The 218983-nt window shown below is 63.4% G+C and carries 243 protein-coding genes, 5 tRNA genes and 2 pseudogenes (2 of these 250 cut by a window edge); 124 read left to right on the forward strand and 126 right to left on the reverse strand.

Translation table 11 applies throughout. From position 1 onward, the window contains the following. The 4 genes from MU449_RS06210 to MU449_RS06225 form a co-directional block, all read right to left on the reverse strand. A protein-coding gene (locus MU449_RS06210; protein ID WP_244737128.1) for a branched-chain amino acid ABC transporter permease crosses the window boundary here: on the reverse strand, window positions 1-773 show its 5' portion. Its footprint begins 238 nt before the window's first position; the window shows 773 of its 1011 coding nt (coding positions 1-773); the start codon lies at window positions 771-773; the stop codon falls past the left edge of the window. Window positions 774-776: 3 nt separating this feature from the next. Then, window positions 777-1487, reverse strand: a complete 711-nt coding sequence (locus MU449_RS06215; protein WP_244737129.1) for an ABC transporter ATP-binding protein — start codon at window positions 1485-1487, stop codon at window positions 777-779. Further along, on the reverse strand, window positions 1480-2256 hold the full coding sequence (locus MU449_RS06220; protein WP_244737130.1) for an ABC transporter ATP-binding protein: 777 nt from the start codon (window positions 2254-2256) through the stop codon (window positions 1480-1482). The genes MU449_RS06215 and MU449_RS06220 overlap by 8 nt, the downstream gene beginning before the upstream one ends. A 69-nt stretch (window positions 2257-2325) precedes the next feature. Beyond that, entirely contained in the window at window positions 2326-3510 is a 1185-nt protein-coding gene (locus MU449_RS06225; RefSeq protein ID WP_244737131.1) for an ABC transporter substrate-binding protein, read from the reverse strand. Between the two features lie 292 nt (window positions 3511-3802). Between MU449_RS06225 and MU449_RS06230 the strand changes: the two genes are divergently transcribed. Then, window positions 3803-4129 carry a DUF6280 family protein gene (locus tag MU449_RS06230; RefSeq protein ID WP_244737132.1) on the forward strand — a complete coding sequence of 109 codons (327 nt, stop codon included), beginning with the start codon at window positions 3803-3805 and terminating at the stop codon, window positions 4127-4129. 48 nt (window positions 4130-4177) lie between these two features. Here the strand turns inward: MU449_RS06230 and MU449_RS06235 are convergent, their stop codons facing one another. From MU449_RS06235 to MU449_RS06260, 6 genes are all read right to left on the reverse strand, one after another. Then, entirely contained in the window at window positions 4178-4468 is a 291-nt protein-coding gene (locus tag MU449_RS06235; protein WP_244737133.1) for a hypothetical protein, read from the reverse strand. 24 nt (window positions 4469-4492) lie between these two features. Continuing rightward, a complete protein-coding gene (locus MU449_RS06240) occupies window positions 4493-5143 on the reverse strand; it encodes a protein-L-isoaspartate O-methyltransferase family protein (RefSeq protein ID WP_244737134.1) in 651 nt (216 codons plus the stop codon). A gap of 71 nt (window positions 5144-5214) precedes the next feature. Continuing rightward, window positions 5215-5835 (reverse strand): Hint domain-containing protein, encoded by a 621-nt coding sequence (locus tag MU449_RS06245; RefSeq protein ID WP_342345647.1) that lies wholly within the window; start codon window positions 5833-5835, stop codon window positions 5215-5217. Window positions 5836-5932: 97 nt separating this feature from the next. Next, complete coding sequence (locus MU449_RS06250; RefSeq protein WP_244737136.1) at window positions 5933-6655, reverse strand: outer membrane protein; 723 nt, start codon at window positions 6653-6655, stop codon at window positions 5933-5935. A 135-nt stretch (window positions 6656-6790) separates the two neighbouring features. Then, window positions 6791-7531 carry a CAF17-like 4Fe-4S cluster assembly/insertion protein YgfZ gene (gene ygfZ / locus MU449_RS06255; protein WP_244737137.1) on the reverse strand — a complete coding sequence of 247 codons (741 nt, stop codon included), beginning with the start codon at window positions 7529-7531 and terminating at the stop codon, window positions 6791-6793. Continuing rightward, complete coding sequence (locus MU449_RS06260) at window positions 7528-9318, reverse strand: ABC transporter ATP-binding protein (RefSeq protein WP_244737139.1); 1791 nt, start codon at window positions 9316-9318, stop codon at window positions 7528-7530. The genes ygfZ and MU449_RS06260 overlap by 4 nt, the downstream gene beginning before the upstream one ends. A gap of 132 nt (window positions 9319-9450) precedes the next feature. Here MU449_RS06260 and MU449_RS06265 point away from each other — a divergent pair, with 132 nt between their 5' ends. Further along, window positions 9451-10644, forward strand: a complete 1194-nt coding sequence (locus tag MU449_RS06265; protein ID WP_244737140.1) for a pyridoxal-phosphate-dependent aminotransferase family protein — start codon at window positions 9451-9453, stop codon at window positions 10642-10644. Here MU449_RS06265 and MU449_RS06270 read toward each other — a convergent pair whose 3' ends face one another. From MU449_RS06270 to tyrS, 3 genes are all read right to left on the reverse strand, one after another. Next, window positions 10645-11424: a gamma-glutamyl-gamma-aminobutyrate hydrolase family protein gene (locus MU449_RS06270; RefSeq protein WP_244737141.1), complete on the reverse strand. Its 780-nt coding sequence runs from the start codon at window positions 11422-11424 to the stop codon at window positions 10645-10647. It lies immediately after the preceding gene. A gap of 128 nt (window positions 11425-11552) precedes the next feature. Beyond that, entirely contained in the window at window positions 11553-12521 is a 969-nt protein-coding gene (locus MU449_RS06275) for a L,D-transpeptidase (RefSeq protein ID WP_244737142.1), read from the reverse strand. Between the two features lie 64 nt (window positions 12522-12585). Further along, window positions 12586-13836, reverse strand: a complete 1251-nt coding sequence (gene tyrS / locus MU449_RS06280) for a tyrosine--tRNA ligase (RefSeq protein WP_244737143.1) — start codon at window positions 13834-13836, stop codon at window positions 12586-12588. A 61-nt stretch (window positions 13837-13897) separates the two neighbouring features. Here tyrS and MU449_RS06285 point away from each other — a divergent pair, with 61 nt between their 5' ends. Next, window positions 13898-14995 (forward strand): anhydro-N-acetylmuramic acid kinase, encoded by a 1098-nt coding sequence (locus MU449_RS06285; protein WP_244737144.1) that lies wholly within the window; start codon window positions 13898-13900, stop codon window positions 14993-14995. Between the two features lie 15 nt (window positions 14996-15010). On the opposite strand, the gene eno is transcribed toward MU449_RS06285, so the two are convergent. Beyond that, window positions 15011-16288 carry a phosphopyruvate hydratase gene (gene eno, locus MU449_RS06290; protein WP_244737145.1) on the reverse strand — a complete coding sequence of 426 codons (1278 nt, stop codon included), beginning with the start codon at window positions 16286-16288 and terminating at the stop codon, window positions 15011-15013. Window positions 16289-16361: 73 nt separating this feature from the next. Then, the gene (locus tag MU449_RS06295; RefSeq protein ID WP_244737146.1) at window positions 16362-16772 is read right to left on the reverse strand and encodes a Fur family transcriptional regulator; all 411 of its coding nucleotides are present in this window, start codon (window positions 16770-16772) and stop codon (window positions 16362-16364) included. Window positions 16773-16890: 118 nt separating this feature from the next. On the opposite strand from MU449_RS06295, the gene MU449_RS06300 reads away from it, so the two are divergent. Then, window positions 16891-18033: an RsmB/NOP family class I SAM-dependent RNA methyltransferase gene (locus MU449_RS06300; RefSeq protein WP_244737148.1), complete on the forward strand. Its 1143-nt coding sequence runs from the start codon at window positions 16891-16893 to the stop codon at window positions 18031-18033. Window positions 18034-18067: 34 nt separating this feature from the next. Then, entirely contained in the window at window positions 18068-20056 is a 1989-nt protein-coding gene (locus MU449_RS06305; protein WP_425310095.1) for a hybrid sensor histidine kinase/response regulator, read from the forward strand. On the opposite strand, the gene MU449_RS06310 is transcribed toward MU449_RS06305, so the two are convergent. Next, window positions 20016-20636 carry a hypothetical protein gene (locus tag MU449_RS06310; protein WP_244737149.1) on the reverse strand — a complete coding sequence of 207 codons (621 nt, stop codon included), beginning with the start codon at window positions 20634-20636 and terminating at the stop codon, window positions 20016-20018. The genes MU449_RS06305 and MU449_RS06310 overlap by 41 nt on opposite strands. 196 nt (window positions 20637-20832) lie before the next feature. Here MU449_RS06310 and recA point away from each other — a divergent pair, with 196 nt between their 5' ends. The 3 genes from recA (at window position 20833) to MU449_RS06325 (ending at window position 24912) form a co-directional block, all read left to right on the forward strand. Continuing rightward, the gene (gene recA / locus MU449_RS06315; RefSeq protein WP_244737150.1) at window positions 20833-21915 is read left to right on the forward strand and encodes a recombinase RecA; all 1083 of its coding nucleotides are present in this window, start codon (window positions 20833-20835) and stop codon (window positions 21913-21915) included. A 61-nt stretch (window positions 21916-21976) separates the two neighbouring features. After that, window positions 21977-24628: an alanine--tRNA ligase gene (gene alaS / locus MU449_RS06320; protein WP_244737151.1), complete on the forward strand. Its 2652-nt coding sequence runs from the start codon at window positions 21977-21979 to the stop codon at window positions 24626-24628. Next, the gene (locus MU449_RS06325) at window positions 24625-24912 is read left to right on the forward strand and encodes a DUF1330 domain-containing protein (RefSeq protein WP_244737152.1); all 288 of its coding nucleotides are present in this window, start codon (window positions 24625-24627) and stop codon (window positions 24910-24912) included. Before alaS ends, MU449_RS06325 begins: the two co-directional genes overlap by 4 nt. Before the next feature lie 30 nt (window positions 24913-24942). Here the strand turns inward: MU449_RS06325 and typA are convergent, their stop codons facing one another. The 5 genes from typA to MU449_RS06350 all read right to left on the reverse strand — a co-directional run bounded on the left by typA (window position 24943) and on the right by MU449_RS06350 (window position 30195). Next, window positions 24943-26763, reverse strand: coding sequence for a translational GTPase TypA (gene typA, locus MU449_RS06330; protein WP_244737153.1), 1821 nt, complete (start codon window positions 26761-26763; stop codon window positions 24943-24945). Between the two features lie 273 nt (window positions 26764-27036). Continuing rightward, window positions 27037-27567, reverse strand: a complete 531-nt coding sequence (locus MU449_RS06335) for a putative glycolipid-binding domain-containing protein (protein ID WP_244737155.1) — start codon at window positions 27565-27567, stop codon at window positions 27037-27039. Window positions 27568-27653: 86 nt separating this feature from the next. Then, window positions 27654-28865: an NADP-dependent isocitrate dehydrogenase gene (locus MU449_RS06340; protein ID WP_244737156.1), complete on the reverse strand. Its 1212-nt coding sequence runs from the start codon at window positions 28863-28865 to the stop codon at window positions 27654-27656. Between the two features lie 83 nt (window positions 28866-28948). Beyond that, a complete protein-coding gene (locus MU449_RS06345; RefSeq protein ID WP_244737158.1) occupies window positions 28949-29536 on the reverse strand; it encodes an HD domain-containing protein in 588 nt (195 codons plus the stop codon). Then, window positions 29536-30195, reverse strand: coding sequence for an alpha/beta hydrolase (locus MU449_RS06350; RefSeq protein ID WP_244737159.1), 660 nt, complete (start codon window positions 30193-30195; stop codon window positions 29536-29538). Before MU449_RS06350 ends, MU449_RS06345 begins: the two co-directional genes overlap by 1 nt. Window positions 30196-30358: 163 nt before the next feature. On the opposite strand from MU449_RS06350, the gene iscR reads away from it, so the two are divergent. The 16 genes from iscR (at window position 30359) to MU449_RS06430 (ending at window position 42200) form a co-directional block, all read left to right on the forward strand. Continuing rightward, window positions 30359-30820 carry a Fe-S cluster assembly transcriptional regulator IscR gene (gene iscR / locus MU449_RS06355; protein ID WP_244737160.1) on the forward strand — a complete coding sequence of 154 codons (462 nt, stop codon included), beginning with the start codon at window positions 30359-30361 and terminating at the stop codon, window positions 30818-30820. After that, entirely contained in the window at window positions 30817-31863 is a 1047-nt protein-coding gene (locus MU449_RS06360) for a cysteine desulfurase family protein (RefSeq protein ID WP_244737162.1), read from the forward strand. Before iscR ends, MU449_RS06360 begins: the two co-directional genes overlap by 4 nt. Window positions 31864-31871: 8 nt before the next feature. After that, complete coding sequence (gene sufB, locus MU449_RS06365; RefSeq protein ID WP_244737163.1) at window positions 31872-33395, forward strand: Fe-S cluster assembly protein SufB; 1524 nt, start codon at window positions 31872-31874, stop codon at window positions 33393-33395. 74 nt (window positions 33396-33469) lie between these two features. Beyond that, window positions 33470-34141 carry an FkbM family methyltransferase gene (locus MU449_RS06370; protein ID WP_244737164.1) on the forward strand — a complete coding sequence of 224 codons (672 nt, stop codon included), beginning with the start codon at window positions 33470-33472 and terminating at the stop codon, window positions 34139-34141. A 12-nt stretch (window positions 34142-34153) separates the two neighbouring features. Continuing rightward, window positions 34154-34912, forward strand: a complete 759-nt coding sequence (gene sufC / locus MU449_RS06375; protein ID WP_244737166.1) for a Fe-S cluster assembly ATPase SufC — start codon at window positions 34154-34156, stop codon at window positions 34910-34912. Further along, window positions 34909-36183 carry a SufB/SufD family protein gene (locus tag MU449_RS06380; protein ID WP_244737167.1) on the forward strand — a complete coding sequence of 425 codons (1275 nt, stop codon included), beginning with the start codon at window positions 34909-34911 and terminating at the stop codon, window positions 36181-36183. Before sufC ends, MU449_RS06380 begins: the two co-directional genes overlap by 4 nt. Before the next feature lie 3 nt (window positions 36184-36186). Next, window positions 36187-36762 (forward strand): YIP1 family protein, encoded by a 576-nt coding sequence (locus tag MU449_RS06385; protein ID WP_244737169.1) that lies wholly within the window; start codon window positions 36187-36189, stop codon window positions 36760-36762. Continuing rightward, window positions 36755-37975, forward strand: coding sequence for a cysteine desulfurase (locus tag MU449_RS06390; RefSeq protein ID WP_244737170.1), 1221 nt, complete (start codon window positions 36755-36757; stop codon window positions 37973-37975). The genes MU449_RS06385 and MU449_RS06390 overlap by 8 nt, the downstream gene beginning before the upstream one ends. Before the next feature lie 46 nt (window positions 37976-38021). Further along, window positions 38022-38098: transfer RNA gene (locus MU449_RS06395), tRNA-Arg, on the forward strand. A 162-nt stretch (window positions 38099-38260) separates the two neighbouring features. Continuing rightward, window positions 38261-38428 carry a hypothetical protein gene (locus MU449_RS06400; RefSeq protein ID WP_244737171.1) on the forward strand — a complete coding sequence of 56 codons (168 nt, stop codon included), beginning with the start codon at window positions 38261-38263 and terminating at the stop codon, window positions 38426-38428. Further along, on the forward strand, window positions 38428-38661 hold the full coding sequence (locus MU449_RS06405) for a hypothetical protein (RefSeq protein ID WP_244737172.1): 234 nt from the start codon (window positions 38428-38430) through the stop codon (window positions 38659-38661). Before MU449_RS06400 ends, MU449_RS06405 begins: the two co-directional genes overlap by 1 nt. A 246-nt stretch (window positions 38662-38907) precedes the next feature. Continuing rightward, entirely contained in the window at window positions 38908-39537 is a 630-nt protein-coding gene (locus tag MU449_RS06410) for an ATP-dependent Clp protease proteolytic subunit (RefSeq protein WP_244737174.1), read from the forward strand. Window positions 39538-39639: 102 nt separating this feature from the next. Next, complete coding sequence (gene clpX, locus MU449_RS06415; RefSeq protein WP_244737176.1) at window positions 39640-40899, forward strand: ATP-dependent Clp protease ATP-binding subunit ClpX; 1260 nt, start codon at window positions 39640-39642, stop codon at window positions 40897-40899. Window positions 40900-40972: 73 nt separating this feature from the next. Next, complete coding sequence (locus MU449_RS06420) at window positions 40973-41350, forward strand: NADH:ubiquinone oxidoreductase subunit NDUFA12 (protein ID WP_244737177.1); 378 nt, start codon at window positions 40973-40975, stop codon at window positions 41348-41350. Continuing rightward, window positions 41347-41841, forward strand: a complete 495-nt coding sequence (mlaD, locus tag MU449_RS06425; RefSeq protein WP_244737178.1) for an outer membrane lipid asymmetry maintenance protein MlaD — start codon at window positions 41347-41349, stop codon at window positions 41839-41841. The genes MU449_RS06420 and mlaD overlap by 4 nt, the downstream gene beginning before the upstream one ends. Continuing rightward, window positions 41838-42200 (forward strand): DUF2155 domain-containing protein, encoded by a 363-nt coding sequence (locus MU449_RS06430; RefSeq protein ID WP_244737179.1) that lies wholly within the window; start codon window positions 41838-41840, stop codon window positions 42198-42200. Before mlaD ends, MU449_RS06430 begins: the two co-directional genes overlap by 4 nt. Here the strand turns inward: MU449_RS06430 and aat are convergent. From aat to accB, 3 genes are read right to left on the reverse strand one after another with little or no spacing between them, the layout of a single operon-like run. Further along, window positions 42167-42811 carry a leucyl/phenylalanyl-tRNA--protein transferase gene (gene aat, locus MU449_RS06435; RefSeq protein WP_244737180.1) on the reverse strand — a complete coding sequence of 215 codons (645 nt, stop codon included), beginning with the start codon at window positions 42809-42811 and terminating at the stop codon, window positions 42167-42169. The genes MU449_RS06430 and aat overlap by 34 nt on opposite strands. Next, complete coding sequence (gene accC / locus MU449_RS06440) at window positions 42811-44160, reverse strand: acetyl-CoA carboxylase biotin carboxylase subunit (RefSeq protein WP_244737181.1); 1350 nt, start codon at window positions 44158-44160, stop codon at window positions 42811-42813. Before accC ends, aat begins: the two co-directional genes overlap by 1 nt. A 7-nt stretch (window positions 44161-44167) precedes the next feature. Further along, window positions 44168-44659, reverse strand: coding sequence for an acetyl-CoA carboxylase biotin carboxyl carrier protein (gene accB / locus MU449_RS06445; protein WP_244737182.1), 492 nt, complete (start codon window positions 44657-44659; stop codon window positions 44168-44170). 174 nt (window positions 44660-44833) lie between these two features. Between accB and MU449_RS06450 the strand changes: the two genes are divergently transcribed. Next, entirely contained in the window at window positions 44834-45370 is a 537-nt protein-coding gene (locus MU449_RS06450; protein WP_244737183.1) for a DedA family protein, read from the forward strand. Between the two features lie 51 nt (window positions 45371-45421). Next, window positions 45422-46429 (forward strand): LLM class flavin-dependent oxidoreductase, encoded by a 1008-nt coding sequence (locus MU449_RS06455; RefSeq protein WP_244737185.1) that lies wholly within the window; start codon window positions 45422-45424, stop codon window positions 46427-46429. Window positions 46430-46433: 4 nt separating this feature from the next. On the opposite strand, the gene MU449_RS06460 is transcribed toward MU449_RS06455, so the two are convergent. Next, window positions 46434-48011, reverse strand: coding sequence for an OpgD/OpgG family glucan biosynthesis protein (locus MU449_RS06460; RefSeq protein ID WP_244737186.1), 1578 nt, complete (start codon window positions 48009-48011; stop codon window positions 46434-46436). Between the two features lie 175 nt (window positions 48012-48186). On the opposite strand from MU449_RS06460, the gene MU449_RS06465 reads away from it, so the two are divergent. Further along, window positions 48187-49041 (forward strand): FliM/FliN family flagellar motor switch protein, encoded by an 855-nt coding sequence (locus MU449_RS06465; RefSeq protein ID WP_244737187.1) that lies wholly within the window; start codon window positions 48187-48189, stop codon window positions 49039-49041. On the opposite strand, the gene MU449_RS06470 is transcribed toward MU449_RS06465, so the two are convergent. Continuing rightward, window positions 49042-49467, reverse strand: a complete 426-nt coding sequence (locus MU449_RS06470) for a protein tyrosine phosphatase family protein (protein ID WP_244737188.1) — start codon at window positions 49465-49467, stop codon at window positions 49042-49044. It lies immediately after the preceding gene. Window positions 49468-49530: 63 nt separating this feature from the next. Further along, window positions 49531-49746, reverse strand: coding sequence for a hypothetical protein (locus tag MU449_RS06475; RefSeq protein WP_244737189.1), 216 nt, complete (start codon window positions 49744-49746; stop codon window positions 49531-49533). 77 nt (window positions 49747-49823) lie between these two features. On the opposite strand from MU449_RS06475, the gene MU449_RS06480 reads away from it, so the two are divergent. Both MU449_RS06480 and MU449_RS06485 read left to right on the forward strand, forming a co-directional pair. Then, window positions 49824-50414, forward strand: a complete 591-nt coding sequence (locus tag MU449_RS06480) for a malonic semialdehyde reductase (RefSeq protein WP_244737190.1) — start codon at window positions 49824-49826, stop codon at window positions 50412-50414. A 12-nt stretch (window positions 50415-50426) separates the two neighbouring features. Then, window positions 50427-50681, forward strand: a complete 255-nt coding sequence (locus MU449_RS06485) for a DUF2312 domain-containing protein (RefSeq protein WP_244737191.1) — start codon at window positions 50427-50429, stop codon at window positions 50679-50681. A 3-nt stretch (window positions 50682-50684) separates the two neighbouring features. Here MU449_RS06485 and MU449_RS06490 read toward each other — a convergent pair whose 3' ends face one another. Continuing rightward, window positions 50685-51470 carry a hypothetical protein gene (locus MU449_RS06490; protein WP_244737193.1) on the reverse strand — a complete coding sequence of 262 codons (786 nt, stop codon included), beginning with the start codon at window positions 51468-51470 and terminating at the stop codon, window positions 50685-50687. A gap of 190 nt (window positions 51471-51660) precedes the next feature. Here MU449_RS06490 and MU449_RS06495 point away from each other — a divergent pair. Then, window positions 51661-51736: transfer RNA gene (locus MU449_RS06495), tRNA-Thr, on the forward strand. Window positions 51737-51799: 63 nt separating this feature from the next. Here MU449_RS06495 and MU449_RS06500 read toward each other — a convergent pair. From MU449_RS06500 to MU449_RS06530, 7 genes are all read right to left on the reverse strand, one after another. Then, window positions 51800-52861, reverse strand: coding sequence for a site-specific integrase (locus MU449_RS06500; protein ID WP_244737194.1), 1062 nt, complete (start codon window positions 52859-52861; stop codon window positions 51800-51802). 214 nt (window positions 52862-53075) lie between these two features. Further along, window positions 53076-53708 carry a hypothetical protein gene (locus MU449_RS06505; RefSeq protein WP_244737195.1) on the reverse strand — a complete coding sequence of 211 codons (633 nt, stop codon included), beginning with the start codon at window positions 53706-53708 and terminating at the stop codon, window positions 53076-53078. Next, window positions 53705-54157, reverse strand: a complete 453-nt coding sequence (locus MU449_RS06510) for a hypothetical protein (protein WP_244737196.1) — start codon at window positions 54155-54157, stop codon at window positions 53705-53707. The genes MU449_RS06505 and MU449_RS06510 overlap by 4 nt, the downstream gene beginning before the upstream one ends. Then, a complete protein-coding gene (locus MU449_RS06515) occupies window positions 54154-54513 on the reverse strand; it encodes a hypothetical protein (RefSeq protein WP_244737197.1) in 360 nt (119 codons plus the stop codon). The genes MU449_RS06510 and MU449_RS06515 overlap by 4 nt, the downstream gene beginning before the upstream one ends. A 92-nt stretch (window positions 54514-54605) precedes the next feature. After that, on the reverse strand, window positions 54606-54860 hold the full coding sequence (locus MU449_RS06520) for a hypothetical protein (RefSeq protein ID WP_244737198.1): 255 nt from the start codon (window positions 54858-54860) through the stop codon (window positions 54606-54608). Between the two features lie 2 nt (window positions 54861-54862). Continuing rightward, window positions 54863-55108 carry a hypothetical protein gene (locus tag MU449_RS06525; protein ID WP_244737199.1) on the reverse strand — a complete coding sequence of 82 codons (246 nt, stop codon included), beginning with the start codon at window positions 55106-55108 and terminating at the stop codon, window positions 54863-54865. Window positions 55109-55391: 283 nt separating this feature from the next. After that, a complete protein-coding gene (locus MU449_RS06530; protein ID WP_244737200.1) occupies window positions 55392-55652 on the reverse strand; it encodes a helix-turn-helix domain-containing protein in 261 nt (86 codons plus the stop codon). Window positions 55653-56029: 377 nt separating this feature from the next. Here MU449_RS06530 and MU449_RS06535 point away from each other — a divergent pair, with 377 nt between their 5' ends. The 24 genes from MU449_RS06535 (at window position 56030) to MU449_RS06650 (ending at window position 72887) form a co-directional block, all read left to right on the forward strand. Beyond that, window positions 56030-56446 carry a hypothetical protein gene (locus MU449_RS06535; protein WP_244737201.1) on the forward strand — a complete coding sequence of 139 codons (417 nt, stop codon included), beginning with the start codon at window positions 56030-56032 and terminating at the stop codon, window positions 56444-56446. Further along, complete coding sequence (locus MU449_RS06540; RefSeq protein ID WP_244737202.1) at window positions 56443-56703, forward strand: hypothetical protein; 261 nt, start codon at window positions 56443-56445, stop codon at window positions 56701-56703. The genes MU449_RS06535 and MU449_RS06540 overlap by 4 nt, the downstream gene beginning before the upstream one ends. Window positions 56704-56765: 62 nt before the next feature. After that, window positions 56766-57110, forward strand: a complete 345-nt coding sequence (locus tag MU449_RS06545) for a hypothetical protein (RefSeq protein ID WP_244737203.1) — start codon at window positions 56766-56768, stop codon at window positions 57108-57110. After that, on the forward strand, window positions 57107-57592 hold the full coding sequence (locus MU449_RS06550) for a YfbR-like 5'-deoxynucleotidase (RefSeq protein WP_244737204.1): 486 nt from the start codon (window positions 57107-57109) through the stop codon (window positions 57590-57592). The genes MU449_RS06545 and MU449_RS06550 overlap by 4 nt, the downstream gene beginning before the upstream one ends. Beyond that, window positions 57589-58212 carry a hypothetical protein gene (locus MU449_RS06555; RefSeq protein ID WP_244737205.1) on the forward strand — a complete coding sequence of 208 codons (624 nt, stop codon included), beginning with the start codon at window positions 57589-57591 and terminating at the stop codon, window positions 58210-58212. The genes MU449_RS06550 and MU449_RS06555 overlap by 4 nt, the downstream gene beginning before the upstream one ends. 229 nt (window positions 58213-58441) lie before the next feature. Next, window positions 58442-59050: a hypothetical protein gene (locus MU449_RS06560; RefSeq protein WP_244737207.1), complete on the forward strand. Its 609-nt coding sequence runs from the start codon at window positions 58442-58444 to the stop codon at window positions 59048-59050. Further along, the gene (locus MU449_RS06565) at window positions 59047-59940 is read left to right on the forward strand and encodes a hypothetical protein (protein WP_244737208.1); all 894 of its coding nucleotides are present in this window, start codon (window positions 59047-59049) and stop codon (window positions 59938-59940) included. The genes MU449_RS06560 and MU449_RS06565 overlap by 4 nt, the downstream gene beginning before the upstream one ends. A 108-nt stretch (window positions 59941-60048) precedes the next feature. Continuing rightward, the gene (locus MU449_RS06570) at window positions 60049-60417 is read left to right on the forward strand and encodes an HNH endonuclease signature motif containing protein (RefSeq protein WP_244737209.1); all 369 of its coding nucleotides are present in this window, start codon (window positions 60049-60051) and stop codon (window positions 60415-60417) included. Between the two features lie 115 nt (window positions 60418-60532). After that, window positions 60533-61012, forward strand: coding sequence for a P27 family phage terminase small subunit (locus MU449_RS06575; RefSeq protein ID WP_244737211.1), 480 nt, complete (start codon window positions 60533-60535; stop codon window positions 61010-61012). Then, window positions 60996-62816 carry a terminase large subunit gene (locus MU449_RS06580; protein ID WP_244737212.1) on the forward strand — a complete coding sequence of 607 codons (1821 nt, stop codon included), beginning with the start codon at window positions 60996-60998 and terminating at the stop codon, window positions 62814-62816. Before MU449_RS06575 ends, MU449_RS06580 begins: the two co-directional genes overlap by 17 nt. Further along, window positions 62813-64030, forward strand: a complete 1218-nt coding sequence (locus tag MU449_RS06585; protein ID WP_244737213.1) for a phage portal protein — start codon at window positions 62813-62815, stop codon at window positions 64028-64030. The genes MU449_RS06580 and MU449_RS06585 overlap by 4 nt, the downstream gene beginning before the upstream one ends. After that, entirely contained in the window at window positions 64027-64683 is a 657-nt protein-coding gene (locus MU449_RS06590; protein WP_244737215.1) for an HK97 family phage prohead protease, read from the forward strand. Before MU449_RS06585 ends, MU449_RS06590 begins: the two co-directional genes overlap by 4 nt. Before the next feature lie 29 nt (window positions 64684-64712). After that, window positions 64713-65918: a phage major capsid protein gene (locus MU449_RS06595; protein WP_244737216.1), complete on the forward strand. Its 1206-nt coding sequence runs from the start codon at window positions 64713-64715 to the stop codon at window positions 65916-65918. Window positions 65919-65977: 59 nt separating this feature from the next. Then, window positions 65978-66202: a hypothetical protein gene (locus MU449_RS06600; RefSeq protein ID WP_244737218.1), complete on the forward strand. Its 225-nt coding sequence runs from the start codon at window positions 65978-65980 to the stop codon at window positions 66200-66202. Continuing rightward, the gene (locus MU449_RS06605) at window positions 66199-66771 is read left to right on the forward strand and encodes a head-tail connector protein (protein ID WP_244737219.1); all 573 of its coding nucleotides are present in this window, start codon (window positions 66199-66201) and stop codon (window positions 66769-66771) included. Before MU449_RS06600 ends, MU449_RS06605 begins: the two co-directional genes overlap by 4 nt. Then, window positions 66771-67115 carry a head-tail adaptor protein gene (locus MU449_RS06610; RefSeq protein WP_244737220.1) on the forward strand — a complete coding sequence of 115 codons (345 nt, stop codon included), beginning with the start codon at window positions 66771-66773 and terminating at the stop codon, window positions 67113-67115. The genes MU449_RS06605 and MU449_RS06610 overlap by 1 nt, the downstream gene beginning before the upstream one ends. Then, window positions 67099-67686, forward strand: coding sequence for an HK97-gp10 family putative phage morphogenesis protein (locus MU449_RS06615; RefSeq protein ID WP_244737221.1), 588 nt, complete (start codon window positions 67099-67101; stop codon window positions 67684-67686). Before MU449_RS06610 ends, MU449_RS06615 begins: the two co-directional genes overlap by 17 nt. Before the next feature lies 1 nt (window position 67687). Beyond that, the gene (gene gp17, locus MU449_RS06620; protein WP_244737222.1) at window positions 67688-68047 is read left to right on the forward strand and encodes a tail completion protein gp17; all 360 of its coding nucleotides are present in this window, start codon (window positions 67688-67690) and stop codon (window positions 68045-68047) included. A gap of 4 nt (window positions 68048-68051) precedes the next feature. Next, window positions 68052-68489: a phage tail tube protein gene (locus MU449_RS06625; protein ID WP_244737223.1), complete on the forward strand. Its 438-nt coding sequence runs from the start codon at window positions 68052-68054 to the stop codon at window positions 68487-68489. After that, window positions 68489-68842: a hypothetical protein gene (locus tag MU449_RS06630; RefSeq protein WP_244737224.1), complete on the forward strand. Its 354-nt coding sequence runs from the start codon at window positions 68489-68491 to the stop codon at window positions 68840-68842. The genes MU449_RS06625 and MU449_RS06630 overlap by 1 nt, the downstream gene beginning before the upstream one ends. 68 nt (window positions 68843-68910) lie before the next feature. Further along, window positions 68911-69183, forward strand: coding sequence for a hypothetical protein (locus MU449_RS06635; RefSeq protein WP_244737225.1), 273 nt, complete (start codon window positions 68911-68913; stop codon window positions 69181-69183). Next, the gene (locus tag MU449_RS06640; protein WP_244737226.1) at window positions 69149-71617 is read left to right on the forward strand and encodes a tape measure protein; all 2469 of its coding nucleotides are present in this window, start codon (window positions 69149-69151) and stop codon (window positions 71615-71617) included. The genes MU449_RS06635 and MU449_RS06640 overlap by 35 nt, the downstream gene beginning before the upstream one ends. Next, complete coding sequence (locus MU449_RS06645; RefSeq protein ID WP_244737228.1) at window positions 71617-72279, forward strand: hypothetical protein; 663 nt, start codon at window positions 71617-71619, stop codon at window positions 72277-72279. Before MU449_RS06640 ends, MU449_RS06645 begins: the two co-directional genes overlap by 1 nt. 5 nt (window positions 72280-72284) lie before the next feature. After that, window positions 72285-72887 (forward strand): hypothetical protein, encoded by a 603-nt coding sequence (locus tag MU449_RS06650; RefSeq protein ID WP_244737229.1) that lies wholly within the window; start codon window positions 72285-72287, stop codon window positions 72885-72887. A 30-nt stretch (window positions 72888-72917) separates the two neighbouring features. Here MU449_RS06650 and MU449_RS06655 read toward each other — a convergent pair whose 3' ends face one another. Next, window positions 72918-74279: a dicarboxylate/amino acid:cation symporter gene (locus MU449_RS06655; RefSeq protein ID WP_244737230.1), complete on the reverse strand. Its 1362-nt coding sequence runs from the start codon at window positions 74277-74279 to the stop codon at window positions 72918-72920. A gap of 200 nt (window positions 74280-74479) precedes the next feature. Between MU449_RS06655 and MU449_RS06660 the strand changes: the two genes are divergently transcribed. The 13 genes from MU449_RS06660 to MU449_RS06720 all read left to right on the forward strand — a co-directional run bounded on the left by MU449_RS06660 (window position 74480) and on the right by MU449_RS06720 (window position 86010). Continuing rightward, on the forward strand, window positions 74480-74860 hold the full coding sequence (locus tag MU449_RS06660) for a DUF6950 family protein (protein ID WP_244737231.1): 381 nt from the start codon (window positions 74480-74482) through the stop codon (window positions 74858-74860). A gap of 1 nt (window position 74861) precedes the next feature. Further along, window positions 74862-79316, forward strand: a complete 4455-nt coding sequence (locus MU449_RS06665) for a phage tail protein (RefSeq protein WP_244737232.1) — start codon at window positions 74862-74864, stop codon at window positions 79314-79316. Further along, a complete protein-coding gene (locus MU449_RS06670) occupies window positions 79313-79891 on the forward strand; it encodes a hypothetical protein (RefSeq protein WP_244737233.1) in 579 nt (192 codons plus the stop codon). Before MU449_RS06665 ends, MU449_RS06670 begins: the two co-directional genes overlap by 4 nt. Further along, window positions 79888-81039, forward strand: coding sequence for a hypothetical protein (locus MU449_RS06675; protein ID WP_244737234.1), 1152 nt, complete (start codon window positions 79888-79890; stop codon window positions 81037-81039). The genes MU449_RS06670 and MU449_RS06675 overlap by 4 nt, the downstream gene beginning before the upstream one ends. Further along, on the forward strand, window positions 81039-81347 hold the full coding sequence (locus tag MU449_RS06680) for a hypothetical protein (protein WP_244737235.1): 309 nt from the start codon (window positions 81039-81041) through the stop codon (window positions 81345-81347). Before MU449_RS06675 ends, MU449_RS06680 begins: the two co-directional genes overlap by 1 nt. A 43-nt stretch (window positions 81348-81390) precedes the next feature. After that, window positions 81391-81768 carry a hypothetical protein gene (locus MU449_RS06685; protein ID WP_244737236.1) on the forward strand — a complete coding sequence of 126 codons (378 nt, stop codon included), beginning with the start codon at window positions 81391-81393 and terminating at the stop codon, window positions 81766-81768. Then, on the forward strand, window positions 81768-81941 hold the full coding sequence (locus MU449_RS06690) for a hypothetical protein (RefSeq protein WP_244737237.1): 174 nt from the start codon (window positions 81768-81770) through the stop codon (window positions 81939-81941). The genes MU449_RS06685 and MU449_RS06690 overlap by 1 nt, the downstream gene beginning before the upstream one ends. Further along, entirely contained in the window at window positions 81934-82974 is a 1041-nt protein-coding gene (locus tag MU449_RS06695) for a glycine-rich domain-containing protein (RefSeq protein WP_244737239.1), read from the forward strand. The genes MU449_RS06690 and MU449_RS06695 overlap by 8 nt, the downstream gene beginning before the upstream one ends. 14 nt (window positions 82975-82988) lie before the next feature. Then, window positions 82989-83315 (forward strand): hypothetical protein, encoded by a 327-nt coding sequence (locus MU449_RS06700; protein ID WP_244737241.1) that lies wholly within the window; start codon window positions 82989-82991, stop codon window positions 83313-83315. Next, complete coding sequence (locus tag MU449_RS06705; RefSeq protein WP_244737242.1) at window positions 83312-83554, forward strand: hypothetical protein; 243 nt, start codon at window positions 83312-83314, stop codon at window positions 83552-83554. The genes MU449_RS06700 and MU449_RS06705 overlap by 4 nt, the downstream gene beginning before the upstream one ends. Window positions 83555-83558: 4 nt before the next feature. Beyond that, window positions 83559-83744, forward strand: coding sequence for a hypothetical protein (locus tag MU449_RS06710; protein WP_244737243.1), 186 nt, complete (start codon window positions 83559-83561; stop codon window positions 83742-83744). Beyond that, complete coding sequence (locus MU449_RS06715; protein WP_244737244.1) at window positions 83737-84156, forward strand: hypothetical protein; 420 nt, start codon at window positions 83737-83739, stop codon at window positions 84154-84156. Before MU449_RS06710 ends, MU449_RS06715 begins: the two co-directional genes overlap by 8 nt. A 198-nt stretch (window positions 84157-84354) precedes the next feature. Then, complete coding sequence (locus MU449_RS06720; protein WP_244737245.1) at window positions 84355-86010, forward strand: Hint domain-containing protein; 1656 nt, start codon at window positions 84355-84357, stop codon at window positions 86008-86010. A 1128-nt stretch (window positions 86011-87138) separates the two neighbouring features. Here MU449_RS06720 and MU449_RS06725 read toward each other — a convergent pair. Further along, entirely contained in the window at window positions 87139-87333 is a 195-nt protein-coding gene (locus MU449_RS06725) for a twin-arginine translocase TatA/TatE family subunit (RefSeq protein ID WP_244737246.1), read from the reverse strand. Window positions 87334-87474: 141 nt separating this feature from the next. Between MU449_RS06725 and MU449_RS06730 the strand changes: the two genes are divergently transcribed. Next, window positions 87475-88305 carry an N-acetylmuramidase domain-containing protein gene (locus tag MU449_RS06730; protein WP_244737247.1) on the forward strand — a complete coding sequence of 277 codons (831 nt, stop codon included), beginning with the start codon at window positions 87475-87477 and terminating at the stop codon, window positions 88303-88305. After that, window positions 88302-88511 carry a hypothetical protein gene (locus MU449_RS06735; protein ID WP_244737248.1) on the forward strand — a complete coding sequence of 70 codons (210 nt, stop codon included), beginning with the start codon at window positions 88302-88304 and terminating at the stop codon, window positions 88509-88511. Before MU449_RS06730 ends, MU449_RS06735 begins: the two co-directional genes overlap by 4 nt. Before the next feature lie 55 nt (window positions 88512-88566). Here MU449_RS06735 and MU449_RS06740 read toward each other — a convergent pair whose 3' ends face one another. Then, window positions 88567-88914 carry a hypothetical protein gene (locus tag MU449_RS06740; RefSeq protein ID WP_244737250.1) on the reverse strand — a complete coding sequence of 116 codons (348 nt, stop codon included), beginning with the start codon at window positions 88912-88914 and terminating at the stop codon, window positions 88567-88569. A gap of 322 nt (window positions 88915-89236) precedes the next feature. On the opposite strand from MU449_RS06740, the gene MU449_RS06745 reads away from it, so the two are divergent. Next, window positions 89237-90466 carry a polysaccharide pyruvyl transferase family protein gene (locus MU449_RS06745; protein WP_244737252.1) on the forward strand — a complete coding sequence of 410 codons (1230 nt, stop codon included), beginning with the start codon at window positions 89237-89239 and terminating at the stop codon, window positions 90464-90466. Window positions 90467-90498: 32 nt separating this feature from the next. Then, window positions 90499-91254: a hypothetical protein gene (locus MU449_RS06750; protein WP_244737253.1), complete on the forward strand. Its 756-nt coding sequence runs from the start codon at window positions 90499-90501 to the stop codon at window positions 91252-91254. A 60-nt stretch (window positions 91255-91314) separates the two neighbouring features. Here the strand turns inward: MU449_RS06750 and MU449_RS06755 are convergent, their stop codons facing one another. Together MU449_RS06755 and MU449_RS06760 are read right to left on the reverse strand one after the other, a co-directional pair. Next, the gene (locus MU449_RS06755) at window positions 91315-92250 is read right to left on the reverse strand and encodes a glycosyltransferase family protein (protein ID WP_244737254.1); all 936 of its coding nucleotides are present in this window, start codon (window positions 92248-92250) and stop codon (window positions 91315-91317) included. Between the two features lie 993 nt (window positions 92251-93243). Further along, window positions 93244-93738 (reverse strand): hypothetical protein, encoded by a 495-nt coding sequence (locus MU449_RS06760; RefSeq protein WP_244737255.1) that lies wholly within the window; start codon window positions 93736-93738, stop codon window positions 93244-93246. Here MU449_RS06760 and MU449_RS15915 point away from each other — a divergent pair. From MU449_RS15915 to MU449_RS06805, 11 genes and pseudogenes are all read left to right on the forward strand, one after another. After that, window positions 93700-93840, forward strand: coding sequence for a hypothetical protein (locus MU449_RS15915; protein WP_425310584.1), 141 nt, complete (start codon window positions 93700-93702; stop codon window positions 93838-93840). The genes MU449_RS06760 and MU449_RS15915 overlap by 39 nt on opposite strands. A 178-nt stretch (window positions 93841-94018) precedes the next feature. Continuing rightward, window positions 94019-94342, forward strand: a complete 324-nt coding sequence (tnpB, locus tag MU449_RS06765; RefSeq protein ID WP_244737256.1) for an IS66 family insertion sequence element accessory protein TnpB — start codon at window positions 94019-94021, stop codon at window positions 94340-94342. 68 nt (window positions 94343-94410) lie between these two features. Continuing rightward, a pseudogene (tnpC, locus tag MU449_RS06770) lies at window positions 94411-95981 on the forward strand (IS66 family transposase). Window positions 95982-96062: 81 nt separating this feature from the next. Continuing rightward, window positions 96063-96284 (forward strand): N-acetylmuramidase domain-containing protein, encoded by a 222-nt coding sequence (locus MU449_RS15920; RefSeq protein WP_425310127.1) that lies wholly within the window; start codon window positions 96063-96065, stop codon window positions 96282-96284. A 794-nt stretch (window positions 96285-97078) separates the two neighbouring features. After that, the gene (locus tag MU449_RS06775) at window positions 97079-98398 is read left to right on the forward strand and encodes a Hint domain-containing protein (RefSeq protein WP_244737257.1); all 1320 of its coding nucleotides are present in this window, start codon (window positions 97079-97081) and stop codon (window positions 98396-98398) included. 571 nt (window positions 98399-98969) lie between these two features. After that, window positions 98970-99977: a YrzE family protein gene (locus MU449_RS06780; protein WP_244737258.1), complete on the forward strand. Its 1008-nt coding sequence runs from the start codon at window positions 98970-98972 to the stop codon at window positions 99975-99977. Window positions 99978-100366: 389 nt separating this feature from the next. Further along, window positions 100367-100522: a hypothetical protein gene (locus MU449_RS06785; protein ID WP_244737260.1), complete on the forward strand. Its 156-nt coding sequence runs from the start codon at window positions 100367-100369 to the stop codon at window positions 100520-100522. Window positions 100523-100891: 369 nt separating this feature from the next. Then, entirely contained in the window at window positions 100892-101629 is a 738-nt protein-coding gene (locus MU449_RS06790; RefSeq protein WP_244737261.1) for a GntR family transcriptional regulator, read from the forward strand. Window positions 101630-101707: 78 nt separating this feature from the next. Next, window positions 101708-102526 (forward strand): amidohydrolase family protein, encoded by an 819-nt coding sequence (locus tag MU449_RS06795; RefSeq protein ID WP_244737263.1) that lies wholly within the window; start codon window positions 101708-101710, stop codon window positions 102524-102526. A gap of 21 nt (window positions 102527-102547) precedes the next feature. Next, a complete protein-coding gene (locus MU449_RS06800; protein WP_244737264.1) occupies window positions 102548-103843 on the forward strand; it encodes an SLC13 family permease in 1296 nt (431 codons plus the stop codon). 521 nt (window positions 103844-104364) lie between these two features. After that, window positions 104365-105327, forward strand: coding sequence for an SOS response-associated peptidase (locus MU449_RS06805; protein WP_244737265.1), 963 nt, complete (start codon window positions 104365-104367; stop codon window positions 105325-105327). Between the two features lie 10 nt (window positions 105328-105337). On the opposite strand, the gene MU449_RS06810 is transcribed toward MU449_RS06805, so the two are convergent. The 3 genes from MU449_RS06810 to MU449_RS06820 form a co-directional block, all read right to left on the reverse strand. Continuing rightward, window positions 105338-105547: a hypothetical protein gene (locus tag MU449_RS06810; RefSeq protein ID WP_244737266.1), complete on the reverse strand. Its 210-nt coding sequence runs from the start codon at window positions 105545-105547 to the stop codon at window positions 105338-105340. After that, window positions 105544-106374: an N-acetylmuramidase domain-containing protein gene (locus MU449_RS06815; protein WP_244737267.1), complete on the reverse strand. Its 831-nt coding sequence runs from the start codon at window positions 106372-106374 to the stop codon at window positions 105544-105546. The genes MU449_RS06810 and MU449_RS06815 overlap by 4 nt, the downstream gene beginning before the upstream one ends. Window positions 106375-106438: 64 nt before the next feature. Continuing rightward, on the reverse strand, window positions 106439-107173 hold the full coding sequence (locus MU449_RS06820) for a hypothetical protein (RefSeq protein ID WP_244737268.1): 735 nt from the start codon (window positions 107171-107173) through the stop codon (window positions 106439-106441). Window positions 107174-107420: 247 nt separating this feature from the next. On the opposite strand from MU449_RS06820, the gene MU449_RS06825 reads away from it, so the two are divergent. Beyond that, window positions 107421-108086: a sulfotransferase family 2 domain-containing protein gene (locus MU449_RS06825; RefSeq protein WP_244737270.1), complete on the forward strand. Its 666-nt coding sequence runs from the start codon at window positions 107421-107423 to the stop codon at window positions 108084-108086. Between the two features lie 64 nt (window positions 108087-108150). Then, window positions 108151-108990 carry a capsular polysaccharide synthesis protein gene (locus MU449_RS15925; RefSeq protein ID WP_425310586.1) on the forward strand — a complete coding sequence of 280 codons (840 nt, stop codon included), beginning with the start codon at window positions 108151-108153 and terminating at the stop codon, window positions 108988-108990. On the opposite strand, the gene MU449_RS06830 is transcribed toward MU449_RS15925, so the two are convergent. From MU449_RS06830 to MU449_RS06850, 5 genes are read right to left on the reverse strand one after another with little or no spacing between them, the layout of a single operon-like run. Beyond that, window positions 108968-111187, reverse strand: a complete 2220-nt coding sequence (locus MU449_RS06830) for a sulfatase-like hydrolase/transferase (RefSeq protein WP_244737271.1) — start codon at window positions 111185-111187, stop codon at window positions 108968-108970. The genes MU449_RS15925 and MU449_RS06830 overlap by 23 nt on opposite strands. 1 nt (window position 111188) lies before the next feature. Further along, the gene (locus tag MU449_RS06835; protein WP_244737272.1) at window positions 111189-111959 is read right to left on the reverse strand and encodes a hypothetical protein; all 771 of its coding nucleotides are present in this window, start codon (window positions 111957-111959) and stop codon (window positions 111189-111191) included. 12 nt (window positions 111960-111971) lie between these two features. After that, a complete protein-coding gene (locus tag MU449_RS06840) occupies window positions 111972-114530 on the reverse strand; it encodes a SwmB domain-containing protein (RefSeq protein WP_244737273.1) in 2559 nt (852 codons plus the stop codon). Next, a complete protein-coding gene (locus tag MU449_RS06845) occupies window positions 114530-115150 on the reverse strand; it encodes a hypothetical protein (RefSeq protein WP_244737274.1) in 621 nt (206 codons plus the stop codon). The genes MU449_RS06840 and MU449_RS06845 overlap by 1 nt, the downstream gene beginning before the upstream one ends. A gap of 11 nt (window positions 115151-115161) precedes the next feature. Then, entirely contained in the window at window positions 115162-117120 is a 1959-nt protein-coding gene (locus MU449_RS06850) for a phage tail protein (protein WP_244737275.1), read from the reverse strand. A gap of 148 nt (window positions 117121-117268) precedes the next feature. Between MU449_RS06850 and MU449_RS06855 the strand changes: the two genes are divergently transcribed. Further along, window positions 117269-117646: a hypothetical protein gene (locus MU449_RS06855; RefSeq protein ID WP_244737276.1), complete on the forward strand. Its 378-nt coding sequence runs from the start codon at window positions 117269-117271 to the stop codon at window positions 117644-117646. 12 nt (window positions 117647-117658) lie between these two features. On the opposite strand, the gene MU449_RS06860 is transcribed toward MU449_RS06855, so the two are convergent. The 31 genes from MU449_RS06860 to MU449_RS07005 form a co-directional block, all read right to left on the reverse strand. Continuing rightward, the gene (locus tag MU449_RS06860; protein ID WP_244737278.1) at window positions 117659-118063 is read right to left on the reverse strand and encodes a DUF6950 family protein; all 405 of its coding nucleotides are present in this window, start codon (window positions 118061-118063) and stop codon (window positions 117659-117661) included. Next, on the reverse strand, window positions 118060-118629 hold the full coding sequence (locus MU449_RS06865; protein ID WP_244737280.1) for a hypothetical protein: 570 nt from the start codon (window positions 118627-118629) through the stop codon (window positions 118060-118062). Before MU449_RS06865 ends, MU449_RS06860 begins: the two co-directional genes overlap by 4 nt. Before the next feature lie 11 nt (window positions 118630-118640). Further along, window positions 118641-119303 carry a hypothetical protein gene (locus MU449_RS06870; RefSeq protein ID WP_244737281.1) on the reverse strand — a complete coding sequence of 221 codons (663 nt, stop codon included), beginning with the start codon at window positions 119301-119303 and terminating at the stop codon, window positions 118641-118643. Next, a complete protein-coding gene (locus MU449_RS06875) occupies window positions 119300-121783 on the reverse strand; it encodes a tape measure protein (RefSeq protein ID WP_244737282.1) in 2484 nt (827 codons plus the stop codon). The genes MU449_RS06870 and MU449_RS06875 overlap by 4 nt, the downstream gene beginning before the upstream one ends. Then, window positions 121783-121917: a hypothetical protein gene (locus MU449_RS15790; protein ID WP_280517638.1), complete on the reverse strand. Its 135-nt coding sequence runs from the start codon at window positions 121915-121917 to the stop codon at window positions 121783-121785. The genes MU449_RS06875 and MU449_RS15790 overlap by 1 nt, the downstream gene beginning before the upstream one ends. Before the next feature lie 176 nt (window positions 121918-122093). Continuing rightward, entirely contained in the window at window positions 122094-122393 is a 300-nt protein-coding gene (locus MU449_RS06880) for a hypothetical protein (RefSeq protein ID WP_244737283.1), read from the reverse strand. A 59-nt stretch (window positions 122394-122452) separates the two neighbouring features. Beyond that, window positions 122453-122884, reverse strand: a complete 432-nt coding sequence (locus MU449_RS06885; protein ID WP_244737284.1) for a phage tail tube protein — start codon at window positions 122882-122884, stop codon at window positions 122453-122455. Then, entirely contained in the window at window positions 122877-123257 is a 381-nt protein-coding gene (gene gp17, locus MU449_RS06890) for a tail completion protein gp17 (RefSeq protein WP_244737285.1), read from the reverse strand. The genes MU449_RS06885 and gp17 (MU449_RS06890) overlap by 8 nt, the downstream gene beginning before the upstream one ends. Before the next feature lie 9 nt (window positions 123258-123266). Continuing rightward, entirely contained in the window at window positions 123267-123740 is a 474-nt protein-coding gene (locus MU449_RS06895; RefSeq protein ID WP_244737286.1) for an HK97-gp10 family putative phage morphogenesis protein, read from the reverse strand. Then, a complete protein-coding gene (locus tag MU449_RS06900; protein WP_244737287.1) occupies window positions 123737-124072 on the reverse strand; it encodes a head-tail adaptor protein in 336 nt (111 codons plus the stop codon). Before MU449_RS06900 ends, MU449_RS06895 begins: the two co-directional genes overlap by 4 nt. Then, complete coding sequence (locus tag MU449_RS06905) at window positions 124072-124617, reverse strand: head-tail connector protein (protein ID WP_244737289.1); 546 nt, start codon at window positions 124615-124617, stop codon at window positions 124072-124074. Before MU449_RS06905 ends, MU449_RS06900 begins: the two co-directional genes overlap by 1 nt. Then, window positions 124614-124913, reverse strand: coding sequence for a hypothetical protein (locus tag MU449_RS06910; protein WP_244737290.1), 300 nt, complete (start codon window positions 124911-124913; stop codon window positions 124614-124616). Before MU449_RS06910 ends, MU449_RS06905 begins: the two co-directional genes overlap by 4 nt. A gap of 67 nt (window positions 124914-124980) precedes the next feature. Beyond that, entirely contained in the window at window positions 124981-126225 is a 1245-nt protein-coding gene (locus MU449_RS06915) for a phage major capsid protein (RefSeq protein WP_244737291.1), read from the reverse strand. 10 nt (window positions 126226-126235) lie between these two features. Continuing rightward, window positions 126236-127090 (reverse strand): head maturation protease, ClpP-related, encoded by an 855-nt coding sequence (locus MU449_RS06920; RefSeq protein ID WP_244737292.1) that lies wholly within the window; start codon window positions 127088-127090, stop codon window positions 126236-126238. Further along, a complete protein-coding gene (locus MU449_RS06925; protein WP_244737293.1) occupies window positions 127087-128382 on the reverse strand; it encodes a phage portal protein in 1296 nt (431 codons plus the stop codon). Before MU449_RS06925 ends, MU449_RS06920 begins: the two co-directional genes overlap by 4 nt. A 10-nt stretch (window positions 128383-128392) precedes the next feature. After that, window positions 128393-130075: a terminase large subunit gene (locus tag MU449_RS06930; RefSeq protein WP_244737294.1), complete on the reverse strand. Its 1683-nt coding sequence runs from the start codon at window positions 130073-130075 to the stop codon at window positions 128393-128395. Between the two features lie 3 nt (window positions 130076-130078). Next, on the reverse strand, window positions 130079-130528 hold the full coding sequence (locus MU449_RS06935) for a phage terminase small subunit P27 family (protein ID WP_244737296.1): 450 nt from the start codon (window positions 130526-130528) through the stop codon (window positions 130079-130081). A 129-nt stretch (window positions 130529-130657) separates the two neighbouring features. After that, the gene (locus tag MU449_RS06940) at window positions 130658-131305 is read right to left on the reverse strand and encodes a P-loop nucleotide/nucleoside kinase family protein (protein ID WP_244737298.1); all 648 of its coding nucleotides are present in this window, start codon (window positions 131303-131305) and stop codon (window positions 130658-130660) included. Between the two features lie 344 nt (window positions 131306-131649). Beyond that, entirely contained in the window at window positions 131650-132627 is a 978-nt protein-coding gene (locus MU449_RS06945; RefSeq protein WP_244737299.1) for a DUF4238 domain-containing protein, read from the reverse strand. A 65-nt stretch (window positions 132628-132692) separates the two neighbouring features. Beyond that, on the reverse strand, window positions 132693-133334 hold the full coding sequence (locus MU449_RS06950; protein ID WP_244737300.1) for a hypothetical protein: 642 nt from the start codon (window positions 133332-133334) through the stop codon (window positions 132693-132695). A gap of 59 nt (window positions 133335-133393) precedes the next feature. After that, window positions 133394-133909 carry a hypothetical protein gene (locus tag MU449_RS06955; RefSeq protein ID WP_244737301.1) on the reverse strand — a complete coding sequence of 172 codons (516 nt, stop codon included), beginning with the start codon at window positions 133907-133909 and terminating at the stop codon, window positions 133394-133396. Further along, window positions 133909-134595: a hypothetical protein gene (locus MU449_RS06960; protein WP_244737302.1), complete on the reverse strand. Its 687-nt coding sequence runs from the start codon at window positions 134593-134595 to the stop codon at window positions 133909-133911. The genes MU449_RS06955 and MU449_RS06960 overlap by 1 nt, the downstream gene beginning before the upstream one ends. Further along, on the reverse strand, window positions 134592-135242 hold the full coding sequence (locus MU449_RS06965; protein WP_244737303.1) for a hypothetical protein: 651 nt from the start codon (window positions 135240-135242) through the stop codon (window positions 134592-134594). Before MU449_RS06965 ends, MU449_RS06960 begins: the two co-directional genes overlap by 4 nt. Further along, entirely contained in the window at window positions 135139-136017 is an 879-nt protein-coding gene (locus MU449_RS06970) for a helix-turn-helix domain-containing protein (RefSeq protein ID WP_244737304.1), read from the reverse strand. Before MU449_RS06970 ends, MU449_RS06965 begins: the two co-directional genes overlap by 104 nt. Then, complete coding sequence (locus MU449_RS06975; RefSeq protein WP_244737305.1) at window positions 136014-136262, reverse strand: hypothetical protein; 249 nt, start codon at window positions 136260-136262, stop codon at window positions 136014-136016. Before MU449_RS06975 ends, MU449_RS06970 begins: the two co-directional genes overlap by 4 nt. Beyond that, entirely contained in the window at window positions 136262-136471 is a 210-nt protein-coding gene (locus tag MU449_RS06980; RefSeq protein WP_244737306.1) for a hypothetical protein, read from the reverse strand. The genes MU449_RS06975 and MU449_RS06980 overlap by 1 nt, the downstream gene beginning before the upstream one ends. Beyond that, on the reverse strand, window positions 136468-137055 hold the full coding sequence (locus MU449_RS06985) for an MT-A70 family methyltransferase (protein ID WP_244737307.1): 588 nt from the start codon (window positions 137053-137055) through the stop codon (window positions 136468-136470). Before MU449_RS06985 ends, MU449_RS06980 begins: the two co-directional genes overlap by 4 nt. A 68-nt stretch (window positions 137056-137123) precedes the next feature. Further along, a complete protein-coding gene (locus MU449_RS06990) occupies window positions 137124-137318 on the reverse strand; it encodes a hypothetical protein (protein WP_244737308.1) in 195 nt (64 codons plus the stop codon). Window positions 137319-137371: 53 nt separating this feature from the next. Further along, window positions 137372-138196, reverse strand: a complete 825-nt coding sequence (locus tag MU449_RS06995; protein WP_244737309.1) for a ParB N-terminal domain-containing protein — start codon at window positions 138194-138196, stop codon at window positions 137372-137374. Further along, a complete protein-coding gene (locus MU449_RS07000) occupies window positions 138193-138417 on the reverse strand; it encodes a helix-turn-helix domain-containing protein (RefSeq protein WP_244737310.1) in 225 nt (74 codons plus the stop codon). Before MU449_RS07000 ends, MU449_RS06995 begins: the two co-directional genes overlap by 4 nt. Next, window positions 138405-138893 carry a hypothetical protein gene (locus MU449_RS07005; RefSeq protein ID WP_244737312.1) on the reverse strand — a complete coding sequence of 163 codons (489 nt, stop codon included), beginning with the start codon at window positions 138891-138893 and terminating at the stop codon, window positions 138405-138407. The genes MU449_RS07000 and MU449_RS07005 overlap by 13 nt, the downstream gene beginning before the upstream one ends. A 434-nt stretch (window positions 138894-139327) precedes the next feature. Here MU449_RS07005 and MU449_RS15930 point away from each other — a divergent pair, with 434 nt between their 5' ends. The 12 genes from MU449_RS15930 (at window position 139328) to MU449_RS07060 (ending at window position 146125) form a co-directional block, all read left to right on the forward strand. Continuing rightward, entirely contained in the window at window positions 139328-139651 is a 324-nt protein-coding gene (locus tag MU449_RS15930; protein WP_425310143.1) for a helix-turn-helix transcriptional regulator, read from the forward strand. 663 nt (window positions 139652-140314) lie between these two features. Beyond that, complete coding sequence (locus MU449_RS07010; RefSeq protein WP_244737313.1) at window positions 140315-140557, forward strand: hypothetical protein; 243 nt, start codon at window positions 140315-140317, stop codon at window positions 140555-140557. Further along, window positions 140554-140760 carry a hypothetical protein gene (locus MU449_RS07015; RefSeq protein ID WP_244737315.1) on the forward strand — a complete coding sequence of 69 codons (207 nt, stop codon included), beginning with the start codon at window positions 140554-140556 and terminating at the stop codon, window positions 140758-140760. Before MU449_RS07010 ends, MU449_RS07015 begins: the two co-directional genes overlap by 4 nt. Beyond that, a complete protein-coding gene (locus tag MU449_RS07020; RefSeq protein ID WP_244737316.1) occupies window positions 140760-140933 on the forward strand; it encodes a hypothetical protein in 174 nt (57 codons plus the stop codon). Before MU449_RS07015 ends, MU449_RS07020 begins: the two co-directional genes overlap by 1 nt. A gap of 58 nt (window positions 140934-140991) precedes the next feature. Then, a complete protein-coding gene (locus MU449_RS07025; protein WP_244737317.1) occupies window positions 140992-141246 on the forward strand; it encodes a DUF2312 domain-containing protein in 255 nt (84 codons plus the stop codon). Between the two features lie 223 nt (window positions 141247-141469). Next, the gene (locus MU449_RS07030) at window positions 141470-142129 is read left to right on the forward strand and encodes a hypothetical protein (protein ID WP_244737319.1); all 660 of its coding nucleotides are present in this window, start codon (window positions 141470-141472) and stop codon (window positions 142127-142129) included. Further along, a complete protein-coding gene (locus tag MU449_RS07035) occupies window positions 142126-142554 on the forward strand; it encodes a hypothetical protein (RefSeq protein ID WP_244737320.1) in 429 nt (142 codons plus the stop codon). Before MU449_RS07030 ends, MU449_RS07035 begins: the two co-directional genes overlap by 4 nt. An 80-nt stretch (window positions 142555-142634) precedes the next feature. Then, window positions 142635-142940 carry a RusA family crossover junction endodeoxyribonuclease gene (locus MU449_RS07040; protein WP_244737321.1) on the forward strand — a complete coding sequence of 102 codons (306 nt, stop codon included), beginning with the start codon at window positions 142635-142637 and terminating at the stop codon, window positions 142938-142940. Next, window positions 142937-143302: a hypothetical protein gene (locus MU449_RS07045; RefSeq protein WP_244737322.1), complete on the forward strand. Its 366-nt coding sequence runs from the start codon at window positions 142937-142939 to the stop codon at window positions 143300-143302. Before MU449_RS07040 ends, MU449_RS07045 begins: the two co-directional genes overlap by 4 nt. Then, window positions 143299-144969, forward strand: a complete 1671-nt coding sequence (locus MU449_RS07050; protein ID WP_244737323.1) for an SNF2-related protein — start codon at window positions 143299-143301, stop codon at window positions 144967-144969. The genes MU449_RS07045 and MU449_RS07050 overlap by 4 nt, the downstream gene beginning before the upstream one ends. A gap of 20 nt (window positions 144970-144989) precedes the next feature. Beyond that, window positions 144990-145142 carry a hypothetical protein gene (locus MU449_RS07055; RefSeq protein WP_244737324.1) on the forward strand — a complete coding sequence of 51 codons (153 nt, stop codon included), beginning with the start codon at window positions 144990-144992 and terminating at the stop codon, window positions 145140-145142. Then, a complete protein-coding gene (locus MU449_RS07060) occupies window positions 145139-146125 on the forward strand; it encodes a tyrosine-type recombinase/integrase (RefSeq protein ID WP_244737325.1) in 987 nt (328 codons plus the stop codon). The genes MU449_RS07055 and MU449_RS07060 overlap by 4 nt, the downstream gene beginning before the upstream one ends. Before the next feature lie 102 nt (window positions 146126-146227). Here MU449_RS07060 and MU449_RS07065 read toward each other — a convergent pair. The 3 genes from MU449_RS07065 to MU449_RS07075 form a co-directional block, all read right to left on the reverse strand. Further along, window positions 146228-146311: transfer RNA gene (locus MU449_RS07065), tRNA-Leu, on the reverse strand. 235 nt (window positions 146312-146546) lie between these two features. Continuing rightward, window positions 146547-146620: transfer RNA gene (locus MU449_RS07070), tRNA-Gly, on the reverse strand. A 41-nt stretch (window positions 146621-146661) separates the two neighbouring features. Then, a complete protein-coding gene (locus MU449_RS07075) occupies window positions 146662-147138 on the reverse strand; it encodes a fasciclin domain-containing protein (protein ID WP_244737326.1) in 477 nt (158 codons plus the stop codon). A 114-nt stretch (window positions 147139-147252) separates the two neighbouring features. Here MU449_RS07075 and MU449_RS07080 point away from each other — a divergent pair, with 114 nt between their 5' ends. Then, window positions 147253-148359, forward strand: coding sequence for a Ppx/GppA phosphatase family protein (locus MU449_RS07080; protein WP_244737328.1), 1107 nt, complete (start codon window positions 147253-147255; stop codon window positions 148357-148359). Beyond that, window positions 148356-149075, forward strand: a complete 720-nt coding sequence (locus MU449_RS07085; RefSeq protein WP_244737329.1) for an RlmE family RNA methyltransferase — start codon at window positions 148356-148358, stop codon at window positions 149073-149075. The genes MU449_RS07080 and MU449_RS07085 overlap by 4 nt, the downstream gene beginning before the upstream one ends. Window positions 149076-149095: 20 nt before the next feature. On the opposite strand, the gene mepK is transcribed toward MU449_RS07085, so the two are convergent. Then, a complete protein-coding gene (gene mepK / locus MU449_RS07090) occupies window positions 149096-149665 on the reverse strand; it encodes a peptidoglycan L,D-endopeptidase MepK (RefSeq protein ID WP_244737330.1) in 570 nt (189 codons plus the stop codon). Between the two features lie 265 nt (window positions 149666-149930). Between mepK and MU449_RS07095 the strand changes: the two genes are divergently transcribed. Genes MU449_RS07095 through MU449_RS07105 form a run of 3 tightly spaced genes read left to right on the forward strand, consistent with a single transcriptional unit; the run spans window position 149931 to window position 152518 of the window. After that, the gene (locus MU449_RS07095) at window positions 149931-151028 is read left to right on the forward strand and encodes a UDP-3-O-(3-hydroxymyristoyl)glucosamine N-acyltransferase (RefSeq protein WP_244737331.1); all 1098 of its coding nucleotides are present in this window, start codon (window positions 149931-149933) and stop codon (window positions 151026-151028) included. 21 nt (window positions 151029-151049) lie between these two features. Next, window positions 151050-151313, forward strand: coding sequence for an acyl carrier protein (locus tag MU449_RS07100; protein WP_244737332.1), 264 nt, complete (start codon window positions 151050-151052; stop codon window positions 151311-151313). Then, the gene (locus tag MU449_RS07105; protein ID WP_244737333.1) at window positions 151310-152518 is read left to right on the forward strand and encodes a beta-ketoacyl-[acyl-carrier-protein] synthase family protein; all 1209 of its coding nucleotides are present in this window, start codon (window positions 151310-151312) and stop codon (window positions 152516-152518) included. Before MU449_RS07100 ends, MU449_RS07105 begins: the two co-directional genes overlap by 4 nt. 6 nt (window positions 152519-152524) lie before the next feature. Here MU449_RS07105 and MU449_RS07110 read toward each other — a convergent pair whose 3' ends face one another. From MU449_RS07110 to MU449_RS15795, 4 genes are all read right to left on the reverse strand, one after another. Beyond that, entirely contained in the window at window positions 152525-153139 is a 615-nt protein-coding gene (locus tag MU449_RS07110; protein WP_244737334.1) for an invasion associated locus B family protein, read from the reverse strand. Between the two features lie 174 nt (window positions 153140-153313). Continuing rightward, complete coding sequence (locus MU449_RS07115; protein ID WP_244737335.1) at window positions 153314-154270, reverse strand: tyrosine recombinase; 957 nt, start codon at window positions 154268-154270, stop codon at window positions 153314-153316. Next, window positions 154267-155754, reverse strand: a complete 1488-nt coding sequence (locus MU449_RS07120) for a hypothetical protein (protein WP_244737337.1) — start codon at window positions 155752-155754, stop codon at window positions 154267-154269. Before MU449_RS07120 ends, MU449_RS07115 begins: the two co-directional genes overlap by 4 nt. After that, complete coding sequence (locus tag MU449_RS15795; RefSeq protein ID WP_280517639.1) at window positions 155744-155878, reverse strand: hypothetical protein; 135 nt, start codon at window positions 155876-155878, stop codon at window positions 155744-155746. The genes MU449_RS07120 and MU449_RS15795 overlap by 11 nt, the downstream gene beginning before the upstream one ends. Before the next feature lie 118 nt (window positions 155879-155996). On the opposite strand from MU449_RS15795, the pseudogene MU449_RS07125 reads away from it, so the two are divergent. Beyond that, window positions 155997-156575: pseudogene (locus MU449_RS07125) on the forward strand (shikimate kinase); the annotation flags it as partial. Next, on the forward strand, window positions 156576-157673 hold the full coding sequence (gene aroB, locus MU449_RS07130; protein WP_244737338.1) for a 3-dehydroquinate synthase: 1098 nt from the start codon (window positions 156576-156578) through the stop codon (window positions 157671-157673). Window positions 157674-157730: 57 nt separating this feature from the next. Here the strand turns inward: aroB and MU449_RS07135 are convergent. Then, window positions 157731-157805 (reverse strand) — tRNA-Gln (locus MU449_RS07135). Between the two features lie 106 nt (window positions 157806-157911). Between MU449_RS07135 and MU449_RS07140 the strand changes: the two genes are divergently transcribed. Together MU449_RS07140 and MU449_RS07145 are read left to right on the forward strand one after the other, a co-directional pair. Further along, complete coding sequence (locus MU449_RS07140) at window positions 157912-159078, forward strand: BaiN/RdsA family NAD(P)/FAD-dependent oxidoreductase (protein ID WP_244737339.1); 1167 nt, start codon at window positions 157912-157914, stop codon at window positions 159076-159078. 103 nt (window positions 159079-159181) lie between these two features. Continuing rightward, entirely contained in the window at window positions 159182-159976 is a 795-nt protein-coding gene (locus MU449_RS07145) for an NAD-dependent epimerase/dehydratase family protein (RefSeq protein WP_244737340.1), read from the forward strand. Window positions 159977-160016: 40 nt separating this feature from the next. Here MU449_RS07145 and MU449_RS07150 read toward each other — a convergent pair whose 3' ends face one another. From MU449_RS07150 to MU449_RS07165, 4 genes are all read right to left on the reverse strand, one after another. Continuing rightward, window positions 160017-160880: an amidohydrolase family protein gene (locus tag MU449_RS07150; RefSeq protein WP_244737341.1), complete on the reverse strand. Its 864-nt coding sequence runs from the start codon at window positions 160878-160880 to the stop codon at window positions 160017-160019. Beyond that, window positions 160881-162017: a mandelate racemase/muconate lactonizing enzyme family protein gene (locus MU449_RS07155; protein WP_244737343.1), complete on the reverse strand. Its 1137-nt coding sequence runs from the start codon at window positions 162015-162017 to the stop codon at window positions 160881-160883. It abuts the gene before it with no gap. 6 nt (window positions 162018-162023) lie between these two features. Beyond that, a complete protein-coding gene (kdgD, locus tag MU449_RS07160; protein ID WP_244737344.1) occupies window positions 162024-162938 on the reverse strand; it encodes a 5-dehydro-4-deoxyglucarate dehydratase in 915 nt (304 codons plus the stop codon). A gap of 77 nt (window positions 162939-163015) precedes the next feature. After that, window positions 163016-163720: a FadR/GntR family transcriptional regulator gene (locus MU449_RS07165; protein ID WP_244737345.1), complete on the reverse strand. Its 705-nt coding sequence runs from the start codon at window positions 163718-163720 to the stop codon at window positions 163016-163018. 140 nt (window positions 163721-163860) lie between these two features. On the opposite strand from MU449_RS07165, the gene rpe reads away from it, so the two are divergent. From rpe to ruvX, 3 genes are all read left to right on the forward strand, one after another. After that, window positions 163861-164541 (forward strand): ribulose-phosphate 3-epimerase, encoded by a 681-nt coding sequence (rpe, locus tag MU449_RS07170; RefSeq protein ID WP_244737346.1) that lies wholly within the window; start codon window positions 163861-163863, stop codon window positions 164539-164541. Window positions 164542-164822: 281 nt separating this feature from the next. Continuing rightward, the gene (gene ccmI, locus MU449_RS07175; protein WP_244737347.1) at window positions 164823-165986 is read left to right on the forward strand and encodes a c-type cytochrome biogenesis protein CcmI; all 1164 of its coding nucleotides are present in this window, start codon (window positions 164823-164825) and stop codon (window positions 165984-165986) included. Continuing rightward, window positions 165983-166444, forward strand: a complete 462-nt coding sequence (ruvX, locus tag MU449_RS07180) for a Holliday junction resolvase RuvX (RefSeq protein ID WP_244737348.1) — start codon at window positions 165983-165985, stop codon at window positions 166442-166444. The genes ccmI and ruvX overlap by 4 nt, the downstream gene beginning before the upstream one ends. Here the strand turns inward: ruvX and dusA are convergent. After that, window positions 166441-167424, reverse strand: a complete 984-nt coding sequence (gene dusA / locus MU449_RS07185; RefSeq protein WP_280517640.1) for a tRNA dihydrouridine(20/20a) synthase DusA — start codon at window positions 167422-167424, stop codon at window positions 166441-166443. The two genes, ruvX and dusA, sit on opposite strands and share 4 nt — an antisense overlap. A gap of 194 nt (window positions 167425-167618) precedes the next feature. Here dusA and MU449_RS07190 point away from each other — a divergent pair, with 194 nt between their 5' ends. From MU449_RS07190 to MU449_RS07205, 4 genes are read left to right on the forward strand one after another with little or no spacing between them, the layout of a single operon-like run. Further along, window positions 167619-168152 carry a hypothetical protein gene (locus MU449_RS07190; RefSeq protein WP_244737349.1) on the forward strand — a complete coding sequence of 178 codons (534 nt, stop codon included), beginning with the start codon at window positions 167619-167621 and terminating at the stop codon, window positions 168150-168152. 16 nt (window positions 168153-168168) lie between these two features. Next, entirely contained in the window at window positions 168169-169128 is a 960-nt protein-coding gene (locus tag MU449_RS07195) for a glycosyltransferase family 2 protein (RefSeq protein WP_244737350.1), read from the forward strand. Further along, window positions 169128-170312: a glycosyltransferase family 2 protein gene (locus MU449_RS07200; protein ID WP_244737351.1), complete on the forward strand. Its 1185-nt coding sequence runs from the start codon at window positions 169128-169130 to the stop codon at window positions 170310-170312. The genes MU449_RS07195 and MU449_RS07200 overlap by 1 nt, the downstream gene beginning before the upstream one ends. After that, window positions 170309-171484, forward strand: a complete 1176-nt coding sequence (locus MU449_RS07205) for a nucleotide sugar dehydrogenase (RefSeq protein WP_244737352.1) — start codon at window positions 170309-170311, stop codon at window positions 171482-171484. The genes MU449_RS07200 and MU449_RS07205 overlap by 4 nt, the downstream gene beginning before the upstream one ends. Window positions 171485-171518: 34 nt before the next feature. Here MU449_RS07205 and MU449_RS07210 read toward each other — a convergent pair whose 3' ends face one another. The 7 genes from MU449_RS07210 to hisI all read right to left on the reverse strand — a co-directional run bounded on the left by MU449_RS07210 (window position 171519) and on the right by hisI (window position 178113). Then, window positions 171519-172073, reverse strand: a complete 555-nt coding sequence (locus MU449_RS07210) for an HNH endonuclease (protein WP_244737353.1) — start codon at window positions 172071-172073, stop codon at window positions 171519-171521. Between the two features lie 261 nt (window positions 172074-172334). Then, window positions 172335-172994, reverse strand: coding sequence for an alpha/beta hydrolase (locus MU449_RS07215; RefSeq protein ID WP_244737354.1), 660 nt, complete (start codon window positions 172992-172994; stop codon window positions 172335-172337). 9 nt (window positions 172995-173003) lie between these two features. Further along, a complete protein-coding gene (locus MU449_RS07220; RefSeq protein ID WP_244737355.1) occupies window positions 173004-173756 on the reverse strand; it encodes a phytoene/squalene synthase family protein in 753 nt (250 codons plus the stop codon). Beyond that, entirely contained in the window at window positions 173753-175126 is a 1374-nt protein-coding gene (gene cysS, locus MU449_RS07225; protein WP_244737356.1) for a cysteine--tRNA ligase, read from the reverse strand. The genes MU449_RS07220 and cysS overlap by 4 nt, the downstream gene beginning before the upstream one ends. 102 nt (window positions 175127-175228) lie before the next feature. Further along, entirely contained in the window at window positions 175229-175825 is a 597-nt protein-coding gene (locus MU449_RS07230; RefSeq protein WP_244737357.1) for an outer membrane protein, read from the reverse strand. A gap of 118 nt (window positions 175826-175943) precedes the next feature. Further along, complete coding sequence (locus MU449_RS07235; RefSeq protein WP_244737358.1) at window positions 175944-177752, reverse strand: ABC-F family ATP-binding cassette domain-containing protein; 1809 nt, start codon at window positions 177750-177752, stop codon at window positions 175944-175946. 1 nt (window position 177753) lies between these two features. Next, window positions 177754-178113 carry a phosphoribosyl-AMP cyclohydrolase gene (gene hisI, locus MU449_RS07240; protein ID WP_244737359.1) on the reverse strand — a complete coding sequence of 120 codons (360 nt, stop codon included), beginning with the start codon at window positions 178111-178113 and terminating at the stop codon, window positions 177754-177756. 56 nt (window positions 178114-178169) lie between these two features. Here hisI and MU449_RS07245 point away from each other — a divergent pair, with 56 nt between their 5' ends. After that, window positions 178170-178580, forward strand: a complete 411-nt coding sequence (locus MU449_RS07245) for an iron-sulfur cluster assembly scaffold protein (protein WP_244737360.1) — start codon at window positions 178170-178172, stop codon at window positions 178578-178580. A 232-nt stretch (window positions 178581-178812) separates the two neighbouring features. Here the strand turns inward: MU449_RS07245 and recG are convergent, their stop codons facing one another. The 4 genes from recG to sciP form a co-directional block, all read right to left on the reverse strand. Continuing rightward, the gene (gene recG / locus MU449_RS07250) at window positions 178813-180894 is read right to left on the reverse strand and encodes an ATP-dependent DNA helicase RecG (protein ID WP_244737361.1); all 2082 of its coding nucleotides are present in this window, start codon (window positions 180892-180894) and stop codon (window positions 178813-178815) included. Beyond that, on the reverse strand, window positions 180891-182972 hold the full coding sequence (ligA, locus tag MU449_RS07255) for an NAD-dependent DNA ligase LigA (protein ID WP_244738981.1): 2082 nt from the start codon (window positions 182970-182972) through the stop codon (window positions 180891-180893). Before ligA ends, recG begins: the two co-directional genes overlap by 4 nt. A gap of 84 nt (window positions 182973-183056) precedes the next feature. Beyond that, window positions 183057-183764, reverse strand: coding sequence for a response regulator transcription factor CtrA (gene ctrA / locus MU449_RS07260; protein WP_244737362.1), 708 nt, complete (start codon window positions 183762-183764; stop codon window positions 183057-183059). Between the two features lie 98 nt (window positions 183765-183862). Next, a complete protein-coding gene (gene sciP, locus MU449_RS07265; RefSeq protein WP_244737364.1) occupies window positions 183863-184135 on the reverse strand; it encodes a CtrA inhibitor SciP in 273 nt (90 codons plus the stop codon). Window positions 184136-184254: 119 nt separating this feature from the next. On the opposite strand from sciP, the gene mnmA reads away from it, so the two are divergent. Then, the gene (gene mnmA, locus MU449_RS07270; protein WP_244737365.1) at window positions 184255-185391 is read left to right on the forward strand and encodes a tRNA 2-thiouridine(34) synthase MnmA; all 1137 of its coding nucleotides are present in this window, start codon (window positions 184255-184257) and stop codon (window positions 185389-185391) included. Here mnmA and lpxB read toward each other — a convergent pair. From lpxB to pyrH, 12 genes are all read right to left on the reverse strand, one after another. Continuing rightward, window positions 185388-186524 (reverse strand): lipid-A-disaccharide synthase, encoded by a 1137-nt coding sequence (gene lpxB / locus MU449_RS07275; RefSeq protein WP_244737367.1) that lies wholly within the window; start codon window positions 186522-186524, stop codon window positions 185388-185390. The two genes, mnmA and lpxB, sit on opposite strands and share 4 nt — an antisense overlap. Further along, window positions 186521-187309, reverse strand: a complete 789-nt coding sequence (locus tag MU449_RS07280; protein WP_244737368.1) for an LpxI family protein — start codon at window positions 187307-187309, stop codon at window positions 186521-186523. Before MU449_RS07280 ends, lpxB begins: the two co-directional genes overlap by 4 nt. After that, window positions 187306-188088: an acyl-ACP--UDP-N-acetylglucosamine O-acyltransferase gene (gene lpxA / locus MU449_RS07285; RefSeq protein ID WP_244738982.1), complete on the reverse strand. Its 783-nt coding sequence runs from the start codon at window positions 188086-188088 to the stop codon at window positions 187306-187308. Before lpxA ends, MU449_RS07280 begins: the two co-directional genes overlap by 4 nt. Next, on the reverse strand, window positions 188085-188552 hold the full coding sequence (fabZ, locus tag MU449_RS07290) for a 3-hydroxyacyl-ACP dehydratase FabZ (RefSeq protein WP_244737369.1): 468 nt from the start codon (window positions 188550-188552) through the stop codon (window positions 188085-188087). The genes lpxA and fabZ overlap by 4 nt, the downstream gene beginning before the upstream one ends. A gap of 62 nt (window positions 188553-188614) precedes the next feature. Further along, window positions 188615-189187, reverse strand: coding sequence for an OmpH/Skp family outer membrane protein (locus MU449_RS07295; RefSeq protein WP_244737370.1), 573 nt, complete (start codon window positions 189185-189187; stop codon window positions 188615-188617). Continuing rightward, window positions 189187-191547 (reverse strand): outer membrane protein assembly factor BamA, encoded by a 2361-nt coding sequence (gene bamA, locus MU449_RS07300; protein WP_244737371.1) that lies wholly within the window; start codon window positions 191545-191547, stop codon window positions 189187-189189. The genes MU449_RS07295 and bamA overlap by 1 nt, the downstream gene beginning before the upstream one ends. Before the next feature lie 76 nt (window positions 191548-191623). Further along, window positions 191624-192946, reverse strand: coding sequence for an RIP metalloprotease RseP (gene rseP, locus MU449_RS07305; RefSeq protein WP_244737372.1), 1323 nt, complete (start codon window positions 192944-192946; stop codon window positions 191624-191626). Beyond that, window positions 192947-194107, reverse strand: coding sequence for a 1-deoxy-D-xylulose-5-phosphate reductoisomerase (dxr, locus tag MU449_RS07310; RefSeq protein ID WP_244737373.1), 1161 nt, complete (start codon window positions 194105-194107; stop codon window positions 192947-192949). It abuts the gene before it with no gap. Window positions 194108-194110: 3 nt separating this feature from the next. Next, on the reverse strand, window positions 194111-194911 hold the full coding sequence (locus MU449_RS07315; protein ID WP_244737374.1) for a phosphatidate cytidylyltransferase: 801 nt from the start codon (window positions 194909-194911) through the stop codon (window positions 194111-194113). After that, on the reverse strand, window positions 194908-195633 hold the full coding sequence (gene uppS / locus MU449_RS07320; RefSeq protein WP_244737375.1) for a polyprenyl diphosphate synthase: 726 nt from the start codon (window positions 195631-195633) through the stop codon (window positions 194908-194910). Before uppS ends, MU449_RS07315 begins: the two co-directional genes overlap by 4 nt. A gap of 26 nt (window positions 195634-195659) precedes the next feature. Continuing rightward, window positions 195660-196223, reverse strand: a complete 564-nt coding sequence (frr, locus tag MU449_RS07325; protein ID WP_244737376.1) for a ribosome recycling factor — start codon at window positions 196221-196223, stop codon at window positions 195660-195662. A 79-nt stretch (window positions 196224-196302) separates the two neighbouring features. After that, entirely contained in the window at window positions 196303-197034 is a 732-nt protein-coding gene (pyrH, locus tag MU449_RS07330) for a UMP kinase (protein WP_244737377.1), read from the reverse strand. 91 nt (window positions 197035-197125) lie between these two features. Here pyrH and miaA point away from each other — a divergent pair, with 91 nt between their 5' ends. After that, the gene (gene miaA / locus MU449_RS07335) at window positions 197126-198004 is read left to right on the forward strand and encodes a tRNA (adenosine(37)-N6)-dimethylallyltransferase MiaA (protein WP_244737378.1); all 879 of its coding nucleotides are present in this window, start codon (window positions 197126-197128) and stop codon (window positions 198002-198004) included. Window positions 198005-198166: 162 nt separating this feature from the next. Beyond that, the gene (locus tag MU449_RS07340; RefSeq protein WP_244737379.1) at window positions 198167-199798 is read left to right on the forward strand and encodes an ABC transporter substrate-binding protein; all 1632 of its coding nucleotides are present in this window, start codon (window positions 198167-198169) and stop codon (window positions 199796-199798) included. Here MU449_RS07340 and der read toward each other — a convergent pair. The 4 genes from der to MU449_RS07360 are packed head-to-tail and all read right to left on the reverse strand — an operon-like array spanning window position 199795 to window position 205175. Continuing rightward, on the reverse strand, window positions 199795-201261 hold the full coding sequence (gene der / locus MU449_RS07345) for a ribosome biogenesis GTPase Der (protein ID WP_244737380.1): 1467 nt from the start codon (window positions 201259-201261) through the stop codon (window positions 199795-199797). The two genes, MU449_RS07340 and der, sit on opposite strands and share 4 nt — an antisense overlap. 43 nt (window positions 201262-201304) lie before the next feature. Continuing rightward, on the reverse strand, window positions 201305-202639 hold the full coding sequence (locus MU449_RS07350; protein WP_244737381.1) for an outer membrane protein assembly factor BamB family protein: 1335 nt from the start codon (window positions 202637-202639) through the stop codon (window positions 201305-201307). A gap of 16 nt (window positions 202640-202655) precedes the next feature. Beyond that, window positions 202656-203306: a hypothetical protein gene (locus MU449_RS07355; protein ID WP_244737382.1), complete on the reverse strand. Its 651-nt coding sequence runs from the start codon at window positions 203304-203306 to the stop codon at window positions 202656-202658. A 30-nt stretch (window positions 203307-203336) separates the two neighbouring features. Further along, the gene (locus MU449_RS07360; RefSeq protein ID WP_244737383.1) at window positions 203337-205175 is read right to left on the reverse strand and encodes an ABCB family ABC transporter ATP-binding protein/permease; all 1839 of its coding nucleotides are present in this window, start codon (window positions 205173-205175) and stop codon (window positions 203337-203339) included. A gap of 77 nt (window positions 205176-205252) precedes the next feature. On the opposite strand from MU449_RS07360, the gene MU449_RS07365 reads away from it, so the two are divergent. Beyond that, window positions 205253-205801: an LOG family protein gene (locus MU449_RS07365; RefSeq protein WP_244737384.1), complete on the forward strand. Its 549-nt coding sequence runs from the start codon at window positions 205253-205255 to the stop codon at window positions 205799-205801. Here MU449_RS07365 and MU449_RS07370 read toward each other — a convergent pair. The 4 genes from MU449_RS07370 to rpsB all read right to left on the reverse strand — a co-directional run bounded on the left by MU449_RS07370 (window position 205790) and on the right by rpsB (window position 208767). Then, on the reverse strand, window positions 205790-206245 hold the full coding sequence (locus MU449_RS07370; RefSeq protein WP_244737385.1) for a host attachment family protein: 456 nt from the start codon (window positions 206243-206245) through the stop codon (window positions 205790-205792). The genes MU449_RS07365 and MU449_RS07370 overlap by 12 nt on opposite strands. An 88-nt stretch (window positions 206246-206333) precedes the next feature. After that, window positions 206334-206933 carry a superoxide dismutase gene (locus MU449_RS07375; RefSeq protein WP_244737386.1) on the reverse strand — a complete coding sequence of 200 codons (600 nt, stop codon included), beginning with the start codon at window positions 206931-206933 and terminating at the stop codon, window positions 206334-206336. A 118-nt stretch (window positions 206934-207051) separates the two neighbouring features. Further along, window positions 207052-207927: a translation elongation factor Ts gene (gene tsf / locus MU449_RS07380; protein ID WP_244737387.1), complete on the reverse strand. Its 876-nt coding sequence runs from the start codon at window positions 207925-207927 to the stop codon at window positions 207052-207054. 75 nt (window positions 207928-208002) lie between these two features. Beyond that, entirely contained in the window at window positions 208003-208767 is a 765-nt protein-coding gene (gene rpsB, locus MU449_RS07385) for a 30S ribosomal protein S2 (RefSeq protein ID WP_244737388.1), read from the reverse strand. 178 nt (window positions 208768-208945) lie between these two features. Here rpsB and MU449_RS07390 point away from each other — a divergent pair, with 178 nt between their 5' ends. From MU449_RS07390 to MU449_RS07415, 6 genes are all read left to right on the forward strand, one after another. Beyond that, entirely contained in the window at window positions 208946-209818 is an 873-nt protein-coding gene (locus tag MU449_RS07390; RefSeq protein WP_244737389.1) for a PfkB family carbohydrate kinase, read from the forward strand. After that, complete coding sequence (locus MU449_RS07395; protein WP_244737390.1) at window positions 209815-210735, forward strand: pseudouridine-5'-phosphate glycosidase; 921 nt, start codon at window positions 209815-209817, stop codon at window positions 210733-210735. Before MU449_RS07390 ends, MU449_RS07395 begins: the two co-directional genes overlap by 4 nt. Window positions 210736-211011: 276 nt before the next feature. Next, complete coding sequence (locus MU449_RS07400; RefSeq protein WP_425310169.1) at window positions 211012-212838, forward strand: extracellular solute-binding protein; 1827 nt, start codon at window positions 211012-211014, stop codon at window positions 212836-212838. A gap of 53 nt (window positions 212839-212891) precedes the next feature. Continuing rightward, entirely contained in the window at window positions 212892-213239 is a 348-nt protein-coding gene (locus tag MU449_RS07405; protein ID WP_244737391.1) for a CsbD family protein, read from the forward strand. A gap of 70 nt (window positions 213240-213309) precedes the next feature. Next, a complete protein-coding gene (locus tag MU449_RS07410) occupies window positions 213310-213966 on the forward strand; it encodes a DsbA family oxidoreductase (protein ID WP_244737392.1) in 657 nt (218 codons plus the stop codon). Further along, window positions 213963-215168, forward strand: coding sequence for an MFS transporter (locus tag MU449_RS07415; protein WP_244737393.1), 1206 nt, complete (start codon window positions 213963-213965; stop codon window positions 215166-215168). Before MU449_RS07410 ends, MU449_RS07415 begins: the two co-directional genes overlap by 4 nt. Here the strand turns inward: MU449_RS07415 and mfd are convergent. Next, complete coding sequence (gene mfd, locus MU449_RS07420; RefSeq protein WP_244737394.1) at window positions 215162-218617, reverse strand: transcription-repair coupling factor; 3456 nt, start codon at window positions 218615-218617, stop codon at window positions 215162-215164. The genes MU449_RS07415 and mfd overlap by 7 nt on opposite strands. A gap of 12 nt (window positions 218618-218629) precedes the next feature. Next, window positions 218630-218983: the 3' portion of a hypothetical protein gene (locus MU449_RS07425; protein ID WP_244737395.1), read on the reverse strand. Its footprint extends 186 nt past the window's final position; 354 of the gene's 540 nt are visible here — the last part of the coding sequence; the start codon falls outside the window, past its right edge; the stop codon is at window positions 218630-218632.

Genomic DNA, 218983 nt, shown 5'->3' on the forward strand with positions numbered 1-218983 from the left:
ACCACCGCCGCCGCGAAGATCGGCAGAAGAAGCTGGAAGTAGGTGAAGGCCTTGAAGCTTTTGTCCAGACCATAGAGCACGCCCGCCGTGGTCGCCAGCGCGGCGACGATGATCCAGGTCAGCGCCACCACCCGTTCGGGATTGATGCCGGACAGGCGGGCCAGATCCTCATTGTCGGAAAAGGCGCGCATGGATTTGCCGGTGCGGGTGCGCGTCAGGAACCAGAACAGCAGCGCCATGGCGATCCCGGCCACGACCACGGTGATGACCTGCGTGGTGCGGAGCGCCAGCCCTTCGGCCAGCCCGGTCGCATCGCGGAAATCACGGGCGTTGATGACGAACCGTTCGCCGTCGGCAAAGGTGATGTCCTCCACCCCGATGATGAAGCGGACGACGCCGTTCATGATGAACATGACACCAAGCGAGGCCATGGTCAGCACCACCGGCGCCACCCGCCGGCGGCGATAGAAGCGATAGACCGCGCGGTCGGTGCCCAACACGAACAGCGCGGTCGCGATGATCCCGACGGGCAGGGCCAGCAACGCGGTCGGCAGCGGACCAAGGCTGATCCCGGCCGCCTGCAGGCCGAAGGTCGCCAGGATCGTCGCCATGGTCCCGAAGGCCATCGTGTCGCCATGGGCGAAATTTGAAAACCGCAGGATGGAATAGATCAGCGTCACCCCCAACGCTCCAAGCGCCAGTTGCGCGCCATAGGCCGTTGCGGGAACGATCACGAAATTGGTCAGGGCCACGAGGGCGTTCAGAACATCCATCACTCAACCCCCGAGGAACGTGCGTCGGACATCCGGGTCGGCCATCAACTCGGCCCCCGTGCCCGTGAAGCGGTTTGCGCCCTGCACGAGGACATATCCGCGATGCGCGATGTTCAGCGCCTGGCGGGCATTCTGTTCGACCATCAGGATGGAAATGCCGGTGCGCGCCACCTCCAGGATCCGGTCGAACAGTTCGTCCATGACGATGGGGGACACGCCGGCGGTCGGCTCGTCCAGCATCAGCACTTTCGGCTGGGTCATCAATGCGCGGCCCACGGCGACCTGCTGGCGTTGACCGCCAGACAATTCGCCCGCCGGTTGGCGGCGTTTGTCGCGCAGGATGGGAAACAGGTGATACACCATTTCCAGCGTCGGGCGAATGTCATCGCGGCGCAGGAAGGCGCCCATCTCCAGATTTTCCTCCACCGTCATTGAGGTGAAGATATTCTGGGTCTGGGGCACGAAAGCCATGCCCGCCGCCACCCGATCCTGCGGGGACAGGGCGGTGATGTCGGTCCCGTCCAGTCGGACATGCCCGCCGCGCAGGCGCAGCATTCCGAACATCGCCTTCATCGCGGTGGATTTGCCGGCCCCGTTCGGGCCGACGATCACCGCGACCTCCGCCCGGTTCACGGAAATGGTGCAGCCGTTCAGGATATTGGTCGCGCCGTATCCGCCGACCATCGCGTCTCCGGTCAGGAAGGGATCAGCCATGCATCACCTTGTTTTTCAATCCGGTGCCAAGATACGCCTCGATCACCGCTTCGTTCTTCAGGATGTCTTCCGGCGTTCCCTCGGCCAGGACCGACCCTGCGGCCATCACGATCACCGGATCGCAGAGGCGACCGATGAAGTCCATGTCATGCTCGATTACGCAGAATGTATATCCCCGTTCGCGGTTCAGGCGCACGATGGCGTCGCCGATGGTGTTCAACAGGGTGCGGTTCACGCCCGCGCCAACCTCATCCAGAAACACCACGCGCGCGTCCACCATCATGGTGCGGCCCAGCTCCAGAAGCTTCTTCTGCCCGCCCGAAATGTTGGACGCCCGTTCATCGGCGATATGCGAGATGGTGAGGAAATCCAGAACCTCATCCGCCTTGTCGCGCAGGCGGCGTTCTTCGTCCCGCACGCGGGCACGACGGAACCACGCGTTCATGAGGGTTTCGCCGGACTGCCCCGGAACCATCATCAGGTTCTCGCGCACGGTCATGCTGCCGAATTCATGCGCGATCTGAAAAGTCCGTAGCAACCCCTTGTGAAACAAGGCATGTGGGGGCAGACCTGTGATATCCTCGCCGTTCATCAGCACGCGACCGGATGTGGGCGGAAGACGTCCCGCGATCACGTTGAACAGGGTGGATTTGCCAGCACCGTTCGGCCCGATCAAACCGGTGATCGATCCATCGGCGATGGTCAGCGAGGCGCCGTCCACGGCGCGAAAGGCGCCGAAATGGCGGTGAAGGTTTTCGACCGTGATCATGTGGTCCTCATGAAAGGAAAGCGGCCCGGTGTTTCAACCGGGCCGCATCGTTCGGGTCGCGTGCAGCGATCAGCGGAAGCCGACCGTTTCGACCGCGCCGTCCGTGATATCATATTCGCGGAAGGTGCCACGGCTTTCGCCCGGCTCCACCAGTTCGACATTCGTGGCGCCGACATAGTCGATGTCCTGCCCGTCGGCCAACAGTTCCAGCGCCTTGCCCAGATCGCCCGGGTTGATCTTTTCGCCCGGCGCGTTCGCGATATCGAACATCTTGTCCTTATACACCGCCGGATCGCTGGAACCCGCCGCCTGCATCGCCAAAAGAACCAGCGCCGCCGCGTCATAGCTTTCGCCGACATAGACGGCCGTCGGATCGAGTCCTGCGGCTTCGGCCAGCGGACCGAAGGCATCGACGTTGTCGCCTTCCGCCGACGGCACATCGCCGAAGGATCCGTCAAGGTCGGTCCCGAACGTGTCCAGCAGCGACTGGCCATACATCCCGTCGGGGAAGAAGAACGTGTCGAACGCGCCGGTATCGAGCGCGCCCTGAACGATCCCGCGGCCGCCCTGATCGACATAGCCCGCAACGACCAGCAGTTCCCCCCCGGCGGACGCAAGCGCGCCCACCTCGGCGGAGTAGTCGGCCTTGCCATCGTCATGCGCGGCCTGGATCGTCACCTCACCCCCCTTGGCGGTGAAGGCGGTGGCGAAGCTTTCGGCCAGACCTTTGCCGTAATCGTTGTTGGTGTAGGTCACGGCCACGCTGGAAATGCCGCGGCTGTCGATGATGTCGGCCATCACCTCGCCCTGACGGGCGTCGGACGGGGCCGTGCGGAAGAACAGGCCGTCATCCTCGACCTGCGAAAGACCGGGGGAGGTGGAGGAGGGCGACACCATCACAACGCCGTTCGGACGCGCGACGTTCTGAAGGATCGCGCCGGTCACGCCGGAGCAGTCGGCCCCGATGATGGCGCGGACCTGCTCCGCCGACACGAGACGTTCCGCAGCGGCGGTGGCTGCCGTCGCGTCAACGCACGTGGAATCCGCGCGCACGGGCACAACGGTGGACCCGTCCAGAAGCTTGCCGGATTCGCTGACCTCGGTCATCGCCATCTCGGCTCCGGCGGCCATGGCCGGCGTGATCGATTCCAGCGGCCCGGTAAAGCCGAGGATGATCCCCATCTTCACCTCTTCCCCCTGCGCCATGCCGCCCATCAACGCCACCGATGCCGTCGCCATCATAAACTTTTTCACGGTCGTCCCCCCGACTGAAGCAAATTTCTGCCAAAATAGACGGTGTCCGCAGGAAAGAAAAGCGTGATGCCGCCCGAGTTTGTCCTTTGGTAACGAAAGCCTAACAAATGTCTTGATCGAACAGGGGCCATGCCTATATCGCAACCAGACGACATGGACGAACTGCCCATTATTTGAACAGCGCCATGCATGTTGTGCATGACAGGTGTTCCAAATGGGTAGTCCTAACGCAAGGTTAAAGGGATTATCCCCGCCTGACGCCACTGACGAAAAGCAAGAATAGGAAGCAGCGATGGCCGACTTCGTTGACAGCACCGCATTCAATTTCGAACAAGGGCAGCGCTCGCGCAAGCTCTTTGCCGCCGTCGTGCTCGCGGCTCTCGATGACGCGATTGCCGATGACAAGAAGTATGGCAATGGCCCGGATCAGATCGCCCGCTGGGCCCGGTCCCGCGATGGGCGCGAAGTTCTGTCTTGTGCCGGCATCGATCCGAACGAGCGGGTTGTCAAGGGGTTGATGGAATTCGTGGGCAAGGGGATCCGCACCTCGGTCGCCCTGTCGCGCGAGGAGAGCGAGCGTCGCCACGCGTTGGAACTGGATCAGGCCCAAGCGGCCTGATACGCCATCGCCAGACGTTTTTCACGCCTCGATCTTTCGGGGCGTTTTTTATTTCAAATCCCGCATCGCAAGTTCGCGCGCAATTTCGGCGCGGACCATCTTGCGAATGTTGCGGGTGATCTTCTCTCCGAGCGGGCCCTGCAATTCCTCGGCCAGAAGGTCGCGGACCAATTCGTGCAGGACATCCTCGTCGATCGGGGCAAGGCGGTCGTGAACCTCGCCCGGTTGGGCGGGGACGCGCAGGTCCGGGGTCAGGACCAGAACCGGAAGATCCGCCGTTCCCGCCGTCAACCGGCGCAGCGAGGCGAGAACATCGTCCGTCGGATCATCGACCTTCATACGGTCACCTTTCCGGTTGAGGTGTCAAAGCGCGAAGGCGCGGGGGGCCGTGAAATCCGACATGACCGGCGCGCTCGCGTTGAACGCCGGACGCCAGCTGATCGCCCCGTCCACCTTGTAGCCGATCCGCGCCACGCCGAGGTTGCGTTCCATGAACAGCGCGCCGATCCGCCCGCCTTCCTTCAACTGGTCAACGATCTGCGGGGGAACGTCCTCCACCGCGCCTTCGATCACGATGACATCATAGGGACCATGCTTGGGCGCACCGGCGGTCAGGTCGGCGGCCAGAACGACCGCATTGTCCACCGATTGCCGGGAGAGACGTTGTTCGGCCTCCTCCGCCATGCCCGGACCTTCCACCGCGATCACCGCATCGGCCAGATGGGCGATCACCGCCGCCGAATAGCCGTAGCCACAGCCGATATCCAAGGCCAGTTCATCCTTGCGAATGGCCAGCGCGTCCAAGAGCTTGGCGAAGCTGCGCGGGTCCAGAATGACGCGGTTCGGCCCGATGGGAAGGTTTTCCCCCGTATAGGCGACGGCGCGCAGGTGGTCGGGGACGTAGCATTCCCGGGGAACGGACAGCAGCGCCTCGATGATGGAATAGGTGGTGACATCCGAAGGGCGGACCTGCGTGTCCACCATCACGGTGCGAAGGGTAGTGAAATGGGGCATGCGAACTCTTCCCGAACGGTGGCGCAACAGCCCCTTCCTGACATATCCCGCGCCGCGCGACAATCCATGCGTCAAACGCCGTAAGCCTTCAGTGCCCGCATCTCGTACGGCTTCATGACCGGGCGACAGGGCGGGCCATAGGCGTCCCATCCGTCCTTCAGGGCGGGAAGGGCGCGGCACACCGCCTCGCACGCCTCGGCGCCGATCATGTCACGGCCGGGTGCGGCGGGGTTGAAGCTGGCGGCAAAGGAATCGTCGGCATAGAAAATCTGATGCCGGTCGAACAGGATGAGATGATAGTCGATCATCCCCCCCTCCCGGATCCAGATCGTTTCCTCATTCACCAGAAGGCGGGCCGGGATCAGAACCTCTCGCGTGCCGAACAGCAGTTCCGCGCGCCAGTCGGACACGAGGATGGGTTGCTGTTGCGAGACGATGAGACTGCGACCGTTTCCAATGACGCCCGAGGAGATGCGGACCGGCGCAAGACGTCCGCGCCCTTCGGCCATGATCGCGCCAAGCCAGCGCACCGGCTGAAATCCATCATCCTTGGTCATCAGAAGATCGCCGACGACGATATCCTCCACCGGCATCGGCCCGTGATAGGTGTCGACCATCGTCCCGCGACTGACGCAGGCGGGCAATGGGACAAAGCTTTGCGGATCAGGTGCCAATTGCACGGCGGAACACACGGAAAAAGGGATCTGCCGCTATGGTAGCGTATTTCCGGGTCGCGGCAACGAAAAGACGGCCCCCGAAAGGGGGGCCGTCCAAGGTATGTCGTGAAAATTAGAAGTTGTAGTTCACGCCAATGCGGATCGTGCTGAATTCCGGCGTCGCTTCGGTGCGGTACACGCCCGTGTCGGACACATATTCGTCCTTGCCGTAGTTCGCGTATTCGTATTCGCCGCGGACCGACCAACGGTCGTTCAGCATACGCTCCAGACCCAGGCCGACGACGTAGCCGTCGATGTCGTCCTTTTCGTCGATCACGCCCAGGGGGCCGACAACCTTGTATTCCGAACGGGCTTTGGAATAACCGGCAAAGCCGTACAGCAGCGTGTCCGGGCGCACGGTATAGCCGAGCTGGCCGCGCAGCGTGCCCGCCCATTTGATCTTGCTTTCGGCGCGATAGCCGTTCTCTTGGGTGAAGTCGCTCACCTCACCGGCGCTGAACATCGCTTCGACACCATAGACGAAGTTGCTGCCCGGCTGCTGCCAGCGGTAACCGGTGTGGATGTTGGCGACGGCACCGTTCACGTCGGCGCTGCCGGCAACCGTGCGGGGGAACGAACCCGGCGCATCGGCCAGTGGGCGGATGCCAACTTCGTCATCGGCGCCGAAGGCATAGCCGAGGCCCGCACCGACATATCCGCCTGCGAAGCTGGGCGGCGGCGGGGGGACCACGACCGGGGTGACGACCGGTTCCGGCGTGACAACGACCGGGCCGCCGGCGAAAGCGGGCATTGCGAAGGCGGCAACCACGGTGCCGACGAAAATGGAACGAGCCATGGGCATGATCAGTACCTCATACGAGTGAGAACGGGGGAGCGTTGTGTATACCCCGAAGTGTATAGCAGCAGATGATCGGATCATCCCCATTGCCGTCTCAGTGGTAAATTTTGTTAATCTTGTGGCCGAACTGCATCACCGGGTATCGAATTCGATCCGAGCCTCGCCCGCCTGAAGCCCCCCGTCGGCGCGGTCAAACCGCAGATAGGCCAAGGCGCGGTGACCGGACCGGGTGAACAGACGCCCGGCGGCCCGGCCATCCGCCGTGATGTCGCTGCCCGTGTCGGACGGACCGTCGACCGTGACGCGCACCAGACCCTTCTTCAGCTCGGTCTTGTGTTTCATGCGGGCCGTCACTTCCTGCCCCACGTAACAGCCCTTGCGGAAATCGACGCCGTGCAGGCGTTCGAACCCCATTTCCAGGATGAACGTATCCGGTCCCAGTTCCGTGCCGCTCTCGGGGATCAGATGCTCGACCCGCAGCGCGTCCCAATCCACCCCTTCCTCCGGTGTTTGACCTTCATAGCCGCGCCAGCCCAGCGCCGGATGCCGGGGATCGGCGAAGGCGCCTGGCGGTGGGGTGCCGAGGCCGCGCGTGACCTGCCGCTGCGCCGGGGCAATCGCGACATCGGCCCGCAGGCGGTACATGTTCAGCCGCTGCAACGTGGCGGCGGCGATCGGGGTGGGAATGTCGATCAGCAGATCATCACCCGTGCGGATCACGAAGAAATCCGCCAGATATTTGCCCTGCGGTGTCAGAAATCCGGTCCAGACGATGCCGTCTTCGGTCAGCGCCGCCACATCGTTCGTCACGAGGTTCTGGAGAAAATCGAGCCGGTCCGCCCCGGTCAGGGTCCAAAGGGTGCGTTCGGTCATGACTGATCCTTGAATTGCAGATTGTAGAGGTCGGCATAACGGCCGCCCCGCTGCAGAAGATCGTCATGCGTGCCCTGATCTACAACCCGGCCCTGATCCATGACCACGATGCTGTCGGCTTCGCGGATGGTGGACAGGCGGTGGGCGATGACCAGCATCGTGCGGCCATGGCTTTCCTGGGCCAGCGCCCCCGCCACCACCGCCTCGGACTGCGCATCCAAAGCCGAGGTCGCCTCGTCCATCAGCAGGACCGGCGCGTCCGACATCAGCGCGCGCGCAATGGCCACGCGTTGCCGCTGCCCCCCCGACAGGGCGGAGCCGCGCGGTCCGGCATGGCTGTCCAGACCATCGGGAATGTTGCGCACGAATTCCGTCACATGCGCGGCATTCAGGGCGGCGGTCAGCGCGTCTTCGGATACCTGGCGTCCCAGAACGACATTCTCGCGGATCGTTTCGTCAAACAGCGCGGAATCCTGCGAGACGACGGCAAACTGGCTGCGCAGATCCTCAAGGCTGAAGGTGCCGATATCCTGCCCGTCCATCAGGATCTGGCCGCCCTTGGCGCGGGCAAGGCCGGTCAGCAGGTGGAACACCGTGCTTTTCCCCGCGCCGGACGCGCCGACCAGCGCCGTCATCTTGCCCGCCTTGGCGGTGAAGCTGGCCCCGTTCAACACCGGCAGATCGGCATAGGCGAAGGTGACGTTGCGCAGTTCGATCGTGGGTGGCGTGCCGCGCGGTTTCGCGGTGGCCGGCGGGCGCGGCGTGGGCATGAGGTCGAACAGACGGAAGATGCGGGTCAGACTGGCCGCCGCCACCTGCCAGAACCCCGACATGTCGCCCAGTCGGCGCATCGGCTGAAACGTCAGGGCCATGGCGGTGAAGAACGACATGAACTCGCCCACCGTCCGCTCGCCCGACGCGATCTCTCCGCCCGCCAGCATGAGGACGGTGAAAAAGCCAAGGCCGGTGATCACGTCGATCAGCGCGGGGATCGAGGCGCGGCCTGTGGCGGTCTTGACCTCGGCCCGGACGATGCTGCCGACGATGCTGCGAAAGCGTCCGGTCTGATAGCTTTCCATCCGGTTCAGCTTGATCGCCTGAATGCCGTGAAAGATCTCGTCCAGCCGTGTGGCGCGCAAACCCGCCTGCAAGCGCGTCTGACCCACCTTGCGCCGGATGTAGCGCTGAACGATCACGGCGGGCAGGATCAGCAGCGGCGCGCCGATCAGGGCCGCCAGCGTCCACCACACGTCGATCGTGAGGGCGACCACCAGAAGCCCGGTCAGCGCGATCGCATCCCGCCCCACGCCGGTGATGATCGAGGTCCAGACCCCTTGCACCGCGCCCGTGTCGCCCTGCACCCGTTCGATCAGGGCGCCGGGTGAATTGCGTTGGAAAAACGATTGATCCAGCGTCAGAAGGTGGCTCAGAAGATCGGCCTGCATCGCCGTCGAACTTTGCTGCGCGATCCGCGTCAACAGCGCGCGCGACAGGATCGACGTGGTGGCCCGCACCAGAAACAGTCCGAAAATTCCCAGCCCGACCCACAGCAGCGCGCCTTCGCCGCCCGGTGTGAAGACGCGGTCGAACAGCGGCTTGATCATCCACGACAGGAACCCAAGGGTGGACCCCTCGATCACCATCAAGAGGAAGGCCAGCAGCATCTTGCCCTTGTGACGGTGCAGGTATCCGCGCCACAACCGCCCGAACAGACGCGACGACGCATAGCGTGGGTCCTTCGTGGTCGTGTCGTTCAATTGGTTGTCGTTCAATTGGGTGTCGGACATGGACCTCTCCGCCTTGGGCCTTGGGTCTAGCCTGCACGGCCCCCCCTGACAAGACGCGGGCTGGGGCTGACCCATTGACGGGGCGCGACGCCGGGCGTAGCCCTTTCGGACATCCACTTGCCGGAGTTCGGAATGAGCCTTGCCAACGGTCGCCACTATCTCGCCATTCCCGGACCTTCGGTCATGCCCGACCGTGTGCTGGCCGCGATGCATCGCGCCGCCCCGAACATCTACGAGGGGGAACTGGTCGAAAGCGTGGCCACCGTCCGGCAGGATCTGAAATGGCTGGCGGGGTCGTCGTCGAACCTTGCCATCTATATCACCAACGGCCACGGCGCGTGGGAAGCGGCGAACATGAACATGTTCTCGCGTGGGGACAAGGCGCTGGTGTTGGTGACGGGGCGCTTCGGCGTGGGCTGGGCCGCCGCCGCCCGACAGATCGGGGTGGAGGTCGAGGTTCTGGACTTCGGGCTCAAATCCCCCATCGATCCCGCGCGGGTGGAGGAGGCCTTGCGCGCCGACCCGTCGATCCGCGCCGTTCTGATGACGCATGTGGACACAGCCACCTCGGTCCGCAACGACGTGCGCGCGGTGCGTGGGGCCATCGACGCGGCGGGGCACGACGCGCTTTTGGCCGTGGATGCGGTCGCGTCTTTCGGCTGCGATCCGTTCGAATTCGACGGTTGGGGCGTGGACGTGATGATCTCGGCCAGCCAGAAGGGGTTGATGACCCCGCCGGGACTGGGGCTGGTCTGGTTCTCGGACAAGGCCAAGGAGGCCCCGCGGACCGACCTTGTCACCCCGATGTGGGATTGGGGTCCGCGCACGGATTTCTCGTTCTTCTATGAACAGTTTGCGGGCACGGCACCGACCCACCTTCTGCTGGGCCTGCGCGAGGCGCTGACCATGATCCGCGAAGAGGGGCGCGAGGCGGTGTTCGACCGCCACGACGCGCTGGCCCATACCGTCTGGGCCGCGTTCGATGCCTGGAGCTTGGGCAATCCGAATATCGGCCTGAACGTCGCCGATCCGGCCTTTCGCGCCCGCGCCGTCACGGCGGCGCGGTTCGGCGCCCCGCACGGCACCGCGATCCGCGCCTGGACGGAAAAGAACGCGGGCGTGATCCTGGGGATCGGGCTTGGCATGGCCGAACCGACGGATCCCGCCTATCACGGGTTTCTGCGCGTGGCGCATATGGGGCATGTGAACGCCCATATGACCTTGGGCGTTCTGGCGGTGATGGAGGCGGCGATGAAGGCCCTGGACATCCCGCATGGCGACGGGGCGCTGGCGGCCGCCGCGCAGGTCGTGGCGGATCGCGCGTGATCAGGCGCTGATCCTGAGGCCGCTGCGACGGGCCGCCCAATCGCGGGCGGCCTGACCGAAGGCCGCGAACAGCGGTCGTGACACCGGATCCAGCGCCGCACGCCATTCCGGGTGCCACTGCACCGACATCGTGAACCCCGGCGCATCCTTGACATAGAGGGCTTCGGGCGTGCCATCGGGGGCGTGCCCGTCGATTACCACGCGCTGTCCCGCAGTCTTGATCCCCTGGCCATGAAGGGTGTTGGTCATCACCTCCTCGTGCCCCATCAGGCGATGGAAAGGGCCGTTCGGGGTGAACCGGACGCTGTGGCGCAGCGCGAACTTCTCCTCCTGCGTGCCGTCAGGGGGCATCCGGTGGTTCTGCCGCCCCGGCAGATCGCGGATCTCGGGATAGAGGGTGCCCCCCATCGCCACGTTCACCTCCTGAAACCCGCGACAGATGCCAAGAAAGGGTTGGCCGCGTTCGACGCAGGCCCGGACAAGGGGCAGGGTGACGGCATCGCGGTGGCGGTCAAAGCTGCCATGGGCCGGGGTCTCGGCCTCACCATATTCCTCCGGGTGGACGTTGGGCCGCCCGCCGGTCAGAAGAAAGCCGTCGCACAGGTCCAGAAGTTCGTGGGTGGATACGAGGCGGGGGTCCGAAGGGATGACGATCGGCATGCAACCTGCCGCCTGCGCCACGGCCTCGCTGCTGAGGCGTCCGCTGACATGGGCGGAATACCCCTCCATCAAGGATTGGTTGTTCCCGATGATTCCGATGACCGCTCGATGTGCCGACATGGTGCCCCGCGCCTTCCGCCATAAGGGGCCAGAATAAACGCGAAACCGCGCGGGGAAAAGCGCAGCTTCGTTTCACCACCGCTCAAAATCGCGGCACGGCGGGGCATTCGCGCCGTGCCGGAGGCGGTTCACTGCGGCTGAGGGGCTGGACCCTCCGACGGGGTGTCGGTATCGGCAGGTTCGGCGGGCGGGGTGACCGGTTCCGCCGGAAGGTCGGGGGCGGGGTCGTCCGTCGTCGCCGGTTCCTCGGACGTGGCGGGTGGGTTGACCGGGGTGTCGGTCGTCTCCGCCGGTTCCGGTGCCTCGGCCTCCGGGGCGGCGGGGAGGGTTTCCTGCTCCACCACGGCGGGGGTTGCCGTTTCCGCGACCGGCGCTGCGGCGCGTTTGGGCGCCGGGGGTTTCGGCGCGGGCGGCGGCAGCGTGTTGCGTGTGGGGATTTCCCCGGCAGAGTTCAGCACGATGACCTTCGTTCCCGACGGCACGCGCGAATGCAGGTCGATGATGTCTTGCTGGATCATGCGGAAACAGCCCGAGGAGGCGCGACGCCCGATCGTGCGCCATTCCGGCGTGCCGTGGATGCGATATCCGTAATCCCGCCCGTCCAGCGTCAGGTAAAGCGCCCGCGCGCCCATCGGGTTCGTCGGACCGCCGGGCTGCCCGTCACGCCACTTCTCCAGCGACGGCTGGCGGGCGATCATCTCGGCCGGCGGGGTCCAGGTGGGCCACCGCCCCTTGCGCGACACAAGGGCCGTGCCGGACCAGCCGAACCCGTCCCGCCCGACCGAGATGCCGTAGCGGATCGCCTTGCCACCTTCTTGCACAAGGTAAAGGACGGCCCGGTTCGGGTCGATGATGATCGTTCCCGGCGCCTGGTCGGTGGCATAGGGGATGATCTGCCGACGATAGGCGACGGGGATCTGATCCTCGGGGATGGCCGGGATGTTGAACGACCCGTCCTTGCGCGCGGCATAGGCGTTCTCGAAGAATTGCGGCTCGGTGCTGACGGCGGGCGGCTGCTCCGTGATCTGGGTGATCTGCTCGCAGCCCGCCAAAAGGGCGACCATCGCGGTGGCGGTGAGAATGGATTTGAACGTCATCGTGCGTCTGCCTGTTTGGTTCGCCTTAATAATGCGGCACCTGCCCTGAAGGACAACCCCACGATCAGGAGAGGCGCACCAGCCGGTGCTTTTTCTTCCCGATCGACACTTTCAGATCATCCCTCAGCATGTCGGGCGTGACGGTCAGGTTCGGATCGTCCACCACGTCGTTGTTGAAGCGCAACCCGCTTTCGGCCACCAGCCGCTTGGCCTCCTTGCCCGAGGTGACAAGGCCGGCATCGACCAGGAACCGCACGACGCTCAGCCCCTCGGCCAGGGTGGTTGCGGGCAGGGTGACCACCTCCAACTCGCCGCCGACGCCGCCCTGCTCGAAAACCGCGCGGGCCGTCGCCTCGGCCGCGGCCGCCGCATCCGCGCCGTGCAGCAGGGTTGTCACCTCATTCGCCAGACGGACCTTTGCCGCGTTGATCTCCGCCCCCTGAAGTGCGCCCAGACGGTCGCACTCCTCCACCGGCAGTTCGGTATAGAGTTTCAGGAACCGGCCCACATCGGCATCGGTCGTGTTGCGCCAGAACTGCCAGAAGTCATAGGCCGACAGCATGTCCCCGTTCAGCCAGATGGCCCCGCCCGCCGACTTGCCCATCTTGCGCCCGTCCGAGGTGGTCAGAAGCGGAGAGGTCAGGCCGAAGATCTGGTTGTCCAGCACCCGCCGCGTCAGGTCGATCCCGTTGACGATGTTGCCCCACTGGTCCGATCCGCCCATCTGCAAGACGCAGCCATAGCGGCGGTTCAGTTCCAGAAAGTCATAGGCCTGAAGGATCATGTAGTTGAATTCGAGAAAGCTGAGGCTTTGCTCCCGGTCCAGACGCGATTTCACCGATTCAAAGGACAGCATCCGGTTGACCGAGAAATGCCGCCCGATGTCGCGCAGGAATTCAAGGTAGTTCAGATTGTCCAGCCATTCGGCGTTATCAAGCATCATGGCGTCGTTCGCCCCGTCGCCATAGGTCAGGTATTGCGCGAACACCTTCTTCATGCCGCCGATGTTTTCCCCGATTTTCTCGGGTGTTAGAAGGGGGCGTTCATCCGCCCGGAAAGACGGGTCGCCGACCTTGGTCGTACCGCCGCCCATCAGGGTGATCGGCTTGTGGCCCGTCTTCTGCAGCCAGCGCAGCATCATGATGTTCAAAAGATGCCCCACATGCAGCGAGGCCGCCGTCGCGTCATAGCCGATATAAGCCGGAACGACCCCTTTCACCAAAGCCTCGTCAAGGCCCTGATAATCGGTGCAGTCGGCCAGATAACCGCGTTCCATCATCACGCGCAGGAAGTCCGATTTCGCATGGTAGGTCATGGTTGTTCTCGTGCTTTATATCGTGCAGGTCAGGCTATAACCGCCATGGGGGGAATTGACCATGTTGAAATCGGGGCCGGTCTGGGCGCTTGGGGCGATGTCGGGCACCTCGCTTGACGGGGTGGATGCGGCGATGGTGCTGACCGATGGCGACCGGATTCTGGAGTTCGGACGCAGCGCCTATCGCGCGTATGATGACGCGGAGCACGATGTCCTGCGCGCCGCCCTGGGTCTGTGGGAAGGGGCGGAGGTTGCCGCGGCAACCCAGGTGGTCGAGCGGGTCCATGCCGAGGTGCTGTCAGGCTTTCCCGAGGCGGAGATCGTGGGCTTTCACGGACAGACGCTGGCGCATGATCCGCGTGGGCGGGGGACTTTGCAGGTCGGGTCCGGCGAAGGGCTGGCGGCGGGGCTCGGCCGTCCCGTGGCTTGGGATTTCCGCAGCCACGATGTGCGGATGGGGGGGCAAGGGGCCCCGCTGGCGCCGTTCTTCCATCACGCCTGTGCGCGCTGGTCGGGAATGGACCGTCCTGTTGCGTTCGTAAACCTTGGCGGGGTCGGGAACATCACCTGGCTCGACCCGCGACGTTCCGCGCCCGACATGAACGGCGCGCTGCTCGCCTTCGACACCGGCCCCGCGAATGCGCCCATCAACGATCTGATGCGGGCACGCCGGGGGCTTGATGCGGATATTGACGGGGCATTGGCCGGTGCGGGCAAGGTGGATGAGGGTGTTCTGAGCGCCTTCACCCAGCACGCCTATTTTCGAGACATTCCCCCAAAATCGTTGGATCGCAATGATTTCCACGGCATTCTTCGGGCCGTGGATCATCTTTCGGATGGCGATGCCTGCGCCACGTTGACCCGCTGCGCGGTAGAGGGGGTCGCCCTTGCGCTGGACCACGCGCCCGTGCCGGTGGACCGGGTTCTGGTGACGGGCGGCGGACGCAAGAACCGGACGATGATGGACATGCTGGCGCAACGGCTTCAGGCCGACGTGCATGGCGTGGAGGCGTTCGATCTGGACGGAGACATGCTTGAGGCGCAGGCCTTCGCCTATCTGGCGGTGCGGGTGGCGCGGGGGATGACCTTGTCGGCCCCCATGACCACGGGTGTTCCGCAGCCGGTGACCGGCGGGCGGATGGCATGGCCGCCCGGTTAAGGGCGGCCCGCCTCCTCAGCGTTTCAGGATCGAGCGGCCGGCGTATTCAGCCACTTCGCCCAACATCTCCTCAATACGGATCAGTTGGTTGTATTTGGCCAACCGGTCCGACCGTGCCAGCGATCCCGTCTTGATCTGACCGCAATTCGTGGCAACCGCCAGATCGGCGATGGTCGTGTCTTCCGTCTCGCCCGAGCGGTGGGACATGACGTTGGTGTAACGGGCGCGGTGCGCCATATCGACGGCGGCGAGGGTTTCGGTCAACGTGCCGATCTGGTTCACCTTCACGAGCATGGAGTTCGCGCAGCCGCGCTCGATCCCTTCGGCCAGACGTTTGGGGTTCGTCACGAACAGATCGTCGCCCACCAGTTGCACCGATTTGCCCAGGCGGTCGGTCAACAGTTTCCAGCCGTCCCAGTCATCCTCGGCGCAGCCATCCTCGATGGAGATGATGGGATAATCGCCACACAGCGCCGCAAGGTAATCCACGTTCTCGGCCGAGGTTAGGGTCTTGCCTTCGCCCGCCATGACATACTTGCCGTCCTTGAAGTATTCGGTCGCGGCGCAGTCGAGCGCGAGGTAGATATCCTCACACGGACGGTAGCCCGCCTTTTCGATGGATTTCAAAATGAAATCCAGTGCTTCGCGGGTGGAGTTGATGTTGGGTGCGAACCCGCCCTCATCCCCGATCCCGGTGGAAAGACCGGCTGCCGAAAGTTCCTTCTTCAACGTGTGGAAGACTTCGGACCCCATGCGCACGGCATCGCGGATATTGTCCGCGGCCACCGGCATGATCATGAATTCCTGAATGTCGATCGGGTTGTCGGCGTGTTCGCCGCCGTTGATGATGTTCATCATCGGAACCGGCAGGATGCGCGCCGACGTGCCGCCGACATACCGGTAAAGCGGCTGCATCGTGAATTCCGATGCCGCCTTGGCCACGGCCAGCGATACGCCCAGAATCGCGTTTGCACCCAGACGGCCCTTGTTCGGGGTGCCGTCCAGCTCGATCATCGTGCGGTCGATGCCCGCCTGTTCGGTGGCGTCGAAGCCGACCAGCTCCTCGGCGATTTCGCCGTTGACGGCGGCCACGGCCTCCAGCACGCCCTTGCCAAGATAGCGGCCCTTGTCGCCGTCGCGCTTTTCCACCGCCTCATGCGCGCCGGTGGAGGCGCCCGAGGGCACCGCCGCGCGGCCCATTGCGCCGCTTTCCAGCGTCACGTCCACTTCGATCGTCGGGTTGCCGCGGCTGTCAAGAATCTCGCGCGCGTGGATGTCGATGATCGTGCTCATGAACCTGTCCTTTTATGGCCTGATGGGGTTCTAGCCCGCCGTCATGACCGTGAAAAGCCTGTTCGCGCGAACATCAGCCTTTCCGCGGAACGCCATAAAGCTCCATCCGGTGGCCCTTCAGGGTATAGCCCAGCTTCTGCGCGATCTTTTCCTGAAGCGCCTCGATTTCGGGGTCCACGAACTCGATCACCTGTCCGGTATGCAGGTCGATCAGGTGATCGTGGTGGTCCCGCTCGGCATCCTCGTACCGCGCGCGCCCGTCGCCGAACTCCAGCCGGTCCAGGATGCCCGCTTCCTCGAACAGTTTGACCGTGCGATAGACCGTGGCAAGAGAGATGCGCGGGTCGATCACGGCGGCGCGGGCGAACAGCTCCTCCACATCGGGATGATCCTCCGCCTCGCCGATCACGCGGGCCACGGTGCGCCGTTGTTCGGTCATGCGCAGGCCCTTGGCCTCGCAGCGGGCGATGATGTCGTGGGGCATGGCGCGCTTTCTGTTTTTCGGGGCGTTTAGACGATCGCCCATGGGTCGGGCAAGCCATAGTGTCGTGACTTGTCCGCGCTGTCACGATAGGAGGCGGGGGAATGATGATGAGGTTCCCATGACACCCGCCGCCCGCCTGTCCGCCGCGATCGAGATACTGGACCGCTGGCTGGCGGGAATGCCGGTGGAAAAGGCGCTGGTGAACTGGGCGCGGGCCAGCCGGTTCGCAGGGTCGGGCGACCGGAACGCGGTGCGGGATCTGGTGTTCGACGCGGTCCGCTGCCGCCGCAGCCATGCCGCCCTTGGCGGGGGAGAGACGGGGCGCGGATTGGTTCTGGGCGGGGTGCGGGCGCGGGGCGACGATCCGGCTGCCCTTTTCACAGGCGTGGGCCACGCACCCGCCGCGATCACGGAAGATGATGCGGGCACGGCGCCGTCGGGCAACGCGGCGCTGGATTGCCCGGACTGGCTCGCGGATGAGCTGCGACAGTCGCTGGGCGATCGGTTCGCGCCGGTGATGGAGGCACTGCGCCATCGCGCGCCGGTCTTCTTGCGCGCGACCCGCCCGGATGCCGCCCGGTCCCTGGCACAGGATGGGATCGCAACCGTTCCCCATCCGTTGGCCGCCAGCGCGTTGCAGGTGACGGACGGCGCGCGCAAGATCCAGACCTCGGCCACCTATCTTTCGGGCGGGGTGGAGTTGCAGGATGTCGCCTCGCAGGCGGTGATCGCGGATCTGCCGCTGGCGGATGGCCAACGGGTGTTGGATTTCTGTGCAGGTGGCGGGGGGAAGGCGCTGGCCATGGCCGCGCGGGCGCGGGTTCGGATCGATGCGCATGATGCCGCGCCGGGTCGCATGGCGGATTTGGCGGCGCGGGCCAAGCGCGCGAAGGTGACGATCGGGCAGGTCGACACCGCGACCGCCCTTGCGGGGACGTATGATCTGGTGTTGGCCGATGTGCCCTGTTCCGGGTCGGGCAGCTGGCGGCGGGCCCCCGAAGGGAAATGGGCGCTGACCGCCGATCGTCTGACGGATCTCGTGGCCATTCAGGCCGGGATACTGGATCAGGTGGCGGGGGTGGTTCGTGCGGGCGGGCATCTGGCCTATGTGACCTGCTCGGTCCTGATGCGCGAGAATGCGGGGCAGATCGCGGCGTTTCAGGCGCGGCACTCCGGTTGGGATCTGGTGCACCAGCGCAGCCTGACGCCGCTGGATGGCGGGGACGGGTTTCATCTTTCTTCGCTTCGCAAGCAGGGTTAATCAGGCATTAACCTCTGACTGGCACAGCGGCAGGATGACACGCTTTTTCGTTCCCCTCCGCTGGATTGCCGTCTTGCTGGGTCTTGGCGCCCTGATGTTGCCCCTTGTCCTTCTGGTGCAGGAGGTGCGGATGGCCGAGGTGGTTCTGGCGATCACCTTTACCTTCTGGACCATGGCCGCAATCGGGGCGGTGGCGGTGGGGGTGCGGATCCTGCGCGAACGGGCGCTGATTGCCGCGCTGGCCGCCTTGGCCGAGGATGATCCGGTTCCCAGCTTTGCCACGCGGGGGTGCGGGGCACGGCTTTGGGCCAACCGCGTCGCGCGGACCGCGCCCGTGGACGACGATCTCATGTCCCTGATCGCCGAACCCGATCTTGCGCTGTTCCGTTTGCGAAAACGGGCGGCGGTGAACGGATGGGCCTCGGACGACATCGCCACGACGGCGGCCGTGGTGCGCCTGTCGGTGCACCGGGCGGGGCCGGATTGTTTCGTCTGGCGGCTGGAGCGTCGCAGCCCGCCGGCGCTGCCGGACAACCCTGCGCCATCTGCCCCTGATCCGTTCTTCGATCAGGTGCCGCTGGCCCTGCTGCTTCTGGCATCCGACGGCACGGTGCGGCGCGCCAACGCCACCGCGCGCGAACAGCTTCATCTGACGGACATGCGGGCCGGGGTCGGTGATCTGTTCGAGGGGCTGGGGCGATCTGTCGTGAATTGGGTGCACGACGTGGCCGAAGGCCGGGTGCCCCCGGCCGCCGAAGTGCTGAAGCTGAAACGCGGCACGGGCGAGCGGTATGTCCAGATCGCGGTCCGCCCGATGCCGGTGGACGGCAAGGCCGGGGTCCTTGCGGTCCTGATCGACGCGACGGCCCTGAAGGTGCTTGAGGCGCAATTCAACCAAAGCCAGAAGATGCAGGCCATCGGTCAGTTGGCGGGCGGTGTAGCGCATGATTTCAACAACCTTCTGACCGCCATTTCGGGCCATTGCGACCTGCTGCTGCTGCGTCACGATCCCGGCGATCCGGAATATTCGGATCTGGTGCAGATCCACCAGAACGCCAATCGCGCCGCAAGTTTGGTCGGCCAACTTCTGGCATTCTCGCGCAAGCAGACGCAGAAGCTGGAACCGCTTGATCTGCCCGAGGTGCTGTCGGATCTGACGCATCTTTTGAACCGGCTGGTGGGGGAACGGGTGCGCCTGCGCCTGTCCCATGCGGCGGGCCTTGGCCGCGTGCAGGCCGACCGGCGTCAGTTGGAGCAGGTGATCATGAATCTGGTGGTCAACGCGCGCGACGCGATGCCCCAGGGGGGCGAGATTCGGATTGAGACCGCCAGCATCACGCTGAAGACCGAGATGCGCCGCAATCAGGCCGTTCTTCCGGCGGGCGACTATTCCGTGATCTGCGTGGGCGACTCGGGCGTGGGCATTCCGGCCGAGAATCTCGACAAGATTTTCGAGCCGTTCTTCACGACCAAGCGCGTGGGCGAGGGGACGGGGCTTGGCCTCTCCACCGTCTATGGGATCGTCAAGCAGACCGGGGGCTATATCTTCGTGGACAGCGCGCCGGGGCAGGGCAGCACCTTCCACATCTATCTTCCGCGCAGCGTCGATATGGTGGAGGCGGCACCCGCGCCCGCGCCCCTTCTTACCCATCGTCAGGGGGAGGGCGTGGTTCTGCTGGTGGAGGATGAGGCCCCGGTCCGCGCCTTCGCGTCGCGCGCGTTGCGCCTGCGGGGATACACCGTGGTGGAGGCCGCGAGCGGCGAGGACGCGCTGACCATTCTTGAGGATGCGACCCTGCGTGTGGATCTGTTCGTGACGGATGTGGTGATGCCGGGCCTTGACGGGCCGGCTTGGGTGCGGATCGCACAAGGCGACCGTCCCGATGCCCGGGTGATCTTCGTCTCCGGTTATGCCGAGGAGACGTTCTCGGACGAGCAGGCGCACATTCCGAACTCCGTGTTCCTGCCCAAGCCGTTTTCGCTTACGGAGCTGACCATGACGGTGCAACGCCTTCTGGGCTGAGACGGTCGTAAAGATCGAAATCCCGCGCGCAGGCCTTGTGCAGCAGGGCCTCCGCCTGATCCGACAGGTCGAGGGCGCCGGGAGGGGAGACGTTCAGGCGCGGCAGGGTGATCGCGCAATCCAGACGATCCTCAAGGAACATGACGAAGGCGTCGATATCCTCATAGCGGAACAGGTGGTCCACACCTTCGCCGTTCCGGGGGCGCAGAAACCGTTCCTGCGATCCGACATCGGCAAAGGCCGGTTGCGGATCGGCGGCATAGGCGGTGACGAAATCGTCGAAGGTCATGCCGCGGGTGGCCTTGCCGGCCTCCACCGCCTCGCGCGTGCGATAGCGGAACCAGCTTCCCAGCCAGTCACGCGGTTCGCGCATCAGGGCCACCGTTTCGAAATCGTGCCCCGAGGCCATTTTCAGATAGGGGCCGATGAACCGGCGATAGCGTTGAACGGGCGTGTGCTTCAACACCGGGGGGCGCATCACTGGCATGGCCGACAGCGATTCGAGCGCGGTCTCGATCGCGGTCGATCCCGTCTTGGGCGTGGCGAGAAAGACGAGGCGACGTTCCCAGAAAACCAACATACTATGGCCCTTTTGCGATGGTGCGGCATGTTTTCGTCAGATTGCGTAAACGATTGGTTAAGCAATTTCCGATGTAGATCAATTTGATGAAAATGCTTGATATCTCATAAGGCAGCGCGCATATAGGCGTGAACAAAAAGGGAATTCATGGGCGATTGCCCCGTGGCCCCCTGCTGTGCGAGAAGGGATGACACGAATGACGACGGGGAGCCTGTTTGAAGTGAACGGAAAGCGTGACATGGACAAGGCCAGCATGGACAAGGCCAAGGCACTGGAAAGCGCCCTGGCGCAGATCGAACGCCAGTTCGGCAAGGGTTCGATCATGAAGCTGGGGCAGGACAACGCCGTTCTGGATGTGGAGGCGACCTCCACCGGCTCGCTTGGTCTGGACATCGCGCTTGGCATCGGCGGCTTGCCGAAGGGGCGGATCATCGAGATTTATGGCCCCGAAAGCTCGGGCAAGACCACGTTGACGCTCCATGCGGTGGCGGAAGAGCAGAAGAAGGGCGGCATCTGCGCCTTCGTCGATGCGGAACACGCGCTCGATCCCGCCTATGCCAAGAAGCTTGGCGTCAATCTGGACGATCTTCTGATCTCGCAGCCCGACACGGGCGAACAGGCGCTGGAGATCGTGGAGACCCTGGTCCGCTCCGGGGCGGTCAGCATGATCGTCGTCGATTCGGTGGCCGCCTTGACGCCCAAGTCCGAGATCGAGGGCGATATGGGCGACATGCAGATGGGCTCGCAGGCCCGTCTCATGAGCCAGGCGATGCGCAAGCTGACCTCTTCCATCGGTCGGTCGAACTGCATGGTCATCTTCATCAACCAGATCCGCATGAAGATCGGCGTGATGTTCGGCTCGCCCGAAACGACCACGGGGGGCAATGCGTTGAAGTTCTATGCGTCGGTCCGTCTGGATATCCGCCGCACAGGTGCGATCAAGGATCGGGATGAGGTCGTCGGCAACTCGACCCGCGTGAAGGTCGTCAAGAACAAGGTGGCGCCGCCCTTCAAGGAGGTGGAATTCGACATCATGTATGGCGAGGGCATCTCCAAACTGGGCGAACTGGTCGATCTGGGCGTGAAGGCCGGCGTGGTGGAGAAATCCGGCTCCTGGTATTCCTTCGGGGACGAGCGCATTGGTCAGGGGCGCGAGAACGCCAAGCAGTTTCTCAAGGCCAATCCGCAGATCGCGAATTCGATCGAAGGCAAGGTCCGGGCCACGCACGGGCTTGATTTCAGCTTCAAACCGGGTGCGGACGACCTCGTCGAGGAGTGAGGGCCTTGTTGCGCGGGGCATAGGGGGGTAAACGGATCGGGACAGAATGACAGGGGCCGCTATGCCTTCGCTGAATGATATCCGATCCACCTTCCTCGATTTTTATGCGCGCAACGGCCACACGGTCGTGCCCTCCAGCCCGCTGGTGCCGCGCAATGACCCGACGCTGATGTTCACCAATTCCGGTATGGTGCAGTTCAAGAACTGCTTCACCGGAGAGGAGCAGCGCGACTATGTCCGCGCGACCAGTTCGCAGAAATGCGTGCGCGCGGGCGGCAAGCACAACGACCTCGACAATGTCGGCTATACCGCCCGCCACCATACGTTCTTTGAAATGCTGGGCAATTTCAGCTTTGGCGATTATTTCAAGGAACAGGCGATCCCCTTCGCGTGGGAATTGCTGACCAAGGATTTCGACATTCCGAAGGATCGCCTGCTGGTCACCGTCTATCACACCGATGACGAGGCGGCGAACATCTGGAAAAAGGTCGCGGGGCTGTCCGACGACCGGATTATCCGCATTCCGACCAATGACAATTTCTGGATGATGGGCCCGACCGGCCCGTGCGGCCCCTGCACCGAGATTTTCTTCGATCACGGTGACAAGATCTGGGGCGGCCCCCCCGGTTCGGCGGACGAGGATGGCGATCGGTTCATCGAGATCTGGAACCTCGTCTTCATGCAGAACGAGATGTTCGAGGACGGATCCATGCGTGCGTTGGACATGCAGTCCATCGACACCGGCATGGGGCTGGAACGGATCGGCGCGCTGTTGCAGGGCAAGCACGACAACTACGATACCGATCTGATGCGCAGCCTGATCGAGGCAAGCGCCAATGCCACCTCCACCGATCCCGATGGGCCGGGCAAGACGCACCACCGTGTCATCGCCGACCATTTGCGGTCCACGTCGTTTCTGATCGCGGATGGGGTGATGCCGTCGAATGACGGGCGCGGATATGTGCTGCGGCGCATCATGCGGCGGGCGATGCGCCACGCGCACCAATTGGGCGCGCAGGACCCGCTGATGTATCGGCTGGTTCCGGCGCTTGTGCGGCAGATGGGGGCGGCGTATCCCGAACTCGGCGCGGCGAAGGCACTGATCGAAGATACCCTGCTGCAGGAGGAAACGCGCTTCCGTCAGACGCTTGATCGTGGCTTGCGCCTTCTGGACGATGAGTTGGGCGGCCTGCCCGACGGGGCGGCCCTGCCGGGGGCGGCGGCGTTCAAGCTCTATGACACCTACGGCTTTCCGCTGGATCTGACGCAGGATGCCCTGCGCGAAAAGGGGCGGACGGTCGACGTGGCGGGGTTCGATACCGCGATGGCCGAACAGAAGGCCAAGGCGCGCGCGTCCTGGACCGGTTCGGGTGAGACGAAGGACGCGGCGATCTGGTTCGATCTGGCCGACCGCGTGGGCTCCAGCGAATTTCTGGGCTACGACACCCTGACCGCCGAGGGGCAGGTTCAGGCGCTTGTGCGCGAGGGGGCCGAGGTGCCGCAGGCGACGGTTGGCCAGAAGGTTCAGATCGTTCTGAACCAGACACCTTTCTATGCCGAAAGCGGCGGGCAAGTCGGCGACACGGGCGAGATTGCCACCGACACCGGCCGCGCGCGGATCACGGACACCCGCAGGGCGCAGGGCCTGTCGGTCCATTCGGCCGAGGTGGTCGAGGGCGAGATCCGGTCCGGGCAGGGTGCGGAATTGCGTGTTGACGGGGCGCGTCGGGGCGCTGTTCAGGCGAACCATTCCGCCACGCATCTGCTGAATGAGGCGCTGCGGCGCACCTTGGGCGATCATGTCGCGCAGCGGGGCAGCCTGAACGGGCCCGACCGTCTGCGGTTCGACTTCAGCCATTCCAAGGCCCTGACGGCCGATGAGATTGCCGCCGTGGAAGGCGAGATCAACGCGATGATCCGCCAGAACGACCGGGTGGTGACGCGTGTCATGACGCCGGACGACGCACGGGCCCTTGGCGCGCAAGCGCTGTTCGGCGAGAAATACGGCGACGAGGTGCGCGTGGTATCCATGGGCCGCCGTGACGGGTCCGGGAAAGGCAGCGACGGCGCGACCTACAGTCTGGAGCTGTGCGGCGGCACCCATGTCGGCCAATTGGGCGAGGTGGGACTGTTTGTCCTTCTGGGCGATTCGGCGTCGTCGTCGGGTGTGCGGCGGATCGAGGCACTGACCGGTGAGGGGGCTTTGGCGCACTTGAACGCGCAGGCACGTCAGTTGGCCGATGTGGCGTCCCTTCTGAAGGCCGCCCCGGCCGAGGTGGTGGATCGCACCCGCGCCTTGGTCGAAGAACGCCGCGCCCTTGCCAACGAGGTGGCGCAGCTTCGCCGTGAGGCGGCGATGGGCGATGCGTCCGAGGATGAGCGCGAAATCTCGGGCATCCGGTTCACCGCGCGCAAGGTCAGCAACGTGGCCGGCAAGGATCTGCCCGGCATGATGGACGAGATGAAGACCAAGCTGGGATCGGGTGTGGCGCTGATCATTTCCGACAATGACGGCAAGGCGGCCGTTGCGGCGGGGGTTACGGCGGATCTGACGGCACGCGTCTCGGCGGTCGATGTCGTGAAGGCGGCGGCGGGTGCGTTGGGCGGCAAGGGCGGCGGTGGCCGTCCCGATATGGCGCAGGCCGGTGCGGCCAGTGCGGAGCAGGCCCCGGCCGCGATCGACGCGGCGGCGGCGGTATTGGAGGGGAAATGACAGCACTCTGGATCACGCATGTCGAGGTGACGGACGCGGAAAGCTATGCCCGCTATGCGGCCGGGGCCGGCCCGGCGATCGCGGCGCATGGCGGTGTGTTCCTGCACCGCAACGGTCCCTATACGCAGCTTGAAGGTCGGGAGAGGAAACGCAACGTCGTGGTCCGTTTCCCTTCGATGGACGCGGCGGTCGCCTGTTACAACTCGAGCGAGTATCAGGCCGCCCTTGAACATGCCCGAAACGCGTCGGATCGCGATCTGGTCATTGTCGAAGAGCTTGAATAAGAAAAGCCGCCCCGAAGGGCGGCTTTTTTATCAACCGGCGGCGCGCGACTGACGCTTGCGCTCATGCGGATCGAGATACCGTTTGCGCAGGCGCACGACTTTCGGTGTCACTTCCACCAGTTCATCATCGTCGATATAGGCGATTGCCTGTTCCAGCGACATCTTGACGGGCGGCGTCAGGCGAACCGCCTCATCCGTGCCGGACGCGCGGACGTTGGTCAGCTTCTTGCCCTTCAGGGGGTTCACTTCCAAGTCGTTCTCGCGCGAATGCTCGCCGATGATCATACCTTCATAGACGGCTTCCTGACCGCCGATGAACAGCTTGCCACGCTCCTCAAGGTTCCACAGCGCATAGGGGACGGCAGTGCCGTTCTCCATGGAGATCAGAACCCCCTCGCGACGGCCTTCGATCGGACCCTTGTGCGGTGCCCAGTCGTGAAACACGCGGTTCAGAACGCCGGTGCCGCGCGTGTCGGTGAGGAACTGCCCCTGATAGCCGATCAGGCCGCGCGACGGGACGTGCGCGATGATGCGGGTCTTGCCGGCGCCCGCGGGCTTCATCTCGGCCAGGTCGCCCTTGCGGGGGCCGGTCAGCTTTTCGATCACCGCGCCGGTGAATTCGTCATCCACGTCGATGGTGACTTCCTCGATCGGCTCCATCCGCTGACCGTCTTCGTCGCGGAACAGAACGCGGGGGCGGGAGATCGACAGCTCGAACCCTTCGCGGCGCATGTTTTCGATCAGGACGCCCATCTGGAGTTCGCCACGACCCGCGACCTCGAACGCCTCGCCACCGGGGGTGTCGGTGATCTTGATCGCGACGTTGACTTCCGCCTCTTTCATCAGGCGGTCGCGGATGACACGGGACTGGACCTTGTTGCCGTCCTTGCCCGCCAGCGGCGAATCGTTGATGCCGAACGTGACCGAGATGGTGGGCGGGTCGATCGGCTGGGCGGGAATGGGGGCCTCCACTTCCGGGGCGCACAGCGTGTCGGCCACGGTCGCCTTGGTCATGCCGGCCAGCGTGATGATGTCGCCGGCCTCACCCACGTCGATCGGGTTCTGCGACAGGCCGCGGAAGGCCAGAACCTTGGAGACGCGGAACTGTTCGATCCGGTCGCCCTCGCGCGACAGCGCCTTCAGCGTATCGCCAGCCTTGACCGTACCCGCCTCGACCCGACCGGTCAGGATGCGCCCGATGAACGGGTCGGCCGAAAGCGTCGTCGCCAGCATCTGGAACGGCTCGTCACGCTTGGCGATCTGCTTTGGTGCGGGGACGTGCTTCAGAACCAGATCGAACAGCGCGGACAGATCCTTGCGCGGGCCGTCCAGCTCCATATCCGCCCAGCCGGACCTGCCGGAGGCATACATCGCCGGGAAGTCCAACTGCGCGTCGTCGGCGCCCAGGTTGGCGAACAGGTCGAACACCTCGTCCAGCGCGCGATCGGGTTCGGCGTCGGGCTTGTCGACCTTGTTCAGCACCACGATCGGGCGCAGGCCCAAAGCCAGCGCCTTGGAGGTCACGAACTTCGTCTGCGGCATCGGGCCTTCGGCCGCGTCCACCAGCAGAACCACGCCGTCGACCATGCTGAGGATACGCTCCACCTCGCCGCCGAAATCGGCGTGTCCGGGGGTGTCGACGATGTTGATGCGGCTGCCGTTCCATTCGAGCGAGGTGCATTTGGCAAGGATGGTGATCCCGCGCTCACGTTCGATGTCGTTCGAATCCATGGCCCGTTCGGCCACGGCCTGGTTGTCGCGGAACGCGCCCGACTGTTTCAGAAGCTCGTCCACCAGCGTGGTTTTGCCATGGTCAACGTGCGCGATGATCGCGATATTGCGGAGTTCCATCCGGTGCCCTTTGAATGCTGTGGCGCCGCCATACACAAGGGTGGGGCAAAAGACCAGACCCAGTTGCGCAACGCATGAAAAAGGGGGCCGTTTCCGACCCCCTGTCACTCGTAAAACAGTCGTTTTGGTTTGTCGTGCAGATCAGCCGATGCCGATGAACGACAGGATTGCGACCACGATCACGACCAGACCGACGATATAGATGATGCTGTTCACAATACTCTCCTTGCAAGAACTCAATCCTGTAACGTTGTCGCGATCGGCTTGGTTCCCTCATCCTTCACGTTTCCAGAAACCGGGTTGATCGGACAGGAATCCATCGCCGTCAAAGCGCAGGGGGCCCGACCAATCCGGCGCCTCGTAGTCGTAATTCAGATCGTCCTTGCGGCGGTAGTGCTGCGGCCATTCGGCCAGACGCGGTTGCCCCAGATCGAATTGCGCGGCGGGAATCCCGACCGAATGGCGGATTTGCGGACCGGCCCTGTGCAAATCCAGCGCGTGGGTGGCCGGGGTGAACGTGAAGTGGAGATGCCGCAGGTGCCCAAGGCCCATCGGCCTGCCGTTCAACGACCATCCGCGCGCATCGCGGCGAATGCGGTGCACATGGCGCTGGCCCGCCATCTCGGCCTCCACCCGGGCGAAGACCCTCTCATCCAGAACGCTGACCTGATAGCTGACCCAGGCGCGGCCTGCGGGCAGGCCGATGACCGCCATTCCTTCAAGGCGCAATTCGTCGCCGTCATGGCTGATCAAGGCGGCGTCATGCCCCTCGCGGTCGATACGTTTCCAAAGTGCCGTCGCCATGATGTGCCCCCTCTGACGGCAGCATGGCGCAAAAGCGTATCGTTTCCGTGACGAACAAGGCCCGGAGTTTCCTCCGGGCCTCAAGATCAGTTCAGGGCCTTGTTCAGATATTCGTCGACCTTTTCAAGATAACCCATCGTGGTGAGCCATTTCTGATCCGGCCCGACCAGCAGCGCGAGGTCCTTGGTCATGAACCCGTCCTCGACCGCTTGAACGGTCACTTTCTCCAACGTGTTGGCGAAGTTCGCCAGGGCGGCGTTGTCGTCCAGTTTCGCGCGGTGCTTCAGGCCACCGGACCAAGCATAGATCGACGCGATGGAGTTCGTCGACGTTTCCTTGCCCTTCTGGTGCTGGCGGTAGTGGCGGGTGACGGTGCCGTGCGCGGCCTCGGCCTCCACCGTCTTGCCATCCGGCGTCATCAGGACCGAGGTCATCAGCCCAAGCGAGCCGAAGCCCTGCGCCACGGTGTCCGACTGCACGTCGCCATCGTAGTTTTTGCAGGCCCAGACGTAACCGCCCGACCATTTCATCGCCGAGGCGACCATGTCGTCGATCAGGCGGTGTTCGTAATGGATGCCGGCCTTCTTGAACTTCTCCTCGAACTCTTCCTCATAGACCTTCTGGAACAGGTCCTTGAAGCGCCCGTCGTAGGCTTTCAGGATGGTGTTCTTGGTCGAAAGATAGACCGGCCAGCCCTTGACCAGGCCGTAGTTCATCGAGGCGCGGGCAAAGTCGATGATCGACTCGTCCAGGTTGTACATCGCCATCGTCACGCCGGAACCGGGGGCCTGGAAGACCTCACGCTCGATCGTTTCGCCGTCTTCGCCGACGAACTTGATCGACAGCTTGCCCTTGCCGGGGAAGCGGAAGTCGGTGGCGCGATATTGGTCGCCAAAGGCGTGACGGCCCACGACGATCGGCTGGGTCCAGCCCGGCACCAGACGCGGCACGTTCTGGCAGATGATCGGCTCGCGGAAGATCACACCGCCAAGGATGTTGCGGATCGTGCCGTTGGGCGAACGCCACATCTGCTTCAGGCCGAATTCCTCGACCCGCGCCTCGTCCGGGGTGATGGTCGCGCATTTGACGCCCACGCCGTATTGCTTGATCGCGTGCGCCGCGTCGACGGTGATCTGGTCGTCGGTGCGGTCACGCTCTTCGATGCCCAGATCGTAGTATTTTAGATCGACGTCGAGATAGGGGAGGATCAGCTTTTGCTTGATGAAGTCCCAGATGATCCGGGTCATCTCGTCGCCGTCGAGCTCGACGACGGGGTTGGCTACCTTGATCTTCGACATATTCGGTCCTCGGGTCATGAACGGATTCGGGGGAAGGTGTAGCGCGGGGCGCGGCGAAAGGAAAGTATGCAGATGTATACGGTTTAGGCGCGTCCGGCGAAAAACGGCAAGGCCCGGGCGCGCAGCCACGTCCATAGGGCGGGCAGGGTGCGGGATACCTTTGTCCCGACGCGGGCGTCGAACTGGGCCAGGGTGACGTCATATTCCGTCCATGATCCCCCGCCGTTTGCCATGTTCAGCAGGACCGGGGGAAGGCGGTCCAGCGATTTGGCGAACATCGCATCGGCGGTCGTGCTCGCTTCAAATTCCAGCCACAGATCAAGGAAGGCATCGCGCTGATCGTCGGGCAACAGGCCGAACAGGCGCTCGGCGGCGCGGGTCTCCGCCTCGGTCTGCGCGTCATGGGCGGTTCCGTCGCCGAAATGGAGGGGAACGTCGCCCGTGTCGATCTCGACCAGATCGTGCAGGATCAGCATTCGCAGAACGCGGTTCAGATCGACACCGGCGGGGGCCTGATCGGCCAGCACCATGGCGAACAAGGTCACGTGCCAGCTGTGTTCGGCGGTATTCTCGTGCCGCGAGCCGTCGGCCAGACGGCTGGCCCGCAGCACGGTTTTCAGACGGTCCGCCTCTTGCAGGAATGCAAATTGCTGCGAAAGGCGGTCGGTCATCAGCGGTTGCTCTCGCCCAACCGCCGCTTGACGTATCCGCTGACCGTGTCGATCATCGGCTTCATATGCGCTTCGTCGTCCTTGAAGAAGTGGTCGGCCCCTTCGATGACATCGTGGGTGATGGTGATGCCCTTTTGCTCGTGCAGCTTGTTCACCAGGCTGACCGTATCGGCGGGCGGGGCCACGCGGTCGGCCGATCCGTTGATGATCAGACCGGAGGACGGGCAGGGGGCGAGGAACGAGAAATCGTACATGTTCGCGGGCGGGGCCACCGATACGAAGCCCGTGATCTCCGGTCGGCGCATCAGAAGCTGCATTCCGACCCACGCGCCGAAGGAAAAGCCCGCGACCCAGCAATGCTTGGCGTTCTGGTTCATCGCCTGAAGGTAGTCCAGCGCCGAGGCCGCGTCCGACAATTCGCCGATGCCCTGATCGTACTCCCCCTGGCTGCGCCCCACACCGCGGAAATTGAACCGCAGCACCGTGAAACCCAGATTATAGAAGGCATAGTGCAGGTTGTAGACGACGCGATTGTTCATCGACCCGCCAAACTGCGGGTGCGGATGCAGCACGATGGCGATCGGCGCGTCACGTTCCTTTTGCGGATGATAACGGCCTTCCAGGCGCCCTTCGGGACCGGCGAAAATGACTTCGGGCATGGATACGCCTTCTTGCTCGGCAGATGTTGACTCAAATGCTCGGTTAACTTAGAACCATTCCAGAAGGGATTGACATTTGCCGCCCCTCGGGTTGCAAAGCAAGTAAGGGGGAATGGCTTCCCCGTCAATCATTTGGCATCAAACTCTTGGGGCGCGGACCGCGATGAAACTTTCGACCAAAGGCCGGTATGCGATGGTCGCGCTGGCGGATCTGGCGCTGCAACGCGGGGACGCGCTGGTGTCGCTGGCCGAAATCTCGCGCCGTCAGGACATTTCGTTGCCCTATCTGGAGCAGCTGTTTGTCAAGTTGCGCCGCGCCGGACTTGTTGAGGCGGTGCGCGGACCGGGCGGCGGCTATCGTCTGGCGCGCAGCCCGGACGCCATCCGTGTGAGCGAGATCATGGAGGCGGTGGAGGAGCATGTGAATGCCATGCATACGGGTGCGGGCGCGTCGGGCGGCGTGTCGGGCAGCCGCGCGCAATCCATGACGAACCGCTTGTGGGAAGGGCTTTCGGCGCATGTCTATGTCTTCATGCACCAGACCCGCTTGTCGGACGTGGTGCGCAATGAGATGACGCCCTGTCCCGCCGTGCCCGCCCTGTTCCGCGTGGTGGACGAGGAATGAGCCCGCGCACCTACCTCGATTGGAATGCGACGGCCCCGCTGCGGGCCGAGGCGCGGGCCGCGATGGTGGGGGCGATGGACATCGTGGGCAATCCGTCTTCGGTCCATGCCGAGGGCCGGGCGGCAAAAGGGCTGTTGGAAAAGGCGCGGGGGCAGATCGCCTCCGCCCTTGGTGCGGATGGCGCGGATGTGGTGTTCGTGTCCGGCGCGACCGAAGCGGCGGCCTTGGCCTGCGCCGGGCGGGGATTGGTCTGCGCCGATGTGGAACATGAGGCGGTTTCAGCCTGGTGCGAGGCGGGTCTTGAGGTCGATGCCGCAGGCCAGATCCGGGTGACGGACCCAGGCCGCAGCGCGGTGCAATTGGCCAATTCCGAGACGGGCATCGTGCAGGATCTGCCGCAAGGGGTGGCCGTGGCCGACCTGACGCAGGCCTTTGGCAAGATGCCCGTGGCGTTCAACTGGTTGGGCTGCGACATGGCGCTGATCTCGGCGCACAAGCTGGGCGGTCCGAAAGGTGTCGGGGCGCTGGTGCTGCGGCGCGGGTTGGATGTCACGGCCACCCTGCGGGGCGGCGGGCAGGAGATGGGACGTCGTGCGGGGACCGAGAACCTGATCGGCATCGCGGGCTTTGGCGCGGCCGCGGAAGCCGCCGCGCGCGACATGGCCGACGGGGTGTGGGACAGGGTCGCGGAGGTTCGAAACTGCCTGGAAAACGCGTTGTCGGAAGGCGGAAATACCACTATCTCGGTCGGCAAGAAAGGGGCACGACTGCCCAATACGATCTGCCTGCTGACCCCCGGCTGGAAGGGGGAGACGCAGGTGATGCAGATGGATCTGGCGGGCTTTGCCGTTTCGGCGGGATCGGCCTGTTCCAGCGGCAAGATACGCGCCAGCCGGGTGCTGCGCGCGATGGGGTTCGACGAGGCGGCGGCGTCATCCGCGCTGCGCGTGTCGATCGGGCCGGATGTGACAGAAGATCAGGTGTTGCGCTTCGCTGACGCCTGGAACAAGGCGCGGGCACGACATATGGCGCGCGCCGCGTGAAGGAGAGAGTGATGGCTTTGGAAGACACCCTGCCGGACATCGAAGTGCGTGACGGTGTCGATCGCGAGACGATCGAGACGGTGCAGGCGATGGCCGGCAAATACAAATACGGTTGGGAAACCGAGATCGAGATGGAGTACGCTCCGAAAGGTCTGAACGAGGATATCGTTCGCCTGATCTCGGCCAAGAACGACGAACCGGAATGGATGACCGAATGGCGGCTTGAGGCCTATCGCCGGTGGGTCGGCATGACGGAGCCGACCTGGGCGATGATCGATTATCCGCAGATCGACTATCAGGATCTCTACTACTACGCCAAACCCAAGAGCATGGAGGTGAAGCCGAAATCCTTGGACGAGGTCGATCCGAAGCTGCTGGCCACGTATGAAAAGCTTGGTATTCCGTTGAAGGAACAGGCGCTTCTGGCGGGCGTCGAGGGGGCCGAGGCGCCGCAGCGTGTGGCGGTGGATGCCGTGTTCGACAGCGTTTCCGTGGGCACGACGTTCAAGGCGGAACTGGCCAAGGCCGGGGTGATCTTCTGTTCGATCTCCGAGGCGATCAAGGAGCATCCGGATCTGGTGAGGAAGTATCTGGGCTCGGTCGTGCCGCAGTCGGACAACTTCTTTGCCACGCTGAATTCGGCCGTCTTTTCCGATGGTTCGTTCGTGTATATCCCGCCGGGTGTGAAATGCCCGATGGAGCTGTCGACCTATTTCCGCATCAATGCCGAGAATACGGGGCAGTTCGAGCGGACGCTGATCATCTGCGACAAGGGCGCCTATGTCAGCTATCTTGAGGGTTGCACGGCACCCAAGCGCGATACGAACCAGCTGCACGCGGCGGTGGTGGAGATCGTTATCCTGGAAGACGCCGAGGTGAAGTATTCCACCGTCCAGAACTGGTTCCCCGGGGACGAGGACGGCAAGGGCGGCATCTATAACTTCGTCACCAAACGCGCGGATTGCCGTGGCGACCGGGCGAAGGTGATGTGGACGCAGGTGGAGACGGGATCGGCGATCACGTGGAAATATCCGTCCTGCATCCTGCGGGGCGAGGCAAGCCAGGGCGAGTTCTACTCCATCGCCATCGCCAACAACGCGCAGCAGGCCGATACCGGGACCAAGATGATCCATCTTGGCAAGAACACCCGGTCGCGCATTGTTTCCAAAGGGATTTCGGCAGGGCGCGCGCAGAACACCTATCGCGGGCAGGTGACGATGCATCCGCGCGCGCTGAACAGCCGCAACTATACTCAATGCGACAGTCTTCTGATCGGCGATCAATGCGGGGCCCACACGGTTCCCTATATCGAGGTGAAGAACAACTCCTCCCGGGTGGAGCACGAGGCCACGACGTCGAAGGTGGACGATGACCAGCTTTTCTATTGCCGTTCGCGTGGCATGGATGAGGAGGAGGCCGTCGCGCTGGTCGTGAACGGATTCTGCAAGGAGGTGCTTCAGGCCCTGCCGATGGAATTCGCCATGGAAGCGCAGGCGCTCGTCGCCATCAGTCTGGAAGGCTCGGTCGGCTGATGCCCATGCCGATGCAGGACCGGCTTCATGCCCATCGCAAGGGGGCGCCCATAGCCTTTTCGGCGATGGAATGTGTGCATGCCTGCATCGATGGCGTGGCGGTCACGTTCCATCTGAACATGGCGCGCGATCCGGTGCAGAACTTGCACCGGCGCGGGGCGTTCTATGAGGCGGAGGAACTTGGCGTCGTCCGTTCCTTGTTGCCCTCGGGGGCGGTCATTCTGGATGTCGGGGCGAATGTCGGGAACCATGCGATCTGGTTTGCCCAACATGGCGGCGCCGCGCGGGTGATCGTCGTGGAGCCCAATCCCTTGTCGCTGGAGCCGCTTGTGGCGAATGTGCTGGGGAACGGGTTGGGCGATGTCATCGACCTGACCTCGGTCGGCTTTGGATTGTCGGACGTGAATGCGGGCGGGTTCTTCATGAAGGCGCATGACCGCAATCTGGGGGCCACCAAGATGTTCGCCGATCGGGGTGGGGATCTGGATGTGCGGCGGGGCGACGATGCGTTTCCCGACCTGCGGCCCGACTTCGTCAAGATCGACGTCGAGGGGATGGAGATCAACGTGCTGCGCGGATTGGGCGAGATGATCGCCCGCGCCCGTCCTGTTCTGATGGTCGAGGTGGAGGAGGCGAATGTCGCGGCCTTCGCCGACTGGATCGAAACCAATTTTTACGAAGAGTATCGCGCTTTTGGCGTGGGTGAGAGGGTGGCCAACCACATTCTTGTCCCGCAGCGCGCGTGAACGAGGAATAAAATGCTCAAGATCAACAATTTGCATGTGAAACTTGAAGAGGAAGACAAGGTCATCCTCCGGGGTGTCGATCTGACGGTCGAGGCCGGAAAGGTCCACGCCATCATGGGGCCGAACGGCTCGGGCAAGTCCACCTTGTCCTATGTCCTGTCGGGGCGCGACGGCTATGAGGTGACCGAGGGGTCGGCCACGCTGGAAGGCGAAGAACTGCTGGAGATGGACCCGGAAGAGCGTGCGGCGGCCGGTCTGTTCCTTGCGTTCCAGTATCCCGTGGAAATCCCGGGTGTGGGCAACATGACCTTCCTGCGCACTGCGTTGAACGCGCAACGCAAGGCGCGTGGCGAGGACGAGATTTCGGCGGCCGATTTCCTGAAGATCGTGCGCGAAAAAGCGGCCTCGTTGAAAATCGATGCGGACATGATGAAGCGCCCGGTGAATGTCGGCTTCTCGGGCGGTGAGAAGAAGCGCAACGAAATCCTGCAGATGGCGCTTTTGGAACCGAAGATGTGCGTTCTGGACGAGACGGATTCAGGTCTGGACGTGGACGCGATGAAGCTGGTGGCCGATGGCGTGAACGCGCTGCGCAGCGAGGGGCGGGCGTTTCTGGTCATCACCCACTATCAGCGTTTGCTGGACCACATCAAACCGGATGTCGTGCATATCATGGCCAACGGGCGTATCGTCTTGACCGGCGGACCGGAGCTGGCGCTTGAGGTTGAGAAGAACGGCTATGCCGACATTCTGGCCGGGGTGGCGGAATGACTTTGCCGCAAGCGAAGCTGGACCAGTTGTCGGCCCGGATCGCCGGGCTTCACTTCCCCTCGACCGGGTGGCAGGGCAAGGCCCGCGCCGATGCGTTGCAGCGCCTGACGGCGATGGGTCTGCCAGGACCGCGTGACGAGTATTGGCGCTACACCGACCCCAAACGCCTGAATGCGGAAGGGGCGACGTCGCCCGTCGCGCAGGGTGAGGTGGCGTTCGACGGGATCGATGCCCTGACCCTCGTGTTCCGCGACGGTGTGTTCGATGCGGCGGCATCCTCCGATCTGGCGGGTGAGGGGCTTGAGATTTCGCGCCTGGCAGACAGCGTCACCGATCTGCATTGGGCGTCCGAAATCTACGGCAAGCTGGAGGAGCAGGGTCAGTCGCCGGTCGCGCGTCCCTTCGCCACGCTGTGCACGGCCTTTGCCACGGATGGAATCCTGATCCGCGCAACCGGTGCGGTGGCCCGTCCGGTTGCGATCAAGTACTTTGGTGAAACCGCAGGTTCCGATGTGATCCTGCACCACGTTGTCAAGGTTGAAGAGGGTGCGGAGGTCACGCTTCTGGAAAGCGGCGACGCCGCCTCGCGCCTCATAAGCGTGCTGGAGGTCGATATTGCGCCCACGGGTCGGTTCCACCATGTGCGTATGCAGGGCCGCAGCCATGATCGGCTTGTCAACACCCACATCTTCGCCCGCATCGCCAGCGAGGCCTTGTTCAAGTCGTTCACGGCGTCCTTGAACGGCACGTTGACGCGGAACGAGGCGGTGCTGGACATCGTCGGCGATGACGCGGTGGCGCATGTCGCCGGGGCTTGCGTGGGCGACGGCGATACGTTCCACAACGACGACACCGTCTTCATCACCCATGCGGCCGAGCGGTGCGAAAGCCGTCAGGTTTACAAGAAGGTGTTGAAGAACGGGGCGACTGGGGTGTTTCAGGGCAAGATCCTGGTGAAGCCCGGCGCGCAGAAGACGGACGGCTATCAGATCAGTCAAAGCCTTCTTCTGGATGGCGACAGCCAGTTCCTGGCCAAGCCGGAACTGGAGATCTATGCCGACGACGTGAAATGCTCGCACGGGTCCACTTCCGGGGCGATCGACGATACGGCGCTGTTCTACCTCCGGTCGCGCGGTGTACCGCGGCGTCGGGCGGAGACGCTTCTTGTCCTGTCGTTTCTGGCCGAAGCGTTGGCCGAGATCGAGAGCGAGAATCTGATCGCCGATCTGCAAGCACGTCTTGAAGACTGGCTCGACCGGCACGAGGGCTGAGCCATGCCATCCATGCTTCTTCCCCTCATGGTGCTTTCGCTGCGCGATCCGCGCGGCGGGATCAGGATCGTGTTGAACCTGCCATGGGGGGATCAGGCGCGGTGGGCTTTGTTCGGTCTGGCCACCATCTGCCCGGCTATCATCCTGGTCTTGAGCTTCGCGCTTGAACCGGAGATGGTTCAGATGGCCGGCGGTCAGATGCTGTCGCCCTTTGCGGTGTTCGGGGTGCAGGCGGCGGCGGTTCTGCTGTTCGTCTGGTTGACCCATGTCGCGGGGCGGTGGCGCGGCGGGCACGGCTCGTTTGCCGGGGCGTTGGTTACGCTGTCCTGGTTTCAGCTGTGTCTTGTGCCGGTGCAGGCCGCTCTCCTCCTTATTGGCACCGTATCGGTGGGGGTGGCGGATATTGCCGGCACTCTGTTCGTGTTGTGGGCGGTCTGGATGGTGACGAATTTCATCTGCGAGCTGCATGGTTTCAAATCGCTTGCGCTCGTGCTCTTGGGGATGTTCGGAACGATGGCGGTCCTCATCCTCGGGCTGTCTGTTCTGGCGGCTTTGGTGATTGGACCTCCGAATGTATGATATCGACGCCATACGCCGCGATTTCCCGATCCTGGCGCGGCAGGTGAATGGCAAGCCGCTGGTGTATCTGGACAATGGCGCCTCGGCGCAGAAGCCGCAGGTGGTCATCGACGCGGTCACTCAGGCCTATTCGTTGGAATATGCCAATGTGCACCGGGGACTGCACACCCTGTCCACCATCGCGACCGAGAAATACGAGGCGGTGCGGGGCACGGTCGCGCGGTTTCTGAATGCGTCCAACCCGAACAATGTCATCTTCACCTCTGGCACGACGGAGGCGATCAACCTTGTGTCCTATGCCTGGGCCGCACCGCGATTCGCGGCGGGGGACGAAATCGTCCTGACGGTGCTTGAGCATCACGCCAACATCGTCCCGTGGCATTTCCTGCGCGAACGGCAGGGGGTGGTTCTGAAATGGGTGGAGTGCGACGCCAACGGAGCTGTTGATCCGCAGGCGGTGATCGACGCGATCGGGCCGCGAACGCGTCTGGTGGCCGTGACGCAGATGTCGAACGTGACGGGGACGCGGGTGGATGTGGCGGCCATCTGCGCCGGTGCCCGCCAGAAGGGCGTGCCGGTGCTGGTGGACGGGTCGCAGGGGGCCGTGCACGGGCCGGTGGATGTTCAGGCCATCGGCTGCGATTTCTATGCCATTACGGGCCATAAACTCTACGGGCCATCGGGGTCGGGGGCGCTTTATGTTGCGCCGGAGCGGATGGGGGAGCTTCGTCCATTTCTGGGCGGCGGGGACATGATCGAAACGGTCACCCGCGATACGGTCACTTATGCCCGCCCGCCGCTGATGCTGGAGGCGGGAACGCCGTCCATCGTGTCGCAGACGGGTTTCGGGGCGGCGTTGACCTATCTCATGGGCGTGGGGATGCCCGCCATCGCCGAACATGAAGCGGCGTTGCGCGACTATGCCCGGCAGGAGTTTTCGAAACGGAATTGGGTGAAGGTTCAGGGCGACACGCCGGACAAGGGTGCGATATTTTCGTTCACGCTGGATGGGGCGGCCCATGCGCACGACATCTCCACCGTGCTGGACCAGCGCGGGATCGCCGTGCGGGCTGGAACCCATTGCGCCCTGCCGCTTTTGCAGCATCTTGGCGTGGGCGCGACCTGCCGCGCGAGCTTTGGAATGTATAATACCACGGACGATGTCGACGCGCTGATGTCGGGTCTGGATCTTTGTCGCGATCTCTTTGGTTGAAGGGCGCTTGCCACCGCCTTTCCGCCCTGCTAGAGACCACCGCAAGGCACCCATAGCTCAGCTGGATAGAGCGCTGCCCTCCGAAGGCAGAGGTCGCACGTTCGAATCGTGCTGGGTGCGCCATTTACCGTTCATAGCGTTTGTCGCGGCACATTCGGTGCTTGGCCTGTAGGGCATTGATCGCACTTGGATTCGCGTTGGTGTGGCTTCGGGCTTGCGTCCGTTTGGCCTGACGCGCGGAACATCGCACCTGTTCGGCCGTTTCCTCTGCAGGAGGACCCTGAAATGGCCAACAAACCCAAACCCGCACACGTGAAACGTGATGAGCCCAAGCGGCGCGAGAATGCTCAGGCGGAGGCAGAAGGTTCCGCGCATGATCCAAGCGAGTTCGACGCCATGAACCCCGCCAAGACGAAGGGCAAACCGAATTCGGATGTCACGGAGCAGAACTGATGACGAAGGAGATCGACCAGCGCGCCCAGCGTCATGATCCGGCGTCGGTCAGAACCGACTTTCCGGATCAGCGGTCTGCGGAAGAGAGCAAGCAACCCTCGGACCTGCCGACGGGAGAGACGGTCGCGACCTCGACGGATAAATACAATCAGCGTGATGACGGCCACAGCCGGGCCGTGGATGATACGCCGTTGCGGGACATAAAAGAGGGACGCGGCACCGATCGGGAGTGATGGTGGCTCGGCACGCTCCGGCCAACTCCGAGACCATCGCCATTGGCTGTCCTGTGACAAGCCGACATCTGGTTGATAAGCGGGGGATTCTGGTCCGTTCGCCCATCGCCACGCCGGTTTCTCTCGTTCATTTGGCGACATGCGTCGGGGCCTTTCGGGTGGGGTGCCCTTGCGGGCGGTGGATGGCATGACTAAGACTTGTGCTGAAGCTCCGGCATGGTTCCGGCAGGAATAAGGGACAGGCGAATGAAAGACCCGATCGACACTTACATGAACATGCTGGTCCCGATGGTGGTCGAACAGACCAGCCGGGGCGAGCGGGCCTATGACATCTTCTCGCGCATGTTGAAGGAGCGGATCATCTTTCTGTCCGGTCCGGTTCATGACGGCATGTCCAGCCTGATCTGCGCGCAACTCCTTTTCCTTGAGGCGGAAAACCCCTCCAAGGAAATCAGCATGTATATCAACAGCCCCGGCGGCGTCGTGACCTCCGGCCTGTCGATCTACGACACGATGCAATACATCAAGCCGAAGGTTTCGACCCTTGTGATCGGGCAGGCGGCATCGATGGGCAGCCTGCTTCTGACCGCAGGAGAAAAGGGCATGCGGTTCAGCCTGCCCAACAGCCGGGTCATGGTGCACCAACCCTCGGGCGGTTATCAGGGGCAGGCCACGGATATCATGATCCATGCGCGTGAGACCGAGAAACTGAAGCGTCGTTTGAACGAAATCTACGTCCGTCATACGGGCAACGATTACGAGACTGTCGAGGCCGCGTTGGAGCGTGACAATTTCATGTCGGCCGAAGACGCGAAGGCCTGGGGCCTGATCGACGAGATCGTGGAAAACCGCGGCAAGGTCGACGCCACCGTCTGACTTCCGTCGAATTTGCGATTGTGAAGGCCGGGGGACTGGCCTACATTCTACACCCAATGCCCGGTCCGGACGTGTCGGGCCGGCGCTATCCAGAGGACGACCATGGCCAACACCACCGGCGGCGACAGCAAGAACACCCTTTATTGCTCGTTCTGCGGCAAGAGCCAGCACGAGGTGCGCAAACTGATCGCCGGGCCGACCGTTTTCATCTGCGACGAATGCGTTGAACTGTGCATGGACATCATCCGCGAGGAGACGAAGGCCAGTGGCCTGAAATCGACCGGCGGCGTGCCGACACCGTTGGAAATCTGCAAGGTTCTGGACGATTATGTCATCGGTCAGATCCATGCCAAACGCGTTCTGTCGGTTGCGGTTCACAACCATTACAAGCGGCTGAACCACTCGTCGAAGACCGATATCGAACTGTCGAAGTCGAACATCCTGCTGATCGGCCCCACGGGCTGCGGCAAGACGCTGCTTGCGCAGACCTTGGCCCGCATTCTGGACGTGCCCTTCACCATGGCGGACGCCACCACCCTGACCGAGGCGGGGTATGTGGGCGAGGATGTTGAAAACATCATTCTGAAGTTGCTTCAGGCGTCCGAATACAATGTCGAGCGCGCGCAGCGCGGCATCGTCTATATCGACGAGGTCGACAAGATCACGCGCAAGTCGGACAACCCGTCGATCACCCGCGACGTCTCGGGCGAGGGGGTGCAGCAGGCGCTGTTGAAGATCATGGAAGGAACCGTGGCATCGGTTCCGCCCCAGGGTGGGCGCAAGCATCCGCAGCAGGAATTCCTGCAGGTGGATACGACGAACATCCTGTTCATCTGCGGCGGGGCGTTTGCCGGTCTGGATCGGATCATTGCCCAACGCGGCAAGGGGTCGGGCATCGGCTTTGGCGCTGACGTGAAGGATCCCGACGCGCGGGGCGTGGGGGAGCTGTTCGCCCAGTTGGAGCCTGAGGATCTGCTGAAATTCGGCCTTATCCCGGAATTCGTCGGACGTCTGCCCGTGATCGCCACCCTGAACGATCTGGACGAACCGGCGCTGATCACCATTTTGACGGAGCCGAAGAACGCATTGGTCAAGCAGTATCAGCGTCTGTTCGATATCGAGGGCACGCAGCTGACCTTCACCGACGACGCGCTGAGCGCGATCGCCAAGCGCGCGATCAAGCGCAAGACCGGCGCGCGTGGTCTTCGTTCCATCATGGAGGACATCCTGCTGGACACCATGTTCGACCTTCCCGGCCTGTCGAATGTGGGTGAGGTTGTGGTGAATGAAGACGCGGTGACCAAGGGCACGAAGCCGTTGATCGTGCATACCGAAAAGAAAGAGCCGGCCTCGGCAGGATAAGTCACGTTTCGGTGGCGGGGCTGTCCCCGCCATCCGTATCATGCCATAGACATGGCAACTGGCGGAGGGGCCGATGCTGAAAACTCTGATGCGCGTCTTGACCTGGTGGAATGGTCAGACGATCAACACCCAGTTCTGGACATGGCGGTTCGGCCAGAAGGTGGGCGAAGACAGCCAGGGCAACGTCTTTTATCAAACCAAGGACGGCAAGCGGCGTTGGGTGATCTATAACGGGGAAGCCGAGGCAAGCCGTGTGGACGCGGCTTGGCATGGCTGGCTGCACCACACGTTCGCGGCCCCCCCCACCGTTGCGCCGTTTGTTCGACGGGAATGGGAAAAGCCGCATCAGGAAAACCTGACCGGAACGCCGGCAGCTTACGCGCCCGCCGGATCCCTTCGGCGCGAAGCTCCGGCGCCGCGTCGCGATTACGAAGCATGGCAGCCTGAATGACTTACAACACCGCAGAAGTATTTGTCGGCGGCGCGGTTCTGGCCGCCGCTGTCGGGTTCATCGTCTATGCCGGGCAGATTGCCGGATTGGGCGGCACGGGGTCCAGCTATCCCCTGCACGGAAGTTTCCGAACCGCCGACGGGATTGGGGTCGGAACCGACGTGCGGCTGGCGGGCGTGCGGATTGGCACCGTCACGGATATATCGCTGAACCCGCAGACATTTTTCGCCGATGCCACCATCAGCGTGCCCGACCATATCCAAGTGCCCACGGACTCCTCCCTTTTGATTTCTTCCGAAGGGTTGCTGGGTGGAAACTTCGTTGAAATTCAGCCTGGCGGGGCCTTGGAAAACCTCGCCCCGGGCGAGGAGATTGAAGACACGCAAGGATCGGTAAGCCTGATCTCGCTCCTCATGGCGTTTGTGGGCAATCGTGGAAGTGATGACAATACGGCGCAGAGTGCGCCGTCGGTGGATACTGCATTGCCATGAAGCTGGCCGTCCCCTTTGTCTGTGCCATGATGGTGGCGGGGGCCGCTTGGGGGCAGGCCTCTGGTGCGGTGTCAACCACGGGCGGGCAGCTGCGGTGGATCGACAAGGTCACTGGCGCGACCGATGACGTGAACCTGTCCCGCGGACAATCGGTCACCTTCGGTTTCCTGACCTTGCAGATGGATGACTGCCGTGCACCGGCCAACGATCCGACATCGGATGCGTTCGCGCATCTGACGATAAACGACACCCGCACATCGGTGCCGGTGTTTTCGGGGTGGATGATCGCGTCCAGCCCGGCTATATCGGCGTTGGAGCATCCTCGCTATGACGTGTGGGTTCTGTCCTGCACGAACTGATCCGCGACCTGCGCCCGCGTGGGCGCATATTCGCTTGGGGCAAACACTCCGTTCCCCCGGATCGCCGCCTCCAGCCGTTGCACATACTCCATTTTGGGGATTTCGACGCCCCCCAGAGTTTGCAGATGGGGGGTCAGAAATTGTGTGTCGAACAGGGTGAAGCGCCCCGCGCGCAAGCGATGAACCAGCCAGGCCAAAGCGATCTTCGACGCGTCCCGCTCCCGCGAGAACATGCTCTCTCCGAAGAACGCTGTTCCCAGTGCGAGGCCGTAAACCCCGCCAATCATGATGCCATTGCGCCATACCTCGATCGAATGGGCGTGGCCATGGCGGTGGAGGTCGTTGAAAACGTCAAGAATGGCGGGGTTGATCCAGGTTTCCGGTCGGTCCGCACAGGCCAACACGGTTTCTGCAAAATCCGTGTCCACACGAATGTCGTAATCCGACCGTAGAAGAGCTCGGCGCAAGGATCGGGAAATGTGAAACCTGTCCAACGGAAAAATCCCCCGCAGGGGGGGATCGATCCAGTGCAGGGTCTCACTCTCGCGGCTTTCGGCCATCGGGAAAAGCCCGATGGCATAGGCGCGCAAGAGGAGATCGGTCGTCAGCATTATTTGCCGAACGTGGCCTCCAGCCATTTTTCAAGCCAGTGGATGTTGTAATCCCCCGATTGGATATCGGGGTTTTCCAGCAGGGCATGGAACAGCGGGACCGTCGTGTCCACACCATCGACGATCAATTCGCCCAAAGCGCGGTTCAGGCGCGCCAACGCCTCATCCCGATCCCGCCCATGCACGATCAGCTTGCCGATGAGGCTGTCGTAATAGGGGGGGATCGAATACCCGCTGTAGAGTGCGGAATCCATGCGGACCCCCAACCCACCCGGCGCGTGGTAGACGTTCACACGGCCCGGGCACGGCGCGAAGTTCGGAAGGCGTTCGGCGTTGATCCGCACTTCGATCGCGTGGCCGTTGATGACCAGCTCGTCCTGCGTAAACGACAGCGGCAGACCGGAGGCCACGCGGATCTGCTCGCGCACCAGATCGATGCCATAGATCGCCTCGGTGACCGGATGTTCGACCTGAAGGCGGGTGTTCATCTCAATGAAATAGAACTCGCCATCTTCATACAGGAATTCGATCGTGCCTGCGCCGATGTACTTGATCGCGGCCACGGCGTCGGCGCAGATCTTGCCGATCTTGGCGCGCAGTTCCGGGGTGATGCAGGGGCCGGGAGCTTCCTCGAACACCTTCTGGTGGCGGCGTTGAAGCGAACAGTCGCGTTCACCCAAATGAACCGCATTGCCCTTGCCGTCACCGAAAACCTGAATCTCGATATGGCGCGGTTTTTGAAGGTATTTCTCAATATAGACTTCGTCGTTGCCGAAAGCGACCTTGGCTTCGGAACGGGCGGTGCGGAAGGCGACCTCAAGCTCGGCAGGGGTGCGGGCCACTTTCATGCCGCGCCCGCCGCCACCGGCAGTCGCCTTGATGATTACCGGAAAGCCGATCGCTTCCGCAACGCCGATCGCCGTCTCGTAATCCGGCACGCCGCCGTCGGATCCGGGAACCACCGGAATGCCCAGGGCTTTCGCGGTTTCCTTGGCGGTGATCTTGTCGCCCATGATGCGGATATGTTCCGCCGTCGGGCCGATAAAGGTGATGCCGTGGTCCGCCAGCGCCTGCGCGAACCCTTCGTTTTCCGAAAGAAAGCCGTAACCGGGGTGAACCGCCTCGGCCCCCGAAATCTCGCAAGCCGAGATGATCGCCGCCTTTTTCAGATAGCTTTCCGACGACGGCGCCGGGCCGATGCAGACGGATTCGTCGGCCATGCGCACATGCATCGCATCGCTGTCGGCGGTCGAATGCACAGCCACCGAGGTGATGCCCATCTCGCGGCAGGCGCGGATGACGCGCAGGGCGATTTCGCCGCGGTTGGCGATCAGGATTTTGGAAAACATCCGTGCCTCACTCGACGATCATCAGGGGCGCGCCGAACTCCACCGGGGTGCCGTCGGCCACGACGATGCGCTTGACCGTGCCGGCCTTGGGCGCGGGAATGTGGTTCATTGTCTTCATCGCCTCGATGATCATGAGGGTCTGACCTTCGGACACGGTCGCCCCGACCGTCACGAAGGGGGCGGCGCCCGGTTCGGCGGCCAGATAGGCGGTGCCGACCATGGGCGAGGTCACGGCACCCGGATGCTGGGCGGGATCGTCCGACGGCGTGGAGGCGGCGGTCGGGGCGGGGGCGGACACGGGCGCCGGGGCGGCCATGGCGGGCATCGACGGCGCGGCGGCCGTCGTCACGACATTCACCTGCTTCACGACGCGCACATCCAGACTGTCGTCCTCGCCATATTCACGCTTGACCGACAGTTCGGTAAGTTCGTTGGCGTTCAGCAGTTCGGCAAGGGCCTGAATGAAAGCGACGTCGTTTTCGGAAGAATGTTTGCTCATACCATCCTCGGGGATCCGGCCGTTCGGCCTTGTTGCAGGGTCTTGCACGTCCAGCGCGCATCATGCGGCCTTATACGCGACGAATATCCATAGGGAAAGCGCTCAAATCCCTGTCTTGCAGGACCGGGATGCGCAGGATACCCACGGTGGCATCAGGCCGACGCGGAGCGAGCGATGGAACAGATGATCGACAGCGTGATCGGCTTCGTCGAAGCGCACAGCGCATGGGCGTTCTGGATCGCCCTGTTTTTTGCCTTGGCCGAAACGATGCCCGTGATCTCGATCCTGATACCCTCCACCGCCATCCTTGTGGGGGTGGGGGCCTTGGCCGCCACGGGCGGGGTGGATCTGTTTCCAATATGGGCCGGCGGATCGATCGGCGCCGTTCTGGGGTCCACCGTCAGCTGGTGGCTGGGGCGGCGGTACGGTCTGTGGATCCTGTCCCAATGGCCGATGTCGCGCGATCCGCTGATGGCCGAGCGCGGGCGCGCGGCCTTTGCCAAATGGGGCGGGTCGGCGCTGTTGATCGGTCATTTTTTCGGCCCCCTGCGGGCGGTTGTCTTTCTGCTGGCGGGCATTTCGCGCATGCCGTTTCTTCGGTTTTCCGGATGGAATTTCGTCGGCTCGCTTGCCTGGGCCTTCGTCATCCCGAAATCGGGAGAGATCGGGGGCAACGTTCTGGGCTGGCTCTGGTCGCATATCGTCGGCTGACACTTTAACCGAACGTTCGACCGCCTATATGGGGGGAAAGAGGACGTTCCCATGCAGAAATATTCGATACTCGACCTGTCGCCGGTGCCCGAAGGGTCCACGACGGCGGACGCGTTGCAAAGCACGCTGGATCTGGCCCGCCATGCCGAGGCCTTGGGCTATCACCGCTTTTGGCTGGCAGAGCATCACAACATGCCGGGGATCGCGTCCGCGGCGACCTCCGTCGTCATCGGGCATGTCGCGGCGAGCACGTCGCGCATCCGATTGGGGGCAGGTGGGATCATGCTGCCGAACCATACGCCCCTGATGATCGCCGAACAGTTCGGAACGCTGGCGACACTTTATCCCAACCGGATCGATTTGGGGGTGGGGCGTGCGCCGGGCACGGATATGCAGACGGCGCGCGCGCTGCGCCGTAATATGGATGCCGGGGACAATTTTCCGCAAGATGTCGTCGAGCTGATCAATTATTTCGACGATGCGGCCCTGGATGCGACCGTCCAGGCCATTCCGGGAACCGGAACCCGTGTGCCCGTATGGATTCTCGGCTCGAGCCTTTATGGCGCGCAGTTGGCGGCCTACTTGGGTCTTCCCTATGCCTTCGCCTCGCATTTCGCCCCGGCGGCGCTGGAGGCGGCGGCCGAAACCTATCGCCAGACCTTCCAGCCGTCCCGCTTCCTCGACACACCCTATTTCATGATGGCGGCGGGCGTGTTTGCCGCCGACACGGCGGAGGAGGCGGAGTTCGTCAAATCCTCACAACTGCAGGCCTTTGCCAACCTGCGTCTTGGCCGACCCGGCAAGTTGCCGCGTCCGGTGCGGGATGTGGAGGCGGTGGTGCCCGCCCCTTATCTTGCCAGCGCGCGCGAGGCCTTGTCGGTTTCGGCCACAGGCACCCCAGATACCGTCCGGGACGAGCTGCGCGCGCTGGTCGACCGGTATCAACCGGACGAGATGATCGTGACGAGCATGATCCACGACCCCACTGCCCGCAAACACAGCTTTACCCTTGCCGCGGAGGCGCTGCGCAACCTGTGCGCCTCGCCCGCCTTGGCATGAGAGGTCATTCGCCCCGAAGATAGGCGATCTGGGCCGGATGGATCTGGCCCAACCACGTTTCGGTCAGCGGCTCGCCCGAGGGGGAGGCGAGATAGGCCCGGACGTCGAGGGTCTGGGCATCCGACCGCACATCGAAGGTCATCCGGAACGTTCCGTCCTTGCCCACCACGGGAATGGCACCGGGGTCGATCGCCTCGGTGCCCTCGGGCAGGTCGATGTGGAACTCCACATCCTCGGACGTCAGCCCTTTGAGGATGTCGCCCGTGAATTCCACCTGCACCTTGATCTGATTCTTCGGACGCTCATTCCCCGGATATCCGCCTTCGCCGATGCGGGTCGCGGTGGTGCGGGCGACCGTGTAGGGGATCGGCGCGTCCTTTCCCCAATGCATGGTATAGTTGAAGTCCATCTCCTGCCCCGCCGCCGGTTTCTGCGCGGGGTTCCAGAAGGCGACGATGTTGTCGTAAACCTCGTCATCGGTGGGCAGTTCGACCAGGGTCACGGCCCCGTCGCCCCAATCCGAGGTCGGCTCGATCCAGACCGAGGGACGGCGATCGTAGAAGATGCCATCGTCCTGATAGTTTTCGAAATTGCGGTCGCGCTGCATCAGGCCGAACCCGCGCGGGTTACTGTCGGCAAAGCTGGATGTGACGACGCGGTCGGGGTTGTTCAGCGGACGCCAGATTTCCTCGCCCCTGCCGGTCAGCATCAGAAGACCGTCGGTGTCATGCACCTCTGGCCGCCAGTCCGACGCGGCGAAACGGTTGCTTTCCGAAAACCAGAACATCGACGTCAAGGGCGCGACACCCAGCCGCTCCACGCCGTCGCGGAAGAACAGGCGGGTTTGCACGTCGATGATCTGACCCAGACCGTTCTGGTTCGACATCCGCATGCGATAGGCGCCGGCGACGCTGGGGCTGTCCAGCAGGGCATAGACGACGACATCCGCCGTTGGGTCCTGCGGCTCCTCCAGATAGAATTCGGTGAACCGCGGAAACTCCTCGGGCTGGGACAGGCCGGTGTTTATCGCAAGGCCTCGGGCCGATTGACCGTATTGGCGGGCAAACCCGTCCGTGCGGAAATAGGACCCGCCGAGAAACGAGATCCAGTCCGTCTTCAGGTCCCGGCGCATGATGCGAAAGCCGGCAAAGCCCATGTCGTCGCCCAGTTCGCGGGCCGGGCTGTCATCGGGCATCTTGAAATAGTCGCGGTGATAAGTGAATTCGCGCGCCTGCCCATTATCGACGCCGAAGATGCGGACGGGTTGGCGGAAATAGGTGCCGAGATGGAAGAACTGAACCGGTGCCTCGCCCACATCGACCGTCTGGTCATTGTCGAAGAGAATCTTCCAATGGGCCGTGAAATCAATCTTTTCCAGAATGTCGGGGTGGTGGATCGGCGCCTCGACATAAGGGCGGGTGGACAGATCGCGCGCGCGGTCGGCCAGAATGTCGAAGCTGAACGGCGCCTCCTCTCCGAACCGGGTTTCGGACGTGGCGGGCACGACCGGGGCGGTCTGGGCATGGGCGAGAGGGGCCAAGAAGGCAAGGCTCAGGGCCGTGGCGGAGAAAAGCCGGGACATGGAAACGGACAAAGCAGACCTCACAATGGATCAGGACGCGATCAGGTGCTTGAGAAACGCCCCCTTGCGCAAGGGGCGATGTGTCGCGACAGGTCAGATGCGGCAATAATCTGCGCGGTTTAAGCCCCTGTTAGGGAGTTTTGTGGAAAACGGGGGCAATGGCATGGGGGCGCAGGTGGCACGACTGAAACTGGGAACCGCACGATCCGACCTTGCCGGGGCCGATACGGAATGGCCCCGGGCGCTGACCCGCGCGGCGCGCGACGTCCTGGGGCTTGAGGCGGTGGTTTCGGGGACGCCCTCTGCCGCCGGGCCGGTGGAAGACCTTCGCAAGACCGTCGCCGAAGGGGCCTTGGTGCTGCCCCTCGCGCGCGAGGATGGGGCGGTGGGGGCGGCGGTCATCGGCGCTGGATTGGCGCAGGGGGTGGTGGAGTGGCAGTTGTCGGGTCGCATCACCGCGACGCAGGCCGCACGGACCCCGACGCGCACGGATGCCATGTTGCTTCAACCCTGGCTCGACCACACCCTCGCCTTGGCGGAGGAAGGTCTGGCGCAGGATGACGATCTTGCCACGCTGGAGGGGTTTCGCGTTGGCGCGGGCTTGGGCCGTCTGGCCGCGCTGTCGGGGGATTATCGCCAAGTGGGCGGGAGCGTGGGGCTTGGCGGTGGCCTGCGGACGGGGGACGTTCTTCTTTTCCTTCCCTCCCGCATGTCCGCGAGCGTTCGATCCGATCGTGATCGGCGGTTCAGCCATGACCTGCGCCAACAGGTCCTGTCGACGGAAGCCGTGATGCAGGCGGTTTTGTGTCGTATGACCCTGCCGCTGGCCACGGTCATGGCCCTGCGCGAAGGCGCGACCCTGCCGCTGGCGGGGGCCACCGTGCAGGATCTGGCGATCGAGGGGACGCGTGGCGCGTCCTTGGCGCGGGGACGTTTGGGGCAGCACCGGGGGATGCGCGCCGTGCGGGTGACACCCGCTGCGGAGGAGGCGGCACCCGGCAACGTGGTCACCTTGCGGGATGCCTCCTGATCAGACGTCGTGCAGGCGTTCCAGCATCGGGCGCAGATGATCCAGCTGATAGCCGTGACGTGCGGGCAGGGCGATCAACTCCTCCACCGGCAGGTAGCGGGCATTGGCCAGCGCCCAAACCACCGAACTGCGCGTGCCCGACGCGCAATAGGCAAAGACCGGGCCCGTTGCCTCCGTCATTGCCTTGCGCTGCGCCTCGACGTTGTCCATCGTCATCTGGCCGCCGATCACCGGGTTCGCGACAAACGTCAGGCCCGCATCCTCGACAGCTTGCCGCATGGCATCGGTTTGAAGATCTTGGGTGATTTCGCCGTCGGGCCTGTTGTCGATCACGGTCGTATATCCCGCGTCGCGGATCGCCGTCACATCCTCGGGCCGGATTTGCGGCGATACGGCATAGGTGTCGGTGATGGGTCGAATGTCCATGACAGGCTCCTCCGGTCGGGTTGGACCGAGCGTAGCGGGGCAGCCGGACGGGCGCAATGGCCGTCAGGACAGGATGAGGCCGAAGATCACCAGCATCAAGCCCAAGGCCGACACGCCCAGCGCGACGGTGTTCAGAATCGTGAGCTTCTGGAACCGGGCCTGAAGGGCAGCATCGTCCAGCCCCTCATTCCGGGTGCGCAGCGCAAGCTGGATGCATCGGACCAGTCCCAAGATACCGGCAAGACACAGCGCGGCCCCGCCATAGACCAGCCACCCCATTCCACGCCCCCTTCCAATTTGGTGCGACAGGGCGTAACCCGTCCGCAGCCCACAGGCAAGCCGACGGAGGGATCATCATGGCCACACTGACACCGGAGGCGCAGGACATCCTGTTCCGCACCGCCCGCACCCATAACGGATGGCAGAACGATCCTGTGACGGACGACCTGCTGCGACAGGTGATCGAGCTTGCGTCGAACGGCCCCACGGCCTTCAACCAGCAGCCCCTGCGCGTGATCTTCGTGCGTTCGGCCGAGGGGAAGGAAAAGCTGCGGCCCGGCCTGATGGGTGGAAACGTGGACAAGACGATGGCGGCCCCCGTGACCGCGATCCTGTGCTATGACCTTGGCTTCTGGAAGCACATGGCCGACGCGGCGCCGGGGTTCGACGCGGCGGGTATGTTTGGAAACGCGCCCGACATGGCCCACGACAGCGCCCTGCAGAACGGGGCGCTTCAGGCGGGGTATTTCATACTCGCGGCGCGCGCTTTGGGGCTGGATTGCGGGCCAATGTCGGGCATCTTCAAAGACAAGATCGCCGAAGCGTTTCTGGCCGACCACCCGGATTGGGAGGTGGGAATGCTGATCAACCTCGGGTATGGCGATCCGACGGCCCTGCGTCCGCAGCGCCCGCGCCATGCACCTGAATTCACCGCAAAGACAGTATGATACGGAACGAACATGAGTGACCCCCTCGACAGCTATAACGTCACGGCCGATGAACTGCGCCAGTTCATCGAACGGTTCGAGCAGTTGGAGTCCGAGAAAAAGGACGTGAACGAACAGCAAAAGGAGTTGATGGCCGAAGCCAAGGGCCGCGGTTACGACACCAAGGTGATGAAGAAGGTCATTGCCCTTCGCCGCCGCAAACCGGACGAGATTGCCGAGGAAGAGGCGATCATGGACATGTACAAGGCCGCCCTGGGTATGCAGTGACCGTCAGGGGGTCAGGAATGTGACCCCCGGCATGGCCGCGATGCGGCCCAGATCCTGTTCGTAAAGTTCGCCCATGCGGTCAACCATGCCCTGATCCCAGGCGGGCATGTCGAACTCCGCCTCGACCATGTCGGGGCGGATGAATCGCGCAACATGGTCCGCGATCACGGCGCGACGGTCCGCCGGACCTTCCGCCAGCGCCGAACGAAGTCGGTGAAGGCCGTCTTCGTCCATCAGCCGCGCCAGAAGATCGTCCCAGCCGGTCAGTGCCGTGCCATCCTCGATCCCGGTCATCGCGGCCAGGATGTCGGGCGTCAGACAAGGGGCATCCTCGTCGCACCAGACCGTCAGACGCAGATTGGAGTTGCGGGCCACCATGTCGCCGATCATGTCCGACCAACGCAGCCCCAAAAGGTCGGTATTGCCGACGAATGTCGCGTAATCCTTGCCATGCTGCTTGGCCAGCAGGTCCGGCAGGAACAGCGCGGGGTTGCGGATGGACAGGAAGAACTCGACCTCATGTGCGGCGAAGATGTGTATCAGGCCGCGCACCCGTTCGGCCGCCGCGGGATAAAGCCTTTCGCGCAGCGCCCATTGCGGAAAGGACAGGAAGCTGTCCCATGCAAGAACCATACGCTCCGGCAGGTCGCCGTCATCGACGATCTGTTCCAGCACCATATCCTGCGTCGCCTGAGAGGCTGTCTGTCCTTGCAACGCCCCCGTCGTGTCCCGCAGCAGCGCGCGGTACGTATCGGGATCCGGGACGACGACATCGTGATTGTCCAGCATCTCTGCGTTCCGACGAAGACATCGGATGAGACGTTCCTCGTCCGTGCAGTGAACCCCGATGTGAATGCTGATCTTCATGGCGTCGCTCTCAGTCATGATGTCGGGTATACCTTCGGTGCAGGCGCTCGGGAACCAAAATCTGATATCCTCTCTTGCCAAGGAAATTTGCATTATCTACACAACGCCCAGTGCCTCTATAGCTCAGCTGGTAGAGCGGCTGATTTGTAATCAGCGGGTCGGCGGTTCGAGTCCGTCTGGGGGCACCATTACACCTTACATCGGTATGTTTAATTGGCCCAAGTGCCCCATATTTTCGGGCCGTGGGGCACTTACCAATTTATGCGGTCCAGCGCCGCCATCGCATCGAGCGCCAGAACGCGCCGTTTGGCCCCCCTCGTGTAGATCGCCGTCGTGTTTGGATTCGTGTGCGCAAGCACCGACATGATCTGATGATCCGAGCATCCGACTTCGGCCAGCAGCTCTGCCAAGGCTTTCCGCAGGCCGTGGGACGAACGCTCGACAAGGCCCGCAGCATCACACCAGCGGCGGACCCGCTGCCTTAGGCTTTCTACGGTGCCGAATGGCCTGCCGCGCTCCGACAGAAGGTAAGTTTCACCTTGCACCACCATGTTGCGGACCGCGCGTTGCAGGGGAGGGGCCATCGGCAGGGTGACCGGTGCCGAGCCTTTCTTCCCAGGTTGCCACTCCAGCCATGTAATGCCATCGCGCTGGACCTCGTGGCCGCGTCCGAGAATTCGGGCATCGCCAATACGGCAGCCTGTCATCATCAGCAGGGTAAGCCATAGGTGCGGCATGGTGCCGGCGGGATGCGTTTCTCGAAACGCCTTCAAATCCGACGCGGTCCAGGGTTTCGTTCCGCCGGCACTGATATGGATCTTCCGAATTCCCTTTGCCGGGTTCGTCTCGACGCCATAGGTGTCGCGGCGTTCGATTGCGAACTCATACATCGCGCGGACAGCCTTCATCGTATTGTCAGCTTCCGCAGGGGTGCGGATCATGTGATCCCTTACCTGCACGAACGCCGCTTGCGGCATGTCGAGATGCAGATCCCCGTAGGGTGTGCCGTCCCGATCCGGGATGTCGCATAGACGCGTGAGCTGGCTCCGCCGCTGACGCAATGTGCTCGCTGATTTCAGTTTCGCATCGACCTCCGCCGATAGGTTCATCAGATATGCATCAACCAGCCAGCGCAGAGAGTGCGCCGGGACCGAGGGCTTCACTTCCGGCGTCCATTTCCCACCTGCGCGCGCGGCGTAATAGTGTTCAATAAAGTCGGGATGATCGGGACCGACTGGAATGGTGATCTTGATCGCTTTGCGCCCTTCAACGCGCACCCTGTGACGGATATTGCCGGAGGGCAGGCGCTCCATGAACCACCCGTCGAACCTGTGTTTCATATCAGCTATCCCGCCCATCGTTTAAGATCTGTAGACACTGCCGGTGCGGGCTTCACGTCCGCAACGGTCCTGATGATACGAATGGTGCCATCGGAAAGAATTTCGACAGTGCCAACCTCGACCCCTGCTTCTTTTGCGGCCTCGATCGCGCGTACCACGCTGGCTTTAGTGAAGGCTGCGCGCCCCATCATCCCACCTCCATCGTGTAATCCGTCGCCCGCTCCAGCCGCTTCCGGCAGGGGGCGATCCAGTCGTATTGCGTTCGGTCGGTCCAGCCGGGTGTCCAGACAATCCAGCTGTAGGCCGTGGCGCTGGTAATCTTCGCGTCCAACCGCCCCTTCACCATCACCACCCGTTCGGTGAACTGTAGAATGGCACGGGGCCGGTAGGGGCCGAATAGGTAGCGGTGCCGCCCCATCCCCTCGGTAAAGGCGCTGCGGACGATCAGGGCGCAGCCCTTGCAGCTCGTCTCGATCGCACGGAGTGCGAAGTCCTCGCCCAAGCGGAAGGGCGGATTGGTGATTGTCCAGTCCACCATGGGCGGGGGGAGCATTTCCAGATAGGCCCGAACGGGATAGCCCGCGCCGTAGTCGTGAACGTCCGACGCTTCGACCTGTTTAAAGTATTCCCGGAGAGGTCGAACCATGTGCCCGCGATTGGCGGCCGGCTCGCGCACCTCGTCCGCCCGTTCAGCCAGCCCCTCGGCAAAAAGCCATTCGCACAGGGCGCGCGTGGCCCATGGGGGCGTGGGATAGTCGTCCAGGCTGTGATGCGGCTCCACCCGGCGCTGCATGACGGCGGTGCTGGTGTTTTGGGTCATACAGCCGCCTGCAACTTTGTAAAATTATGGTGAATTCCTGTGATCAGACCACGGAACAACATCCGTTTTGTCGCGTTTGGTGGGCATCGGATCATCCTGATCTGAGCAATATTGATGGCGTGGTATGTGGAAAATGGCTCTATGATCCCGTCTGGCTGGCAGGAGTTCATCCTAGGTGATGCGTTGCACGTCAACATCCTCATTGTTTTAAACGCTGTCGCATCGGCCGTTTTCGTCTGGAAAATGTCGGGCTGGAAAATCGCATTTCCGAAGTTCAGTAGGGCTGTTATTCGTATGCCGAAAGCAATTTTGGCCATGCGCCATAGGTCAGATCGGCGATCTGCTTGATAAGCTTTGGGGGTGCGCCACCCCAAAGTATCCATGCGCATCGCTGGATTAGTTATGCCGTATGCGGATCCCGTGTGCGGCTTTTTCATGACGGCCATCATTGGATGCGTCCTCCGAAGGTCAGGAAATGCTTGGTGGCGTCGGGCGCGATCGACAGGCTGCCGATGATGGCGATCGCGGCGAAGAAGATGGTGGCGATGGCGATGACGGCGGCCCATCCATACGGCCCTCCCGGTTCCAGCCGTTTGGGCGGATCGTCTGGCGTGATCTGCGCCATGTCAGGGCGAATAGAGGGCGCGCTGCCGCCGACCTCGCGGATCAGGAAGCGGTCCAAGGTATGGGTGCTGTGCGACAGGATCTCGACCGCCGCCTTCCGTTCCGCATCCGTGGTGACACGGCTGTAGAGCGTAGAGCGGGCCATATCCGTTTCGGACTGTGTGGGGGTGGGCGCGGTCATGGCGATCCTCGGGGAAAAGGCCCCCGCCCGAAGGCGAGGGCGTTTGAGGTCAGAGCAGTTGCGGGATCGTCCCCCTCCCGCCGGGGATGGGATCAGGCCAGCGCGGCCATGATGTCGTCGGGGGCGCCGTCCTCGATGTCGGACAGGTCATGGTCCTGCGTGTCGCTGCGCAGGCGGCGAGACCAGCCGCGCTTGTTGCAGGTGTTGCGGACGGCAATCAGCTTGAGGTCCAGCGCCTCGGCCAGTTCGCGCAGGGTCAGGTCCCAGTCGCGGGCGGTGGCGTAGGACCAGATGCAGAAGGCTTGCGCCTCGCGCCGGACGGCATCGGAGATGTGGCGGCGGGTCATGCTCACATCCCCCGATAAAGTTCGGCCTGATCCAGCGTGTGGAGCAGGATGGCGGCGGTGCGTTCAAGCGCGCAGCCGCCCAGCACCCCCGCTACGGCGACGGCGGCGAGGATCAGGGCGGTGCGGAGTAAGGTGGGCAGGCTGCGGATCAGCGCCTCACGCCGGATGCGGCGGGCGTTAATCAGGGACTGCGGGGCGCGCAGGGCCGTGGATACGGCGGGGCGCGGGTGGTCGGGGATGTTGAACAAGGGTCTGTCTCCATCGGGGTTCGATGGACGTCACAGAACTACGCATTATGCGTATTGTCAACGATAAAAGTACGCATATTGCGTATAGTTAGAAAATGTAGAACGTGGCGATGTTCAGAATTGACGACCGGTAATGAGTTTGTTTAGCGTGAACCAAATAAGAACGAACAGGCGGAGTTATGGAGATCGACGAGGATGCAGCGTTGCTTTGCGAGATGAAGAGAGCGCGCGCTGAGACCGGGCTCCCTCTCGATTTTTGGGCGGATTTAACCGATGGCTTGCCTTATAGCTTGGCTGCAATCTTATGCGGAAGATCGTCGGTCTTTCCGAAGTACATGAACTCTAGCGTTAAGCCATAGGCCTTACGAAGCTTTTTCGCAGCGTCCAGTGACAAGTCACGCGAAGCGTTTTCGAATGGGCCATATGTCTGCTGTGTGAGACCTGCCTTTTCGGCAAATGTCTTCTTGTCGAGGTCCATGATCGCCCTCACTCGCGCCAGCCGAGCGGCGACCGCTTCCCGTTGGTCCCCCATATCTTCCAGCATTTGCCTTGCCCCGTATAATAATGGGCAATCATAACTACGCATATTGCGTCTCGCACTGAGTGATTGGCTTATTGACAACGTTACGCAATATGCGTAGCGCTGTGGTATGGAACGTATATTCAGCATCTGGCCTACTCTGGTTGACCTGGCGAGGGACATAGACCGACCGTATCCCACGGTCGCCTCTTGGAAGCAGCGAGGCTCAATTCCGCCACGGTATGATCGTTACCTCATTCAAGCGGCCGCGAAACGCGGGGCCGTATTAACTTTTGAAGACCTCGCAGTCGCGCGCGAAGCCGGTTTCATGATTGAAGACCAGCCTTCCAACGATGGATATGCGCCCGCCGCCAACCCCCAACAAGAAAACGAGGTTTCCCGTGCCGGATGAACGCATGATCCTGTCGGCCTTCATGTCGAAGCTGATCGCGAAGGTCGGCGGGTACGAGGCAGCCTGTGCGGTGCTGGAGGCGCGGTGGGGTCATCCCGTCTCCAAGGGCACGTTGACGAAGAAGAAGGCCGGCCAATTGGACTGGTCGGTCACCGACGTGATCGCGCTCCAAGAGGCGGCGGGGGAGCGTCCGGTGTTCGCCTGGTTGTCCTCGCTGGATGATGACCCGGAAGTCTTGGCCTGCCATATCGTGGGCGCGGCGGACCTGTCGAAGGAATACGGCGAGGCGATGAATGCCGTCCTGACCGCGCATACCGCTGCGGAGAGGGCGCGGGCGATTAAGGAGCTTCATGACGTGCGCGAGACGGCAGACAGGCTGATCGACACGCTGGAGGCGCGGGAATGAGCCAGAAATACACTCGCGTCTATGCTCTCGGCCAAGCCGAATGGGTGGCCGTCTGCGCCGAAATCGATCGCCTTGCCGCGCGCCTGCCGGATGGGCGGTCGCGGGTGGTCGCATTCCAGGCGGCTGCGCAGGCGGCGTCGGATCGGGATGGATATTTGACAGAACGTGTGGAGGTGCATGGCGGCATGGCGGTGACCATCGCGGTGCCCGGGCCGCTGACGCTGGCATTCGTGGCCGAGTTGGAGGGCGGGCTTTGACCGGGGTCCGGTATCAGACGCTGTCCGTCGCCACTTTGCGGCAAGCCTGGATGGACGAATCCATGTCCGTTGCAGAAGCTGCGGCCTCAATTGGGATCACACGCGCGGCGCTTCTCGACCGCGCCCGGCGTCGCGGGTTTCCAAAGCGTAAGACCGGTCGCTGTTTCTGCGTCCCCGTGGTCAAATTCTCGGCCATGTGGGATGCGGGCGTTCAGCCCTCGCAGTTGCGCGCGCGCTATGGGACACCGTTTTTATCCACTCTAACCGAAACCGCACGGCGGCTTGGCCTGCGGAAGTTCGCGCGGGGTGGGAAGCGCATCACCATCGATGATTACTTCCAGATTAAGCTCGGTCGCGAAATGGCGGAATGCGCCGTTCGGGAACGGGCCATGGCGAGGTCGGCATGAGCCTTCATTCCATTCTCCGCTCCGGCTATGTCCGCCGGTTTCACGCGAACCCCAATCTGGCGCATGTGGGCGATACGGTCGCGCATCATCACGCCCTGGTGGCGCAGATCATTTTCGCCGCGCATCCCGCGCCATCGATCGATCTGATCCGCGCGGCGCTGCATCACGACTGTGGTGAGATGATGGTGGGTGATCTGCCAGGGCCGTTTAAAGACGCGGCCCCGGCGCTCGCCCGCCAGCATGAGGCGTGGGAGCAGGACGCATTGGAGGGGATGGGGCTGCGCTGGACGCTGTCGTCCAAGGAGCGGGCGTGGCTGGCCTTTGCCGATCGGCTGGCGGCGTTCGTCCATGTGCAGCACGTCGCCCCGCATGTGCTCATGGGCGACGGCTGGCCGGAAGCCCGCACGCGATTGGCGGAGCGAGCGGAAATGCTCGGTTGGGGTGCCGTGCGAACGCTGGTCAATTTGCGGGTGATGGGATGACCAGCGCCGTCCGCAGTTTCCAGCCCGTCGACACCAGCGAGCTATTCCAGTATCCGATCCCGGCGACGGAACGGCTCGACAGCCATTTTTTCATGACGTGGCATTACAAGCGCTGGATGGACAGCGACTTCCGCAGCCTTGCCGATCGCGAGGTGCGGGCGGTCGCGTTCGATCTGTTCTGCGTGGCGCAGGGGCAGGCGCCCGTCGGCACTTTGCCCACGGATGACCGTATCCTCGCGCAGCTGGTCGACGTGCCGCTGGACGTGTGGCGGGGCCTGTGCGAGCGCACGGTCGGGCCGCTCTACAATTGGAAAAGGTGCCAGTGCGACAACGGCAAGGTGCGTCTGTATCACCCTGTCGCGCTGGAGATGGTCGCGGGCGCGGTGAACCTGCGCGAGGCCCATATGGACAAGCGCGCGGGAGATCGTGAGCGCAAGCGGCTGGAGGCGTTGCCCGCGCAGATGGTCCGGGCCGGTGCCAGCAAGGGCATGGCGGAAGACACCCTCTATGTCATCCGCCTCGATCAGTTCCTGCTGGAGCATTTTGCCGAGAAGCAGCGCCGCCCGAACGTCGTTCGCGAGGCGCTGGAAATGATGGCGATGCAGGTGGTTCCGGCATGACGGTTTTCCTCCGCGTTTCCTCCGTTGGAAAGAACTGGAAATTCCCCGGAAGGAAACCGGAAGGAATTTGGAAGGATTGCGCCGATCCGCGCGCTTTTTTTGGTCCGGTTCGTTCCACTCTGAAAGGACACGAGAGGAAACGAGAGGACAGGAAAACCTTGGCCGGAACGCGGAAGGAAAACGGCGGTCGGCTGTGGATAAGTGGTCAAGCTGAGAAAGGGCGCGGACGATGACGACAGGACAGCATGACGACGCCACTGAGGGGCGGGAAGCGGTGCGGGTGCACTTCGTGCAGCGGTTGCGCGATGCGGGGGTGGAGCGGCCCAAGGGCATGACCGAGGCCAGCTATGCCGACATGATGAAGGGGCTGGTCGAGTGGCTGGCCTATATGCGCGTCGACAATCTGATCACGCTGGCGGAACTGGTGCTGAATGCCACGCCTGCGTGGAAGGGCAAGTGCCCGTCCGAACTCTACATCCGGCAGACCGCGAACAACCTGCAGGGCAAGCCCCCGGCGGAGAACCGTATCTTCACCAGCTGGCTCGCCTCGGTCGAAGGGCCGACGGCGCTGGCGGGTGGGTATCTGGTCGAGCTGTTCCGCTTTCTGCGGGCGCGGGGTGTGCCGCCCTCGGCCTATGACATGCGCAAGATCCACGAGGAGGCGGATGCCAACCAGCGCACCCGCATTCTGATCGAGGGGCGGATCAGCCGCGATACCGCCACGCCTGAGGATCGGCAGTGGATGGCGGCGTGGGCGGCCGACAAGCGTATGGCGAACGACATTGTGCGGACGGGGGCGGAACGCCGCGCCGCAAGACAGGAGGGAATGACGGCATGACGACGGTGGCAGCGGAGATCGCGGGGTTCCGGGCATGGGCGGAGGAGCGCAGCCTCGAGATGCTGGCGCGGCATGTGGTGCGCGATGCCTGGGCCGATGCTATGGCGAGCCTTGACGGTGTGATCGAACGGCTGGGGCGGCGCGAGGCGGACCGGGTCACGCGGGCGGCGCAGCGGGGGCAGGTGGAGCGGGCCGAGGCGCGGGCGCGGCACTTCCGGTTGGTCCATGCCGCCCCGCCGGTGGAGATGGAGGTGGCGCCCGTGGCCCCGGCGCGCGGGCCGATGCGGCTGGTGGATGCCGTGGAGGCCTCGCCTGATCTGGCGCAGGATGATCGCGGCGTGTGGCAGGTGGATGCGGTGGTGACCGGCCAGCGGTGGGAAGGGCAGTGCCGCTTGCAGGTGATGAACGACCAGGCGCGGGCGGCGCATGCCAAGCGTGGGGACAACGAGGCGTTCATCCCGCCGTTCTCGCCGGGGCAGGTGGCGATGGCGCGGCGCTATGCCATGCTGACCGAACGGCATGCGGCGGGCGGGATGAAGTGCTCCTCGGTCGAGGCGCGGACCGATGGCGGGGGCGGTGACGGCGGCGGGTTCATGGATGCGTTCGTGGCCGAGGGGCGCGAGCTGGACCGGATTCACGCCCGGATCGGGGCAGGGCAGGCGATGGTCGTGCGGCGGGTGCGGCCCTCAGCGCGGGGAACACGGCTCGGGATTGCCGATCGGCGGCTGGTGGACATGGTGTGCCTGGGCGGGATGGACCTGACGGCGGTGCTGGAGGCGCATGGGTGGCAGACCGAGACGAAGCATCGGCTGGTACTGAAAGACGCGCTGGCGGCGGCGCTGGATCGGATGACGGGGTATTCTGATCGTGGGTCGAACAAAGGGGATTGACGCTTAGTCCTACGGGATGCATATGATTCGTCATCATCCACCATTACGCCCGCTTCATGCCCGCAGGTTCGCACCTCGCGGGCTTTCCCATGTCTGGAGGCTGCGTCGATGTCGAAGTTCGAGACGCGCGCCGAATATCGCAAGCTCTACAAGTCGGCGCGGTGGAAGCACGGGCGTCTGGCGCATCTCGCGGTGGAGCCGTTGTGTCGGTACTGCCGCCAGCAGGGGATCACCAATGACGGGTCGCTGACCGCCGCCGGTCTGCGGCAGGCCGATCCGCGCCGGTGCTTTCTGGTGGTGGATCACATCGTGCCGCATCGCGGGGATCTCGCGCTCTTCTGGGATCGGGCGAACTGGCAGACGCTGTGCCCCGACCACCACGACCGCGCCAAGCAGCGTGAGGAGGTGCGGGGGTTCTCGGTCGAGAAGGGCGCGGACGGGTGGCCGATCGATCCGCTGCACCCCGCGAACCGCTGACCCCAGGGGGGTAGGTCGAAAGGTGGGACTGGCTCGCCTAAGGACCGGTGGACGTAGTTTGTGTGCGCAAAGCCGAAATTGGATAGAAAAAGCCACAGATTAGAGGGGTAATAGCATGGCGCGAGGTCGTCGTCCCAACGAATCCTCCGTCGTGCCGCTCAAGGATGACGGGGTCAGTGGCCATAACCTCCAGGAGCGCGCCCATGCAAAGGCCGCGCAGCTGCGGCCGGAGGGAATGATCGACAAGGTCCGCTGGGTCTACGACCGGCTGGCCCCGCCGCTCTGCCACCCGACCAAGGATCGGCTGAACGAGGTCAACATCTTCATGTTCGTCCAACTCTGCCGCTCGGTGGTGCGGTATGAGGAGTACATCGTCCTGCTCGAGGAACTGGGCGAGACGTATCTGAGCAAGGGGCGCGCGGGCGACCAGCTCAAGTCACGCCCCGAGGTGGCACAGCTCAACGAGACATGGCGGCAGATCCGGGCGCTGGCCAGCGACTTCGGCATGACCCCGGCGGCGGAACGCGCGCTCGGGGCGTCGGCGCAGCTTGGATTCCGGTTTGGAGAAGGTGACAGCGATGGAGACTTCACCTGACGACATCGCCCGCTACAACGCCGATCCGGTGACGGCTTGGGCGCAGGACGTGGTGGACCGCAAGATCTTGGCGGGCCCGCATGTCCGAGATGCGGCGGCGCGGCATCTGCGCGATCTGGTCGAGGGTCCGGCGCGGGGGCTCATCTGGGATCTGGCCGGGGCCAAGAAGGTTATCGGCTGGTTTGCCCGCAACCTGCGTCTGAACGGCGGGCAGTTCGAGGGGGTGCCGTATGTGCTCCATCCCAGCCAGGCGTTCCGCATCGGCTCGCTCTTTGGCTGGAAGTGGAAGGCCACAGGCCTGCGCCGCTTCCGGCGGTTCTACGACGAGGAGGGGAAGGGCAATGGCAAGTCGCCGATGCTGGCCGGAATTGGCCTCTACCTCATGGTGGCCGACAACGAGCCGCGCGCGGAGATCTATGCCGCCGCCGCCAAGAAAGAGCAGGCGGCGGTTCTGTTCCGTGACGCGGTGGCGATGCGGGATCAATCGCCCGCGCTGTCGCAGCGGGTCACGACGCAAGGCGAGAACCCGGTCTGGCAGCTGACCTATATCGGCAAGGATGGCGGCAAGCGGTTCTTCAAGCCGATCGCCAACGAGAGCAAGAGCGGCGGGCAGTCGGGCCCGCGCCCGCATGCCGCGCTGTGCGACGAGGTGCATGAGCACCCGAGCCGCGACACGATCGAGATGCTGGAGCGGGGCTTCAAGTTCCGCAAGCAGCCGCTTCTTTGCATGGCGACGAACAGCGGGTCCGACCGCAAATCGATATGCTGGGAAGAGCATCAGCACGCGATCAACGTCTGCGCGGGGATCGTGGACGATGACACGACCTTCGCATTTGTCTGCGCGCTGGATGAGGGCGACGACTGGGAGAATGATCCGTCGTGCTGGGTCAAGGTAAACCCGCTCTTGAACGTGACGATCACCGACGAGTTTCTGGCGGCGCAGGTGAAGCAGGCCAAGCAGATGCCGGGCAAGCGCAACACGATCGCGCGGCTGCACTTCTGCCAATGGACGCAGGCCACGACGGCGGCGATCAAGCGCGAGGCATGGGAGGCCTGCCGCGGCGAAGTCGATCTGGATGCGATGGCCGCAAGCACGTTCCCCTGCTACGGCGGGCTCGACCTCAGCCAGACGCGCGACTTCACGGCGCTGACGCTGACCTGGCTGATCGATCCGACGAAGGATGCGGAACGGTTCGTGTCGCATACGTTCTTCTGGACGCCGAAGGACACGCTGGCCGAGCGGGCGGCGAGCGATCAGGCCCCCTACGAGCTCTGGGCCGATCAGGGCCATATCGAACCCGTACCGGGCGAGCGCCTGAAATATGCCTGGCTGGCCGAGGCTCTGGCGGGGATCAACGCGCGGTTCGCGCCGGCGGCGATCGGTTGCGACCAATACGGGCTCGAGCGGTTGCAGGAGAACCTCGACGACATCGGCGTGGTGCTGCCCGCCGAGATCCACCCGCAGGGGTTCCAGAAGCGGATCCTCGAGAAGGACAAGACACTGCCCGAGGGCCAGCAGGAGATTTACTTGTGGATGCCCGACAGCATCAACAAGCTGGAGACCGCGATCTATGAGACGCGCATCCGGATCGCGCCCAACCCCTTGATGGACAGCATGGCGGCCAGCGTCGTCTATGCCGAGAACAGGACCGGACACCGCATGTTTGACAAACCCAACGCCTTCGGGCGCATCGACGGGATGGTGTCGCAGGCCATGAGCGTCGGCATGGCGCTGTGCCGGTCGCCGAAGGAATCCCGCAAGAAGAGGCAGGACGACTACTTCCGCAGCCTGGTCGGCGCATGAAGCGGCTCCTGCGCAAGGCCGCCAATCTCGTGTTCCGGGGGCGGGACATGGAACGCGTCTCGACCGGCGGCGGCGGCGGATCGGAGGCGGGAGAACAGGTGAACGAGACCACGGCCCTCGGCTTGTCCGCCGTCTGGGCCTGCGTCAGTCTTCTGAGCGGCACCATCGCCTCGATGCCGCTCATGGTCTATCGCACGGGGCGGGACGGCAAGCGTCAGCTGAATCGGGGGCATGCGCTCTATGCGATCCTGCATGACAGCCCGAACTACGACCAGACGGCGATGGACTTCTGGGAGTTCATGAACGCCGCCCTGGAACTCTGGGGCAATGCCTATGCCCGGATCGTGCGTGGCACGGCGGGGCAGGTGATCGGCCTCGTGCCGATCGCGCCGTCAATCGTCTCGGTGCGTCGGCGCGGGTCGGGCACGCTGGAATACCGCTGGTCAGCGGAGGGGGTGGCGCATGTCGAGACTGACGAGAACGTGCTGCACATCCGGGGCTTTGGCGGGCATCCTCTCGGGGGCATGTCTCCCCTCAGCTTCCAGCGCAACACGTTCGGCATGGCGCAGGCGATCGACAAGACGGTGGGGGCCACGTTCCGCAACGGGATGCGGCCCTCGGGGGCGCTGGTGTTCTCGGACTTCCTGACCCCCGAGAATCGCGAAATTGCCGAGACGCGGCTGGTCGATAAGTTCATGGGCGCGCAAAATGCCGGGCGTCCCATGGTCCTAGAGGGCGGGGTGACGTGGCTGCCGATGACCATGAACCCCGACGATGCGCAGATGGTCGAGGCGCGGGGCATGTCGATCGAGGACATCTGCCGCGTCTTCGGGGTGCCGCCATTCATGATCGGCCACAGCGGCGACATGAAGGGCTGGGGCACGGGACTGGAGCAGCAGACGCTGGGTTTCCAGAAGTTCACCCTGCGCCGTCGGTTGAAGCGGATCGAGGCGGCGCTGATGAAGCAGCTGCTGACCCCCGCCGAACGGGCGGCGGGCGTGGTCATCGAGTTTAACCTCGAAGGCCTGCTGCGCGGCGACAGCGCGGCGCGGACGGCGTTCTACGCCTCGGCCCTGTCCAACGGCTGGATGACGATCAACGAGGTCCGGTCGCTTGAGAACATGGAGCCGGTGACGGGCGGGGATGTGCCCCGCATGCAGATCCAGAACGTCCCGATCACCGAGGCGGGCAAGATCAAGGAGATCACCCGATGATGGAAACGAAGGACTTCGCGCTTGAGCTGAAGGAGATCAGCCCGGACGGCGTGGTTGAGGGCTATGCCGCGATCTTCGGCAATATCGATCTCGGCGGCGACCGTCTGTCGCCCGGGGCGTTTGTCGAGGGTCTGGCGGCCGCCACCAAGGCCAAGCGGACGATCAAGATGCTCTGGCAGCATGATCCCTCCGCCCCGATCGGCGTGTGGGATGATCTGGTGGAGGATCGGCGCGGCCTGAAGGTCAAGGGCCGGATGATCATGGACGTGCCCAAGGCCAAGGAGGTCCATGCCCTGATGAAGGGTGGGGCGATCGGCGGGCTGTCGATGGGCTACCGCGTCACCCGGTGGGAATACGAGGAGAAGATCCGCGTCCTGCACGAGGTCGATCTCTACGAGGTCTCCGCCGTGACCTTCCCGATGAACGAGAAGGCCCGGATCACCGCCGTCAAATCGGACGGGATCGAGGACATCGTAACGAAGCTCGCAGCCGGGGATCGGCTGACCGAGCGGGAGTTCGAACGCATGGCCAAGGGACTTGGCCTGTCGAACTCGCAGGCGGAGCGCGCCGCGCGCATCCACCTGAAGGGGCAGGGGGAACCTGCCACAGCGGCGAATGACGTGGCCCAATTCCTGGCCGCGCTCCGGGCCTGAGGCCCATCACCCATATCTGGAGGTTCCCCATGGAACAGAAATCGGTCGCCGAGATGGCGACGGAAATCAAAACCGCGTTCGAAACCAAGCTCGACGGCGTCAAGGAACAGGCCGAAAAGGCCTTGGCCGATGCCGCCGCCGGCAAGGAGCTGAACGCCGCGACGAAGGAATCGCTCGACGTCGCGCTGACCGAGATGAACGGTCTGAAGGCGCAGATTACCGCGCTGGAGCAGAAGGCCGCGCGGGGCGGTGGCGATGATGTCGACACCCGCACCTTGGGCCAGAAGTTCGCCGAGCAGGACGAGTTCAAGTCCATGTCGAACATGCCGCGCAACGGGCAGGCGGTCAGCATGGAAGTGAAGGCCGACATCACCACCGCTCGCAACGACGCGGCGGGCTCGGTCGGGGCCGCCATTCTGCCGAACCGCCTGCCGGGTATTCTGGCCCTGCCGCAGCAGCGCCTGACCATCCGTCAGCTCTTGATGCCGGGCCGCACCGACGGGCCGCTGATCCAGTATCTGCAGGAGACGGGGTTCACCAACAACGCGGCCCCCGTGGCCGAAGGGGCCCTGAAGCCGCAGTCGGACATCAAGCTGGGCGACAAGAGCATCACCACCAAGGTGCTGGCGCACTGGTTCCGCGTGTCGAAGCAGACGCTGTCGGACGTGGCCCAGATCGAGTCGCTGATCGACACGCGCCTGCTGTTCGGCCTCCAGCTCGTGGAAGAGCGCCAGATGCTCTATGGCGATGGTACGGGCGAGAACCTGTTGGGCATCGTGCCGCAGGCCACGCCCTATGCCGTGCCGACCGGGGCGCGGCCCGCGAGCCAGACGCTCGATGTGCTGCGCCTGGCGATGCTTCAGGCGGCGCTGGCCGAATTCCCCGCCACGGGCCACGTGCTGAACCCGATCGACTGGGACAACATCATCGGTCTGAAAGATACCGACGGGCGCTACATCATCGGCAATCCGCAGGGCACGGCCACGCCGACTCTCTGGGGCATTCCGGTCGTCGCAACCCCGGCGATGACGGTGGGCAAGTTCCTGACCGGGGCCTTCCAGCTGGGCGCGCAGATCTTCGACCAGTGGACCAGCCGCATCGAGGTCGGGTTCCAGAACGACGACTTCGTGCGCAACAAGGTCACGATCCTGGCCGAGGAGCGTCTGGCGCTGGCGGTCTATCGCCCCGAGGCCTTCATCTACGGCGACACCGCCGTCGCACCTGCCGGGGGCTGATCCGCGCCGTATCACGGGCGGTGCCGCCGCCCGTGATCCTTCCCCACAGGAGAGATGACATGGAGTACAAGGTTTTGCGTCACCATGACGGTGATCGCGCCTACGCCCCCGGCGATACCCGCACGGCGGTGCCCGGGGATGTGGCCCATTTGGTCGGCAAGGTTCTGGTCGAGGCCAATCTGGAGAAGGGACCGGTCGTGCCCCTCGGCACCGATGGCGCAGCCGAGGGGCCGGACCCCGCGCCCGAGCCGGAGCAGGCGGCGAAAGGGCGGAAGCGGACATGAGAGGGCATCCTCCGGTCCGCATCACCGATCCCGCGGCGGAGCCGATCCCGCTGGCGGATGTGATGGCGCATCTTCGCGTCGACGGGCCGGAGGAGGGCATCTACATTGCCGGGCTGGTTCTTGCGGCCTACGAGTATCTCGACGGTCCCTCCGGCATTCTCGGACGGCATCTCCTGCCACAGGTCTGGCAGCAGGACTTCGACGGCTTCGCGGCCGAAATGGTCATCGATCTGACACCGGTGCGCGCGGTGCGCAGCGTGACGTGGCGCAACGCTTCGGGCGCCATGATCCCCGTCGAGGGGGCGCGGCTGATGACCTCCGCCGGGCGGGTGTTTCTGTGCGCGCCGGTGGGGCAAGACTGGCCCGCCGCCCCGCGCGGCGAGACCGTGGTTCGGGTTACGGTCGAGGCGGGCTATCCCCGGATGCCGATGCCGATCCGGCAGGCGATCCTGCTGCTGGTCGGGCATTGGTATGCGAACCGCGAGGCGGTGGCGGGTGGGGGCGCGATGACGGCCATTCCGCTTGGGGTCGAACGGCTGATCACGCCGTACCGACGGCCAGCGGTCTGATGCGGGCGGGCGCGCTTGATCGGCGCATCCAGATCCTGCGATCGGACCGGGTCGATGACGGTTATGCCGAGGTGGAAACGGACTGGGCACCGGTAGGCTATCCGTTGTGGGCCAGCCGCACCGATGTCAGCGACGGCGAGAAGATGCAGTCGCAGACGAAACTCTCGGAGCGCATGGCGCGGTTCGTGGTGCGCAGCACGTCCTTCACCCGCACCATCGCCTCGACCGATCGGCTGATATGCGAAGGCCTGACCTTCTACATTCTCGGCGTGAAGGAACTTGATCGCCGGGCATCGCTCGAAATCACCGCCAGTGCGAGGTCGGACCGTGGCTCGGCGCGGTGAGGTCTGGATGAAGCTCGACGGTGTTAAAGAGCTTCAGGCCGCCATGGAGCAGATCGCCGTCAAGTCGACGCGGACGGCGGTCATGCGGCGGGCGCTGACCAAGGCGGCCGAACCGATGCGGGCCAAGGCCGAACTCTTCGCGCCGCGTCGGTTCGGGGATCTGGCGGACGCCATCCAGATCAGCGCCCGTTCGGTGGGCGAGGTGGGCAACGCGGCCTACTCCGCCTTCATGAAGGATGCGGCGATGGATGCCAAATCCCTCGGCACCACCTTCGATGCCGCCAGCGCCAAGGCCGGTGCGCTGGATGCCATGATTTCGGCCCGGCGCGAGGCCAAGGCGCGGGGCGTCAATCCGGCGGTGGCCATCTATATGGGACCAGTCGTCAGCGCGGGCGTCTTCTACGCCGTGTTCCAGGAGTTCGGAACGAAGCACCACACGCCGGACCCGTTTATGCGACCGGCCTTCGATGCGGAGGCAGGGCCCACCATCGAGCGGGTGAAGCCGCTGCTGCGGCAGGAAATCGACAAGGCGGTCGCCCGTATCGCCAAACGCGCGGCACGAGGACGCTGACATGGAAAAGGCCTTCCGGACACTCGTCCGCACGTTGACCGACGTGCCGGTCTCCTTCGGCATTCTGGCATCCGGCACCGATGCCCCGGCGGTGGTGCTGAACACGATCAGCGACACCGAGGATCACCACATGCGCGGGCCGGACGGCCTGTCCCGCGCCCGCATCCAGCTCGATGTTTACGCCCCGACTTATGGCGCGGCCAAGACTTTGAGCGAAAGCCTGCGGCGGGGCCTGAACGGGCATCGCGGCGGGATCTTCCAGGGCGTGTTCCTCGACGGCGTGAGGGACCGCTACGACACCGGCGACACGACGCCCCTGCATCGTGTCTCGCTCGACTTCCGTATCCTGTATCAGAGGTAACACCATGCCCGACACATCCCCCGCCGGCCTGATTGGCTACGGCTCCACCGTCCGCATCGGACGCGGGGCCAACCCCGAATGGACCGATCTCGACCTGATCGGCGACATCGAGATGCCCGACGAACAGGTGGACGAGATCGATGTCACCCACATGCAATCGCCCGGGCGGCGCAAGCAGTTCATCCCCGGCCTGATCGACGGCGGCGAGGTGGCGGTGCCGATGAACTACATCCCCGGCAGCGCGAGCGATCAGATGCTCAAGGAGCTGAAGGCCTCGGGAGAGGTCGTGCTGATCGAAATCACGTTGCCCGCGGTTGCGCCGGCGGCCGCGATCCCGGAAGTCTTCGCGGGCTATCTCAGCGGTTACGCCCGCACGGCCCCGGTCAACGACAAGATGACGGCGACGGCGACGTTCCGTCTGTCGGAGGCGGTGGAGGTCTGATGAAGAACCGGTTTTTGGGAGAGGTAACCGTCGAGCTTGACGGTGAGACCTACACACTGCGCATGGATATGAATGCCATGATCCTCTTTGAGGATATGACCGGGAAGGACCCGTTCAAAGCCTTTGAGATGGCCGAGGAAGGCAATGCCGACATGAGGCTGTTGCGATCGATCGGGCATGCCATGCTGATGAAACACCATCCCGACGCGACAATCGAATTGGCCGGAGAAATCATCTCGTCGGACATAAATGCAATCGGACGGGCTTTGCAGGCCGCATCGCCTGAGGTTGGTACCGGTTCCGGGGTCAAACCTGCGGGAAAGACGGGGGCCGGGCGGACGCGCGTCCGCTGACCATTCCGGCCCTGCTCAAAGCTTATGTCGAGGCGGGGTTCGATCCCGCCGCCTTCTGGGATCTAACCTTGCGGCTCTACCAGATCCACATGGCGGGGGCGGCGGCGCGTCTGACTCGCGAACGCGAGCAGAGCGTGACCGCCGCCTACCTCGCCGCGGGGCTCACCCGCATGAAGAAGATGCCCAGGCTTTCTGACCTGCTCAAGCCTCCGGGTGCGGCGGTCGATGTCGGCTTGGCTCTGGGGCTGATGCGCCAGCAGCTCCCAAAGATCACCCTTGCCGATTGGCAAAAGAGAGGCACGACCCATGTCATCCAGCGTCATCGGCAATCTGCGGGTTAACCTTGGCCTCAACAGCGCGCAGTTCCAAGGCGGGATGCAGGGGGCCACGCGCCACGCGCAGTCGTTCCAGGCGAAGATGACCGGGATCGCCACGCGCATCTCGGTAGCCTTTGCCGGGATATTCACGGCCCGCACGGTGGCCAACGCCGCCGATCAATGGTCGGACCTCTCGGCACGGGTTGGTAACGCCGTGGGCAGCATGGAAGCGGCCCCGGCGGTCATGGACCGCATCAGCCAGATGGCGCGGAAATCCTATTCTGATTTGGGGCAGACGACCGAGGCCTTTCTCGGCAACAGCACCGCGCTGAAGGAGTTGGGGTTCTCGACCGAGAAGCAGCTCGACTTCACCGAGGCGCTGAACAACGCCCTGGTGATCAACGGGGCGCGGGGCGAGCGTGCGGCCTCGGTCACCAAGGCCATCACCGACGCGATGGCGACGGGCAAGATGGAGGGCGACGGGTTCAACACCGTCCTGAAGGACGGCGATCGGATCGCAAAGGCGCTGGCAGCCGAACTCGGCACCACCGTGGGCGGTCTCCGGCAGATGCAGAAGGATGGCAAGATCACCGCCGATGTGATCTCGCGCGCCCTTTTAGGCAGTCTGGAAGATCTGCGCCGCGAGGCGGGCGACATGCCCGCGACGATTGGCGACGGGATCACGCTGATCCGCAACAGCTTTGTCACGCTGGTCGGCGCGTTCGACCGGGTGTTCATGGCCTCGGGCGGGGTGGCCAATGCCTTTGTTGCAGTGGCCGATGCCATGTCGTCGCTGGCGACCTTCGTCACGACCCACGGCAACACGATTGCGGCGGTGTTCCAGCAGATCGCCGTTACCGCCGCGATTGCGGGCGGGGTGATCGCCACGCGGTATGCCTTCGCTGTCGGGGTCAGCTTTGTGCAGGCCTCCATCTCGGCGGTCCAGCAGACCATCGCGCTCAACATCGCCCTCGGGGCCACCAGCCGGACCTCGGCGCTGGCGGCGGGTGCGGTGAAGCTGCTCTCCGGTGCGCTGGTCGCCCTGCGTAGCGCGCTGATCGCCACCGGCATCGGGGCGGCGGTGGTGGCGGCCGGGTATCTCGTCAGCAAGTTCATCGATCTGGTGCGGGCATCGGGCGGGTTCGGCAACGCGCTCGGTCTCCTGAAGGACGTGGCCGTTGACGTCTGGGACCGGATCGGCGCGGGGGCGGCCAGCATAGTCGCCTTAATGGATGCCGCATGGCTCGGGATGAAGTCCGAGTTCAGCTATGCGCTGCATGACATGCTGGCGACCTTTGCCGGGTTCCTCGGCAAGGTGAATGCCTCGATCAACAAGACCTTCCGCACGAACCTGTCGGAATCACCCCTCGCCGATGCTCTGACCGATCTGAACCGGGCGGGCAACGATGCCGCCGAAGCGGCCACCGATGCATCCGCGCGGGCCACCGCGGCCTGGGAACGCGCCCGCGCGCCTCTGGAAAGCCTGGCCGCGATCCGCGACCTGCTGACGAAGCCCACGGATGACATCGTTCCGACGATCCCTGATGTCCCCGGCGGAACGCCCCCGGGCGGGGCGGGCGATGGGGCCGGAGGCGGGGCGGCGAAGAAGATCAAGGAGGTCGTCGACACCCTGCGCCAGCAGTTCACCATGCTTCAGCAGACCAAGGGCATGACCGAGGCGCAGGTCACCACGTGGCAGGCGCTGCGGGATGCCGGCGTAGGTGCGGCCTCGGCCATCGGGCGCGAGATCACCAAGCTCACGCAAGGCATCGCCTCGATGACCGTGCTGAATGATCTGGCCACGCAGCTGAACGAGGCCCGGGCCACGGCCAACATGACGGACCTCGAGACCTCGATCTGGCAGAAGCAGCAGGAGGCCGGAGTTGATGCGCAATCGGCGAATGGCAAGATCATCGACCAGCAAATGCGCCAGATCCAGAATATGAAGGATCTGAAGTCTGCCACGAACCAATGGCGCGACAGCATCGGTGGGGCGTTGTCCGAGTTCATTACCAAGGGCGGCAGCTTCAAGGATGTGCTGAAGTCCATCCTGAGCGGCCTCATGGATATCATCGCCAACACCGCCTTCAACTCGATGTTCAACAGCCTCGGGTCGGGCGGAGGCTTCGGCAAGATCCTCGGTAGCTTCGGTATCGGAGCCAATGCCAACGGCACGAACAACTGGCGCGGCGGCTGGTCTTGGGTGAACGAACGGGGAGGGGAGTTGATGAACCTGCCCAAAGGCACGCAGATCATCCCCCATGATATCTCGGAGCGCATGGCCGACAGGTCCGGCGGGGATGGGGGATCGCGTGTGCAAATCGTCCCGTCCAAATACTTCGATGCCATCGTCGAAGAGCGGGCCGGGGCAATCAGCGCCGGGATGCTGGAAGAATACGACAGCGGGCTTGGAGGCAGGGTTCGCCATCACGCCGCCAACCCGAGGAGCCGAGGATAATGGCCTTCCCCTTCCCGATGCCGGCGGAGAACTTCTTCGCCAGTCTCAAGATCCAGTCCTGCGAGTTCGATCTGACGGAGAATGTCATCTCGAGCGGCTTCACCGAGGACGGGGACGGGCTGACCGCCCGCCTCGGGGCGCGGCGCTGGCGGGCGTCGATCACGCTCGCGCCCGCCTATTGGGACGATGCCGATGCCACCATGGCGCGGCTGTCGATCCTGCGCGAGGCGGGGCGCAGTCTCTTCGTCCATCCTGTCCCTCGCGCCTTCCCCCGCCTCGACCCCATGGGTCAAGTGCTGGGAGCGGCGCAACCGACCATCAGCGGCCTGCCCGCCAATCCCCGCGAGATGCGTCTGACCGGTCTGCCTGCAGGCTACGTTCTGTCAGCGGGGGACGGGTTCTCCTTTGCCTATGGGGCGAACCCCGTGCGCTATGCCTTCCACCGGATCGTCAGCATGCGGACCGTGGCCAGCGGCACCGGCACGACGCCGGTCTTTGAGGTCACCCCGGCCCTGCGTCCGGGGGCGTCGATCGGAACGCCGGTGGTGCTGGCGCGACCGTTCTTCAAGGCGGTAATCGTTCCCGGCTCGGCCTCGCCCGGCACCTCGCGGGGCGGAGTCACGCGCGGCATGGGCTTCGACGTCATTCAAACCCCGAGGTAAAGGCCATGCGCGACATTCCTGCGGCCATCGCCGCCGCCCGTGCCGAACGCGCGGGCATCATCTCACATCACTTAGTCTGGATCGAAGCGCGCGATCGGGCCACCGGCAACAGCGCCACCCTCGGTTTCTGGACCGGCGACGATCATCAGGACTTCACCGTTGGCGGCACGGTTCGCACCTATTACGGCGCGGGCGTCATGGCCGGAAAGGCTCTGCCGGAGTTCGTGCAAGAGATCGGGGTTCAGGTGCGGGAGCATCAGCTGACCTTTTCGGGCATCGCGCCCGAGGTGGAGCTGGCGGTGCGCGGCTATGATGTCCGTCTTGCCCCCTGCGAGATCCATCGCGCGGAGTTCTCGACCGAGGACGAACGCCTGCTGGCCCCGCCGATCATGGTGGTGGATGGAGAGGTGTCAGGGGTGAACATCACCACCCCGGCGGAGGGCGGGGATGCGAAAATCGCCCTTTCGATCCTGTCGAACGCGGTGATGCTGACACGGTCTCTGCCACGAAAGCGTTCGGACGAAAGCCTGCGGGCGCGGCGTCCGAACGATCCCTTCCTGCAATACGCAAAGATCTCTGGCGCGAACGGCGACCCATGGGGGGGATAGGGACGCCATTCTAAGTTACGGATCGTTAGATTAGTCGGAGGACAAGACGTTGTCTTTGAATGCGGGTGGCATTGCCTCGGGTACTTCTGCCTCTTCTAGCGGTTGCGGCGTGCCATTCAGCGCAGCGTTCATCTTCGCCACATCCAGTTCCCCTTCCCAGCGGGCGACGACCAGCGTGGCCACGGCATTGCCGATGAAGTTTGTCAACGCACGGCATTCCGACATGAAGCGGTCGATTCCGAGGATGAGGGCCATGCCCGCGATCGGAACGGTCGGTACGACGGACAGTGTGGCCGCCAAGGTAATGAAGCCTGCGCCCGTGATGCCGGCAGCACCCTTGGACGACAGCATGGCCACCAGCAGCAGCAGGATCTGCTGACCCCAGGTCAGGTCGGTGTTTGTCGCCTGTGCGATGAACAGAGCGGCCATTGTCATGTAGATGTTGGTGCCATCCAGATTGAACGAATATCCGGTCGGCACGACCAGACCCACGACCGAGCGCGATGCTCCCGCGCGTTCCATCTTCTGCAGCAGCGACGGCAGCGCCGCTTCGGACGACGATGTGCCCAGAACCAGCAGCAATTCTTCCTTGATGTACTTGATCAGCTTCCAGATCGAGAAACCATTATACCGCGCCACGGCGCCCAGCACGATGAAGATGAACAGAAGTGCCGTTACATAGAAACAGATGATCAGGAAGGCCAAGTTAGCGACCGACCCGATGCCGTAGCGCCCGATGGTGAACGCCATTGCGCCGAAGGCGCCAATGGGGGCAGCCTTCATCAGTATCGCCACCAGCTTGAATACCGGATAGGTGAGCATTTGCAGAAACTCTGTGACAGGCTTGCCGCGGTCACCCACCATCGCCAGCGAGATGCCGAACAAAACGGCCACGAACAGCACCTGCAGGATGTCACCCTGGGCAAACGCCCCCACCAGGGTGGACGGAATGATATTCATCAAAAAGCCGGTGATCGTCGTCTCATGCGCGGCGGTCTGATAATTCTGAATGGCAGCGGTATCCAGCGTGGCCGGATCGATGTTCATACCGGCACCGGGAGTGACCACGTTCGCAACAATCAGGCCTATGATAAGTGCCAGTGTCGAAAATGTAAGAAAGTAAATCATCGCTTTACCGGCGACCCGTCCGACTTTTTTCATGTCGGTCATGCCAGCTATGCCGGTCGTGACGGTCAGGAAGATCACAGGCGCAATGATCATCTTCACCAGCTTGATGAAGGCGTCACCCAGCGGCTTTAGGCTGGCCGCGAATTGGGGGTAGAAATGCCCGAGCAGGATGCCCAGCGTGATTGCCACCAGCACTTGAATGTACAGCTGCCGGTACCAAGGTTTGGGCGTGGGCGGGGGTCCCGCTGTTTGAGAAAAGTCCATATGTCCTCCAGTGCATACCGGATATGCGGTAGCGACGAGTCTCATAGACGGACGTCATATCATCAGCAATAGCCAGACTGGTAGCTTCAGCGCCGATCGGCGGACTAAAGTTTGCGGGCTTTAGGGTCGCGAAACTGATCAATGGCGCCGTTCCGCCTCATCGTATTCAGCTCTTCATCGATAATATCATGAGGTATCCCATGATCGATCTGCACCGCTATCTGGCGGAGGCGGCGGCGCGTCCGTTTGCTTATGGCCAGCATGATTGCGCCACCTTCGCCGCCCGCTGGGTCGAACAGCGCACGGGGGAGGATATCTCGGACGGGCTGATCGGGCGATACACCACCCTGCGCGGCGGGCTGCGGATCGTGAGGCGGCGGGGGCTGGCCGATCACGTCGCCTTCTTCGCCTCGGTCCTTTCTGTTCGCACCGGACTGCCCCGCACAGGCAATCTGGTGGCCGTGGAGGGCAGCGACGGCCCCGCAATGGGCATCTGGGGCGGCGAGGCCGCGCATCATCTGAGCGAGGCGGGACTGGCAGCGCTGCCCCTGTCGCGCGTCACTCACATCTTCGAGGTATGACATGAGCAAGGTGGCCAAGGTTGTCGGAGCCATCGGTCTGGGCGTTGGACTGGCTTGGGCCACGGGCGGCCTGTCGGCGGCATGGATGGCGGGAGCCAAGGCCACGCTGACGGGAACGATCGGCGGGCAGCTGCTGACCTCGGTCGCGGCCACGGCCTTGTCATCGGCGCTGGCCGGTAAACCGTCTTCGGGCCAATCGGCGGGCATCCGGGCGCAGGATGCGGGACGCGGGGACATCAACCCCGACAGCTTCGTGCTGGGCCGGTATGCGGTCAAAGGTTCGCATGTCTGCCCGCCCTATTCCCATTCGATCGCGGGCTACAAAACGCCCAATCCGATCATGAATCAAGTGATCCACCTCGGTGGGCGTCCTGGGCAGAAGCTGGTCGGCATGATGATCGACGGCAAGGCGGTCGAGATCACCGATCAGGTGCATCCCGACTATGGGCGTGAGATCGGCATCGATGGCCGGACGGGCTATGCGCGTGTCCGGTTCTATGACGGCACCCAGACCGCCGCCGATCCGATGCTGGTGTCCCGGTATCGCCCGCCCCATGCGCGCCCGTGGACCACCGACATGGTGGGGACCGGCATCTGCTATGCCGTGATGACCTATGGCTGGTGGCCGGAGGGGTTCCAGGGCTTTCCGCAGGCGACCTTCATTCTGGACGGCGCGGGGCTTTATGATCCTCGCCGCGACAGCAGCGTGGGCGGCAACGGTCCGCAGCGCTGGTCGCAGCCTGCGACGTGGGAGGGATCGGAAAACCCCGCCGTGCAGATCTACAACCTGCTGCGCGGGGTCACCCTGCCGGGGGGCGTGGTCTATGGCGGGCGGGCGCGGGCCGATCAGCTGCCGCTCCCGAACTGGATGGCGGCGATGGACGCCTGCGACCGGCCCGTCACGAATGCCGATGGCACGACCGAACCGGCCTGGCGCACGTCCTATGAGGTGATGCTGTCGGACGAACCGGCGGGCGTGATCGAGGAGCTGGCCAAGGCGGCCTCCATCCAGCTGACCGAAAGCGGTGGGACATGGCGGATCCGCGTGGGCGGACCGGGTGTGCCCGTAGCGCATATGACCGATGGCGACATCGTCACGACCGCCAACCAGATGTTCGACATGTTCCCGACGCTGGAGAACACGTTCAATGGCGTCTCCGCCAGCTTTCCCGATCCCGCTTCGGGGTGGGAGGCGGTGGAAGCGCCGCTCTACATCCGCTCGGACTATGTGGCCGCCGATCGCGGCAAGGAATTGTTTGCCGACCTGACGCTGGCCGCTGCGCCTTATGCAATGCAGGTGCAGCGTCTCGCGCGGGCCTATGTCGAGGAGGAACGCCGGTTCCGCCGTCACGTCCTCGTCTTGCCGCCGGATTATGGCGCGCTGGAGCCGCTGGACGCGATCACCTGGACCAGCGAGCGCAACGGCTACATCGCCAAGGTGTTTGAGGTCGCGGCCACTACGACCAATCCGGTCACCCAGCTGGTCAGCGTCACGCTGCGCGAGCGCGACCCCGAGGATTACGACTGGAAGCCGGGGTTTGAACTGCCCTACACGCCGACGCCCATCGTCTGGGGGGACGTGCCGCAGATCGAGATGGCGCACTTCGATGTGGAGGGCGCGTTTCTGCCGGATGGTGACGGCAAGCCCCGCCGCCCCGTCCTCGTTCTGTCATGGGACACCGACGAGTTGGAGCCTCTGTCGTCTGTCCATTGGGAGGTGCGCCTGCAGGGGAGCGCTGAGGTTCTGCGCGATATCGCCATTCCGATGGCAGGTCAGGCCATCGTGCGCGATGTCCTGCCCGATCAGGTCTATGAGGCGCGCATCCGTCCCGACCTGCGCGGCTATGATCCGCAATGGACGGCGTGGAAGATGGCCCGGACGCCCAATATCCGCCTTGGTCGGGACGATGTCGCCTATGACGAACTGACCGAGGAGGTGCGCGGCAGTCTGGAGGAACTGCGCGATTGGGCCGCCGACAATCTGAACGGCCTGACCTCGCAGGTCCGCGCCGAAGTGGACGCCCGGCTGGCCGCGATTGCGGACCTCGCCGACACCATCACCGCCGAATCCGATGCGCGGGCGGAGGGGGCCAGAACGGAGGCCGCGCGCTTCCGGTCGATCCTCGATCAGATGGAAGGGCTCAAGACCTATGTCGCGGCCCTGTCCTACGAGTCCTACGCCCAGATCAACGAGACCCGGCGGGTGCTGGCCGCGATCGACGTGGGCGGCGTGGCGGGGTTCGAGGAACGGATCACCGCCGCCGCCTCGGCGGTGGGCGCGCTGGCCGAACGGGTGGTGACCCTGACGGCGGAGAATGACCGGCTGTCGTCGCAGATCCTCGCGGTCGATACCGCGCGGGTGGATGGCGAGGAGGCGCTGGCCCGGCAGATCAGCGGCCTCTCGGTCGGCACGGTCACGCAGTTCGACACCGCCGTGACGTGGTATTTCGACCGTGAGGCCGAAGGCTGGAGTGGCGGGGCCGTGGTAGTGCCGGGCTATCTCCGCCCGGCGACCCTGCTGGTCTCTCCTGACGGGCTGGCCGTCGATGTGGCCCGTTACGAACAGGTGCGGATGCGCCTGCGGCGGTCGGGCACGCCCGCTTGGAGCGAGAGCCGGATCGAATGGCGCGAGGTCGGGCAGGATTGGGACGGGGCGCGTCAGGCGGCGATCCCCGAACCGGTCTGGGGTGAGGGCAATGCGGGTCTCGTGACCCTCACCCTCCAGTCGTCGGCCTTGGTCGATCAGCTGCGCCTCGTGCTGCCCACGGGCGGTGCGGGATATGTGGAGATCGACTGGATCGGGATCGGGCGTCCCGCGCCGGGGGCGTCATCCGCCGATCTGATCAGCGAGCGCCGCGCCCGCATCACGGCAGATGAGGCGCTGGCCTCCGATCTGACCGGGGTGGAAGCCCGCCTGACCGATACCGATGGGCGCCTGACCGGCACCGTGCAGGTGGTGGAGGGCATCGAGAGCCGGGTGCGGGAAACCGAGACCGGCCTTCTGGCCCAAGGTCAGGCGCTGGAGACGATGCAGGTCGATCTGGGCGGCAAGGCCTCGGTCGAACTGGTCGACCAACGCATTGGCGAGATCGAGGCCACCGGCGCTGTGGGCATCTCGGCCCTGGCAGGGCAGATGGCACTGATCCGCAACGAACAGGTGCCGTTGGCCCTCGACGTGGTGGATGCGGCCTACGCCGCCTACCTGCGCGATATGGACGGTCGCAAGATCGTCGCGGAAACGTTGCAGGAAGCGAACACCCGGATCGACCAGACGGCGGAGCGGCTGGCGGTCACGGCGGAGCAGCTGCGGCAGGTTCGGACCGAACTGCCGGGACTGGCCACGGGCCGGGCGCTGGATGTGCTGCGCAGCACCGTGTCGATGCAGGGCGATACGCTGGCCGTGCAGAATACGGCCCTCACCCGTCTGACCGCCGATCTGGCGGGCAAGGCGGGGGCGGAGGCGCTGGACAGCCTGACGCTGGACGTGCGGCGGCAGGGTCAGGACGTGTCGGCGCAAGGCGATCAGTTGGCGCGGCTACGGCTGGATGTGGACGGAAAGGCCACCCAGACCTCAATGACCGCGCTGACGGGGCGGGTCGATGCCACCGAACGCGGCATCGAGGCGCAGGGCAGCGCGCTGACAGACGTGCTGTCAGAGCTTGGCGAAAAGGCCTCGTCCCGCGCGGTCAATGATCTGGCCACGCGGGTGCGGGACACCGAAGGCGATATCCGGGCGCAGGGCGACAGCCTGACGCGGCTGGATACTCGGGTCGGCAATGTCTGGGCCGAAGGTCTCTTGCGGATCACCACCGAGGCGGGGATCGGCGGCGCAACCTCGCGCATCGCGCTTGCAGCGGCGGCGGGCGCGAACAGCGCCACCCCCAGCCGCGCGGGGATCTACCTGCAAGCGGCGTCCGGTGGGCGCAGCGAGGCGTTGGTGGATGCCGACCTCTTTGGGGTGGTGTCGGGCGACACGTCGCAACGGCCCTTCATCGTTGCGGGGGGCCGCGTCTACATGGATGCCGCCTTCGTGCGGGATCTGTCGATCGGCACCGCCAAGATCGGTGACAACGCCATCACCATTCCGGTCAGCCAGTATCTGACCGGCTCGATCATCGGCGGTGGCGGGGAATGGCGTGAGGCGAACAGCGTCATCGTCACGCTGCCCGCGCGGGCGGATATGTCGGTGATCTGGACCGGCCAGCACTTCTATCAGAACGGCTTCGCCTCGCCCGGCCTCGGGGTCCGCATCCGGGTCAACGGCGACATCCGGTCGGTCCGCATCACCGGCAATCAGGGCGACGTGGGCAACCGGCAGGACTTCATGGTCTTCGCCGCCAGCTTCACCCTGCCCGCCGGTCGCCACGCCATCGCGGTGGAGTGGTTCGGGGGGCAGGCCGGACCGGACCTGCATCTCGCCCATCGGGCGCTCATCTGCATATCGAGCATGAAATGATCCAATACCTGATCGTTGATCCTGCCTCCGGGGCCATACTCGGCTCCGGGGCCGCCCACACATGGGAGGATGCTACGGCCTCCACCGGCAGCCTTGGCATCTGCGTCGATCTCGCCTCGCTGCCCTTCGAGCCGGCCCCCGACCGGCACCGCGTGGTGGAGGGGCAGATTGTCGATGCCCCACCGCCCGATCCGGGGCCTGCGCTTGCGGCGGCGCAATCTGTGGGCCGCGCCTCGGTCGCCCGTGCGGCGGAGGCGGCGCGCACGGCTCTCATGCCCATGCGGGATCTGCTGCGCGAACGGGACGCCGTGTCCTGGCTCGCCGCTGCGGATCCCGACTTGGCGGATTATCCGCTGATTGCCGCCGAGATCGGGGTGACCGCCAGCACCGGGTCACAGGTGGCGCAGGTCATCCTGCACGACCTCGCCGCCCGCGCCCCGCGTCTCGCCCGTCTGGAGGGGCTGATGCAGGAAGCGGATGTCGCTATCGCCGCGGCGGATGATCCCGCCGCCGTGCCCCCCATCGTCGCGGCCAGCGCAGCCGCGATCACTCAACTGACCGAGGATGTCCCATGAGTCTCGTCGCCTATTCGACCGGCACCGTCACTGTCGGGGCCAATGCCACCACCGTCACCGGCGCGAGCACCGCCTGGGTGTCCGCCGGGGTGCGGGCCGGGGACATGCTGTGGATCGCGGGCCTGACGGTCCGCATTCAGGACGTCGTCAGCAACACCTCCCTCAAGCTTGCCTTCCCGTGGCCCGGTGCGGCGCAGGGCGGAGCCAATTATGAGATCGCCTTCACCCCCGAAGGGCAGCGCGTGGTCGCTAACGCGCTGGCCGTGTTGGAGGCCGTGCGCAACGGCAACGTCTCGGCCCTGTCGAGCCTTGCGGGGGCCGCAAACCGCCTGCCGTATTTTACAGGCGCGGGGGTGATGTCCACCACCGCCCTGACCCCGGCGGCGCGGACGCTGCTGGACGATGAAGACGTGGCCTCGATGCGCAAGACGCTGGGGCTGGAGGTGCAGACCACGCAGACCGACACCACGGCGGGCCGTCTTATGACGGTGGGCGCGTTCGGAATCGGCGGCGAGCATAACTTTTCCGGCGATCTAAACTCCGTGCCGATGGGGGGGTTCGGCAATTCGGGGCTTGGCAGTCCTCCCGCCAACGCCCCGGAGGCGGGAAATGCCCGGTGGGCGGGGTTCACCTTCGGATCGGGCAATTCCAAGCTGCAGGTCATTGCCCGAACCGACTCGGGATCCGGCGCTTTGTATCGGCGGCATGCGACGGTCGGAAACCTCTCCCCGATATGGAATATGATCTACGATCAGAACTCGATCCTGGGCGGGGTCAGTCAGGCAAGCGGCAAGCCCACGGGCGGACTGATCGAACGTGGGTCGAATGCGAATGGCGATTATGCCCGCCTTGCTGATGGCACACAGATCTGCTGGAAATATCGGGCCGTCAACACGACCGAGACCGCAGGTCGAACCGGCGGAACTGTGAGCTGGGAATACCCTGCCTCGTTCATTTCTGGGCCAGCAACATTTTACTCTATCGAGGTGCCGGGGTCAGAGCAGAACATGGTTGACCGCGCTCTCGCGGGGGGCATTCCGGTTCTGATGCGGTCGCTGAATGCGCGCTGCATAATTGCTTTCGGCAACCCTGCCTCGACCCCCTCCAGCATAAGGGTGGACGCCATGGCCATTGGAAGGTGGTTCTGATGCACATTTCCTTTTCCCCGGTGCGCCGCGACGAACAGCTGACCGCCTCGATCGAGGGCGACATCCTGACCCTGAACGGCCAGCGCCTCGATCTGTCCGGTGTGGCGGATGGGCAGACCCTCCCGCGATCCGAGATTGACAGCGACTGGATCGGCGGGCCGGTTACACGGGTGGATGGCATGTTGCGCATCACCCTGATCCTGCCGCATGGGGCCGATGCCCCGGAGGAGACGCTGTTTCCAAAGCCAGTGGTGGTCACGGAGGATGGCCCCATCCCGCTGCCGCCTTACGACATCACCCCGACCTGACGCCCGCCCCTTGGCGGGCTTTTTCATATCTGGAGCCTATCCCATGCCCGACCTGTCTCTTGAGGCCCGCAACGCGCTGGCCGACACCCTGCGCACCCGCCTCTATGGCGGGGTGACTGTGTTCCGCGATGCGGGCGGGGTCGATCTCTTCACCCTGCCGAACCTCGCCTTCGATCCGGCAGCGGGCGGGGTGATCTCGGCCACGGGCCTGCCCGCCGATGCCCCCGTGATCGCCACCGGCATCGCCTCCAGCTATGAGCTGCGCGACAGCACGGGGGCGTGGGTGCTGCGCGGCCCGGTCAGCGGGCCGAATGGCGGGGGTGAGGCGATCATGCCCAATCCCACCGTCACCAATGGCGAAGAAGCGCGGGTGACCTCGATCACCCTGACCGTGCCCGCCTCGAACGTCGTGGTGGGCTGATGCAGCTGGCCCGGATCCGCGACGGGATCGTGGTCAACGTGATCGAGGCGGACGCGGCCACGCCCGACTGGCCGGATCACGTCCCCCTGACCGGGGGCGCGTGGATCGGCTGGCTCTATCGCGACGGCGCGTTCGTCGATCCCAATCCGCCGGTGGAGGATGCCGATGTTTGACGAAAGCCTTGGCAGCTGGTCCACGGTGCAGGACGGGCCGATCTGGTATCGCGTGGGCGTCCTGCCCGTGTCGGGCACCCTTCGCGCCACGCGGGCGGGACGGGCCGAGGTGATGCTGGTCGGCGCGGGGGGCACGGGGTCATCCTCGCCCGAAGGCGGCGGTGGCGGCGCGGGCTATCTGTTGACGCGATGGCTCGACATCGCGCCGGGGGACATCGCGATCACCGTGGGATCCGCGCCCTCGGCCTCCGCTGCGCTTGGCGGCACCACCTCGGCCTTCGGCCTGATCGCCCCCGGCGGGGGCGGTGGCAATTCCGGCAATGGTGGGAACGGCAGCGGATCCAGCGGCACCAGCGGCAGCACCCCGATCACCATCGGCGGGATCGGGGATCCCGGCAACAATGGCGGCCGCAATTCCCGTGGCGGGCGCGGGGCGCGGGCGGGCGGTGGTGGCGGCTCCACCACGGCGGCGGGCGGGGATGCGGCCACGGGTGTGCCCGGTGCGGGTGCGCAGGGGGTTGTGGTCAATTGGACCGGCCCCCGGTGGGTGCTGGCCCCCGGCGGCAACGGCGCGGTCGAACAGGCCTCGCCCCTGCCGCGCCCCGAGGGCTTCGCCAATCCCGGCGCGGGCGGCGGGGCGGGCACCGATCCCTATGCCGCGCAATCGGGCGTGGTGCTGGTGCGCTATGTGCTACGCCAGGCGCTGACGATCGGCGTGGCGTCGCCAGCGACGCAGGGCGCGGCAGTGGGCCATGCCGTGCGCGCGGCGGGGGTGGCGGGCGCGATGCCCACGCCTGCCGCCGCCATGCTGGCCCGTGCGGTGCGCGCCGTGGCCGTGCAGGCCCCCGTGGGGACGGTGCGGACCTCGGCCTATGGCCTTGCCCTGCGGAAGGCGAGTCTGGGCCTGTCCGCGCCCCCGGTGGGGGCGGCGGTCGTGGCGGGCATCGCCCTTCCCTACATCATCCGGGGCCGCGTGGCCTTTGCCGAACACAGCCGCAGCTGGACCAGCGATCCGGGGCGGCGCTTCACCTGACATCGAGGATCCTCATGGCCGATACATTCACCATCAAGCAGGGCGACACCTCGCCCGCGCTTGCCCGTGTGCTGGAGACGGCGCAGGGGCCGATCCCGCTGGAGGTCGGGGACCGGGTGACCTTCTCGATGCGGCGGCCCTATGGCGGGCCGGTGATCGTGGATCGCCAGCCTTGCCAGATCCGCGAGGGCAACGTGGTGGTCTACTTCTGGCACGACCGTGACACCGCCGTGCCGGGGCTGCATGAGGGAGAGTTCCAGATCACCCGCGCGGACGGGTCGATCGAGACGGTGCCGAACGGCGGCTATCTTGTCGTGAACGTGGTGGAGACGGTCGCGTGAACCTCGACCTCATCATCGAAAGGTTCGGGCTGGTCGGCTTGGTGCTGATCGGTATGGCCGGCGCGCTGCTGATCCTGTGGCGGCGATTGACGGAGGTGCAGGACGCGCGGATTGCCGACCAGGAGCGCAACGCCGAACGGCTGGCGAAGCTCTCGACCGAATCCACCACCGCGATGCGCGACGTGGGGGGAGACCTCACGACCTTGGCCCAGGTCATCAAGGATCGTCGCAATGGGTAGGCTCATGGACATCCTGACCGGACGCCGCGCGGCCGAACGGCGCGAGGTTCGCGATCGGTTTGAACTGCAGGCCGACATCGCCGTGGCCGTCGTGCAGGCCGAGGCGGACGAGCTGCGCCGCAAGCGGGACGCCCTGCAAGGCGTCCTGGACGAATTTACCGAACGCAGGAGGGGGCGGAACGATGCCTGAACTGGTGAAAGACTTGGCCCTGATGGCCGACACGCTGGTGACGGCGGTGCTGGTGCTGCTGCACCTGCTGATCCTGCGGGGGTTCCTGCCGTTGTTCCTGCGCCCGGACGGCACGGCGGTGTGGCATCTGGCGGCCAGCTATGTCTGGCTCTCCAGCGCGATCGGGGCGCGGGCGATCTACTGGGCCTATGCGCCCGAGGTGGTGCGGACGTTTCTGGGGCGGGGGATCGTGAACGTGCTGTTCGGGGTGGCGCTGATCTATGGCGCGTATCTGGTGCTGAAGCTTTTGTGGCTGATCATCCCCGACATCGACCGAGGCAAGTATTCGATCCTGACCGCACCATGGTATCCCGCGTCCAGCGAATGGCGGATTAGTGTGCTGCTGAACCTGCTGCGCCGGACGCGGGGGTAGTTTATAGCCCCCGGTAACTCGTGTTATAGTGACAGCCATCCCGCGAGCGAAAGTCTTTCAGACCAGTTTACTAACGAAAGTTATGGCTATTTAGCATATGCGAACGATTAGTTAACAATCTAACAACTATAAGTTGAACGAATCGCCAATCCTTTTTTATCTCTCACCCTTCAGGGCAAATATGTAAGGACGATAGCGATGGTTGAGGCGGTTAAACTTCCGGTCGATTCGACTGTTGACGCGACCCAAATGGCGCAAACGATGTTCGGGAGCGGTGTGCAGCTTGTCTCTGCACAGTATTCCGGGAATGCGATCTCCAAGGGCATCTATACGAACGGTGACGCTGTCTCCCCGGGCGTCGTTCCATCGAACTCCGGGGTCATCCTGTCGACAGGTCGCGCGTCAGATTTTACAGCAGATACCGGGTCCGGAGACGCCAACCAGCGCGGTGATCTGACAACCGAAACAAATGGTGTCGATAACAATCCATATCTAAATGAGATTGCTGGCGGAGAAACGTTCGACGGTGCTATCCTCGAAGCATCGTTTATCCCTCAGGGATCGACACTGACTATGCAGCTTGTATTCTCGTCAGAAGAATATCCCGAGTATGCAGGCACAGGTTTCAACGATGCTGTCGCGATTTTTGTCAATGGCGAGCGAGCTGTGTTGTCGATCGGTAACGGCGATATCTCGATCACCAACATCACGAGGGGTGGTACGAATGCCGACGGCAATCCGATCACCCCAAGCAACGAAAACCTGTATGTCGACAACGCGGGAAGCCAATACAACACCGAGATGGACGGCTTTACCATCACGCTGACATTGAAAGCGCCTGTCAATCCCGGCCAAGTGAACAACATCTTCATCGGCATCGCGGATGCTGGAGATCGACAGTTTGACTCAAACCTCCTTATTGCGGCCGATAGTGTGCAAACCGCTGTCATTGCTTCTGATTTCAACGGCGAAATGAACGTCGGAACGTCGAAAACATTCGATGTCCTGGCGGATGCACAGGCAGGCGCCGGTGCGACCCTGACAATCACCCAGATCAACGGGCAAGATGTGGTCGCTGGCGATAGTGTCGTGCTTGTGTCAGGCACCGTTGTGACGTTGAACCCGGATGGGACCCTGACATTCGATGCATCCGATACTCCCGGCACGGAGACGATCAGCTATACTATATCGGATCAAACCGGCACGACCGACGTAGGGTTTGTTACGGTCGAGGTCGCGCCTTGCTTCACGCGCGGGACACTGATCGAAACGCCCACAGGTCCGGTTCCGATCGAGCAGTTGAGGTCAGGCGATCTTGTCGAAACGAGAGACAATGGTCCCCAACCGATCCTGTGGCTCGGCCACAGCGCTATCGATGAGAAGGGGTTGAAACATAACCCGAAGCTGAAACCTATACGCATCAAGGCCGGTGCTTTGGGGGTGGCTTTGCCGTTGGTAGATCTGGTTGTGTCACCGCAACACCGCATCCTCATTCGTTCAAAAATCGCGCAGTCGATGTTCGGCATTGGAGAGGTTCTTGTTGCAGCCAAGCAGCTGTTGTCTATCGAAGGCATCGACGTTGTCGAGACCGCCAGCAGTGTCGACTACTACCATATCCTGCTGGCGCAGCATGATATGATTTTCTCGAACGGTGCGTGGACCGAGTCCCTTTTCACGGGCCCCCAAGCGTTGAAATCCTTGTCCGAGGAAGGTCGGGAAGAAATTATGCAGATCTTCCCGGAATTGCGCGGTGAAGACGGGCGTCCGAACCCGGCGCGTTTGTTTCCGAAGGGTCGTTTGTGCCGTGAGTTGGCGGACCGCCATGCGGAAAGCGGTCTGGCTCTTGCCTACTAAGGCGCGACTGCGCTTTGCATTGACTGCCTAACAAACTGCTTCCGATTGTTTTTGAAAACCCCGCCTCGTGCGGGGTTTTTGCATATCAGGAGACCATCATGAAACGTGTCCAATGGTATTGGACGGCGGGTACCCCGGCATGATCCAAGTCGAAGCTTGCAACGTTGATAACGCTTTAGATGTGGTTCAGAACGCCCTAAGGTTGTATGCTTTGCCTTCTTGAGGGAGGAACGACTTGCCACATAGAACACTTGCCTACTCTGTACACTATGCGACGGGATCATTCACGGGTCCGGATGACGCATCAGTGTTGTACGAATTCTCCGATGTACTGGCCCGTTACGGCGTTCCGATGCCGGAAGGTGAACTCAATGAAAGCCGCCTGCGCAAAGCTATATCAGACGCTGGCCGGCAAGATCAGATTACCTTCGATCTGAGTGACTGATAGTCTTGTGCTAAGTTGGCTTGAAGCGCTGAGATGAAGGCGCTTACGCCCTCACCTCACCATGATGTCTCAGCCCTTTTGACGTCTAGGGAGTGGCCACGAAGAGTTTAGGCCCCCATAGAACGATCACGGAGCCGATAAGCAAAAGTACCCAGTGATAGATTGTTCGCCAGGGTTCGCGCTTGAGAAAGCCTAGCCTGGTATGTGCGGAATTCTCTACGGCATCATTTTTGCGCGCATTGTCGGCGCTTTGCCGACCTTGATCATGTTCCATGAAGATTGGTCCTGAACAGATTACCGCGTAACGCGGATTAAGTGGTGAACCTGTTCAGAGATGGCGGGGCACGTGATCGATAGCCTGCGGGGCATAGCTCAGCGTATGAGCATTCATGTCGCGCGGCGCGAGGGAGTCGGGATTCAGAAGGCCAGATCGGGGGATCCGATAAGGCGGCCGGTGGTACGAATTTTGCGGGTGTGGTTTTATCCTCGCCGACCCTAATGCCCTGAGGGTTTTTCAGCAGTGCAACCTTGGTAAGTTGCAGCTGTGCGGTGACTATCTCGGCGGAGCGATTATGGGGAATGTCCGGCGGGGTTAGTGCAAAGCCGATCCACGCCGCGGCCAGTAGAAGGGCCGTTGCAATCTGTCTCAAGCATATGAGGATTGGGTAATTCACGTTTAGGCTTTAGCGGATCTCAGGATCTTTCGAGACTGGCGGTGCTGCGGTCGTATCCGCTTCACCTTCGGCTATGCCTCTTTTGAACGCACTGAAGCCGCGTCCGATCTCGCCCATCATTCCGGCGACTTTTCCTTGTCCAAAGATCACCAAGGCCACAACGGCGACGACCAGGATGTGTGAGAGACTGAACGCACCCGACATGTGATTCTCCATTGTCAGTGAGAGCGTGTCATACACCGTTCGCAGCCGACCGCGAAGTATTCCGATTGACGGAAGTCAGCCCGGAAAACGCTACCACCCCCCCCCGCCTCATGCGGGGTTTTTTCATATAAGGAGACCACGATGATCCCAGTTGGGTTCAAGGGCCGCGCGCTGGCGCTGGCCGCGATCGATATTGCCCGCATCGGACGGCGCATTGGCGTGGGCGAGGACGAGATCCGCGCCGTGATCGAGGTGGAGACCTCGGGCGGCGGGTTCGACCGCCAGGGCCGCCCTAAGATACTGTTCGAGCCGCATGTGTTCTGGCGCGAGCTTGGCGCCGGGCAGAAGCGCACGGCGGCGGAGGGGCAGGGGCTGGCCTATCCCAAGTGGGGGACACGGCCTTATCCGGCGGACAGTTATCCCCGCTTGGAGCTGGCGATGAAGATCGACGCCCGAGCGGCGCTGCGCTCGGCGTCGTGGGGGTTGGGGCAGATCATGGGGTTCAACCACAAGGCGGCGGGCTATGCCAATGCCGGGGACATGGTGGCCGCGTTCTGTGATGCGGAAGCCCTGCATCTGGAGGCAATGGTGCGGTTCATCCAGTCCGAAGGGCTGGACGATGACCTGCGCCGCCATGACTGGTCCGGCTTCTCGCGGGGCTACAACGGGGCGGGCTATGCGCAGCACAGCTATCACACCCGCCTCGCTGCTGCTTTCAAACGCTGGCAGGCCATCCCGGACGTGCTGGCGCCGGACCTTCCCAAGATCGGCCTTGGGGCGCGGGGCAAGGAGGTGAAGACCGCGCAGCAGCGGCTGCTGGTGGCGGGGCACGATCCCCGCGGCGTCGATGGCTGGTTCGGCGCGAACACCCGCGCGGTCGCCATCGATTTTCAATCCGCCCATGGCCTCGTGCCGGACGGTATCATCGGGCCCAAGACCTGGGCCGTTCTCAACACGGAGATTGTCGCATGAAACTCGCAACCCAACTGTCGGCGCTGCCGACGAACAAGCTGCTGACCGGATCGGCCATTGGCCCGATCGCCACCGCCGCATGGGCGGAGGTGATGGCCGCGGCCGCGCCCGCGCTGGCAGGGCCGGGCATGTCCGGGCTGATCGGCTTCATTGCCGCAATCGTGGTAGGATACTTTGTGCCGGATCGGGTGAACGAGGGGCGGTGAAGGTCAAAAGCAAAACCGCCCGAAAGGGCGGTTTTCCTGACCGACTGGCGTTTGTTCAGATGACAACCTGAGAGTGCTGAACGACGGTCCAATCCTCGTGAGCGCGACGGCGGTACACAGAGGTGCAGGTCGCATGGAAGCGTGTTTCGTCCTTTACGGCCTCTACCTTATAGCCGATCACAATAAGGCCCTCCTGAGGTCGCTTGATGACCTCATCGGAGAAGGTGACGGTTTCCCACTTGGGAGTGCCTGACACTGTATCAGCAGCATCGCTCCCTGCCACTAGATGGGGGGCATGGCTTAAGGCCATTACGCATTCGTCATCCACCCTTGAGTGATACCGTTCCTCGGACGCTTCCCACAGGCTGCGCTCAAATTCCCAAACACGCTTATCGTCCATCATGCTCTCCTTGTGTAGGATAGCAACAGTTCGAAGATGGGTCTGTTCCAGACAATCGGCGATGCTGGCGGCCCGCGCGCTGGCGGGGTCTGACACGCACAGACTGACAGGCTTCATCGCAACAGTTATGGCGGGGTACTTCGTGCCGGACTGGGTGTACGGGGCGCAGTAAAACAAAAACTTTATGAATGATGGACTATTCTAGGCTACAGGAGGCAAGCCTACTTGGCCGGAAAATGACATCTGACAACATGGACGGCGACATGATCCTGCTCTAAGGTCCGCGTGATCCACCTAGTGGACGCTGCTATTGCAAGGATTAGATATGAAAATCGACAGCGAAACGGATGCCTATGATCACGTCATACCGCCAATCTCGAAGCGGGCACGCGAAGCATGGCTGAAGGCGCTCACGAATCTTGTAGCGGTTCATAGTCCGCTGGCTGTGAAAACATTCGACCGGATCGATGGGCGCTCGGACCTTACTTCAGCGGATCGTATCCGATTGGATCGCCTCCGGCCTTGGATTGAAAATATGAAGTCGCCTTCCAACGGTGATTCTGTCGAAAATGGCGAAATTCCGTTTGGCGTGATGGGATATCGGTGTCCCGATCACGTCGCAGCGTCCAGAAACATCGGTGACTGGGTGCAGACTATCGCTATGATGTCGCACTTTACCCGTCGTCCGAACCTCGATTACACCGGCGAGCGTGAGCTTGTTGATTTTTTCAGCGGTCTTCGTGATGGAGTTCCCGCTGATCGCCAAATTTCTGGACCGAGCAAGACAATTCGATTAATCGAAATAAATCGGGATGCAACCTTTCACGATAAATTGCCAGAAACGGTATGGGCGTTTGTTTTCGGGTGGTATTTTAAGCTACCGTCTGGAAAGCTTGAATTTCCATTCCCCAAAAATATACGTCCTATTTTTATTTCGTTCCACATCAGTAACGTAAACCACATCACTGATGAGGCAATTTCGTACTTGAAAGATCATGCCCCGATTGGTTGCCGAGACCTACACACGGTTCGTCTTTTGAGAAAGAAAGGTGTCGAATGCTATTTTTCCGGTTGTGTTACGACCACAACTGGTGGCTTGTTCGAAAAGGCCAAGACTCCAAGTGATATGCCGGTTGCGTATGTTGACGCTACTGTCAACAAAATTCCCGACGAGGCTGTCGCACTGACCAACCTGCTGGACGAAATGAAAACTGCTTCGTTGGCAACATCGCTTTGCATGGCCCGTGATCGCCTCAACGATTATCGAACCAAATTTTCTAAAATTGTAACCTCAAGACTTCATACCTATCTTCCCTCGGAATCGATGGGAGTGAATATTGATTGGCTTCCGGTCCATGCTGACGATCGCCGTTTCGACGGCCTTGCTGGTCCGAACGAGATGAACCATCGGCAAATGGAAAACCGCATCGAAGAGATCGTCCGGGTTCTTTTGGACGCTGTTCTCGCCGGAGCGACACAGACCGAAGTTTACGACGCCTACAGACGTGAAGTCGCGCTGGAGATCGAACGAGCTGACAACTTGGTCTCGCAGTAAGCCTCGCATACATTATTTTAAGGATCACGCCTGTGGCACGTAATCTTATCTGGCAATATCACATCGACACTAAGCGCAGCTATGACTCACCCCATCGCAAAAAAATGGCAATGGCATCAGCTGAGACCGTATCTGCTTACGCCATGAAGCTAAATGCCGATTACGAAATGGCAAATCATTCGAAATGGTGGGTCAACGGAATGCATGGTGGCCCTGCCATGGAAAGATTCCAGATACTTGAGGAGAGATATGATGTCTATGATCATATCCTTTACCTGGATACTGACATTCTTATCGCGCCAACTGCTCCCAGCATTTTTGAGGAATACGCCACGGCCGATCTTGCAGGCATCAAGCAAGGGCATCAGCGTGACAAAGCGCTGATGGAGAATGGCTGGCTTAAGTCTGAGTTTCCCAACGCATCTCGCTACCACAACAATTACACTAACGGTGCAATATTGATGATGTCGCGTGACTTCCGTCAGTATCTTCGTGGTGTTTTCTCACCCCTTGATATCCAGGAGGATAAGGGTACGCATTGGGATAGGGATGGCATCAAGGTCCGTTGGCCTGTTTATGACCAATCCATGGTGTCATATTGGATAGCAATGTCGCCATTTTCTAGTACCCCAATCGATAGGGCTTGGTTCAAAGGGCCTCACTTCTTTAACCATGGGGGGCCCAAGACGGAAGAAAACCTTAAAAAGTATTTTGATAAATACTATGAGATCCGAGAGCAGTGGATACCCTCGGATTATCTGGGGCAGGAAATTAGCATATCAAAGTAATTCAAACGGGTCGATATCTTCGACCCGTTTTTTAAATGAAATTGGGAAATTTTAATTCTATCATTTTTCATTTTCCCTGGCTTTTGCACGTAAATCTTCAACCGTCATATCAAAGCACTCAGCCCATATTTCCGGTCCGCATGAGCCTGTAATTTCTTCTGCGCGCCGTAGTATGTGCTTTGTGCCGGACCGTTTATAGATTTCAATGTATTTATTGCGAGCATAGGAAGTGCTTCTAACTGGGTGAATAATTTTATTTCGTGTATGTGCGTGAGAAAGCTCTTCGTAAAGAATAGGCAGGCCTGTAGAGAAGAAACCTAGAAATTGCGACCTAAATTCTTTGTACAAGGACTGTGTGGAGAAGCCATTATTTTTAAGGGTAGTGGCTGTGAACGCTTCATCATTTGCGTGTAACGGAATCAATTGTTTTGAAGTTTCATAAACTTTGGCCTCCACTCCGCTATCGTAAAACGTACGAGCCTTGAAGAGAAATTCAACTGCATTCCGACTTAAACGGGAGATTGGATACAACATCCCATATACTTCGTCGGGGTATTGGGCGCACATTGTTTTATGCCAGCCCCAATTGGCTTTTCGATGACCGACCTCGTAGCCAAAAAGATCGGTGTCGATCTGTTCGGACTCTTTGAGGAACGCCTCCGTGTCAACGTTGAAGGCAACGTCATCATCAATAAGCCAATAAAATTTGTAGCCGGGTTGTTGCGCATAGGCAGCGTAGTAAAAATAGTCACCACACTGCCACGTGCAGCGATTGAAAAAATGGAGCCCTGACGAGACAATAAATTCCTTTGTCAAATCTATAACATTCGCGTCAGGCAGTAAGTTAGTTATCGCCTCTCGCTTTGTTGCTCCGTCATTGGTGCAATCCAGCACAACATATACATCCGCGACATTCTGCCTGCCGATACGTTCCATCACATAGCCTAGACGCTCCGCATCGCCGTTTGAGCGGATCAGTATGGCAGTCGTCGTCATCGCAGATTCCAGTTATTTTTTGCACTTTATAGCATGGAGGCGTGAAGTAAAGTGGCCTGAGCGCTCAGGTGACTGACATGCGCCACGCTGCTGCCATAGCGGCGTGGCGCTGACGTATGTTCTTTACACTTCATAGGACACTTCATAGGCTCGTATGATGAGTATCATCACCTGCAACGGTTTGGGGTTTTGTCGAAGAGTGTCCCATTGTCGTGATGGCTCTACGCCCAGCATTCAGGATCGCCCTCGAGCACACCTTTGGGTCGCACGTTGCGTCGCCGAATGCAGGTTTGATCGCTCACCGATGATTGCGCACGTAGCATAAGTTAGCGTGTTTTGTACGGCCAGACTTAGGCGCACCAATTTCGCCACCTAGAACAGAATGCTTTCTGCTATATGTAAACGGCGGGGTAGGGGGTTTCGCCGAAATCAGTCAGCATTGAGGGACGGCCGGCCTGCGCCAAATGGCGTGGGGCACCGGGAAGCTAACTCATTGAAATTGCGAGGCACACTCATTTGGGCTGATGGGGCACATGCCCGTTAAATGCAAGGGCGTGTCACGGATTTAGCTGATCCGTCTGGGGGCGCCATCTTTTAATGACTTAGCGGTTTACCAGTCGGGTAGTTGTCTTGGGTTGCTTCGTTGTTCCGCTGCGCGGTTTATCGACTTTTCGGATCGTGTTAGATCGCTTGCGAACGTAGCCTTCGGTCGTTTGACATCGGCGGGGTTGGCTTGATGTTGGAAGTCCATCGGTGTGGCACCAAGTGGTAGATAACGGGCACGGCGCTTCGGCTACCGCGCGTCCCTAGATTCAAACGACGGGCGTCATCACGAAGATACCTTAGAGTTCCCAATTGGCCACCATCACGTGAATCGACATGGCCTTAGAGCCGATGTTCATGTCGTGGCCGGGGTGTTTGGATATGCCGGCGGTGGGGTCACAATGGAGGCCTTTCCAGATAATACCGACCGCATGATGGACGAAGAAGCTGCTAGTCCGCTAGTCTTCTCCAGCGTTCTTCCAGCACACGCCTGACATTATGCAGCAAAGTGAATATCTGCTCATGCAATATCGTTCGTCCGGCGCGTGTTCCGGTAAGGATACTGTCTAGGTGGCGGAACATCTCTGGAATCTCGGGGTCATTCAAGCCGAATTTAAGCCTGATATAGGCGTCCTGCTCTAGGATTTGGCGGCAGATCATCATCTTGCCTTTCCCGTCTTCGGCGTGCGGAAGGGCCTCGAGTGCCCCCACATAGGATGCAAACGTCTTTCGCATCTCTTCGATCCAGAGCCCGGTAAAGTCGATCAACACACGTTTGCGCGTGAAAGCATTGGCGGACAAGGCTATGAACACAGTCCCAAGCGCAACGGCCAAAGACCCCACCCAGATCGCCAGAACCGGAGTTGGCCCGAAGATGTGAAGGCGCGGATTGTGGCGGAAACGCTGGTGCCGGGTGCTACGGTCAACGATGTTGACCGGCGGCATGGCCTTCCGGCAAATCGCATCTCGTCGTGGCGGACGCTGGCGCGCAAGGGTCGGCTGGTTTTTTGCCGGCGCCGGAGGATCCGTTCGAATTCGCGGCCCTGATCCTCGGACCTGCGGATGATGTTCCGCGTTCTGTCGGCCCTGCTGTGACAGGCCCGGAGATTGCGTTCGGAGTCGTCGTAATCCGTCTGGAAGTTGGCGCTTCGGCGGATCGGATCGCGTCCGTAGCGTGTGCCTTGGCGGCCCGCGCGTGATCTTCCCGTCGAACCGGGTTCGGATCATGGTAGCGACGAAGCCCATCGACTTCCGCAAGGGCCATGACAGCCTGGCCGCGATGGTCAAAAACGAGCTGCGCAAGGGTCCGTTCACCGGCACGGTCTTTGTGTTCCGGGCCAAGAAAGCGGACCGATTGAAGCTGCTCTACTGGGACGCCACCGGGCTTGTGATGGCTTACAAGCGGCTCGAAGAGCACAGCTTCACCTGGCCTGCGGTGAAGGACGGGCTGCTGGTGATGAACCACGCACAATTCGAAGCCCTGTTCTCCGGGCTGGACTGGCGGCGGGTTCGGGCCATCGAAGCGAGGGCACTGGAGGCGGTGGAATAGTCCTTTTTTTATTGGGTCTCACACCACTTTTTGCGGGTGTTGGCCGTGGCGGATGATAGACTGCGGCCATGCCGGAGACCGCTGATCTGCTTGAGGAAATTGCCACGCTGAAGGCGATACTTATCGCCTCGAAGGCGCATAACCTGCGCAAGGACGAGCGTATCGAGCGGCTGGAGAAGCCGGTCGCGGCCTTCAGGCACGCAGCCTTCGGACGCAGGTCCGAGAAGAGCGATCCCGGCCAGTTCGAGCTGGCGCTGGAAGACATGGAGACGGCCATCGCCGCAATCCACGCCGAAGAGGATGCCGAGGACCGCGCGGCCAAACGCTCTGCCAAGCCAAAGGCCGCCAATCGCGGATCGCTGCCCAAACACCTGCCGCGCATCGGAGCGGTGATCGAGTTGGACAGCCTGACCTGTGTCTGTGGCGGCTGTCTGCACCGCATCGGGGAAGATGTGTCGGAGCGGCTAGACATCATCCCGGCCCAGTTCCGCGTGATTGTCACCCGCCGCCCCAAATATGCCTGCCGGTCCTGCACAGACGGTGTGACGCAGGCATCGGCCCCGGCACGGCTGATCCCCGGCGGCATGCCGACCGAAGCCACGGTCGCGCATGTGCTGGTCAGTAAATACGGCGATCATCTTCCATTGTATCGTCAGGCCCGGATCTACAGCCGCAAGGCGTCGAACTCGACCGCTCCACCCTTGCAGATTGGGTCGGGCGTGCCGCCTTCGACCTCCGTCCCGTCCACGATGCGCTGATGACGGACCTGAAGCGATCCACCAATCTGTTCATGAACGAGACCCGCGCCCCAGTCCTTGATCCGGGGGGCAGAAAGACCAAGACCGGATACTTCTGGGCCTTGGCCCGCGATGATCGCCCCTGGGGCGGCACGGCGCCACCGGGTGTGGCCTTCATCTATGCACTTGGTCGGGGCGGGCAACATGCCGAACGGATATTGCAGGGCTTCGGCGGTATCCTGCAGGTCGATGGGTATGCCGGATACAACCGGCTGATCGCGCCTGACCGGATCGGTCCAAACATCCAGCTTGCCTATTGTTGGGCCCATGCCCGCCGCAAGCTGATCGAGGAGATCACCCGCACCGGCTCCGCGCCGATTGCAGAGGAAGGTGTGGCCCTCATCCGCGAACTCTATGCCATCGAGGCCGACATCCGCGGAAATGACCCCGCCACGCGGCTTGCCGTCCGGCTGGGACACTCAGCCCCGATCCTCGCCCGCATCGACGCCTGGTTAAGCCACCACCGCGCCCGCGCATCCGCTAAATCGCCTCCGGGCGAGGCGCTGGCCTATATCGCCAGATACCGCGATGGTCTCGGCCGCTTCCTCGCCGATGGCCGCGTCGAACTGGACAGCAACACCGTCGAGCGCACGATCCGCCCTATCGCGCTGAACCGCAAGAACGCCCTCTTCGCCGGCCACGACGCTGGCACCGAAAACTGGGCCGTCATCGCCTCGCTGATCGAGACCTGCAGAATGAACGGCGTCGATCCCCACGCGTGGCTGACAACCACGCTCACCGCCATCGTCAAAGGACATAAACAGAGCCAGATCCAAGACATGCTACCGTGGAATTACGACGCCCACGTGTTATCGGGACATCGCTTACGTTTTTCCATGTGAGGGGGCGACCATGATCCTAGTCGGATTAAAGGGCCGCACGCTTGCGCTGGCTGTGGTCGATATCGGCCACGACGGAACGGCGTGGGCGAGGAGCAGATCCGCGCTCCGATTGAAGTTGAAACCTCGGGGGGCGGGTTCGACCGCCAAGGCTGTGCCAAGATGCTGTTTGAGCCGCATGTCTTCTGGCGCAAGTTCGGGCCGGGCAGATGCGCACTGTGGCGGGTGAGGCAGAGCCTAGCCTATTCCAAATGGGAATGCGGCCCTGTCTGGCAGACAACACTCCACGCTTGGCGCTGGCCATGAAGATTGATGGCCTTGTGCCGGATCATCGGGCCCATGACTTGGGCCACGGGCGTCTTGCAACGCTCCCTCAGGCCGGAGGGCTTGTTCTTTCGCCGCAATACCGCGCAACGCGGATGTTGGAGTGCGTCGGATCAGAACAATCGCTTCCCCGGCGATACCGGCTTTGATTGGTTGACACTTTATACCCATGCAGGGTGGCGCCGACCACGAGGACGATACCAAGTCCCGAGTTTAACAGTAACATCGTGGCCTGCGTATGCAGACATGCCGATGACGTGGTGTCCGGGGGATATCCCTCCGGATCACCGATCGACCTCGCTCGCATGTCCAGCACCCTGAAAATGGCGAATCGTTTATATGATGGCCATTAGGTCGGTGTCCGGCGCGCGCAGCGATAGCCTTTCCGTCAGGACTCACCTTTCAGTGCGAATCATGAAAAATATTAAGTAACTGATATATATCATATATTCAAAAGATTAATCAAGTTAAAGCCACAGGGAACACAAATTTTACTTTTTGTAAAATTATAAATCAATACTCAGTTAATTATAATTTAACTTGTTGCATTGCACCCACATATCGCTAGTGCATCTTTATCACCAATAAAATATAAAACTTTGTTATAAAATAATAAAATATGTTTTAGCTCGATGATAGGTGCTTTTTAACAAATCGAAAATCACCAGAGCCACTGAAAGGTGTATTCTTTGGTGCACAAACAACCTCAGATTGATAGCGCCCGCGCCTGGCCGGGTAACTTGGAGACGTAATCCATAGCTATTGAGGATGTACCAATGGCCTTCATTACTGAGCTGCCCTCCAATGTGATCACAGTGGACGGATCCGGCGTACCCATCGTAAACGTCGGTTCAAACAACATCTTGAATGACTTCTATGGGCCATCTTCGTCGGTAGGCGAAATCCGCGCCGACAGTGATGACGCGACGGCTGACGCAGGGGAGCAGGTGTTCGTCGACACTGCCGGCGGAGAAATCACAGGGACATACGCTGGACCGGTCACCATCTCCACAGCGAATGTCACCGTAAGTCTTGCAGGAATTGAGGGGATTAACGTCGGAATCAATCCCGTCTCCGGGCACCTCATCGCGGGGGACGACGGGACCGCCTATGTCGTTTCGGACAGCGCGCTTTCCGCCGACAACCTCGGGGCAACCGCAACGATCTCCATCGGCGGGACAACTGTCGGTGCGCAGGCGCCACTCTCTCAGTTGAACGGCGCCCTGATCACGAACGTGAACACTGCCGGACAAGCTGCCTATCAAGCAGCCTATAACACCAGTTTCAACAGCCAATCGCCGGCGATCCCGTTGGCTGTCAGGCAGACAACGGCAGCATTAGCAGGCACCACGGCTCAAGCGCCGTTCAACTTGGTCGCGACTACGCTTCAGGCCAGCGCAACCGCAATCCAGACGACCGCGAACCTTGCCGTGATCAACGTCTCGGTCGGCACGGGTACGCTTGAGGTTACGCCAGTCTGTTTTGTTCGCGGCACGATGATCATGACAGAGCAAGGTGAGGTTCCGATTGAAGATTTGAAGGCCGGCGACATGGTCCTTACCATGGATCACGGCTTCCAGCCGATCCGCTGGATCGGGTCGACGCGTCTGTCTGCGTTGGATTTGATACAGCGCCCGAACCTGCGCCCGATCCGCATTCAAAAGGGGGCATTCGGCCCGAATTTGCCCGAAGCCGATCTCTCCGTCTCTCCGCAACACAGGGTGCTCATCCGATCCAAGGTGGCGGACCGGATTTTTGCAACCAGGGAGGTTCTTGTTGCCGCGAAGCAGCTTTTGCAGCTGCCTGGTATCAATGTGGAGTCGCAGATCATCGAGGTTGAATATTTCCACATGATGTTCAGCCAGCATGAGGTTGTCTATGCCAACGGGCTCCTGTCGGAGTCTTTGTATCTGGGACCGGTGTCCATGCAGGCCCTTGAGCCAGCGGCACGTGAAGAAATCAGCGCCTTGTTCCCCGGCGTGTTTGAGGGCGATCGAGTTTTCCCGCCAGCGCGGCATCTCGCCTCAGGCCGACTTGGTCGCCGCCTTGCGGTTCGGCATCTTCAGAATGGCAAGAACCTGTTCGAACCTGCCTGATACGTAAAATCAACATGACAGTGGAAAGCCCCGCCATGTGCGGGGCTTTCTCGCCTCCATGATCCCAGCCGGACCCAATGGGCGCGCGCCGACGCCGCACGGGGGTGGGGGGCAAGGCGCGTCAGGGGCTTATCGGTCGGAATTGGAAGGGCGAACCTACGGTCGCGGCTGCGCGTCATCGCGCGTTTCTGGCGTAAGGTGCTGTTCGCGCGCATCTTCCAGATCCTCGCTGTGGGACCAGACGCTACCGATTAAAAACGCCAACGCCGTTCCGACAATCACAGCGGCAAAGAGGCCCAAGATCTTGGTTTGCTTCCCGGATTTCGGGGTTCGATCATCTGGCATGGTGTATCCTCCTCAACGTTACGCCAGCTACTGCTGTATAGGTGGGGCAGATCACGGAATTGGAAAGTAACGAGGCGGGCTATGCCCAGCACGGCTGCTACACCCGTCTCACGATCACGCTTTTCCAATGCTTTTCACCGAAACCGTGGATAATTCACCCTGCCGGGTTCCGGAACATTTTCGCCCATAGGCGCGTTGCCGCCGACGTAACCTAGGAGGGACTATCATGGTCACACGTCCGGCTGTCACACCCGCAGCTGATCTGGAGCGCGCCTATTCCGGCTCTCGGGTCGCATGGGGCGCCATTTTTGCAGGCATCGTCGTAGCCATTGCGACCATGGCCGTTTTGGGCATCATCGGCCTCGCACTCGGCTTCTCGCTGGTCGAGGTTGGCGAACAAAATCCCGGCAATGGAGCTTTGACCACAACTGGGATCTGGACCTTCGTGTCGCAAATCGTCGCGTTGTTCGTTGGCGGTTTCATTGCGGCACGTCTTGCAGGCCTGTTGCCGACCGGTGCTGCGGTCTTGCATGGCGCGACGGTTTGGGGCGCAGCCACCATCGCGGCGATCTGGATCGCAACCAGCACGGCAGGTGCTTTGTTCTCGGGGGCTGCCTCTGTTGTCTCGGGCACGGCATCCGGGATCGGTTCGACCGTGCAGGCGGCGATTCCCGACAATTTTTCCTTGCCTGATACGCTGTCGAACCTGTCGATGGACGATCTGCCCGAACCCGTACGTCAGGCCTTGGAAGATGCCGGCGTGACCCCGGATAATTTCCAGCAGGAAACCCAGGAGGCTTTCAACGCAATTGTCAGCCCGCAGCAGCAACAGGCGATCGGCGATCAGGCACAGCAGAGCCTGCAAACGGCCGTGAACAATCCCTCCAATGCGGGTCAAGCTGCGCGTCAGTTCGTGGACAACGTGTTCGGCAACGGCGGCATCTTGGGTGAACAGGATCGGCAGGAAGCCCTTCAGCAGATGCAGCAGCGGTTCGGCATAAGCGAGGCCGATGCCAATCGGTTCCTCGATGAAACCCAGGCACGGGCTGAAGAGCTCAAGGCGCAGGCCGAACAAGCGATCGAAGAGGCCAAGCAGAAGGCCATCGAGGCCGCAGATGCTGCCGCAGATGCCTTGGCCACCGCAGCCTGGTCGGCGGGGATCGCTTCCCTGCTGGGTCTTCTGGCGGCGTTGGGCGGTGCTGTCGTCGGTCGTGTGCGTCGCGTGACGGTCTGATCCATCACCATCGGTCAACGGTTACAGTTGGCAGCCCGCAGGTTCACAGCCTGCGGGCTTTTTCATGTGTGGGGGGGGGCGCGGCATCGACAACGAGACGATGGCCGGGGGGCTTGCCGCCCCAGCTGCCGTCGCCGTGTGTGAACGGCTGTTCGCTTTCCCCTTGGCCGCATTGCCGGCAATATCCTACGGATTTAGGCAGGGGGAATGCCGAAGACCCTTGCCGGCAAAGTGCCGCAAGGTCCCCGTGAACTTGGGGTATACGCGGGGACGCCTTGACTATCCGGGCTCGGTTCGGTTCCTTCCGCACAACCACAAGCAGGCGGAGTCGTATTATGGACAAGAGATCGTTGAACACGCGTCGGGGCGACGGGAACGACCCCGGATACATGCGCGAGATCGGGTTCGGAGTGGCGGCGCTTGTTTATCTTGGAGCCATGATCGGACTGCTTCTGTACCACTCCATGATTTTTACGGCGTCCAAGAACATCGACTACTCGGCCTATCGACTGGAGTCGCTCAATTTGCCTGATCCGACAGAATAGCGCCAGTCGCCATCTTGCCCGTGCGGGTGTGATGGGCACACAGTTTGGCGCATGGCTGCTTTTTCGTGCGGTGTCCTGCGAAAACAACGCGCCAGTTGGCCCGAAGGGATACCCACATGCGCGGGAATGCCGGCGATGGGGTGTCCTGCCGGGGGCAGATAAAAACATTCGAGCTTCAGCAAGCGGCACCATAATCGAATGCTGTCCATTTCCGCTGATGGGGGGGAGGGGGCGCGCGTGATGAAACTCGGCCCCAACGGATTTTTCCACGTCGGAGGCTGACTCATCACCCTGCATATATGTGGTTCTATATAGAACCCTTGACTTGTCGATCGCTTTTTCCCAAAACCATGTCGGGGGAGGACGATCATGACACGAAACGATGCTCTCGCGGTGGCCGTTGACAAGCGGCTGCCGTCTTATGTCCAGTTGCGGGATACTCTGGCCGCGAAGATTGCGCGCGGTGACTGGAAGCCGGACGTCGTTCTTCCATCCGAGAACCAGCTTGCGGCGGAGACGGGGCTGTCGGTCGGAACCGTGCGCAAGGCGATGCAGATGCTGGTCGACGAAGGTCTGCTTGAACGCAAGCAGGGAACCGGCACGTTCCTGAGCAAGCGCGCGTTCCACGCATCGCTGTTTCGGTTCTTTGCCGTGACGACGGCCGATGGATCGCCCATCATTCCGAAAAGTCGCCTTATCGCCCGCGCCAGGATTGCCGCGCCCGCAAAAGTGGCGCGCCTTCTGGATGCGGAGGATTGCATCCGCATCGACCGGGTCCGCAGTCACTCCGACCAAGTGCTTCTGACCGAAGAGATCTGGATTCCGCACCACCGTTTCCCGGGTCTTGAAACCCTGCCGGAAGCGGAGATCGGCCCCCTCCTGTATCCCCTCTATCTTGATCGCTTTCAGGTTTTCATCGCGAATGCCGTCGACGAGGTCAGCTTCGCGCGCGCCTCAGGGTCGGTGGCGAACCGGCTTGGCATCGCGCCCGACGATCCGGTTGCGGTCATCGAACGAACGGCTTTTGCGGCGGATGGCACGGCGCTGGAATGGCGCGTGGCGCAGGGGCCGGCCGAACGATTCCGATACCGGAGCCGCCTGACCTGAACCGCCCCCGGCGACGCATGGGGGACGGCAATGTCCGTCTCACCCACATGCCGACGCAGACCAACGAAAGGAAACGCCGTGACCGGCCAGACCCGCATCACGGGCATTGACGCGCATGCCCACATTTTCCGCCCGGACCTGCCAATGGTCGAGGGTCGACGCTACAGCCCGGCCTATGACGCGACCTTGACCGATTGGTTTGCGCTTCAGGACGCCAACGGCCTGTCGCATGGCGTGTTGATCCAACCCAGCTTTTTCGGCACCGACAACAGCCACATTGAAACCGCGCTTGAGGCCTTTCCCGACCGTCTTCGCGGCATAGCGGTCGTCGATCCGGACGTCTCGGACGCCGAGCTGGATCGCCTTCACGCGCGAGGCTTTGTCGGGGCGCGCCTCAACCTTGTCGGGCGGAACATCGACGATTTTGCAAGCTCGTCCTGGCAGACCATCTTCCGCCGCCTTGCCGAGCGCCAATGGCAGGTGGAGATCCAGCGCAGCTTCGACGATCTGGCAGAGGTTGTGCCGGCCATCGCCATGTCGGGGGTCACGGTGGTGATCGACCATTTCGGCCTGCCACAAGGTGGCATCGACATCGCAAAGCCCAGTCATCAAGCCTTTCTGGGTGTGCTGCGGCGAACCCCTTCGGTCTGGGTGAAGCTGTCGGCGCCCTATCGTTCCGGGCAGACGCCGGAGGTTGCCGCGCACAGCTTCGCCCTGCTGCGCGACGCCTGCGGGGGGATCGACCGGTTCGTCTGGGGAAGTGATTGGCCCCATACCCAGCATGAGCGTGAGACGAATTACGACGATCAGGTCGCCCGACTGCGGAACCTGATCCCGGACGCGGCAGAGCGCGACCGGGTCCTGATAACCAACCCCACCAACCTTTTTCGCTTCTAAGTCACCCGAGGGAGGAGACCCATGAGCCTGTTCATCGTCGCGGCCATCGTTCTGGCCGTGATTCTGGGATATGTGACCCGGATCAATATCGGCCTGTTCGCCATCGCATTCGCGTATATCCTTGGCTGCTTCGGCCTCGGCCTCAGCCCAAGCGCGGTCATCGCCATGTGGCCGCTCAGGATTTTCTTCGTGATTTTCGCCGTGTGCCTTTTCTACAGCTTCGCCCTTGTCAACGGCACGCTGGCCCGCTTGGCCGAACATCTGCTTTATCGTTGCCGCAACATGCCGTGGGTCTTGCCCTATGCCATCTTCCTGACCTCGACCCTCATTGCGGGGATGGGGGCCGGATATTATACGGTTCTGGCCTTCATGGCTCCGATCACGCTGATCCTGTGCCGACGGACCGGGCTGGACCTGATTCTCGGCGGCATGGCCGCGAACTATGGCGCACTGGCGGGCGCGAACTTCATGTCCAGTCAATCCGGGATCATCTTCCGCGGGTTGATGACGGAAAATGGCATCGGCGAGACACAGGCATTCATCAATGCGACCGCCATCTTCGCCGCCACCATGATCGTGCCGATTGTCGTCATCACCGGTATGACGTTTCTGTTCGGCAAATCGCGCGACGTGGCGGCGGCAATCGATGCCGAACGTCCGGCGCCCCTTGACGCCAAGCAGCGCACAACCTTGGGTCTGACCCTCACGATGATGGCGCTTGTATTGGCGGGGCCGATCCTGCACATCGCCTTTCCTGCGAATGCCACGATCACGTTCCTGAACTCCAAGATCGACATCGGTCTGATCGCAAGCATCTTCGCCGTGATCGCCCTGATGCTGAAACTGGGGAATGAGCGCGAGGCCATTGCGTCGGTCCCGTGGGCAACGCTCATCATGATCTGCGGCATGGGGATGCTCATCTCCGTCGCGATCGAGGCGGGGACGGTCGCCGCCCTAGCAGGCTGGCTGGGCGCAAGCATCCCCCCCGCATTGCTGCCAGTTGTCATCGGGATCGTGGCCGCGTTCATGTCGCTGTTCTCCAGCACGCTGGGCGTGGTGACGCCGACCCTGTTCCCCCTTGTCCCGACCCTGGCCGATACGATGGGGATCAGCCCGACGCTCTTGTTCGCCGCCATTGTGGTGGGGGCCCAAGCCACGTCGATTTCCCCGTTTTCCTCGGGAGGGAGCCTTATTCTCGGATCGGCCCCCGACGAGCCGACGCGGGAATCGCTGTTCAATCGCCTGTTGTTCCGCGCCGCCCCCCTCGGTTTCGCCGCGGCCCTCCTAATGAATTTCGTGCTGACGTTCATCGGTTGAACGCCCTCGCGGCTCGCCTGATTGGCGGGTCGCACCTTCTCGTGGCCCGCCGTCAAAGGCGGGCTTCTTCGTTATGAATCCCTGCCGACCAACGCCAAGATGCAACAGTGGCGCGATGTCCTCATAACGCTGTCCCCGGATCATGACGGCATCCAGAGACACGCTGCGTTTTTTGCACGAGGGAGCGTGATCGGGCCATACAGCCGGTTCAAAGCTTGTCGATAAAAACAAACAGTCAATCGACTGACTTCGCCGGAAGGTTCTGCATCTGAAGAACGAACGCCCGTCGCAAGATCCTGCTCGCCGACGAGACCAAAGAAATGCCGAAAATCGACATGCCATTTTCAAGTGGTACGGGCGGTCGGACTCGAACCGACACGCCTTGCGGCAACGGATTTTGAAGCCCCCGCTTAGGCTTGTTTTTGCTTATTTCGATGTTGCCAGCGTGGCCGGACATCATGCGAACGAAACGCGAAAGTTGCCACTTCCAGAATCACCTACAGTTCTGCAAGTGTTCACGCATGGCACGTCATACCCAAGCCCATATCCGCGAGCATCAAAGCTCTTGGCCGGTCACCGTTCGGGTCCTTGCTCCGCCGCGCGGAATGCGGGTCATCGGGCGTGATCTGGATCCCGACATGTGGTGCAACTTGAACCTTGGCCTGACCGAGTATGCGTCAACACCTTGGCGGCATGGTCCCTCGATCGGGACAGAATATCACTTCCGCAGCCTTCAGGTGGCGGCCCAGTTCCTCGCCGCTTTTCCGATGCTCGAACTGGCGGACCGGACCGCTGACCCTACGTTCCGATCTGTCCATCTGCCGTTCGGCAGGGACGCGCATCAGGAGTGGGACGTGTGCAATCGCTATAGCCAGAGGCAGTCACCCAACGATCTGGCGCAGCTTTTCCCAAGCGTCACCCTGCGCTCAGATGTTGGCAATCTGGAACCGGTGCACGAAATCTTTCCCGGGCAGCCGGCGCCAATCATTCATGGCGATCCGGCTTCGGGACTGCAGCTTCGACGGGCACGGTGGGGAATGCCGTCGCCCCCAAAGTATCACAGCGTCAACGGAATCGACAAAGGGGTTACGAACGTCCGTAATACCGGATCGCCGCACTGGCGTCAGTGGCTTGGTCCGGAGCATCGCTGCCTTGTGCCGTTCGATCGGTTTGCCGAGCCCCACGGAGTGGCGCAGCAACAGATCTGGTTCAGCCTGAAAGATAAGCGGCCGGCGTTCTTTGCAGGGATATGCCAGTTCGGCTGGAAGTCGCTACGCAAGCTGAAGGATGGGCCAACGGTCGATGACCTTTACGCCTTCCTGACAACGGTGCCCAATCGGGAAGTCGCGCGGTATCACCCCAAGGCGATGCCGGTGATCCTGACGGAGCATGAGCAATGGATCACGTGGCTGACGGCCCCCTGGGCGGAGGCGAACGACCTCCAGCGCCCGTTGCCTGACGACACGCTGAAGGTCGAAGTCTGAGGGGCAGGGGTCACCGCCCCTCGTTCACCCGATCCGGCACGAAGTAGCCGACGACGATTGCGGCGATGAAGCCTATCAGCCCGGACATGCCCGGTCCCGCCAGCGCAGGCGCCGCGGTCGCCATCACCTCCGCCCAGGCAGCGGTGGCGATCGGCCCGATGGCTGATCCGGTCAGCAGCTTATTTGTCGGCAGGGCCGACAGTTGGGTTGCGAGTTTCATGCGTAGATCTCCGTGTTGAGAACGGCCCAGGTCTTGGACCCGATGATACCGTCCGGCACGAGGCCATGGGCAGATTGAAAGGCGACGGCCGCCGCGCGGGTATTCGCGCCGAACCAGCCATCGACACCGCGGGGATCGTGCCCCGCCGCCAGCAGGCGCTGCTGCGCTGTCTTCACCGCTGGGCCGCGCGCGCCGAGGCCGAGCTTGGGGAAGTCCGGGGCCAGCATGTCCGGGATGGCCTGCCAGCGCTTGAAGGCGGCCGCGAGGCGGGTGTGATAGCCGTGTTGTGCATAGCCTGCCCCGTTGTAGCCCCGCGCGAATCCGGACCAGTCATGGCGGCGCAGATCATCATCCAGACCCTCGGATGCGACGAACGCGACCATCGCCTCAAGATGCAGCGCCTCCATGTCGCAGAACGCCGCCACCATGTCGCCGGCATTGGCATAGCCCGCCGCCTTGTGGTTGAACCCCATGATCTGCCCCAGCCCCCAAGAGGCCGAGCGCAGTGCCGCACGGGCGTCGATCTTCATGGCCAGCGCCAAGCGGGGATAGCTGTCGCCCGGATAGGGCCGTGTCCCCCATTTCGGATAGGCCAGCCCTTGCCCCTCCGCCGCCGTGCGCTTCTGACCGGCGCCGAGCTCGCGCCAGAACACATGCGGCTCGAACAGCATCTTCGGGCGACCCTGGCGGTCGAACCCACCGCCCGAGGTCTCGACCTCGATAACGGCGCGGACCTCGTCCTCGCCCACGCCGATGCGCCGTCCAATACGGCCAATATCGATCGCGGCCAGCGCCAGCGCGCGGCCTTTGAACCCAACTGGGATCATGATGGTCTCCTGATATGAAAAAACCCCACACGGTGGCGGGGCGGTTTATGCGCTGACAGTGCGCCTACCCGGTGATCTGGAACGGCACCCGCGGCGACCGCACCTCCGGCACATCCGGGCACCCTGGCCACGACATCAGCATGAAGCCCAAGGCGAACGTCGTGCCCGTGGTCGGCGTGACCCCGGCGTTTTCCGGGATCTTGGCGATGAAGCGCGTGGTCTGTACCTCGGGACGCACGGGGGCAGAGCCACCCCGCCCGTCATCGGCCACGGTCGACACCTCGCGGAACGCGTGGCTGATCCCCGCGCCGTCCGTGAAATACACCGCGATGTTCGGGCGCCCGCAGTCGCGGGACTTGATGTAGCGGAACTGGATGCGGACAAAGGCCCCGATCGCGCCGCTGTCAATGCTGTTGCCTTCCTCGACAAAGGTCAGCGGCGTCGTCTTGTCGCGGCGGCTGCTTTCCTCCAGCATCGCCACGCGGTTGACCGTGCTTTCCAGTGTTGAGGTCAGAGTGGCGGTGGCGCGGCTGATCTCGGACAGGGATTGCTGCTGGACGGTCAGGGTCTGTGCCTGCTGCTGCTGGGTTTCGGCCTGCCGCGTCTGCACGTCCTGTATCTTGGCGATGTCCACTGTGAGGTTTGACGGCAAGGACAGTTCGGTCCGCAGGAAGTCGATGACGCGGGGCTGCACCCAATACCAGATCGCGCCGGTGATGATGCCCAAGGCGGTGATGGTCGCGGCGACGTTGCGGAAGAACGCCCAGTAGTCGGTTCTGGATGGTCCTTGCATGGTCACGCCGCCTCCTCCGCCAATTTTGCATCTGGGGGTTCATCCTGTAATTTTTGGACGTCCTGGCATATGGTTGTGGGTATAGTTTTCCCTGTTTTCATCCGCTTATCTCTTGTGCAACAGTGGAAGATAGGGGCGCTTCAGCGATGTGTTTTCAACACACCGATCGATGGTTGCAATTTCTGGTTGCAAAAGGCCGAATGGTGATGATGCTACAACACGGACGGACTTTCGTCTTGCGCAAGGTTAACTGATGGTCGGTACAGTCGATAAGTATGGCATTGCCTTCTTCGGCATTCACAAAGCAGCCACCAGTTCTGTGAAACATGCGCTTTGGTTTCTCCGGGAGGGAGTGCCTTGGCAGGGCGATCCAATGGGTGTTCACCCATATTTTCCAAATGACCGTGTGAGCCGTAAGGATTTCGAAGCTTACCGAAATTATTGGCGGTTCACGGTTATCCGGGATCCTATCAAACGTTTTCTATCTGCCTATCAAAACAGGGTCATCGACTATGAGGATCTGTTACACAAACCCGGCAACAGGCAGAGGACGAAGCAGGAAGAACCCTCCCTTACAGTCCGTCCGGATATTGAAGCATTTATTGCAAACTATGAAGCTTACTGCCGTATTTCATATTCAATTCATATTCACACCTGCAGCTCACGCCTATTTATAGGAAACGACCTCAGATATTTTAATGCAGTGTACACTACTTCGCAGCTAGATCATCTTAAGTTCGATCTGTCAAAGCATGTGAACCGTGAAATACGGTTTGATCGTATTAATGAAAGCGGAAGTACTCCTCCTAAGTTTTGCGATCTGTCTTGTGAAGCACAGTCGTTTCTTTTGAAACACACTGCTAAAGATTATGAATTGTTCCAAGACTACTTCACCCCTCCTGTGGCTAAGCAAGATTAGACCCCAATACTGCAATTGGACAGCCGCGACTATGACGGATTACGGGAGATAAGAAATCGAGAAGATACTTTGGATATGCTGGCTACAAGGCATTGATAACGCCCCGCCTATAGTTCGCGGATGCGTAGATCGTTGGAAGAAAGCTAATCCGGAATGGGATGTCCGGATTATTAGTATGGCGGATGTTGAGAGTTACTCAGACATTTTGTCTAGGTTCGACTTGAGCCGCCGTAGGATCACACCTGCATCCTTCTCCGACATCCTACGTGTTGATCTGCTATACCGACATGGAGGCATTTGGGCTGATGCGACGTCGTATTGCAACACGCCACTAGATGATTGGATCGTGCCAGTCATGTCAGCAGGCTTCTTCGCTTTCAAATCGCCTGCTCCAAACCGTCCGCTTTCTTCGTGGTTCATAGCTAGTGAGCAAGAAAATTTACTGATCACCGATCTAGCGCGCCGCGTAGAGTCGTACTGGGAAAAACGGATATCCGCAGACGAATATTTTTGGTTTCATGGTCTATTTCGCAATATGCTGAGAAAGAATCCCAGAGCAGCAGAGCTCTGGCAGAATGTCCCTGAATTATCAGCTAAGGAAGCACATTCGTTTGAGCGGTTGATGAATCTCCCGACGCGGCGCGCGCCACCTAACTTGGATCTATCGTCGCCCGTCCTCAAACTTAGCCATAAAATTCCTTCCCTTCGCCCCGACGCACTCGTCGGTCATCTCCTGGGGATCGGCGATCCCCGCCCCGTCGAAAGTAGTATCTCCGCAGGTATCCATCCTTCGCTAAACTTGCTTGCAAACCCTAGCGAGTTGCCCTTTGGAGCGAGACGTCCAAGAGGGAATCGTACAAATGGGCCGAGCATGTCGGCGTCTACAGCACCTGAGCCCCCGTGATAGCGCTTTTAGCGCTCGTCACTGTAATACCTTTGAGCAAGATACGCTCCGCCCCGGCCGTCACCGCCACGTCCGCTCCGACCTGTCGCAACTGCACCGGCGCGATGGCCGACCAGTCCGAGAGGTCGAGGACACCGCCCCGCAATCCGCTGATGATCTGGGGCAGGCCCGTCCGACCGGCGATTACGGTATCGACGCCGTCGCCGAGGTCGATCACATGCGAGCCGCCCCGGATGTGCACGGTGTCATTGCCCGCGCCGACATTCACAAGGTCCGACCCGGCGGTCAGATACACCACATCGTTGCCGGTGCCCGACAGGCTGATGACGTCATTGCCCGCCCCGGCATGGACCTCCCACGCGCCGCCCGATCCGATCAGGGTGTCGTTGCCGCCCCCCATGTCAAAATACCCGCCGCCCCGGCCGAAGACGTAATCGTTGCCCGATCCGGCATGGGTCACGATGCGGCGGTTGGCCCCCATGACACGGTTGTTGCCCTCGCCGGTATGCACCGTCGCCTCCGCGCCTTGGCTGACCTGCTGGATGCTGAACAGGTTGTCGCCGTCATTGCCGTGGATCTCGACGTTGGAGATGGTGTTGATGTTGCGGAACGCGCCCACGCCCTCGGGCAGGTGATAGACCTTGTCCTGATCCCCCGTCCGGTTCAGCCCATACATCGTCTTGTAGTTCGGGCTTTCCGCGCGGGCATCCAGATCGCCCAGGACGATGAAGCTGGAGGTGAGCGACCGATCCACCTTCGGTGCATAGCCGACAAGGCTGGCGATGGGCGTCCCCGGCCGCAACGTGGCCCCTTCCTCGTGGATCTGCATGCCCCAGTCGATCGCCATGGCGTGAAGCTTCTCGCGCAGGGCGTCGAACTCCGCGCCGCCCTGCAGGGCGAGGTTGTTGGCCGACCACGGGTCCGCGGCCACGTCGAAGAACTCGTAGCTGCCGTCCTGATAGGCCGAGATGCGCTTGCTGCCGACCGAGGCGCTGACCGAGCCATACCAGAAGGACGGGATCAGCCGGTCGACCGGGACGTTCCGCCGCTCGAGATAGGGGCGCAGGGAGATGCCCCGCCGCCCTTCGCGCCACGGCACGCCTGCGTAATCGCAGATGGTCGCGCCGATATCGATCAGGGAAATGGGATCGTCGCAGTCCTGAGTCTGCGTCTGCCCCGGAAGCGAGATCATGAAGGCCGCGTTGCAGGCCTCCTCCCACAGGGTGAACTTGTGGAACCGGCCCTTGTCGCCCAGATGGTAGCCGTGATCCCCCCAGAAGACGATCATGGTGCTGGCGTTGTGGGGGCTTGCCTCCAACGCGTCCAGGACGCGGTCGATCTGATCGGACAGCCACAACACGCCGACGATGTAGTTGCGGACGCTGTTCTTCCAGCCGGTCACCTGCGCCGCCGTCCAGTCCGAGGGCTTCGGCCCCCAGGCATTGAACCCTTCGTTCAGCAGGCCGCTGTTGGCCGTGCCCATCTCGTTCGTGGTGAAGGGCAGCAGATCCCACGACAGCGGCCAGTCGGCGGGCTGGATGATGCTGTCCAGCGGCACGAGGTCATAAAGGCGCTGCGGCCAGTCCCATGGCTCATGCGGGGCCTTGAACCCGGCTTCCAGATAGAGGTTGCCGGTGCCGTCATAGCCGTTGATGCGGTCGATCACCGCCTGGGCGACCTGATAGTCGTAGAGCCCCGGCTCGTCGACCGCCGCCCATCCGCGTCCGCCGCCTTCGACGCCCGCATAGGTCTGCACCGGCTGCTTGCCGGGGGCGGTCATGGTGAAGCTGGGCGGCGGGTTGTGGTAGAGCTTCTGGTAATACTCGGACGGCAGGGCGGTGTAGGCCGACCCGCCGACGACGTGCAGGATCTTGCCATAGCTGTTAAGCGTCCAGCCCGCGCGGCGCAGCTCGTAGGTCCACAGGTGTTCGGGCCGCAAGACTTCCTCGATCGAGGGGGCGTTGCTGAAGATGCCGGTGTCGGCGGGCGACATGCCGCTGTAAACGGCGGCCCGCGACGGCATGCAGACGGCGATCACCGCCGAGGCGCGCCGGAAGTGCGTGGACCGCGCCCGCAGGCGCTTGAGGCCGCGCAACTCCGGCTCGATCCCGAAGGGGGCCACGCCGTATTTGTCCTTCGTCAGGTAATCGGCCCAGGCGAAAAGATCGTCGGTGGCGATGTTCAGAATGATCGGCATGTCACACCCATGTGCTGCGGTAGCTGTTCCATTTGGCCCAAAGGCCGTTCATCGCGCGCACGTCGCCCTGCAGGATCATCAGATCCATGAGCGTGCCGCCGAACGCCTTGCCCGCGCGGGACCGGCCCAGATCGATCTGCACGGTCGCATCCGTGGGTTCGATCAGCTGGCCCATCTGCGTCGGCGCTGTGGTGGTGGTGGCGGTGACGAAGGCCCCGCCGTTGATCGCCTGGCTGACTTCCTTGCGGCTATAGTCGATGACGGTCGCCTTCGCCTGCACAGTGCCCAGGGCATCGGTATTGGCATAGGGTGTGATCGAACTGTTCGATCCGTTCACTTCGACCACGCTGCGCCGTCCAACCCCGACGATGCCGCTCAGAAGGTTCAGCTGCCCCGGCGTTGGGCTGTTCATGCCCCAGGAATAGGGCAGAGCGGCGGTCTGTCGGGCCACCTCCAGCACGGACCACACGCCGCGCGGGGTGGGGATGATCGCACACAGCTTTGCCGTCGCCTGCGTGTTGTCGAAGACCGGCACCTCGCCCTGCCGTTCGGCCTGCCAGAGGATAGCGTCGCCCGACCCGGCAATCTGGACCAGAGGCACCGATCCCAGCCGGGGCGGAATGCGCACGAGGCCGCCTTGGACCTGCGCCTCGCGCCGGACCAAGGTCCATATGTGCAGGACCGGCAGCGCCCCGAACTCGTCGGTCAGCGGGGCGAGGGAGGCGGGCAGCAGGTTCGCTGCCGGGACAGCGTAGGGAAGCGGAAAGGACATGGCCTGTCTCCTTTATGCGGCGGTGAAGCGAACGCGCGCGGACAGCGCATAGCGGCGCAGCGTGACGGCGGGGTCATAGCGCGAGACCTGTCCCCAGCCGTCGCGCAGCTTGCCCCGGTTGGCGGCAAATCCGTCGCCGCGATCCCCCGAGGCGCCCCAGGCATAACGGACCTCGATCTCGGCCGAGGCAGGCAGATCGGTTGCCAGCGTAAGGTTGACGAAGGTGCCCGAACTGACCGCCGCCGAGGTGATCGCAACCGGGGTGCCGTTTACTAGAACCGTGAACCCGTGTTCGCCCGCGTCCAGAGCAAGGTTCGAGAGCGCGTTGAAGCGCGCCTGAAGGGTGCGGGCATTCGACTTGGTCACCTCCTCCATGACCGGGCAATACCAGCGGTTGCCCGCATGGACCTCGGCCACCGCCAGCGCCTCCATCTCGCTGATCTGGCGAAGCGCGGCGGTCGTGTGGGTGGCGGGCATGCCCTCGGCCAGTGCAAAGGGATACTTCGGCGTGGCGACCACGAAGTTCAGCGCGAAGTGGGTCCAGTCCAGCCGCGCTTCGGCCAGGATCACCTCGGCCCCCCCGGAGGTGCGGGTGCCCGCCGACTGGCTGACGACAAGGAGCGGCAGCGCCCCCTGATCGGTCGCCCCGGCCACCTCCATGCGCAGCCCGTTCCCGACCGCCGCGTAATGCGCGTCGGCCGTCTTCTCGTGGGTGTTCGGCGAGCCTTCCAGCAGCGACAGCAGGATGCGATCGACGAAGAGCGTCTTGCCGAAGGCGGCGGACGTCGCCGTCAGGTCGGCCAGCTTGGCCGTGAACTCCTGCCGCTTCGGCGTGTCGGGCAGGGCTTCGGCTTCGGTGATCGAGGCTTGGGGCACCGAGGCCGCAAGCAAGGTCCGGCGCTTGCGGCCCTTGTCCATGGCCAGATCGAGATCCATGACGGCCGCCGCATCCGCCGCGATCAAGGCAGGCGCGAGACCGCCCGTTTCGGACAGAACATGGTAGCGATGGCGCTGCACAAGAGGCCGCTCGATCCCCAGACCCCCGCCGCCGAAGGCCAGAACGCCGATGGCGAGGCTGGGCGTCTCCGCAAGGATGCGGCCGCCGCGCTTCTCGAAGGCGATGGTGCGGCCCATCCAGTCGTCGGAGAGAAAGCCCAGAACATCCTCCGCCTTTTGCCAGATGTTGAAGGCGTTCATCGGAATGTCGCCGGTGTCGGGGGGCAGGAAGTCGACCCCGCCCGACCCGCCGGTTCCGTCCTCCAGCCCGACAACGTCCTCGGCCAGAAAGCGGCCGCGCGTGGTGCCATCGGGGGTGACCATCAGCACCGGCCCGTTGGTGGCCCGCACCAGCGTCAGGCCGTCTCCCGGCCAGACCGTTCCGCGCAGGGCGGTGATCTGCTGCTCTGTCATCGCAACGCGCGCCCCCTGTGCGGTCTGGGTGTCCGTCAGGATCTTCAGGTCCGCGCCGTTCACATCGCTGATCAGGATCCAGCGGCCCGCCACCTTGACGGCCTCATAGATGCGCAAGCGCTTGAGGCCCCCCGCCGGAAGGACCGCGTTGTCCGAGCTGAAGATCGGGACCGCCCCCATGCCGTCGATGTTCAGGGTGGGACGTTCGGCGGTGTTCGTGGCCGGTTGCGTCCAGGTGACCCGGCGGACATTGGCCGCGCTGATCCCGATCGCGGTCAGGGAGGAGGCCACCGAGGCCGTGATCGCGTCCCCCGTTCCCCCCACCGAGTCCAGCGTGATCGTGCCGCCCTGCGCATCGCCGACGATCCGGTCCGCGCGCAAGCCCGCCAGTTCGACCGATGTCGCATCCCCCGCGACGATCCGCAGGTTCGATCCGCTGCGCCGCCCCTTGTAGGGACGGCCCGGTCGAAGAAAGCTCGCGGGGACCGTGTTGTTGTTGACGTCGCGAATGGTCAGCGTCACCCCGCCTGCGGTCAGGGTAGGGCTGCCGGTGACGTTCGGGGCGTTGGGGTTGAACACCACCTCGGCGGTATCGGAGATGGTCGTGATCCCCGCGGTGAGGAAGGACGGCCAGATGTCCGCCGTGATGGCGTCCGGGGTGCCGCCGATATTGATGAGCGGGATCGTGACGCCGTCGCGGGCCACGGCGCGAAGCTGGTTGTCCCCAGCCACGCGCGCCGCCTCCGCGTCGGTCAAGGCAGCACCAAGACCCTCGATCGTCGCCATGGGCTGCTGCCCGGTATGGGTCGCGCGATCGCGATAGGCTGTGTCGGCCACGCGCGCCCACCAGCGGGGCTGGGGATTGCCGTCCTTGACCAGATCGGCCGTTTCCAGACCGGTCGACGGCGGCCCGACCGGACGCCAGTCCCGCGATGTCCCCGACGCATTGTGCACCGTCTGCACGAGGTTGGCCCAGGAAGGGACGTTCAGCCCGGACGGCGTCTCCGATCCGGAGATCCCCCAGACGCGGCCGTCCCGCGCCTCATCCCGCAGTGCGGCTACTTCGGCGGATACCGCGGCGACATCCCCCGGGGATGCCCCGCCGATGGGCAGCGTTCCCCGCCCGAAAATCAGGATTCGACCGTCCTTGGTGATGGGCATCACGCAACCTCGTTCACGATAAGGGTTGTTTCCTCGATCACCACCCGCGCCCCGGCGGCCAGGCGGATGTTCCATTGGTATGTTCCGCGCAAATTGGCCGTTATGGCCGCGCTGGCGCTGATCTCGAAGGTGCCGGCCGCTTGATCGATCTTCGAAACGGACAGGTTCTGCCGGGCCCCGTCGCGCGTCACCCAACTTGTGATCGAAACATCATTGATCGCCACAGGGCGATCGTTCGTATCGAGATATTGCGCCCCGACGTTGAGCGTTTCGCCTTGCTCGATCACATGGCAACTCGCCGCCTGGGGGATTGGCACGACCGATACCGCTGAAAGGGTGCTGCTCCCCGATCCTGTCACCACCACATCGGGCAGGTTGTCGGAGATCAGGCGCGACGTCAGGCCATTCTGGTATTCGACCTTCACGGCATAGCGGGTGCCACTGGCCTCCCCCTGAAGGCTGACGCTGAATGCCCCGTTGCCATCCAATGCCGCTGCCACCGGCCCGGCCAGAGTGACGCCATTCCCAACCCCCGGCATACGGCGCTGAAAGATGAGCCGCCCATGCGCGGGTATCGTCCCATCCGGCAGGCGGACGGGACCTGTGATCGTTGTCGGCATGTCGCCTCCTGTCAGAGAATGGTGGCTGTGGCGGGCCCGGCGGCCGGGCCCTCGACGCCCGAACCGTTGATGGACCTGGCCCAGTAGCGGTAAGTGCCAGGGGCCAGCCCGGTATCGATCCAGCCGTCCAGCTGGTTCGGCGCGCCGTAGACGGTTTGCACCAGCAGCGCGCTGTCCAAAGTGGCCCCGCGATAGATCCGCGTGGCGCGGTAATTGGCGACGTTCGGCGCGATCCACGACAGCGAAGCTTGGGAAGACCCGGCTTCTGCGCGGAAACTGCGGACGGCCGCCGGCGCATCGCCATCCGCGCGGGCTGTCACGACGACCGGCAGCGACCAGTCAGACGATTTGCCGCCGCGCTCGTTGCGGATCTGAAATGCATACCGCCGCCCGTCCAGCAGGCCGGTGGCCTCCAGCCGTGTGACCCCCGCAGGCGGCACGAAGGTCGACCAGTCTTCGGTCCCGTCCAGCGCGTATCGCACCCGCTGGCGATAGCTGTCATCAATGACGTCCCATGTGGCGACCAGCGCCGCCGAGCCGGAGGTCGAGCCGCCATAGGTCACCTGCAGACTGCCGTTTGGCAGAATGATGTCCTCGCTGTCGATACGGTCATAGACGGGTCGCGCAGGGTATTCGCCAGGCGCCACCAGCCAATCGTCGGGGGCGGTGCTGGTGCCCTCCAGCCTCCAGGTCATCCAGTCCTCATTGAGGGTCAGCTTCTGTATCTCGATCGCGCAACTGATCCCCATCTCCGGCAGTTCCAGCCGCACGAAGCGGTGCGTCCGGATGTCAAAGCCCACGAACTTCAGCGTGGCGCTGATCTTGTATTCCGCATGCTCCATCCGCGCTGTGCGCTTGGCCAGCGCCACCGCCTGGTGATAGCTGCTGACCAGCGTGGCCGAGACGTCCTTGCGCTCCCCGCCGCCCGCGCCCACCACCCACGCGCCGGTGGGCGTGTCAACGTACTTGCGGTTCGGCTCGATGTAGGTCGTGGCGTATTCCTGCGCGATGTCGATGTCGCGGGTGCTGTCGATCTGGATGGTCAGGAAGTCCGCCGGTCCCAGCGTTAGGACCGGTTCGATCCAGCGCCCCGCGGTGAAGCCGACCTTGCCGTCCTCCCGCTCATAGAAGAACGCATCCGCCGCCAGCAGGAACTGCGCCCGGATCGACGCGTGCTGCATGTCGTCGGTGAACGAACCGTCCGCCCGCCAGCGCGGCAGAAGCGTCCCGTCGCCGGTGGCGACCAGCGTGTCGCATTGGTCCGCCTCATAGGCGACCTCGTCCCAGTCGACCTCGAGGCCCTGATACGTCACCAGCTCATGGGCGAAGATCAGCGCCCAGTTGCGGGTGAACTTCCGCGCCCCGTCACGCGGATCGTAGATGTTCCTATTGCCCCGGATCGCGGGGGACCAGACCGGGCGCCCGTTGGGATACAGTTCGTTGAACCGGTCGTCTTTCGTCTTGGCCGCACGGCAGGCGATGTAGGCGAGACCGGGGAAGTTGTGCGCATCGGTGAACGCGGCGATGCCTGCGCGGAACACCGGATCGACCGGCTGGTTCAAGCCCCCCAAATGCGGCGTGGCATAGACGAAGTTGGTGTCATAGGGCTGCTCGAACGGCGCCCCGTTCGCGTTCAACGTCACCTCCCGATCATCGACGAACCACGCCTCGATCCCGTCGATCGCGTGGGCGGCCAGCAGGACGACATAGGCACGACAGTCGTGCCAGACGGGTGATCCGGGATAGACGGGAAAGCGCGTGAAGATCGTGAAGCCCACCGGCCCGCCCTTGCGGGTGATGCCATAGGCCCGTTCCTGATAGGCGATCGGCTGGCTGGGGTTGAAGCGCACCGAAGGGTCGAATGAGGGCTGACGCGACTGGGTGAACTTGGCGACCACCATGCTGACCGCGAGGCCCACGCCGATCTGGATCGCGGCAGCCGCGAAAAACCCCAGGCCCGCCGTAGCCACCGAGGCCCCCCACGCCGCCCCGACCGAAAGCACGAGCGCGGAGATAGGATCGGCAGCGGCGGGGGTGACGGATAAGAAGAATGCCGCACACGTGAGAGCGTTACGCAGAATTCGATAGGTCATCCGCGATCGCCCCTTTACGATAATCATGCCGGATGTGCGGCTGAAAAGATTATTTGAGATACAGATGAATCCAGACCCGCTCGACGATATCGATGGCCTCATTACGCTCGCGATGAGCGGCGCCGGGTCACCGTTATTGACCCTGCCGCAACTTGAAGAACTTCTGCCCGTCCTGGCAGACAGACGGCTTTTTGTCCCGTCGATGGAAGTTGCGACCTATGAGCCAAGCGGAAAAGCGTATGCCGATATGGACCTGAGCATCATCGGACTGGATGGCGACCGGGATTGGGATGCCCATCGAACCCCAGCCATAAGCGTAGCATTGTTCGAAGAGCGGTTCGCTGAAATGAAGCAGTCACCAAATTCCTATCAGATAAAGATTTGGCTGGATGATCACGAATAGATCGCAATCAGACTAAGCCGCATACCCCACACCCCATATTCCCAGGACTTCATTCTGCGGGGCGTGAAACACCACCCCCGGATCGGCCTTGCTGGCCCAGCCATAGGCCGACCACACCGCGCCCACATGGACGTTGCGGCCCAACCGCAGGACGGCGATGTCGCCCTCCACCGCCTCGGTCACGCGGGGCATGCCGATCGCTTCCAGACAGCGCCCCATCAGCCTCAGCGGATCGGTGATGAACCGCGTTTCCCTTTGGCAGGACGCCCGGTCGTCATAGGTGAACCGCACATCCACCGCCGGATCGGGCCAGCCCGCCACGACACACCAGTCGGCAAGCGCGAGAATGCAGTCCAATTCCCCCCAGACGAAGGGCAGCGCCCGCCAGCGGTTCAACTCGGCATAAAGCGGGGTCATCCGAACAGGCTCACGTCGTTCTCCATTTCCTGCGGGATGTATTGCAGGCTGGGGTTTGCCCGCCCGATCAGCCGCGCATGATCGGCGGTGTTGTAGACCTGGCGGCGCTGCTGGTTTCCGTTCGCCCCGACGCCCTCATAGGTCAGGGTGATCGATCGCTGCGCCGGACCGTCGAGGTTGAAGGTCAGCCCAGTCTGCCGCCGCGTCATGAACAGGATCGGGGGGAGGGTGGGGCGACCGACCTCCTCTAGCGAGGCCAGCGGCTGGACGAAGAACTTCACGGGCAGCCCGTAGATGTAATCGACCCCAAGCGCCTTCATCTGCGCGATCGTGTCGGGTAACCCGGGATCCTGAATGAAGGTCAGCGACAATGTCCCGCGCGGGGCAATGTCGCCGATCAGTATCTCGTTTGCTCCACCGCCTAAGATGGACGATCCGAGCCATTCCCGGTTCGCCACGTCGGTAAAGGTCCCGTCCATCCCGAGGATAAACCGATACGGCCCATCGGTGGTGGTGACCTCCACCAGTGGCAGGACCGCGACGACTTCGGCACGACTGTCGAGCATGACGGCCTCCTTTACGGGCGCCCCGGCCCCTGCCATTCGGCAAAGGACAGGTCGACCTGCGCGTAGCCGTCCGGCCCCACGTCGATCGCGCCCATGCTATCCTCGGTCGCGCGGAAGATGCCGTGTGCCCGAAGGTTGATCGTCTGATGCGCCACCGCGCGGCGGCGCAAAGGTGGCTCGATGGTGATTTCCGCCGTCCGGTTGCCAGGCGCACCATAGGGCTGCACATCGACTACCACATACGGCCAGTCGGCAATGCTGATGAAACCCCCGACACGGATCGGGTCAAAGCCCATGGCGGCGTTGACCGCCGTGCTGCCTGCCGCCCGGTCACCCACGACCTTTGCCGTGGGCCCGTCGCCATAGGCCCCGTGCAACGGCCGCCCCGCGTAGTCGGTGCTGCCATACGCATCGGCGATGTCGTCCCGGTCGATCAGCGGCAGGCGGTAGAGATTAACCCGCCCGCGCGCCTTCGCATTGGTGGCCCGCCACAGCCGGAGCGCATCGCCCCACAAGCCGAGCGCGGGCGAGCCGACCCAGCGGGGGAACGGGCTGGCGAAAATCTGCTCCACCCCGTCCAGCCCCTCACCGGAGCTTTGCCCCCGCCAGTCGATCCGCCAGTCGCAGTTCAGCTGGCGCATGACCCCGTGAGGGATCGGTATGATCGTGTTCATCCGGTGATCCTGCGCCTCTGATTGTCCGCCATCAGCCCCGGCATGCGCTGCTGCTGTACCCGGGCCATCTGGCCATCCATCCGGCCCGCCTCGTTACGCACGTACCCGGTGACGTTCCCGTTGCGGGGATCGATGCCGACCATGACCCGTTGCAAGCCCGCCTGCGCTTTGCCTGCCGCATCCGCCATTCGCTTGGAGATGTCGTTCGGGATCACCTGTCCCCCCTTCGGCAGGTTGACGATCTCGCCCCCTCGTTCATGCAAGGCCGTCCATCCGCCGCGCCAATTGTTGGTGCCATTGGCATTGCGCCCGATGCCCATGCCGGACAGCAGAGAACCAAAGCCGCCACCAGAACCAACACGCCCCCAGATCGAATTGAACCCCGTTTGGATCATCATGTCGGCCAAACCGGTGGCGATCGATTTCAGCACATCCGTGAAGCTGCCGCCCTTGGTGATGAACTCCGACAATGCTCCACCAACGCTGTCCCGCCATTGGGTGGTAGCCGACTTCAGATCCTTAATATTCTGGATCTGGCGCATCTGCTGATCAATGATCTTGCCGTTGGCCGACTGGGCCTCAACCCCGGCCTCCTGCTGTTTCTGCCAGATCGAGGTCTCGAGGTCGGTCATGTTGGCCGTGACCCGCGCCTCGTTCAGCTGGGTGGCCAGATCGTTCAGCACAGTCATCGAGGCAATGCCCTGCGTGAGCTTGCTGATCTCGCGCCCAATGGCCGAGGCTGCACCTACACCGGCATCCCGTAGCGCCTGCCATGTGGTGACCTGCGCATCGGTCATGCCCTTGGTCTGCTGGAGCATGGTGAACTGCTGGCGCAGGGTGTCGACAACATCCTTGATCTTCTTCGCCGCCCCGCCTCCGGCCCCATCGCCCGCCCCGCCCGGGGTCGTTCCGCCGGGGACATCGGGGATCGTCGGCACGATGTCATCCGTGGGTTTCGTCAGCAGGTCGCGGATCGCGGCCAGACTTTCCAAAGGCGCACGGGCGGGTTCCCACGCCGCGGACGCCCGCGCGGATGCGTCCGTGGCCGCTTCGGCGGCATCATTGCCCGCCCGGTTAAGGTCAGACAATTCCTGCGCCAACGGCGACTCCGACAGGTTCGTGCGGAAGGTCTTGTTGATCGAGGCATTCACCTTGCCGAGGAACCCGGCAAAGGTCGCCAGCATGTCATGCAGCGCATAGCTGAACTCGGACTTCATCCCAAGCCATGCGGCATCCATCGAGGCGACCATGCTGGTCGCCCCCGCCCCGATCCGGTCCCAGACGTCAATTGCCAAATCTTTCAGAAGGCCGAGCGCGTTTCCGAACCCGCCCGATGCGCGCACCAGATCGATGAACTTGCTGACGAGATACCCGGCCGCTACAACCGCCGCCCCGATGCCCGTGGCGATGAGCGCACCGCGCAGGGCGACCAAGGCCCCCGACAGAAGCTTTACCGCGCCCGCCGCCAGGGCCGAGGTTCGGCTGGTGGCCCCGAGGGCCATGTTGAGCGCGATGGTCTGCTGGACCGCCGAGATGGATGCCTGCACAAAGCTGATCCCGACAGCGAGTGCATAGCGCGTGGCGATCACCCCGCCCGCGATCGCGGCGGTGACGGCGATCTGCTGGAACACCGCCGCGATCGTGTGGCCGTGGGTCGTGACGAAGGTCGCCAGCGATGACATGGCATCGGCCACCGCGACAAAGGCATTGGCCACCCCGCCCGAAGCCATGAACACCCGGTCGAACGCGCCAACCAGAGTGACGAAGCTGTTGCGGATCAGGGTGATCCCATCGCCGATCGTCGCGGGCATGTCGCCCGCCTCGCGGCGCAGATCTTCCAGACTGCCCAGAAGAGCGCGCGAGATCACGTCGGCGGTGATCTTGCCGTCCTTCTGCATCTGACGCAGACCGCCCACGGTGGTGCCGAGTTCGGCTGCCAATGCCTTCGCGATCCGGTCGCCGTCCTTCAGGACGGTGTTGAACCCGTCCCCTTCCATCTTGCCCGTCGCCATGGCGTCGGTGATGGCTTTAGTGACCGAGGCCGCGCGTTCCCCGCGTGTGCCGTTGATCACCAGCGCGTTGTTCAGCGCCTCGGTGAAGTCCAGCTGCCGTTCGGTCGAGAACCCCAGTTCCTTCAGCGCGGTGCTATTGCCGAGAAAGGCTTCGGTCGTCTGCCCGAGATCGGAATAGGACTTCCGCGCCATCTGGCTGATCCGCGCCATGACCGCCGGGGCGGCTTCCATGCTGCCCACGGCATTGCCGACCCGCGCCGACAGGTCCGACCATTGATCGGCGGCGCGGGCGGTAGCGCCGACCGAGACAATGGCCGCAAAGGCAACGGCCACTCGCTTGGCGATCCCGGCCATATTCGACTGGAATGCCTTCGCCCGCTTCTCGGATTTGGTGAGCCCATTTTCAAAGCTTGCGCTGTCGAGGCCAAGGTTGACGCGCAGGGCGCCGATGACGGACGATGCGGCCATTACGCCTCCTTCACAGCCCCCCATTGAATGGCGAGGGCGTTGCACATGGCTTGTTGCGTTTCGGGCGTCTGCGGCTTGCCAGCCTCAAGGTTTCGCCCGAAGACTTTCTCGAACGAGGGCAGCTTGCCAGCCATCGCACCGCCCGTCAGGGCGGCGGTGTTCCACGCCTGCCGGTTGTTGATCTCGATCTGGATATCGATCTTCGCCCGCGCTGCCCGGATCAGGGTGACGTAAAGGCGGGGGGTCAGCTTCCAGAACCCTCCCGGGTCGAAACCCGCCGCAACGTATTCGCTCAGCAGGGCAAGCGGTGTCAGGGGCGCGTGCCCGTCTTGCTCCGTTTCCGCGCCGGCTTCCCGTTTCCCGAATCCCCAACCTCCGGACTGGCGATAGAGATTGCGCGGGCGACGGCATCGATGTTCTCGGACATGATCTTTCCCGCCAAAGGCAGTGTCATCTCTTCGTGGAACTGCTTCAGGGCGGCCCACATCAGGATGCGCATGTCGGTGATAGACACGTCACCGATCTTCTTCTCGATTGCCTCAAGGGTCTGAAGGGCATTCTTCCCCGTCTTCTCCTCAAAGTCGCACATGGCGTTGAAGTCGAGCGCCATGGTGTAATCTTTCCCCTCATATGTCAGGGAAATTTCACCTTTGAATGGGTTCGCCATTGTCAGGCTCCCCCGGCCGGAGCCGCCAGTACAGGCCGCCCGCTTGGTTTGACGGTGAAGGTTGCGGACATTTTCTCGTCCGCCACGACATCGTTGATTTCGTAGCCGGTGACGATGCCGTCGAAGGTCAGGGTCACCTTGTTGGGGAAGGTGATCTGGCTTTCGACCGCGCCGTTCTCGAACGCCTCAAGCAGGATGTCCTGATCGGCCGGATCGAAGTTGATGGTCAGCGTGGCTTCGCCCGCGTCCTTCAGGCCGGGGATGTATTCTTTATACCCGTCCGGGCTTTCCAGGTGGGTGGCATCGACCGTATCGCGGGTGCGCCCGGGGGGCGTCAGGTTGGTCACCTCTGCCACCTTCTGGAATGGTCCGCTGCCGCTCATGCGAATGCCGTAAGTCGAAAGGTGGCCGATCTTGGCTTTGGTCTTAGCCATGGTGTGCGCTCCAATGTGTGGAAAAATCGAGGGAGGTTCGGAAGGGGCGACCCGGCGCGCTTGTCTCGTGACTGTCGCGGGTGGCGATAAGAAAGATGCCTTGGAAAGCGTCGTCAGCGTGGCCGTCCAGAGCGGCGATAACTGCGCGTGACAACAACTTCGCAACATCGAACTGCTCGGCATAGCAATCGACCTGAACGCGGCCTGCCCACAGCTTGTCCGGGCCACTCAGGGTCAAGCCCTGGGCACTGTCCACGACCGTCAGAACGATGCCCGGCAGCGTGGCACCTTGGGGGTGCGTGCCAAAGTTTATGCGGCTGTCGGGGATGCCGAGATCAGCCGCCCACAGCAAGGCAATGAACGCTTCTTCCATGCTGTTACCTTACAGCTGATAGTCTTTGCGCTGCAGCTTGGCCGCGCGGGCCGGGACGCGCTTTGCCGTCTTGTCGATCTCCTTGCCCATCTCGTCGCCCAATCGCGCAAGCGTCGGTTTTGCCTCACGGTCCCATGCCGGTCGCATGAAAGGCTGCGCGCCATGGTTGATGTTGCCGAACTCTTGGTTATGCGCGGACGACAGCGGACCCGCGCCAACGAACATCTCGACCGAGGCCTTGTCACTGCGGAACATCTTCCGGTGCATGGCCTTCTGGCGCTTGCTCAGCTTTGCGCCGGCCGTGACCGAGGGGGCGAGGGTTTCGGTATCACCCCGCGGGGCGAGCGAAGATCCGAGGTCGGCCATCGGTTGCGCGGCGGCCTTCAGCGCGCGACGCATCACACCCTTGGCCGTGGACTTCTTGAACTGCTTCAGTGCGGCATCGAGTTCCCTGAACCCGCTGGTGCGAACGGTCAGCTTCATGCCTCTTCCCTCGCCACGCCTGTGATCTCGATTGCCTCGCGGCGCCCGATCTCCTTGATGCCAACGATGTCGAATGTGGTGCCGCCCTCAGTTAGCTGATCCTTGGTCGTGATCTCTCGCGTGAACGCATTGGACCGCACGACGAAGCGGGCAGATACTCCGGAAAATACAGTGTCGCCCGCAGCTTTCTCGGCATCGGACATGTCCTCGCGGGACGCCCATACCCGACCACCGAATGGGGTCGGTTCGCCGGGGCGCGACGCGAACGGCGTCATAATCTCATTCGATCGCAGAAACTGCACGCGGCGGTTCAGGCTCCCGGCGCGGATCATCAGACGCGCACCGCGCGGATCGGACCCAGCAGGGCGTTGACGGCGAAGGGGAGGGCGGTCGCAATCGTTCCGGTCACCACAGCTTCCCGGTTGGCGTACCAGTGCCCGACCAGCATCTTGACGGCTTGGGCAACCACGGGTCGCAGTTCACGGGGCATCTCAGCCGTGAACCGAACGCGCAATGGCCCAGGGGCGAGAACGCGCGGTGACACGGTTGTGCCGAGCGCATCATGGCGGATTACCGAACCCAGCACCTCGATTTCCGCGCCTTCCGCATCGACGCGAACCACCTCCAAGTCTGTAATGTCGGGCAGGGCAAGCCGAACTGGCCCGACCGTCGCGAAGTCCTGCTGCCACGTCTGCGACAGGATGCATCGCCCAAGGATGCCGTACCATCCATCGAGGTGCGCCATGGCGGCATCCCGCAATGATAGGAGGAGGGCATCCTCCTCCTGCACCTCATCCGCCCGGCATTGCAGCCGCAATTCCTCGAGGGTCACGATCGACCCTTGAGGCGGGGTCACCAATACCGGGCGCATGATCATTTCGCCTTTTTGCCGTAGGGCGTGGGGTCCAGCCCGAGACCCGCAAAATCGACGTCGTTCGGCGTCCGGCGGGCGGGGTCGTTCATGTCGATCTGGTTCTGCGCGGCCGTCGTCCCCGCGCGAGGATTGGCGTCGATGCTTTCGTGGCTGACATCGACATCACCGGTGATGGAGGGTTCGATGATCGCGCCGGACGCATCCTCCAGCGTGGTGGCGGGCGCAGGATCGGCGATACCCGTCGCGTTCGCCTCATCGGCCGGGGCTTCGGTTTTGGTGTCGGTCTTCTTCGTGGCCATGATAGCCTCCTCTGAATACGAAAAGGGGGCCGTTGTGGCCCCCTCTGGTCGTGTCGTCTCCACCGGCTTAGGCGGCGGCCCCGGCCTTTACGACGCGCAGCACGTCGGGGTTCAGCAGGCCACCTCCCACACGTTTCGTCGTGTAGAAGTGAACGAACGGCTTGTTGGTGAAGGGGTCCCGCAGAACACGGACCCCAACTCGATCGATGATCATGTACCCCCGGCGGAAGTCGCCGAAAGCGATCGGGAAGGCATCCGCGGCAAAGTCCGGCATCGCGGGCATTTCCGTGATCGGATACATGGCCAAGGTCGCGGGCTGCCCTGCCTGGAAGGACGGCTGCCAGAGATAATTGCCCTGCCCATCTTTCAGCTTCCGGATCGACGCCTGCGACTTCCGGTTCATCACGAAGCGGGCGTCGGCCGAATACTCGTTCGGCAGATCGTAGATCAGGTCGATGATCTCGTCCGCGGTGATGCCAGTGGCGGCCGCCGTCGTGACGCCGGTCTTGATCGCGCCCCAGGGGTGGGCGTTCGCATTGGCGCCGCCCTCGACATAGGTCAGGAACCCGGCGGGCTTGTTCACTCCGTTGCCCGCCACGAAGGCCATGCCCTCCTGATAGGAGAACTCGAGCTCGACCTCTTCCGCGATCCACGCTTCCAAATCCACCTCGGCGTCGTCCAGCATTTGCTGGGTGGCGGCCGGGTTCGCGTAGATTTCGCCGGTGTTGTAGGTCATCTGCCCAAACGTCGGCGTCGACGTCTGCGGGCGCGGAGCGGTTTCGCCCACCCATCCCGAGCCCATGCCACGGTTGTTGAACAGCTTGGTGAATCCATTCGTGCTGATGGACTGGACCGTCGCCAGCGCCCGCATGGGCGAGACCTGAACAAGGCGGTTGGTGATCGTGCGATCCCATTCCACCGGCGCGAGATACCCGCCCTCGGGCGCAGTGCCCTTGGTCAGCGATGCTTCGATAGCCCCCTTGCGGAAATGGGCCCGGAACGCCTCGGAGTATTCGGGGTCGCGGATCTCGCGATCGCCGCCCCCATTCAGCTTCGCGGCGGCCAACTGCGCGTTGGCCTGATCGACGGCCCCTTGAAGGTTCGCGATGTTGGCGTTGATCTTCTCCAGCTTGTCGGTTGTGACGACGTCGTCGAACTTCGCGGCGATTTCCTTGTCCTTGGTGGCGACAACCGCCTTGAACTCGGTCCAGTCGGTTTGCAGCGCGGTGATGACGCGCGACAGGTCGCTCGAACCATCGGCGCGTACGGCAACGACCCCGCAAGCCTTCGCGGGGGTAAAATGATGGGTCATGATTTGCCTCTTATGACCTGATGGTGGAACGAAGGCCCTCGATAAGGGCCACAAGGTCGTCAGCGTCGCGCGTGACGTTCGGGTCCGGAGCATCGCGCGTGCCGGACTTCATCTCCGACACGCAGGCTTTGGCCCGGGCGGGAGACATATTGCAGGAGCGCATGAGCGCGTTTTCAACGACACGTTCGGCGGGGATATGCTTTTTCGCGTCGGCAGAAACTTTGACCTTTTCAGGCTCGAGCTTACCAGTCGCCAATCCTTCGGAAATGGCCGATCCTGTGTTGAACATCGTGCCATCGCCACGGCGGCGGTCCATCCATGCCGCAGCTTTGGCCTTATCCACTCCTGCGCGTGCGGAATAGATTTCGGCCATCGCATCGTCGATCTCAGCCAGAAGTTCGCTTGCTGCCTCGGTGTCGTATTTGTTGCCGATGATGACGCCTGATGCATTGTGGACCATCAGGAATGAACCGTCGGCCATCAGGATATCATCTCCTGCCATCGCAATCACCGATGCGGCAGATCCTGCCATGGCGATGATGTTGATGGTCACCTTAGCCGGGTGGGCCCGCAGGAGGTTGTAGATCGCAAGTCCGCTAAAGAAGTTGCCCCCCGGTGAATTGACATAGACCTCGATGTCACGCGGGCCGATCGAGCGCAACGCGCCGGCGATGCGGCGTTCGGAGTTGTCGACCGCTGAATACGGGTCAATGCCGATCTGCCCGTAGATGGAGATGACCGCATCGTCGGCCGACGCCGCGACCAACGTGGGGTCAAATGCGTTTACGTTGTCGGAAGGCGCTTCAAAAGCGAGGGCGTCCGAATGACGGAATGCCCGCACTTCGGGAAGTTTGAGCAGGCTCATTCGGGCCTCCTTTGGGGTTGCTGTCCGGGGGCGGGGGGAAGGTCTTCCCGGTCGATGACTGGCCAATCGAACGAGTCGCGCGCCTCCTCTTGCGTCGCGATCGGGGCATGGCCGCCGGCGCCAAGCGCCTTCGACCAGAACTCCATCTGCTCGGCCATCGAACCGCGCAGCAGGCCGCCGGCGTTGAACTTGGCCTCCAGCTTATCTGCCTCGTCCTCGGTCAGCAGCGACCGCTCAACAGCCTGTTCCCACGCGGTGAACCACGGTGTCAGGCTGTACCGGACGAAGAGCTGACCCAGCACGTCGATCCCGGACCCCCACGACGTATCGTCGACGGCAAGCAGGGGGCGGGGCACGCCGAAGGGACGGGCGATTTCCTCGACCTGCTGCTTCCGCTGCTCAAGGTTCTGCGCATCTTTGCCCGTGGCGGTCGGGCGACTGTAGTCCATACCCTCCTCAAGGATCATATCCTTATGGGCATTCTCCGGCCCGCGTCTCGCCTCCATGCTGGCGGTCAGACGTTCATAGACTTCGGGCGACAGCTTGGTGGGGTGTTTAAGAACCCCGCCCACCATCATGCCGTTGCGGAACAGCCGTGCGGCGGCGCGATCCGTCTGGATGGCAAGCCCGATGGCATCCGCCGCGTTCTTCACCAGCGAGATGCCGTTGATGCCGTTTTCCGACAGGCCATAGCGAAGATGGAAGATATCCCTCTGTTCGTAGCTGACTCGTCCCGCCGACCCGCGATCGACGCGGTACCGCAGGGACCAGTCCGGGTTCTGTTCGACCGTCACGCGGTGACCCTCGATTGGCACCATTTGCAAGATCTTCGATCCGCTGCGGACGATCAGCGCATAGGCATCGCCGTCGACGAGGGCCCGCATCTGCATCAGGGTCCGAAACTCGAAGGCTGTTTGCCAGGCGTTCGGCTTCCGGTGCAGGATCCGGAACAGCGGATGGTCTTTGGCCTTCTCCTTCGTGTCCTTTTCGCGCAGGTGCAGGGGCAACATGCCGATTGCAAAGCTGATCAGCGAGACACAGCGAAGCACCGTGGTATTCTTCATCGCCACCTTGGAGGTGATGCTGATCCCCGCCTCGGACACGCCTGCAACGCCACCCCGCATGAAGTCTTTGAACGACGGGTCGTCGAAACCGTAGAACTCCCCGGACGAAACGCCGGACGCCATCACCTGCCCAACTGCGCTGCCGACAGGTTGCGCCGTAACGGTGGGTTCGATCCGGGCTGTCGCGTCGGAGGCCGGGGTGGGGCGTAGCTTGTCGAATAGTTTCATCGGCTACCCTTCACACCATCAGGATGCCGCGGTCTTCATAGACCGATGGCCCCTCATCTTCGTCGATCAGCCAACGACCGAGTGCCATGATCCGCGCAACAGGACCGTCGATCTTGTTTTCGCCGCGCTCTTTCGCCGGCCGATGCAGGTCCGAGGTCCGAGTTCCATTCACAACGTTCGACAGCATCCACGTGAAAGCAGGATCGCCGTCGTGATACATTCGGCCTTCCGCAATCAGCGCGTCCATAGCCCGCATGGGTTCGTTCATGGTCGAGGGGCGGTTACCGAACTCGACGCAGGTCACGCCCTTCTCCATCATCTGCACAGCCATTTGGCGGGAGTGCCAAGGATCGAACACCAGCTCGCGGACATCGAACCGTTCCAGGCAATCCTCGAGATCAGCCTCGATCACGCGATCATCGGTGACCGCCCCATCCGTTTCTATCAGCGACGGTCGAGGCGAATCCCTCCAAGTCTGAAAGTGCTCGTTATGGGGTTCGTCGATGGTTTCGGCGGGGCAGTAGTATCGCCCGAAGCACGCGAAGCCGTCCTTGTACCGAAAGACCAGCTCAACAGCGGTAAGGTCGCGTTTCTCGGCGAGATCGATACCGATGATGCATTCCTGTCCGACGAACATGTCGAGGGTCAGCGTAGGGTCGGCCGCCTTCTGATACCGCAAGACGTTGTAATAGGCGGCTCGGGACTGGACCCACACATTCAGGTGCTTGGTCTTGAACATGCCAGCCTTGCGGGGCGTGTTCATCGCCTCCCGCTGTTGGGCGAGAAGGAAGTCCTTTTTGATCGACACGCCGAAGTTCGGGTTGGCTTTCCGGATCACATCCGGCGAGGTCCAATCGTCGCCCTCATCGATGCCGTAGATCAGCGCGAACGTCTCGCTGTCGGGGCGGGTCCCTTCGAGTTCTTTCTGCGCTTCATCCTGCATCGCATAGCAGGGCCCAGCGATGTTATCGCCTGCCGTGGTGATCACCAGCATGAGCGGCTGTTCCCGCGCGCCCATCCCGGTTTCCATCGTGGCGAACAGGGCGTCGGTGTCGTGCTCGTGGTACTCGTCCACGATCGCGCATGATGGAGAGGCCCCGTCGCCCGGGTTTCCGATGACCGGTTCGAAGCGGCTGTCATTCGACAGAAGGTGAAGGTTCTTTGCGTTGACGGTCAGCCCATAGTGATCGCGCAGCGCGGTCTGCTTTTGCGCCATGAGCCGGGCAGGGCGAAATACCTCCCACGCCTGCTTCTCGGTTGTGGCGCCGCTATATACCTCGGCCCCAAACTCTTTGTCGGCCAGCAGCATGTAAAGACCGATGCCCGCAGCCAAGGCCGACTTGCCGTTTTTCCGGGGCACAAGCAGCAGCGCCTTCCGGTACCGCCGCGTGCCGTCCGATTTCCGCATCCAGCCGAACACCACCGCAATGAAGAACACTTGCCACGGCTCGAGGATCAGCGTCTTTCCCTGCCTTGCCCACTCGCCCTTGGTGTGAGGCATGAGCTGGATGAACTTGCAAACCCTCTCCGCCGCCTTCGGGTCGAACTTGAAGCGGAATGCCTTGTCCTTCTGCGACGCAATATCGTCGAGGTGTCGCTGACAGGCGAGCCGGACATACTTGGCCGCCGGTATCTTGCCCGACACCACGTCGCGCGCATACCGCGCGGCGACGCTGGTGGATGAAGCGGCCATGGCTCAGTCCAGATCCGCGAACGGATTGGATGCCGGTGCTTTCCCTGCCGAGACCTTGGATCGCGCTGCGGGGGTCAGCCCGAACTCGGCCAACAACGACTGCGCGTGCCGCAGGGCTTCGTTCCGCATGGCGACTTCCGGCCGCGCCTTCCACGGGCCATTCTTGATCCGATAGGTCCGCCCCTGGTCCTCGATCAGGCCGGTGAGGATCTGTATTTCCTCGAGGCGGGATGCCAGCATTGCCAGCGCGTCGACATCGTCGGGCGACGCGATGCCCATGCCGAAGATGATCGCCCCAACACGGTCGTAGATCTCGGCTCCAGCTGCCGACAACCACTCGGGCGCCGAGGCGAGCCCAACGTTTGCCACGGGAGCATCGGGGTTCATCCGACACTTCTGGGCTGTTCCGCCGACCAGCTTCAGGTGGTCCGGCTTGCGCTTGCGTCCAGCCATGCCACCCCCCCCTAAAAACTCATTTCATTTCGCACGCGCGTAAATGCGTCTGCCGTCCGCCGGTCCCACCGCTCTAACTGTGGACTTTTGCCCCCCCCGGGGGTGTTTGCGCATCGCGACGCCGCAATATTATTGCGCGGGACGGTGAAGGCGGAACCATCGGTTGATCGCGGCCATCTGCGAGGGCAGGGCGCTGAGGCGGGCAGGGTCGCCCCACACCCGTTGGTGGCAGGTCTCGGGATCGACCGTTACGGGACGCACCGCGCAGCCCGTGGCAGCCACCCAGCGATGGACCTCCCACGGGTTGGCGCAGGTTGCGATGATGATCGCAGGCTGCGGGCCTTGATGCGCTCGCAGGGCTTCATTGCGAGCCACCGCTGCAGCGCGCGCCTCATCCATTGTCCGGCCGTAGCGGGGGAGGCCGAGGCCAACCGCATACTCGTCAAGGTCATAGACGATCCCGCCCATACCCCGTGCGACTGTGGTCTTGCCTGAGGCAGGCGGCCCATAGATCAGCGTCGATCCATCGGGCAAGATAAACTGCTCTCCCGCAGGGAAGTCCAAGGCATCGCCAGTCCGCTCATTCAACATCCCGCGCCGCACCATCAAGTGGCGCAGATTATGCCCGAACCGATCCGCGATCCATTCCACCTTTTGCTTCAGCGAGTGACATTCCACGCAACAGTGCATGAAGTGATCCGTGGACGCCCCGGCAGGCCAGAACCGGTCCGGATCGCCGCGATGTGGGATGATATGGTCCACCACCACGCCGGGCACCACGCGCCCCGTTCGGTTCAGGCAGTAGCCGCATAGGGGATGCGCCCGGCGGAATTGATCCCGAAACCTTTCCCACTGTCGGGTGTATCCGCGCTCCCGCGCTGTTCCACGTGAGGTCTGACCACGGCGATGCCGATGGGATGCCCTGAACTTCATCCGGTGCGTCGAGGGGGCAGCGGGCATCTGGCCTCCATCATCAGCGCTCGGGCGGCACGCCCCCACCGCAAGGAACCGGGCGGGCCACCGGAGCGCAGAAATGAAAAAGCGCGGTATGGTTCCCCATCCGCGCAGCATCGTCCCGATAATGCCAAAATGACCATTTACCGGTGAATGTCAACTGTCATCTAACCGGGCCGCGCCTTTGCTGAGTAAGCTAGCATAGCGGCCGCGATCTTCCGTCTCTGATCAGCCGATGCTTGCGCCAATCTTGGCTGATCTTTCGTTGCTTGATGCTTTGAAACAAAGTCTAGCTGGCTATCATCCGCACCATACACGAACCGCACAGCGTAGTCGCAAACTTGTCGATTACATTCCCGTACCAGTTGCCGATGCGACATTGCTAGTATCGGTCGCAGTGCAGCTTTATCTCTAGCTGCAACGAATAGTCTCCTTGGGCCAATTGGAAGGGCCAAATGGCCTCCTTCAACCAATAGGCCGTTCGTCCTGATAATGGGGCGATCCGAAGTTAGAAAGTCAAAATCTGCGCCTGATATGTCAATGATATGCCATATCATGTTATAAATCGCGTGAGCTACTTTGCCGCCATCCATAATATGTACCAATGCGCTCATCGCTGACCGATCATGGACATCTGAGGACTGATTAGACAGGTGCTCATAGAACGACTTGGGGTCTTCAGCTTTTCGAATTTCTTGGTAACGCTCCTCCCATCGTCCAAGATCGTCCGATAGCAACAGATACCGCCAGGTATCTTTGAATGCTGCAATGTCCTCTGGGGCCCTCAACAGCAACGAATGAAGAAACATGGACCAACCGGTCCGGCACCTTGAATCCCACCGCGTTCGATTTCCTTGCTCTTCAATTAGCTTCAACGCGTCGGCAGCAGCGTTATCCACCGGGGAAAAGAATTTTGTCTCAATCTCGTTGGCTAGATCATTGTTAAGCCCCCTCAGCTCATACAGCTTTTCTGCGAATCCTGTCGCTGAGGGATACTTTCGTTTTGGCACGATGCGGTCATAAGGTCGGCTGTATTGGCATAGCTTGCCATCAGTCCCTGTCGCCCAGCGCGAAAGGTAGAAAGATGGAATGTAGTGATGGCGATGAGGCGGATTGGGGGGTGGGTTGTTGCTCAAATGCGTCATCGCCGGGCTGTCGTTTTCGATTTACTGATCTCGCTCCGTTATAGGGGATCAACCGGACCCAACAACTACTCAAACTGTCCGCGCCACGTTACCGCCAGTCCCCGCATTCCCTCCAGTATGCACTGAAGTGCGCGCACGATCGCGTCGGGATTGCGAACAGCCTCATCATCTATGACAGCCCGCTTGGCGATCGAAGCTGTTGTGCCATCGACATATCCCAACCATCCCTCGATTTGCATCAGTGCCCGCGTTGCATCCCGTTGGCGTTCTTCGGGCGATCGTTCGTCCAGTGGTGGGGTGCTGGCATCGGCCTCCATAGCCTCAACCGGCCGCAGAAGGCGAAGGCAGGCCGCGTGCCGCTTGGGTGCACCAATGGCAACATCGAATGCCGCCTGTGTCCGGCGCATGTGGCAGATCGCATCCCACAGCCCAGCGCGGTCATCGGCATCCAGTGGTATGGACGTTTGGGATAGCGAACGGCCCGCATGGCACCCATTCCACGGGGCGCGCATGTCGCGCATGTTTTCGGCTGTCAGCTCTTTGCCCATCTGGCGGCACCTGGTCTTGAGGGCGGGAATAGACGGATCGCGCTGCTTGTCCTTCCGCGATGTCCGGCCGTTCTTCTCGCGGCGCGGGGTATCGGCAAGCTCTATGCCAAGCAGCCCCTTATTCTTCTTCCGTCTGCGTTTCTCGGCGACGCTTGTCATGCTCAGTCCCTCGGGGTGGTGTTGCCCCGCCCAGCGCGGGCGAGGTCGGTATGCGTCGATCAGGCGGCGTGCTGTCGGCTGATACGGTCAGCGATCGTCTTGGCCTCGGCCTTCATGGCTCGGGCCATCAGGATATCGGTGCGCTTGGCCCGCATCAGCTGGCATAGGCGGACGTAGGAGACGCCCATTCCTGCCGCGGCTTCCCTGCGGCTTTCCCAGGTCATGGGGCCTATGGTCAGCGGCCTCCTTGCGGGCGATGGGGCGGTGCGCTTCCACCGGCCTTGCCCCAAGCCGATACCGTCGGCACGCCCTGCCCAGATCTGACTGTGCACATGGTCCTCATGCAACCCGAAGTGTTGGGCTGCGACAGTGGCGTTCTCGAACAGCTGCCCGCGGATCATCACCGTCATGCGCTGCCGGAACGGCGCCGCCCTCCGATCGGGCAGGCCTGCCTTGCGAGCAACCGAGCGCATGTACGACTCGGACCAGCCGAGCGCGGCGGCGATGCTTTTGCGGGTGCTGGTGTCATGGAACCACAGCGCCTTGAGTGTGGATATCTGTTCCGCGGTTGCCATCACGCCCCTCCCTTGTGCTTGGCGAGGGCGGCGGGCGCTGGCGGCGGTGGCATCCAGTGTGTGGGCTCAGCGTCTAAGGCTTCATTGAATGTGCCGCACACCCAACCGTTCTTGAGGCTGTGCCAATCGCTATCGCAATAGCGCCCCGCCTCACCACAATCGTGATGCGGCACGCCCCAATAGCAGTCCGTCCAGCGGGTGCCGTCCCACAGGTCGATAACCGTTCCATCCGTAGGGGCGGTCGCGATCGCTTGCCACCCTCCCACGTCCTCGGGTGGGGTGGTGAGGTCGGCGGCGGGGGCCGGATCACCATAGGGGTTTTCGACGGCCCGAATGGCATCACAGATGTAATCGGCGGCGACAAGATCAGCGGCTGCTTCAAGCCCTTCGGTAAAAGCCTGCGCCAACCCTCCATTCACCACGGGCGCGGGGGTGGGCGCTGCGGCACGGCTGGACAGGGCGGCAACAGCTTCGCGAAGCACAGGGTCTATTTTATCGCCACTGTTGTTCATCAGGTCGCATGCCCTGGTAAGGGAACCTCGCAACGCCTTGTTCTCGTGGTGCAGCCGCGCCACTTCGGCCTGCAAGCCCTCCACCAGCGCCGCGTTGTCTGTGGGCGCGGGGGTGTGATGATCGCAGTGGAATGCCCCGCAGGTGGCGCAGGCCGTCAGGTCGGGGGTGGTCATGCCGCATTCCCTCGGTTCTGGTGGTTCACCGCGTCGGCGATCATCTTGTTGCCCGCCCGCGCGCGGCGCAGGGCTTCCATCTCCGGGCTGTCGTAAGCCACGGTCTTGGACCAGTGCGGGCGGCGCTCCTCGGTGGTGCGGCTCTCGGCCTCGGCGAAGGTCCCGGCCATGGGGGCTGCGCGCACCGCCTCCATCCGCTGCGGGGTGAATCCAGCACGGGCGAGGATGCCTTGCGCGGCCTCGGCGCTGACCCGTTCCGTCTGGTCGGTCAGGGCCTGCTGCGAGGCGAGGCGGTCGCGGCGGGCCAGTTCGTCGGTGATCGGGCGCATGGCCTTGCCCACGAGGATGACGATGTCCCCCGGCGACGGGCGGCGTTGCATGGTCCGCGTCCAGTCATCGAATGCCCGATGAACCGCCCAGGTCGGGTAGGGGGCGAGGGCGCGCACGAACTCCTCGCGCACACCGGCCGCAACCTGCGGATCCTGATCGGGGGCGAAGTACAGGCCGAGGACCACGTTCACGCGGCGCAGAACCTCGCCGGAATCATGTCCGCCACGGATCGCGGCTTGAAGTGTCGAGGTGGGCTGTGCCGTCGGAGAGGCGATCGGCGAGGGCGTTGATGGACTGGTCAAAGCGTTGGCGGTCATGGGATGCTCCCTTGGCGCGTGCGGTGGGTTGAAGATCGGGGCGGGCGATGTCGGCGGCGACGCGCTGCATGGCCTGCGTGAAATACCGGAACGAGGTGGGCGGCGCGGGATCGGTGCGGCTGCGCATGACCTCGGTGATGATGGTGAACTGCTGGTCGTGGGTCAGGCCGAGAGCCGACCAGCGATCCCGCTCGGCCATGTCGGACATGTTGCCGAAGACGCGGCCCTGGGCGTTCATGGTGCTGGTGATGCCCATGGCTTCGAGCAGGTCCTCCCGCTCGGTCCGGCCATCGGCAGGCGGCTTTCTCGCGCCCGCGCTACCACCACCACCTTGTTCAAGGGTAGTTCCTAGGATGGTTTGGGTCCGGCTGACGGACTGGTAGGGGTCCGGCTGACGGACTAGTGGGGTCCGGATGGCGGAGGGGTCCGTATCTGGACTAGTCCGGCCCTCGGACTGGTCCGCATCGTCTTTTGACCGGTCACCGATCTCCGGAAAGGCCCGGATTTTGTCCAGCACCATCCGATAGACGACCGTGTGACCGTTCTTGCAGGCGCGGTGGCCAAGCTCGACCAGCACGCCCTCGGCGACCAGTTCCTTGACGATCTTGAACACGGTCGAGCGGGCAATCTCCGTCTCCTCGGCAATGGTGCCTTTGGAGCAGAAGATGCCGCCGCCGTTGTCGCTGGCCTTGTCGGCCATGTAGGCCAGAATGGCCTTGCGGTGGGATGATCCGGTCTTTCGGGAATAGACCAGCGTGGCGACCTTGAAGCTCATCCGGGCAGATCCCCGACGCTGAGCATGATGGGCGGGTGATCCCGACCGATGATGCTGACAATAATCGGCGCGCCGTTCAGCAGTGCCTCCAGCTCTGCCGGGGAGGGAAACCACGCTGTCAGCATCTTCGGGGTGTCGGGGCCGTTCACGCTGCAGGTGAAGGTCTCGTCACGTACAGCGAGGACAGCGTAGCCCTGACTCTCTCCGATGATTCGGGTGCTTCGCGCAATGCGACCGATCTCCATCAGTGCCCCCTGCGCTGCATGAAGTCGCCCCACAGCCAAAGCAAACCGGCAATGGCGAGGACGAGCAGGAAGAAGGCGACCGGCGCCCAAAGCGGCGCCAGCACCCACCACCACGACCAGGTTATGTGGCCGGTCAGCTTGAGGCCGATGAACAGCAGGGCGAGCGCGGGCAGGAACGTGCCGGCGGATTTGGTGGTTTTCTGGCTCATGGAATGGCCTCCTCGATGAGGAATTTCTGGGTTTCGTAGCCCCAGACGGTCCAACCCGGACGCTGCTGGCGGCTGAACAATTCGATGCGGCGCGCGGCGGGGAACCGGGCGTCGATGATCTGGTGGATCCAGTCCGGCTTGCGGCTGTGCTCGCGCTGCGCGCCGGGGATGATGCTGTCGGGGAACAGGGCAGGCCGCAGGCAGGGAAACGCACCCCGGCGGCAGACGTAGAGCATCTCGTGCCGGTTCCGCGCCCAATATCCCGTACCAATCCGGCTCTTCGTCCAGACGATCTGCGACTTATAGGTGAACCCCCACGCGTCCACGACATCGAACGCCTGGCGCGCGAATGGCACGGTCACCCACATCAGCAGGAGGGCATCCTTGGCGACGATGTCGCGCACGGGCATCAGGCCTATGTCCCGCACCGTCATGCAGTCGTAGTGGCGCAGGGCGTTTCGCCCCGGCTTAGCCACGCTGTTGGAGGCAAAGCGCCAAGGAGGATCGGCCAACACGATGTCGAACGGGCCGATCGGCAGACTCCCAGTCAGATTGTTCTGCGCGGGCAGACCCAGCGCGGCCATCGTTTCGCCGCTCGGTATGGACGTTGTTCCGGAAACCAGCATTTGTGGAGAATGATCGTTCCGCGACGTCACGGTTTGATTCCCCCTGGATCGTCCAACCACGCGAACGTCTGGCTGATATCGCCGCCGAACAGGCCGTCGTTGACGGGCACGAGGTTGTCGACGAGCTTGCGGTACGTCCGCAGGCCCACGTTCTTGCCGCTTCGGACAAGCCCGTAGGTGGTCTTCTCGGACGGTTTCTCGGGGTTAGGATGCGTGATCATCAACCGATCCCCCCCCCGGAGCGCATCGACGGCTTTCTCATACGAAAGAGGCATTACGGCTCTCCTTCGGACTGAGCGCGGCGGATCAGGGATACGAACGCAGCACGCCTCGCCAGCGCCTTTGCCTGCCCCTCCTGTTTTGCCACTCGATCGGCGACCTCGATCACAATCCAAGGCCGCTTTAGCCGTAGGGCGGCAAGAAGCGTCTCTGCACTGGCGGCCGTTTCCGCAGCTGCATTGATCCACGGCGAAAGCAGGGCGTCGGAGAAATTCGCGACGGAGTCGGGTTCGTATTCCGCCAGCGCTGACAAAGCGCTTGTGACTGACTTGCCTTTCCCATCTTCGATAAGCTTTCGTATCAGACCGACGGCAAACACCATCCGCGGCTTCTTCTTGTTGCTCGACCAGTTGACGGTCATCAGCTGGCAGTTTGCAGCGGCCACCGCGTCGTGGCATGCGACCGCCCAAGGCTCTCCGGCCGTCAGCGCAGCGCGGTAGACCAGCATTTGTCCCACGCGAATCTGCCGCGTGTTGATCTCGATAAAGGCCAAGGCCTGCTCTTCCGGCTGGACCAACGCCACCATCGCGGGGATCGCATCGTATCCGCACAATGCGGCGGCGTGCGCTCGGTGCTGCCCATCGATCAGGGCAAACTTCCCACCGAGAACAGGTGCAACGATGACAGGTGAAAACCGGGACCACTGGAAGTCGGCGGCAATTCGCCGAATGGCCGCGAGGTTTGAGGCAGCCAGGGGGCGCTGATACCGGTCATCGATGACAAGATCAGTGACCGACACCCACAGCAGTTGTGGAGCGGGCTGCGAGGCGGGAACCACGGGTTGCAGCCCTTCTACGCTGACGTGACGATAATGGGTCATGTCGCCACCTCGCCAGCCCACCAAAGGGCGGGCATTCCACCATCCTTGTTCTGTGCCTTTACGCAGCGGCAGGCTAGCTGCTCACGATCCACACGCCGGAATGCGCCACTGATCGACGCACGGGACACGCCCAGCGCCTCACCGATCTTCGAGAAGGTCAGCCCTTCGTGATCGCGCAGGTGCAGGGCGTGGAGTATCTGGGTGTCGGTCATTCCGGACATTTCAGCTCCACCACGTTCGGGCCCAGCGCGGCGCGCTTGGCGGTGAGGCGGGCACGAAGGCCCACACCGGCCTCGACGAGGTCGTCGGCTTCCTCGAGGGCGCGGTCGATGGTCTGCGGGCATTTGCTGCCCAGCGCGCCCAGCGCGGCGGCAACGGCCTGCCCGCTTTCCGATGCGACCGTAGCCGTGTGGGATGCGAGGCATGCGTCATACGCCTCGTCGATCGGCTGGAAGACCCCACCGGCCAGTGCGGCGAAATGGTGGGCCAGCACGGCGGCGCAGGCAGGTTCCATGCGGCTGATCTGGTCGAGGTAGTTGATGCCGATACCGCCGGGGCGGTGCTCGTTGATTTCTGTGCCGTAGGACAGCGTGGCGACGGAGACGCCGATCGCTTCCTTGATGGCCTCGAGGCCACCATAGGCGGCGTAGGTATCGCGGACCGCCGCTTGGACGGATCCGGTTCGGGAATTCCTCATCGTGAAAATCCTTGCGGTGACTTCACTTGTTTCGGGTGTTGCTCCGCCTCAGAACGATGCGGGGTAGGGCGGGCAGATGAAGGGTTGCGGACGATGGTGTCGGGTCAGTTGGACGGTGGGTCAGGCGGCGTGGTCACGCACAGCGTTTGTCTCCCGGCACGCGATAATGCCGTCCGATTGAATGAAGGCCATGACCCGGCCAGCCACTTCCAGCGTGCATCCATGATCAGATTTGAGGCGGCGATAGAGGCGACTGTTGCTGACCGCGCGGCTTGTTACGGTCGCGGGTGCAATGCCTCTGCGTTTGGCGTAGGCCTCAATTGCGGTAATGAGATCGGAGCGGGTCATATCACAATAAGGGACATTTATCCCCTAGAGGTCAAGGGATATTTGTCTTCTGTCCGCGAGGCGCGTGAACGGATATGAATTTATGGATGACACGACCATTCCGCGACGCCCTCATAGAGGCACTGGATGCCACTGGCTGGACCCTGAAGAGGGTCGCGGAAGAGTCTGGCGTGTCGGAGGAACAGCTAAAGAAAGTAAGGCAGGGGAAGAGCCGAAGCACTAACGTCGACGACGCTCTGAAGGTCGCCCACGTGTTCGGTGTTACCCTCGATGAGTTCCTTGGCGATGATACTTCCGCGGTGCGATCTGAAGCCGCGCAGCTGTGGATGCAGCTGAGCCAAGAAGAACGGGACATTTTGTTAGCTGCAGCACGAGGTCGCGCCGTTCTTCCCCCTGGGGCAGCGAGGTGATCTGCCGCAGCACCTTGCAGAGTTTAGCCACGTTCTTTCCTGCCACACCATTCACCCGTTTACGTTATGTTCTCAAGCTAGCTAGTCGCGGCGATGCAAGTCAATGTCAAATTAGGCTCCGATGGATTTGTAGGGTATCCTCAATGCTACTCACGCTTTCGGCTTTGGGATCGGAGATACACGCCACTACGGAAATGGGTTCTGGAGATGAATGTAGATAGACGGATCAATGAGCTCGAGAATGAGCTGCGCGACCTGCGGCAAGCCGCACTTATGATCATCGTCGGTATGGCAGAAACGATAACGAACTCGCCGGAGGGAAAGCGCGAACTCGCTGATGGCTTTGCTGATGCAGCCTCGAGGGCAACTGGCGCAGCTTCTGATCTATCGCGCGAAGTAGCAGAGATACTCTACAAAATCTCACGTCCTCCGCACTGACAGCTAAGCGATAGCACAACGCTCGGAGCAATATGGCCCTGGGGGTAACTGGATTCTTCGATCAGCAGCTGTAGCCACGTTTTCTTCTGAAGATTGCGTATCCAGCCTCCGAAGGCATGCTGACCTCGGGGATAAATATCCCTTATTGAGTTGACAGGGACAAATGTCCCTTTATTGTGGTGTCATGCCGCGACACATGTGCCGGCGCTCATTTCCGAGGACGCCATGCAGACCAGCTTGCACCCGACGCCCGATATTCTGCCCGCTGACGCCTCTTTGGCCGAATTCATATTCCCACCGCACAGCCGCCCTGCGGCTATTGCGTGGGGCCGTGAACGCCTTGCGGATGTCCTGCACCATTCCGACACCGACCTGACCCGCGCCTGCCGCGTCCTGATCAGCAACAGCCCCGAGGATTACGACCGGGCGACGAAGCTGCTGGCAGTTCTGGGAGGGCGGGGCGCATGAAATCCCCTCAGCAATATATCAACGCCCGACGCCTGCGGGACGACCGCGCCCAACGAGCGGCGCGGGTCGCTCATTTCGCCTCCGCATGGCTTCTGGCGGCGCTGATCATCCTCGGGGGGCTGGTCATTGCCCGATCGGCGCTGGCCGGTGCCGTGGGTGTCGACGCGACGCTGGTGCAGGCCGAACAGATGAGGGGCATGTGATGGATATCCTCGCCCTGATCATCTCGATCATCGCCTTTGTCATCGCGGGCCGTGCCAACCGCATCGCCCAGCGCATCGAGCGGGATGACGACCTCTGGGATGAGACTGAGCAGGAGGGGCATTCGCTGCACACCCTCCGCTCCATGAACGGCGACCACCCCGCCAAGAACTGACTCCATCGCGGAAGCCGACCTCCCGCCCAGCGCGTCTATCAGATTGAAGGATCACCCCATGAGCGACCCGCTCGACAGCTACAACGTCACCGCCGATGAACTGCGCCAGTTCATCGAGCGCTTTGAGCAGTTGGAGTCCGAGAAGAAGGACATCAACGAGCAGCAGAAGGAACTGATGGCTGAGGCCAAGGGCCGCGGCTACGACACGAAGGTGATGAAGCTTGTCATCGCTTTGCGTCGTCGCAAGCCGGACGAGATCGCCGAGCAGGAAGCGATCATGGACATGTACAAAGCCGCGTTGGGGATGCAGTGACAGCCCCCCGTGACATCGTTGTTCTGGTCGCCGGTGATTGGGTTCATTGCCCCGTCACCGATCGCATCATCGAGGTGTGGGCCGGGCAGGGTGTGCAGGTAGGGGGAACCCTCTACTGCACTGCCGCCGACGCGCCTCCGCTGCCGCCATCGTGCGCAACATGCGGCGGAAGCAACACCACCCATCAGACATGGTGCCCCGAGGGGCCGGGAGCGATGTATCCATGACCCCCATGCGCATCCTAATCGGCTGCGAAACCTCGGGCGTAATGCGCCTGGCCTTCGCGGCGCGCGGGCATGATGTCTGGTCCTGTGACCTGTTGCCCGCCGACGATCGCAGCAATCGCCACATTGTCGGTGATGTGCGCGATGTGCTTCACGACGGCTGGGACATGCTCGCCGTGATGCACCCGCCCTGCACCCGGCTTTGCAACAGCGGTGTGCGCTGGCTGACCGCCCCGCCGCGTGGCCGGACGTTGGCCGAGATGTGGGCGGATCTGGACGAGGGCACGGCGCTGTTTGCGGACTGCTGGAACGCCCCCATCCCACGCGTGATGATCGAGAACCCGGTGATGCACCGCCACGCGAAGGAGCGGATGCCGCCCGACCTGCCGAAGCCGCAGATCGTTCAGCCGTGGTGGTTCGGCGATGAGGCATTCAAGGCGACCGGCCTCTACCTGCGCGGCCTGCCTCCGCTGACGGCGACGAACCGTCTTACCCCGCCGCACAAGGCCGAGGATCCAGCCCGCCACGCTGTATGGTCCAGGATCCACCGCGCCAGCCCCGGCCCCAACCGCTGGAAGCAGCGCAGCGCAACCTTTCCCGGCCTTGCCGCAGCCTGCGCGGAGCAGTGGACGCCCATGATCGAGGAAATGGCGGCATGATGCACGAGCGCAGCCTCTCCCTCGTCGTGGAGATGCAGTCGCAGGGGATCATCCCCGCCGACCTCAACCATTTCCACAATCGCTGCCTCACTCTTCTCGACGGCATCGTTGGCGGCCTTGACCTAGCGCCGATCGTCTGGCGGCGCTGCCAGTGGGGTTGCGACGTCGTGGAGATCCTGTGGCGCGGGGCAATGGGCTCAAACGTCATGCCGGGCGGAGCGTCTCTAACCGAGGCGGTGTTCCTCGCGCATGACGCGGCGATCCAGCTAATCGTCAGCCCCCGCACGCACCAGCACCTTCGGCTCACGCTGACCGACAAGGCCAGTCGCTTGGCGTTCTCCCGGCACCCGACCCTGAGCGGCGCGGTGAACGGGCACAACCGCCGGTATCCTTCATCTCATCCTATTCACTTCACGGGGGCCTGAGTATGACGCGCACCGTAACAGTCGTCCTTCCATATCCGGCAAAGACCCTGTCACCGAACGCCCGTCCGGACAGGTTCACCTTGGCCCGCGCGAAGAAGGCCTACCGCAAAAGCGGGTGGGAGGCGGGGCTCGTATCAGGCCTCCATCTGCTGGGGAGGGGCACGGTGAAGATGCAGCTGATCTTCTGCCCCCCGCCGGTGAAGCGGAAGCGGGATATGGACAACGCGGTAGCGAGTATGAAGTCGGGCCTCGATGGCATCGCGGATGCGCTGAAGATCGATGACAGCGAATGGGAATGGGAGCGCCCCATATGGGGCAAGCCCACAGAGACCGGCGAGGTGCAGCTGCTGATCCAGCACACGCCCAACGCGGGGGAGGCGGCATGACCGACCCCCGCATTCTCGCACGGCGGATCGTCACGATCGCGCTGGCCAACCGCATCAACGTCTCCACTGAGCACGCCGCCCACGCCTCTTTGGCGGCAGCACTGGAAGCCGCACAGCTGCCCGTGGCCCGCGAAGTCCGACTGACCACTGCCGAGCGGATCGACATCATGGTTGAAGGCGTCGGGGTGGAGGTGAAGATCAAGGGATCGCGCCGCGACATCTATCACCAGCTGGAACGCTATGCCGCTTGCGAACAGATCACCGCGCTTGTGCTCGCCACCGCGACAGCATGGCCCGCTCACATGGCCGAGATCGGCGGCAAGCCGTTCTTCCACGCATCGCTCGTAAGGGGATGGCTATGACCTTTGGCACACTCGATTTCGACGGCGACGCATGGCTGGTGTCGGACCTGAAGCCCCACGTGTCCATCCGGTTCAAGGATATGTTCAAGGGGGTGCGCTTCGGATCGCGCCCGCCGTTTCTTCTGAAGGATCGGCAGGATCGGGCGTTCGACCTGCACTGGTTCATGTCGCGCTATCCGCTGGACATGACGCCCCGCGCCGCGGCGGCGATCGAGGGCGGGGTATCATCCTATCGGGCGGCGAGGGCCAAACTCGATGCGATGGCCCGTGTAGACTATGTGCCATCGCTGATCACCGGCTTTCGCGCGCCGGAGGAAGCCCGCCCGCACCAGATGCGCGCCGCCGAGATGCTGCGCATGTCCGGTCGCCTGTTGCTGCTGGATGATGTCGGCCTTGGTAAGACGGTGTCCGCGCTGGCCGCCGTGGCCGATGGATGGGGCTTGCCGGCAGCGGTCGTGGTCCAGCCGCACCTCTCCACCCAATGGGTCAAGCAATACATCGAGCGGTTCACTCATCTGACCGCCTATGAGGTGAAGGACCGCAACGCGCGCATCCTGCCGCCCGCTGATATCTATCTGTTCCGCTATTCCAACATCGCGGCATGGGTCGATTACGTCGAACCGCTCGGAATCAAGACGACCATCTTTGACGAGATACAGGAACTCCGGCACGGACGTGGGACCGACAAGGGGCGTGGCGCGATGGCATTCCGCGATGCCTCCGCGAATGTCTTGGGACTGACCGCCACGCCCATCTACAACTACGGGTCCGAGATATGGAACGTGGTGGAGTTCGTGGCCCCCGGCGCGCTTGGCACTTGGGACGAGTTCATCGTCAACTGGTGCGCCTCCCACGGGTCGCACTGGATCGTCAAAGACCCGGAGGCCCTTGGGGCCTTCCTGCAGGACGAGGGGATCAGCCTGCGCCGGACGGACGAAGACGAAGAGGTTGCAATGTCGCTGCCGCCTCTGGCTAAAACGGTGTTCGAGGTGGGTTGGAACGAAGGCGACGCCGAGACCGACCGAGAATTGCAGCGCCGTCTGGCCCTGCGCGTCCTGCAAGGCGGGTTCACCGAGCGAGGCGAAGCCGCCCGGCAGCTGGATCTTATGGTTCGGCAGGAGACGGGCGTCGCCAAGGCGCGGTCGGTCGCGGCCTATGTTCGAACGTTGGTCGAGGCGGGGGAGCCTGTCTTGCTGGGTGGGTGGCATCGCGAGGTCTACCGCATCTGGAACGAGGCGCTGGCCGACCTGAACCCCGTCATGTTCACCGGCTCCGAAAGCCAGCCGCAAAAGAGGGCCGCGCGGGAGGCGCTTTTGTCCGGCGCGTCGAAGATCCTGATCATGTCGCTGCGCTCAGGATCGGGACTGGACGGTTTGCAGGACGTGATCGCACATGCCGTCATCGGTGAGCTGGACTGGTCGCCGCAGGTGCATAGGCAGTTCATCGGTCGCATTCGCCGTGATGGGCAAAAGCGGCCCGTGACCGCCCATTACCTGCATGTCGATGGCGGGTCCGATCCTGTCATTCTGCCGACCCTTGGCCTGAAGGCCAGCCAGTCGCACGGCATCTTGAACCCCTACGGCGGGGCGACCGAGGCGACGCCGGTGGACGAAACGCGGATGCGCCAGTTGGCGCGGTCCATTCTGAATATCAAGGAGGCAGGCTGATGGGAGAGATGCGACCAATCATGCGCGCGGCCGATGTGCGCCGCGCTGTCAAGGAATGGGCGGGCATGGGGTTCACCGTTGTGGTGGAGCCGGACGGGAAGATCACCGTCACCCCGCCCAGCGCGCAGGAGCCGAAAGACGCCTTCGACATCGTGGACATGCGGCGCAAATGACGAAGCGCGCCCTGCCTCCGCATGTCTATCGCAAGCCCAAGGGGGTCTATTTCCAACGGCGGGGCTGGTCGACGGTGCGAATGCAGCATGAGCCGGGCTCGCCCGAGTTCGCAATGGAATATGCGGCCATCCTGAACGGCGCGCTTACGCTGCCCCCGGATACGCGCCGGACCTTCGCGGCGCTGGTCAAAAGCTACATCGCAAGCCCGCGCTATCGAAAGCTCGCACCACGCACGGCCCGCGATTACGAGAAGGTCTTGGACTGGGTGAAGGATACGCTCGGTCATCTGCCGGTGGCGGGCATCCAGCGCAAGGACATCATTCGCGCGCGTGACGCGAATGCCCAAACCGTACGTTTCGCTAATTACATTGTTCAGGTGGTGCGGATCCTCCTGGAGCACTCAATCGATGTCGGCTGGCGGTCGGACAATCCCGCGAAGGGTGTCAGCTTGCTGAAGGCCGACACGGCGCCGCGGCAACCTTGGCCGCCAGCGATGATCGAAGCATTCCGCCAGAAGGCCGTGGGTCGTGGGCTACTCGTGTTCGAGCTGTGCCTTGGGACCGGTCAGCGAATCGGCGACGTGCTGAACATGAAGTGGTCGGACATCGAGGATGACGGCATCTCCGTCCGTCAAAGCAAGACGGGCGCCGATCTGTGGGTGCCGTTTACCACCCACCTTGCTCAGGCATTGGCCATGACTCCGCGCCAGGGGGAGACGATCTGTGCGGGGGCCTCCGGGCAACCTATCAGTTACCGCCATGCGTCAACGCTCATCATGGAGGTGCGTCGCGCCATCGGGGCCGAAGCCTATGATATCCACGGCCTGCGATATGCGGCCGCCTCGGAGCTTGCCGAAGCTGGATGCAGTGATGATCTCATCGCAGCTGTTACCGGCCACGCCACAAGCGCGATGGTCCGAAAGTACTCGCGCGTAGCGCGTCAAAGATCGAGAGCGATTGAAGCGCAAAGCATGCGGAAATGACGTGGGGAACAGGTCATGCACGAAAAAGGAATGTTGCCATGCCTGTTGCCAGATTTTCGGGACGTTTTCCGAGAGACGCCGCAATACACCTGTCTTTCCTAGTGGTACGGGCGGTCGGACTCGAACCGACACGCCTTGCGGCAACGGATTTTGAATCCGTCGCGTCTACCATTCCGCCACGCCCGCACTGGCTGTTCAGATACTCAGGTGATCTGGGTATGTCAATGATATCTGAGAGGTCTATGTCGCCAGAAAGCGCAATGATCAGACGATGCGCTGCGATAGGCGGAGGCTGCGCAGCAAGCATCCCATGGATGTTTCGGAAGCACCACTCAAACCCCAATGATCACCGGATCCGGGACATCTTCACGCACGAACAGACAGCCCATAGCAGTCTGACGACATATCACGCGTGAATTGATGGAGCGGGTGAAGGGAATCGAACCCTCGTCGTAAGCTTGGGAAGCTTCTGCTCTACCATTGAGCTACACCCGCGTGCCGCTGTCGATACCGACCTGAGGCCAGGCCGTCAAGCCTCAGGTTGAGGGGAGGATGAGCGTGTCGATCACATGAACGACGCCATTCGATTGACGCAGGTCCGCCGCCTTGATCCGGTGATCGCGGCCGGCCGAGTCACGGACCATGAGTTGCGAGCCGTTTTTATACAGGGTCAATCGGCAGCCCCCCACAGTTCGGATCACGGCCGGACGGCCCGTTGCCAGAACGCTGGAGACGACCTGGGTCGGGGCCATGTGGCAGGTCAGGATCTCGACAAGCTTTTCACGCCCTTGCGCGCCCATCGCCACGTTCGGCATTGCGCTGAAGGCCGAATTCGTCGGGGCGAAGATCGTGTAGGGGCCGGGGTTGGCCAGCGCCCGGTCGATCCCAGTCTGTTGCATGGCGGCGGCGAACCGGGACAGCTGACCCGTCCCTTCGGCAAACTGAAAGACGTTCCCGGCATGAGCACCGAAAGGCAGAACGGCGAGAACGAGAGAAAGAATGACAGCCCGCATGAAAGCCTCCTCTGATCAAATTGGTAACGTGCGCGTGACACGCGGGTTCCCCTCCACTTGCGCTTTGTGGATCCGACGCATATTGTCGGATTAACCGAGAATTGGAGGGCGATCATGGCGCCCGAGCGTCCCAAGGGTGCGGACGCGATCCCCGCGATGATGTCGCGGGTTGAACCGGACGCTGCCCCTCCGGGTTCCGCGCTGTATGCGGCGTTGGATCTGGGAACAAACAGCTGCCGCATGCTGATCGCTCAGCCGCGTGGCAGTCATTTTCAGGTCGTGGACAGTTTTTCCAAGACCGTGCAACTGGGCCTCGGGCTGGAAGCCTCCGGGCGGCTTTCGCGCGCCTCGATGGGGCGGACGGTGCAGGCGTTGCGTATCTGCCAGAAGAAGCTGGAAAAGCATCGCGTGCGCCGGATGCGTCTGGTCGCGACCGAAGCGTGCCGTCGGGCGCGCAACGCCCAGGACTTCATTCGGATGGTTCGGCGTGAGACCGGCCTTCAACTTGAAATCATCATGCCGGAGGAGGAGGCCCGTCTGGCCGTCATCTCCTGCGCACCTTTGGTGAATGCAACGACCGAGCAGCTTCTGGTGATCGACATCGGGGGCGGATCGACCGAACTGGTGTGGATCGACCTGTCGGAGGTGCCGGCAGACCAGCGCGCCCGGTCGATCATGGCGCTTCACAGCGGGTTCGCGCCAAAATCGGGCGCACGCGTCGTGGACTGGATTTCCGTGCCGTTGGGGGTGGCGACGCTGAAGGACCAGTTCATCGATGTGGAGGACGATGCCGCCCGCTTCGCCCTGATGAGCTGGTTCTTCGAGGAAAACCTTGCCAGCTTCTCCCCCTACAGCGCCGAAAACCGACGTGAGGGGTTTCAGATCATCGGCACCTCGGGAACGGTGACAACGGTGGCGGCCTCCTATCTGGGCCTGCGCCGGTATGACCGGACCAAGGTGGACGGGCTGCACATGACGTCGGACCAGATCGATGTCGTCATCCGGGAATACCTTGCGCTTGGGCCGGAAGGGCGGCGGATCGATCCCCAGATCGGTCGGGATCGCCACAGCCTGATCATGTCGGGTGCGGCCATTCTTCAAGCGCTGTTGCGGATTTGGCCGACCGATCGCCTGTCGGTTGCGGATCGCGGCCTGCGCGAAGGCCTGCTATATCAACAGATGAACGCGGACGGCGTTCTGGAAGACGGACCATTGACATGACGGAAAAGAACACATCGGGCCGGGGCCAGCGCGACCTTCGGGTGCGCGTGAAAACGGCCAAGGGGCGCAAGCTCTCCTCGACCTTGTGGCTGGAGCGTCAGTTGAACGACCCTTACGTCCAGCGCGCCAAGCGTGAAGGTTTCCGGGGCCGTGCCGCGTTCAAGATCCTGGAATTGGACGACAAGTATGCCTTCCTCAAACCCGGCTCGCGGGTGGTTGATCTGGGATGTGCGCCGGGGGGCTGGTGCCAAGTCGCAGTCGAACGCGTGAACGCCTTGGGCCAGCGGCCGAACAAACCCGTCGGCACGGTTCTGGGGGTCGATCTGCAGGAGGTGGAGCCTATTTCGGGCGCCGAGATTCACCAACTGGACTTTCTGGCGGACGATGCCGACCAGATGGTCAAGGATTGGCTGGGTGGATCGGCGGACGTCGTCATGAGCGATATGGCCGCCGCCTCTTCGGGCCATAAGGGCACGGACCACCTGCGCATCATCGCGCTGTGCGAAGCGGCCGCGTATTTCGCCTTTGACGTGCTGGAGGAGGGCGGGACGTTCGTGGCGAAGGTTCTGGCCGGGGGAACCGAGAACGAGCTTCAGGTTCTGTTGAAGAAGAACTTCCAGAAGGTCGCGAACGTGAAGCCGCCCGCATCCCGCGCCAATTCGTCCGAAAAATTCGTGGTGGCGATGGGGTACAAGGGGCGGCAGGCCGACGTCTGATCGGGGGTCGTGTGGGCGCCTCAGGCGCCCCAGTGCCGCACCGGACCGCAATCCATGTGCACGAAGTTCGAGCGGGAGTAACGCCCCACGCCGCCGGAAGAACACGCTTCAGCCGCCCGGGCCATTTGCGACACCGAACGCGATTTCAGACGAAGGTCCGCCGCCTGACCCACCATGTGCAGCGAGTTGCGCGCCACACCCGAGGAGCGGGACCGCAGCATGGCATTGGTCTGCGCCGAACGATATCCAGACAGCAGCAGATAGGGTTCCGTCGTTTCCATCATCGCGTGGGACGCCGCCATGATGTCGATGGTGCGCGGATCGAAATTGATCATCTGGCCATTGCGCCAATCACGCACGAAACGGTTCACATCCTGCAGCGCCTCCGGGATGTATTTCCCCTCGATCCAATAGATCGTGTTCAGCGACTCGCCCGTGCGCCCGTTGTACATCTTGATGCGGCGCACATCGCCTGCGCCCCGCAAGAACCCGAACGCATTCGACGCCGTCGGTGCTGCGGCCACGGTTGCCGCTGCGAATGCGCCCAGAAGCCCACGCCGCGTCATGCCCGGAAAAGATTGTGCTGCCATGTGTCTGCCTGTCCCACTTCGTTGCCACGCCCGCCTCTTGATGTGCGGCTTCGTGGATACTTGATGGTTATGGCGCAAAACGATCCGATTTCCAAAAGAAAAGAGTCCCCGGGTTCCCGAGGGTCCGTGGGCTTTGGCGAAATCTTGCGCATTATCGAGGTGGAATGCAGAATGGACACAACCTGTTGCGGCGGTGCATCGCATTGTTTGGGGTGGATTCGAACCTCGCGCGTGGTTAGATCGTGGGCAACGAAAGGGGCACTTCATGGCACATACCATCCGTGACATCGCAGCGGCGTTGGACGCGAAGGCGGAAGGCAATCTCGATCTGGCGGTGGAGGGCGTGTCCGAACCGGCGGCTGCGAAAGCCCATCATCTCGCGCTTGCCATGGACCCCAAATACGCCGACGGCCTGTCCTCCGGCGGGGCCAGGGCGGCGGTCGTTTGGGATGGGGCGGATTGGAAGGCCCTGGGGTTGGAGGCGGCCATTTTGGCGCCGCGTGGCCGGCTGGCCATGGCGGGCCTTTCGCGCATGATGGATCCCGGCCCGCAGATCGCGCCGGGCATTCACCCGATGACCGTGATCGATCCGACGGCCGTGATCGGAGAGGGGGCCGCCATCGGTCCCTTCGTCACCATCGGCGCGGGGGTCGTGATCGGCACGAACGCCCGCATCGCCGCGCACAGCTCGATCGCGGAGGGCGCGCGCATCGGCGACGATGTCCTGCTGCTGAACGGTGTGCGCATCGGGCCGGACGTGCGGATCGGTGATCGGTTCATCGGCCAGCCCGGGGCCTCCATCGGCGCGGACGGCTTTTCCTTTGTCACGCCCGAAACGTCGGGTGTCGAGGAAATCCGCCATACGTTGGGCACACGGGCCGAAATCCGCAAACAGCAGTGGGTTCGCATCCACTCGCTTGGTTCAGTCAGTCTTGGGAACGATGTGGAGGTCGGGGCCAATTCCTGCATCGACCGGGGCACGATCCGCAACACCACCGTGGGGGACGGCACCAAGATCGACAACCTTGTTCATCTTGGCCACAACGTGACGGTGGGCAAGGATTGCCTGCTGTGCGCGCTGGTTGGGGTCGCAGGGTCCACCCGCATCGGGGATCGTGTTGTGCTGGCCGGGCAGGTGGGCGTGTCGGACAATATCTTCGTGGGCGATGATGTGATTGCCGGGGGTGGGACGAAAATCCTCAGCAACGCTCCGGCGGGTCGGGTTCTCCTGGGGTATCCCGCCGTCAAGATGGACATCCATGTTGAGATGCAGAAGGCGCTTCGCCGGTTGCCCCGCATGGCCGAAAAGGTGGCCGAGCTTCAAAAAACTGTTTCCAAACTGTCGGATACGGATAAAATCTGAACCAGGCGATTAGGGGGCGATATGGCCGAGGTCGAGGACAAAGTGCGGCAGATCATCGCCGAGCAGGCCCTGCTGGACATCTCTGACGTTTCGCGCAGTTCGACGTTGGAAAGCCTTGGGATCGACAGCCTGATGCTGGTGGAGGCGATCTTTTCAATCGAGGAAACCTTCGACATCTCGGTCCCGTTCAACGCGAACGATCCGGGCTCGGGGCAGTTCGACATCTCGTCCGTCGGCTCCATCATCGACGCGATTGAGGGGCTGATCGCGCAGAAAGCATCATGAAGCGGGTCGTCATAACCGGGGCGGGCACGATCAATGCCCTGGCGCACGACGTTCGCGGCACGTTGGAGGCCTTTCGCGAAGGGCGATGCGGTATCACCGAACTGGACATTCGCGACCGCGACCGGCTGAGTATCGGGATCGGCGGGCAGGTGCATTGTTGGGATGCAGAGGCGCATTTCAACCGCCAGCAAATCGCACTCTATGACAAGTTCACGCAATTCACCCTGCTCGCCGCGCGGGAGGCCATCGCGCAGTCCGGGCTTAATTTCGACGGCCATCTGGGATACGAGGCCGGGGTCGTTCTGGGCACCGCGGCCGGCGGCGTGAACACTTGGGACGACAATTACCGCACGGTGTATGAGGAGGGGAAGAACCGCGTTCATCCCTTTGTCGTGCCGAAATTGATGAACAACGCGGCTGCCAGCCACGTCTCCATGGAGTTCAACCTGAAGGGGCCGAGCTTCACCGTCGCGACGGCCTGCGCGAGTTCCAATCACGCGATGGGGCAGGCGTTCTGGATGATCCGCTCCGGCGCGACCAGCGTCATGGTCACCGGCGGATCCGAGTCGATGTTGTGTTTCGGCGGGATCAAGGCGTGGGAGGGGCTGCGCGTCATGTCGCGCGATGCCTGCCGCCCGTTCAGCCTGAACCGCAACGGGATGGTGCAGGGCGAGGGAGCCGCCATTTTCGTATTCGAGGAGTTCGAGCACGCCCGGCGGCGTGGGGCGGAGATCCTGGCGGAGGTCATCGGGTTCGCGATGACCTCGGATGCCGCTGACATCGTGATGCCCAACAAGCAGGGGGCTTCCCGCGCCATCGCCGGTGCCTTGCGCGACGCGCGCCTGAACGGTGAGGAGGTGGGCTATATCAATGCGCACGGCACCGGGACGGCGGCCAATGACAAGACCGAATGTGCGGCTGTGGCGGATGTGTTCGGCCCCCACGCGGATCGGTTGATGATGTCGTCCACGAAATCCATGCACGGGCATCTGATCGGCGGGACCGGGGCGGTGGAACTTCTGGCCTGCATCATGGCGCTGCGCGATGGGGTCATCGCCCCGACCATCAGCTATGACGAGCCGGACCCCGAATGCGCGTTGGACGTGGTGCCGAATACGGCCCGGGACGCGAAGGTGGAGGTCGTGCTGACCAACGCCTTCGCCTTCGGGGGTCTCAACGCCGTGTTGGCGTTGAGAAAGATCTGAACGCGATCACTCGGCCGCGTTGGCCGCCACGACGGCGTCCCATCCGGCGGTGAATCCCGACAGGGACATGTCCAGCGTCACGCGCTGGTCCGGGGCCACGACCGGAACGATGGTCAGTTGCGCGTTGGAGCCGCGTTTCAGGGCGTCGACCTCGCCTTGGGTGAAGCCCACGCGCGCAACGCAGCCGATCTCGCTGCACCAGCTGAAGGGGTAGACGCGGGGCTGGGCGCTGTCGACCTTGACCGACAGGTTCGCCGTCAGCAGCGTTTCCAGCGGCACGATGATCGTGGCACCGGCCGCAGCCTCATTGCCTGCGGGAAGGTTGAACAGACTGAACTCGGCCACGTTGTTGCCTTCGCCGTCTTTCAGCAGCTGATAGAGCTGGCAGCGTTCGGTATCGGCATCTTCGCGGATGCAGCGCTGTTCCCACGACCCGAAGGTGCCGGCAACGCGCATGGCGCCGGGGGCGTTGGGATCGGCCTCGGCCGCGCCCATGCTCAGCCCTTGGGTGGCCGGGGAATCGCCGGTCGGGGCGGCCGGGGGGGTGTCCTGCGCCATGGCGGCGTGCGACACGCCGAAGGTCAGCGCAAGCGCAAGAATACGAGAAAGGGTTTTGGACATGCGTTTCGGTCCTTGGGATGGTTCCGGGTCGGGCCTAGCACGCCATGGATCGCATGTCAGCAGGCATGTGCGATCATGAAAAAAGACCGGTGTTTCCACCGGCCTTCCATTGATTTTCTCCCTGCCGGACGGGCCGACTTATTGCCCACAGGTTATGGCGGATATGCGCCGACGTCAACGTTCTTTTGAAGATTGTGACGATACATCCGCCCCGGACAACGGATGTTTCTCAAGGACGAGCGTTCGAAGCTGCTCATCCACAACATGGGTGTAGATTTCGACCGTGGAGATATCGGCGTGGCCCAGCATGGTCTGGATGATGCGCAGGTCGGCTCCACCGGCCAGGAGATGGGTGGCAAAGGCATGTCGCAGGCTGTGCGGCGTGACACGGCCCTCGGCGATGTTCGCCTGACGGGCCATGTCCTGCACCATTCGAAAAAAACTCTCGCGCGGCAGGTGTCCAGTCTTGGCACGGCTGGGGAACAGGAAACGCGAGGGCGCACCTCCTTCGCGCAGGGTGGCCTCCTCCTCCGCATCGCGGGCGCTGAGCCATGCCGCCAAGGCCGACCGGGCCGGGGGCGACAGGGGGACAAGACGCTCCTTTCCGCCCTTGCCCCGCACCAGAATCATCTCCGGCGCGCCGCGCGCCGCCGCCACCGGCAGCCCCACGAGTTCCGAGACGCGCATACCGGTGGCATAGAGAAGCTCCATCAGGCAGCGGTTGCGAAGCTGGGCCGTCGCATCGCGGCCCGTGGCCCGGGCCACCTCAAGCAGCCGGTCCACCTCCTCCACCGTCAGTGTTCCGGGCAGGCGGCGCTTCGGGGCGGGGCCCTTCACACGCACCGCCGGATTGTCCGTGCGCATCCGTTCGTCAAAGGCAAAACGATACAGCTGCCGCACCGCGACAAGGCGGCGGGCCCGCGTGGCGGCGGACAGACCCTGCGCGTCGCAGAAGATTAGATAGTCCTCGATCGTTTGCCGGGTGGCGGTGGACAGGGACATGCCCCGCCGTTCCAGCCACGCAACAAAATCGCGCAAATCGCGGCCATAGGCGAGAAGCGTGTTGCGGGCGGCCCCCGCATCGGCCGCCTGAGCATCCAGAAACAGGTGGATCCACCGCAGATCGTTCATCCCCGCCGGTCCAGGATCATGAGTTGCACCCCGACACGGCGGGCGGCCATGTCCATCCCCAAGGCCGACAGCGCCGCGATGCCTTCGGTCACGCCCCGAAGATCGCCCGCGACCCCGCGCGAGATACGGTCGACCGCCAGAAGGATCACCTCCCCCCGCCGCCCCTGGTCCAGAAGCTCGCGCGTATCGTCGGGGACGGCATCGGGGGCGAACCCGGCCGCAATGGCGCGGGACAGGCCATCCACACTGTGCGCGGTGCGGGGATCGCCCATGGCAAGGGCCGCCAGAAACCGGTCCTGCGCCGTGCGGGGCGACAGGGGCATCGGCCCGTCCTCATAGATCCCGGCAAGAAGCGCCAGCCGGAATGCGGTCGATGCGGCATCCCCCATCAGGGCCATTCCGGCCAGCGGTTCGGCAAAGATGCGGGCGAACGGCACCTCCAGTTCGGCCCCCTGCATCTGCGACCACGCAAGCGGCAAGGCCTGCGCCACCGCCCGAACGTCCCCCGCCTGAACCGCCGCGTCCAGTCGCTGCACCGCCGCCACACGATCCCAGACCCCGCCGGAGGCTGCAGGGCGCTGGCGGGTGTAAAACCCCATCAGGTGATTGGCATCCAGAACGTTCGCCTGGGCCAGGCGTTCGGCGGCGTCCAACTGCGATTTCCATCCCGCCGTATCGCGCAATTCGGCATGGGCGAAGGCCAGCGGCAGGGTATAGGTCGGAAGCGGCTCGCCGATGGCTTCGAACATCCGCCAATCCAGCGATGTGGGGCGCGGGGGTGGGGGCAGGGACGGTTCCCCCTCGAACAGGTCGGGGTCGAGGAACCGGGCGATCAGCGCCCCTTGCGCCTGCGGAATGACGCCGATCGCCTCGGCCCCGTGCAGGGTGGTGGCCGCCGCCGACCATTCGCCCGCCCGCGCAAGGCAATAGATGCGGGCGGGGTAGCCGGGGGAAAGTTGGGGGCTGGCGTTCATGACGCCGCAGGCACGGGTTTCGGTGCCCTGCAGAAGGGCGATGTCGAACTGGCGGCGGAACGCCTCCGGCCCCTGCGCGCGCGCCACATCCAAAAGCGCCTGCGCCTGATCCAGCGCACCCAAGGCCACAAGCTTGTCCACCCGGGCAAAGAACAGCGTCCCGTCGGCGTCGGAGGAGGCGGGCGGCATCGCCTCGGCCAACAGAAGGTTCATCACCAGATTGTGCAGCGCGGGAAGTTCGTTCGCGGGGGCGTCGGTGATCATCCGGGAAATGATCTGGGCCTGACCCGCGCCCCAGAGGTTGCGCGGAAACCCCGTCTGGCGCGGCGTCAGCAGGCCCGAGGAGTCGAGCGCCACCGCATCCAGCGGCTGGGTCGCCACCGCGCCCGGTGCCGCAGAAAAAGGCAAGGGCGGCCACGTCTGCCCGTTGCCACCGGGCACCGTCGGGTCCGCGAATGCCAAGGCCGGCACGGCCATGCAGAACAGAAGGGTCAGCGCCTTATTGCGCATCCAGCGTCACCGGGTGGGACACGGGAACCCGAGGCGCGCTCAGATCACCCAGATAGGCGTATCCGACCAATCCCAGAAAGGCGAGAACAACGATCACCGCCAGCGCCTTCAACACAATTCCCATCGCCCGTCCTCTTGCCTGTCCTGCGTGCCGCTTCGGCATCATTGCAATTATAATATGGCATTTTTCTTCGCTTCACGCCATTACCCCATAACGTCGCGGGGGGCCAGACGGCAGCCCGCGCCCCGGTCCGACACAAGATGGTGAGGAGAGCGCGCGCGTGAGCCGGCTGAAGAAATCGGTGGTCCTGATCGGGATGATGGGGGCGGGAAAATCGGCCGTGGGCGCGGCCTTGGCCCGTCATCTGTCCGTTCCTTTCGTCGATACCGACGACGAGATCGAGCGGGCGGCCGACCGCACCATTTCCGAGATTTTCGCCCATCACGGCGAGGCGTTCTTTCGCGCGCGCGAGGCCGAGGTGCTGGCCCGCCTTCTGCGCGGCGCGCCTTCCGTCATGTCCACCGGCGGCGGGGCCTTTCTGGCCGAACACAACCGCGACATCATCACCCGGGAAGGGGTGTCGGTCTGGTTGCGGGCGGATCTTGAGACGTTGTGGCAACGGGTGCGGCACAAGAACACACGGCCCTTGCTGCGCACCGAAAACCCGCGTGCCGTGTTGGCCGACCTGCTGAAGACACGCAGCCCGATCTATGCCGAGGCCAACCTTATCGTCGACAGCCGCGCCGGTCTGTCGATCGACGCGATGGCCCGCCACGTTCGCACCGCCCTGGCGGCGCGCCCCGATGTTCTGGAGGATTAGATGGATACCGTTCATGTCGCCCTTGGCGATCGCAGCTATGACGTTCTTGTGGGGCAGGGCCTGATCGCCCGCGCGGCGGATCACATCGCCCCGCTTCTGCGCCGTCCGCGCGTCGTGATCGTCACGGATGCCAATGTGGCGGACACGCAATTGCCCGGTCTGGTCCATGGCCTTACCGCGGGGGGGATCGCTGTCGAAACGCTGACCCTTCCTGCAGGAGAGGGCACGAAGAACTGGCATCATCTGGGGCAGACCGTCGAATGGATGCTGGACCAGCGGGTGGAACGGCGGGACGTCGTGATCGCGCTTGGCGGTGGGGTGATCGGCGATCTGGTGGGCTTTGCCGCCGCGATTCTGCGCCGTGGCGTGCGGTTCGTTCATATCCCGACCTCGCTTCTGGCGATGGTGGACAGCTCGGTGGGGGGGAAAACCGGGATCAACACGCCGCAGGGCAAGAACCTGGTCGGGGCGTTTCATCAACCTGCCTTGGTGTTGGCCGATATCGACGCCCTGACCACCTTGCCCGCACGCCAGTTCCGCGCAGGCTATGGCGAGGTCGTCAAATACGGCCTGCTGGGCGATGCCGCCTTTTTCGAATGGCTGGAAGCGCATGGGCCGGACATGGCGGCGGGCGATACCACGTCCCTGCTGCACGCGGTCCGTCGCTGCGTCACGATGAAGGCGGAGATCGTCGCCCGGGACGAAACCGAGGAGGGCGAGCGTGCCCTGCTGAACCTCGGCCATACATTCTGTCACGCGCTGGAAAAGGCGACGGGGTATTCGGATCGCCTGCTGCATGGCGAAGGCGTGGCGATCGGCTGCCTTCTTGCGCTGGACCTGAGCCGCAAGATGGGTCTTTGCCCACAAGAGGCATCGTCGCGTCTGGCGATGCACCTGAACGCCATGGGAATGAAAACGTCCCTCGCTGAGATTCCCGGGGATCTTCCCGATGCGGCCGACCTTCTGGCGTTGATGGGGCAGGACAAGAAGGTGGTGGACGGGCGGCTGCGCTTCATCCTGAACCACGATATCGGACGGGCGTTCATCGCTGACGATGTTCCGGCCAACCTCGTCATCGACGTGCTGCAGGGGCGATAAGCCCCTTCATCCCACAAGGATCATGGGGGCGGGGCCGAATGCACATCTCAGGAAACTTGGCTGGGGCGGCAGGATTCGAACCTGCGAATGGCGGTACCAAAAACCGCTGCCTTACCACTTGGCGACGCCCCAACTTGCGTGAAGCGGCTTTTAGCGAGGATGCAAAACTGCCGCAAGAGGGAAACGCGAAAAAAACGCGCATTGTCCGCATCATTTTGAAAAGATAAGGAATACACCCATGAAAAAGGTTGATGTTGCCATTCTGGGTGCCGGCGCTGCGGGCATGTTCTGTGCGATCGAGGCGGCGCGCCGCGGTCGCCGGGTTCTTGTGATCGATCACGCCAAGGCGGCGGGGGAAAAGATCCGTATCTCGGGCGGGGGGCGGTGCAATTTCACCAATACCGGCGTTGCCGTGGACCGGTTTCTGTCCCGCAATCCGCGTTTTGCCCTGTCGGCGTTGAAACGTTTCACCGCGTGGGACTTCATCGCACGGGTCGATGAGGCGGGAATTGCTTGGCACGAGAAGTCCTTGGGCCAGTTGTTCTGCGACGGCCCATCCACACAGATCGTGGACATGCTTTTGCGGCAGATGAACGATGCGGGGGTGGAACTATGGCTCAACACCTCGATCGAGAGTGTGGGGCAGGGCTACCGCATCGCCACCGCGCGCGGGGTGGTCGAGGCTGACAGCGTCGTCGTGGCGACCGGGGGCAAGTCCATCCCGAAGATGGGCGCCACGGGATTCGGGTATCAGATTGCCGCGCAATTCGGCCTGTCCGTGACCGAAACACGGCCCGCACTGGTGCCCATGACGTTTGCCGAACAGGAATTGTCGTCGATCAAACCCTTGTCGGGCCTTGCCGTCGATGCGGTGGCCACCACCGGGGCGCGGTTCGAAGAGCCGGTGTTGTTCACACATCGTGGCCTGTCCGGACCGGCCATTCTCCAGGCCAGCAGCTATTGGCGCGAGGGCGAGACGCTGACCTTGGACCTTGCGCCCGCGCGCGACATCACCGCCCACCTGCGCGCCTTGCGGCAAACCGAACCTCGGATCGCGCTTCGCACGGCCTTGAACCGCATCATGCCGGAAAAGCTCGCACGGTTTCTGGAAAGCCGATGCGGAGAGGTTCCGGCCATCGGGGCGCTGTCCAACGGCGCGATCGACCGGATTGAGAGTGTCATTCACGCTCTGGTGCTGAAGCCGGTCGGAACCGAAGGTTATCGCACCGCCGAGGTCACCTTGGGCGGCGTGGACACCGATGCATTGGACGCGCGGACAATGCAGGCAAAGAACGTCGAAGGCCTTTATTTCATTGGCGAAGTCGTCGATGTGACGGGGTGGCTTGGCGGCTACAATTTCCAGTGGGCGTGGTCTTCCGGTTGGGCTGCGGGACAATACTGCTAATCATAGTTATGTGATTTAAATCTATCGCCACATAGGTATGACAACCTAGACGATCTGCCTGATGACTGTATGATATTCCCCGCAAGACAACATGGGAGATGTCATGGAACGCCTACTCATCACCGGCGCCGCTGGCGGACTTGGCCGCGTTCTTCGGGAAAAGCTGCGTCCCTTCGCCCGCAAGATCCGCCTGTCGGATATTGCCGATCTGGGCGCCGCCGCCGAAAACGAGGAACTGGTGTCCTGCGATCTGGGCGATGAGGCCGCCGTCATGGATCTGGTGGCGGGATGCGACGGCATCCTTCACCTGGGCGGCATCTCGGTGGAACAAAGCTTTGAGAAGATCCTGAACGGCAACCTGCGCGGCGTCTACAATCTTTATGAAGCTGCCCGCGCGCATGGGCACCCCCGGATCATCTTCGCCAGCTCCAACCATACGATCGGCTTCTACCCCCAGACCACCCGGCTGACCGCCGATATGCCCATGAAGCCCGACGGCCTCTATGGCGTGTCCAAATGCTTCGGCGAGGCCATGGCCAGCATGTATCATTCGAAATTCGGCCAGGAGACGGCGATCGTCCGCATCGGATCCTGCTTTGAGCAGCCGCTGAACCACCGCATGTTGTCCACATGGATGTCGCATGACGATTTCGTTGACCTGATCCAGCGCTGCTTCACCGCGCCGAAGCTGGGATGCCCGATAATCTGGGGCGTGTCGGACAACGATTGCACATGGTGGGACAATTCGTCCGCGCGGTATCTTGGCTGGCGTCCGCAAAGCAATTCCGAGGTGTTTCGCGCGGCTTTGGACGCGAAGGAAGCGGCCCCGCCGGTCGATCACCCGAACGCGGCCTATCAGGGCGGGATGTTCACCCAGGATCCGATCCACAAGGACTGACCGGATATGGCGGAGCCTTGTCACAGGCTCCGCCATGCCATCAGAACGCGCCGAACCCGAACAACCGCTCAGGCGTGGCGACCAGCGCTTGCTGTCGTGCCGCGTCCGACGGCAGCCAGGACAGCACGGTGTCGGTCAGTGCGCGATCATCGGGATATTCTTCCGTCGTCTTGGCCAGATTATGCGGCCAGTTCGTGCCCCACAGAATCCGCTCCGGCGCGTGCAATGCGATCTCCCGCGCCACGGCGGCCACATCGGCGTAATCCGGCCCGCCCGAGCGGCTGGATTCATACACGCCTGCAAATTTGAACCAGCAGTTCCCGCCATCGATCAGACGTTTCACGGCATCGATCTGCGCCCGCCCTGCCCCCGAGAAGAATTTCCCGTGATGGTCCAGGATCCAGCGGCTTTGCAGTGTTGCCAGACGCGCCTCATGATCGAGGATATTGCTGCCGTCGAACTGCACCGCCGTCACCCAACCGGCCGACCTGGCGCGCGCATCCACGCCTTCCAACGCGGACAATCCTACCGCCCCGCCCGGCAAATCCATGACGCGCGCGCCGACCACACCGGCCCGGCTCAGCCGCTCGATCTCCGCGTCCGGGGTATCGGGGCGGATCACGCAAACACCCCGGGCGATGTCGCCCATCTCCTCCAGACAGGCGACGAGGTTGGAGTTGTCGGCCTGATGCGCGTTGCCTTGCGTGATCACCACGCGGTCGATGCCGATCCATTTCATGAAGCGCCGGTACTGGTCGGCATCGGGCAGCGCGCCCGGTGGAATCGGCGGCCCGCCGGGTTGGGCATCGTATCCCGGCAAATACATGTGCATCTGCGTGTCGATGGTGCCGCGCGGCAGAATCGTGTCCGGCGGCGTGCCGGTCAGGGTACGGATCATGTCCATTCAAATCTCCTTCGGGGCGAATTCGCGCAGCGCGGCGCGGTCGATCTCGATGCCAAGACCCGGTCCCGCAGGAATGGCGACCGTGCCGTTCACATGGTCGATCGGGGTCGTGACGATGGCCTGTCGGAACGGATTGTGCGTCCGGTCGAATTCCAGGATCGGTTCGACGGGGGACGTGCGGACGGGCGACGGGACCATCGCCGCCATGAACTGCAGCGCGGCCGCGATCTGCACCGCCGTGCCCCAGACATGCGGCACCACGCGAACCCCATGCAGCGCGGCCAGATCGGCGATCCGTCGCGCCTCGGTGAACCCGCCGCATCCGGCAAGGTCGGGCTGGATGATGTCCACCGCCCGCGTCTCGATTGGTTCGCGATGGCCCCAGCGGGTGTGCCACGTCTCCCCCCCGGCGACCGGAATGGGCTGGCGGGCGCGCACCTCGCGATAGGCGGCCAGGTGTTCGGGCGTGACCGGCTCTTCGAACCAGTCGATATCATGATCGGCGGCGGCCTGACCGACGCGAACCGCCTCGATCACATCATATCCATGATTGGCGTCGATCATCAGACGCATGTCGGGGCCGATCGCGTCGCGCACGGCGGCGATGACGCGCAGATCCTCCGCCGCACCGAACCCGATCTTGACCTTGCAGGCATGAAATCCGGCGGCGCGGTGCCCGGCCATTTCCTCGGCATTGTCGGCCACGCGGTCAACGCCATCACGTTTGAAACTGCCGGTGGCATAGGCGCGCACATGATCGCGGAACCGCCCACCCAGAAGGGTTGCGATGGGAACGCCGAAATGCTTGCCCTTGATGTCCCACAGCGCCATGTCGATGCCCGACAACGCGGTGATCGTCAGCCCCCTCTGCCCCTGGTCGCGCAGGGCGTTGTAAAGCGTCGCCCAGATTTTCTCCGTCTGAAGCGGGTCCTGCCCGATCAGCCATTGGGCATAGGTCGCGACGACGGCCGCATTGGCGCGGGCGGGGCCGAGGCATTCGCCCCAGCCCACCGTTCCGTCATCGCACTCAACCTCCACCAGCACATGGGTGCGCCGGTCGAACCGCATGGAGGCGCTTTCGAACGCGACCTCCAGACGGTGATCCAGAAGGTGCGTCCGAACGCGTGTGACCTTCATGGAGGATCAGGCCGCTTTCTTGCGGCGATGAGGCTCGATCAGGGCGTCCAGCATCCGTTCTTCTTCGGGATTCAGGTCGGTGATCGGCGGGCGGACCTTGCCCGCGTTGAACCCTTGCAGACGCACGCCGGCCTTGATCGCGGACACGGCATAGCCCTTCTGGCGGTTGCGGATGGCCATGAACGGATAGAAGAACTCGTTCAGGATACGCTCGCACGTGGCTCGATCGTTCGCCCGCAGCGCCGTGTAGAATTCGACAGCCAGCCCCGGCACGAAGTTGAACACGGCCGAGGAATAGGTCGTGAACCCCGCCCCCAGATAGGCCTCGGCGAACAGTTCCGCCGTCGGCATACCGCCCAGATAGGTCAGCCGGTCGCCCATCTTGGCCGTGATCTGGCGCACAAGGCCGATATCGCCGGTGCCGTCCTTGAAACCGATCAGGTTCGGACATTCGTCGCACAGGCGTGCCAGCGTGTCGGCGGTCAGCACGGCATTGTCGCGGTTATAGACCATGACGCCCATATCGGTCGCCTGACACACCGCCTTCACATGGCGATACAGCCCCTCTTGCGGCGCGTCGATCAGGTAATGCGGCAACAGCAGAATGCCCTTCGCCCCCACCTTTTCGACCGACCGCGCGATCTCGACCGCGATTTCCGTGCCGTATCCGCAGCCCGACACGATGGTCGTGTCGCCCGCCGCCTCGATCGCCGCGCGAACGATGGTCGGAATTTCGGCCGGCGTCAGCGAGAAGAATTCCCCCGTGCCCCCGGCCGCGAACAGAACCGGCGCGTCATAGCCGGCCAGCCATTCGACATGGCTTTGATAGCTGTCCGCCGCGAATGCGCCCTCGCCATCGAAATGCGTGACCGGAAAGGACAGAAGTCCCGAGCCGAGTGCGGTCTTGAGTGCCTGAGCCATGGAATCCCCCTGATTGGCAGCGCGTCAGGGCCATGATTACGCATGTTACCATACAGGCGTCAATACTTGTATGATGACTATCCGCGCAGCAGGGCGCGATAGCGTGATTGGGAGCCGCGCAGATGAACCCGCATCGCCTGACGGGCCGCCTCCTCGTCACCGGACAGGATGGCGGTGACGATCCGGTCATGCTCATCCTGGATCTGCGAAAGATAGGCGGTCGGCGCCGCCTCCGCCCGCTCGATTGCATGGCGCGGAATCACCTTCGATCCGACCAGCGCCAGAAACTCGGTAAAGCGCGGGTTGTTCGTCGCCTCGGCAATGGCCAGATGCAGGTCGTAATCGACGCTGGTCGTCGGCTGGCCCGACGCTATGGCGGCCCCCACGGCACGGAACGCGTCGAGTATCCGCTCCTCCTGCAGAGCGGATCGGCGCGTCGCGGCCAGTCCTGCCGCCTCCACCTCCACGGCGGTGCGAAGTTCCAGCATCTCGATCACCGACGACAGGCGCACATAGTCGATGTTCTGAAACGGCGCCGGCTCCACCGGGGCCGCCTCCAGCACGAAGACCCCGGCCCCCTGCCGCGCCTCCACCAGACGATCCGCGCGCAGCGCCGCAACCGCTTCGCGCACCACGGTTCGGCTGACGCCATGCACCTCGGTCAGGCGCGCCTCGGACGGCAGGCGGTCTCCGGGCTTCAGATGCCCCTTAGCGATTTCGGCACGCAGGGCCTGGCTGACACGTTCGACAAGATTGCCGGTGCGGGCGGTGGTGCGGGTCATGAGACGTCCTTCGGCTGGTGCGCCATCATACAAGCTTTGCAGCGATATGCCATGGGATGCGGACCGATGCCGGGGCGAAGACCGGTTTTCAAACCCCCGCCCCCCGGATATAGGATGCCTGTCCCAGCATGAGGCCCGCCATGACCTTTGATCGCAGCCTGAAGATCGCCCCCTCCATCCTGTCCGCCGATTTTGCCGCCTTCGGGGCCGAATGTCGCGCGGTCGAGGCGCAGGGCGCGGACTGGATCCATGTCGACGTGATGGATGGGCATTTCGTGCCGAACCTGACCTTCGGGCCCCAGACCTGCGCCGCGTTGCGACCGCATATCAAGGGGGTCATGGACGTGCATCTGATGATCGCACCGGTCGATCCCTATATCGACGCCTTCGCGGCAGCGGGCGCCGACATCATCACCGCCCATGTCGAGGCGGGTCCCCACATTCACCGCACCCTGCAGGCGATCCGCGCCGCCGGATGCAAGGCGGGGCTGGCGCTGAACCCCGGAACCGGGATCGACGCGGTCGAGTATCTCTTGGATTCCGTGGACCTTGTCTGCGTGATGACCGTGAACCCGGGGTTCGGCGGGCAGAAGTTCATCCATTCGCAAATCGACAAGGTCGCAGCCCTGCGCCGCATGATCGGCGACCGTCCCATCCATATCGAGATCGATGGCGGCATCACGCCGGAAACGGCCCCGCTGATGCGCAGGGCCGGGGCCGATGTTCTTGTGGCGGGATCGGCTGTCTTCAAAGGGGGCTCGGTGGAGAACGCCGGCGTTTACGGGAACAACATCCGCGCCATCCGGGCTGCGGCAGGCTGACCTAGTTCCCCTGCGAGGTCACGGGCGGATCCGTCTGATCGGTGGGTGTGTTTCCGGTCAGAAGAACCGTGCCGATGATCACGACCAGCCCGACAAGGATGACCGTGAAGACGATCTTCATCGGACCGCGCCGCGCATGTTTTGAACTGTGTTCTTCCTGAGGCATCTGATGGGGGTCCTTTCAAGACGTGATCACCGAACGCGCAGGATCAGGCCCGGTTCCTTCGGGGTTTCCCTTGGCCGGTGCTGCGCGTAAAGCTTGCGCGGGAAAGTGGGTGAAGATGCAGATGATGGTGTTCTGGGCCGCGGCGGGCGGCATGACGGCCCTTGGGGCGGCCGCGCTGGCGCGGGCCGTGCTGCGGCGCCCAAGGCCGCACACCGCCCCCGATCTGGACGTCTATCGCCAGCAACTGGCGGAATTGGACCGCGATGTCGCCCGCGCCGCCGTATCTGCTGAGGATGCGGACCGTCTGCGCGTGGAAATCTCGCGCCGCATGTTGGAGGCCGATCGCGCCGCCCGTCCGTCTTCGACCGCCCTCGGCCGGGGTTGGGGCATCGCCGGGGTGGCGGCCCTGACGGCGCTGGCCCTTCCGCTTTATCTTCATCTTGGCGCGCCGGGATACCCGGACCTGGGGCTGGCCGACCGGGTGGAGCGGATCGAGGCCTCGCGCGCCGACCGCCCCTCGCAGGCGGAGGCGGAACGCACGGCCCCGCCCGCCGACCGCCCCGTCGATCCGCCCTATGCAGGCCTTGTCCAGCAGTTGCGGGACGCGGTCGCGGCGCGGCCTGACGATATCGCGGGTCTGCGGCTTCTGGTTCGGAACGAGGCGGCGCTTGGAAACTATGCCGCGGCGGCGACGGCCCAGCGTCATCTGATCTCGCTTGGCTCCGATACCGATGGCGATCAGCTTGGGACCTTGGGGGAACTGATGGTGCGCGCGGCGGGGGGCTATGTCTCGCCCGAGGCCGAAAGCGTCCTGCGGCAGGGTCTGAGCCGCAATCCCGATCAGCCGACGGCGCTCTACCTCATGGGGATGACGATGGCGCAGGGCGGTCGGCCCGATCTGGCCTACCGCTATCTGAACCACGCCTTGCGGGTCGCGCCGGACGCCGCGTGGCGGACGGATGTGCTGGCCATCATGCCCGACATCGCCATGCGCGCCGGTGTCGCCTGGACGCCGCCCGAAGCCGCGCCCACCGACATCGCCGCCCTGCCCCCGGAAGATCAGGCCCGCGCCGTGCAGGGCATGGTCGACGGCCTTGCCGCGCGTCTGAACTCCGACGGCGGAGATGCCGAGGAATGGATGCGCCTCATGCGCGCCTATGCTGTGCTGGGACGGCCGGATGCGGCGCGCGACGCGTGGCAGCGGGGTCGGGCCGCGATGACGACGGATGACGACCGCGCGGCCCTGGACGCCGCCCTTGCCGAACTGGGGTTGGAATGACGATTGAAACCTTTTTCAACGCCCTGCCCCCGCATGGCGCGATCGCGGGTCTGGATTTCGGCGACAAGACCATCGGCGTCGCGGTCTCCGACCTGTTCCGCAACGTGGCGACCCCGCTTCAGACGATCCGCCGCACCAAATTCACCGTGGATGCCGAGGCGCTGCTGGCCATCGTGCGGCAACGGCAGCTGGTCGGGCTGATCCTCGGCCTGCCGCTGAACATGGACGGGAGCGAGGGGCCGCGGGTGCAAAAGACCCGCGCCTTTGCCCGCAATCTGTCGCGGTTGACCGATCTGCCCATCGGCTTCTGGGACGAACGTCTGTCAACCGTCGCTGCCGAGCGGGCGCTTCTGGAGGCCGACACCTCCCGCCGCCGCCGGGCCGAGGTGATCGACCACGTGGCCGCCGGATACATTCTTCAGGGCGCGCTGGACCGGATGGCCTATCTGGCGCGCTAGGGTTCGACGGCGGCCAGGGCGGCGTCCATGACATCCCACCCGGCATCGTCGCGCGTGGCGTGTTCGGACAAGATACGCCGCCACAGCCGCGCGCCCGGGCGGTTGGTGTAAAGACCCAGCATGTGGCGGGTGATCTGATGAAGACGCCCCCCCTCACGCAGATGATCCTCGATATAGGGCCGCATGCGCGCCACCACCTCGGCGGGTGCGACGGTCGCGGCCCCGCCCCAGAGCGTATCCGCCCCGGCCAGCACCGACATGGGATCGTGATAGGCGGCCCGCCCGATCATGACGCCGTCCACTCCCCGGTCAATAAGGCGGCGCGCGTCATCAAGGGTCTGCACCCCACCATTCAGGGCGATGGACAGGTCGGGAAACTCGGCCTTCATGTGAAACACCAAGGGATAGTCCAGCGGCGGAATTTCGCGATTTTCCTTTGGCGACAACCCCTTGAGCCAAGCTTTTCGCGCATGGATCGTGACTTGCCGGATGCCGGTATCGGACACCATCTGCAGAAAATGGGGCAACACCTCCTCCGGTGTCTGATCATCGACACCGATGCGGCATTTCACCGAAACCGGCACGCGTGCCGCCTCGCGCATGGCGATAAGGCAATCGGATACGCGTGCCGGATACTTCATCAGCACGGCCCCGAAACAGCCCGACTGCACCCGATCCGACGGGCATCCGACGTTCAGGTTGATTTCGTCATATCCGTAATCATTGGCGATCCGCACCGCCCTTGCCAACACCTCCGGCTCCGAACCGCCGATCTGCAGCGCCACCGGGTGTTCGGCGGGATGAAATCCCAACAGGCGGTCGCGTGGACCATGAATGATCGCCTGATCCACGACCATTTCGGTGAACAGCCGCGCATGGCGCGTGATCTGCCGGTGGAAAAACCGACAGTGGCGGTCGGTCCAGTTTATCATCGGCGCGACGGCGATCTTCGCCACCGTGCCCGCAGGAGGGACCGACATCGAGAAAGGCTCCACTTTTCGTTCAGGCCCGCAAGGGCTTTGATCTTTCATACCCGGCTGTGCAAGACTTTGCCATTCCGGCAATCCCGCCGGACAAAATGGCCGAACAGCGCTTGCCTTCACCAAGGGTGACCGATACGCCTTCCCCGGGGAAGGCCGCTGCCCCCTGATACAGTTCAAGATAAGGGTTTACCATGGTCGACAACGTCAATCTGGGCCGGGATTCTCACTTCAACCACGTGATTGATGTCGCCAAGACGACGACAGGCCGTGGCAAGGTTGCCGATCAGCAGCGTGTCGCGCCGGGGATCCATCTGTCGGTGGATATGGACGCCAAGGTTTCGGGCTCGTTCGAAAGCGGCGCCGGGCGGCTGATCTCGGTCAATTACACCTCCGAAACCGCCCCGAAATGGGTCGCGCTTCACATCAATCTGGGTGAGGTGAGCCTGGAGGACAAAGCGGTTCTGGGGATCGTCGTCCGGTCCACGGCGAAAGAGGCGGTGGCCATGCGGGTGTGCCTGCGGTCGGGCACCCAGAACTTCGTGGACGAATTCTTCACCAAGCACATCGTGGCCTTCAGCGAACCCAGCACGCATCTGGACATCCTGAAACTGGACGACCTTCCCGCCCACCACCCGCGCGGCAAGGTCGAACGTGACCTGATCGTCTTCTTCCCGCCGACCGACAGCGCCTTCACCATTTCCGATATCCGCCTGTTCATCGCGTGATCGGAAGGGACAGGACATGATTGCGTTATCCGTCATCATTCCGGTCTGGAATGACCGGTCCGGCCTGAAACGGCTGGTGGACCAGATCATCGAGTATGGCATCGCGGCGGAGATCATCATCTGCGACGACGCCTCGGACGAGGATCACTCCCCCGCCGCCCTCGGGCTGGAGGATCTGGACCATCCCCAGATCATCTATATGCGCAGCGACCGTCAGCAGGGCGCTGGCGCGATGCGCAATTACGGCCTTCAGGCCGCGTCCTGCGATCACGTCCTGTATTTCGATTCCGACGATCTTTTGGCCCCGGGCATCAAGGATATCCTGACCGAGATCGAGGATCGCCACTTCGATTTCTGCATCTTCCGGCATCATGACAGCCGCGTTCATTCCCACCGCGGCACCTTCGCCAGCGAAGAACGCCTGTGGGACGCCGCGCGCGCCACGGATCAGGTCCGTCGGCTGAACATGACGGATGCGGCGCATCTGGCCCAGCTCTCGGCCTATCCCTGGAACAAGATCTATCGCCGGGATTTCCTGACATCCGAGAATATCCGCTGCACCGAAATTCCCGTGCATAACGACATCGAACTGCACTGGACCAGCTTTATCGCCGCCACCACCATCCTGTGCACAAAGACGATCGGGGCGGAGCATTTCGTCGTTGAAGGCGGCACCCGCCTGACCAACCGCCGCAGCGCCGAACGTCTTCGCATCTTCGAGGCGCTGACGGAAACCGCCGAGCGGCTGAAGCGCACCGAAGGCAGCGCCGTCTATGTCGAGCCGTTCATCCATTTCTGCTGCCGCATCATCGGCTGGGCCTGGAACAACATCGATGAGGAACATCATTCGGACCTGCATACGCAAAGCCGCGAGTTCTTCCGCAGCAACTTCACGCGGCCCGAAATCGTGCTGACCGCCTATCGCAATCCGGCGGCGATCGGCCAAATCAACCGGATCATCTCGGGCAGGTCGTGATGCAGATATCGTTCATCGTAACCACCTTCAACATCGACCCCTACATCCGCCAATGTCTGGACAGCCTGAAGGCGTGCACGCGCCCCGGCGACCAGATCGTCATCATCGACGACAATTCCACGGACCGGACCCCGTCGATCATCGACGCGTTCATTCAGGAAAATCAGGGCATGGGGGTCGAGTTCACGGCCGCGCATCTTGGGGTCAACACCATCGGCGGTGTGGGCATTCCGGCCAATATCGGCATGGACATGTCCACCCGCGACGTGATCTTCTTCGTGGACGGCGACGATTTTCTGGAGGTGGAGAATTTCCACCGCGCCCGCCGCATCTATGAAAGAAGCGGCGCCGACATCGCCTTTTGCAACTATCTCGAACATGACGAGAAGAACAACGCCAAGAAGAACCCGGCCGATGCCGGCAAGTGGTCGGATATCAATCCCCTGTGGTCGCTGGACGAGGCGCGGACCAAGGCGCTTGACCTGATCGCCGTTCCCTGGCGCAAGTTTTATCGCGCGTCCTTCTTGCGCGAACACCGGATCCGTTTCCCCGAAGGCAATTACTTCTTCGAGGACAATCCGTTTCACTGGCGCGTCTGCCGTCTGGCGAAAAGCATCACCTTCATCAACCAGATCGTCTGCCACCACCGGGTGAACCGGCCGGGGCAAACCATGACCTCCACCGGGGACGAGCTGAGCGCGTTCTTCACGCATTTCGAGACGATCTTTACCGAAATCGCGCCGGAAAACACCGAACAGCGGGTGCTGTCGGCCCGATGGCTGGTCAACAACATGACCTGGCATCTCGACCGTCTGCAACCGGGCGCGGTCTGGGCGTATATCGAGCGTGCCGCGCGGGTTCTGCCGACCATTCCCGCAGATATCTGGAACGGTCCCCTTGCCGAAAGCTTTGTCGGGAAAACCATCTGGCCCATCGTTCACCGCCTGCGCGAGGGGCATACATGGGACGTGTATGAATTGCTGACCGCCCGCAAACGGCATTCGCAACTGGAGGGGTTGCTGAAATCCGTTTCCGCAGAGCTCAAGCACATCCGGTCGGACGTGAAAAGCGCCGCTGGAAATGCCAAGAAGTCGCGTGAATTGTTGCAGGCGCAGCAGTATATCGACGAATTCACGGCATTGATGGATTTCGAGGCGAACCAGTATCCGGGTGGACGGTCATGACGGCCTACAAGATTGCAGTGGCGGGCATCGGATATGTCGGCCTGTCAAATGCCGTGCTGCTTGCCCAGCACAATCCGGTGGTGGCGGTCGATCTGGACGCCGATCGGGTCGCGAAGCTGAACGCGCGAACCTCTCCCATCGTCGATGCCGATATCGAGGCCTATCTGAAGACGAAGACGCTTGATCTGACCGCGACGACGGATGGCGCCAGCGCCTATGCCGACGCCGATTTCGTCATCGTCGCCACGCCGACGAATTACGATCCGGTGACAAATTTCTTCGACACATCGTCGGTGGAAAAGGTCATATCGGACGTGATGGCCGTCAACACCTCCGCCACGATCGTCATCAAGTCCACCATTCCCGTGGGCTTCACCAAGGATGTCCGGGCCCGCCTGAACTGTTCCCAGATCATCTTCAGCCCGGAATTTCTGCGCGAAGGCCGCGCCTTGCACGACAATCTTCATCCGTCACGCATTATCGTGGGGGAACAGTCGGACCGCGCGAGGACCTTCGCCGAGCTCTTGGTTCAGGGCGCGGTCTCCAAAGATGCGCCGGTCCTGTTCGTGGATTCGTCCGAGGCGGAGGCCATCAAGCTTTTCGCCAACACCTATCTTGCCATGCGGGTCGCCTTCTTCAACGAGTTGGACAGCTATGCCATGAGCAATGGGCTGCAGGCGCGTCAGATCATCCAAGGCATCGGCCTCGATCCACGCATCGGCGATCATTACAACAATCCGTCCTTCGGATATGGCGGATATTGCCTTCCCAAGGATTCCAAGCAGCTCCTCGCCAACTATTCCGATATTCCCCAGCGTCTGATGAAGGCCACGGTGGAGGCGAACAGCATCCGCAAGGATTTCATCGCCGATCAGATTGCCGCTCTGGCCCCCCGGACTGTGGGCGTCTATCGGCTTGCGATGAAGGCGGGCTCGGACAATTTCCGTCAAAGCTCCATTCAAGGGGTGATGCGGCGACTTGCGGACAAGGGCATCACGGTCGTCGTGTATGAGCCGATGCTGGCCGACGCCACGTTCATCGGCATGGCGGTGGAACATGACCTGAATGCCTTCAAGGCGCGCTGCGACGTGATCGTTGCAAATCGACGCTCCGAGGATCTGGATGACGTGGCGGACAAGGTTTTCACCCGCGATATCTTCGGCAGTGACTGAAACCCACGGACCCTGAAGGCCTGTGCCCTTGGGGTCACCCCTCCAGCTCGCTGCCCCAATACAGAAAGTCCATCCACGTCTTGTGAAGCTCGGTCTTGGCCGAGGGCAAGCGGCGTGCGGCCGCGTCCAACTGGCGGGGTGTCGGCTCGAACGGTTGGCGCAGCAGTTTCATTCCCGCTTCGCGGGGCGTTCGATTCGCCTTTCGCAAATTGTCCGGCCCGCAGGCGGTGACGATATTGTCCCATCGCGAATGCCCCGACCGGCTTTTGGGAAGGACATGATCGAACGTCAGATCCCCCGCGGCAAAGCGTTCGCCGCAATACTGGCAGGTGAATTCGTCCCGCAAAAAAACGTGGTAGCGGGTGAACGACACCTTCTTGCGTTTGCGATAGCGTTTCAGTGCGACGACCGCCGGCACTTCGAACGCGTCCCGCGACGAATGGATCAGCACATCGTCATAGGTTTTCAACTGGACCACGCGGTCCTGCAGAACCGCGACCAAGGCCTGCTGCCACGACCACACCGACAAGGGCGCCCAACTGAGCGGTTGCATATCGGCGTTCAGCACAAGGGTGCGAAGATTTCCCACCGGAACATTCATGGTTGTCCAACCCCCATGATATGAAAAAAGCGCGTGGAACCCACGCGCTTGCTTGTCAGAAATGCTGCATCGAATGCGGTCCCGGCCCGCAGGCTGGCCCGTATCGAATGTATGCTTGGATCGAACATCATACCTCACCCCCGCCGCCGGACATTGCGCCGCCACGATCACTATATATGGCGTCGGTGATCGCGCAACACCCTTGACCATGTGCAAGCCATGGCACGACCGCGTGACAGGAGTGTGACGTCAGCCGATCCGGTCCTTCAGGAAGGCCAACGCCACCGACAGCCCATCCGGCGCGATGCCATGCCCGGTTCCCTTCATGACATGGCCGAAAGTCTCCATACCCGCAGCGACAAGGGCGTTTCCGGCCAGGCCCATCTCGTCGAACGGGACCATCTCATCCTGATCGCCGTGCACCAGAAGAACGGGCGGACGCACAACCACCTCCGACATCAGGCGTTCGGGGTTCAATAATCGGCCTGAGAAGGCCACAACCCCGGCCATGGCCTCGGTCCGGCGCGGGGCGATTTGTAACGCCATCATCGACCCTTGGGAAAATCCGACCAGCACCAACCGATCGGCCGACACACCTTCAGCCGTCAGGCAACGATCGACGAAGGCGTTCAACCCATTCTCGGCCCGCGCAAAGCCGTCGGTCATTTCGTCCGGGGTCGATCCATCCAGACGCGGAATGGGAAACCACTGAAAGCCGAAGGGGTTGTTCCGGCACGGCTCGGGCGCGTTCGGGGCCACGAACACGGTGTCCGGTAGGTGGTCTGCCAATGGGTCCGCCAAACCCAGAAGGTCCGCCCCGTTCGCGCCATATCCGTGCAGGAACATAACCATGCTGCGGGCGGCCCCGGACTTTGCGGCCCGCCGTTCGAATTTCAGTTCACCGTCCATGTCGTCTCCTTACGTTCGGCCCAGCATCGCGCGCCACAGCAGCCCGCCCCGTTTGCGGGCGTCAGACACCCCAAGACGCCCTTCGGCAACCCGCGAAGGATCGCGCAAGGCCTGTCGAAGGATCGCGGGTGCCTGCCAGGCGGGCCACAAGGCCGGCGCGACCGATCGCGGCACCCTGCCCCCGTCCGCCCACTGCCGCAACCCTTCTTGCGCAAGATCGCGGATATCGCCTTCGGGCAGCGGATGCCGCCCCCGCGCCGTCAGTTCCGGAACGGCGCAAAGCAGGCTGGCCAGCCCCCCCGCCCACGCCGTGCGGCGAACGTGACCTTCGACCTGCGGCGCAGCGCCCAAGGCCTTTGCCGCCAACCACATGAGATGCCCCGCCGTATGATCCAGATAGGTATCGAACGCGGCACGATCCCGGAACGGATCGCGATAGATGTCCCACCGGCGCGCCTCCGCCATTTCGGCCAGCAGTGTCACCGGCAGGTTCTGCGATGCGACAAGCTCGGCCAATGGTGTCGCCACCTCATGCGCGCGGGGGGGAGTGGTTCCCATGTCCTGCGCAATGTCCTGCCACCACTGCAAGCGCATTTCGGCAATCATCGGCTCCGCACTGACCCATGGGGCGCGCGCCAGTTCCAGGTTGAAGGCATAGAGCGGCAAGAGACGCGCACGCGCCTGAACCGGTGCGGCCAAAACGGTGGCGAAGCGATCGGGATCGCCCTTGGCCACAAGGGCCGCGCAGGCGTCCAAGCTCACCGCAGGGCCTTCAGGCGTTCCAGGTCGAACGCGGGCGTCAGCGTCCACTCCACCCCCTGCGCGGTATCCTTGACCTCCACCCCCGCCGCGACGAACCCGTCGCGCAGCGCATCCGCCCGCGCAAAGTCGCGGGCCGCGCGGGCCGCGCTGCGGGCGGTCAGAAGGTCGGCCACCAGATCGGACACTTCGGCGGAAGGCCCTTCGACCGTCGCCCACGCCCCCATATCGGCCCCCAGCAGACCCAGAAGCGCCGCCGACCCCGCCAGCCCCGCACGATCACCCGAGGAGGCCAGCTTGTGCATCTCGGCAATCGCGCCTGCCGTGTTCAGGTTGTCGGCCAAGGCCGCCACGACCGCCGGCGCAGGCATCCCCGCTTCCACGCCCGCCACAAGGCCGCGCCATTTGCGCAAGGTGCCTTCGGCCTGCGCCGCCTTCGCCGCCGTCCAGTCCATCGGACGGCTGTAATGGGTCTGAAGCATCACCAGTCGGATCACCTCACCCGGCACGCCCTGATCCAACAGATCCCGAACGGTGAAGAAATTCCCCAGCGACTTCGACATCTTCCGGCCTTCGACCTGAAGCATTTCATTGTGGATCCAGACGCGCGCGAAATCGGCTTCGGGATGCGCGCAGCAGCTTTGCGCGATCTCGTTCTCATGGTGCGGAAATTGCAGGTCGATCCCGCCGCCATGAATGTCGAATGCCGGGCCCAGAAGGTCATGCGCCATGGCCGAACATTCGATGTGCCAACCGGGCCGCCCACGGCCCCACGGGCTGTCCCAACCCGGAACGCTCTCGTCCGAGGGTTTCCACAGCACGAAATCCATCGGATCGCGCTTGAACGGCGCCACTTCCACCCGCGCGCCCGCGATCATGTCATCGACCGATCGCCCCGACAAACGCCCATAATCGGCATAGCTGCGCACGTCGAACAGGACGTGCCCCTCCGCAGCGTAGGCGTGGCCACGGTCGATCAGCACCCCGATCATGGCGATCATTTGGGCGATGTAATCGGTGGCGCGGGGTTCATGGCTGGGCCGCAGCGCGCCAAGCGCGTCCATATCGGCGTGATACCAGCCAATCGTCTCATCCGTGATGTTGCGGATGGGGCGGCCCGTCGCTGCGGCGCGATCGTTGATCTTGTCATCCACATCCGTGAAATTGCGGACATAGGTGACGTGATCCACCCCATACGCATGGCGCAGCAGCCGAAACAGCGTGTCGAACACGATGACCGGACGTGCGTTGCCCAGATGGGCGCGGTCATAGACGGTGGGGCCACAGACATACATCCGCACCCGCTTCGGATCGATGGGCACGAAGGCCTCCTCGGTCCGGGTTTTCGCGTTGAACAGGGTGATGGGTGTCATGGCGGCCTCCGTTCCGCACGGGTTATCAAAGCGCGGACGGCTTGGAAATGCAAAAGGGCGCGGAGTTTCCTCCGCGCCCTTTCGTGTTCGGATCCTGTCGGATCAGAACTTGTAGGAAGCTTTCAGCGCAACCGTGGTCGGGTTGTAGTTCACGCCCGAGCCGTCCAGATCGTCGAACGAGTAGGTCGAGACTTCACCGCCCAGGATCCAGTTCGGCGTCACGGCGTAATCGACGCCCAGACCGACGACATACCCGGTGTCGTTGAACGATTCGTTGCCCACGTCGATGTCCGCACGTGCGACACCGGCCGAAGCGTAGACCAGCGTGTTGCCCAGGTCGTAGCCGATCTGACCGCGCAGCGAGCCCAGCTCGTTGCCTTTGATCAGGCCGTTGCTGCCTTCGAAGTCGGTGGCGTTGTATTCACCGACCACGCCCAGAACGGTCGAGCCGAGGTCCCAACGGTAGCCTGCGTGCACACCACCCAGAGCGCCGTCGCCGTCGGCTTGGCCGCCGTCACCGTAGCCCAGTTGCACACCGACATAGCCACCTTCCCAAGCGCCGGTCACCGGAGCGACGACGACCGGGGCTGGAGCAGCCACGACGGGCTCCGGAGCCACGACAACCGGGCCACCAGCGAATGCGGCGGGGGCTGCAACGACGGCTGCGGTGCCAAGGGCGAGTACTGCAAAACGTTTCATAACTTGTATCTCCATTCGTTCCATCCAAGCGACTCTGCCGCTGGGATTGGGGGAGAAATTGTACGTTCGTTCGGAAAACGCCACCCCCCACTGTTCACGAAAATGTCACGGAACCGGATCACGGGGACGCCTTGTCCTCCAGCGTCATCCATTCCTCCTCTGCCTCGCTCAAGCTGGTCTGTCGCTGGCTCAGCATCTCGGTCGCCTTGCGGAACTTCAAAGGTTCAGAGGTGAAAAGGTCGGGGGTCGCCAGCAACTCGCCCAGCTTACCGATCTCCGCTTCAAGCCGTGAAATAACGATTGGAAGCTCCTCCAGGCGCTTGCGCTCGGTGAAAGACAGCGCCGGACCGGGGGGGGAAGCCTTGCGGTGGGATGTCCGGGTCGGGGAGGCAAGGGGGGCGGTTTCCAACGCCGCCGCCTCGGGCTTCTGCGCCTGGAAATCGCTCCACCCACCGGGGTAAATCATCGCGGTTCCATCACGATCCATCGCCACCGTGGCGGTCGCCACCCGGTCGATAAAGTCCCTATCGTGGCTTACAAGCAACACCGTCCCGTCATACTCCCCCAGTATATCCTGAAGCAGGTCCAGCGTTTCGACATCCAGATCGTTCGTCGGTTCGTCCAGAACCAGCACATTCGATTCGCGTGCCATGATCCGCGCGAGCAGAAGGCGCGCCTTTTCCCCACCCGACAGCGATCGGACCGGCGCCCGCATCTGTCCTTCGTCGAACAGAAAATCCTTCAGATACCCGACGACATGCTTGGGCGTGCCGCGCACCATGACCTGATCCGCCCGCCCCGAGACACCCAAAAGCGGGTCACCGGTCAGGTTTTCCCAAAGGCTGGCATTGCCGTCCAACTGCGCCCGCGTTTGATCGAACACCGCCACCGACAGGTTCGACCCCAGGGTCACCGATCCGGTATCGGGCGCCAGTTCCCCCGTCAGCATCTTCAGAAGCGTGGTTTTCCCCGCGCCGTTCGGGCCGACGAACGCCACCCGATCGCCACGCTGGATGCGGATGTCGAACGGCCGCAGGACGGTCCGGTCGCCGAACGCCTTGGCGATGCCCTTGGCCTCGATCACCCGCTTGCCCGAGATCGGGCCCGAGTCCAGTTCCAGCGCCGCCGTTCCCTGCCGACGAATCTGCCCCGCCCGTTCATCCCGCATCGCGGCCAGCGCGCGCAGGCGGCCTTGGTTGCGCTTGCGGCGGGCCGAGATGCCTTCGACCGCCCACCGCGCCTCGGCCTTGATCTTGCGATCCAGCTTGTGGCGGGCCTCGTCCTCCTCGGCCCAAGTGGCCTCGCGCCACTCCTCGAACCCATCGAACCCCTGTTCGCGCCGCCGAACCATGCCGCGGTCGATCCACAGCGTCGCCTTGGTCAGCGCCTTCAGGAACGCGCGGTCGTGGCTGATCAGGACATAGCCCGCGCGGGTGTTGCGCAGACGGTCCTCCAGCCACTGGATCGCCTCGATATCAAGGTGGTTGGTCGGCTCGTCCAGAAGCATCAGCTCCGGCTCGGCCGCCAGAAGCCGGGCCAGGGCCGCCCGCCGGCGCTCTCCGCCCGAGGCGGAGGCGACGGGCGTTTCGGGGTCGAACTTCAGCCCCTCCGCCACCATCGCAACCTTGTATTCCTCGCCCGCCTCCAGCGCCGAGGCCGCGAAATCGCCCAATGTCTCAAAGGCCGACAGGTCGGGATCCTGCTCCATGTAGCCGGTGGTCACACCGGGGGCCAACGTTCGCTCGCCCCGATCCGCCTCCACCAAACCCGCCATCACCTTCATCAGCGTTGACTTGCCCGAACCGTTCCGGCCCACAAGCGCCACCCGGTCGTTCGGCTGCACCACCAGCGACAACCCGTCGAACACCGGATCGCCGCCGAAGGTCAGCGAAATATCGTTCAATTGCAAAAGCGGTGTGCGCGCCATCTCAGACCTCCGGTGTCATCAGTTCGGTTTCCACCCCGTCATGCAGCGCGGTGTAAAAGCAGGTGCGCCGCCCGGTGTGGCAGGCCGGTCCCGTCTGATCGACCAGCGCCAGAAGACAGTCGCGGTCGCAATCGATGCGCAGATCCACCAGGCGCTGCACATGCCCCGACGTCTCGCCCTTGGCCCAGAACGCCTGCCGCGATCGGGACCAGTAGGTCATCCGCCCGCTTTCCAGCGTGCGGGCCACGGCGTCGGCATTCATCCACGCCATCATCAGCACGTCCCGCGTCTGATGGTCCTGCGCGATGACCGGGATCAGGCCGTTCGCGTCATAGGTGAGGGTGAGGGGATCGAAGGTCATGCTTTTCCTCGGGTGGGGTCGTGCCTATCTACGGGGAAGCCGAGGAAAAGAAAACGATGCCGGATCTTTATTCCACCGAACTTCTGGCCCTGGCCAGCGCCCTGCCCCCACCGATCGCGCTGCGGGAGGCGACGGGACAGGGATCGTGCCGATCCCCCACCTGCGGATCGCGGGTGGAAACGACCGTGGTGATGCGGGACGACCGTCTTGTCGCGCTGTCGCAGGATGTTCGCGCCTGCCTTCTGGGCCAGGCTTCGGCCGCGAAGGTGGCGCAGATGGCGGTGGGACTGGACAGGGGAGCGGTGCTGGCCCTTCGGGATGCCGTCGCCGCGATGCTGGCGGGATCGCCGGCCCCGGCGGGATTTGACGCGCTTGCCCCGGCGCGGGCGGTTCCGGCGCGTCACGCCTCGGTATTGCTGCCGTTCGAGGCCTTGCTGGCCGCGATGGAAAAAAGCCGCCACCCCTGAAGGGCGGCGGCAGGTGGCGCGTCAGGCAGACCGCGCGGGCAACTCAGAACGCAAGATGGAGGCCGGTGAACAATCCGGCGAACAGGGCAATGACGCCAAGCGCATCCTCGATCAGGGTGCGGTGCGGGTGATGCAGGATGACATGAGCGACGGTCTTCATGGGGCACTCCTTTTTGCGTTGCCCCATTGTTCTCACGATTCTCGGAACGTGTAAAGAACTTAGTAAGAACTATTAGCCAACCCTTAACATGCGGATCGCCTCGTCTCGCCGCAGCAGCCATAAAAGGTTGCGCACGGCCAACCCCCTTGGCCCTTTCAGCGCAGGATCCTGCGACAGCAACGCCCGGGCGTCGGAATGGGCAAGCGCCATCAACCCCGCATGGCGATCCATGTCCGCCACCCGGAATTTCGGCAGCCCCGACTGCGCGGTTCCGATCAGATCGCCCGCCCCGCGAATGGCCAGATCCTCCTCGGCGATCCGAAAGCCGTCTTCCGTTTCCCGCAGGATCTGCAGGCGGCGACGGGCCGTTTCGCCCAAGGGGGATTGATAGAGAAGGAGACAGGTGGACTGGACGCTCCCCCGCCCAACGCGGCCCCGCAACTGATGCAGCTGCGCCAAGCCGAAGGTCTCCGCCCGCTCGATCACCATGATCGAGGCGTTGGGCACGTTCACCCCGACCTCGATCACCGTCGTCGCGACAAGAACCCGCAGATCGCCCGCCGCGAAGCGGGTCATGGTCGCGTCCTTGTCGGCGGGGGGCATCCGCGCATGGACCAGCCCGACCACATCGCCCATCGCCGCCCGCAACTGCGCGAACCGCGCCTCGGCCGAGGCATAGTCCAGAACCTCGCTATCCTCCACCAAGGGGCAGACCCAATAGGCCTGCCGCCCTTCGGCCACGCGGGCCGTCAACGTGGCCACGATCTCCTCCAGCCGGTCCGTGGACATCAGGGCGGTGGTGATCGGCATCCGTCCCGGCGGCTTTTCATCCAGCACGGACACGTCCATATCGCCATAGGAGGCCAAGGACAGGCTGCGCGGAATGGGCGTGGCCGTCATGACCAGAACGTCCGCCACGCCCTTCGACGACAGTTCCATCCGCTGCGCTACACCAAAGCGGTGCTGTTCGTCGATCACCGCCAGACGCAGGTCGTGAAACCGCACGTCCGCCTGGAACACCGCATGGGTGCCGATCAGGATGTCCACATCGCCTTGCGCCAATGCCGTCAGCTTTGCCGCCCGATCGGCCCCCTTGTCGCGCCCCGTCAGGACAGCCAGCCGCACCCCGGCGGCCTGCGCCAACGGCGCCAGGCTTTCGCCATGCTGCCGTGCAAGGATCTCGGTCGGGGCCATGAGGACGCCCTGCCCGCCCGCCTCCACCGCCGTGACAAGCGCCAGAAACGCGACCATCGTCTTGCCGGAGCCCACATCCCCCTGCAGCAGGCGGTTCATCCGGTGGGGTTCGGCCATATCCGCGCGGATCTGGTCCACCGCCCGCTCTTGCGCCTGCGTCAGGGGGAAAGGAACGCTGGCCAATGCCCGCGCCGCAATCTTCCCCGTCCCGCGCGAGATTTGTCCAGCCTGCTTGCGATGGGACTGCCGTGCCATGGCCAGTGTGATCTGATGGGCGAACAATTCGTCATAGGCCAGACGGCGGCGGGCGGGCACGTCCGGTGCCACGTCGCCCGGCACTTTCGGATCGTGCAGCGCATGGAGGGCGCCAGCCCAATCGGGCCACCCTTCGCGCGCGCGCAGATGCGGGTCTATCCACTCCTCCAGCGGTGGCAGGCGGTCCAATGCCCCCTGCGCGGCCTTCGCGATCTGCTTTTGCGTGACGCCCGCCGTCAGGGGATAGACCGGCTCGCACAAGGGCAGCCGATCCGCCTCCTCTGGCGGCAGGACGTGGTCGGGATGAACCATCTGGAACTGGCCGTCGAACATCTCCACCTTGCCGGACACAAGGCGCGTGCCCCCCGGTGGCAGCAGGCGGGTCAGATAATCGGCCCGCCCGTGAAACCAGACGGCCTGAAAATCGACCGTCCCATCCCACAGGTTGACGCGATATCGCCCGCCCTTCGCCCGCGGCGGCAGATGCTGGCCCACGGTCACCTGAACCGTGGCGACGGTCGGCGGGGTCACGTCGCGCAGACTGTCGCGGCGACGCCGGTCGATGGCGGAATAGGGCAGATGCAGCAGAAGATCGGCCGGCCGCTCGATCCCCGCGCCACGCAATGCGGCGGCGGTCTTCGGCCCGATCCCCTCCAGCGTTTCCAGATCGGCGAACAAGGGGAACAGCGCTTCGGGGCGCATCATGCGTCCCCGATCATCGCGATCCACCCATCCTCGTCAATCAGGCGAACACCAAGCGCCTGCGCCTGCTTTTCCTTGCTGCCGGCCCCCGGCCCCGCCACGACAAGGTCCGTCTTCGCCGAGACCGAGCCCGACACCTTTGCGCCCAATCCCTCGGCCCGCGCCTTTGCTTCGGCCCGCGTCATCTTGACCAGGGTTCCGGTGAAGACGATGGTCTTGCCCGTCAACTCCGTCTCGACCACGTGGCGCTGCTGCATGTCCTGAACATCCAGATGACGGGCCAGATCGTCGATGGCCGCCCGTTCCGCCGCATTCTGGAACGTCACCACCAGCGATGTCGCCATCACCGCACCGACCCCGTCGATGGAGATCAGCTCCTCCCACTCATGTCCCTGCCCGACCTCGGCGCGGGCCATCGCCCCTTCGAAGGCGGACCAGGATCCGTAATGCCGCGCCAGCAACTGGCCCGAGCTTTCGCCAACATGCCGTATTCCCAAGGCGAAGATCAGCCGGTGCAGCGGAATGGTGCGACGCTGCTCGATAGCGGCAAACAGGTTGTCTGCGGATTTCGCGCCCCACCCCTCACGGTTCTTCACCTGCTGCAGGCCCGACCCATACCGGTCCTTCAAGGTGAATATGTCGGCGGGCCGGGTGATCCAGCCGTCGGTATAGAACGCCTCGACCTGTTTCGCCCCCAGCCCCTCGATGTCGAAGGCGTTGCGGGACACGAAGTGCTTCAACCGCTCCACCGCCTGGGCGGGGCAGATCAAGCCGCCCGTGCAACGGCGCACCGCGTCACCTTCGGCCCGGATCGCCTCGGACCCGCATTGCGGGCAGGTGTGCGGGAAGGCATAGGGTTCGCTGTCCTTCGGGCGCTGGGCCAGATCGGTGTCCGCGATCTTGGGGATCACGTCCCCCGCGCGATAGACCTGAACCCAATCGCCGATGCGCACATCCTTGCCGTCGCGAATCGTTGCGCCCTTGGAATCCCGCCCCGCGATGTAATCTTCGTTGTGAAGGGTGGCGTTCTGGACGACGACCCCGCCCACCGTCACCGGATGAAGACGGGCGACGGGCGACAGCGCCCCCGTGCGGCCCACCTGAATGTCGATGTCCGTCAACCGGGTCCATGCAAGTTCCGCCGGAAACTTGTGCGCGATGGCCCAACGCGGCGTGGCCGACCGGAACCCAAGACGTCGCTGCAACGCAAGATCGTCGATCTTGTAGACGACGCCGTCGATATCGTAATCCAGCGTTGCCCGCATCTGCTCGATTGCGCGGTAATGGGCAACCATCTCCTCGGGCGAGGAACAGAGCTGCGTCAGCGGGTTCGTGACAAACCCTAAGGCCCCGAGCCGCCCAATGGCGCCGTGCTGCGTGTCGGCCAGCGGTGCCGACACCTCCCCCCAGGCATAGGCGAAAAAGCGCAACGGGCGGCTGGCGGTGATCGACGCGTCCAGTTGGCGCAAGCTGCCCGCCGCCGCGTTGCGGGGGTTGGCAAAAGTCTTGCCGCCGCGTTCCACCTGCCGCGCATTCAGATCATCGAAATCCGAATGCGCCATGTAAACTTCGCCCCGCACCTCCAGAACCTCGGGTGCCCCTTTCAGGACCTGAGGAATGTCAGCGATGGTGTGGGCGTTTTCAGTCACATTCTCGCCCGTCTCTCCATCCCCGCGGGTGGCGGCCTGCACCAGTTGCCCGTGCTCATACCGCAGGGACAGCGACAGGCCGTCGATCTTGGGTTCGGCGGTGAAATTCAACGGGCCGGAATGCGTCAGGTATTTGCGGATGCGGGCGTCGAAATCGACCACGGCATCGTCGTCGAACGCATTCGCAAGGCTGAGCATCGCGACCGCGTGCCGAACCTTGCCGAACGCGTCGGACGGGGCCGCCCCCACCTGGTCGGTGGCACTGTCGGGGCGTTTCAGCTCGGGAAACCGGATCTCGATCGCCTGGTTACGCCGCTTCAGGGCATCGAACTCGGCGTCGGTCAGGGTCGGGGCATCATCGCGATGATAAGCGTCGTTCGCCTGCGCCAGCCGCTGTGCCAGATCGGCAAGCTCGGCCGCCGCCTCGTCCATCGTCAGATCGTCGACCGTTTTCACGCATCCCTCCGGGCCCAAGTCCACGGTGATGTAGAAATCCCGCCGCGGACAGTCCAGCCCTTATGCGCCGACGGCGACCTTCCGCTCGTCCATCACCGGATCGCGCAGGACATATCCCCGCCCCCACACCGTCTCGATATAGTTCATGCCGCCCGTCGCCTCGGCAAGTTTTTTGCGCAGCTTGCAGATGAAAACGTCGATGATCTTCAGTTCGGGTTCGTCCATGCCGCCATAGAGATGGTTCAGAAACATCTCCTTGGTCAGGGTCGTCCCCTTGCGCAGGCTCAGAAGTTCCAGAATTTGATACTCCTTGCCCGTCAGGTTGACGGTCTTTCCCTCCACCTCGACCGTTTTCGCATCAAGGTTCACATCGATCCGGCCCGTGCGGATGACCGATTGCGCATGTCCCTTGGACCGCCGGATGATCGCGTGAATGCGGGCAATCAACTCGTCACGGTGGAAGGGCTTGGTCATGTAATCGTCGGCACCGAAGCCGAAACCCTTGATCTTGCTGTCCGTATCATCCGCGCCGGACAGGATCAGGATCGGCGTGTTGATCCGGGCCAGGCGCAGCTGGCGAAGAACATCGTGCCCGCTCATGTCCGGCAAATTCAGATCCAGCAGAATCAGATCGTAGTCATAGACCTTTGCCAGATCGATCCCGTCTTCACCCATGTCGGTGCAATAGACGTTCAGGTTGGCATGCGTCAGCATCAGTTCGATGCTGCGCGACGTGGCGGGATCGTCTTCGACCAGCAAGATGCGCATGAGTGTGTTCCGTGATCAGATCATCCTTAACGGCACCTTTGCGGGTAAATGGTTAACACACCGTTACTCAAGTGGAAGAAAACCTGAACGTTTCTCCGTCACCGAAATTTCTGGATCAGGGTCACTTTCAACGCCATCTCTCCGTGGTGTTCCACCGCACGCCGCCACAGCGAAAACTCCTCGGCCGACAGGCCATAGCGATCCAGTGCCTCTTCCTCGGGCATCAGACCATGGATAACCGCCTGCACCACGGTGGCCTTGCGGCTGGCCACCCACCGCCGGGTGTCGCCGGGCGGCAGATCCGCCCGGCTGAGGATTTTTCCATCGGGCAGCGTAACATGCCGCGGTCCTGATACTTTTTTCAAATACATCACTCGCCTCCAACTTGTCGCACCCTGCGCTGCGGCTCTTAATCAAGGGTGAAACCGTGGGGTTGAGATTGATTAGCATTTTTCCTATCTTGCGGGCCTTCCACACACGGGTGCCTGCCATGCTCGACCATCCCCTGAATTCGCTTGGATTTGCCAAGCCCCCTTCGGCCACCCGCGTCGTCGTCGCGATGTCGGGCGGCGTAGACAGTTCGGTCGTGGCGGCCCAGTTGAAGGAAGAAGGGTATGACGTCGTGGGCGTCACCTTGCAGCTTTACGATCATGGGGCAGCGCTGGCCAAGAAGGGCGCCTGCTGTGCGGGCCGCGATATCCACGACGCTCGGCGCGTGGCCGATGCCATGGGATTTCCCCATTACGTCCTCGATTACGAAAACACGTTCCGTGAGGCGGTGATCGACGAATTCGCCGACGCCTATCTGGCCGGGGCGACGCCGGTGCCCTGCATCCGCTGCAACGAACGGGTAAAGTTCAAGGACCTGTTGCAGACCGCCCGCGATCTTGACGCCGACTGCATGGCGACGGGCCATTACATCCAGCGCAAGATGGGGGCGATGGGGGCCGAACTGCACTGCGCCACCGACGCCGCGCGGGATCAAAGCTATTTCCTGTTTTCCACCACGGCGGAGCAGTTGGACTATCTGCGCTTCCCCCTCGGGCATCTGGCGTCCAAGGCGGAAACACGGGCGCTCGCGGCGCGCTACGATCTTTCGGTGGCCGACAAGCCCGACAGTCAGGATATCTGCTTCGTGCCGAACGGCGATTACGCCGCCGTGATCGAAAAGCTGCGTCCCGGCGCGGCCGATCCGGGCGAGATCGTGGACATGGACGGCAACGTGTTGGGCACCCATCGCGGGGTGATCCACTACACGATCGGCCAGCGACGCGGTCTGGGCATCGGCGGCCTGGGCGATCCGCTCTATGTCGTTCGGCTTGATCCCGACGCGCGTCGGGTCATCGTCGGCCCGAAAGAGGCGCTGTCCACCCGCATCATCCCCGTGCGTGAGATCAACTGGCTGGGCGACAGCCCGTTCACCAGCCAGCCGGAATGGCATGTGAACGTCAAGGTGCGCTCCACCCGCGCGCCCCGCGCGGCCATCCTGCGCCCCCTCTCGGCGACCGAGGCCGAGGTTGAACTTCTGTCGCCCGAAGACGGGGTCTCCGCAGGGCAGGCCTGCGTGTTCTACGCCCCCGACAGCAGCCGCATCTTCGGCGGCGGCTGGATCTGGCGCGGGCGTTAGGTCAGGGCCTGCAGAACCGACCGCGCGGCCCGTTCCGCCGGCGGATCGCCCCCCTCGCCCAGCCGGGTCATCGTGATCTCCATCGCGCGGCGCTGGGCTTCGGCACGGACCTCGTTGTCCAGAAGGTCGAGCACCGCCGGCGCGATCCGGTCTGCCCGACACTCGCGGCCCAGAAACTCCGGCACCGCACGCGTGTCGGACACAAGATTGACCAGCGTCACCGTGTCGATCAGCGCCATCTTCCGCATCATCCACATGCTGAGCGGATTCATGTCATAGGCGACAACCATCGGCAGCCGGTTCGCGGCCAGTTCCAGCGACACCGTCCCCGAGGCGGCGATGGCCACATCCGCCGCCCGGAACGCGATGCGCTTGCCTGCCGGATCCTGAATGATCTGGGGCGCGATGGGCCAACCCGCCGTCAGATCGCGCACCAGATCCGCAACGCCCGGCACGGTCGGCAGCAGAACGCCCGCTTGGGGGAACCGCTCGCGCACGCGGGCCATGACCTCGCCGAGAATGGGGGTCAAACGGCTGACCTCACCCCGCCGCGACCCGGGGAGGGCAAGGATCAAGGGGGCGTTTTCGACATTCTGACGGAATGCCCAGGCCTCGTTGTCCGACGCCTTGGCTTCGGAAACCACCGGGTGCCCGACAAAATCGCACGTCATGCCGACGGCGGTCATGTAAGGCGGCTCGAATGGCAAAAGCGCGAGCACATGATCGATGGACCGCGCCATCTTCTCTGCCCGCTTGGGCCGCCATGCCCAGACCGAGGGCGCCACATAATGGATCGTCCGCTGTTTCGGCCGCGCCTCCTTCACAAGACGGGCGACGCGCAGATTGAAATCGGGCGAATCGATGGTGATCAGGGCCTGCGGCTCCATCGCGATCACCGCATCGGCGCATTCGCGGATACGACGTTTCAGGGCCATGTATTTCGGCAGCACCTCGGCGATGCCCATGACCGACAGTTCATCCATCGGAAAGAGGCTGGTCAGCCCTTCCGCCGTCATCGCGGGGCCGCCCACACCGAAGAAGCTCACGTCGGGGCGCAGACCCTTCAGCGCCCGCATCAGCGCCGCGCCCAACCGATCGCCCGAAGGCTCCCCCGCGATCAGAAACAGCTTCATTCCGCCCGCGCCCACAAGGTTACCCCCAGATCGGTCGCCCTGCGCAGAACCTCCGCTCGGTCAAGCAGCAGGACACCCCCTGCCTCCCACGCAATGGCGCGCAGACCGGCCTTGGCCGCGCGTGTGACGGTATCGGGTCCCAAGGTGGGCAAATCGATGCGGCGGTCCTGTTCTGGCTTGGGGGCCTTGAACATCACGCCGCCCGCGCCCTGACGTGTGGCCCGCACCCAGTCAAGCATCGCATCCGTGCCCGGTAACGCTTCGATCGCAAGGCACAGGCCGTTCGCCACCACCGCGCCCTGCCCCACATCCAGCGCGCCCAGCGTCCCCACGATGCGCGCGGCAAAGGCGGCGTCGCGCTCCATCTCCGGCGTGACATCCCCGCACAGAACCCCCGTCTCGGGCACAAGGTCCGGGAGCAGATCGCCTGCGCCGCATACGGCAAAGCCCGCGTCCTCGAACACGCCGATGACCGCGCGCAGCAGGGCGTCGTCCCCGCTTTGCATCGCGCCCAGGATGCGCGGCACCAGCGCCGCCGTTTCGGGGTCGAACATCGCGGGGTCGAGGTTGGGCCGGCGCACCGCCCCCGCAAAGACCACGCGGTGCACATCGCGGGCCGACAATTCGCGCATCAACGGGGCCAGCCGCTCCAACCGAAAGGTCAGATCCGGGGCGAGGCCGTCAGGCATGAAGCCTTCCATGGCCGCCACGACAGGCCGCGACGGACCCGCCGCCAGAATCGCGGGCAGCCGCCCCGTTCCCGCGATGATGGCCGTGCCGCTCATTTCGGGGTCAGGAACGACCGGTCGGTCGCGCCCAGAATGAAATCCGTCATCTCGCGCACATGCTCGCTGTCGGATTCGTCATGCAGGCGGCGGGCGCGGTCCAGGAACGTCCCGTCGCCTTGCGCCAGCATCTGATACCCCGCACGCAGAGCCGTGATTTCGGACCGCTGCACCCCGCGCCGCTTCAGGCCGACAAGGTTCAGCCCGTCCAGCTCGCCCCTCGGGCCCTGAACCAGACCGTGCGGCAGAACGTCGTTCGTCACCATCGTGACAGCGCCGATGATCGCCCCGCGTCCGATGCGCACCCATTGGTGAATGCCCGACAAGCCGCCGACGATCACGTCATCCCCAAGGACGCAGTGCCCTGCCACCGCCGCCTGATTGGCAAGGATCACCCGGTTGCCCACCTGCGCATCATGTCCGACATGGCTACCGGTCATGAACAGGCAATCGTCCCCCACAGTCGTGACGCCGCCGCCCCCTTCGGTCCCAAGGTTCAGCGTCGCCCCTTCGCGGATACGATTGCGCTTGCCGATCACAAGCCGGGTTTTTTCGCCGCGATATTTCAGATCCTGCGGCACCTCGCCCACCACGGCGAAGGGGAAGACGATCGTCTCCTCGCCGATCTGGGTGTGGCCGGTGATGACGGCATGGCTCTTGATCTCCACCCGGTCGCCCAGGGTGACATCCGGCCCGATGACCGCAAACGGACCGATGACGACGTCCCGGCCCAAGGTTGCGGAAGGATCGACGATGGCGGAAGGATGAACGGACATCAGGACGCTTTCGGAAAATCCATCATCGCGGTGAATTCGGCCTCGGCCGCAAGTTCACCATCGACCTCGGCGCGGGCCGAGAATTTCCAGACCTTGCCACCGCCCCGCTTCGTCGTGACGGTCATGACCATCTGATCCCCGGGCCCGACCTTGCGCCGGAACTTGCAGGAATCAACACCCATGAAATAGACAAGCATGTTCTTGTCGGCGAGGTCCATCGACACACCGACCATGACGGCGGCCGTCTGGGCCATCGCCTCAACGATCAGGACGCCGGGAAAGACCGGCACTTCCGGGAAATGGCCGGTGAATTGCGGCTCGTTGAAGGTGACGTTCTTGATCCCCACCGCAGAGGTGTTCGGCACGATGTCACGGACCTTGTCGACCAGAAGGAACGGATACCGATGCGGCAGGATCCGCTTGATCAGCTGGATGTCGGCCTCGGTCGGGATGGCGATCTCGGTCATTGGCTCTCCTTCGGTTGGCCTTGACGGCTTGACTATCAAGGGCTCCCCCCCACGGCAAGCGGTCAGGGCGCGGGCGTTTCCGGGGCGCTCTGGAAGACCTGCGTTCCATCCCCCAAAGTGTTGTTCAACTCCACCACCGCCTCATCCGTGATGTCGATCACATCGAAAGACAGAAAGACGCTGCTGCGGTCCAGGATCACCAGCGCACGCTTTTCACGCATCAGGCCCGCCAGCACCGGCAGGGCGGCCTGAAAGAACAGCTGGCGATCCAGATCGCGCTGGCGCGTGATGCGCAGGGATTTCGCGTCCTGATCGCGGCGGATCTGCTGGGCCTTGTCGTCGAAGGCATCCGCCATGCGGCGAAAATCCTCGACCGGCAGGGTGGCACGTTTTTCGGTCAGAACGCGCTCCTCGGTGGCCAAAGCGGCCTCCAACCCGCGGTTTTCGTTCAGCAACGCCTGCGATGCCTGCTGATAGCGGTCGGTGGCGGTGCGGCCGGCCTCCGTCTCCTCGAACAGGCGGTCGGGCACGACAGTCAGGATCGCCATCGCCGCCCCGTCCGTGGACTGGGGCGGCGTCTGCGCGGCCATGGGCAGCGGCAGCGCCATCAAAAGGATGGCGAAAAGGCGCTTCATCAGAACCGCGTGCTGACGGTCAGGTCGAAGTTGCGAACCTCATCATAGTCTTCCTTCACCAGTGCCCGTGTGAAGTTCAGACGCAACGGACCGATCGGCGTTGTCCAGAAGATGGAAAATCCGACCGAGGACCGCAGATGTGCGCTGTCATCCACCGGCACGCCATTGGTCCCGATATTGTCGTCCAGACCCCAGACCGATCCCGCATCGGCGAACAGACCGCCCGTGATGCCATATTCCGCCGGCAGACCGATCGGGAATTCGGATTCCAGACGCGCCACGGCGAAATAGTTGCCGCCCAACGCATCGCGGTTGGTCGCCTGCAGGTCGCGCGGGCCAAGCCCGTTCGGATCGAAGCCCCGGATGGAATTGCCGAAATACCGGTTCGGAACCGTGCTGACATCATCATCCAGCATGGTCAGCGCGCCGCCCTCGAACACTGCGCGCAGGGTCAGATCCTCGTTCCAGACGCGGCGTTCGGCCACGGCGGTGAAGCTGGTCTTGACCGACTGCACGTCCCCGCCCACACCGGCGAAGTCCTGACCGAACCGCAGCAGGATCCCGCCCAGCGGGTTGATGCCGTTCGTCCGCGTGTCATAGCTGTAAGTGTAGCCTACCGCGCTTGTGATCCGCTCGCCCAACGCCTCTTCGCGCTGAAGGATCGCCGAGGATCCGTTTCCGATCTGGTTCCCCGCCTCGTCGAAGGACGCGCGGTCCACGCCCGAAATCTCGTCCTGAGACAAACGATAGCGCAGTTCCAGACGGCTGTTCTCGCCCACGGGAAAGGCCAGCGACGGGCCGAAGCCGATCGATTTCGTGTTGTAATCGGCGTTCTCGTTGTTCGTCTCGGTATAGTTCGCCTGAAAGGCGAACCGCAGATCGCGCCCCAGGAACCCTGGCTCGGCGAAGGTGAAGGTCGAATTCACGCTGTCGCTGCCGGTTCCGATGTCGATGCCCAGAAACTGACCGCGCCCGAGGAAGTTCGACTCCGAAAAGCCGATGTTGAAGCCCACACCGGACACGGCGCCATAGGCCACACCGAAGGACAGCGACCCGGTCGGCTGCTCCTCGACATCGACGTTGACCAGAACCTGATCGGGGGCGCTGCCCTGCTGGCTTTCAACCTGCGCATCGGCAAAGAACCCGAGGGCGCGGATCCGTTCCGCCGCCTGCCGGATCTCGCGCGGGTTGAAGGGGTCGCCTTCGACCGTGCGGAACTGACGCCGGATCACGCGGTCCTGCGTCGTCGTGTTGCCCTCGATGTCGATGCGTTCCACGAAAACGCGCGGGCCGCGCACCAGCGTGAAGGTCACGTCCAGCGTTCCCGCCGCTTCGTTGCGGCTGATCCGAGGCTCCACCCGGACGAAGTTCAGTCCTTCCTGAACGCCGACATTCTCCATCCGCGTGGTGACGTTGTCGATGGACGCGGGCGAATAGTAGCTGCCCGGTTTGATCCACAATTGACGCTGGAAGGGGGCAAGGTCGATGCCCGCCACCTCGGACGCGAGGGCGACGTTGCCCATGCGATACCGCTGCCCTTCCTGAATGTTGAAGGTGATGAAGAACGCATTCCGTTCCCGCGTCAATTCAGCGGAGGGTTCGGGAATTTGCACATCGGCAAACCCGCGCGAGAGATAGAAGTCGCGCAGAAGCTGGCGGTCCAGCTGCACCCGTTCGGGAATGAACGTATCGGCCGAAATCAGGCGCCGCAGGATCCCCGCCTGCCGCGTTTCCAGAACCTGCCGCAAACGGCGGTCGGAATAGGTGCGGTTGCCGGCGAAGGCGATGCGCTCAACCTCTGCCACCCGGCCTTCGGTCACGGTAAAGACCAGATCCACCCGGTTCTGCGTCCGCCGGATGATCTGCGGTTCCACCGTCGCGGCGTTGCGCCCCGATTGGGAATAGGCGAGCGTGATCGCCGCCGCATCCGCCTCGGCCTGCGCGGGGGAATAGGCGCGACGGGTCTGGGATTTCACGACCTCGGCCAGACGCTCATCGGAAATGACCGAATTCCCCTCATACGCGATCCGGCTGATGATCGGATATTCCGACACGCGGATGACCAGCGTGCCCCCTTGGGGAACCATCTCAACCGTCTGGAACAGGTTGGAATTCACAAGGCGCTGATAGGCGGAGTTCAGCTCCCCCGCCGACAACGACTGCCCCGCCTGAATTCCGGCAAAGGACAGGACGGTCGGCACGTCCACGCGGTCGTTGCCCTTCACCACCACGTTCGAGAAGCTGTAGCTTTGTGCGATCGCCGGGATCACGGCCGCACCGGCCGCGGTCATCCCCAGAAAGACCGACACGACGGCGGGGCGCAGCCCTGCCTTGCCCACACGCCGATTGCTGCGTCCCATCGCTGCCCCATTCTTTGACTTTGTTGCGTTCCTGACTAGCCGCAATGCCGCGCCTTGTCAAAAGCGTGAGGTGGGGTCAGGGACAGAAAATATCGTTGGTCAGCGCAAATACCATTAGACCCAGAACCAGCGCCAATCCGCCGGTCATCATCGCGTTCATGAAGCGCGGGCCCGGGGGGCGCCCCAGCACAGCCTCGATCGCATAAAAGACCAGATGCCCGCCATCCAGCACCGGAATGGGGAACAGGTTCATCAGACCCACCGCCACGGACAAAACCGCAATGAACCAGATGAAGTTTTGCGCCCCCGCCGACGCCGCCGCACCCGACGTTTCGGCAATGCCGATCGGCCCCTGAAGGTTGCAGGTGGATATCGCCCCTGTCACCATGTGCCACATGCCCGACAAGCTGGTGGTCACGATCGTCCATGTCTGATTGGCGGCAATGCCGACCGCCTCGATCCCGCCGGCCCGGCGGCTTTCGGGCACGAACACCAGATCACCGGTCACCCCGATCAACCACCGCGTCTCGAACCCGCCGGAGGGCAAGGGGATATCCTGACGCTTCGGGCTGAGCGTCCGGTCCAGATTCTGCCCCGCACGCCAGATGTCCAGCGTCACCTCCCCGCCATCCGCCGCGCCGACGATGTCGCGCAGATCGGTGAAGGTGCTGATGGGCGTGCCGTTCACGTGCGCGATCACGTCCCCCTCGCGCAGGCCCGCCTCCAGCGCCGCCGACCGGGGGGCCACGCTGGCCACGACCGGCGGAAAGGGGTTTGGCCCCTGAACGGAAAGGGTCTGGCCATTCCGCTCGATCTCATAGGGGACCGTGGGCGTTTCGCTCTGTTCTGCGGCCGCCGACACGTCGGCCCAGGTTGCCACAGGCGTATCCCCGATACGGATCAGGCGGTCCCCCGCCTGCAGTCCGCCATCGCCCTGAGGAAGCGCACGGACCGAGCCGATGATCGGACGATCAACCGGCATCCCCTGAACCATAACAACGCCCGCGAAGACAATGATCGCAAACACGAAATTGAATGCAGGGCCCGCCGCCACCGTCGCCGCCCGCGCCCACAGCGGCGCCCCCGGCAAGGTGCGTCGTGGATTGATCCCCTCCACTTCGATGGCGCGGGTGGAGGCGGCATCCGCATCGCCCAGAAACTTCACATACCCGCCCAAGGGCAAGGCGGCGATCTGCCACAACGTCCCGCGCCGGTCACGCCGCGACAGCAGAACCGGACCGAACCCAAGCGAAAAGACCTCCGCATGGATGCCGCACAGGCGCCCGATGATGTAATGACCGTATTCGTGAATGGCGATGATGATCGACAAGGCCGTGATGAAGGCCAGAACCGTCCAGGCAAGATTGCCGAACTGCGGAAGATAACCGATCAGGTCCATTCAGCCCTCTGCCTGCGTGGTGGCCCATCGGCGCGCGCGGGCGTCGGCCTCCTCGATATCCTCCAGCCGCGTGGCGGGCTGCCCGAAGAACGGATCGCCCGCCGCCTGCTGAAGCGTCTTCTCCACCATGACCGCCATATGGGGAAAGGCAATCCGCCCCGCGATGAAGTGATCCAGCGCGATCTCCTTCGCGGCGTTCAGGACCGCGCCATGCAGGCCGCGCATGTCCATCACCTCACGCGCCAGGCGCAGGGCCGGAAAGCGCATGTCGTCGGGTGCGCGAAACTCCAGCGCGCCGATACGGGCCAGATCCAGCCGATCCACCGGCACATGCCGCCGGTCCGGCCAATTCAGCGCGAACCCGATGGCATGACGCATGTCCGCCGGCCCAAGATGGGCCAGAAGACCACCATCGGCAAAGCCGACCATGGCATGAACGATGGATTGGGGATGAACCAACACCTCGATCCGCGCAGGCTCGATATCAAAAAACTCCCGCGTTTCGATAACTTCCAGTGCCTTGTTGAACATGGATGCGCTGTCGATGGAAATGCGCTGCCCCATCGCCCAGCTTGGATGCGCCACGGCCTCGGCCAAGGTGGCGTTCGCCATGCGCTCGGCCGTCCATTCGCGAAACGGACCGCCCGACGCGGTAATGATTGCCCTTTCGATACCCGATGAAGATGATCCGGCAAGGCATTGGAATATACCGGAATGTTCGCTATCCACCGGCAGGATCGTCGCGCCGGATGCCGCCGCCGTGGCCATCAGCAACGGCCCCGCCGTCACCAGACTTTCCTTGTTCGCAAGCGCCAGCGTCGTGCCGTGCCGCAAGGCGCGCAGACCGGGCAGAAGACCTGCCGCCCCGACGATGGCCGACATGATCCAATCCGCCGGACGGTCCGCCGCCTCGACAATGGCCTCCCGCCCCCCGGCTGCGTCAACCCCCGACCCTGCCAGCGCCTCGCGAAGCTCGGGCAGACACTCGTCATAGGCCGTGACGGCCACCTCGGCCCGCAATTCACGGGCCATCTGCGCCAGACGGGCCACATTCCGCCCACCGGTGAGCGCGACCGTGCGGATATCCTCCCGGTGCCGGACAAGATCGAACGTACTTTCCCCGATCGAGCCGGTGGCCCCGAAAATCGAAATTCTACGCATGGTTCAGATGCCGTTCGGTATGGGAAGGGGAAAAAGGAGGCCAAGAAGCAGGATGGCCACAACCGCGCCGATCAGCGCGTCGAACCGGTCCAGAACGCCACCATGCCCCGGGATCAGGCTGGAACTGTCCTTGATCTCCGCCCGCCGCTTGATCCAGCTTTCCGCGATGTCCCCCAGCTGCCCGGCAAAGGCGACGACGGGCGACAGCAGGATCAACTCCCACGGTTCGTGCTGGAAGACGACGAAAATCGCGCCGACGATGGCCGCCCCGACCCAGCCCGCAATGGTCCCGGACCAGGTTTTGTTCGGGCTGACCCGCGGCCAGAATTTCGGGCCGCCCAAGCTGCGCCCGACGAAATATCCCATCACGTCCGACGCGACCACGATGGAGATCAGCCAGATGATCACCGGCGTTCCCGCCGCGGCCCGCAAATCCACCAGCGTGTACCCCGCAAGCATGATCGCCAAGGCATAGACCATGGAGACCTTGCGATGCCCCATGGCAAAGGTGCAAGCTGCGGTCGGGACCAGGATCAACGGCAGAAGATAAACTGTCGACGTCACAAGCACCGTGTATAGCGCCAGGCTTCCGATAAGCCCGAGCGCGACCGGCGCCCAAGGCACGACCGGCCGCTGCATCCGCGCCAGTTCCCATAGCATCAGCCCCGTGAGGATGATCACCAGCCAGGCGAACGTCACGCCGCCCAGCCACACCTCGATCGCACCGATCGCCAGCATGATCAGGGCCGAGGCCATGCGTTTGGGAAGATCGCCCCAGCGCCCCTGCTTGCCGCTGCGCCTCATGCTTGTTTCACACCGCCGAACCGCCGGTCGCGATTCCCGAAACGGGCAACGATGCGCGAGAGTTCATCGGGGGTGAAGTCGGGCCACAAGGTCGGCGTGAATTCATATTCGGCGTAAGCCGACTGCCAGGGCAGGAAGTTCGATGTCCGCGTTTCCCCCGAGGTGCGGATCACCAGATCGGGGTCGGGCAAGTCGCGCGTATCGAGGGCGGCGGAAATGGCCGCGTCGGTGATCGCCTCCGGCTCAAGCCGCCCCGCCGCCGCCTCGGCCAGCAGGGACCGGACCGCCCGCGTCACCTCGTCCCGGCCGCCATAGTTGATGGCGACCGTCAGGTTCAGCCGGGTCAGATGCGCGGTCCGCCGCTCGATCCCCGCCATCAGGTCCTGCAAACGCCGGTCCAGCCGATCACGGTTGCCGATGAAGCGCATACGAACCCCCTCGGCCGCAAGGCGCCCCGCCTCCTTTTCGATATAGCGGGCGAATATGCCCATCAGGCCAAGAACTTCCTCGGTCGACCGCTTCCAGTTCTCGGTCGAGAAGGCATAGATCGTCAGCCACTCGATCCCCAGATCGGGGGCGGTGCGGACGATCTCCTTCACCCGCTCGGCGCCTTTGCGGTGCCCGACAAGGCGCGGCCAGCCCCGGTTCGTGGCCCAGCGGCCATTGCCGTCCATGATGATGGCGACGTGCCGGGCACCCCCGGTCTCGTGCGTGCCGTGCATGAGCGGCCCCCCCTTCATGCCGGTCCTCAGACCTGCATGATTTCCTGTTGTTTTTGTTCCAGCGCCTTGTCGACATTGGCGATCGCCTTGTCGGTCAGGGACTGAACCTCGTCCGACCACATCTTCTGGTCATCCTCGGCCATGCCCGCCGTCTTCGCCTTCTTGATCTGGTCCATCCCGTCGCGCCGCACGTTGCGGATCGCGACGCGGGTCTGTTCGGCATAGCCGGCGGCAACCTTGGTCAGCTCCCGGCGGCGCTCCTCGTTCAGTTCGGGAATGGGCAGGCGGATCAGCGGTCCGTCCACCACCGGATTGATGCCGATGCCGGATTCGCGGATCGCCTTCTCCACCTTGCCGATCATGCCCTTGTCCCAGACGTTGATCACGACCATCCGCGGCTCCGGCACGTTGACCGTCCCCAGCTGGTTGACCGGCGTCATCTGGCCGTAGGCATCGACCTGGATCGGGTCCAGAATGGCACCCGAGGCGCGTCCGGTCCGCAACGAGCCGAATTCCACCCGCAGGGAAGCGATCGCGCCGTCCATACGGCGTTCAATTCCATCAAGGTCGATTTCAAGATCGTCGGACATCGGGACTTCCTTCCACAGTGCGGGCCGCCCGCGCGGCCATTCGGGGCTTCATATCAGCCCCGCAACAGATGGTATAGTCTTAGCCGTGAACGCGGGTATAGGTTCCCTCGCCGCGCAGGATGCCGCAGAACCCGCCCGGTTCGTCCAGCGAAAAGACGATGATGGGCAGATGGTTGTCACGGGCCAACGCGATGGCCGAGGCGTCCATCACCCCCAGATGCTTCTGCAGCACCTCGTCATAGCTGACATTGTCATAGCGGCGGGCGTCGGAATGCTTGGCCGGGTCGCGGTCATAGACGCCGTCCACCTTGGTGCCCTTGAAGATCGCCTGACAGGCCATCTCGCTGGCACGCAGGGTCGCGGCGGTGTCCGTCGTGAAATAGGGGTTTCCGGTTCCGGCCGCGAAGATGCAGACCCGTTTTTTCTCAAGATGCCGGACGGCGCGACGGCGGATATAGGGTTCGCAGACCTGATCCATCGGAATCGCGCTGATCACGCGTGTGTGGATGTCCAGCGATTCCAGCGCGGCCTGCATGGCCAGCGCGTTCATCACCGTGGCCAACATGCCCATGTAATCGGCGGTGGTCCGCTCCATCCCCTGGGCCGATCCTTGCAGCCCGCGGAAGATGTTGCCCCCGCCGATGACCATGCAGATCTCCACCCCCAGATCGTGAACCGACTTCACCTCCTGGGCGATGCGGGCCACAGTGGGGGGGTTGAGGCCGAATCCCTGATCCCCCATCAGCGCCTCGCCAGAGATCTTCAGCATGACGCGTTTGTAGGTGACGGGGGCGACGGCGATCTGGGACATGTGCGGCTTTCATCGGCGGGGGTTTACTTCGCCTGAAAATGTCGGAAAACGCGGCAGGTTACAACCACGGGCAGCAGATTGACGGCGGGGAATGGCTGACAGCGGGCACAGCGGCATCATCGCGGGGTTGGACCCGACGCAGCCCGTGCTGATCGCGGGGCCGACCGCCAGCGGCAAATCGGCGCTGGCCGCGCGGATCGTGGCCGAACAGGGCGGCGTGATCGTCAATGCCGATGCGCTTCAGGTCTATGCCAACTGGCGCATTCTGACCGCCCGCCCGACCGAACCCGAGGAAGCTGCCCTGCCCCACGCCCTTTACGGCCATGTCGGGCGAGACCAGACCTATTCCACCGGCCACTGGCTGCGCGACGTGGCCGCGCTGGATGCGGGCCTGCGGCCCGTCATCGTCGGCGGCACCGGCCTTTATTTCATGGCGCTGACCGAAGGTCTGGCCGACATTCCTGCGACCCCGCCCGACGTAAGGGCCTTGGGCGACGGGCTGAGCCTGTCCCAGCTTATCAACGCATTGGACCCGCGCACGGCGGCCCATATCGACCTGAACAACCGCGCCCGCGTCCAGCGCGCGTGGGAGGTGCTGACCGCGACCGGACGTCCCTTGCGCGACTGGCAGGACGACACCGGACCGCCCCTGTACCCCCGCGCCGCCGTCGCAGCCTTCGTCCTGCGGCCCGAACCCGAATGGCTGAACGCCCGCATCGACCGCCGGTTCGATCAGATGATGGCCGACGGTGCCTTGGACGAAGCGCGCCGCGAGGAGCCGACCTTCAATCCCACCCGCCCCTCGTCCCGCGCGATCGGGGCGCCGGAGTTGATCGCAGCACTTCGGGGGGACATCCTGCTGTCCGACGCGGTGGCCCGTGCGAAGCTGGCCAGCCGACAATACGCCAAACGCCAGCGGACGTGGTTCCGCAGCCGGATGCGCGACTGGACCGAAGTCACCCTTCCCTGACGCCCGGAATACGGACGGCGCTTCCATGCGCGACATGGCGCGCGTTTCGGCGGGATTTCCCCGGACACCTCTTGCCGCGCCTCAATCGACCCTACCTTTGTCATGGGCGGCGCGTGCGACACAGCGCGGCCAGGGGAGCAGTCAGGGACACCACACCGCAGCATGGCACGTATCCATCCCTTCGCCCGAACCCATGCCCAAGCCCTGCAGACCGGTCACCTGTCCCGGCGCGAGTTTCTGGCACGCGTCACGGCCCTGGGAATAGCGGCCCCTTCGGCGCTGGCGCTGATAGGAGAGCGGGCGGCGGCGCAAGGGGGGCCCGCCCCGGTGCGCGGGGGGACGTTGCGGATGCAGATGGCGACCTTGCCATTGTGCGATCCTCGTCTGGCCGACTGGCCCGAAATCGGCAACGTCCTGCGCGGCTGGTTGGAGCCTTTGGTGAATTACACCCCCGACGGCGGTTTCGAGGGCGTCCTGCTGCAAGATTGGGAGATGAACGACACGGCCACCACCCTGACCCTGCGGGTGCGGCGGGGGATCAGCTGGTCGAACGGGGATCCGCTGATTGCCGAACATATCCGTTTCAACCTGCGGCGTTGGGCCGATGGTGGGGTGCCCGGCAACGGCATGGCCGCCCTGATGCGCGCCCTTCAGAGCGAGGGCCGGCTGGACGAGGATGCGGTAACGGTAAAGGACGATCACACGCTGCACCTGACCTTGCGTCACCCCGATGCCACGTTGATCGCCGCCTTTTCGGAATATACGGCGCTGGTGGTGCATCCCTCCTATGACGGGGCGGATCCCGCGGTGGGCCCCTTGGGCACCGGCCCCTATCTGCCTGTGGAGAACGAGGTCGGAACCCGGCAGGTCCTCGAACGCGATGCCGCGCGACCATGGTGGGGGACGGCGGTTTTCGGCGGCCCGTGGCTGGACCGGATCGAATATATCGACAGTGGGGCCGGCGCGGCCCGGTCCCTGGATTTCGCGCAGCGTAACCTGATCGACGCGGTGGATCAAAGCGTGGGGGACGCGGTGCCGCAGTTCGACGGAATCGGTTGGGTGCGGTCCGAGGTGGCGTCGGCCGCGACGCTGGCCGTGCGGTTCCGGCAGGATCTGCCGCAGTTCTCAGACCGCCGGATTCGCCGCGCGCTTCAACAGGCGGTCAGCAACGTCACGGTGCGCGACATCGCGGCCCCCGGAATGACCGTGGGCGAAAACCACCACGTCGCCCCAGTTCAGCCCGACTATGCCCCGCTGCCCCCGACAGAGCACGACCCCGAGGGGGCGCTAGCGCTTTTGCAGGACAGTCTGACAGCCCCCCTGACGCTGGTATCCCTGGATGACGCGTGGCAGGCCCTGACCTGCGACGCGGTGGCGGCCCAGTTGAATGACGCCGGAATTGCGGTGGAACGCAAGATCGAACCCGGCCATGCCTATTGGCCCCAATGGCGCGATTATCCGTTTTCAGGAACAAGTTGGACCATGCGTCCCTTGGGGGTGCAGGTGCTGCAACTCGCCTATCGCAGCGGCGCGGCATGGAACGAGACGGGATTTGCCAACGACGCCTTCGATGCCGATCTGGACACGGCCCTCGGCATTGCCGACCCCGACGCCCGCAAGGTCATCATGGCGCGGCTGGAACGGACGCTGCAGGACGAAGGCGTGTTGATCCAACCATTCTGGCGGACGTTGATGCGCCACACCTCGCCGCGCGTGCATGGGGCCGACATCCAGCCGACGCTGGTGCACCGGCATCACGAATGGTGGATCGATCCCCCGGCCGACGCGCCTTAGGGCTTCTTCTTGTCCAGGTGTTTCCGCAGCCGCGACGGCGTGCCGAAGTTCTTCTTGTCCTTATAGGGGTTCTTGTCCCCCTGCCCGCGCAAGGTCAGGCGGATCGGCGTGCCCGGCATGTCGAAGTGATCGCGCAGCCCGTTCACAAGATAGCGTTTGTAGCTGTCGGGAACCATGTCCTGATGGCTGCACATCACGATGAAGCCCGGCGGGCGGGTTTTCACCTGGGTCATATAGCGCATCTTGATCCGGCGGCCGCCCGGCGCGGGCGGCGGATGCGCCTCGGTCATCGCCCCCAACCACGAATTCAGGCGGGCGGTTGGAATGCGACGGTTCCAGATGTCATGGGCGCGCAGGATGGCATCGTGCAGCCGCTCCAGCCCCCGACCCGTCTTGGCCGACACGGTGATCAATGGCGCACCGCGAAGCTGCGGCAGAAGGCGGTCAAACATCTCCTTCAATTCGGCCAGCTTGTCCTGCTTGTCGTCCTCAAGATCCCATTTGTTGACGGCGACCACGACCGCGCGGCCCTCGGTCTCCGCGAAATCGGCGATGCGAAGGTCCTGCTGTTCAAAGGGGATCTCGACATCCAGAAGGACCACCACCACCTCAGCGAAGCGCACGGCCCGCAGACCATCCGCCACCGAAAGCTTTTCAACCTTGTCGTTGATCTTGGCCTTCTTGCGCATTCCGGCCGTATCGAAAATACGGATCGGGGTGCCGTTCCAATCCGAACGGACCGAGATCGCATCCCGCGTGATCCCCGCCTCCGGCCCCGTCAGAAGGCGGTCCTGACGGATGATCTTGTTGATCAGCGTCGATTTTCCGGCATTCGGGCGCCCGATCACCGCAATCTGCAGGGGATGCTTTTCCGTCGGTTTGTGGGCGTCGGGATCGTCTTCATCCTCGGAGCCTTCGGGCACGTCCACGTCGATGATGGGGGCGTCCGCCTCGGCCCGTTCGGCAAACCCGTCGGAAATCGGGCGCAGGACATCGTAAAGGTCGTCCATCCCTTCGCCATGTTCAGCAGAGAGGCGGATCGGCTCGCCCAATCCCAAGCTCCACGCTTCGATCGCGCCACCGTCGCCCGCCTTGCCCTCGGCTTTGTTCACGCCAAGGATCACATGGGCGTTCTTGCGGCGCAGGATATCGGCAAACACCTCGTCCTGGGACGTGACACCGACCCGTCCGTCGATCAGGAACAGGCAGACATCGGCCATTTCCACCGCACGTTCGGTCAGACGGCGCATCCGGCCCTGCAGGCTGTCATCCGTGGCATCCTCCAGACCCGCCGTGTCGATCACGGTGAATCGCAGATCGACCAGCCGCGCATCCCCTTCGCGCAGGTCGCGGGTGACGCCGGGCTGGTCATCGACCAGCGCCAGCCGCTTGCCGACCAGACGGTTGAACAGCGTCGATTTGCCCACATTGGGCCGTCCGACGATCGCGAGGGTGAAACTCATGCCGAAATCCTTCCGAAGGGCCGGGGTCTAACCCGTCCGTGCGTCAACGGAAAGCGTTAAGTTGCCCGTCCGCGCCCACGACATAAAGAACGCCGCCCGCCACCGCCGGCTGGGCGGCCGCCCCGTCGGGAATGGCCAGACTGCCGACCAGCGCCCCGTCGGTGGGCGAGAAGAAGCGCAGCTGGCCATCGCCCGAGGCGACGACGATCCGCCCCCCCGCGATGACCGGCCCGTAATGCGGGGTGATCGCGTTGCGCCGTTTGATGCGGTCGGCGGTGTAATACGGCATGGGCTGGGACCAGATCGTCTCGCCCGTGCGGGCGTCCAGACGAACCAGATGCGCCTCGTCCGAGATCAGGAAAACCGAGTTGCCGCCCACGGCCACGGGGCCGTACGCCCCCTCTTTCGCGGCCCACAGGCGGTTCCCGGTGCCGCGATCAAGGGCGACCGTGCTGCCGGCCTGATTGCCGATATAGACGGTGTTGCCCGACACGACCGGATCGGCGGTGATGTCGGGGATCAGGGCATAGCTGCGTCCGCGCCGCTGCCCCGCCACGGCGGAATTCCACAGTCTTGCGCCGCTTTGCCGCAGCACGGTCTGCACCTCTCCGGTGGAGAACGGGAAGATGATGTTCGACCCGGCGACGGCGGGCGAGGCGGTACCCAGCATTCCCGCCACCTCGGACGTGCCCATCAGCGTCCAGTCCACACGCCCGTTGCCGGCATCCACCGCCCAGCCGGTGCCGTCGCGGGCCACGACATAGACCTTGCCCGAATCATAGGTCGGGGCGCCGGTGGCCGGCGCGCCCAGACGTTGCCGCCAGATCACCGCCCCCGAGGTTACGTCCAGCGCGATCAGCTCGCCATATCCGGTAGTCGCGAACACACGCCCGCCCCCGATCGCAAGCCCGCCGCCCGAAATCTGCGAGCGTTCGCCCGCAGGACGAAGCGAGGTGGTCCACAGCTTCTGCCCGCCCGACGACACCGCCGTCAGCATCCCCCCGGCATCCATCGCGAAAACGCGGCCGTCCGCCGCCACCGGCGCGGCCGAGATGCGCTGGCGCTTCCCGTTGCCCGCGCCGATATCCACGCTCCAGATCCGCGACGGTTGGGCCGACAGGGCCACATGGCCGGACAGATGCTGGGCGTTGCCGCCGCGATGGGTCCAGTTCGTGCTTTGCGCCGCAGGCAGGGCGATGGGCGCCGCGCGGTTCAGCGTCCGGCCCGTCGTGTCCACGGGCGTCGGGTTGGACGCGGTGGGGACACTGGCCTCAAGCGGCGCGCGCACGTCGAAACGCTGCCCCGGCAGGGTCTCCTCGCGCTGGCAGGCCATCAGCGCCAAGGTTGCCATCGCCACGAAGCCGGTCGTTGCCTTCATCGCCCTGTCCCTTCCCTTATTCCGCCGCAGGGGTCTCGCCCCCCAGAACGGCCGCCATCTGTTCCGCCCGCTGGCGCAAGCCCATGGGCGCATCCTGTTCGGTCGTCAGCGATTGAAGCGTTTCGATCGCCCCCGCCGTATCGCCGCCCTCGACCTGCAGATAGGCCATCTGTTCCTGCGCCAAGGCGCGATAGGGTTGGCCCGGTCCGGTCAGGGGCGTCAGAAGCGCGCGGCGTTCGTCCAGCGGCAGATCGGGCCCGGCCACGATCACCTTCCGCAGAACGGCCAGATCGTGATAGACAGGGGGCAGATCCCCGCGCGCGATCACCTGGTCCAGCGCGGCCAACGTCGCCGCCTTGTCCTGCCCCGGATCGGACGCCGCCATCAGCCCCTGGATCGCGCCCCGCAAGCCCTCGGGCAGATCGCCCTGCAACTCCGCGCGACGCTCCTCGGGCGTGCCTGCGTCCAGCGCGGCCAGCATCCGGTCCCCGAACTGGCGGGACGCCTCAAGATTCTCGCGCCGCTGCCATTCGTTCCACGCAGCCCCGCCCGCAATGGCCACGACCACGACCGCCGCGATCCAGCCATAGCGTTTTAGGGCGCCGAACAGACGGTCGCGCCGCAATTCGCTTGCGACTTCGTTCATGAAGTTGTCGGAGTTGCTCACGAAATCGGCCCTCGCTCTTTGTCGTCCGTCTTACACAGGTTCGGGCGGGATTGCCAAGCCCGCAGCGGGGGCAAGCGACGCGTCCTCGGCGGACTGGTGCGCCCAAAGTCCGGCATAGCGCCCGCCAAGCGTCAGGAGTTCGGCGTGACGCCCCTGCTCCACCACGCGGCCGGCATCCATCACAAGGATCAGATCCGCCTCGGCCACGGTGGAAAGCCGGTGGGCGATGGTCACCACCGTCCGCCCTTGCGACATCTGGCGCAGGCTGTCCTGAATGTCGCGCTCCGTCCCCGTATCAAGGGCCGAGGTCGCCTCGTCCAGCAGCAGGATCGGCGGGTTCTTCAGGATCGTGCGGGCGATGCCGACGCGCTGCTTTTCCCCGCCAGAAAGCTTCAGACCCCGTTCGCCCACGGCCGTGTCATACCCGTCCGGCAGCGAGAGGATGAAGTCGTGGATACGGGCGGCGCGGGCGGCGGCGAAGATTTCCTCCTCCGTCGCGTCCGCCCGGCCATAGGCGATGTTGTAGCGGATGGTGTCGTTGAACAAAACCGTGTCCTGCGGCACCACCCCGATCGCATCGTGCAGGCTTTGCTGCGTGATGTCGCGCACATCCTGCCCGTCAATCCGAACCGCCCCGCCCGTCACATCGTAAAAGCGGAACAGCAGCCGCCCGATGGTGGACTTTCCCGCCCCGGACGGACCGACCAAGGCAACGGTCATCCCCGGCTCGGCCACGAAGGAAAGGCCGCGCAAGATCGGGCGTTCGGCATCGTAGCCGAAGGCCACATCGTCAAACTCGATCCGACCGCCGCGCGTGTGCAAATCGGGCGCCCCGCTTTTGTCCACGATCTCAGCCGGTTGGCCCAGAAGGCCGAACATCTGGCCCATGTCGACCAATGCCTGACGAATTTCGCGATAAACGGTGCCAAGGAAGCCCAAGGGCAAGGTGATCTGGATCATATAGGCGTTGACCATCACGAAATTGCCCACGGTCAGCGTGCCCGCCGACACCCCCTGCGCCGCCATCACCATCACGGTGGCCAGACCTGCGCTGATGATGGCCGTCTGCCCCATGTTCAACCAGGCCAGACTTTGCCCCGTGCGGACGGCGGCCCGTTCGTATCCCGCCATCGCGGTGTCGTAACGCTCGGCCTCCCGCCGTTCCGCACCGAAATACTTGACCGTCTCGAAGTTCAGCAGACTGTCGATGGCCTTCTGATTGGCATCGTTGTCGCTGTTGTTCATCTCCTGCCGGATACGGACGCGCAGTTCGGTCACCTTCAGCGTGAAGGTCACATAGGCGGCCACCGTCGCCACCACCACCAGCATGTAGACCACGCCGAACATCACCCAGAAGATGATCGCGACCAGCGCCAGCTCCAGAATCAGCGGCGCGATGGAAAAGACGAGGAATCGCAGCAGGAACTCGACGCCCTTCACCCCGCGCTCCATCACCCGCGACAGGCTGCCCGTGCGCCGCATGATGTGATAGCGCAGGGACAGGCTGTGAATGTGGCCGAACGTTTCCAGCGCCAGCTTGCGCAGCGCCCGCTGGCCCACCCGCACGAAGATCAGGTCGCGAATTTCGCCAAAGGCCACGCCCCCGAACCGGGCAAGGCCATAGGCGACCGTGAGGCCCACGGCGCCCAGCATCAGGGCGGTTCCGGCCTCCGGCGCCTCGCCCCCCAGCACGTCCACCGCCGCCTTGTAGATCATCGGCGTCGTGACCGAGACCAGCTTGGCCGTGACAAGGAACAGCATCGCAAAGACGACACGGCGCTTGACCCACCCCTCGCCCTTCGGCCACAGGTAGGGGGCTACGCGCAGGATGGTGTGCCAGCCGCTGCTGGATGTGTCGTTCGGGCTCATCTCGATCTCCTTGAACCGGCGTCTTACGCCCGTTCACGGGGGCACACCAGCCCATGCCCCGATCACGAGGTTTGTCCATGTCGTCCATCTTCTCCGTCTGCGTCTTCTGCGGCTCCCGCCCCGGTGCGCGCCCCGCCTATCTTGACGCCGCCGCCCGCACGGGCCGGATGATCGCCCGTCGGGGATGGCGGCTGGTCTATGGCGCGGGCGATGTCGGCCTGATGGGAGAGGTGGCGCGCGGAGCCGAAGGCGGCCTGTCGCTGGGCGTCATTCCCGAACATCTGGTGCCGCGCGAAGGCATTCGGGGCGATCTGACGCAGATCATCGTCACGGACAACATGCATGTGCGCAAGAAGGTGATGTTCATGAACTCGGACGTGATCGTCGTGCTGCCGGGGGGCGCAGGCTCACTGGACGAGTTTTTCGAGGTTCTCACCTGGCGGCAGATCGGCCTGCATGAAAAGCCGATCTTCCTTTTGAATACCGACGGCTACTGGTCGCCGCTGATATCCCTTCTGAACCATACTATCGCCGAAGGTTTCGCCGACCCGTCCCTCTTGAACTTCGTTCAGGTGGTCGACGAGATCGACGATCTTGAGGCGATCCTGTCGCTGTCAGGCGCCTGACAGTTCGGCGACGATGGCCTTCTCGATCTGATCCACCGGCAAGGAGGTCAGCGATTTCGCGATCTCAAGCACGATCTTGTCCTGCACCTCCTTGTGCAGCGCGGGACGGATGATGCCCAGCATCTGGGGTGAGGCGACCAGAACCAGACGGGCGAATTTCCCGGCGTGGGACAGTTTGTAAAGACGCTCGGCCAGATCCTGCGCAAAGCGTTCCTTTTCAAGCTGATGAAAGTCCGTCTCCTCCATCGCGGATCCGGTGCCGCCGCGGGCGTTTCCCGCCTGCCCGGCCTTGTCCGATCCCTGATCGCGGTCCGGCGGGTTGTCATTGTTTTCCTGTCTTCGCAACCGCAACAGAGGGTATCGTCCGTCCCCCTCGTTTTCCAAGAACAGGGCTTTCTCGCCGTCCGCGATCACCACCCAGGTTCCATTGGTCAACCGTTGCATCTCGGGTCCTCCTGCTATTCGCATCTGGGCAACAAACGACGCTGGCACAGGTTCCAAAGGAAAGGCCCGCCAAAGGCGGGCCGAACCATCACAGGCGGGATGCCACCGCTTCCCAGTTCACCAGCCTGTCAAGGAAGTTGGTCAGATACGCGGGGCGCTTGTTGCGGAAGTCGATGTAATAGCTGTGTTCCCACACGTCGCAGCCGAGAAGCGCGGTCTCGTTGAAGCACAGCGGATTCACGCCGTTCTCCGTCTTGGTGATCTTCAGCGCGCCGGACGCGTCCTTCACCAGCCAGGCCCAGCCCGAACCGAACTGACCGGCACCGGCGGCCGCGAACTCTTCCTTGAACGTGTCGACCGAGCCGAAGCTTTCGGCCAGTGCCTTCTCAAGCTCCGATGGCATCTTCTTTTCGCCCGGCCCCATGATTTCCCAGAACAGGTTGTGGTTCCAGTGCTGCGAGGCGTTGTTGAAGATCCCGTTTTGCGCCACGGCGCCCGATTTGTAGGTGCCCTTGACGATGTTCTCGAGGCTCTGCCCCTCCCACTCGGTCCCGGCGATCAGCTTGTTGCCATTGTCGACATAGGCCTTGTGGTGAATGTCATGGTGAAATTCCAGCGTTTCCCGCGACATGCCCAGATCGGCCAGCGCGTCGTGCGAATAGGGAAGATCGGGAAGCGTAAAGGCCATGATAACTCTCCTTCAATTGGTTCGCCTCAATAAGAGGCTGCGGCCCCGGAAGGTCAAGGCCCGCCAAACGCAAAACGCCGCCCTCGGGGGGCGGCGTTCGGCAGGAATGATCCGAAGATCAGCCTTTGAGGGTCTTTGCGACTTCGGCCGCGAAATCTTCCTCTTTCTTCTCGATGCCTTCGCCGACGGACATGCGGACAAAGCCCACAACCTCGACGCCCGCATCTTTCGCGGCCTGCGCCACGGTGATGTCGGGGTTCAGCACGAACTTCTGGCCCAGCAGCGTCACTTCCTCGAAGTATTTCGCCATACGGCCAACGATCATCTTCTCGATCACCGCGTCGGGCTTGCCGGATTCACGAGCCTGCTCGGTCAGGACGTTCTTCTCACGCTCGACCAGCGTCGGGTCCAGATCGGCTTCGGACAACGAGGCCGGGTTGGTGGCCGCGATGTGCATCGCGATCTGCTTGGCGATGCCGTTGTCGGTGCCCTTGACAGCCACCAGAACGCCGATCTTGCCCATGCCATCGGCCGCCGCGGTGTGGACGTAGGACGCGACGCTGTCGCCTTCCACCGTCGCCATGCGGCGCAGGGTCATGTTCTCGCCGATGACGGCGATGGCTTCGTTCAGCACGGTCTCCACCGGCTTGCCGTTCAGGTCCGCCGCTTTCAGGGCGTCCACATCCGGCACGGTCAGGGCGACATTGGTGATGCCCGCGACCAGCTTCTGGAAATCGGCGTTCTTGGCCACGAAGTCCGTTTCCGAGTTCACCTCGACCGCGACGCCCTTGCCACCCGACACGGCGACGCCGACAAGACCTTCGGCCGCGACGCGCCCCGACTTCTTGGCCGCTTTCGCCAGACCCTTGGTGCGAAGCCAGTCGATCGAGGCCTCCATGTCACCGTTGTTCTCGGTCAGCGCCTTCTTGGCGTCCATCATGCCCGCGCCAGTCGTCTCGCGCAGTTCCTTCACCATCTGAGCGGTGATTGCCATCGTGGCTCTCCTCGATATTCGAATGGAAATCCCGGCGGATCATGAACCCGCCGGGTAACGATCGGACGACAGGCCTCAGGCCTCGGCGACGACTTCTTCTTCCGGGGCGGCTTCCAGCTCGCCCAGGTCGTAGCCGGCGGCGCCCATCTGGGCCGACATGCCGTCCAGCGCCGCACGGGCCACCAGATCGCAATAGAGGCCGATGGCGCGCGCCGCGTCATCGTTGCCCGGGATCACATAGTCCACACCCTTGGGCGAGGCGTTGGTGTCCACGATGCCGACGACCGGAATGCCCAGCTTCTGCGCTTCGAGAATGGCGAGGTCTTCCTTGTTCACGTCGATGATGAACAGAAGGTCCGGAACGCCGCCCATGTCGCGGATGCCGCCCAGGGACGCTTGCAGTTTGGTCTGCTCGCGCTCCATGTTCAGGCGCTCTTTCTTGGTCAGGCCTTCGGCGCCGTTCGCCATCAGCTCGTCCAGTTGCTTCAGACGCTGGATGGAGTTCGACACGGTTTTCCAGTTGGTGAGCGTGCCGCCCAGCCAACGGTGGTTCATGTAATGCTGTGCGCAACGCTCGGCCGCATCGGCGACGGGCTTTTGCGCCTGACGCTTGGTGCCGACGAACAGAACGCGGCCACCCTTGGCCACCGTGTCGCGCACGACTTGCAGCGCCTTGTCCAGCATCGGGACGGTCTGCGTCAGGTCGATGATGTGGATGCCGTTGCGGTCGCCGTAGATGTATTCACCCATCTTCGGGTTCCAGCGAGCGGTCTGGTGACCGTAGTGAACGCCAGCTTCGAGCAGCTGACGCATCGAGAAATCGGGAAGCGCCATGTCCATGTCCTTTTCCGGTTTACGCCTCGGCGAAGCCCTCAGGGGTTGCCCCCAACCGGCGGACCGTTCGGGATGTCTCCCCGATTGGCCCAAGCCTCGCCTGTGAAGTGCGGCGCATATAACCTGTGCGTGATCCCGCCGCAACCCCTTGCGCGAGGCTTTGGAACGGATGACAAGCACAGGCATGAAACCGGATATTCTCTGCATCGGATCGGTCCTTTGGGACATCATCGGCCGTTCGCCCGCCGCCATGCGCGTGGGATCGGACGTGCCGGGCCGCATCACCCGCATTCCGGGGGGCGTGGCCATGAACATCGCCATCACCCTGCGCCGTTTCGGCATGACCCCCGCCCTTCTGACCGCCATCGGGCGCGACGCCGAAGGGGATGAACTGGTCGCCGATTGCGCGCGGTTGGGAATGGTGACGGACCACATCTATCGCTCGGACGATCTGCCGACCGACCGCTATATGGCCGTGGAAGGGGCGAACGGTCTGATTGCCGCCATCGCCGACGCCCATTCGCTGGAGGCGGCGGGCGACAAGATCCTGCGCCCCCTTGGCGCGGCATTGACCGGGTGGAACGGCCCCATTGCGCTGGACGGCAACCTGACCGAGGGGCTTTTGGCCGACATCTCCGCCTCGCCGCTCTTTGCCGAGGCCGATCTGCGCGTGGCCCCCGCCAGCCCCGGCAAGGCCGAACGCCTGCTTCCGCTTCTGCGCTGCCCCAACGCCACGCTTTATGTGAACCGCGAGGAAGCGGAGATCATCACAAAGACCGCCACCCCCGATGCCGCCGCCGCCGCCGAGGCGCTGTTGGCGCGCGGGGCCGCGCATGTGCTGGTGACCGACGGCGGACGCGCCTGCGCCGAAGGGCGTGCGGGCGCGGGCGTCATCACCGCCCTGCCACCCCCCGTTCTGGTGACCCGCGTGACGGGGGCGGGCGATACCTTCATGGCCGGTCACCTCGTGGCCGAGCGGGCGGGCGCGTCACGCCTCGACGCGCTGAAGGCCGCCCTTCGTGCCGCCGCCGATCATATTTCCGGAGATGTCCAATGACCCTGCCCCTGACGATCCTGCCCGAAGTGGCCGATGCCCTTGCGCGTGGCACCCCTGTGGTGGCGCTGGAAAGCACCATCATCACCCACGGAATGCCGTTTCCCCAGAATGTGGAGATGGCCCGCTCGGTGGAAGACGCGATCCGACAGGGCGGCGCCGTGCCCGCGACCATCGCCATCATGGACGGACGGATCCAGATCGGCCTGTCGTCCGACATGCTGGACCGCCTGGGGCAGACGCCACATGCGATGAAGCTGTCGCGCGCGGATTTGGCGGTCGGACTGACCTCGGGCAAGGTGGGGGCGACGACCGTGGCCGCCACGATGATCTGTGCCCGGCTGGCGGGGATCGAGGTGTTTGCCACAGGCGGCATCGGCGGCGTGCATCGCGGGGCGGAGACGAGCTTCGACATCTCGGCCGATCTGCCGGAACTGGCGCAGACGGCGGTGACCGTCGTCGCGGCGGGGGCGAAGGCCATCCTTGACCTGCCGAAAACGCTGGAGGTGCTGGAAACCCAGGGCGTGCCGGTCATCGCCTTCGGGCAGGACGCGTTTCCCGCATTCTGGTCGCGGGATTCGGGGCTTAAATCCCCCCTGCGCATGGATACCGCCGCCGAGATTGCCGCCGCCCACGCCATGCGGCAGACGTTGGGCCTGCCGGGCGGGCAGCTTGTGGCGAACCCCATCCGGCCCGAAGATGAAATTGCGCCCGAGGTGATCAACCCGGCCATCGAACAGGCGCTGGCCGATGCCCAGGCGCAGGGAGTTGCCGCCAAGGACGTGACGCCCTTCCTTCTGGACCACATCTTCCACGCGACCGGGGGGCGGTCGCTGACATCCAACATCGCGCTTGTTCTGAACAACGCCCGCTTGGCCGCCGAAATCGCTGGCGAAATCGCGAATCGGCGCAAGGCGTGACAGCGCCTCCGCCCCGCCTGTGAGGCGGGTCGTCCCGCAATGGGCCCAAACGGCCTGATTTTCATGGATGGATCACCCGCGCGGGGAAAAAAAAAGACGTCGGCACAAGGGCCGACGTCAAGTCATGAGGCAGGTTTCATACAGGCAAGAAACCTATCGAGCAGTGAGGTCTTTATATCCCCCCGCTGCCGTTCGGCCAAGATAAAAGTTTGAAAAGGCAGGTCTTGCGCCTAGTGTGGCCGCCAAGTCGAGATACGAGGAACTGACGTCATCCCCATGCCTTCGCATTTCATTAAGGTTTTGAAGGCCGGAATCGCGGTTGCCGGCCTGTTGCTGGTCGGCACGGCTGCTGTGGCACAAAAAGCACATGGCATCGCGATGTATGGCGAACCGGGCCTGCCCGTTGGATTTACCCACCTGCCCTACGCGAATCCCGACGCGCCCAAGGGCGGGTCCATGACCTTTGGGGAAACGGGCGGATTCGATTCCCTCAACCCCTATATCGTGCGGGGCCGCGCGCCGTTCGATCTGGGCCGTTGGACGGTGGAGACGCTGATGGTCCGTTCCATCGACGAGCCGTTCACCCTTTACGGTCTTCTGGCCGAAAGCATCGAGACGGATGACGCGCGCAGTTTCGTCGAATTCACCCTGCACCCCGAGGCGCGGTTTTCCGATGGCAGCCCCGTCACCGTCGACGATGTGATCTGGTCGTTCCAGACCTTGGCGAGCGAGGGGCAACCCCGTTACGCCGCCGTCTGGAACAAGGTCGCGACTTTCGAGGAGACCGGCCCCCGCAGCGTTCGCTTCACCTTCACCGAACCCGACCGGGAAATGCCTCTGGCGCTTGGCCTGCGTCCCGTCCTGAAGCGCGCGCAATGGGAGGGGGTGGACTTCACTCGCTCCTCGCTTGTTCCGCCGATCGGATCGGGGCCCTATGTGGTGGACGAGGTCGTCCCGGGGCGGCGCATCACCTATCGCCGCAACCCTGATTGGTGGGGCAAGGATCTGCCCGTCAATCGCGGCCTGCACAATTTCGACCGGCTGCGCACCGAGTTCTATGGCGACAGCGGCGTCATGTTCGAGGCGTTCAAGGCCGGATCCCTGTCGGTCTGGCGGGAATTGAACGCCGCCCGCTGGGCCACAAACTTCGATTTCCCCGCCGTCCGGGAGGGGCAGGTTCGGCTGGAAACGATCCCCCACGGTCGCCCCTCGGGGATTCAGGGGTTTGTCATGAACACGCGCACCCCGCCCTTTGACGATTGGCGCGTGCGGCAGGCGATGATCCTGGCGTTCGACTTTCCGCTGATCAACCAGATCGTGACCGGGGGGGCTGAACCACGGATCGGCAGCTTCTTTTCCAACTCCGATCTTGGGATGCGGGTCGGCGAACCCGCCAGCGCGGCCGAGGCCGAACTGCTGACCCCCTATCACAACGAGATGCCGCCGGGCGCGGTGGATGGGTATGCCCTGCCCTCGGGCGCCGCGCGGGCCAACCTTGCCCGGGCGGCGGAACTGCTGCGCAAGGCGGGATGGGCGGTCGAAGGCGGACAACTGATGCGTGACGGCGCGCCGATGCGGTTTGAAATCCTGCTGGCCCAGGGCGGCGATTCCGGGGGCACATTGTCGGCGGATCAGATCGCCACGGTTGCGGCGATCTACGTTCGGCTGCTGAAACGCCTTGGGATCGACGCGCGGGTGACGGCGGTGGACAGCGCGCAATACAATCAGCGCCTGACCGATTTCGACTTCGACATGACGGTGATGACCCGCAGCTTCTCGCTGTCGCCGGGGAACGAACAATGGCTCTATTGGGGGTCGGGCGCCGCGATGCAGCCGGGATCGCGCAACGTGGCGGGCGTCTCCTCGCCGGCGGTGGATTCGCTGATCGCGGCGATGGTGCGGGCGGAGACGCCGCGCGCCTTTCGCGACACCGCCCGCGCGCTGGACCGGGTTCTGATGGCGGGGCGATATGTCGTGCCGTTCTGGTATTCGGATGTCTCACGCCTCGCCTATCGCTCTGATCTGTCCCATCCCGATCGCCTGCCGCTTTATGGCGACTGGCCGGGGTTCCAACCCGAGGTCTGGTGGTCGAACGCGCCCTGACGGAACCGCGCCGCGCGCGCCACGTTGACCGTCAAATCACGACGGAGATCAAGATGCGTTGGCGCAGCGTAAGCGAGAACTGGGATGCCTTTCACGAATCCATGCTGGATCAGTGGCCCGAACTGTCCGAAGACGACCTGATCGAGGTGGAGGGCGACCGCACCGCGCTTGAGGAACGTCTGGTCGAACTGACCGGCAACGATCAGGATGACGTGGCCCAGCAGATCGACGAATGGCTGGAAGGCGCCGTTCCCTCCGACGTTCACATGGACGAGGTCCACGACAACGATTCGATCAACGACAGCCGCCTGTATATGTCGCCGGGCGAGGATGCGTCGGACGATGACAGCAAATACGGCGACGACAACGCGACCGAGGATCCCGTCGGCGGCGGGCAGTAAGGTGGCGCGGCCTCTGGTCAATTCCTGATATGGGGCGCATAAGACGAACGATCCCATACAGGAAGCGACCATGCGCGTTGCCAGCATCCCCCTGGATATCTTCTCCGACCCCGTCTGCCCCTGGTGTTTCATCGGCAAGGCGAACCTGACGCGGGCGCTGGAGCAGCGCCCGGGTCATCCGTTCCGCATCGAGTGGCACCCCTATCAGCTTCACCCCGACATGCCGTCCGAAGGGATGGACCGCGCCGAATGGTTCGAAACGCGGTTCGGGGACCGGGCGCGCGCCGTCAGCCTTGCCGCCTCGGTCGAGGCGGCGGCGCAGGACGCGGGCATCATCATCGACATTGCCGCCGCCACCCGGATGCCGAACACGCTGGACGCGCACCGCCTGATCCATTGGGCGGGGCTTGAAGGGCGGCAGATGGCGGTGGTGGATCGGCTGTTCAAAGCCTACTTCCAGGACGGCCTGGATATTTCGGATCACGACGTTCTGGCCCGTATCGGGGCCAGTGTCGGCATGGACGAAGGCGTGCTCCGGCGGCTTCTGGAGTCCGAGGCGGATCGCGACGATCTGCGCGCCCGCGACGCCGATGCCCGCGACAAGGGGGTTTCGGCGGTGCCGACCTTCCTTCTGGACCGCCAGTTCGTTCTGGCCGGGGCGCAGCCGGTGGACCAGTGGCTGGCCATCCTCGACGATATTGCCGCCAGCCGGGACGCAGAGCAATGACGCCCGCCCGCCGCTCGCTGGGCCAGTTCGAATTCATCGCCCTCATGGCCACCCTGATGGCCGCCATCGCGTTCAGCATCGACGCCATGCTGCCCGCGTTCCCCCAGATGACCGCCGAACTGACGCCGGACGCCCCGAACCATGTTCAGCTGATCGTCGTCATCTTCATGCTGGGGATGGGTCTTGGCACCTTGCTGGTCGGGCCGATCTCTGACGCGGTGGGGCGCAAGCCGGTCATCATCGCCTGCGCGGGCATCTACTGCACGGGGGCGTTGATCGCCGCGCTGTCGCAGTCGCTGGAGATGCTTCTGATCGGCCGCCTGATCCAAGGGATCGGTGGGGCGGGCCCGCGCGTCGTCGCCATCGCGATCGTGCGCGACCTGTATGCCGGGCGGGACATGGCGCGGGTGGTCAGCTTCATCATGATGATCTTCACCATCGTGCCCGCCATGGCGCCGATGATCGGAAACGTCGTCATTCAGGCCTTCGGATGGCGCGAGTTGTTCTTCGTCTTCATGCTCGTATCGCTCGGCTCGGCCCTCTGGCTGCACATCCGGCAGCCGGAAACCCTTGTTCCTACGGCACGCCGCCCGCTGCGCCTGCGCCTTTTGGCAGAGGGGCTGCGCGAAATCCGCGGCAACCGCATGGTGGTGATGACCATCACCGCCCAAGGGTTTGCGTTTGCCTGCATGTTCTCCACCATCTCGTCCATCCAGCCGATCTTCGAACAGCGGTTCGATGCCGCCGAAACCTTCCCCTACTGGTTCTTCGGGCTGGCGATGGTGGCCGGGTGCTCCAGCTTTCTGAACGCGAACATCGTCGGCCGTGTGGGGATGCGCGCGGTGATCACGACGGTCGTGGAGGTGCAGTTCGCCATTTCCGCCATCATGGCCGTCACCAACGGCTTCGGCCTGATGCCCGAGGCGCTGGCCTTTCCGGCGCAAATCTTCTGGACCGCCTCCACCTTTGCGATGCTGGGCCTGTGCATGGGCAATCTGAACGCCCTGACGTTGGAGCCGCTGGGCCATCTGGCGGGCCTTGGCGCGTCGATATCGGGCTGCATCGCGACCCTCATGGCGGTGGTCCTGTCTTTGCCCGTCGGGCAATCGTTCAACGGCACGAATGTGCCGCTGGCCACGGGGCTTACGGTTTTCACCGCCCTGATCCTGATCATCATGTGGCGGTTGCCGAAACGTCAGTGACGCTTCGGTTTCACCACCTTTTCCGCCAGCGCCTTGGCCAGACCGAAGCTCCCGCGAATGCGGTCGGCCTCGGTCGGCCAGTCCACGGCGACGGCGATCTTGTTGCCGACGATCTTGGCCCCCGGCTGCGCCTGCACGAAATCGACCAGACCCGCCGGATCGGCGAACCGATCGTTGTGGAACTGGATCGTGGCCCCCTTCGGCCCCGCATCCAGACGTGAAATACCCGCGCGCTTGCACATCGCCTTGATCCGCACCACCAGCATCAGGGTATTCACCTCACGCGGCAGCGGCCCGAACCGGTCGATCAGTTCGGCGGCGAATCCCTCCATCTCCACCTTGGTGGTCAGGGCGGACAGGCGACGATAGAGGCCAAGCCGGATATCCAGATCGGGGATGTAGTCTTCCGGGATCAGCACCGGAACGCCAAGGCTGATCTGCGGCGCCCAATGGTCGTCGGCGTCGGTCAGCCCACCGATCTCCCCCGAACGCAGCTTGCGGATCGTCTCCTCCAGCATGTTCTGATAAAGTTCATAGCCCACTTCCTTGATATGGCCCGACTGCTCATCCCCCAGAAGGTTGCCCGCCCCGCGCAGATCCATGTCATGCGAGGCAAGGTTGAACCCCGCCCCCAGACTGTCGAGGCTGGCCAGAAGTTTCAGCCGTTTCTGGGCCTGCGGGGTCAGCGGGCTGCGCGGCTTCGTCGTCAGGAAGCAATAGGCGCGGGTCTTCGACCGCCCCACCCGGCCACGAATCTGGTAAAGCTGCGACAGGCCGAACATGTCGGCGCGGTAAACGATCATCGTGTTGGCGGTCGGAATGTCCAAGCCGGATTCGACGATGGTCGTGGCCAGAAGCACGTCGAACTTGCCGTCGTAAAACGCGTTCATCCGTTCATCCAGATCGCCCGCCGCCAACTGCCCGTTGGCGATGATATAGCTGACCTCGGGCACCTGCTCCTTCAGAAAGGCTTCGATTTCCGGCAGGTCGGAGATGCGCGGCACGACGAAGAAGCTCTGCCCCCCGCGATAGCGTTCGCGCAACAACGCCTCGCGCAGCGTCACCGCGTCGAATTCCGACACATAGGTGCGGATCGCCAGGCGGTCCACCGGCGGGGTCGCGATGATCGACAGATCGCGCACCCCGGTCAATGAGAGTTGCAGCGTGCGCGGAATGGGCGTGGCGGTCAGGGTCAGGACGTGCACCTCGGACCGCATCTCCTTCAGGCGTTCCTTGTGGGACACGCCGAAATGCTGCTCCTCGTCGATGATCAGCAGACCAAGGCGCTGGATCTTGATGCCCTTGGCCAGAAGGGCGTGGGTGCCGATGCAGATGTCCACGCTGCCATCGGCCAGTCCGGCGCGGGTGGCCGCCGCCTCTTTCGCGGGAACGAAGCGCGACAGCTGCCGCACCACCATCGGAAATCCGCGAAACCGTTCGGCAAAGCTGCGGAAGTGCTGACGCGCCAGAAGCGTCGTGGGGCAGATCACCGCGACCTGCATCCCCGCCAGGGCGGCGACGAAGGCCGCGCGCATCGCCACCTCCGTCTTGCCGAAACCCACATCGCCCACGACCAGGCGGTCCATCGGGCGACCGGCTTCCAGATCGGACACCACATCGGCAATGGCGGCCAGCTGGTCGTCGGTCTCCTGATAGGGGAAGCGGGCGGCGAACGCCTCCCACATCTGATGGGGCGCTTCCAGAATGGGGGCATGGCGCAGATGACGTTCTGCGGCGATGCGCATCAGGCGGTCGGCAATCTCGCGGATACGCTCTTTCAGGCGCGCCTTCTTGGCCTGCCACGCACCACCGCCCAGCTTGTCCAAAAGACCGTCCTCATGCCCGTAACGGGACAGGAGTTCGATATTCTCCACCGGCAGGTAGAGTTTCGCATCCTCGGCATAGACCAGATGCAGATAGTCGTGCGGCGGGCCGGGTCGGTTCGAGGGCGGCTGCGGCACGCGCAACGTCTCCAACCCCAGATAACGGCCGACGCCGTGTTCGACATGCACCACCAGATCGCCGGGCGACAGGGTTTCCAGATCGCGAAGGAAATTCTCGGCCTTGCGCTTGCGCTTGGGGGTGGAAATCAGCCGATCGCCCAGCACGTCCTGTTCGGAGATCACCGCAAGTCCCGGCGCCGTGAACCCCGCATCCAGCGGCCAGATCATCAGGAACACGCCACCCTTGCCCTCGGGCACATCGCGGAAATCGGCGACGTGGGTGCTTTTGATATCCTGATCGTCCAAAAGGCCCGACAAACGCTCGCGCGCGCCCTCGGACCAACTGGCGATGACCACCTGCCCCGTCTTGCGCAGCGTCTGAACATGGGACGCCAAGGCCGCGAAAAGGCTGATGTTTTCCTGTTGCCGTTCCGGGGCGAAGCTGCGCCCGATCCGCCCGCCCGCATCCACCACGCCGGGACCGGGGGCCTGCGCCAAGGGCGACAACTGGATACGCCGGTGCGCGGCCACCGCCGTCTCCCACGCCGCATCGTCCAGATAGAGGGCGTCGGGGGCCACGGGCTTATAGACGGTGTCCACCCGCGCCTTCTGCGCCGCCGCCTCCTTGCGGGCATCGTATTGATCCGCGATCCCTTCCCAACGGGACAGACGCGCGGGCGTGACCTGATCGTCCACCATGATCGTGGCGTCCGGCAGATAATCGAAGATCGTCTCCAGCCGGTCATGGAAGAAGGGCAGCCAATGCTCCATCCCCTGATGCTTGCGCCCCGCGCTCACCGCTTCATAAAGCGGGTCATTCGCCCCGCCCGCCCCGAATTCGACACGGTAATTCTGGCGGAAACGGGTGATCGCGGCCTCGTCCAGCATCACTTCCGACACCGGCGCAAGGTCCAACGCCGACAGCTTCTCGGTGGAGCGTTGGGTCTCGGGATCGAACCTGCGCAGACCGTCCAGCGTGTCGCCGAACAGGTCGAGACGCACGGGATCCCCCTCGGGCGGAAAGATGTCGATGATGCCGCCGCGGATCGCGAAATCGCCCGGCTCGGCCACGGTCGTCACGGGGGTATAGCCCATGCGCGCGAGGTATTCGCGCAAACGCCCCTCATCCACCCGGTCGCCCAGGCGGGCCGAGAAGCTGGCCCCCGCCACGGTCGCACGGGCCGGCACGCGCTGCGTCGCCGCGTTCAGCGTTGTCAGCAGGACGAACGCCCCCGTCACCCCCTGCGCCAGCGCGGCCAGCGTCGCCATCCGGCGGGCGGCCAGCGCGGGATTGGGCGAGACCCGGTCGTAGGGCAGGCAGTCCCATGCCGGAAACTCCAGCACCGCCACCGCCGGCGCCATCGCCTGCAACGCCGTCCGCATCGCCGCCAGACGCTTGTCGTCGCGCGCGATGTGGATGACGGGCGCGCCCTTGCCCAGTTCCTTGGCCAGAAGCCGGGCGTCATACCCCTCGGGCGCGCCGCCCAGAATGATCGCTTTGGACATCGAACGCCCCCCTCAATACGGCATGGCAAGCGTCAGGTTGCGCCACGCGCCCCAAAGCACCGCCAGAAAGATCGCCCCGCCCGCCAGCGCCTGCACACCCAGACGGTGCCAGAGCAGGCGTTCCACCAACGCCGCCGCGTCCGGCCCCTGGGCCGCCAGCCGCTGCGCAAGACGCAGGCGCAGAACAACGACGGCCAGCCATGGCAGCAGGATCGGCAGCAACGCCTGCGCCATTTCCAGCCCCGCAAGGGCCAGCGCCAGCACCAGCGACCCCGCGAACGCCCCGCCCGCCACCTGCGCCACGCGCATGACCGGCGCCACGTTCAGCATCCGCCGCACATGCACACGCGCCAAGACCAGCGCATC

Origin of the sequence: Falsirhodobacter halotolerans (assembly GCF_022899245.1) — a bacterium.
Taxonomy (GTDB): Bacteria; Pseudomonadota; Alphaproteobacteria; order Rhodobacterales; family Rhodobacteraceae; genus Falsirhodobacter; species Falsirhodobacter halotolerans.

What these genes read in the sequence shown, in the direction of transcription:
- MU449_RS06215 (WP_244737129.1), bottom strand. Translation starts at nt 1,487, where the DNA reads ATGGCTGATCCCTTCCTGACCGGAGACGCGATGGTCGGCGGATACGGC.
- MU449_RS06220 (WP_244737130.1), bottom strand. Translation starts at nt 2,256, where the DNA reads ATGATCACGGTCGAAAACCTTCACCGCCATTTCGGCGCCTTTCGCGCC.
- MU449_RS06230 (WP_244737132.1), top strand. Translation starts at nt 3,803, where the DNA reads ATGGCCGACTTCGTTGACAGCACCGCATTCAATTTCGAACAAGGGCAG.
- MU449_RS06235 (WP_244737133.1), bottom strand. Translation starts at nt 4,468, where the DNA reads ATGAAGGTCGATGATCCGACGGACGATGTTCTCGCCTCGCTGCGCCGG.
- MU449_RS06240 (WP_244737134.1), bottom strand. Translation starts at nt 5,143, where the DNA reads ATGCCCCATTTCACTACCCTTCGCACCGTGATGGTGGACACGCAGGTC.
- MU449_RS06250 (WP_244737136.1), bottom strand. Translation starts at nt 6,655, where the DNA reads ATGGCTCGTTCCATTTTCGTCGGCACCGTGGTTGCCGCCTTCGCAATG.
- ygfZ (WP_244737137.1), bottom strand. Translation starts at nt 7,531, where the DNA reads ATGACCGAACGCACCCTTTGGACCCTGACCGGGGCGGACCGGCTCGAT.
- MU449_RS06260 (WP_244737139.1), bottom strand. Translation starts at nt 9,318, where the DNA reads ATGTCCGACACCCAATTGAACGACAACCAATTGAACGACACGACCACG.
- MU449_RS06265 (WP_244737140.1), top strand. Translation starts at nt 9,451, where the DNA reads ATGAGCCTTGCCAACGGTCGCCACTATCTCGCCATTCCCGGACCTTCG.
- MU449_RS06270 (WP_244737141.1), bottom strand. Translation starts at nt 11,424, where the DNA reads ATGTCGGCACATCGAGCGGTCATCGGAATCATCGGGAACAACCAATCC.
- MU449_RS06275 (WP_244737142.1), bottom strand. Translation starts at nt 12,521, where the DNA reads ATGACGTTCAAATCCATTCTCACCGCCACCGCGATGGTCGCCCTTTTG.
- tyrS (WP_244737143.1), bottom strand. Translation starts at nt 13,836, where the DNA reads ATGACCTACCATGCGAAATCGGACTTCCTGCGCGTGATGATGGAACGC.
- MU449_RS06285 (WP_244737144.1), top strand. Translation starts at nt 13,898, where the DNA reads ATGTTGAAATCGGGGCCGGTCTGGGCGCTTGGGGCGATGTCGGGCACC.
- eno (WP_244737145.1), bottom strand. Translation starts at nt 16,288, where the DNA reads ATGAGCACGATCATCGACATCCACGCGCGCGAGATTCTTGACAGCCGC.
- MU449_RS06295 (WP_244737146.1), bottom strand. Translation starts at nt 16,772, where the DNA reads ATGCCCCACGACATCATCGCCCGCTGCGAGGCCAAGGGCCTGCGCATG.
- MU449_RS06300 (WP_244737148.1), top strand. Translation starts at nt 16,891, where the DNA reads ATGACACCCGCCGCCCGCCTGTCCGCCGCGATCGAGATACTGGACCGC.
- MU449_RS06305 (WP_425310095.1), top strand. Translation starts at nt 18,068, where the DNA reads ATGACACGCTTTTTCGTTCCCCTCCGCTGGATTGCCGTCTTGCTGGGT.
- MU449_RS06310 (WP_244737149.1), bottom strand. Translation starts at nt 20,636, where the DNA reads ATGTTGGTTTTCTGGGAACGTCGCCTCGTCTTTCTCGCCACGCCCAAG.
- recA (WP_244737150.1), top strand. Translation starts at nt 20,833, where the DNA reads ATGACGACGGGGAGCCTGTTTGAAGTGAACGGAAAGCGTGACATGGAC.
- alaS (WP_244737151.1), top strand. Translation starts at nt 21,977, where the DNA reads ATGCCTTCGCTGAATGATATCCGATCCACCTTCCTCGATTTTTATGCG.
- MU449_RS06325 (WP_244737152.1), top strand. Translation starts at nt 24,625, where the DNA reads ATGACAGCACTCTGGATCACGCATGTCGAGGTGACGGACGCGGAAAGC.
- typA (WP_244737153.1), bottom strand. Translation starts at nt 26,763, where the DNA reads ATGGAACTCCGCAATATCGCGATCATCGCGCACGTTGACCATGGCAAA.
- MU449_RS06335 (WP_244737155.1), bottom strand. Translation starts at nt 27,567, where the DNA reads ATGGCGACGGCACTTTGGAAACGTATCGACCGCGAGGGGCATGACGCC.
- MU449_RS06340 (WP_244737156.1), bottom strand. Translation starts at nt 28,865, where the DNA reads ATGTCGAAGATCAAGGTAGCCAACCCCGTCGTCGAGCTCGACGGCGAC.
- MU449_RS06345 (WP_244737158.1), bottom strand. Translation starts at nt 29,536, where the DNA reads ATGACCGACCGCCTTTCGCAGCAATTTGCATTCCTGCAAGAGGCGGAC.
- MU449_RS06350 (WP_244737159.1), bottom strand. Translation starts at nt 30,195, where the DNA reads ATGCCCGAAGTCATTTTCGCCGGTCCCGAAGGGCGCCTGGAAGGCCGT.
- iscR (WP_244737160.1), top strand. Translation starts at nt 30,359, where the DNA reads ATGAAACTTTCGACCAAAGGCCGGTATGCGATGGTCGCGCTGGCGGAT.
- MU449_RS06360 (WP_244737162.1), top strand. Translation starts at nt 30,817, where the DNA reads ATGAGCCCGCGCACCTACCTCGATTGGAATGCGACGGCCCCGCTGCGG.
- sufC (WP_244737166.1), top strand. Translation starts at nt 34,154, where the DNA reads ATGCTCAAGATCAACAATTTGCATGTGAAACTTGAAGAGGAAGACAAG.
- MU449_RS06380 (WP_244737167.1), top strand. Translation starts at nt 34,909, where the DNA reads ATGACTTTGCCGCAAGCGAAGCTGGACCAGTTGTCGGCCCGGATCGCC.
- MU449_RS06385 (WP_244737169.1), top strand. Translation starts at nt 36,187, where the DNA reads ATGCCATCCATGCTTCTTCCCCTCATGGTGCTTTCGCTGCGCGATCCG.
- MU449_RS06390 (WP_244737170.1), top strand. Translation starts at nt 36,755, where the DNA reads ATGTATGATATCGACGCCATACGCCGCGATTTCCCGATCCTGGCGCGG.
- MU449_RS06400 (WP_244737171.1), top strand. Translation starts at nt 38,261, where the DNA reads ATGGCCAACAAACCCAAACCCGCACACGTGAAACGTGATGAGCCCAAG.
- MU449_RS06405 (WP_244737172.1), top strand. Translation starts at nt 38,428, where the DNA reads ATGACGAAGGAGATCGACCAGCGCGCCCAGCGTCATGATCCGGCGTCG.
- MU449_RS06410 (WP_244737174.1), top strand. Translation starts at nt 38,908, where the DNA reads ATGAAAGACCCGATCGACACTTACATGAACATGCTGGTCCCGATGGTG.
- clpX (WP_244737176.1), top strand. Translation starts at nt 39,640, where the DNA reads ATGGCCAACACCACCGGCGGCGACAGCAAGAACACCCTTTATTGCTCG.
- MU449_RS06420 (WP_244737177.1), top strand. Translation starts at nt 40,973, where the DNA reads ATGCTGAAAACTCTGATGCGCGTCTTGACCTGGTGGAATGGTCAGACG.
- mlaD (WP_244737178.1), top strand. Translation starts at nt 41,347, where the DNA reads ATGACTTACAACACCGCAGAAGTATTTGTCGGCGGCGCGGTTCTGGCC.
- MU449_RS06430 (WP_244737179.1), top strand. Translation starts at nt 41,838, where the DNA reads ATGAAGCTGGCCGTCCCCTTTGTCTGTGCCATGATGGTGGCGGGGGCC.
- aat (WP_244737180.1), bottom strand. Translation starts at nt 42,811, where the DNA reads ATGCTGACGACCGATCTCCTCTTGCGCGCCTATGCCATCGGGCTTTTC.
- accC (WP_244737181.1), bottom strand. Translation starts at nt 44,160, where the DNA reads ATGTTTTCCAAAATCCTGATCGCCAACCGCGGCGAAATCGCCCTGCGC.
- accB (WP_244737182.1), bottom strand. Translation starts at nt 44,659, where the DNA reads ATGAGCAAACATTCTTCCGAAAACGACGTCGCTTTCATTCAGGCCCTT.
- MU449_RS06450 (WP_244737183.1), top strand. Translation starts at nt 44,834, where the DNA reads ATGGAACAGATGATCGACAGCGTGATCGGCTTCGTCGAAGCGCACAGC.
- MU449_RS06455 (WP_244737185.1), top strand. Translation starts at nt 45,422, where the DNA reads ATGCAGAAATATTCGATACTCGACCTGTCGCCGGTGCCCGAAGGGTCC.
- MU449_RS06460 (WP_244737186.1), bottom strand. Translation starts at nt 48,011, where the DNA reads ATGTCCCGGCTTTTCTCCGCCACGGCCCTGAGCCTTGCCTTCTTGGCC.
- MU449_RS06470 (WP_244737188.1), bottom strand. Translation starts at nt 49,467, where the DNA reads ATGGACATTCGACCCATCACCGACACCTATGCCGTATCGCCGCAAATC.
- MU449_RS06475 (WP_244737189.1), bottom strand. Translation starts at nt 49,746, where the DNA reads ATGGGGTGGCTGGTCTATGGCGGGGCCGCGCTGTGTCTTGCCGGTATC.
- MU449_RS06480 (WP_244737190.1), top strand. Translation starts at nt 49,824, where the DNA reads ATGGCCACACTGACACCGGAGGCGCAGGACATCCTGTTCCGCACCGCC.
- MU449_RS06485 (WP_244737191.1), top strand. Translation starts at nt 50,427, where the DNA reads ATGAGTGACCCCCTCGACAGCTATAACGTCACGGCCGATGAACTGCGC.
- MU449_RS06490 (WP_244737193.1), bottom strand. Translation starts at nt 51,470, where the DNA reads ATGCTGGACAATCACGATGTCGTCGTCCCGGATCCCGATACGTACCGC.
- MU449_RS06500 (WP_244737194.1), bottom strand. Translation starts at nt 52,861, where the DNA reads ATGGAGCGCCTGCCCTCCGGCAATATCCGTCACAGGGTGCGCGTTGAA.
- MU449_RS06505 (WP_244737195.1), bottom strand. Translation starts at nt 53,708, where the DNA reads ATGACCCAAAACACCAGCACCGCCGTCATGCAGCGCCGGGTGGAGCCG.
- MU449_RS06510 (WP_244737196.1), bottom strand. Translation starts at nt 54,157, where the DNA reads ATGATGGCCGTCATGAAAAAGCCGCACACGGGATCCGCATACGGCATA.
- MU449_RS06515 (WP_244737197.1), bottom strand. Translation starts at nt 54,513, where the DNA reads ATGACCGCGCCCACCCCCACACAGTCCGAAACGGATATGGCCCGCTCT.
- MU449_RS06520 (WP_244737198.1), bottom strand. Translation starts at nt 54,860, where the DNA reads ATGACCCGCCGCCACATCTCCGATGCCGTCCGGCGCGAGGCGCAAGCC.
- MU449_RS06530 (WP_244737200.1), bottom strand. Translation starts at nt 55,652, where the DNA reads ATGCTGGAAGATATGGGGGACCAACGGGAAGCGGTCGCCGCTCGGCTG.
- MU449_RS06540 (WP_244737202.1), top strand. Translation starts at nt 56,443, where the DNA reads ATGAGCCAGAAATACACTCGCGTCTATGCTCTCGGCCAAGCCGAATGG.
- MU449_RS06545 (WP_244737203.1), top strand. Translation starts at nt 56,766, where the DNA reads ATGTCCGTTGCAGAAGCTGCGGCCTCAATTGGGATCACACGCGCGGCG.
- MU449_RS06550 (WP_244737204.1), top strand. Translation starts at nt 57,107, where the DNA reads ATGAGCCTTCATTCCATTCTCCGCTCCGGCTATGTCCGCCGGTTTCAC.
- MU449_RS06555 (WP_244737205.1), top strand. Translation starts at nt 57,589, where the DNA reads ATGACCAGCGCCGTCCGCAGTTTCCAGCCCGTCGACACCAGCGAGCTA.
- MU449_RS06560 (WP_244737207.1), top strand. Translation starts at nt 58,442, where the DNA reads ATGACGACAGGACAGCATGACGACGCCACTGAGGGGCGGGAAGCGGTG.
- MU449_RS06565 (WP_244737208.1), top strand. Translation starts at nt 59,047, where the DNA reads ATGACGACGGTGGCAGCGGAGATCGCGGGGTTCCGGGCATGGGCGGAG.
- MU449_RS06570 (WP_244737209.1), top strand. Translation starts at nt 60,049, where the DNA reads ATGTCGAAGTTCGAGACGCGCGCCGAATATCGCAAGCTCTACAAGTCG.
- MU449_RS06575 (WP_244737211.1), top strand. Translation starts at nt 60,533, where the DNA reads ATGGCGCGAGGTCGTCGTCCCAACGAATCCTCCGTCGTGCCGCTCAAG.
- MU449_RS06580 (WP_244737212.1), top strand. Translation starts at nt 60,996, where the DNA reads ATGGAGACTTCACCTGACGACATCGCCCGCTACAACGCCGATCCGGTG.
- MU449_RS06585 (WP_244737213.1), top strand. Translation starts at nt 62,813, where the DNA reads ATGAAGCGGCTCCTGCGCAAGGCCGCCAATCTCGTGTTCCGGGGGCGG.
- MU449_RS06590 (WP_244737215.1), top strand. Translation starts at nt 64,027, where the DNA reads ATGATGGAAACGAAGGACTTCGCGCTTGAGCTGAAGGAGATCAGCCCG.
- MU449_RS06595 (WP_244737216.1), top strand. Translation starts at nt 64,713, where the DNA reads ATGGAACAGAAATCGGTCGCCGAGATGGCGACGGAAATCAAAACCGCG.
- MU449_RS06600 (WP_244737218.1), top strand. Translation starts at nt 65,978, where the DNA reads ATGGAGTACAAGGTTTTGCGTCACCATGACGGTGATCGCGCCTACGCC.
- MU449_RS06605 (WP_244737219.1), top strand. Translation starts at nt 66,199, where the DNA reads ATGAGAGGGCATCCTCCGGTCCGCATCACCGATCCCGCGGCGGAGCCG.
- MU449_RS06610 (WP_244737220.1), top strand. Translation starts at nt 66,771, where the DNA reads ATGCGGGCGGGCGCGCTTGATCGGCGCATCCAGATCCTGCGATCGGAC.
- gp17 (WP_244737222.1), top strand. Translation starts at nt 67,688, where the DNA reads ATGGAAAAGGCCTTCCGGACACTCGTCCGCACGTTGACCGACGTGCCG.
- MU449_RS06625 (WP_244737223.1), top strand. Translation starts at nt 68,052, where the DNA reads ATGCCCGACACATCCCCCGCCGGCCTGATTGGCTACGGCTCCACCGTC.
- MU449_RS06630 (WP_244737224.1), top strand. Translation starts at nt 68,489, where the DNA reads ATGAAGAACCGGTTTTTGGGAGAGGTAACCGTCGAGCTTGACGGTGAG.
- MU449_RS06640 (WP_244737226.1), top strand. Translation starts at nt 69,149, where the DNA reads ATGTCATCCAGCGTCATCGGCAATCTGCGGGTTAACCTTGGCCTCAAC.
- MU449_RS06645 (WP_244737228.1), top strand. Translation starts at nt 71,617, where the DNA reads ATGGCCTTCCCCTTCCCGATGCCGGCGGAGAACTTCTTCGCCAGTCTC.
- MU449_RS06650 (WP_244737229.1), top strand. Translation starts at nt 72,285, where the DNA reads ATGCGCGACATTCCTGCGGCCATCGCCGCCGCCCGTGCCGAACGCGCG.
- MU449_RS06655 (WP_244737230.1), bottom strand. Translation starts at nt 74,279, where the DNA reads ATGGACTTTTCTCAAACAGCGGGACCCCCGCCCACGCCCAAACCTTGG.
- MU449_RS06660 (WP_244737231.1), top strand. Translation starts at nt 74,480, where the DNA reads ATGATCGATCTGCACCGCTATCTGGCGGAGGCGGCGGCGCGTCCGTTT.
- MU449_RS06665 (WP_244737232.1), top strand. Translation starts at nt 74,862, where the DNA reads ATGAGCAAGGTGGCCAAGGTTGTCGGAGCCATCGGTCTGGGCGTTGGA.
- MU449_RS06670 (WP_244737233.1), top strand. Translation starts at nt 79,313, where the DNA reads ATGATCCAATACCTGATCGTTGATCCTGCCTCCGGGGCCATACTCGGC.
- MU449_RS06675 (WP_244737234.1), top strand. Translation starts at nt 79,888, where the DNA reads ATGAGTCTCGTCGCCTATTCGACCGGCACCGTCACTGTCGGGGCCAAT.
- MU449_RS06680 (WP_244737235.1), top strand. Translation starts at nt 81,039, where the DNA reads ATGCACATTTCCTTTTCCCCGGTGCGCCGCGACGAACAGCTGACCGCC.
- MU449_RS06685 (WP_244737236.1), top strand. Translation starts at nt 81,391, where the DNA reads ATGCCCGACCTGTCTCTTGAGGCCCGCAACGCGCTGGCCGACACCCTG.
- MU449_RS06690 (WP_244737237.1), top strand. Translation starts at nt 81,768, where the DNA reads ATGCAGCTGGCCCGGATCCGCGACGGGATCGTGGTCAACGTGATCGAG.
- MU449_RS06695 (WP_244737239.1), top strand. Translation starts at nt 81,934, where the DNA reads ATGTTTGACGAAAGCCTTGGCAGCTGGTCCACGGTGCAGGACGGGCCG.
- MU449_RS06700 (WP_244737241.1), top strand. Translation starts at nt 82,989, where the DNA reads ATGGCCGATACATTCACCATCAAGCAGGGCGACACCTCGCCCGCGCTT.
- MU449_RS06710 (WP_244737243.1), top strand. Translation starts at nt 83,559, where the DNA reads ATGGACATCCTGACCGGACGCCGCGCGGCCGAACGGCGCGAGGTTCGC.
- MU449_RS06715 (WP_244737244.1), top strand. Translation starts at nt 83,737, where the DNA reads ATGCCTGAACTGGTGAAAGACTTGGCCCTGATGGCCGACACGCTGGTG.
- MU449_RS06720 (WP_244737245.1), top strand. Translation starts at nt 84,355, where the DNA reads ATGGTTGAGGCGGTTAAACTTCCGGTCGATTCGACTGTTGACGCGACC.
- MU449_RS06725 (WP_244737246.1), bottom strand. Translation starts at nt 87,333, where the DNA reads ATGTCGGGTGCGTTCAGTCTCTCACACATCCTGGTCGTCGCCGTTGTG.
- MU449_RS06730 (WP_244737247.1), top strand. Translation starts at nt 87,475, where the DNA reads ATGATCCCAGTTGGGTTCAAGGGCCGCGCGCTGGCGCTGGCCGCGATC.
- MU449_RS06735 (WP_244737248.1), top strand. Translation starts at nt 88,302, where the DNA reads ATGAAACTCGCAACCCAACTGTCGGCGCTGCCGACGAACAAGCTGCTG.
- MU449_RS06740 (WP_244737250.1), bottom strand. Translation starts at nt 88,914, where the DNA reads ATGATGGACGATAAGCGTGTTTGGGAATTTGAGCGCAGCCTGTGGGAA.
- MU449_RS06745 (WP_244737252.1), top strand. Translation starts at nt 89,237, where the DNA reads ATGAAAATCGACAGCGAAACGGATGCCTATGATCACGTCATACCGCCA.
- MU449_RS06755 (WP_244737254.1), bottom strand. Translation starts at nt 92,250, where the DNA reads ATGACGACGACTGCCATACTGATCCGCTCAAACGGCGATGCGGAGCGT.
- MU449_RS06760 (WP_244737255.1), bottom strand. Translation starts at nt 93,738, where the DNA reads ATGCCGCCGGTCAACATCGTTGACCGTAGCACCCGGCACCAGCGTTTC.
- tnpB (WP_244737256.1), top strand. Translation starts at nt 94,019, where the DNA reads ATGGTAGCGACGAAGCCCATCGACTTCCGCAAGGGCCATGACAGCCTG.
- MU449_RS06775 (WP_244737257.1), top strand. Translation starts at nt 97,079, where the DNA reads ATGGCCTTCATTACTGAGCTGCCCTCCAATGTGATCACAGTGGACGGA.
- MU449_RS06780 (WP_244737258.1), top strand. Translation starts at nt 98,970, where the DNA reads ATGGTCACACGTCCGGCTGTCACACCCGCAGCTGATCTGGAGCGCGCC.
- MU449_RS06785 (WP_244737260.1), top strand. Translation starts at nt 100,367, where the DNA reads ATGCGCGAGATCGGGTTCGGAGTGGCGGCGCTTGTTTATCTTGGAGCC.
- MU449_RS06790 (WP_244737261.1), top strand. Translation starts at nt 100,892, where the DNA reads ATGACACGAAACGATGCTCTCGCGGTGGCCGTTGACAAGCGGCTGCCG.
- MU449_RS06800 (WP_244737264.1), top strand. Translation starts at nt 102,548, where the DNA reads ATGAGCCTGTTCATCGTCGCGGCCATCGTTCTGGCCGTGATTCTGGGA.
- MU449_RS06805 (WP_244737265.1), top strand. Translation starts at nt 104,365, where the DNA reads ATGGCACGTCATACCCAAGCCCATATCCGCGAGCATCAAAGCTCTTGG.
- MU449_RS06810 (WP_244737266.1), bottom strand. Translation starts at nt 105,547, where the DNA reads ATGAAACTCGCAACCCAACTGTCGGCCCTGCCGACAAATAAGCTGCTG.
- MU449_RS06815 (WP_244737267.1), bottom strand. Translation starts at nt 106,374, where the DNA reads ATGATCCCAGTTGGGTTCAAAGGCCGCGCGCTGGCGCTGGCCGCGATC.
- MU449_RS06825 (WP_244737270.1), top strand. Translation starts at nt 107,421, where the DNA reads ATGGTCGGTACAGTCGATAAGTATGGCATTGCCTTCTTCGGCATTCAC.
- MU449_RS06830 (WP_244737271.1), bottom strand. Translation starts at nt 111,187, where the DNA reads ATGCCGATCATTCTGAACATCGCCACCGACGATCTTTTCGCCTGGGCC.
- MU449_RS06835 (WP_244737272.1), bottom strand. Translation starts at nt 111,959, where the DNA reads ATGTCCTTTCCGCTTCCCTACGCTGTCCCGGCAGCGAACCTGCTGCCC.
- MU449_RS06840 (WP_244737273.1), bottom strand. Translation starts at nt 114,530, where the DNA reads ATGCCCATCACCAAGGACGGTCGAATCCTGATTTTCGGGCGGGGAACG.
- MU449_RS06845 (WP_244737274.1), bottom strand. Translation starts at nt 115,150, where the DNA reads ATGCCGACAACGATCACAGGTCCCGTCCGCCTGCCGGATGGGACGATA.
- MU449_RS06855 (WP_244737276.1), top strand. Translation starts at nt 117,269, where the DNA reads ATGCCGGATGTGCGGCTGAAAAGATTATTTGAGATACAGATGAATCCA.
- MU449_RS06860 (WP_244737278.1), bottom strand. Translation starts at nt 118,063, where the DNA reads ATGACCCCGCTTTATGCCGAGTTGAACCGCTGGCGGGCGCTGCCCTTC.
- MU449_RS06865 (WP_244737280.1), bottom strand. Translation starts at nt 118,629, where the DNA reads ATGCTCGACAGTCGTGCCGAAGTCGTCGCGGTCCTGCCACTGGTGGAG.
- MU449_RS06870 (WP_244737281.1), bottom strand. Translation starts at nt 119,303, where the DNA reads ATGAACACGATCATACCGATCCCTCACGGGGTCATGCGCCAGCTGAAC.
- MU449_RS06875 (WP_244737282.1), bottom strand. Translation starts at nt 121,783, where the DNA reads ATGGCCGCATCGTCCGTCATCGGCGCCCTGCGCGTCAACCTTGGCCTC.
- MU449_RS15790 (WP_280517638.1), bottom strand. Translation starts at nt 121,917, where the DNA reads ATGGCTGGCAAGCTGCCCTCGTTCGAGAAAGTCTTCGGGCGAAACCTT.
- MU449_RS06880 (WP_244737283.1), bottom strand. Translation starts at nt 122,393, where the DNA reads ATGGCGCTCGACTTCAACGCCATGTGCGACTTTGAGGAGAAGACGGGG.
- MU449_RS06885 (WP_244737284.1), bottom strand. Translation starts at nt 122,884, where the DNA reads ATGGCTAAGACCAAAGCCAAGATCGGCCACCTTTCGACTTACGGCATT.
- gp17 (WP_244737285.1), bottom strand. Translation starts at nt 123,257, where the DNA reads ATGGAAGAAGCGTTCATTGCCTTGCTGTGGGCGGCTGATCTCGGCATC.
- MU449_RS06895 (WP_244737286.1), bottom strand. Translation starts at nt 123,740, where the DNA reads ATGAAGCTGACCGTTCGCACCAGCGGGTTCAGGGAACTCGATGCCGCA.
- MU449_RS06900 (WP_244737287.1), bottom strand. Translation starts at nt 124,072, where the DNA reads ATGATCCGCGCCGGGAGCCTGAACCGCCGCGTGCAGTTTCTGCGATCG.
- MU449_RS06905 (WP_244737289.1), bottom strand. Translation starts at nt 124,617, where the DNA reads ATGATCATGCGCCCGGTATTGGTGACCCCGCCTCAAGGGTCGATCGTG.
- MU449_RS06910 (WP_244737290.1), bottom strand. Translation starts at nt 124,913, where the DNA reads ATGGCCACGAAGAAGACCGACACCAAAACCGAAGCCCCGGCCGATGAG.
- MU449_RS06915 (WP_244737291.1), bottom strand. Translation starts at nt 126,225, where the DNA reads ATGACCCATCATTTTACCCCCGCGAAGGCTTGCGGGGTCGTTGCCGTA.
- MU449_RS06920 (WP_244737292.1), bottom strand. Translation starts at nt 127,090, where the DNA reads ATGAGCCTGCTCAAACTTCCCGAAGTGCGGGCATTCCGTCATTCGGAC.
- MU449_RS06925 (WP_244737293.1), bottom strand. Translation starts at nt 128,382, where the DNA reads ATGAAACTATTCGACAAGCTACGCCCCACCCCGGCCTCCGACGCGACA.
- MU449_RS06930 (WP_244737294.1), bottom strand. Translation starts at nt 130,075, where the DNA reads ATGGCCGCTTCATCCACCAGCGTCGCCGCGCGGTATGCGCGCGACGTG.
- MU449_RS06935 (WP_244737296.1), bottom strand. Translation starts at nt 130,528, where the DNA reads ATGGCTGGACGCAAGCGCAAGCCGGACCACCTGAAGCTGGTCGGCGGA.
- MU449_RS06945 (WP_244737299.1), bottom strand. Translation starts at nt 132,627, where the DNA reads ATGACGCATTTGAGCAACAACCCACCCCCCAATCCGCCTCATCGCCAT.
- MU449_RS06950 (WP_244737300.1), bottom strand. Translation starts at nt 133,334, where the DNA reads ATGACAAGCGTCGCCGAGAAACGCAGACGGAAGAAGAATAAGGGGCTG.
- MU449_RS06955 (WP_244737301.1), bottom strand. Translation starts at nt 133,909, where the DNA reads ATGGCAACCGCGGAACAGATATCCACACTCAAGGCGCTGTGGTTCCAT.
- MU449_RS06960 (WP_244737302.1), bottom strand. Translation starts at nt 134,595, where the DNA reads ATGACCACCCCCGACCTGACGGCCTGCGCCACCTGCGGGGCATTCCAC.
- MU449_RS06965 (WP_244737303.1), bottom strand. Translation starts at nt 135,242, where the DNA reads ATGACCGCCAACGCTTTGACCAGTCCATCAACGCCCTCGCCGATCGCC.
- MU449_RS06970 (WP_244737304.1), bottom strand. Translation starts at nt 136,017, where the DNA reads ATGAGCTTCAAGGTCGCCACGCTGGTCTATTCCCGAAAGACCGGATCA.
- MU449_RS06975 (WP_244737305.1), bottom strand. Translation starts at nt 136,262, where the DNA reads ATGGAGATCGGTCGCATTGCGCGAAGCACCCGAATCATCGGAGAGAGT.
- MU449_RS06980 (WP_244737306.1), bottom strand. Translation starts at nt 136,471, where the DNA reads ATGAGCCAGAAAACCACCAAATCCGCCGGCACGTTCCTGCCCGCGCTC.
- MU449_RS06985 (WP_244737307.1), bottom strand. Translation starts at nt 137,055, where the DNA reads ATGGCCGCGCTGGGTCTGCCCGCGCAGAACAATCTGACTGGGAGTCTG.
- MU449_RS06990 (WP_244737308.1), bottom strand. Translation starts at nt 137,318, where the DNA reads ATGATCACGCATCCTAACCCCGAGAAACCGTCCGAGAAGACCACCTAC.
- MU449_RS06995 (WP_244737309.1), bottom strand. Translation starts at nt 138,196, where the DNA reads ATGACCCATTATCGTCACGTCAGCGTAGAAGGGCTGCAACCCGTGGTT.
- MU449_RS07000 (WP_244737310.1), bottom strand. Translation starts at nt 138,417, where the DNA reads ATGTCCGGAATGACCGACACCCAGATACTCCACGCCCTGCACCTGCGC.
- MU449_RS07005 (WP_244737312.1), bottom strand. Translation starts at nt 138,893, where the DNA reads ATGAGGAATTCCCGAACCGGATCCGTCCAAGCGGCGGTCCGCGATACC.
- MU449_RS15930 (WP_425310143.1), top strand. Translation starts at nt 139,328, where the DNA reads ATGACACGACCATTCCGCGACGCCCTCATAGAGGCACTGGATGCCACT.
- MU449_RS07010 (WP_244737313.1), top strand. Translation starts at nt 140,315, where the DNA reads ATGCAGACCAGCTTGCACCCGACGCCCGATATTCTGCCCGCTGACGCC.
- MU449_RS07015 (WP_244737315.1), top strand. Translation starts at nt 140,554, where the DNA reads ATGAAATCCCCTCAGCAATATATCAACGCCCGACGCCTGCGGGACGAC.
- MU449_RS07020 (WP_244737316.1), top strand. Translation starts at nt 140,760, where the DNA reads ATGGATATCCTCGCCCTGATCATCTCGATCATCGCCTTTGTCATCGCG.
- MU449_RS07025 (WP_244737317.1), top strand. Translation starts at nt 140,992, where the DNA reads ATGAGCGACCCGCTCGACAGCTACAACGTCACCGCCGATGAACTGCGC.
- MU449_RS07030 (WP_244737319.1), top strand. Translation starts at nt 141,470, where the DNA reads ATGACCCCCATGCGCATCCTAATCGGCTGCGAAACCTCGGGCGTAATG.
- MU449_RS07035 (WP_244737320.1), top strand. Translation starts at nt 142,126, where the DNA reads ATGATGCACGAGCGCAGCCTCTCCCTCGTCGTGGAGATGCAGTCGCAG.
- MU449_RS07045 (WP_244737322.1), top strand. Translation starts at nt 142,937, where the DNA reads ATGACCGACCCCCGCATTCTCGCACGGCGGATCGTCACGATCGCGCTG.
- MU449_RS07050 (WP_244737323.1), top strand. Translation starts at nt 143,299, where the DNA reads ATGACCTTTGGCACACTCGATTTCGACGGCGACGCATGGCTGGTGTCG.
- MU449_RS07055 (WP_244737324.1), top strand. Translation starts at nt 144,990, where the DNA reads ATGCGCGCGGCCGATGTGCGCCGCGCTGTCAAGGAATGGGCGGGCATG.
- MU449_RS07060 (WP_244737325.1), top strand. Translation starts at nt 145,139, where the DNA reads ATGACGAAGCGCGCCCTGCCTCCGCATGTCTATCGCAAGCCCAAGGGG.
- MU449_RS07075 (WP_244737326.1), bottom strand. Translation starts at nt 147,138, where the DNA reads ATGCGGGCTGTCATTCTTTCTCTCGTTCTCGCCGTTCTGCCTTTCGGT.
- MU449_RS07080 (WP_244737328.1), top strand. Translation starts at nt 147,253, where the DNA reads ATGGCGCCCGAGCGTCCCAAGGGTGCGGACGCGATCCCCGCGATGATG.
- MU449_RS07085 (WP_244737329.1), top strand. Translation starts at nt 148,356, where the DNA reads ATGACGGAAAAGAACACATCGGGCCGGGGCCAGCGCGACCTTCGGGTG.
- mepK (WP_244737330.1), bottom strand. Translation starts at nt 149,665, where the DNA reads ATGGCAGCACAATCTTTTCCGGGCATGACGCGGCGTGGGCTTCTGGGC.
- MU449_RS07095 (WP_244737331.1), top strand. Translation starts at nt 149,931, where the DNA reads ATGGCACATACCATCCGTGACATCGCAGCGGCGTTGGACGCGAAGGCG.
- MU449_RS07100 (WP_244737332.1), top strand. Translation starts at nt 151,050, where the DNA reads ATGGCCGAGGTCGAGGACAAAGTGCGGCAGATCATCGCCGAGCAGGCC.
- MU449_RS07105 (WP_244737333.1), top strand. Translation starts at nt 151,310, where the DNA reads ATGAAGCGGGTCGTCATAACCGGGGCGGGCACGATCAATGCCCTGGCG.
- MU449_RS07110 (WP_244737334.1), bottom strand. Translation starts at nt 153,139, where the DNA reads ATGTCCAAAACCCTTTCTCGTATTCTTGCGCTTGCGCTGACCTTCGGC.
- MU449_RS07115 (WP_244737335.1), bottom strand. Translation starts at nt 154,270, where the DNA reads ATGAACGATCTGCGGTGGATCCACCTGTTTCTGGATGCTCAGGCGGCC.
- MU449_RS07120 (WP_244737337.1), bottom strand. Translation starts at nt 155,754, where the DNA reads ATGCGCAATAAGGCGCTGACCCTTCTGTTCTGCATGGCCGTGCCGGCC.
- MU449_RS15795 (WP_280517639.1), bottom strand. Translation starts at nt 155,878, where the DNA reads ATGGGAATTGTGTTGAAGGCGCTGGCGGTGATCGTTGTTCTCGCCTTT.
- aroB (WP_244737338.1), top strand. Translation starts at nt 156,576, where the DNA reads ATGGATACCGTTCATGTCGCCCTTGGCGATCGCAGCTATGACGTTCTT.
- MU449_RS07140 (WP_244737339.1), top strand. Translation starts at nt 157,912, where the DNA reads ATGAAAAAGGTTGATGTTGCCATTCTGGGTGCCGGCGCTGCGGGCATG.
- MU449_RS07145 (WP_244737340.1), top strand. Translation starts at nt 159,182, where the DNA reads ATGGAACGCCTACTCATCACCGGCGCCGCTGGCGGACTTGGCCGCGTT.
- MU449_RS07150 (WP_244737341.1), bottom strand. Translation starts at nt 160,880, where the DNA reads ATGGACATGATCCGTACCCTGACCGGCACGCCGCCGGACACGATTCTG.
- MU449_RS07155 (WP_244737343.1), bottom strand. Translation starts at nt 162,017, where the DNA reads ATGAAGGTCACACGCGTTCGGACGCACCTTCTGGATCACCGTCTGGAG.
- kdgD (WP_244737344.1), bottom strand. Translation starts at nt 162,938, where the DNA reads ATGGCTCAGGCACTCAAGACCGCACTCGGCTCGGGACTTCTGTCCTTT.
- MU449_RS07165 (WP_244737345.1), bottom strand. Translation starts at nt 163,720, where the DNA reads ATGACCCGCACCACCGCCCGCACCGGCAATCTTGTCGAACGTGTCAGC.
- rpe (WP_244737346.1), top strand. Translation starts at nt 163,861, where the DNA reads ATGACCTTTGATCGCAGCCTGAAGATCGCCCCCTCCATCCTGTCCGCC.
- ccmI (WP_244737347.1), top strand. Translation starts at nt 164,823, where the DNA reads ATGCAGATGATGGTGTTCTGGGCCGCGGCGGGCGGCATGACGGCCCTT.
- ruvX (WP_244737348.1), top strand. Translation starts at nt 165,983, where the DNA reads ATGACGATTGAAACCTTTTTCAACGCCCTGCCCCCGCATGGCGCGATC.
- dusA (WP_280517640.1), bottom strand. Translation starts at nt 167,424, where the DNA reads ATGTCGGTCCCTCCTGCGGGCACGGTGGCGAAGATCGCCGTCGCGCCG.
- MU449_RS07190 (WP_244737349.1), top strand. Translation starts at nt 167,619, where the DNA reads ATGGTCGACAACGTCAATCTGGGCCGGGATTCTCACTTCAACCACGTG.
- MU449_RS07195 (WP_244737350.1), top strand. Translation starts at nt 168,169, where the DNA reads ATGATTGCGTTATCCGTCATCATTCCGGTCTGGAATGACCGGTCCGGC.
- MU449_RS07200 (WP_244737351.1), top strand. Translation starts at nt 169,128, where the DNA reads ATGCAGATATCGTTCATCGTAACCACCTTCAACATCGACCCCTACATC.
- MU449_RS07205 (WP_244737352.1), top strand. Translation starts at nt 170,309, where the DNA reads ATGACGGCCTACAAGATTGCAGTGGCGGGCATCGGATATGTCGGCCTG.
- MU449_RS07215 (WP_244737354.1), bottom strand. Translation starts at nt 172,994, where the DNA reads ATGGACGGTGAACTGAAATTCGAACGGCGGGCCGCAAAGTCCGGGGCC.
- cysS (WP_244737356.1), bottom strand. Translation starts at nt 175,126, where the DNA reads ATGACACCCATCACCCTGTTCAACGCGAAAACCCGGACCGAGGAGGCC.
- MU449_RS07230 (WP_244737357.1), bottom strand. Translation starts at nt 175,825, where the DNA reads ATGAAACGTTTTGCAGTACTCGCCCTTGGCACCGCAGCCGTCGTTGCA.
- MU449_RS07235 (WP_244737358.1), bottom strand. Translation starts at nt 177,752, where the DNA reads ATGGCGCGCACACCGCTTTTGCAATTGAACGATATTTCGCTGACCTTC.
- hisI (WP_244737359.1), bottom strand. Translation starts at nt 178,113, where the DNA reads ATGACCTTCGATCCCCTCACCCTCACCTATGACGCGAACGGCCTGATC.
- MU449_RS07245 (WP_244737360.1), top strand. Translation starts at nt 178,170, where the DNA reads ATGCCGGATCTTTATTCCACCGAACTTCTGGCCCTGGCCAGCGCCCTG.
- recG (WP_244737361.1), bottom strand. Translation starts at nt 180,894, where the DNA reads ATGATGCGCCCCGAAGCGCTGTTCCCCTTGTTCGCCGATCTGGAAACG.
- ligA (WP_244738981.1), bottom strand. Translation starts at nt 182,972, where the DNA reads ATGGACGAGGCGGCGGCCGAGCTTGCCGATCTGGCACAGCGGCTGGCG.
- ctrA (WP_244737362.1), bottom strand. Translation starts at nt 183,764, where the DNA reads ATGCGCATCTTGCTGGTCGAAGACGATCCCGCCACGTCGCGCAGCATC.
- sciP (WP_244737364.1), bottom strand. Translation starts at nt 184,135, where the DNA reads ATGTATTTGAAAAAAGTATCAGGACCGCGGCATGTTACGCTGCCCGAT.
- mnmA (WP_244737365.1), top strand. Translation starts at nt 184,255, where the DNA reads ATGCTCGACCATCCCCTGAATTCGCTTGGATTTGCCAAGCCCCCTTCG.
- lpxB (WP_244737367.1), bottom strand. Translation starts at nt 186,524, where the DNA reads ATGAAGCTGTTTCTGATCGCGGGGGAGCCTTCGGGCGATCGGTTGGGC.
- MU449_RS07280 (WP_244737368.1), bottom strand. Translation starts at nt 187,309, where the DNA reads ATGAGCGGCACGGCCATCATCGCGGGAACGGGGCGGCTGCCCGCGATT.
- fabZ (WP_244737369.1), bottom strand. Translation starts at nt 188,552, where the DNA reads ATGACCGAGATCGCCATCCCGACCGAGGCCGACATCCAGCTGATCAAG.
- MU449_RS07295 (WP_244737370.1), bottom strand. Translation starts at nt 189,187, where the DNA reads ATGAAGCGCCTTTTCGCCATCCTTTTGATGGCGCTGCCGCTGCCCATG.
- bamA (WP_244737371.1), bottom strand. Translation starts at nt 191,547, where the DNA reads ATGGGACGCAGCAATCGGCGTGTGGGCAAGGCAGGGCTGCGCCCCGCC.
- rseP (WP_244737372.1), bottom strand. Translation starts at nt 192,946, where the DNA reads ATGGACCTGATCGGTTATCTTCCGCAGTTCGGCAATCTTGCCTGGACG.
- dxr (WP_244737373.1), bottom strand. Translation starts at nt 194,107, where the DNA reads ATGCGTAGAATTTCGATTTTCGGGGCCACCGGCTCGATCGGGGAAAGT.
- MU449_RS07315 (WP_244737374.1), bottom strand. Translation starts at nt 194,911, where the DNA reads ATGAGGCGCAGCGGCAAGCAGGGGCGCTGGGGCGATCTTCCCAAACGC.
- uppS (WP_244737375.1), bottom strand. Translation starts at nt 195,633, where the DNA reads ATGCACGGCACGCACGAGACCGGGGGTGCCCGGCACGTCGCCATCATC.
- frr (WP_244737376.1), bottom strand. Translation starts at nt 196,223, where the DNA reads ATGTCCGACGATCTTGAAATCGACCTTGATGGAATTGAACGCCGTATG.
- pyrH (WP_244737377.1), bottom strand. Translation starts at nt 197,034, where the DNA reads ATGTCCCAGATCGCCGTCGCCCCCGTCACCTACAAACGCGTCATGCTG.
- miaA (WP_244737378.1), top strand. Translation starts at nt 197,126, where the DNA reads ATGGCTGACAGCGGGCACAGCGGCATCATCGCGGGGTTGGACCCGACG.
- MU449_RS07340 (WP_244737379.1), top strand. Translation starts at nt 198,167, where the DNA reads ATGGCACGTATCCATCCCTTCGCCCGAACCCATGCCCAAGCCCTGCAG.
- der (WP_244737380.1), bottom strand. Translation starts at nt 201,261, where the DNA reads ATGAGTTTCACCCTCGCGATCGTCGGACGGCCCAATGTGGGCAAATCG.
- MU449_RS07350 (WP_244737381.1), bottom strand. Translation starts at nt 202,639, where the DNA reads ATGAAGGCAACGACCGGCTTCGTGGCGATGGCAACCTTGGCGCTGATG.
- MU449_RS07360 (WP_244737383.1), bottom strand. Translation starts at nt 205,175, where the DNA reads ATGAGCCCGAACGACACATCCAGCAGCGGCTGGCACACCATCCTGCGC.
- MU449_RS07365 (WP_244737384.1), top strand. Translation starts at nt 205,253, where the DNA reads ATGTCGTCCATCTTCTCCGTCTGCGTCTTCTGCGGCTCCCGCCCCGGT.
- MU449_RS07370 (WP_244737385.1), bottom strand. Translation starts at nt 206,245, where the DNA reads ATGCAACGGTTGACCAATGGAACCTGGGTGGTGATCGCGGACGGCGAG.
- MU449_RS07375 (WP_244737386.1), bottom strand. Translation starts at nt 206,933, where the DNA reads ATGGCCTTTACGCTTCCCGATCTTCCCTATTCGCACGACGCGCTGGCC.
- tsf (WP_244737387.1), bottom strand. Translation starts at nt 207,927, where the DNA reads ATGGCAATCACCGCTCAGATGGTGAAGGAACTGCGCGAGACGACTGGC.
- rpsB (WP_244737388.1), bottom strand. Translation starts at nt 208,767, where the DNA reads ATGGACATGGCGCTTCCCGATTTCTCGATGCGTCAGCTGCTCGAAGCT.
- MU449_RS07390 (WP_244737389.1), top strand. Translation starts at nt 208,946, where the DNA reads ATGAAACCGGATATTCTCTGCATCGGATCGGTCCTTTGGGACATCATC.
- MU449_RS07395 (WP_244737390.1), top strand. Translation starts at nt 209,815, where the DNA reads ATGACCCTGCCCCTGACGATCCTGCCCGAAGTGGCCGATGCCCTTGCG.
- MU449_RS07400 (WP_425310169.1), top strand. Translation starts at nt 211,012, where the DNA reads ATGCCTTCGCATTTCATTAAGGTTTTGAAGGCCGGAATCGCGGTTGCC.
- MU449_RS07405 (WP_244737391.1), top strand. Translation starts at nt 212,892, where the DNA reads ATGCGTTGGCGCAGCGTAAGCGAGAACTGGGATGCCTTTCACGAATCC.
- MU449_RS07410 (WP_244737392.1), top strand. Translation starts at nt 213,310, where the DNA reads ATGCGCGTTGCCAGCATCCCCCTGGATATCTTCTCCGACCCCGTCTGC.
- MU449_RS07415 (WP_244737393.1), top strand. Translation starts at nt 213,963, where the DNA reads ATGACGCCCGCCCGCCGCTCGCTGGGCCAGTTCGAATTCATCGCCCTC.
- mfd (WP_244737394.1), bottom strand. Translation starts at nt 218,617, where the DNA reads ATGTCCAAAGCGATCATTCTGGGCGGCGCGCCCGAGGGGTATGACGCC.